This is a genomic window from Rhodococcus sp. KBW08, assembly GCF_003852455.1.
Classification (GTDB): Bacteria; Actinomycetota; Actinomycetes; order Mycobacteriales; family Mycobacteriaceae; genus Rhodococcus_F; species Rhodococcus_F baikonurensis.
In genome coordinates this window covers 173,015-397,528 of record NZ_QAJJ01000016.1, presented here as the reverse complement: position 1 = coordinate 397,528, position 224,514 = coordinate 173,015, and the positions used below count along the sequence as shown (strand labels likewise).

181 protein-coding genes (1 of these 181 running past the window's edge) are annotated in these 224,514 nt (G+C 63.6%); 109 read left to right on the top strand and 72 right to left on the bottom strand.

Features of this window, described 5'->3' with window-relative positions:
• The 3 genes from DBV08_RS20670 to DBV08_RS32940 form a co-directional block, all read right to left on the bottom strand.
• A partial coding sequence (locus tag DBV08_RS20670; protein ID WP_124567042.1) for an ATP-binding cassette domain-containing protein occupies positions 1-136 on the bottom strand: 136 nt, incomplete at its 3' end.
• An 81-nt stretch (positions 137-217) separates the two neighbouring features.
• A complete protein-coding gene (locus tag DBV08_RS20665) occupies positions 218-1,273 on the bottom strand; it encodes a serine/threonine protein phosphatase (protein WP_124568672.1) in 1,056 nt (351 codons plus the stop codon).
• Complete coding sequence (locus DBV08_RS32940; RefSeq protein WP_240952161.1) at positions 1,270-1,773, bottom strand: hypothetical protein; 504 nt, start codon at positions 1,771-1,773, stop codon at positions 1,270-1,272. Before DBV08_RS32940 ends, DBV08_RS20665 begins: the two co-directional genes overlap by 4 nt.
• A 158-nt stretch (positions 1,774-1,931) precedes the next feature.
• Here DBV08_RS32940 and DBV08_RS20655 point away from each other — a divergent pair, with 158 nt between their 5' ends.
• From DBV08_RS20655 to DBV08_RS20645, 3 genes are read left to right on the top strand one after another with little or no spacing between them, the layout of a single operon-like run.
• Complete coding sequence (locus tag DBV08_RS20655) at positions 1,932-2,552, top strand: TetR/AcrR family transcriptional regulator (protein ID WP_206029209.1); 621 nt, start codon at positions 1,932-1,934, stop codon at positions 2,550-2,552.
• Positions 2,552-4,336 (top strand): 3-oxosteroid 1-dehydrogenase, encoded by a 1,785-nt coding sequence (kstD, locus tag DBV08_RS20650; RefSeq protein WP_124568671.1) that lies wholly within the window; start codon positions 2,552-2,554, stop codon positions 4,334-4,336. The genes DBV08_RS20655 and kstD overlap by 1 nt, the downstream gene beginning before the upstream one ends.
• A gap of 15 nt (positions 4,337-4,351) precedes the next feature.
• Entirely contained in the window at positions 4,352-6,034 is a 1,683-nt protein-coding gene (locus DBV08_RS20645; RefSeq protein WP_124568670.1) for an ABC-F family ATP-binding cassette domain-containing protein, read from the top strand.
• A gap of 67 nt (positions 6,035-6,101) precedes the next feature.
• Here DBV08_RS20645 and DBV08_RS20640 read toward each other — a convergent pair whose 3' ends face one another.
• Positions 6,102-6,749, bottom strand: a complete 648-nt coding sequence (locus DBV08_RS20640; RefSeq protein ID WP_124568669.1) for a hypothetical protein — start codon at positions 6,747-6,749, stop codon at positions 6,102-6,104.
• Positions 6,750-7,189: 440 nt separating this feature from the next.
• On the opposite strand from DBV08_RS20640, the gene DBV08_RS20635 reads away from it, so the two are divergent.
• Positions 7,190-7,744, top strand: coding sequence for a transglycosylase family protein (locus tag DBV08_RS20635; protein ID WP_095970250.1), 555 nt, complete (start codon positions 7,190-7,192; stop codon positions 7,742-7,744).
• Here DBV08_RS20635 and DBV08_RS20630 read toward each other — a convergent pair.
• Positions 7,707-8,471 carry a TetR/AcrR family transcriptional regulator gene (locus tag DBV08_RS20630; protein ID WP_260395671.1) on the bottom strand — a complete coding sequence of 255 codons (765 nt, stop codon included), beginning with the start codon at positions 8,469-8,471 and terminating at the stop codon, positions 7,707-7,709. The genes DBV08_RS20635 and DBV08_RS20630 overlap by 38 nt on opposite strands.
• 197 nt (positions 8,472-8,668) lie before the next feature.
• Here DBV08_RS20630 and DBV08_RS20625 point away from each other — a divergent pair, with 197 nt between their 5' ends.
• The 4 genes from DBV08_RS20625 to DBV08_RS20610 are packed head-to-tail and all read left to right on the top strand — an operon-like array spanning position 8,669 to position 13,693.
• Entirely contained in the window at positions 8,669-10,228 is a 1,560-nt protein-coding gene (locus DBV08_RS20625; RefSeq protein WP_095970248.1) for an amino acid permease, read from the top strand.
• A gap of 2 nt (positions 10,229-10,230) precedes the next feature.
• Positions 10,231-11,064, top strand: a complete 834-nt coding sequence (locus DBV08_RS20620) for an urea amidolyase associated protein UAAP1 (RefSeq protein ID WP_124568668.1) — start codon at positions 10,231-10,233, stop codon at positions 11,062-11,064.
• On the top strand, positions 11,061-11,714 hold the full coding sequence (locus DBV08_RS20615; RefSeq protein ID WP_124568667.1) for an urea amidolyase associated protein UAAP2: 654 nt from the start codon (positions 11,061-11,063) through the stop codon (positions 11,712-11,714). The genes DBV08_RS20620 and DBV08_RS20615 overlap by 4 nt, the downstream gene beginning before the upstream one ends.
• A complete protein-coding gene (locus tag DBV08_RS20610) occupies positions 11,711-13,693 on the top strand; it encodes a 5-oxoprolinase/urea amidolyase family protein (RefSeq protein WP_124568666.1) in 1,983 nt (660 codons plus the stop codon). The genes DBV08_RS20615 and DBV08_RS20610 overlap by 4 nt, the downstream gene beginning before the upstream one ends.
• A 38-nt stretch (positions 13,694-13,731) precedes the next feature.
• On the opposite strand, the gene DBV08_RS20605 is transcribed toward DBV08_RS20610, so the two are convergent.
• Genes DBV08_RS20605 through DBV08_RS20590 form a run of 4 tightly spaced genes read right to left on the bottom strand, consistent with a single transcriptional unit; the run spans position 13,732 to position 17,328 of the window.
• Positions 13,732-14,514 carry a Fic family protein gene (locus tag DBV08_RS20605; RefSeq protein WP_095970244.1) on the bottom strand — a complete coding sequence of 261 codons (783 nt, stop codon included), beginning with the start codon at positions 14,512-14,514 and terminating at the stop codon, positions 13,732-13,734.
• Complete coding sequence (locus DBV08_RS20600; RefSeq protein ID WP_240952160.1) at positions 14,511-15,944, bottom strand: putative nucleotidyltransferase substrate binding domain-containing protein; 1,434 nt, start codon at positions 15,942-15,944, stop codon at positions 14,511-14,513. Before DBV08_RS20600 ends, DBV08_RS20605 begins: the two co-directional genes overlap by 4 nt.
• Positions 15,945-15,993: 49 nt before the next feature.
• Positions 15,994-16,893 carry a DUF5995 family protein gene (locus tag DBV08_RS20595; protein WP_124568684.1) on the bottom strand — a complete coding sequence of 300 codons (900 nt, stop codon included), beginning with the start codon at positions 16,891-16,893 and terminating at the stop codon, positions 15,994-15,996.
• A 54-nt stretch (positions 16,894-16,947) separates the two neighbouring features.
• Positions 16,948-17,328, bottom strand: coding sequence for a RidA family protein (locus DBV08_RS20590; protein WP_095970242.1), 381 nt, complete (start codon positions 17,326-17,328; stop codon positions 16,948-16,950).
• Positions 17,329-17,426: 98 nt separating this feature from the next.
• On the opposite strand from DBV08_RS20590, the gene DBV08_RS20585 reads away from it, so the two are divergent.
• Genes DBV08_RS20585 through DBV08_RS20570 form a run of 4 tightly spaced genes read left to right on the top strand, consistent with a single transcriptional unit; the run spans position 17,427 to position 23,171 of the window.
• Positions 17,427-18,464 (top strand): Rv2578c family radical SAM protein, encoded by a 1,038-nt coding sequence (locus DBV08_RS20585; protein ID WP_124568665.1) that lies wholly within the window; start codon positions 17,427-17,429, stop codon positions 18,462-18,464.
• Positions 18,465-18,501: 37 nt separating this feature from the next.
• Complete coding sequence (locus DBV08_RS20580; protein WP_124568664.1) at positions 18,502-19,926, top strand: 3' terminal RNA ribose 2'-O-methyltransferase Hen1; 1,425 nt, start codon at positions 18,502-18,504, stop codon at positions 19,924-19,926.
• The gene (locus tag DBV08_RS20575) at positions 19,923-22,466 is read left to right on the top strand and encodes a polynucleotide kinase-phosphatase (RefSeq protein ID WP_124568663.1); all 2,544 of its coding nucleotides are present in this window, start codon (positions 19,923-19,925) and stop codon (positions 22,464-22,466) included. Before DBV08_RS20580 ends, DBV08_RS20575 begins: the two co-directional genes overlap by 4 nt.
• A gap of 36 nt (positions 22,467-22,502) precedes the next feature.
• A complete protein-coding gene (locus tag DBV08_RS20570; protein WP_124568662.1) occupies positions 22,503-23,171 on the top strand; it encodes a trans-aconitate 2-methyltransferase in 669 nt (222 codons plus the stop codon).
• Here DBV08_RS20570 and DBV08_RS20565 read toward each other — a convergent pair.
• Complete coding sequence (locus tag DBV08_RS20565; protein WP_124568661.1) at positions 23,132-24,361, bottom strand: MFS transporter; 1,230 nt, start codon at positions 24,359-24,361, stop codon at positions 23,132-23,134. The two genes, DBV08_RS20570 and DBV08_RS20565, sit on opposite strands and share 40 nt — an antisense overlap.
• 70 nt (positions 24,362-24,431) lie before the next feature.
• Between DBV08_RS20565 and DBV08_RS20560 the strand changes: the two genes are divergently transcribed.
• Both DBV08_RS20560 and DBV08_RS20555 read left to right on the top strand, forming a co-directional pair.
• Complete coding sequence (locus DBV08_RS20560; RefSeq protein ID WP_234036689.1) at positions 24,432-25,487, top strand: LacI family DNA-binding transcriptional regulator; 1,056 nt, start codon at positions 24,432-24,434, stop codon at positions 25,485-25,487.
• Entirely contained in the window at positions 25,484-26,107 is a 624-nt protein-coding gene (locus DBV08_RS20555; RefSeq protein WP_260395670.1) for a hypothetical protein, read from the top strand. The genes DBV08_RS20560 and DBV08_RS20555 overlap by 4 nt, the downstream gene beginning before the upstream one ends.
• A gap of 94 nt (positions 26,108-26,201) precedes the next feature.
• Here DBV08_RS20555 and DBV08_RS20550 read toward each other — a convergent pair whose 3' ends face one another.
• Positions 26,202-27,020: an AraC family transcriptional regulator gene (locus tag DBV08_RS20550; protein ID WP_124568658.1), complete on the bottom strand. Its 819-nt coding sequence runs from the start codon at positions 27,018-27,020 to the stop codon at positions 26,202-26,204.
• A gap of 89 nt (positions 27,021-27,109) precedes the next feature.
• Here DBV08_RS20550 and DBV08_RS20545 point away from each other — a divergent pair, with 89 nt between their 5' ends.
• Positions 27,110-27,481 carry a cupin domain-containing protein gene (locus DBV08_RS20545; protein ID WP_124568657.1) on the top strand — a complete coding sequence of 124 codons (372 nt, stop codon included), beginning with the start codon at positions 27,110-27,112 and terminating at the stop codon, positions 27,479-27,481.
• Here the strand turns inward: DBV08_RS20545 and DBV08_RS20540 are convergent, their stop codons facing one another.
• The 4 genes from DBV08_RS20540 to DBV08_RS20525 all read right to left on the bottom strand — a co-directional run bounded on the left by DBV08_RS20540 (position 27,482) and on the right by DBV08_RS20525 (position 31,271).
• Complete coding sequence (locus DBV08_RS20540; protein WP_124568656.1) at positions 27,482-28,210, bottom strand: HD domain-containing protein; 729 nt, start codon at positions 28,208-28,210, stop codon at positions 27,482-27,484.
• A gap of 209 nt (positions 28,211-28,419) precedes the next feature.
• On the bottom strand, positions 28,420-29,019 hold the full coding sequence (locus DBV08_RS20535; RefSeq protein WP_124568655.1) for a CHAP domain-containing protein: 600 nt from the start codon (positions 29,017-29,019) through the stop codon (positions 28,420-28,422).
• A 15-nt stretch (positions 29,020-29,034) separates the two neighbouring features.
• Positions 29,035-30,606: an MDR family MFS transporter gene (locus DBV08_RS20530; protein ID WP_095970230.1), complete on the bottom strand. Its 1,572-nt coding sequence runs from the start codon at positions 30,604-30,606 to the stop codon at positions 29,035-29,037.
• A gap of 32 nt (positions 30,607-30,638) precedes the next feature.
• Entirely contained in the window at positions 30,639-31,271 is a 633-nt protein-coding gene (locus DBV08_RS20525) for a TetR/AcrR family transcriptional regulator (RefSeq protein ID WP_124568654.1), read from the bottom strand.
• Between the two features lie 104 nt (positions 31,272-31,375).
• On the opposite strand from DBV08_RS20525, the gene DBV08_RS20520 reads away from it, so the two are divergent.
• From DBV08_RS20520 to DBV08_RS20505, 4 genes are all read left to right on the top strand, one after another.
• Complete coding sequence (locus DBV08_RS20520) at positions 31,376-31,729, top strand: zinc ribbon domain-containing protein YjdM (protein ID WP_185564776.1); 354 nt, start codon at positions 31,376-31,378, stop codon at positions 31,727-31,729.
• 101 nt (positions 31,730-31,830) lie between these two features.
• A complete protein-coding gene (locus tag DBV08_RS20515) occupies positions 31,831-32,862 on the top strand; it encodes an ABC transporter substrate-binding protein (protein ID WP_260395668.1) in 1,032 nt (343 codons plus the stop codon).
• A 51-nt stretch (positions 32,863-32,913) separates the two neighbouring features.
• Positions 32,914-33,333, top strand: a complete 420-nt coding sequence (locus DBV08_RS20510; protein ID WP_095970274.1) for a DUF1622 domain-containing protein — start codon at positions 32,914-32,916, stop codon at positions 33,331-33,333.
• A 31-nt stretch (positions 33,334-33,364) separates the two neighbouring features.
• Positions 33,365-34,765 (top strand): DUF2252 domain-containing protein, encoded by a 1,401-nt coding sequence (locus tag DBV08_RS20505; RefSeq protein WP_124568651.1) that lies wholly within the window; start codon positions 33,365-33,367, stop codon positions 34,763-34,765.
• A 4-nt stretch (positions 34,766-34,769) separates the two neighbouring features.
• On the opposite strand, the gene DBV08_RS20500 is transcribed toward DBV08_RS20505, so the two are convergent.
• From DBV08_RS20500 to DBV08_RS20490, 3 genes are all read right to left on the bottom strand, one after another.
• Entirely contained in the window at positions 34,770-35,486 is a 717-nt protein-coding gene (locus DBV08_RS20500; RefSeq protein ID WP_095970226.1) for an ATPase, read from the bottom strand.
• Positions 35,487-35,488: 2 nt separating this feature from the next.
• Complete coding sequence (locus DBV08_RS20495) at positions 35,489-36,100, bottom strand: helix-turn-helix domain-containing protein (RefSeq protein ID WP_124568650.1); 612 nt, start codon at positions 36,098-36,100, stop codon at positions 35,489-35,491.
• A gap of 74 nt (positions 36,101-36,174) precedes the next feature.
• The gene (locus tag DBV08_RS20490) at positions 36,175-37,098 is read right to left on the bottom strand and encodes a neutral zinc metallopeptidase (RefSeq protein ID WP_095970224.1); all 924 of its coding nucleotides are present in this window, start codon (positions 37,096-37,098) and stop codon (positions 36,175-36,177) included.
• 163 nt (positions 37,099-37,261) lie between these two features.
• Between DBV08_RS20490 and aspS the strand changes: the two genes are divergently transcribed.
• The 3 genes from aspS to DBV08_RS20475 all read left to right on the top strand — a co-directional run bounded on the left by aspS (position 37,262) and on the right by DBV08_RS20475 (position 41,427).
• Entirely contained in the window at positions 37,262-39,070 is a 1,809-nt protein-coding gene (gene aspS / locus DBV08_RS20485) for an aspartate--tRNA ligase (protein ID WP_124568649.1), read from the top strand.
• Positions 39,071-39,088: 18 nt separating this feature from the next.
• Positions 39,089-40,054, top strand: coding sequence for a DUF389 domain-containing protein (locus tag DBV08_RS20480; protein WP_124568648.1), 966 nt, complete (start codon positions 39,089-39,091; stop codon positions 40,052-40,054).
• Between the two features lie 191 nt (positions 40,055-40,245).
• Positions 40,246-41,427 carry a kinase gene (locus DBV08_RS20475; RefSeq protein ID WP_037131744.1) on the top strand — a complete coding sequence of 394 codons (1,182 nt, stop codon included), beginning with the start codon at positions 40,246-40,248 and terminating at the stop codon, positions 41,425-41,427.
• Between the two features lie 71 nt (positions 41,428-41,498).
• Here the strand turns inward: DBV08_RS20475 and DBV08_RS20470 are convergent, their stop codons facing one another.
• Complete coding sequence (locus DBV08_RS20470) at positions 41,499-41,879, bottom strand: nuclear transport factor 2 family protein (RefSeq protein ID WP_095970221.1); 381 nt, start codon at positions 41,877-41,879, stop codon at positions 41,499-41,501.
• Positions 41,880-41,976: 97 nt separating this feature from the next.
• Here DBV08_RS20470 and DBV08_RS20465 point away from each other — a divergent pair, with 97 nt between their 5' ends.
• From DBV08_RS20465 to aroQ, 11 genes are all read left to right on the top strand, one after another.
• Positions 41,977-43,416 carry a replication-associated recombination protein A gene (locus DBV08_RS20465; protein ID WP_378376475.1) on the top strand — a complete coding sequence of 480 codons (1,440 nt, stop codon included), beginning with the start codon at positions 41,977-41,979 and terminating at the stop codon, positions 43,414-43,416.
• A gap of 77 nt (positions 43,417-43,493) precedes the next feature.
• The gene (gene alaS, locus DBV08_RS20460; protein WP_124568647.1) at positions 43,494-46,166 is read left to right on the top strand and encodes an alanine--tRNA ligase; all 2,673 of its coding nucleotides are present in this window, start codon (positions 43,494-43,496) and stop codon (positions 46,164-46,166) included.
• A 2-nt stretch (positions 46,167-46,168) separates the two neighbouring features.
• Complete coding sequence (gene ruvX / locus DBV08_RS20455; protein ID WP_003944838.1) at positions 46,169-46,702, top strand: Holliday junction resolvase RuvX; 534 nt, start codon at positions 46,169-46,171, stop codon at positions 46,700-46,702.
• On the top strand, positions 46,699-48,009 hold the full coding sequence (gene mltG / locus DBV08_RS20450; protein ID WP_124568646.1) for an endolytic transglycosylase MltG: 1,311 nt from the start codon (positions 46,699-46,701) through the stop codon (positions 48,007-48,009). The genes ruvX and mltG overlap by 4 nt, the downstream gene beginning before the upstream one ends.
• Complete coding sequence (locus DBV08_RS20445; protein ID WP_124568645.1) at positions 47,999-48,838, top strand: shikimate dehydrogenase; 840 nt, start codon at positions 47,999-48,001, stop codon at positions 48,836-48,838. The genes mltG and DBV08_RS20445 overlap by 11 nt, the downstream gene beginning before the upstream one ends.
• An 80-nt stretch (positions 48,839-48,918) precedes the next feature.
• Positions 48,919-49,557 carry an A24 family peptidase gene (locus DBV08_RS20440; protein ID WP_124568644.1) on the top strand — a complete coding sequence of 213 codons (639 nt, stop codon included), beginning with the start codon at positions 48,919-48,921 and terminating at the stop codon, positions 49,555-49,557.
• Positions 49,558-49,782: 225 nt separating this feature from the next.
• Entirely contained in the window at positions 49,783-50,481 is a 699-nt protein-coding gene (locus DBV08_RS20435; protein ID WP_124568643.1) for a S1 family peptidase, read from the top strand.
• A 111-nt stretch (positions 50,482-50,592) separates the two neighbouring features.
• Positions 50,593-51,780, top strand: a complete 1,188-nt coding sequence (aroC, locus tag DBV08_RS20430; RefSeq protein ID WP_003944974.1) for a chorismate synthase — start codon at positions 50,593-50,595, stop codon at positions 51,778-51,780.
• A gap of 13 nt (positions 51,781-51,793) precedes the next feature.
• Positions 51,794-52,303: a shikimate kinase gene (locus tag DBV08_RS20425; RefSeq protein WP_095970215.1), complete on the top strand. Its 510-nt coding sequence runs from the start codon at positions 51,794-51,796 to the stop codon at positions 52,301-52,303.
• Positions 52,304-52,328: 25 nt separating this feature from the next.
• Positions 52,329-53,438: a 3-dehydroquinate synthase gene (aroB, locus tag DBV08_RS20420; protein ID WP_095970214.1), complete on the top strand. Its 1,110-nt coding sequence runs from the start codon at positions 52,329-52,331 to the stop codon at positions 53,436-53,438.
• Entirely contained in the window at positions 53,435-53,863 is a 429-nt protein-coding gene (gene aroQ / locus DBV08_RS20415; RefSeq protein WP_095970213.1) for a type II 3-dehydroquinate dehydratase, read from the top strand. Before aroB ends, aroQ begins: the two co-directional genes overlap by 4 nt.
• 87 nt (positions 53,864-53,950) lie before the next feature.
• Here the strand turns inward: aroQ and DBV08_RS20410 are convergent, their stop codons facing one another.
• Positions 53,951-54,559, bottom strand: coding sequence for a B-4DMT family transporter (locus tag DBV08_RS20410; RefSeq protein WP_124568642.1), 609 nt, complete (start codon positions 54,557-54,559; stop codon positions 53,951-53,953).
• A gap of 111 nt (positions 54,560-54,670) precedes the next feature.
• Between DBV08_RS20410 and DBV08_RS20405 the strand changes: the two genes are divergently transcribed.
• The 19 genes from DBV08_RS20405 to DBV08_RS20310 all read left to right on the top strand — a co-directional run bounded on the left by DBV08_RS20405 (position 54,671) and on the right by DBV08_RS20310 (position 75,599).
• Positions 54,671-55,765 carry a Xaa-Pro peptidase family protein gene (locus DBV08_RS20405; RefSeq protein ID WP_124568641.1) on the top strand — a complete coding sequence of 365 codons (1,095 nt, stop codon included), beginning with the start codon at positions 54,671-54,673 and terminating at the stop codon, positions 55,763-55,765.
• A gap of 34 nt (positions 55,766-55,799) precedes the next feature.
• Complete coding sequence (gene efp, locus DBV08_RS20400) at positions 55,800-56,363, top strand: elongation factor P (RefSeq protein WP_003944958.1); 564 nt, start codon at positions 55,800-55,802, stop codon at positions 56,361-56,363.
• The gene (gene nusB, locus DBV08_RS20395) at positions 56,364-56,861 is read left to right on the top strand and encodes a transcription antitermination factor NusB (protein WP_007728014.1); all 498 of its coding nucleotides are present in this window, start codon (positions 56,364-56,366) and stop codon (positions 56,859-56,861) included. It begins immediately after the preceding gene.
• Between the two features lie 206 nt (positions 56,862-57,067).
• Positions 57,068-57,709 (top strand): bifunctional pyr operon transcriptional regulator/uracil phosphoribosyltransferase PyrR, encoded by a 642-nt coding sequence (gene pyrR, locus DBV08_RS20390; RefSeq protein ID WP_095970210.1) that lies wholly within the window; start codon positions 57,068-57,070, stop codon positions 57,707-57,709.
• Positions 57,706-58,650: an aspartate carbamoyltransferase catalytic subunit gene (locus DBV08_RS20385; protein WP_003944883.1), complete on the top strand. Its 945-nt coding sequence runs from the start codon at positions 57,706-57,708 to the stop codon at positions 58,648-58,650. The genes pyrR and DBV08_RS20385 overlap by 4 nt, the downstream gene beginning before the upstream one ends.
• A gap of 26 nt (positions 58,651-58,676) precedes the next feature.
• Entirely contained in the window at positions 58,677-59,984 is a 1,308-nt protein-coding gene (locus DBV08_RS20380) for a dihydroorotase (protein ID WP_003944990.1), read from the top strand.
• 6 nt (positions 59,985-59,990) lie between these two features.
• Positions 59,991-60,557, top strand: a complete 567-nt coding sequence (locus DBV08_RS20375) for a transporter (RefSeq protein ID WP_095970208.1) — start codon at positions 59,991-59,993, stop codon at positions 60,555-60,557.
• Positions 60,554-61,729 carry a glutamine-hydrolyzing carbamoyl-phosphate synthase small subunit gene (carA, locus tag DBV08_RS20370; protein WP_064075331.1) on the top strand — a complete coding sequence of 392 codons (1,176 nt, stop codon included), beginning with the start codon at positions 60,554-60,556 and terminating at the stop codon, positions 61,727-61,729. Before DBV08_RS20375 ends, carA begins: the two co-directional genes overlap by 4 nt.
• The gene (gene carB, locus DBV08_RS20365; RefSeq protein ID WP_095970207.1) at positions 61,729-65,085 is read left to right on the top strand and encodes a carbamoyl-phosphate synthase large subunit; all 3,357 of its coding nucleotides are present in this window, start codon (positions 61,729-61,731) and stop codon (positions 65,083-65,085) included. The genes carA and carB overlap by 1 nt, the downstream gene beginning before the upstream one ends.
• The gene (gene pyrF, locus DBV08_RS20360; RefSeq protein ID WP_095970206.1) at positions 65,082-65,903 is read left to right on the top strand and encodes an orotidine-5'-phosphate decarboxylase; all 822 of its coding nucleotides are present in this window, start codon (positions 65,082-65,084) and stop codon (positions 65,901-65,903) included. The genes carB and pyrF overlap by 4 nt, the downstream gene beginning before the upstream one ends.
• A 57-nt stretch (positions 65,904-65,960) precedes the next feature.
• On the top strand, positions 65,961-67,160 hold the full coding sequence (locus DBV08_RS20355) for a glycosyltransferase 87 family protein (protein WP_235172203.1): 1,200 nt from the start codon (positions 65,961-65,963) through the stop codon (positions 67,158-67,160).
• A gap of 369 nt (positions 67,161-67,529) precedes the next feature.
• Positions 67,530-67,850: an integration host factor, actinobacterial type gene (gene mihF / locus DBV08_RS20350; protein ID WP_003944825.1), complete on the top strand. Its 321-nt coding sequence runs from the start codon at positions 67,530-67,532 to the stop codon at positions 67,848-67,850.
• Positions 67,851-67,886: 36 nt separating this feature from the next.
• On the top strand, positions 67,887-68,486 hold the full coding sequence (gmk, locus tag DBV08_RS20345; protein ID WP_020907704.1) for a guanylate kinase: 600 nt from the start codon (positions 67,887-67,889) through the stop codon (positions 68,484-68,486).
• A gap of 98 nt (positions 68,487-68,584) precedes the next feature.
• Positions 68,585-68,884: a DNA-directed RNA polymerase subunit omega gene (gene rpoZ / locus DBV08_RS20340; RefSeq protein ID WP_003944996.1), complete on the top strand. Its 300-nt coding sequence runs from the start codon at positions 68,585-68,587 to the stop codon at positions 68,882-68,884.
• On the top strand, positions 68,881-70,179 hold the full coding sequence (coaBC, locus tag DBV08_RS20335) for a bifunctional phosphopantothenoylcysteine decarboxylase/phosphopantothenate--cysteine ligase CoaBC (RefSeq protein WP_003944888.1): 1,299 nt from the start codon (positions 68,881-68,883) through the stop codon (positions 70,177-70,179). Before rpoZ ends, coaBC begins: the two co-directional genes overlap by 4 nt.
• A 188-nt stretch (positions 70,180-70,367) precedes the next feature.
• Entirely contained in the window at positions 70,368-71,582 is a 1,215-nt protein-coding gene (gene metK, locus DBV08_RS20330; RefSeq protein WP_095970204.1) for a methionine adenosyltransferase, read from the top strand.
• A gap of 25 nt (positions 71,583-71,607) precedes the next feature.
• A complete protein-coding gene (locus DBV08_RS20325; RefSeq protein WP_124568639.1) occupies positions 71,608-73,626 on the top strand; it encodes a primosomal protein N' in 2,019 nt (672 codons plus the stop codon).
• Between the two features lie 190 nt (positions 73,627-73,816).
• Positions 73,817-74,485, top strand: a complete 669-nt coding sequence (locus tag DBV08_RS20315; RefSeq protein ID WP_397487717.1) for a PadR family transcriptional regulator — start codon at positions 73,817-73,819, stop codon at positions 74,483-74,485.
• 94 nt (positions 74,486-74,579) lie between these two features.
• A complete protein-coding gene (locus tag DBV08_RS20310) occupies positions 74,580-75,599 on the top strand; it encodes a triacylglycerol lipase (protein ID WP_124568636.1) in 1,020 nt (339 codons plus the stop codon).
• A gap of 27 nt (positions 75,600-75,626) precedes the next feature.
• Here the strand turns inward: DBV08_RS20310 and DBV08_RS20305 are convergent, their stop codons facing one another.
• On the bottom strand, positions 75,627-75,833 hold the full coding sequence (locus tag DBV08_RS20305; RefSeq protein WP_003944900.1) for a hypothetical protein: 207 nt from the start codon (positions 75,831-75,833) through the stop codon (positions 75,627-75,629).
• A 288-nt stretch (positions 75,834-76,121) separates the two neighbouring features.
• On the opposite strand from DBV08_RS20305, the gene fmt reads away from it, so the two are divergent.
• The 16 genes from fmt to tpiA all read left to right on the top strand — a co-directional run bounded on the left by fmt (position 76,122) and on the right by tpiA (position 92,041).
• On the top strand, positions 76,122-77,045 hold the full coding sequence (fmt, locus tag DBV08_RS20300; protein ID WP_124568635.1) for a methionyl-tRNA formyltransferase: 924 nt from the start codon (positions 76,122-76,124) through the stop codon (positions 77,043-77,045).
• Positions 77,042-78,490: an RsmB/NOP family class I SAM-dependent RNA methyltransferase gene (locus DBV08_RS20295; RefSeq protein ID WP_124568634.1), complete on the top strand. Its 1,449-nt coding sequence runs from the start codon at positions 77,042-77,044 to the stop codon at positions 78,488-78,490. Before fmt ends, DBV08_RS20295 begins: the two co-directional genes overlap by 4 nt.
• Positions 78,491-78,530: 40 nt before the next feature.
• A complete protein-coding gene (locus DBV08_RS20290; protein WP_095970197.1) occupies positions 78,531-78,878 on the top strand; it encodes an MmcQ/YjbR family DNA-binding protein in 348 nt (115 codons plus the stop codon).
• A gap of 64 nt (positions 78,879-78,942) precedes the next feature.
• Positions 78,943-79,626, top strand: coding sequence for a ribulose-phosphate 3-epimerase (gene rpe / locus DBV08_RS20285; protein WP_019748384.1), 684 nt, complete (start codon positions 78,943-78,945; stop codon positions 79,624-79,626).
• Between the two features lie 8 nt (positions 79,627-79,634).
• Positions 79,635-80,687, top strand: coding sequence for a bifunctional diaminohydroxyphosphoribosylaminopyrimidine deaminase/5-amino-6-(5-phosphoribosylamino)uracil reductase RibD (gene ribD, locus DBV08_RS20280; RefSeq protein WP_124568633.1), 1,053 nt, complete (start codon positions 79,635-79,637; stop codon positions 80,685-80,687).
• Positions 80,688-80,692: 5 nt separating this feature from the next.
• Positions 80,693-81,301 (top strand): riboflavin synthase, encoded by a 609-nt coding sequence (locus tag DBV08_RS20275; protein WP_003944892.1) that lies wholly within the window; start codon positions 80,693-80,695, stop codon positions 81,299-81,301.
• A 110-nt stretch (positions 81,302-81,411) separates the two neighbouring features.
• On the top strand, positions 81,412-82,686 hold the full coding sequence (locus DBV08_RS20270) for a bifunctional 3,4-dihydroxy-2-butanone-4-phosphate synthase/GTP cyclohydrolase II (protein WP_003944833.1): 1,275 nt from the start codon (positions 81,412-81,414) through the stop codon (positions 82,684-82,686).
• Entirely contained in the window at positions 82,683-83,180 is a 498-nt protein-coding gene (gene ribH / locus DBV08_RS20265; RefSeq protein ID WP_003944999.1) for a 6,7-dimethyl-8-ribityllumazine synthase, read from the top strand. Before DBV08_RS20270 ends, ribH begins: the two co-directional genes overlap by 4 nt.
• Entirely contained in the window at positions 83,177-83,650 is a 474-nt protein-coding gene (locus tag DBV08_RS20260) for a PH domain-containing protein (protein WP_124568632.1), read from the top strand. Before ribH ends, DBV08_RS20260 begins: the two co-directional genes overlap by 4 nt.
• Before the next feature lie 74 nt (positions 83,651-83,724).
• Positions 83,725-85,917, top strand: coding sequence for an excinuclease ABC subunit UvrC (gene uvrC, locus DBV08_RS20255; RefSeq protein WP_124568631.1), 2,193 nt, complete (start codon positions 83,725-83,727; stop codon positions 85,915-85,917).
• Complete coding sequence (gene rapZ, locus DBV08_RS20250; protein WP_185564773.1) at positions 85,914-86,813, top strand: RNase adapter RapZ; 900 nt, start codon at positions 85,914-85,916, stop codon at positions 86,811-86,813. Before uvrC ends, rapZ begins: the two co-directional genes overlap by 4 nt.
• Positions 86,810-87,868: a uridine diphosphate-N-acetylglucosamine-binding protein YvcK gene (gene yvcK / locus DBV08_RS20245; protein ID WP_124568630.1), complete on the top strand. Its 1,059-nt coding sequence runs from the start codon at positions 86,810-86,812 to the stop codon at positions 87,866-87,868. The genes rapZ and yvcK overlap by 4 nt, the downstream gene beginning before the upstream one ends.
• Entirely contained in the window at positions 87,865-88,842 is a 978-nt protein-coding gene (gene whiA, locus DBV08_RS20240; protein WP_021344225.1) for a DNA-binding protein WhiA, read from the top strand. The genes yvcK and whiA overlap by 4 nt, the downstream gene beginning before the upstream one ends.
• Before the next feature lie 158 nt (positions 88,843-89,000).
• A complete protein-coding gene (gene gap, locus DBV08_RS20235) occupies positions 89,001-90,020 on the top strand; it encodes a type I glyceraldehyde-3-phosphate dehydrogenase (RefSeq protein WP_003944851.1) in 1,020 nt (339 codons plus the stop codon).
• Positions 90,021-90,037: 17 nt separating this feature from the next.
• Positions 90,038-91,249 carry a phosphoglycerate kinase gene (locus DBV08_RS20230; protein ID WP_003944901.1) on the top strand — a complete coding sequence of 404 codons (1,212 nt, stop codon included), beginning with the start codon at positions 90,038-90,040 and terminating at the stop codon, positions 91,247-91,249.
• A gap of 6 nt (positions 91,250-91,255) precedes the next feature.
• A complete protein-coding gene (gene tpiA / locus DBV08_RS20225; RefSeq protein WP_124568629.1) occupies positions 91,256-92,041 on the top strand; it encodes a triose-phosphate isomerase in 786 nt (261 codons plus the stop codon).
• A 91-nt stretch (positions 92,042-92,132) separates the two neighbouring features.
• Here the strand turns inward: tpiA and DBV08_RS20220 are convergent, their stop codons facing one another.
• Entirely contained in the window at positions 92,133-92,918 is a 786-nt protein-coding gene (locus DBV08_RS20220; RefSeq protein WP_124568628.1) for a tyrosine-protein phosphatase, read from the bottom strand.
• Between the two features lie 209 nt (positions 92,919-93,127).
• Between DBV08_RS20220 and secG the strand changes: the two genes are divergently transcribed.
• The 3 genes from secG to DBV08_RS20205 all read left to right on the top strand — a co-directional run bounded on the left by secG (position 93,128) and on the right by DBV08_RS20205 (position 97,131).
• The gene (gene secG / locus DBV08_RS20215; RefSeq protein WP_095970190.1) at positions 93,128-93,361 is read left to right on the top strand and encodes a preprotein translocase subunit SecG; all 234 of its coding nucleotides are present in this window, start codon (positions 93,128-93,130) and stop codon (positions 93,359-93,361) included.
• A 103-nt stretch (positions 93,362-93,464) separates the two neighbouring features.
• A complete protein-coding gene (gene ppc, locus DBV08_RS20210) occupies positions 93,465-96,239 on the top strand; it encodes a phosphoenolpyruvate carboxylase (RefSeq protein WP_124568627.1) in 2,775 nt (924 codons plus the stop codon).
• 106 nt (positions 96,240-96,345) lie between these two features.
• Entirely contained in the window at positions 96,346-97,131 is a 786-nt protein-coding gene (locus tag DBV08_RS20205) for an oxidoreductase (protein ID WP_124568626.1), read from the top strand.
• On the opposite strand, the gene DBV08_RS20200 is transcribed toward DBV08_RS20205, so the two are convergent.
• The 10 genes from DBV08_RS20200 to tkt all read right to left on the bottom strand — a co-directional run bounded on the left by DBV08_RS20200 (position 97,118) and on the right by tkt (position 106,894).
• Entirely contained in the window at positions 97,118-97,630 is a 513-nt protein-coding gene (locus DBV08_RS20200; RefSeq protein WP_260395666.1) for a hypothetical protein, read from the bottom strand. The genes DBV08_RS20205 and DBV08_RS20200 overlap by 14 nt on opposite strands.
• A 121-nt stretch (positions 97,631-97,751) precedes the next feature.
• Positions 97,752-98,072, bottom strand: a complete 321-nt coding sequence (locus DBV08_RS20195; RefSeq protein WP_124568624.1) for a TfoX/Sxy family protein — start codon at positions 98,070-98,072, stop codon at positions 97,752-97,754.
• Positions 98,073-98,100: 28 nt separating this feature from the next.
• Positions 98,101-98,823 carry an AAA family ATPase gene (locus DBV08_RS20190; protein ID WP_124568623.1) on the bottom strand — a complete coding sequence of 241 codons (723 nt, stop codon included), beginning with the start codon at positions 98,821-98,823 and terminating at the stop codon, positions 98,101-98,103.
• Positions 98,824-98,855: 32 nt separating this feature from the next.
• The gene (locus DBV08_RS20185) at positions 98,856-99,200 is read right to left on the bottom strand and encodes an iron chaperone (RefSeq protein ID WP_124568622.1); all 345 of its coding nucleotides are present in this window, start codon (positions 99,198-99,200) and stop codon (positions 98,856-98,858) included.
• 25 nt (positions 99,201-99,225) lie between these two features.
• Positions 99,226-100,146: an SDR family oxidoreductase gene (locus tag DBV08_RS20180; protein WP_124568621.1), complete on the bottom strand. Its 921-nt coding sequence runs from the start codon at positions 100,144-100,146 to the stop codon at positions 99,226-99,228.
• 325 nt (positions 100,147-100,471) lie between these two features.
• A complete protein-coding gene (gene pgl, locus DBV08_RS20175; RefSeq protein WP_095970183.1) occupies positions 100,472-101,212 on the bottom strand; it encodes a 6-phosphogluconolactonase in 741 nt (246 codons plus the stop codon).
• Entirely contained in the window at positions 101,205-102,113 is a 909-nt protein-coding gene (opcA, locus tag DBV08_RS20170; protein WP_095970270.1) for a glucose-6-phosphate dehydrogenase assembly protein OpcA, read from the bottom strand. Before opcA ends, pgl begins: the two co-directional genes overlap by 8 nt.
• The gene (zwf, locus tag DBV08_RS20165; protein WP_003944956.1) at positions 102,113-103,657 is read right to left on the bottom strand and encodes a glucose-6-phosphate dehydrogenase; all 1,545 of its coding nucleotides are present in this window, start codon (positions 103,655-103,657) and stop codon (positions 102,113-102,115) included. Before zwf ends, opcA begins: the two co-directional genes overlap by 1 nt.
• A gap of 4 nt (positions 103,658-103,661) precedes the next feature.
• Positions 103,662-104,786 (bottom strand): transaldolase, encoded by a 1,125-nt coding sequence (gene tal / locus DBV08_RS20160; RefSeq protein ID WP_124568620.1) that lies wholly within the window; start codon positions 104,784-104,786, stop codon positions 103,662-103,664.
• A 5-nt stretch (positions 104,787-104,791) separates the two neighbouring features.
• Complete coding sequence (gene tkt, locus DBV08_RS20155) at positions 104,792-106,894, bottom strand: transketolase (RefSeq protein WP_003944976.1); 2,103 nt, start codon at positions 106,892-106,894, stop codon at positions 104,792-104,794.
• Between the two features lie 201 nt (positions 106,895-107,095).
• Here tkt and DBV08_RS20150 point away from each other — a divergent pair, with 201 nt between their 5' ends.
• Positions 107,096-108,079, top strand: coding sequence for a heme o synthase (locus tag DBV08_RS20150; RefSeq protein ID WP_003944994.1), 984 nt, complete (start codon positions 107,096-107,098; stop codon positions 108,077-108,079).
• A 56-nt stretch (positions 108,080-108,135) separates the two neighbouring features.
• On the opposite strand, the gene DBV08_RS20145 is transcribed toward DBV08_RS20150, so the two are convergent.
• The gene (locus DBV08_RS20145) at positions 108,136-109,101 is read right to left on the bottom strand and encodes a quinone oxidoreductase (protein ID WP_124568619.1); all 966 of its coding nucleotides are present in this window, start codon (positions 109,099-109,101) and stop codon (positions 108,136-108,138) included.
• 83 nt (positions 109,102-109,184) lie between these two features.
• On the opposite strand from DBV08_RS20145, the gene DBV08_RS20140 reads away from it, so the two are divergent.
• Positions 109,185-109,547: a hypothetical protein gene (locus tag DBV08_RS20140; RefSeq protein ID WP_095970181.1), complete on the top strand. Its 363-nt coding sequence runs from the start codon at positions 109,185-109,187 to the stop codon at positions 109,545-109,547.
• A gap of 65 nt (positions 109,548-109,612) precedes the next feature.
• Here DBV08_RS20140 and DBV08_RS20135 read toward each other — a convergent pair whose 3' ends face one another.
• The 5 genes from DBV08_RS20135 to mptB form a co-directional block, all read right to left on the bottom strand.
• Positions 109,613-110,587 (bottom strand): heme A synthase, encoded by a 975-nt coding sequence (locus DBV08_RS20135; protein ID WP_185564770.1) that lies wholly within the window; start codon positions 110,585-110,587, stop codon positions 109,613-109,615.
• Between the two features lie 148 nt (positions 110,588-110,735).
• Positions 110,736-112,130: a hypothetical protein gene (locus DBV08_RS20130; RefSeq protein WP_260395673.1), complete on the bottom strand. Its 1,395-nt coding sequence runs from the start codon at positions 112,128-112,130 to the stop codon at positions 110,736-110,738.
• Positions 112,131-112,177: 47 nt separating this feature from the next.
• Positions 112,178-113,014: an ABC transporter permease gene (locus DBV08_RS20125; protein WP_378375607.1), complete on the bottom strand. Its 837-nt coding sequence runs from the start codon at positions 113,012-113,014 to the stop codon at positions 112,178-112,180.
• 14 nt (positions 113,015-113,028) lie between these two features.
• On the bottom strand, positions 113,029-113,970 hold the full coding sequence (locus tag DBV08_RS20120) for an ABC transporter ATP-binding protein (protein ID WP_007727917.1): 942 nt from the start codon (positions 113,968-113,970) through the stop codon (positions 113,029-113,031).
• A complete protein-coding gene (gene mptB, locus DBV08_RS20115; protein ID WP_124568617.1) occupies positions 113,967-115,721 on the bottom strand; it encodes a polyprenol phosphomannose-dependent alpha 1,6 mannosyltransferase MptB in 1,755 nt (584 codons plus the stop codon). Before mptB ends, DBV08_RS20120 begins: the two co-directional genes overlap by 4 nt.
• 130 nt (positions 115,722-115,851) lie before the next feature.
• On the opposite strand from mptB, the gene DBV08_RS20110 reads away from it, so the two are divergent.
• From DBV08_RS20110 to DBV08_RS20075, 8 genes are all read left to right on the top strand, one after another.
• Positions 115,852-116,598 (top strand): metalloregulator ArsR/SmtB family transcription factor, encoded by a 747-nt coding sequence (locus DBV08_RS20110; protein ID WP_296555487.1) that lies wholly within the window; start codon positions 115,852-115,854, stop codon positions 116,596-116,598.
• Between the two features lie 184 nt (positions 116,599-116,782).
• Positions 116,783-118,243 (top strand): Fe-S cluster assembly protein SufB, encoded by a 1,461-nt coding sequence (gene sufB, locus DBV08_RS20105; protein WP_003944799.1) that lies wholly within the window; start codon positions 116,783-116,785, stop codon positions 118,241-118,243.
• On the top strand, positions 118,243-119,463 hold the full coding sequence (sufD, locus tag DBV08_RS20100; protein WP_124568616.1) for a Fe-S cluster assembly protein SufD: 1,221 nt from the start codon (positions 118,243-118,245) through the stop codon (positions 119,461-119,463). The genes sufB and sufD overlap by 1 nt, the downstream gene beginning before the upstream one ends.
• 61 nt (positions 119,464-119,524) lie before the next feature.
• Positions 119,525-120,331 (top strand): Fe-S cluster assembly ATPase SufC, encoded by an 807-nt coding sequence (sufC, locus tag DBV08_RS20095; protein WP_095970175.1) that lies wholly within the window; start codon positions 119,525-119,527, stop codon positions 120,329-120,331.
• A gap of 5 nt (positions 120,332-120,336) precedes the next feature.
• On the top strand, positions 120,337-121,602 hold the full coding sequence (locus DBV08_RS20090) for a cysteine desulfurase (RefSeq protein WP_095970174.1): 1,266 nt from the start codon (positions 120,337-120,339) through the stop codon (positions 121,600-121,602).
• Between the two features lie 3 nt (positions 121,603-121,605).
• A complete protein-coding gene (gene sufU, locus DBV08_RS20085; RefSeq protein WP_095970173.1) occupies positions 121,606-122,109 on the top strand; it encodes a Fe-S cluster assembly sulfur transfer protein SufU in 504 nt (167 codons plus the stop codon).
• On the top strand, positions 122,106-122,528 hold the full coding sequence (locus tag DBV08_RS20080) for a metal-sulfur cluster assembly factor (protein ID WP_003944963.1): 423 nt from the start codon (positions 122,106-122,108) through the stop codon (positions 122,526-122,528). Before sufU ends, DBV08_RS20080 begins: the two co-directional genes overlap by 4 nt.
• Before the next feature lie 338 nt (positions 122,529-122,866).
• Entirely contained in the window at positions 122,867-137,137 is a 14,271-nt protein-coding gene (locus DBV08_RS20075; RefSeq protein WP_124568615.1) for a non-ribosomal peptide synthetase, read from the top strand.
• A 1-nt stretch (position 137,138) separates the two neighbouring features.
• Here DBV08_RS20075 and DBV08_RS20070 read toward each other — a convergent pair whose 3' ends face one another.
• Positions 137,139-137,987, bottom strand: coding sequence for a Ku protein (locus DBV08_RS20070; protein ID WP_095970171.1), 849 nt, complete (start codon positions 137,985-137,987; stop codon positions 137,139-137,141).
• Between the two features lie 140 nt (positions 137,988-138,127).
• Between DBV08_RS20070 and DBV08_RS20065 the strand changes: the two genes are divergently transcribed.
• Positions 138,128-139,099: an alpha/beta hydrolase family protein gene (locus tag DBV08_RS20065; RefSeq protein ID WP_124568614.1), complete on the top strand. Its 972-nt coding sequence runs from the start codon at positions 138,128-138,130 to the stop codon at positions 139,097-139,099.
• Positions 139,100-139,113: 14 nt separating this feature from the next.
• Here DBV08_RS20065 and DBV08_RS20060 read toward each other — a convergent pair whose 3' ends face one another.
• Both DBV08_RS20060 and DBV08_RS20055 read right to left on the bottom strand, forming a co-directional pair.
• The gene (locus DBV08_RS20060) at positions 139,114-140,244 is read right to left on the bottom strand and encodes a lycopene cyclase family protein (protein ID WP_124568613.1); all 1,131 of its coding nucleotides are present in this window, start codon (positions 140,242-140,244) and stop codon (positions 139,114-139,116) included.
• Between the two features lie 10 nt (positions 140,245-140,254).
• The gene (locus tag DBV08_RS20055) at positions 140,255-141,040 is read right to left on the bottom strand and encodes an SDR family oxidoreductase (protein WP_124568612.1); all 786 of its coding nucleotides are present in this window, start codon (positions 141,038-141,040) and stop codon (positions 140,255-140,257) included.
• A 129-nt stretch (positions 141,041-141,169) separates the two neighbouring features.
• Here DBV08_RS20055 and DBV08_RS20050 point away from each other — a divergent pair, with 129 nt between their 5' ends.
• Positions 141,170-142,801 carry an ABC-F family ATP-binding cassette domain-containing protein gene (locus DBV08_RS20050; protein WP_003944932.1) on the top strand — a complete coding sequence of 544 codons (1,632 nt, stop codon included), beginning with the start codon at positions 141,170-141,172 and terminating at the stop codon, positions 142,799-142,801.
• Positions 142,802-142,861: 60 nt separating this feature from the next.
• On the opposite strand, the gene DBV08_RS20045 is transcribed toward DBV08_RS20050, so the two are convergent.
• Both DBV08_RS20045 and acnA read right to left on the bottom strand, forming a co-directional pair.
• Positions 142,862-143,428, bottom strand: a complete 567-nt coding sequence (locus DBV08_RS20045) for a TetR/AcrR family transcriptional regulator (RefSeq protein ID WP_003944970.1) — start codon at positions 143,426-143,428, stop codon at positions 142,862-142,864.
• A gap of 101 nt (positions 143,429-143,529) precedes the next feature.
• Complete coding sequence (acnA, locus tag DBV08_RS20040) at positions 143,530-146,331, bottom strand: aconitate hydratase AcnA (RefSeq protein ID WP_019748421.1); 2,802 nt, start codon at positions 146,329-146,331, stop codon at positions 143,530-143,532.
• 456 nt (positions 146,332-146,787) lie between these two features.
• Between acnA and DBV08_RS20035 the strand changes: the two genes are divergently transcribed.
• From DBV08_RS20035 to DBV08_RS20000, 8 genes are all read left to right on the top strand, one after another.
• On the top strand, positions 146,788-147,378 hold the full coding sequence (locus DBV08_RS20035) for a DUF6676 family protein (protein WP_124568611.1): 591 nt from the start codon (positions 146,788-146,790) through the stop codon (positions 147,376-147,378).
• Between the two features lie 451 nt (positions 147,379-147,829).
• Complete coding sequence (locus tag DBV08_RS20030; RefSeq protein WP_029255350.1) at positions 147,830-149,377, top strand: NlpC/P60 family protein; 1,548 nt, start codon at positions 147,830-147,832, stop codon at positions 149,375-149,377.
• A gap of 152 nt (positions 149,378-149,529) precedes the next feature.
• A complete protein-coding gene (locus tag DBV08_RS20025) occupies positions 149,530-150,726 on the top strand; it encodes a MoxR family ATPase (protein ID WP_124568610.1) in 1,197 nt (398 codons plus the stop codon).
• A complete protein-coding gene (locus tag DBV08_RS20020; RefSeq protein ID WP_124568609.1) occupies positions 150,723-151,715 on the top strand; it encodes a DUF58 domain-containing protein in 993 nt (330 codons plus the stop codon). The genes DBV08_RS20025 and DBV08_RS20020 overlap by 4 nt, the downstream gene beginning before the upstream one ends.
• Positions 151,712-152,692, top strand: coding sequence for a VWA domain-containing protein (locus DBV08_RS20015; protein ID WP_095970163.1), 981 nt, complete (start codon positions 151,712-151,714; stop codon positions 152,690-152,692). The genes DBV08_RS20020 and DBV08_RS20015 overlap by 4 nt, the downstream gene beginning before the upstream one ends.
• A 70-nt stretch (positions 152,693-152,762) precedes the next feature.
• Positions 152,763-153,512, top strand: a complete 750-nt coding sequence (gene fabG1, locus DBV08_RS20010) for a 3-oxoacyl-ACP reductase FabG1 (protein WP_124568608.1) — start codon at positions 152,763-152,765, stop codon at positions 153,510-153,512.
• 57 nt (positions 153,513-153,569) lie between these two features.
• Positions 153,570-154,367: an NADH-dependent enoyl-ACP reductase InhA gene (gene inhA / locus DBV08_RS20005; RefSeq protein WP_095970162.1), complete on the top strand. Its 798-nt coding sequence runs from the start codon at positions 153,570-153,572 to the stop codon at positions 154,365-154,367.
• 84 nt (positions 154,368-154,451) lie between these two features.
• Positions 154,452-155,504, top strand: a complete 1,053-nt coding sequence (locus tag DBV08_RS20000) for a ferrochelatase (protein WP_124568680.1) — start codon at positions 154,452-154,454, stop codon at positions 155,502-155,504.
• A 3-nt stretch (positions 155,505-155,507) separates the two neighbouring features.
• Here DBV08_RS20000 and DBV08_RS19995 read toward each other — a convergent pair whose 3' ends face one another.
• Positions 155,508-156,116, bottom strand: a complete 609-nt coding sequence (locus DBV08_RS19995; RefSeq protein WP_124568607.1) for a transcriptional regulator — start codon at positions 156,114-156,116, stop codon at positions 155,508-155,510.
• Positions 156,117-156,222: 106 nt separating this feature from the next.
• Positions 156,223-156,564, bottom strand: a complete 342-nt coding sequence (locus DBV08_RS19990; protein WP_003944783.1) for a metallopeptidase family protein — start codon at positions 156,562-156,564, stop codon at positions 156,223-156,225.
• A 77-nt stretch (positions 156,565-156,641) separates the two neighbouring features.
• On the opposite strand from DBV08_RS19990, the gene DBV08_RS19985 reads away from it, so the two are divergent.
• Positions 156,642-157,133 (top strand): hypothetical protein, encoded by a 492-nt coding sequence (locus tag DBV08_RS19985; protein WP_124568606.1) that lies wholly within the window; start codon positions 156,642-156,644, stop codon positions 157,131-157,133.
• A gap of 181 nt (positions 157,134-157,314) precedes the next feature.
• Positions 157,315-159,081 carry an enoyl-CoA hydratase-related protein gene (locus DBV08_RS19980; RefSeq protein ID WP_260395664.1) on the top strand — a complete coding sequence of 589 codons (1,767 nt, stop codon included), beginning with the start codon at positions 157,315-157,317 and terminating at the stop codon, positions 159,079-159,081.
• Here DBV08_RS19980 and DBV08_RS19975 read toward each other — a convergent pair.
• Positions 159,071-159,862 (bottom strand): hypothetical protein, encoded by a 792-nt coding sequence (locus DBV08_RS19975; protein ID WP_124568604.1) that lies wholly within the window; start codon positions 159,860-159,862, stop codon positions 159,071-159,073. The two genes, DBV08_RS19980 and DBV08_RS19975, sit on opposite strands and share 11 nt — an antisense overlap.
• A 67-nt stretch (positions 159,863-159,929) precedes the next feature.
• Here DBV08_RS19975 and DBV08_RS19970 point away from each other — a divergent pair, with 67 nt between their 5' ends.
• The 3 genes from DBV08_RS19970 to DBV08_RS19960 are packed head-to-tail and all read left to right on the top strand — an operon-like array spanning position 159,930 to position 162,514.
• Positions 159,930-160,757 (top strand): DUF3097 domain-containing protein, encoded by an 828-nt coding sequence (locus DBV08_RS19970; protein ID WP_124568603.1) that lies wholly within the window; start codon positions 159,930-159,932, stop codon positions 160,755-160,757.
• 42 nt (positions 160,758-160,799) lie between these two features.
• The gene (locus DBV08_RS19965; RefSeq protein ID WP_003944877.1) at positions 160,800-161,231 is read left to right on the top strand and encodes an NfeD family protein; all 432 of its coding nucleotides are present in this window, start codon (positions 160,800-160,802) and stop codon (positions 161,229-161,231) included.
• Entirely contained in the window at positions 161,231-162,514 is a 1,284-nt protein-coding gene (locus DBV08_RS19960; RefSeq protein WP_124568602.1) for an SPFH domain-containing protein, read from the top strand. The genes DBV08_RS19965 and DBV08_RS19960 overlap by 1 nt, the downstream gene beginning before the upstream one ends.
• Here the strand turns inward: DBV08_RS19960 and DBV08_RS19955 are convergent.
• From DBV08_RS19955 to DBV08_RS19945, 3 genes are read right to left on the bottom strand one after another with little or no spacing between them, the layout of a single operon-like run.
• Positions 162,427-163,044, bottom strand: a complete 618-nt coding sequence (locus tag DBV08_RS19955; RefSeq protein ID WP_260395663.1) for a hypothetical protein — start codon at positions 163,042-163,044, stop codon at positions 162,427-162,429. The genes DBV08_RS19960 and DBV08_RS19955 overlap by 88 nt on opposite strands.
• 57 nt (positions 163,045-163,101) lie before the next feature.
• A complete protein-coding gene (locus DBV08_RS19950) occupies positions 163,102-163,698 on the bottom strand; it encodes a hypothetical protein (RefSeq protein ID WP_124568601.1) in 597 nt (198 codons plus the stop codon).
• Positions 163,699-163,729: 31 nt separating this feature from the next.
• Positions 163,730-164,437, bottom strand: a complete 708-nt coding sequence (locus DBV08_RS19945; protein ID WP_185564785.1) for a TVP38/TMEM64 family protein — start codon at positions 164,435-164,437, stop codon at positions 163,730-163,732.
• 435 nt (positions 164,438-164,872) lie between these two features.
• Here DBV08_RS19945 and mutA point away from each other — a divergent pair, with 435 nt between their 5' ends.
• The 3 genes from mutA to meaB are packed head-to-tail and all read left to right on the top strand — an operon-like array spanning position 164,873 to position 170,027.
• Positions 164,873-166,768, top strand: coding sequence for a methylmalonyl-CoA mutase small subunit (gene mutA, locus DBV08_RS19940; RefSeq protein WP_124568599.1), 1,896 nt, complete (start codon positions 164,873-164,875; stop codon positions 166,766-166,768).
• Positions 166,765-169,017: a methylmalonyl-CoA mutase gene (gene scpA, locus DBV08_RS19935; protein ID WP_095970151.1), complete on the top strand. Its 2,253-nt coding sequence runs from the start codon at positions 166,765-166,767 to the stop codon at positions 169,015-169,017. Before mutA ends, scpA begins: the two co-directional genes overlap by 4 nt.
• A gap of 17 nt (positions 169,018-169,034) precedes the next feature.
• On the top strand, positions 169,035-170,027 hold the full coding sequence (meaB, locus tag DBV08_RS19930; RefSeq protein WP_095970150.1) for a methylmalonyl Co-A mutase-associated GTPase MeaB: 993 nt from the start codon (positions 169,035-169,037) through the stop codon (positions 170,025-170,027).
• 62 nt (positions 170,028-170,089) lie between these two features.
• On the opposite strand, the gene DBV08_RS19925 is transcribed toward meaB, so the two are convergent.
• The 14 genes from DBV08_RS19925 to DBV08_RS19855 all read right to left on the bottom strand — a co-directional run bounded on the left by DBV08_RS19925 (position 170,090) and on the right by DBV08_RS19855 (position 186,984).
• Positions 170,090-171,037 (bottom strand): sulfite exporter TauE/SafE family protein, encoded by a 948-nt coding sequence (locus tag DBV08_RS19925; protein ID WP_095970149.1) that lies wholly within the window; start codon positions 171,035-171,037, stop codon positions 170,090-170,092.
• A gap of 232 nt (positions 171,038-171,269) precedes the next feature.
• Positions 171,270-172,304: a nucleoside hydrolase gene (locus DBV08_RS19920; protein WP_124568598.1), complete on the bottom strand. Its 1,035-nt coding sequence runs from the start codon at positions 172,302-172,304 to the stop codon at positions 171,270-171,272.
• A complete protein-coding gene (locus tag DBV08_RS19915) occupies positions 172,297-172,773 on the bottom strand; it encodes an OsmC family protein (RefSeq protein WP_095970147.1) in 477 nt (158 codons plus the stop codon). The genes DBV08_RS19920 and DBV08_RS19915 overlap by 8 nt, the downstream gene beginning before the upstream one ends.
• Before the next feature lie 31 nt (positions 172,774-172,804).
• Entirely contained in the window at positions 172,805-174,118 is a 1,314-nt protein-coding gene (locus tag DBV08_RS19910) for a CoA transferase (protein ID WP_124568597.1), read from the bottom strand.
• An 18-nt stretch (positions 174,119-174,136) separates the two neighbouring features.
• Positions 174,137-175,015, bottom strand: a complete 879-nt coding sequence (locus tag DBV08_RS19905) for a 3-methyladenine DNA glycosylase (RefSeq protein ID WP_124568596.1) — start codon at positions 175,013-175,015, stop codon at positions 174,137-174,139.
• A 3-nt stretch (positions 175,016-175,018) separates the two neighbouring features.
• Positions 175,019-176,107, bottom strand: coding sequence for a hemolysin family protein (locus DBV08_RS19900; RefSeq protein WP_095970144.1), 1,089 nt, complete (start codon positions 176,105-176,107; stop codon positions 175,019-175,021).
• On the bottom strand, positions 176,100-177,482 hold the full coding sequence (locus DBV08_RS19895) for a hemolysin family protein (protein ID WP_124568595.1): 1,383 nt from the start codon (positions 177,480-177,482) through the stop codon (positions 176,100-176,102). The genes DBV08_RS19900 and DBV08_RS19895 overlap by 8 nt, the downstream gene beginning before the upstream one ends.
• A gap of 311 nt (positions 177,483-177,793) precedes the next feature.
• Positions 177,794-179,230 carry a GuaB1 family IMP dehydrogenase-related protein gene (locus DBV08_RS19885; protein ID WP_124568593.1) on the bottom strand — a complete coding sequence of 479 codons (1,437 nt, stop codon included), beginning with the start codon at positions 179,228-179,230 and terminating at the stop codon, positions 177,794-177,796.
• A 3-nt stretch (positions 179,231-179,233) separates the two neighbouring features.
• Positions 179,234-180,115, bottom strand: coding sequence for a DMT family transporter (locus DBV08_RS19880; RefSeq protein ID WP_124568592.1), 882 nt, complete (start codon positions 180,113-180,115; stop codon positions 179,234-179,236).
• 4 nt (positions 180,116-180,119) lie between these two features.
• Entirely contained in the window at positions 180,120-181,622 is a 1,503-nt protein-coding gene (locus DBV08_RS19875) for a DEAD/DEAH box helicase (protein WP_095970140.1), read from the bottom strand.
• 62 nt (positions 181,623-181,684) lie between these two features.
• Entirely contained in the window at positions 181,685-183,142 is a 1,458-nt protein-coding gene (gene gndA, locus DBV08_RS19870) for an NADP-dependent phosphogluconate dehydrogenase (protein ID WP_007730904.1), read from the bottom strand.
• Positions 183,143-183,359: 217 nt separating this feature from the next.
• Positions 183,360-185,330, bottom strand: coding sequence for a DEAD/DEAH box helicase (locus tag DBV08_RS19865; RefSeq protein WP_124568591.1), 1,971 nt, complete (start codon positions 185,328-185,330; stop codon positions 183,360-183,362).
• A 261-nt stretch (positions 185,331-185,591) separates the two neighbouring features.
• Positions 185,592-186,545 (bottom strand): M56 family metallopeptidase, encoded by a 954-nt coding sequence (locus DBV08_RS19860; RefSeq protein ID WP_003944922.1) that lies wholly within the window; start codon positions 186,543-186,545, stop codon positions 185,592-185,594.
• A 25-nt stretch (positions 186,546-186,570) separates the two neighbouring features.
• Entirely contained in the window at positions 186,571-186,984 is a 414-nt protein-coding gene (locus DBV08_RS19855) for a BlaI/MecI/CopY family transcriptional regulator (RefSeq protein ID WP_003944876.1), read from the bottom strand.
• A gap of 176 nt (positions 186,985-187,160) precedes the next feature.
• On the opposite strand from DBV08_RS19855, the gene DBV08_RS19850 reads away from it, so the two are divergent.
• Positions 187,161-189,749, top strand: a complete 2,589-nt coding sequence (locus tag DBV08_RS19850; protein ID WP_124568590.1) for a bifunctional lysylphosphatidylglycerol flippase/synthetase MprF — start codon at positions 187,161-187,163, stop codon at positions 189,747-189,749.
• Between the two features lie 10 nt (positions 189,750-189,759).
• On the opposite strand, the gene DBV08_RS19845 is transcribed toward DBV08_RS19850, so the two are convergent.
• Genes DBV08_RS19845 through DBV08_RS19835 form a run of 3 tightly spaced genes read right to left on the bottom strand, consistent with a single transcriptional unit; the run spans position 189,760 to position 193,156 of the window.
• Positions 189,760-190,611 carry an ABC transporter ATP-binding protein gene (locus tag DBV08_RS19845; RefSeq protein WP_124568589.1) on the bottom strand — a complete coding sequence of 284 codons (852 nt, stop codon included), beginning with the start codon at positions 190,609-190,611 and terminating at the stop codon, positions 189,760-189,762.
• A complete protein-coding gene (locus DBV08_RS19840) occupies positions 190,608-191,699 on the bottom strand; it encodes an iron chelate uptake ABC transporter family permease subunit (RefSeq protein ID WP_124568588.1) in 1,092 nt (363 codons plus the stop codon). Before DBV08_RS19840 ends, DBV08_RS19845 begins: the two co-directional genes overlap by 4 nt.
• On the bottom strand, positions 191,696-193,156 hold the full coding sequence (locus tag DBV08_RS19835; protein ID WP_124568679.1) for an iron ABC transporter permease: 1,461 nt from the start codon (positions 193,154-193,156) through the stop codon (positions 191,696-191,698). Before DBV08_RS19835 ends, DBV08_RS19840 begins: the two co-directional genes overlap by 4 nt.
• A gap of 202 nt (positions 193,157-193,358) precedes the next feature.
• Between DBV08_RS19835 and DBV08_RS19830 the strand changes: the two genes are divergently transcribed.
• On the top strand, positions 193,359-194,141 hold the full coding sequence (locus DBV08_RS19830) for a hypothetical protein (RefSeq protein WP_095970134.1): 783 nt from the start codon (positions 193,359-193,361) through the stop codon (positions 194,139-194,141).
• Positions 194,142-194,377: 236 nt separating this feature from the next.
• On the top strand, positions 194,378-194,806 hold the full coding sequence (locus DBV08_RS19825) for a PaaI family thioesterase (protein ID WP_003945020.1): 429 nt from the start codon (positions 194,378-194,380) through the stop codon (positions 194,804-194,806).
• 87 nt (positions 194,807-194,893) lie between these two features.
• On the opposite strand, the gene DBV08_RS19820 is transcribed toward DBV08_RS19825, so the two are convergent.
• On the bottom strand, positions 194,894-196,309 hold the full coding sequence (locus DBV08_RS19820) for an NAD(P)/FAD-dependent oxidoreductase (protein ID WP_124568587.1): 1,416 nt from the start codon (positions 196,307-196,309) through the stop codon (positions 194,894-194,896).
• A gap of 410 nt (positions 196,310-196,719) precedes the next feature.
• On the opposite strand from DBV08_RS19820, the gene DBV08_RS19815 reads away from it, so the two are divergent.
• Entirely contained in the window at positions 196,720-197,517 is a 798-nt protein-coding gene (locus DBV08_RS19815) for a metalloregulator ArsR/SmtB family transcription factor (RefSeq protein WP_095970132.1), read from the top strand.
• 421 nt (positions 197,518-197,938) lie between these two features.
• On the opposite strand, the gene DBV08_RS19810 is transcribed toward DBV08_RS19815, so the two are convergent.
• The gene (locus DBV08_RS19810; protein ID WP_124568586.1) at positions 197,939-198,217 is read right to left on the bottom strand and encodes a hypothetical protein; all 279 of its coding nucleotides are present in this window, start codon (positions 198,215-198,217) and stop codon (positions 197,939-197,941) included.
• Between the two features lie 49 nt (positions 198,218-198,266).
• Here DBV08_RS19810 and DBV08_RS19805 point away from each other — a divergent pair, with 49 nt between their 5' ends.
• Genes DBV08_RS19805 through galE form a run of 5 tightly spaced genes read left to right on the top strand, consistent with a single transcriptional unit; the run spans position 198,267 to position 203,664 of the window.
• Positions 198,267-200,354, top strand: coding sequence for a glycosyltransferase (locus tag DBV08_RS19805; protein WP_124568585.1), 2,088 nt, complete (start codon positions 198,267-198,269; stop codon positions 200,352-200,354).
• Between the two features lie 47 nt (positions 200,355-200,401).
• Positions 200,402-200,674 carry a PqqD family protein gene (locus tag DBV08_RS19800; protein ID WP_095970129.1) on the top strand — a complete coding sequence of 91 codons (273 nt, stop codon included), beginning with the start codon at positions 200,402-200,404 and terminating at the stop codon, positions 200,672-200,674.
• A gap of 7 nt (positions 200,675-200,681) precedes the next feature.
• Positions 200,682-201,560 carry a hypothetical protein gene (locus tag DBV08_RS19795; RefSeq protein ID WP_260395661.1) on the top strand — a complete coding sequence of 293 codons (879 nt, stop codon included), beginning with the start codon at positions 200,682-200,684 and terminating at the stop codon, positions 201,558-201,560.
• Positions 201,539-202,669, top strand: coding sequence for a nucleotidyltransferase family protein (locus DBV08_RS19790; RefSeq protein ID WP_124568584.1), 1,131 nt, complete (start codon positions 201,539-201,541; stop codon positions 202,667-202,669). Before DBV08_RS19795 ends, DBV08_RS19790 begins: the two co-directional genes overlap by 22 nt.
• A complete protein-coding gene (gene galE / locus DBV08_RS19785) occupies positions 202,666-203,664 on the top strand; it encodes a UDP-glucose 4-epimerase GalE (protein ID WP_124568583.1) in 999 nt (332 codons plus the stop codon). Before DBV08_RS19790 ends, galE begins: the two co-directional genes overlap by 4 nt.
• A gap of 7 nt (positions 203,665-203,671) precedes the next feature.
• On the opposite strand, the gene DBV08_RS19780 is transcribed toward galE, so the two are convergent.
• On the bottom strand, positions 203,672-204,655 hold the full coding sequence (locus DBV08_RS19780; protein ID WP_124568582.1) for a hypothetical protein: 984 nt from the start codon (positions 204,653-204,655) through the stop codon (positions 203,672-203,674).
• Positions 204,656-205,169: 514 nt separating this feature from the next.
• On the opposite strand from DBV08_RS19780, the gene DBV08_RS19775 reads away from it, so the two are divergent.
• Entirely contained in the window at positions 205,170-206,312 is a 1,143-nt protein-coding gene (locus DBV08_RS19775) for a diguanylate cyclase (RefSeq protein WP_124568581.1), read from the top strand.
• On the opposite strand, the gene DBV08_RS19770 is transcribed toward DBV08_RS19775, so the two are convergent.
• The 3 genes from DBV08_RS19770 to DBV08_RS19760 form a co-directional block, all read right to left on the bottom strand.
• Complete coding sequence (locus DBV08_RS19770; RefSeq protein ID WP_124568580.1) at positions 206,301-206,774, bottom strand: DUF5709 domain-containing protein; 474 nt, start codon at positions 206,772-206,774, stop codon at positions 206,301-206,303. The genes DBV08_RS19775 and DBV08_RS19770 overlap by 12 nt on opposite strands.
• A 73-nt stretch (positions 206,775-206,847) precedes the next feature.
• Positions 206,848-208,023: a lipase family protein gene (locus DBV08_RS19765; RefSeq protein WP_185564782.1), complete on the bottom strand. Its 1,176-nt coding sequence runs from the start codon at positions 208,021-208,023 to the stop codon at positions 206,848-206,850.
• A gap of 110 nt (positions 208,024-208,133) precedes the next feature.
• A protein-coding gene (locus DBV08_RS19760; RefSeq protein ID WP_124568578.1) for a non-ribosomal peptide synthase/polyketide synthase crosses the window boundary here: on the bottom strand, positions 208,134-224,514 show its 3' portion. It continues 10,196 nt past the right edge of the window; only the last 16,381 of its 26,577 coding nucleotides appear in the window; its start codon lies off the right edge, out of view; it ends in the stop codon at positions 208,134-208,136.

Sequence of the window (224,514 nt, the reverse complement as noted above, 5' to 3'; positions counted from 1 at the left end):
TCCGCATCGTCGTCGACTTGCCTGCACCGTTCGGGCCCAGAAAGCCCGTCACGATGCCTGGCTTGACCGTGAACGACAAATCGTCCACCGCTTTCGTCGGTCCGTAAACCTTGGTCAATCCCCTCAGTTCAATCATGAGGGGAACTGTGCCCTACCGGCACTGACCAGCACATCCGTCCGGAGGATGACATGAACCCTGAGATGCGGAGACGGCAGTTCAGGGAAAACCCTGTCCTCGACCGGAAGTCGGAACTGCCGCGGCATGAGGGTAGGGCGCATCGAAGTCGCCGTCGAACAATCGCCAGTAGAAGTCGTTCATCCTCGCAGCGGCGGGCGCGTGCCGGGTCAAGATCGCGGCCACCTCCGGTGCCACATCACCTGGGATATGACCTGTGGCGCATCGTCGTACGTACTGGTTGCGGGTGACTGGTCCGCCGTGTTTCGGTCTCGGTACGCCGCAGACCTCGGTCACCAGCCAGTTGACCAGAAGCATGGCGGCATAGTCGGCGTCATGAGTGGCATGGCGCCGGGCGAAGTCATGCTCGACAGTCGACAGGTCGAAGTGTGGGGATGTGGCCAGTCCGAAGTCGGTGAGATAGATCCGCTCCAAATCGGTGCGCATGTTGCCGAAATGTCCGTCCATGTGCAGCAACTGTCGATCTCGCAAGAACGCCACGATCTCCGAAAACTGGCGCTCGAGGTCGGCAGCTTTGGCGGCCGGGTTGTCTTGCAGCCAATCCGAGATCGGGTGTGCGATGTACTCGCAGAACAGTACGAGGCTGCACGGTGCAGCGGCGAGCGCTTCGAGGCGGACTCGCACTTGACTACTGGCGCGGGCGGTGTGAACGGAATCGATGTCGGCGTGTTCGGGCGCAACCGGCGATCGGCCGGGCAGCACTCGCCAGTGGTAAAGCATTGGGAACGACTGTGTTTCGCCGGCCAGGACGGCCTCGGTGACCATGATGTTCGCGGCCAGCTCTCGCCAGGCGTTGAAGCTTGGGCCGCCAATGCCGTACTGGTAGAACATCGGCAAATCGAAATGATTGGAGGTACAGCCGACGTCGGCGAGTTCCCGATCGCTCAGTGGAATGCGTTTGGTGAATATCGGAACACAGTTGAGCCTGTGGTCGCAGACATTGACCACTCCTGCTGCGCCGCCCACGCCGATGCTCGAGACTCGAGCGGTGTCGGTCAGTCGGGCCAGTTCGACATCGTTCTGGGAAGACAGGAATGTCGACAGTTTTCGGTGGCGGTCAATCCTGACGTGTTTCACTCCACGACTGTGCCACAGGATCGTCCGGCTTCGATCTCGCGGAGTCGCCTGTCGAAGTCACCGATTCTGGCGGTGTCCTCGTAGTAGTCCTCCTGCTCGATGATCTTGCCCCAGTTGGTTCGAACGAGAAGCACTGTTCGATTGTGGTAAATGACGGAGCCGTCGGGGCCAAGGGCTCGGTCGTCGAAACGGGCGAGCAGAGTCATCCGCCATGGTGGACCGCCGAAATACGCTTCGGTGACTTCGCCTTGAAGTCCGGCAGCGACAAATTCCTGGAGAAAGTTCTCGATTCGGTCCCGCCCGGCGTGCTCCCCGGCCCACCGATGATCGCCATCTGCGAATCTCAGAACTGCGTCGCGGTGATAGGACCCCAACAATGGGCGGTAGTTCCCGGAGTTGAGCGCCCGGACGTCGCGCCCGAACTTGAAGAGCAAGGCTTTGTGGAGCAGCGACCGCGAGACGATCGCCGTTGCGAGGCCTGCCGCGAACCAACTTTTCATCTTCGAAGCTTGTCGTGGCACCGAATGCCCTGTCAACGAAACGCCGAGGTCTGCTGATACCTGACAGAGAATTGGATATTGACAGTGACTGTCATGATAGGTGAGACTCGCACTATCGAGAAAGGTCGGATCTCGGCCGAAGTGGAAGGACGTTGCTGATGTCACTACGAGAGAGACAGCGGTTGCAGGTGCGAGCAGACATTCAACGTGCGGCATTCGATCTGTTCGCGCGCGACGGATTCGAGGACGTGACCACCGAGCAGATTGCGGCGGCGGCGGGAGTGTCGGCAAGTACGTACTTCCGGCACGTTCGCAACAAGGAGGATCTGCTGTTGGATCCGGTCAGGCAGGGCGGCGCCGGAATCGTGACGTTGCTCGAGGATCGCCCGGCATCCGAGTCGGCTGATCTTGCGATCTCGCGGGCGATCCTCGAACGCTCCAATGCATTCGAGTCCTCGGAGATCGATCAGTGGCGGGCAGCGTTTCGTACCGCGCCGCATTTGATGGATCGAGTCGCGCTCATCGCGCCCGAGCATCGTGATCGGTTGGTCGAGTTGGTGGCGCACCGGATGCACCTCGATCCGGAAAATGACAGCCGCCCCGGACTTCTCGTTCATCTGATGTTGGCAGCGGCGGAATTCGGTTATCGCCAATGGATACGTAACCCCCAAAAGCGCGGCGCATCACTTCCCGTGTGCGTCGAGGGGGCGCTCGACGCGGTCCGGGGATCCCGGTGGCGCACGCAGGATGAAGACGACACGAAAGGTAGTGACCAGTGATGACCGAGAACCCTCAGGACACCGTGCCACCGGTAGCGGATCTGCCCGCGGTGGATGTGGTTGTTGTCGGTTCGGGGGCTGCCGGTATGTCCGCGGCAATCACCGCCGCCCGAAACGGACTCTCGACGATTCTCGTGGAGAAGTCCGAATACTGGGGCGGTTCGTCGTCCCGGTCCGGGGGTGGAGTGTGGATTCCAGGAAACTCGATACTTCGCCGCGAGGCGCCGGCGGATGATATCGACTCTGCGCGAACATATCTGAAGAGCATTGTCGGAGAGGATGCGGACACCGACCGTATCGACACGTATATCGATCGAGGCCCGGAAGCCCTCGATTTCCTGATTCGGCACTCTGCACTCGAGCTCGAATGGGTGAAGGGTTACTCCGACTACTTTCCCGAGGCACCCGGCGGACTTGCGAGCGGCCGCTCGTGCGAGCCGCGCCCGTTCGACGCGCGAGCACTGGGCGACGATCTTGCGACACTTCATCCGCCGTACATGAAGGTTCCGCTCAACATGGTTGTCCAACAATCTGATTACCGTTGGCTGAGCACGGGGATTCGGCATTGGCGCGGGCCGGTGCGAATGCTGCGGGTGGGTATGCGCTCGCTGGCCGCGAAGGCCAGGAAGAAGAAGTTGATCGGTCTCGGCCCAGCGCTCATGGCGGAACTGATGCTCGGAGTTCGGGGAGTTGGAGTGCCGGTGAAGCTCGGAACGAGGCTTGTGGATTTGATTACCGACAGTGACCGTGTCGTGGGCGTGCGACTCGAGTCCGGGGGAGTGCAGACAACACTGCACACTCGATGCGGCGTCATCCTCGCGTGCGGTGGGTTCGACAACAACGACGACATGCGAGGCGAGTACCAGCGTCGGCCGAGCAGTGCACAGTGGACCCTCGGGGCACCGACCAATACCGGGGACGGGATACGGGCGGCACTGCGGGTCGGCGCGGCAATTTCGTACATGGACGACGCGTGGTGGGCCCCGTCGATTCCGCTGCCCAAAGGCCCGTGGTTCGCCTTGGCTGAACGCTCGTTGCCGCGCAGTCTGATGGTCAACGCCGGCGGCAATCGCTTCATGAACGAGTCGCTTCCCTATGTCGAAGCGGCGCATGCGATGTTCGGCGGAAAGTACGGCCGAGGTGAAGGACCCGCTGAGAACATCCCGGCTTGGCTGATCTTCGATCAGACGTACCGTGACCGTTACCTGTTCGCGGGAGTTCCGGCGCGCAGGCCGATTCCTCGGTCCTGGATCGAATCGGGCGCGATCGTACGAGCTGGATCGATTGCCGAACTCGCTGCCGAGATCGGCGTGCCAGGTGACGCGTTGTCAGCGACGATCACACGATTCAACAGTTATGCCCGCGAAGGCGTCGATCGCGACTTCGGCCGTGGGACAAGCAGATACGACCATTACTACGGCGACTGCACCAACAAGCCCAACCCCAGCCTCGGAGAACTTACGAAGGGTCCGTTCTATGCCGCGAAAATGGTGCCGGGAGACCTCGGGACCAAGGGCGGCATCGATACGGACGCTTGCGCGCGGGCGTTGCGCGCGGACGGTTCGGTCATCGACGGGCTCTACGCAGCAGGTAACACCAGCTCGCCGGTGATGGGTCATACCTATGCCGGTCCAGGTGCAACTATCGGTCCCGCAATGGTTTTCGGCTATCTGGCGGCGCTCGATGCGGCCGGGCGCTTGCCCGAGGGCAGAGGCCAACAGGCCGAGGGTAGAGGCCAAGAGGCCGTGGACCGCAATAATGGTTTGGCAGAACGCCGTGGGTAGGGTTCTCTTGAGAGCGTGACCCACCTCAACATCGCCGACGTCGACTACTTCCTCCCTGATGGTCGACAACTGCTCAGCGGTGTCAGCTTCCGGGTCGGAAACGGTGCAAAAACTGCACTGATCGGCCCCAACGGCACTGGTAAGACGACGTTGCTTCGCATTATCGCCGGAGACGCCGTCGCCGACGAGGGCGCAGTCACTCGATCCGGCACACTGGGCGTGATGCGGCAATTCGTCGGCCAGGTTCGCGACGAGTCCACCGTGCGAGATCTGCTGTTGTCCGTGTCTCCGGCACCGATCCGCGACGCAGCGCTGGCGCTCGATACAGCCGAAAACGCGATGATCGAGCGCGACGAAGAATCAACTCAGATGAAATATTCACACGCACTGGCCGATTGGGCTGACGTCGGAGGCTACGAGACGGAAGACTTCTGGGACAAGGTCACCACCGCGGCTCTCGGTGTCCCGTACGACCGTGCGAAGTGGCGAGCGGCCAACTCGCTGAGCGGGGGCGAGCAGAAGCGGTTGGTCCTCGAAGCACTGTTCGCTGGGCCCGACGACGCACTTCTGCTGGACGAGCCGGACAACTACCTCGATGTTCCGGGTAAGCGGTGGCTCGAGAAGACCATCTCGGAATCGTCGAAAGTCGTCTTGTTCGTCAGCCACGACCGCGAACTGATCGCCAATGCAGCTACCCACATCGTGACGCTCGAACCCGGAATCAGCGGCGCGACGTCGTGGACCCACGGCGCTGGGCTGGCCAGCTACCACCAGGCCCGCGAAGATCGCAACGCTCGATTCGAAGAACTACGTCGACGCTGGGACGAGGAGCACGCGAAACTTCGTGCCCTTGTTCTGCGATTGCGTGAGAAGGCCAAGTTCAACGACGGCGTCGCGGCGCGGTATCACGCTTCGCAAACCCGGTTGGCGAAGTTCGAGGAGGCCGGACCGCCCGAGGCGATCCCCCTCCAGCAGAAGGTGACAGTACGGCTGGAGGGTGGGCGAACCGCCAAGCGGGCCTTGGTATGTCAGGATCTCGAGCTGACGGGGCTGATGAAGCCTTTCGACACCGAGATCTGGTACGGCGACCGCGTTGCCGTGCTGGGCTCCAACGGTTCCGGAAAGTCGCATTTCCTCCGTCTGTTGGCGGGCGGTGGAACCGACCCGGGGACGGAGCATCTACCCGTCGAGGCGCTCGACATCGCGCCGGTCGAGCACGGTGGTACCGCGACGCTCGGTGCCCGGGTACGTCCCGGATTGTTTGCGCAGACCCACTCCAGGCCTGATCTGACCGGAAATACGCTGCTCGAGATCCTGCACATGGGCGACGAACACCGCAACGGAATGGGACGTGAAGCGGCGAGCCGGGCTCTTGATCGTTACGGACTGTCTCGAGCAGCCGAGCAGAAGTACGACGACCTGTCCGGCGGACAGCAGGCGCGTCTGCAGATTCTGCTCCTCGAACTCTCCGGCGCGACGATGTTGTTGCTCGACGAGCCGACCGACAACCTCGACCTCCATTCGGCGGACGCGCTCGAGCAGGGCATCGCACAATTTGCCGGGACCGTCATCTCGGTCACCCACGATCGTTGGTTCGCGCGCGGGTTCGACAGGTTCCTCGTCTTCGGATCGGACGGGAACGTGTACGAGAGCGAGTCGCCGGTGTGGGACGAGGCCAGGGTCGAACGAGCACGCTGACGCTGTGTCTCGGTGACGCTGTGTCTCGGTGACGCTGTGTCTCGCTGACCGAGTGCGCATCTGCTGGCTATTTGGGATGAGGCGGCAACTCGTTGATCACTGCGTCAAGGAGACTCAGATCGCTGCGATCCGATCGAGGCGGTGGACACTGCGAAAGATCGAGCTGTGTCGGGAAGTGCCACAGAACGCGACCTGGATCTACTCGGTCGATCGCCGCGTACCAGTGGGTGAGTGGCCCAGCGAGCGCTGCATGAAGCTCGAAGTGCCGTCGTCGGCGGCTGTGGTCTCTTTCGCGTTGCAGCCGAAGTTGTTCCGGTGACGGCATCGAAATGACGGTCAGGTCTGCGAAACCCAGTTTCAGCTGTTCAAAAGCGCTTTCCACTGCCGAAAGCTCGCGCTCGAATCGCTCCGCTGGTGCCGCACCCACTGCGGCGAGGCACCAGCTGTAGTGCAGTTTCAACGGGTCGCTGTCGCAGATCGCGATGCCGGATCTCACTTCGAGTTCTTTCGCTTGCGACCATCGGTTCGAATTGACCGTTGCCCAGTAACTTGCCTGCACTTCGAGGTTGGTTCCATCCGGTTCGAACCCGGTGGGCTGATATTCGGCCACGAATTCCTCGACGACCGATTCATTCGTCATCTGGGCTCGGCACCAAGTGGTCTTGCCGGCGGCGCTGGGTCCTTCCACTGCGATGATCACCAGTTGATTCTCCATAACGATTGGGGCGGTTGGTTTTTGCCCGTTGCCAGGAATCTCTTAACATCCAAAGGGGGCTCCTTCGTGGTCCGACACGGCCTTTTTCGGTGCGGTGGGTCACAAAATCGCAGTGACGGTTGCCACATAACGGACGGATAACGATCGGTATGGTTGAACCTCGAATCAATCGGTTGACCTGTGGCTATTGCTCGAATTGCGACAGAATCTGGTACATCAGTACCGGAAAAATGCCCCGTGACCAATCCGTGACCATCGCCTACGGTCGTTGACAGCCCGAAACTACCGGGCAAACACCGACCCGCAACTGCGTGCTTCTGCCCCGCGGGTCCGGTACTCCCGAAACCTTCGCGGGGCAGGAGTGAAACAGACGAGTCGATCGACGAGACGTGCAAGCGTCCGGACCGACCTCGTCCGCGGTAGCGGAGAGGATCTACCCAATGACCAGCATTACCTTCAAGCGCGCCCTCGGCGCAGTTGCAACCGCAGGCGCAGTCGTCGCGATCCCGCTCGCCATGAGCACCGGTACCGCTTCGGCAGCCGGCCACGACTGGTCCGGAGTCGCGAACTGCGAGTCCTCCGGTAACTGGGCTGCCAACACCGGCAACGGCTTCTACGGCGGTCTCCAGTTCACTCAGAGCACCTGGAACGCGTTCGGTGGATCGGGCAACGCTGCCAATGCCAGCCAGGCTGAGCAGATCCGTGTCGCCGAGAACGTTCTCGCAGGCCAGGGCGTCGGCGCATGGCCCGTGTGCGGTCAGTACCTGACCACCGGCACCACCGCAGGCAACTACGAGGCCGCAGCAGCTCCCATTACCGCTGAGGCTTCCGTCGAGTCGGCTCCGGCAGCAAGCACCGGAAGCGGCAACTACGTGGTCAAGGCAGGCGACACCCTGTCGAAGATCGCTGCTGCACACGGCATCTCGCTCGAGAACCTCGCCAGCCAGGTCCCGAACATCAACCTGATCTTCCCGGGACAGTCCCTCTCGGTCTAGTCTCGTGGCCGTTCAGGTCTTCATTGCGTCGACATTGTCCGGACAATGTCGACGTTTCTGCGTTCGCAATGAGCTCTGCTGCTTCCGTGTGGATGGGATCAAGATCCTGGCGCCACCCCAGAATGCGCAGTGCCGACCCGGCGATCACCGCGGCGTCGGGGATCGGTGTTCCTTCGAGTGCGTCGGCTCTTGCGCTGATCACGCTTTCGACCAGACGAAACGGCAACTCGGCCAGTTGTGTCGACGCAGGATCGCCCATCGCGTCGAGAACTGCTTGGGCGAGTGCCCGGTACTGCTCGCGAAGCCGATCGCGATCAGCCCGGAACGACATGAATCTGTCGCTTCTCAGTTCCGGCAAGAGGTAAAGGACGCCCAGGTTCCACCGACCGGTGATCAGTTGCGCCGCGTCGAGGTACGACAGTGCATACAGCTTCACCTCGGGAGAGGCGTCGAGAGGCCTGAGATTCTCGGCGAAGTCGAGCGCCGGAGTCACTGTGTCGGCGAGTAGTGCAACGAGGATGTCGTCCTTGGTGGCGAAATGGTTGTACAACGACGCCTGACGCATCCCGACAGCTTCGGCAATGTGGCGCGTCGACGTCGCGGCAAAGCCTCGGGTGGTGAACAGTTCTGCAGCAGCATCCAAGATCTCCGCCCGGGCGGTCCCACCCGGGCGTCGGCGAGCGGTCAGGCGGGGTCGTCCGGGGCCGGCGTTGGTCACGCCTTCCATAGTGGCAGGCGGAGGCCTTACGTGCGGGGTGGGCGGCCCTGTGAGCATTCGGTCACATGCTCGAAACGTACTCAACGAGCCTGTTACAGAATCGGGCGAATCGTATACGCGGGCGTCACCTGCGACGAGTTGATTTCGCGAAAACTGTCAATCGACAGTTATTCGCCTCTGAATCGCCTCGCCGAAGGAGTACGCCGTTGAGTGCAACAACCCCGGCTGCGCAGCCCACCACCGCATCCGCACTCGCCTCGTCACCTCACGACGACGGCGATCTCGCGGAGTTCGGTTACGAGCAGCAGCTGCATCGATCGCTGGGAAAGTTCGCGTCGTTTGCTGCGGGCTTCTCCTTCGTCTCCATTCTGACGACGATCTTCCAATTGTTCGGCCTCGGTTTCGGTTTCGCGGGTCCGGCGTTCTTCTGGACGTGGCCGGTCGTCTTCGTCGGCCAGTTCATGGTCGCGCTCAACTTCGCGGAACTCGCTGCCAGGTATCCGATTTCGGGAGCCATCTACCAGTGGTCGCGACGGATGGGCGGTGAGATAGTCGGCTGGTTCGCCGGGTGGTTCATGATTCTCGCTCAGATCGTCACTGCATCGGCTGCTGCCATCGCCTTGCAGGTCGTGCTTCCCAATGTGTGGAGCGGGTTCCAGATCATCGGCGAGGACAGTGCGCTCACCTCCTCGAGCGGCGCTGCCAATGCCGTGCTGCTCGGTTCGGTGCTTCTGGTTCTGACCACCTTCATCAACTGCATCGGCGTCAACTGGATGTCGCGTATCAACAATATCGGTGTGACCTGCGAAATCGTCGGTGTCATCGCAGTGATCGGGATGTTCTTCACCCACGCTCAGCGCGGACCGGACGTCGTCTTCGACACCGGCAGTGCCGGCGGTCAGCCCGGATACGCCTGGGCGTGGATCATGTCCGGACTGATGGCCGCTTACGTCATGGTCGGCTTCGGTTCGGCAGGGGAGTTGGCGGAGGAGACCCGCAACCCCCGACGCGTCGCACCTCGTACGATCCGCCTTGCACTGTCCGCTTCCGCACTCGGCGGTGGCTTGATGATCCTCGGCGCGTTGATGGCAGCCCCCTCACTCACCGACGGACGCCTGGCCACGGAAGGTTTGCCGTACGTACTGACATCGATTCTGAGTTCGCCGTGGGGCACGGTCCTGTTGATCGACGTCTCGATCGCAGTGTTCGTGTGCACCTTGGCCATTCAGACTGCTGCGTCACGGCTGATGTTCTCCATGGCCCGCGACGGCCGGCTGCCTGCCTCGCAGATACTGGCAAAGGTCAACCCCCGCACCGGAACACCTATCGCACCGTCCGTCCTCATCGGCCTGATCTGCATAGCCGTTCTGGCCGTCAACGTGGGCAACTCGGCAATTTTCGCGACTCTGTCCAGCGTATGCATCATCTTGATCTACTTGGCCTACCTCATGGTGACCGTGCCGCTGCTGGTTCAGCGTCTCAAGGGTTGGCCGCGCACCGCTGTCGGCCCCAAGTTCGACGCCGAAGGCAAAAAGCTTTTCTCCCTGGGCATCTGGGGAGTCCCGGTCAACATCGCCGCGGTTGTGTACGGCGCGCTGATGGTGATCAACCTGTCCTGGCCACGAGCCGAGATCTTCAACCCCACGGGGGAGTACCCCATTCTGCAGTGGGCCGCGCCCATCACGATAGCGCTGGTGGTGGGGTTGGGAGTCGCCTGCTTCCCGCGCGGCCGCGCCACCCCGAATCCCGTCACGATCGGAGCCTGACCATGAGTACTCAGACCACCGCCGGAGCGCGCGAGCATGCCCGGTCCCAAGCTGGAACGATCACCGATTCCATGCCCGTATTGCCTGCAACGCATTGGCCGAACCCACCCGAGGACGTCGCTCCCGAACGTCTGACCTGGGCTGAAACCGTGCCGGGTGGGCGGTACACGACCAAGGTTCTCGCCCGTGGAACCCGATTGCGACTTCGCGACATCGCCGGCAGCGCCTGCGCAAACATCTTGCTCTATCGCGCCGACGCCCCCTGGGAGCGTCTCAACGTCGCCGATACCGTCAAGGTGCCATGGCAGGCCTATCTCGGCGTCGGACACCCGTTGCTCTCCGATCAGGGGCGAGTACTTGCGACCGTGGTCGCAGACACGTCGGGTCACCACGATGCGTTCTGCGGAACGACGTCACGTGCCACCAACGAGGCGAAGTACGGGCAGGGTTCGTTGCACAGCGCCGCACCCGCCGGACGCGAACTGTTCACCGTCGCTGCCGCGAAGAACGGACTCGGGCCGCAGGACATTGCGCCTCCGTTGTCCTTCTTCCACGGTGTCCGCGTCGAGGCGGACGGCGCTCTCACCAGTACCGGATCCGCCGGCGCAGGCGCAACGGTCGATCTTCTCATCCACCTGCCGGTCATCGTGATGATCGCCAACACCGCGCACCCACTCGATCCGGCGCTGGAGTTTCCCACCACGTCCCTCGAAGTGCTCGCGTGGAATGCGGCCGACGAACTCGGCAGCCTTGCCGGGGGCGAGCCGGAATACCAACGCGCAGTGCTCAATACCGAAGATGCCTGGACGGCTTCGAACCTGGAGGAGATCGTATGACCACCACCTTGGATGTGCCCGCCCTCGTTCCCGGAACGGTGATCCTCGACGAGATTGCCGATGCATTCGGGCCGTGGTCCGCAGTTGTCCGCGCCGGTGACGTCCTGACCGTCGTCGATCTGCACGGAAACCAAGCCGTCGACACACTCGTCTACGCCAGTGACGATCACAGTGTTCGGTACTCGGCAGCAGCGACGGTCGCAGCCCAGAAGAACCTGTTTCTGTCCGTAGGCTCCGTGCTTCGCAGTGACGACGGAACTCCACTCATGACCCTGGTCGCGGACGAGGTCGGAAACCACGACACCGTGGGCGGCGCGTGCTCACAGGAATCGAACACCCTGCGGTACGGCCACCACACCAAACATCAGCACGCGTGCGTCGAGAACTTCCTCGTCGAGGGCGCCAGATGGGGGCTCGGTAAGCGGGACCTGGTGTCCAACATCAACTTCTTCATGAACGTCCCGGTCGACCCCGACGGCACGCTCGGGATCGTCGACGGGCTTTCAGCGCCAGGCAAGCGGCTCGCGTTGCGTGCCGAACGCGACGTGCTCGTCCTCGTGTCCAACTGCCCGCAGATCAACAACCCGTGCAACGGCTTCGATCCGACTGCCGTCCGCATGATCGTCACACGGCCGGAGGCAGACGAATGAACGCAAAACTGACCATCGTGCGTCCCGGAATGTTGACGACGGTTCAGGACTATCCAGGACGCGTCGGGTACTGGCAGATCGGAGTCCCACCGTCGGGCCCGATGGACGACCTGTCGTTTCGGTTGGGAAACACCGCAGTCGGAAACCCCGAAGGTGCTCCCGGCATCGAATGCGCGATGGCCGGACCTGCGATGACGTTCGACGAGGACACCACGGTATGCGTCACGGGCGCCCCGGTGTCGGTGACGGTCGACGGCGTCGCACACGGTCAGTGGCGTCCCGTTTTCGTCCCCGCTGGAGCGGTGCTCGATGTCGGAACGGTCAGCGGCCCGGGACTGCGCACCTACGTACTCGTCCAGGGCGGAATCGAGACCGACGACTATCTCGGCAGCGCGTCGACCTTCACCCTCGGCAGGTTCGGTGGACACGAAGGGAGGACCCTGCGGGCGGGGGACGTTCTCAAACTCGGACAGGCGACCGGCGCAGCGGGAGCTGTTCCCGCCGAGCATGTTCCGGCGATATACACCTGCTGGGAACTTGCGGTGACCGAGGGCCCGCACGGGGCGCCGGAGTTCTTCACCCGCTCCGACATCGAGACGCTGTACGCGACCGAGTACGAGGTCCACTTCAACTCCGACCGCACCGGAGTCCGGTTGATCGGTCCGAAACCTGACTGGGCCAGAACCACCGGCGGCGAAGCGGGACTTCACCCTTCGAATATCCACGACAACGCGTATTCGATCGGTGCACTCGACTTCACCGGCGACACGCCCATCCTCCTCGGACCCGACGGACCGAGCCTCGGCGGCTTCGTCTGCCCGATCACGGTCGTGTCCGCTGATCGCTGGAAGCTCGGACAGTTGGCTCCCGGGAACAAGATTCGCTTCGTACCGATCCGCGCCGAACGCGCAGCCTCCCGCCGTGACCTCGGAGTATCGCGTCGAGCGTCCAATTCGGTTGTGCATTCCTCCGGCGGTGACGGCGACGACGGCGTCATAGCCCGCCGTGACGGCGACACCGCGGTCACGTACCGGCGCTCAGGCGATGACAACGTGTTGGTCGAATACGGCGACATGAACCTCGACCTGGCGCTCCGTGCGCGTGCACATGCACTGCATCAGCGACTCGAAGCCGAGAAGCCGGCCGGACTACTCGATCTCACACCGGGAATCCGCAGCCTGCAGGTTCGCGTCGACCCGGACGTCCTGCCCGTCCGCAAGCTGATGGGAATGCTCGGCGAGGCGGAGGACACCTTGCCTGCTGCCAACGAACTCGTGGTGCCCAGTCGCACTGTGCGGATGCCACTGTCGTGGGACGACCCGGCTACGCGCGAAGCGATCCAGCGGTACATGCACGGCGTGCGTGCCGACGCGCCGTGGTGCCCGTGGAACATCGAGTTCATCCGCCGGATGAACGGTCTCGAATCCGTGAACGACGTGTTCGACACCGTCTTCGGCGCCGAATACATGGTGCTCGGACTCGGCGACGTCTACCTCGGGGCTCCGGTCGCGACGCCGCTCGACCCACGTCATCGTCTTGTCACGACCAAGTACAACCCGGCCCGCACCTGGACCCCGGAAAACGCCGTCGGGATCGGCGGGGCTTACCTCTGCATCTACGGCATGGAAGGCCCAGGTGGATACCAGTTCGTCGGACGTACGACGCAGGTGTGGAATCACCGTCATCCCGCGAAGTCCGGGCCGTTCGAGGAGGGCACTCCGTGGTTGCTGCGATTCTTCGACCGGATCTCCTGGTACCCCGTCGAGCCGGACGAGTTGATGGATCTGCGCGCGGACACCGCCGCCGGCCGCGGCGGGGGCGTCGAGATCGAGGACGGCAGCTTCTCGCTGGCCGAGCATCAAGAGTTCCTCGCGTCGAACTCGCGCTCGATCGAGGAGTTCCGCGCGATGCAGTCCGTCGCATTCGGGGCCGAGCGTCAACGCTGGTCCGATGCAGGGGAGTTCGCGCTGCCCGGTTGATGGTCGATCCCAGCGCGGACCACCGGCAGTCGTGTGCGTCAGCGAGTCAGAGCGCGATTGAACAGATCGATGAACGGGCGAGGCGACGGGGTTCCGGTGGGCCGGAAAGGCGCAGAGTCCCTCGACGCCGATACCCACTCGATTCTGCTCACCCGCGACAAGTCGAGCTGATGCCGGGTGTCGGCGGAGAGTCGGTGCAGGAAGAGGGTTCCGGTTCGCCCGTTTCCTTCCCGAAACGGGTGGGCATGATTGAGCGTCGAGTACACCGATGCGAGCGCGAACGACGCAGCGCCGTGATCGAGCGCTACCCAATCGACGGCGGCGATGATCTCTTCCACCTCGGACAGATAGTTCCGAATCGCCGAGACCGGCGCAAACGTCGCCGCACCTTTCCTGATGTCGACCGTTCTGATGTGGCCGGCCCACTGATACAGGTCTTGGAAAACGTGCTGGTGAAGCAGGAGTAGTTCGGCTGTGTCTCGCGTGTGCGGTACGAGGTCGCTGCCGAGGTGCGCCTCACCCAGGCGGAGCGCGGTCGCCGCGAACTCGAGTGATTGCAGGGCAGCGGGATCCCGCACGTCGAAGTTGTTCTCGAGTACCGACGTACCGCGATAGACGTACGGCGCTGATCTTCGCCAGCGGATCCGCGGGGGAATCGGTGACGACAGGCCGACAGCCCGCGCCAATTCCTGCTCGAAATATTCACGCCGAGAGAGTGTTCCGACGAGGACGGCTTCGAGTTCCGCGATCTGCTCATCGCTCGGATCCCAGCCTTCGAGGCGCTCCGCCGCCAGAACCTGTTCGAGCGCAGTGCGATTCACGGGTCGATGTCGGGTAGCGCCGACGCGGACGCGGCATATTCGAGTCGTCGTTGCACACCCGCGACTTCGCGCACCGCATTGCTCAGCAAGCTACGCGAGAGGGGAGTGAGTTCGGCGATCACGACTTCGTCGGTCGGGGGCCTACCCGCGGAGAATTGATCGGTCTGGTGGCGGACACGAATCTGCTGCAGCACCTCGAAAGATTCGATCAGTACCTGGGCGTCGTCGTCGAGTAGGAAACCACTTCCCGCTGCGGCTTTGAGGCGTTCGAGGGTCGAACTCGTGCGGGCGCCCACGGAAATCCCCGCCCATCGAGCGATGTTCACGATCGGTTGGACGGCGCTGGCTTTGAGGTCGACGGTTCCGGTCCGACGCGTCATCACGTCCTTGAACGAATGGAGCTTTGCCTTGTCGCCGACCGCTTCGCGAAGGAGCAGGCGCATCACTGCCGGGTGCAGTCGCAGTTGATCCAACGCCGCAGGACGAGGATCCAACGCAGGATCGCCCGCGACGACGCGGGCATCCGCGAGCATCGACAACATGACCAGGGCTTGGTCCTGATACGGATTGGACACCCATTTCCGCAGCGCAGTGCGCCATTGTGGGAGCGTCCGCGCAAACCTGGCCTGGGTCGCGACGGCGTTCTTGGTGTCGCGGGGGAACCCGCAGAGATCGAGGATGTCGTGGATGGTCTTCGCGGCGTCGGCTCCCTCGTGATGAGATTCGCCGCCCCACACCAGCGCGCTGTCGATATCCGAAGAGGGGAGCGCTTCACGTCTGGCGACGCTGCCGAGCGACAGCCACGCGAAATCCGGTCGCTCGTCTCCGCCCACGACCAATTCGATGGCTCGCCTGACCGTCACGTCGATCAGCACCGCCAGCGTCGCACCGATGTCGAGCGGTGAGACCCGTGACGCCACCAATTCCGCCACCAGAACAGGGACCGCGCGGGCTGTTTCGACGAGGTGGGAGTCGTCCTGTGCCGTGGCGAGCGCTGCGCGCAGTTCGAAACCCTGATTGGTGGCCGAAGTCAGGAGGTCGCTGAGTTCGAGCACACCCATCAGTGCGCCCGCCTCGGTCACGACCGGCAGATGGCGCAATCCGTACTCGAGCATGTCGGTCACGGCGTCGGCGCCCAGTCGATCCGGATCGACTGTCACTGCTGACGGCGTCATCACCGTTGATACCGGCTGGTTGCTGTCGATACCACCGACTACCACGCGAGCACGTAGGTCACCTTCGGTGAAGATTCCGAAACCGGTTGTCTCCGTCGGGATCACAACAGCGCGGCGGCCCGCATCGGTCATCAACTTGGCGGCATCGCGGATGGTTGCCCGGCCGTCGCAGACAATTGCGGGCCCGCGCAACAGGTCTCGCACCCGGCGCATGGCGGGACTCTGCATGCCTTGCCCCGCCGAGTGCCCCGTCATGGGGTCATTGTCGCAGGTGTGTCCGTTTCAGGGAGCGGAGGGGGAGATGTCAGAGACCACCGAGTCGCGAGAGTACGTCGAGAGCGGAATCTGTAGTACGCCAGAGCGCGTCGATCTCCTGTTCTGCGCCGGGACGTGTCTGCGGATTCTGGAGGGCGAATCCGTTGGCCAGTGTGATGGTGTTGTATCCGCTGTCGGCGGCGCGGAGCAGTAGTTCCGAGGGCTGCGAGTTTCCGGCCAATCGGTCGAGTCCTTCGCCGACGAAGTAGAACCGCCAGAGCGGCCCCAGATCGGCGTCGTACTCGGCCTTGGTGAGGGTCACGATCGAACCACCCTTGACGGCAATGGAATCGACGATCTTGTAGAAATCGGGGACATCCTCCGCAGTGGTTCCGGATGTGGCGACGGCGTGAGCGAGATCGACGGTGAGATGGGCGTTGTAGCCGGCCATGGCGACTCGTGCCGGACTGGCGTCGCACTGACGGGTCAGGGTGAAGTAGTTGCTCCACGCCGGATCGGTGGGAGTGCCGGTGAACTCCGCATGGACGTTCACCAGGTACCTGCGCAGCAATTCGTAGCTGACCGAATGGGCCCACTCGTCATCGTCGAAGGCCGCAGGGTCTCGCTGCAGCGGCATCACCGCCTCGTGCTCCACAGCGTCGAGGCCGACGGAGAACAAGCCTCGCCAATCATGGTGTGAGACGAGGATCGACGTGATCTCCCGATGACGTTCGACAGCGGTCTCGAGACGCGGTAGTCCAGCGCCGGTCAGCGTCGTGACGTCACTGAGTTCGGCAACCCGATCCACCTCGGCATTGCTCAGCGGGCTGCCACAGGCCGTCGAAAGACTCTCGCCCGGATCTGCGAGTGCAGAGCCGGGCGAGAGGAAGGTGGACGCGAGGAAAGTGACGGTGATGCCGAGCGCGAGCGTCAACGGATACAGCCGCATCGGTGTCATCGGCTCAGACTAGGCGCCCACTTCCGCAAATGTCCGGATTGGCGATCAGCTGATAACCGCGTCGGCCTCGATCTCGATGAGCAGAGCGGGGTCGATCAGCGAGCTGACCTCGAGGATCGTGGTGGCGGGACGAATTTCGCCGAACACTTCGCCGTGGGCGAGAGCGGCCTGCTCCCACTGCGTCATGTCGCGAAGGTACATGCGAGTGCGGATGACGTCGCCGAGGGTGGCGCCTGCCTCGGCCAGTGCTGCCTTGATGGTTTCGAGCGCTGCGCGGGTCTGATCGGTGAGGGTCTCACCAGGAGCGGTGGTGCCGGAGACTGCGATCTGGTTACCGATGCGCACGGCGCGGGAGTAACCGATCTTCGGTTCCCATTCGGAACCGGACGAAATGTTGATTCTGTTCGGCGTGCTTGTGTTCGACATGCGAGGAATTGTGCCAACAACTCACCGGCCGTGGTGAGGCACGGTCGGCTATTCGCTTCATCTTGACATAGCTTAGAACAAGTGTTCGACTTGGGGCCATGAGGTGGTCGGGTCAGGCATTGGATGCAGATGACGGAGCGCTACCCGGACTCGAACGGGCCGGGTTGGTGCGCTCCGTGCAGACTCCCGAGTTCGAGGGAATCACGTTTCACGAGGTGCTCTGCAAGAGCGCGCTCAACAAGATGCCCGAAGAGTCGACGTTGCCGTTCAGCTTCACCGTCAACGCTTTTCGTGGTTGCTCGCACGCATGCCGATATTGCTTCGCGAGACCGAGTCACGAGTATCTCGACCTCGACGCCGGCGCGGATTTCGACTCCCAAGTGGTCGTGAAGACGAACATCGCCGCGGTGCTCCGTAAGGAGTTGGCGCGAAAGTCCTGGAAACGGGAGGCGGTGGCACTGGGCACCAACACAGATCCCTATCAGCGAGCCGAGGGCCGATACCGCTTGATGCCCGGCATCATTCGCGCGTTGACCGAATCGGGAACTCCCTTCTCGATCTTGACGAAGGGAACTCTGCTCCGACGGGATCTGCCGCTGTTGAAAATGGCGGCGACGCAGGTCGACGTCGGAATCGGAGTGTCGTTGGCGATCAACGACGCAGCCCTTCAGAAGCAGATCGAGCCTGGTACCCCGTCGCCGCGGGCGCGTCTCGAGATGATCCGCGCCATCACCGATGCCGGATTCTCGTGCAATGTGATGGTGGCGCCGGTCATTCCGTTCCTCACCGATTCCACCAGTCACCTCGACGGTCTGTTCGAGGCACTGTCGGAGGCAGGCGCGAGCAGCGTGACGGTCTTTCCGATGCACCTGCGCGGGAGTACTCGGGGTTGGTTCATGAATTGGCTTGCTCAGGAACACCCGGCGCTCATCCGTCGCTACCGCGAGCTGTACGGGCGGGGTGCGTATGTCACGCCCGAGTACAAGCGCTGGCTTGCAAGCCGTGTCGAGCCACTGGTCGAGCGTCATGGGTTGGGTGGTCGCTCGGAGCATCGAGACGTCAGTGCAGCCGGCATCGAATCGCGCGAGGCGCCTCGGGAACTGGTGGGTGCGGGAGCAGCTCTTACCTTGTTCTGACGGCCGTGGGCGCGTAAATCGGAGGCGCCCCGGACGTTTGCCGGGCTACATTCGCCTGGTGCTACTCACACTGACGTCCACCCCGACCTCGCAGACTCCTGATGCGACCGCGTTGAGCTACCTGCTGCACAAACATCCCGACCGCGTGCAAAGCTTCGACTTGGCGATCGGCACCGCCACGGTTCTGTACCCGGAGTCCTCGGCCGAGAAGACAACTGTGGCAGTGATTGTGGACGTCGACCCCATCGAACTTGTGCAGAGTAGGTATCGACGCGGCAAGAGTGGCGACAACTTTTCGCTGGGGGAGTACGTCAACGATCGGCCGTATGCGGCGTCGTCCATCCTCTCGGTTGCCCTGTCGAAGCTGTTTCGCACCGCGTTGACGGGAACGTGCAAGTCACACCCGGAACTCGTCGGAGCCGAACTAGCGTTGACCGTCTCGATTCCGGTGGTTCCGTGTGGCGGCGATGCGGATTTGCCTCGCCGGCTGTTCGAGCCGCTGGGCTGGGATGTAACCGCGATACCGGTGCAGCTTGATCCGCACCTGCCGACGTGGGGAAACTCCGACTTCGTATCGCTGACGCTCACCGGGGAACACACGGTGCAGAGCGCCCTACGGCACCTCTACGTGCTGTTGCCGGTCCTCGACGACGTGAAGCACTACTGGGTGGGACCCGACGAGGCAGACAAATTGATCCGCGTCGCTGGAGAGTGGTTGGCGTCGCATCCGGATTCCGCGCTGATCATGTCCCGCTACCTGGCTCGTCGACGCGACCTGGTCGAATCGGTTGTCGATCGACTGATTCCCGAACAAGTCGAGGCGCAGATCGAAGTACCGCGACCGGATCCGCCGCTGGCGAGGCTTCGCATCGACGCAGTGTCGGCGACGCTTCAGCGACTGCCCGTGCGAACGATCGTCGACATCGGTTGCGGCGAAGGGAAACTGATCGAGGCACTGATGCCGCACGCTCGATTCGACAAACTTGTCGGGGTCGACGTGAGCGCGCGCGAACTGACGCGTGCGCAGCGGAGATTGAAGTTCACCGAAATGTCCGACGTCCAGCGTGAACGGGTGTCTTTGATGCAGTCGTCGGCGACTTACCGCGATGCACGGATGAAAGGCTTCGACGCAGCCGTGCTCATGGAAGTGATCGAGCACGTCGATGCTGCGCGGTTGCCTGCCCTGGTCAGATCGGTCTTCGTGGACGCAGCACCTCAGTACGTGCTGATGACAACTCCGAATGCCGACTACAACGTGCTGTATCCGGCGTTGGCGGAGGGAGAGTTCAGGCACCCGGACCACAGGTTCGAGTTCTCCCGAACCCAATTCGGCGACTGGGCAACCGAAACGGCCCGAGCCCACGGGTATTCCGTGGAGTTCGAATTCGTCGGAGCCATCGATCCGGCCCTCGGCGGGCCGACTCAGATGGCGATCTTCACGAAGGAGGCACGAACGTCATGACGGTGTACGAGATTCCAGACCTCGCTCTTGTAGTACTCATCGGTGTCAGTGGCTCGGGAAAGTCGACCTTCGCGGCGCGTCACTTCGGTGACTTCGAAACTCTCTCGAGTGACACCTTCCGCGGGTGGGTCAGTGACGATCCGAACTCACAGGAATCGACGTCCGACGCGTTCGAAGTGCTGGAGTTCGTCGCAGCCAAGCGTCTGCGACGCGGACGTCTCACGGTTGTCGACGCGACCAACGTCCAGCCCGCTGCGCGCAAGCGGCTCGTTGCGTTGGCACGCGAGCACGACATACTGCCGGTGGCAGTCGTGCTCGATGTTCCGGAATCGGTGTGTTCGGCACGAAACGACGCTCGCTCTGATCGGACGTTCGGACGCGACGTCATTCGCCGCCAGCACCAACAGTTGACTCGCTCGCTCCGAGGTTTGGGTAAGGAAGGTTTCCGTTCGGTTCACATCCTCAGAGGTGAGGACGCGGTTTCCGAAGCCACATTCTCGCGCCACCCGCTGCGCAGCGATCTGCGTGTCGAGCATGGCCCGTTCGACGTCATCGGCGACGTCCACGGATGTCGAAGTGAGCTCGAGTCGCTCCTCGTGAAACTCGGCTACACCCTCGACTACGGGACGGATGGCCGCGCTGTCGATGCCGTGCCGCCGGACGGGCGAACTGCCGTCTTCCTCGGGGACTACGTGGATCGGGGACCGGACTCGGTCGGTGTGCTGCGTCTGGTCATGGGGATGGTCGCGGCGGGTCATGCGATAGCAGTTCCGGGTAACCACGAAAACAAACTCGTCAAAGCACTTCGGGGTAAGAAGGTCACGGCCAGTCACGGACTGGCCGAGACGCTCGAGCAGCTTGCCGCCGAGTCGGCGGAGTTCCGCGAAAGCGTCGTCGACTTCTGTGACGGCCTCGTGGCGCACCTCGTCCTGGACGACGGCAAACTCGTCGTCGCACACGCCGGTCTCAAGGAGGACTACCACAACAGGGCGTCCGGCCGGGTGCGAAGCTTTGCGCTCTACGGTGAAACCACCGGTGAGACGGACGAATTCGGCTTGCCTGTTCGATACCCGTGGGCGCAGGACTACCGAGGATCAGCCATGGTCCTCTACGGTCACACGCCGGTGCTCGAGGTGGAATGGATCAACAACACCGCGTGCCTCGATACCGGGTGCGTCTTCGGTGGATCCCTCACCGCTCTTCGATACCCGGAACGAGAGATCGTGTCGGTTCCGGCGGAGCGGGTTTGGTACGAGCCGGTGGTGCCGCTGGCTGCGCCAACTCGCGATCCGGATGTGCTCGATCTCGCCGACGTCCTCGAAACGACCGGCGTCGACACCGAACTGCGCGGGCGAGTGTCCGTTCGCGCCGACAACGCCGCCGGCGCCTTGGAAGTGATGAGCCGCTTCGCGGTCGCCCCGCAATGGCTGCGGTACCTACCGCCGACCATGGCGCCCTGCGCGACGGCTCAGTCCGACGACTATCTGGAGCACCCGTCGACCGCGTTCGACGCATACCGGGCCGGCGGAATCGGAACAGTGATCTGCGAAGAGAAGCACATGGGTTCGCGGGCAGTGGTGCTCGTGTGCCGTGATCGATCGGTTGCTCAGTCCCGCTTCGACGCACCGGATTCGCTCACCGGGATGGTGCACACCCGCACCGGCCGTCAGTTCTTCGGCGACGGCCTGACTCAGCAGTTGATCGACGACATCGCCGCCGCAGTCACCGCAGCGGGGTTGTGGGAAGAGTTGGGCACCGACTGGCTGCTCCTCGACTGCGAACTGTTGCCGTGGAACGTCAAAGCGGAGGGTCTGCTGCGCTCGCAGTATGCGTCGGTCGCGGCGGCAGGGCGATCAGACCTCGCCGCTCGCGAGGCCGTGTTGGCGCAGGCAGGTTCGCGGGGCCTGGACGTGGCGGAGATGTTCGAACAGACAACTGTTCGGGCTGCCAGTATCGACCGCTTCGGTGAGGCCTACCGACGGTACGTGTGGCCGACGAACGGACTGGACGGCGTCACCATCGCGCCCTTCCAGATTCTTGCGACCGAGGGCCAGTCGTACGGGGAACGGGATCACGAATGGCACCTCGGTATTTCGGACCGCCTGGCCGCGGCCGACCCGAATCGATTTACCACCACGCGTCGACTGGTAGTCGATCTCGGTTCCGAGGACTCGGTGTCCGAAGCGACGAAGTGGTGGGAGTCGCTGACCGCTGACGGTGGTGAGGGGATGGTCGTCAAACCTCTGGCGAATCAGATCCACGGACCGCGGGGGTACAACGCGAAGGTACAACCGGGCATCAAGGTTCGCGGCCGGGAGTACCTGCGATTGATCTACGGTGCCGACTACCTCGAACCGTCGACGCTTGCTCGGCTACGCAATCGCAACCTCGGGCACAAGCAGTCGATGGCGCTGCGCGAGTACGCGCTCGGCATGGAGGCAGTCTCCAGGCTCGTCGACCGTGAACCTTTGTGGCGAGCGCACCAGGCCGTGTTCGCGGTGTTGGCTCTCGAATCGGAGCCGGTCGACCCGCGGTTGTGACGGCCGGTGCCGGGGCTCGGATTGATACCGTCGGGTATGGGCGTAATTACTCGCTTGGACGGTTTCAACCGACGCCATCCGTGGAGTCACAACGATCACTACGGCCGATGGATTCTACGTAAACTGCGCGGGGTCAGGTCCGCTCGTGCTCTCGACGTGGGGTGCGGGACGGGCAATCTGATCGAACTCTTGCGTCGGCGATTCGACGTGGTGGTCGGTGTGGAACCCGACCCCACGACCTCGGCCGCCGTGCGCGCAAGGTTTGTCCACGACGAGAACGTGATCATCGACGCACGGCGGATCGAGGACTTTGCATCCGAGGCGAAGTACGACGCGATCACGGTCGTCGCGGCGCTGCACCATCTTCCACTCGACGAATCGATGAAGCGGCTGCGCGGCCTGCTCGAACCGAGCGGCCGGCTCGTCGTGGTCGGGTGTTATCGATCGACCACAGCCACCGACGGGCTCCTGTCGGTGTTGGCGACCGTCTGCAATCCCGTCGTCGGCGTCGTCAAGCATCGACGGGTTGCCTCCGAGTCGCTGAAGGCGATGACGGCTCCCACCGCTGACCCGGGTGAGTCGATGGCTGACGTCCGGCGCGCGGCCGCGTCGTGTTTGCCAGGGAGCAGGATCAGGAGACGACTGTTCTGGCGATACACCTTGATCTACGACGCGAGGCCCGCGGGCGCGTCGGTGGGGGAGTGAGTAGACCGTTCCGGTTCCTGGGGAAACGCGCGTCGCCCGAACCCGACTATCACCAAGGAACCGATCATCAAGGCGACCCCGATGCCCGCCAGATGTGAGAGCCCACCACTGTCTACGACGGCCGCACCGAGCAGAGCGCCCGTTGCAATCGCGATCTGGAACACGACGACGTAGATGGCGGACGCGCGGTCGGTCCCGATCGGGACGGCGCGCAGAACCGAGGACTGGAGACAGATCGGAACAGTGGTGAACGCCGCGCCCCACAAGATCGTGGCGACGACGGCGAACGCTCCCATCGACGGCGCCAGGAGCCAGAAAATGGCCAGCGCGCCGGCCACCGTCGCGATCGAGATGAGCGTGAAGAGGCGCGGTCGGCGGTCGTAGTACTTGCCGGCGACCCACACTCCGACGGCGCCCGCTGCGCCGTACACCAGAAGCATCGCGGTACGGATGCCACCGGACGAGCCGAGGCTTTCCTCCACCAGAAGCGTGAAGAACGTGTACGACGCAAACTGTCCCAGGGCGGCGAACAGCGTTGCCGCGCAGATGACGGCGAGTGCCCGTCGCATCTCCGGTGTCGGTTTCGGTTTGTCTCGCTTGTTCCGATGGCGCTGGTCGACCGGCATCTCAGGCAGCGCACGATGCAGCGAGAAAGCGATGATCACTGCCACCACACCGATTGCCGCCGACGCAGTTCGCCAACCCCAGGATTGGCCGATCGCCGAGGAAAGTGGACCCCCGAGAACAAAAGCGAGAGACGTTCCGGCATACACCATCGCGATTGCCTTGCCCTGTTGTCCGCGTGGAACCAGGGTTGCTGCGACCGGTGCAACGACAGCCCAGAACACTCCGTGCGTCGCAGCGCAGAGCAATCGTCCGATCACCAGCATCGGATAGTTGACGGCGCACGCTGCGACCAGTTGCGACACCGCGAGGGTGGCCACCGTCAGAACGACGACGCGTCGGCGCGGCCAGGTTTTGACCGCTCCGATCAGCGGAAGAGTCAAGGCCGCGACACCGTATGCGTAGAAGGTCAGCAGTAGGCCGACACGCCCTTCGGTGACGTCGAGGTCCGTCGAGATTTCGCTGAGCAGTCCGACGGGGAGCATTTCGGCCGTCACGTAGGCGAAGGCTGCTCCGGCCAGGGTCATCAGCCGGAGCGTGGTTGCCTTGGGCAGTCGAGCGGTCATGTTGTGTAACGATACATGTATCGATACACACCTGCGCAATGGATATTTTGCACTCGCTATGCTGATGCTCATGGCCACACGTGCGCAGCGTTCGAGTCGACCGACGATGGCCGACGTCGCCAAGGCCGCAGGGGTGTCGGTGATGTCGGTGTCGTACTCCTTCGCACAGCCCGAGCGCGTGTCGGAATCAACGCGGGCCAAGGTGTTCGCGGCTGCTGAAGAACTCGAGTACGCGGGCCCCAACCGGGCGGCGCAGTCCTTGCGTAGCGGGAAATTCAACAACATTGCGGTCGTCTTCAGCGAGAAGCTGACTTACGCCTTCGAAGACGCAGTAGCCCGGCGGTTTCTCTCGGGAGTGGCCGAAGCGTGCCTGGATGCGAACGCCGGATTGATGATGCTGCCGAACTCGGGGAAACCTGGAGACGTCGACAGAGTTCGCGACGCAGCAGTAGACGGCTTTGTCGTCTGGACCACCGTCTTCGACGATCCCATCCTCGAAGCGATCGTCGGCACCGGAAAACCCGCATGCATCCAGGGTGGGCCCCTGCACGAGGGTGTGGATCTCGTCGGGATGGACGATGTTGCCGGCGCCGTTGCGATCGCGGCGGTCGGGTTGTCGGAGGCGCAGCGGCCTGTGGTGATCAGCCTTCCGTGGGATCGTGAGCGTCGGTCCGAGATTCGGATGGACGTGGATCCAGGTGAAGCGTTGTTTCCGGTGTCCCGCCATCGGCTCGAGGGCTACGAACGCGGCGTCCGCAACGCCGGCCTCGAGTGGTCCTCGGTGCGGGTGGGGGTCGTCACCGTCAACGAGCGGAGCGAAGGGTCTCGGATGGCTCGGTCCCTACTCGACGTTCCGGTGAGCCGAAGGCCCGATGTCATCCTGGCGATGAGCGACGAACTTGCTCTAGGGGCTCTGGACGCGATCCGTGAACTCGGCCTCGCGCTGCCCGACGATGTCGCAGTCGTCGGATGGGACGACACAACAGCTGCGTCGGACGCCGGCTTGACCACAGTTCGCCAGTCCCTCTTCGATCAGGGACGTAACGCAGCTCGCGTGGTCCTCGGGCTGGACGATGCGGTCGAGCCGGTCGAATGGTCGGTGCGTCGGCGAACTTCGACACGATGATCACGCCGGTAGTGGTCGACGCTCTGCGTCTTCGGTGGTTTGTTCCTCCCGAAGTGGGGGAGACCGTCCGGTGGGGACTCTTGTGGAATGTCGACAGCCCGCGCAGATGGGCGGTCGCCGAGCCGGCGTGGGTCTCGACGGCGGAAGTGCGCACGAGTTCGAAACCGTTGAAGTGGAGGTTGCCTCGCGACGGCTCCGACATACGGGAACCGGTCCAGCCGGCAATCGGTCGCGTCGGTGCGCTGCAATTCATGTTCGACGCCGAACCACCGGTGCCGTCCCGGATCGATGCCGCGGGCGCTTTGCAACTATGTGCCGGAACTCCTCGTGACGGCACAAACGCACGTCAGGCGTGGATCGATTTCGACGAGAATGCCTCCACCACCGGAGTGGTTCGCCGTCTTCGGCTCATGTCGTTGGAGTCCGACATGCTGCCCGACCCGAAGTTTCCGCACGGCCCGAGCTGGGGTTGGGCTACGACGCAATTCGTGCCCGGGTCCGAGCGGTTCTACGAGTTGGCCCGTGCGCCTCGCGCGTTGCGCTCGTATCAGCTGACCGATCGTGAATGGGGGCCGCGGCGCGAGGACTTCTTGCTCGTCGACCTCGAGACGGCTTCTTGATCGCTGGACCTGGCACCGTTTTCATCCAGTGAGCACAGGCTCCAGCTGACCGGAAACAGTCTCTGCTCGATGAAACCGGTGCCAGCTGCTGTGGCTAGCCCGCTCTGCCGACCACGTTCCGTGCGTACCTGCCGGGCGGCGCCCCGACGTGTTTCACGAAGTGCCGCGACAAGTGGGATTGATCGTGGAACCCGACGTCGACGGCCACGTCCGCCAATTCGCGCCCGGCGAGGATTGCGCGTCGCGCCAGATCGATTCGACGTCCCGTCACGTACTTGTGAGGCGGAAGCCCGAAATGCTTCGCGAAGTTCTTGATCAGATACGTGGAGTTCCTCTGCAGGATGTTCGACGCTTCGTGCATCGTGATTCCCGTTGTGAGTCGCGCATCGAGCAGGTCTCGCAGTTGATCGGCAACGCGTTCGTCAACGGTGGGCGTGTGACGGGCTCGGCCTGTCGCCGGTGTGAGGATCTCGTTCAATCTTTCAGCGAGGAACCCCAGGCGACTTTCGGCCTCGAGTGATTCGCCGTCTGGGCCGAGTGCAGAGTGCAGTTGATCGATGCGGTGGCGCAGCAGAGGGTCTCGAATCTCGGGACTGTCCACTGCCGGGCCTATGAGGACCTCGCCGAGAACTGACGTGTCGAGGTAAAGGATTCGTTGACGAAATCCGGCCTCGGTGACGGGAACTCCGTCGTGTGCGATGCCTGGCGGCAACAGAGTCACGATCTCGGGTGCTGCGCCATGAGCGCGATGAGCGAGGTCGTATGCAATCGTGCCGCGGTCGACGAGCATCAGAGACCACTGATCGTGCGTGTGTTTGGGATAGGCGTGTCCGACGAAATCGGCATGGAAGACCTCGGTGATTCCCGCGAGGCCCGGTGCCCACGCGGTGATCTGTGCGCCGTGGGGATCCATGTCAGAAACGTACAAGACGCAGCTGCCGCGGGTGACGAAGAGTGGCGGGGTCGTCATCGCGGTGGTGGCGCGCCCGAGGGAGGAACAGCATGAACAGTTCGGCAACAGCGGTATCGCTTCGCGAGAAGTTCGGTCAGTTCACCGAGCACTGGTCGCCCAAGAAGATTGCGGCGCTCAATGACTACGAGATCAAGATCGTCAAGATCAAAGGTGAATTCGTCTGGCACTCCCACGCCGACACCGACGAGGTGTTCCTGGTGACGAAGGGGCAGATTCGAATCCAACTGCGAAACGGAGATGTTGCACTGGGGCCCGGTGAACTGTTCGTGGTACCTCGCGGCGTCGAACATTGCCCGATCGCCGAGGAGGAAGCGGAGGTGATGTTGATCGAACCCGTCGGCGTGGTGAATACCGGGAACGTGGGAGGTCCGCGAACCGCAGTGCTCGAGGACTTTTCGTAGTTACCGGCTCTTCCAGTCCAGGGGATTGGTACGCAACGGCAGGGCCATTCCCGATCTCCAGAGCGTCGCCGCGCGGGAGTGCGGACGGAGCTCGACCTCGCGCCGCATCGACTGCGCGAACTCGTCGGTGAATCCTGTTCGGGGGTACTCCGCGATTGCTGCATCAACAGTTGCTCGCGGAATTTCGACCGCACGCCGACCGGCAACATCGAAATGCGCTGCGGCGTGCAGGAGATAGGCGTCAGCGCCCGCGCTGCGGTCGACGGTCAGATCCATGTGCAGACGGATCGCTGCGCCGATTCGCTCTACCGACTTCTCCGAAGTTCCCACTCGGGTCGCGAGTTCTTCCGCGTCTGCGGCACTGATGTAGGTGAAACACCCATGCTCGGCCGATCCTTCTGCGCCCAATCCGACATCGTGAAGGGCGCACGCAGTGAAGAGATCTTCGGGGTCGTACTCGATCGCGTCGATCTGTGCGAAGGTGTCGGCCCAGATCCAGCAGCGGAGACTGTGGTTCAAGACCGCGGGGGAGAGGGTTCCTCTGGCGTGATCGAGCGCTTCGCTGCACAGTCTGGTGTCGGGGAGTGGGCATTTGCGCAGGTCGGGCGTGTGAGTGGGGTAGCGGCCGAGCCGCAGTCGAAGCATCGACGGGGTACTCATGGCCTGCGCAGCTGCCGCGCGGGCCATGAGTTGCATCTGCTCGAGGGTGGTCAGCTCACCAGGGCGCATCGAATTCCTGTCTGAGGTAGGGGACAGCTGAATACGAATCTAGTTGGCGAGGACAATTCTTCACGCTTGCATAATATCTGTCGACGACGGAAACACAATATTATCCGAATGTTGGTTGATAGCAAGTGCCATCCAACGGCAACGACAAATCAGCAACCTCACCTCTGCACTTCGCACTATCTCGACAAGCAACGACGGTGGGGTTCGGCTCAGATGCCGCCGAACCCGACTATTCCCGGAACTTCCGAGGGCTTTATGCGATGAAGCATGACTTTGTTGTTCTCGTTGCCGCCGACGGTCGTCAGAGTGCCGGCGTCATTGACCAGAACGACGTTGACGTGTTGACCGAATGGGCTCGAGTCGCCGTACAGGATCGTGTCGCCGACTTTGGGTTGGTAGTCCTGACCGTAGGGGACAAACGCGTCGACCGACTCGTAATACTCCTGCAGCGTGTACACCCCGGGGATGCGCCACGAGCCTGAGTTGGGGTTCGAGAACGGCGTGCCGATCTGGTTCATCGACCAGCTCACGAAATCGGCACACCACGATTCCTCGACACCTTCGGCGTACTTGGTGCCGGGGCTCCCTGACTCCCATTCCTGTTCGAGGACGGTGAGCAGCGCACTTTGCTGAGCGGTCAGTGCGCTGTGGTCGACAGCCGGGAACGAATCCAGGTTCTCGCCGGCAAGGGCGTCGTCGCTGCGGGCGAACCACCAGAAAATGCCGGCGGCTGCTACAACCACTACAACGCCGAATACGCCCAGAACGGTGAGAGTGCGTCTGGACGTATTCGGTGCGTGCGACATCACGCCACGATAGTCAAATTACTCGAGCGGGGGCGCTGAGCGGTCGATCGTCGTCGCGAGGGGCTTCTCCTTGACGAAGAGCAACAAGACGACCGCCGCGATGACCAGCGGTACGAGATAGAGGAAGATCGGCGCAAGCGCATCGTTGTATGCGCCGACGATGATCTCGCGAACCTGGCTCGGCAACTTCCAGAGAATTCCAGGCGTCAAAGAGTTCTCGTCCCCACCCGCTGCGCCTCCGTTTGCCGGTAGTCGTTCGGACAGCAGATTGGTCAGGCGCGAGGCGAACAGGCTGCCCACGATAGCGCTGCCCAACGAAGCGCCGATCTGACGGAAGAAGTTGTTCGACGCGGTGGCCGTTCCCACTTCGGCCGCAGGGAAAGTGTTCTGCACGATCAGGATCAAGATCTGCATGACGAGGCCGAGGCCGATGCCCATGAGGGCGATGTAACAACCGAAGACCAGCAGCGAGGTCGACGGCGTCAGACGTGAGAGCAGGACCAGAGCAAGGGCGACGATGGATGTTCCGACGATGGGGAAGATCTTGTAGCGACCGGTTTTGCTTACCAGCTGACCGGATCCGATGGAGGCGACGAGTAGGCCCGCCATCATCGGAATCATCATCAGTCCTGCTTCGGTGGCGTTCTTTCCGGTCACCATCTGGATGTAGGTCGGCAGGTAGGCGAGCGCACCGAACATCGCGATTCCGATGATCAGACCCGCGACGGTGGTCAACACGAAGTTTCGCTGAGCGAACAGGTGCATCGGAATTACTGGTTCGTCGGCACGCTTCTCGACGAAGACGAACGCCACGGCGGTCACGATGCAGCCGACGATCAACCCGATGATGACTCCGGAACCCCAGGCGTAAGTGTTTCCGCCCCAGGTGGTGAACAGGATCAGGCACGTCGCTGCCGTCGCGACCAGGATCATTCCGAGGTAGTCGATGCGAGGCTTGCCGAGATTCGGTTTCCGCAAGTGAAGGAATGCCATCGCACTCGCGATGGCGAGAAGGCCGAGGGGGATGTTGATCCAGAAAGCCCAACGCCAACCGATGCCTTCGGTGAACCAGCCGCCGAGTAGGGGACCGGCAACCGAAGCCAGGGCGAACACACCGCCCATCGCGCCCATGTACCGGCCGCGTTGCCGGGCTGGAACGACGTCGGCGATGATCGCCTGGGACAGCAAGATCAACCCGCCGCCGCCGAGTCCTTGAACAGCGCGCCCCGCGATGAGTGTGGTCATGTCGTGGGACAGACCGCCGATCACAGAACCGACGATGAAAATGCTGATGGCGCCGATGAATAGGCCCTTGCGGCCGATCAGATCACCGAGTTTCCCGTACACCGGCATCATGACGGTCGAGGCGAGGATGTACGCCGTCGTCACCCAGACCATGTGGTTGACGCCGTTCAATTCGCCGACGATGGTGGGCAAGGCGGTGCTGAAGATCATCTGATCGAGCGATGCCAGAAGCATGGTGATCATCAACCCGACAAAAACGAGGATGATCGACCGCTTGTCTGGCGTGGATTCGGTGTCGGTGCGCGTGTCGTCTGGGCCGACGGTCGCAGCTTCTCGAGTGGACATGGAATTCCTTAGTTGAGTGACAGCTGGTGAAATCAGTTCGCGGAGCGGAGAATTCGAGCCATCAGAAGTAGTGCAGGATCGAGCAGTTCGGTTCTGGGGCTTGCCCGTTCGCTGTTCTGCCACTTTCGGAAGACGTAACGCATCGCTGCGCCCGCTGTGATGACCGTTGCGGTGGCCTCGTCTTCCGCGGCGGTGTCTGCCGGAAGCTGTCGATACTCGGGGCGACCGCGCAACTCACGCGTCAAGAGCCTGGTGAGTGTGTCCTCCAGATCGTGAAACGTGGCCAGGTGCTGCTGCAAGAGTGTGGGATGCCGTTCGAACAATTCGCGGCGGTACGCCAGCAGGTCGGGCCGCTCGTCGACGATCTGCATCGCCTCTTCGAAGACCGCCAGAGCCCCTCGGAGAGGGTCATCGGGGTGCTCGTTGATCAGCGTGATCATGGTCGTCTCATTCGGTACGACGAGCATAAGTCCACCGATGGCTGCGTCCTTGGTGGGGAAGTAGTTGAAGAACGTGCGGGTCGACAGATTGCAGGCTTCGCAGATCTTCTCGACGGTCACTTCGTCGTATCCGAGGTCGAGGACGAGTTCGACCGCGGTGTGCTCGATCAGCTGCCTTGTAGCGATTCGCTTTCGTTCGCGCAATCCGAGTGTTTCGGTTCCCATTTCATCCATAATTGCACAGAGTGCAAAGTTTCATCGAATGCAATTGCTGTCCCAAGAATGACCTATGAAGTGCAAAAATGGGGATCCGACACCCGCTGGATAGGATGATCCACGTGGAAGACACCTTGCCTCCTTGTCCTGAATGCGCCGGCGAATACACCTACGAAATGGGTGCCTTGATGGTGTGTCCGTCCTGTGCACACGAGTGGGCGCCAGCCGAGGGCGCAGGGGATGCTCTGGGAGTGGTGAAAGATTCGGTAGGAAACGTCCTTGCGGACGGAGACACTGTGACGGTCGTCAAGACGCTCAAGGTGAAGGGCAGTCCGACCGGTATCAAGTCGGGCACGAAAGTGCGCAACATCCGCCTTGTTCAGGGCGTTGGGGACCACGACATCGACTGCAAGGTCGACGGCATCGGGCCGATGCAATTGAAGTCGAGCGTCGTCAAGAAGGTCTGACCGGATAGCAATAGAAGTCGGCTCGAGATCCTGTTCAGTTTCGACGGTTCGACAGCCACAATCGAGGAGATTCTCGACCTCTCGAACGAATGGACCGAACTGTGTCGCACTCGATCTGCCTTGACCCTGCTCCCGATAGCACCGCACTCGATACAGACGAGCAGTGGAGCCTCATCGTCGATGTGCTGACGCGCAGGGGATTCCTCGGCGCCGGGCTCGGTGTCGCGGCCGCGACCTTGCTGGCAGCGTGCAGCAGTGACGAGAACGGCGTGGAGTCAGGCAGTCTCGTCACGGTGCAGGACGAGACGGGCAGTGTCGAGATTCCTTCGGATCCGCAGCGAATGGTCATCGCCCATGTCAGCGCCATGGCGACGGTGCTCGACCTCGGTGTGCCGCCGGAGAAGATCGTCGGCGGCTTCTTCGGTCTCGAGGGTGTGAGCGGTGACGCGGTGTTGCGCACGATGCCGGAGGCTGCCAACATCGCGAACCTCGGCACGGCGGGAACGTGGAACAAGGAAGCTGTCATCGGCGCATCGCCCGACCTGATCGTCATGCTTCTGACGGCCGGAAATGCTTACGCAGCAAAGTCTTACGACGAACTCTCGGCGACCGGAGTGCCGGTGTTCGCCGGCTTCAACGGGTTCCTCACGTGGGACGAGATGAAGAAGTTGGTCACCTCGATGGGCGTCGCGGTCCGGCGCGAAGACGCGGCGGCCGAATTGAACGCGCGAACGGAAGACCGACTCCTGGCAATCAAGGATCGACTCTCCGCCCTCGGCTCGCTACCGTCGGTGACGCTGCTGCGTACCGGTGAGAACGGTGTCGTCTACAACCAGGTCGACGCACTTCTCGACGCCCTCGAGTTCCCCGGCGATCGAGCCACGTCGGAGGAGTTCACGCGCACACTGACCGCGGAGCAACTCGATCAGGTCACCAGCGATGTGATCATCGTGGGCGCCTTCCAGGATCAGCAGGACGTCCGCGCACAGTTGGCGACGAACCCGCTCTGGGAGCGCCTTCCCGCTGTCCGCTCGGGAAACGTCCATTACGTCGACGACAGCCTGTGGGGCTCGGGCTATTCCCCTCGCGCCACCGAGCTGCGGCTCGACGACATCGAGCGGATCTTCAGCTGACTCCGTCGTGTCACCTCGACTTATCGGTGCATTACCTCGAGAATCATGACCATGGACAAAATCAGGTTCTTCGAGCTTGTCACCGAATGGTTCGAAGTGCTCGGTGTTGTCGCCATGGTTCTCGGGTTCGTGTTCGCATTCGTGATCGCGGGGCGGGCGTGGAGTCGAACACGCGACGGTAGTTCGGCGTTTCGCACGCTGCGCGAGACCATGGGCGCGGTCATCCTTCTCGGACTCGAGATCCTCGTCGCCGCTGATCTGGTGAAGACTGTGACGTCTTCTCCGTCACTGACCGACGCCGCAGTTCTGGGCATGATCGTGCTGATTCGAACTGTGCTGAGCCTGTCGATTCAGATCGAGATCGACGGGGTACTTCCGTGGCGCAAGGCGTTGGTGTCCAGTCCGGAACTCCTGGTACGCGCGGCGCGCGGATCAGGAGGCCGAGCGATGCCCGACGCGTCGAGTTCGTAGCGATAGCCGTTGCGAGTGAAAGGTCGGGCAGATGACAGCAGTGCGCACCGAACATCTCTCTGTCGACGAGCGGCGGGCGCGCGGCCGCCAAGCGCGTAGAGACACCCCGCTGGCAGCGCTCGCGGATCTCGCGGACAGCGATCGCGACCCGATTTCGCTGCTGGAAGTACAGGCGAAATCCCGGGTGCAGGACCTGGTACCCATTCGCTACGGGCGGATGTCGGCGTCACGGTTCTCGTTCTTCCGTGGTGCCGCATTGGTGATGGCGGACGACTTGTCTCGCAGCGCGGATTCGGGCCTCGGCAGTCAACTTTGCGGTGACGCACATCTGAGCAATTTCGGCATCTATGCGACGCCGGAGCGGAAGTTGGCGTTCGACATCAATGATTTCGACGAGACATACCCGGGCCCGTTCGAGTGGGATGTCAAGCGGCTGGCCGCGAGTTTGGTGATCGCCGCGAAGGACAACGGGTTTTCGGGCAAGGAGCGAAAGAAGATCGTTCGCGGATGCGCGGCCGAGTACCGGGAAACCATGATCACCCAGGCAGGGTTGGGTAATCTTGCGGTCTGGTACTCGCACATCGCACCCGAGGACGGGCTCGAGGATCTCCAAATCGACCTGAAGAAGCGAATGGTCGCGCGCACGCAAGCGACGCTCGACAAGGCTCGCCGCCGCGACAGTGTGCAGGCCGCCGGCAAGTTCACCGAAATCGTCGACGGCCGTCGGCGATTCATCAGTGATCCGCCGTTGATCGTTCCGGCAGACGAGTTGTTCGCGGGCACCGATCTCACGCAGATCGAGGACTTGTTGCGTCAGCGTGTCCGGTCGTACCGCAACACTCTGCAATGGGATCGGCGCGTTCTCCTCGACGCCTTCGAGATGACGCACATCGCCCGGAAGGTGGTGGGCGTCGGAAGCGTCGGAACCCGCGCGTGGATGATCCTGATGAAGGGCGTCGACGATGGCGACCCGCTGATTTTGCAGGTCAAGGAGGCGCAGCCTTCGGTGCTGTCCGGCTACGTCGACGGTCCGACCTTCAAGAACGAAGGTGAGCGCGTCGTCAACGGGCAGCGTTTGATGCAGGCTACGAGCGACATCTTCCTCGGCTGGGAACGCGGGCCGGGACTGGACGAGGGTGAGCACGATTTCTACATTCGTCAACTGCGTGACGGTAAGGGATCGGCAGTCATCGAGGAGATGGTTCCGGAGGGTCTGGAACTCTACGGGCGCTTGTGCGCGAGGGTCCTCGCCTATGCGCACGCTCGCTCCTCCGACCGGATTGCGATCGCCGAATACCTTGGTGAGGGAACCGAATTCGATTTCGCGATCGGAGAGTTCGCGGCTGCCTACGCCAAGCGCAACGCACGCGATCACTCCGCTCTGCTGACCGCGATCGACGACGGTCGCGTGTCAGCAGAGCGGGGAGTGTGACGGCTCAGGCGAACACGCCGGAGAGCCAGGCCTGCCATGCCGCTGTCGCTGCGTCTCCGTCCGCATCCGCGGCGAAGAGGTGATGGGCTGCATCGACGTTGCCGCCGAAGGCATTTCGGCCGTAGAACCGCAGCAATGCGTTCTCGGTGCGCAGGCCGACGAACCAGTCGTCGATGTAGTCGATGATTGCTTCGACGGTTCCGATTCCGGGGACATCCACCGTCACCGTGTCTCCGGCGGTGGCGCCCGAGGCGATTCCGAGGGCGCCGCGAAGTGCTCCCATGGCCTCCGGTGCGGAAGAGGCTTCCGGCCCTTCGGCTGAGACGTAGGTGACGGGTCTGCCGGCGAAGTACTGAACGTACTGGCCGAGACTGTGCAGGTAGAAGTCTGTGTGCTTACTCGCGCCGTCGTACTGGTTGTCCCAGTCCTCGGCAAATACTCCGGCGTGGACGTAACGGACGACAGCGGTGCTCTCGTCGCGGGCCTCGACGACGTACTCGAGGTTGTTGAACCAGCCGTCGGGGCCCTGCATGTGGATGGCTAGTTCGCGGGGCGGTTCCCAGTCCGCGATGATCGGGCTGTCCGGGCGACTGCCGTCGGCGGGGATCTCGAGAGGGGACGGGAACATCCAGCCGGCCGTCTCTGCCGAGATCGCGGCCCAGATCTGTTCGGGAGTTCCGGGGACGACCACCTCGCGGCGGATTTCGAATTTCTCGGACATTGCTACTGCTCCGTTTCGGGTGTGGTGACGTGCGGTGTGGTGAGGCTGGGATGCAGGGCGACAACCAGGCGGTGTTTGCGTCCACCTTCGGAATTGCCGTCGTGGTACTTGGCCACGAGTGAGTTGATCGACTCGCCGAGTTCGCCGGCGAATGCGGCGCGGTCGGAAGCAGTGGCGAAGGTGATGTCACTGTCGATGGCAAAGGAGGCCAATGGTTTTCCGGCCGCAGTTGCTCCGGCGATCAGCTCACCGACCTCTCGAACGATCCGTGCCGCGAGAGTGACGAGCCAACGTGCCGAGAGTTGATCCGGAAACCGACTCGGATCCGGGGCGAGTGCGGACATCGCGGCGGGGGAGATGACGTACGACGCGGCGCTCGCCTGCATGATGCGCTCGGTCATGTTGCCGCGCTTGCGTTCCTCGACCAGCTCTACGAGTCCATGTTCTTCCAGAGTGCGCAGGTGGTAATTCACCTTCTGGCGTGTCAGTCCGATCCGGGGTGCCAGCGAGGATGCTGATCCCGGAACTGCCAGTTCAGCCAGAATCCGTTGCCGGATCGGATCGAGAGAGACCTCGGCAGCTGCGGGGCGGTCGATGACTGCGACTTCCAACATGAGAAAACCATCCCACCGACAACTTGATCTGTCAAGAAAAAAAAAGGTGTCGGCGGGATGGTTTCGTGGTTTCTCTACCGCTTCAGATCGGGCGGGTTGTTCAAATCCCTCGCCGAGTAGGTGTCGCACGAGGAGACCTGGCCCGTTTGGTACCCGGTGGCGAACCACGCCTGGCGTTGCGCGGAGGAACCATGTGTCCATCCTTCGGGGTTGACTCGACCCGTCGTCGACTTCTGGATACGGTCGTCGCCCACCGACGATGCTGCTGACAGAGCGTCGCGAATATCGTTCTTCGACAGTGGCTTCAAAAATGGCTGACCGGTTGCCTCGTCGGGAATCGTGTCGGCAAAATGAGCCCAGACGCCGGCATAGCAATCGGCCTGGAGTTCGGTGCGAACCGCGCCGGACTCCTCACCCTGCGGGTCGGCCTGCGCGCGGCCGATGTCGCCGAGCTGATTCTGGATGTGATGTCCGAACTCGTGAGCGACCACGTATTCCTGTGCGAGCGGTCCGGCACTGGAACCGAAACGGTCGACGAGCAATTGGAAGAAACTCGTGTCGAAGTACGCCGTCTGATCGGCCGGGCAGTAGAACGGACCGACATCACTCGACGCCTGGCCACACCCGGTGTTGACCGAACCGCTGAACAAGACAACTTCGGGGCGCACGTACGCCGTGCCGGTCTGCTTGACCAACTGCTGTTCCCAGACGTCGTCGAGGCTTCCGACGGTCAGTGTGACGCGGCAGTTCACATCGGCGTTTGCCTGAGCGCCGGTGCACTCGTCGACCGACGACAGTCCGGTCGACGAACTCGAAGTTTCGGTGGACGTGCCCAGTAGTGAGCCGGGGTCACCGCCGAACAACAGCGCCAGGATCAGAACGATGATGCCGCCCGCGCCACCGCCGATCGCGATTTTGCCGCCGCGGCCACCGCCGCCCCCGCCGCCTTGAACCTGAACGCGTCCCGCTTCGCCGCGGGCCCCCTCGTTGAAGGTCATCTATGTCCGCTTTCTGCTGTCGTGAACAAGTGCTTGCCGTCACTTCTGGAGATAGCTTCGCATGCGATGCGGGTCCGCGTTTCCGCTCTGCGCAGTTCGCTCCGTAGGATCGCAGGCAAAGTAGTCGGTCGTCGGTTATTGGAAGTAGTTCGAAAGGAATCCCGTGCTGCGCACACATCTCGCCGGTTCATTGCGACCCGAGCAGGCAGAGCAGACCGTAACGCTCACCGGTTGGGTAGCCAGGCGTCGTGATCACGGCGGAGTGATCTTCATCGATCTCCGTGATGCATCCGGAGTTGCGCAGGTAGTTTTCCGGGCAGGTGACGTGGCCGAGCAGGCGCACCGTCTGCGCGCGGAATACTGCGTTCGCGTAACCGGAACGGTCGAGGTTCGCCCCGAGGGCAACCAGAACTTCGAGATCCCCACGGGAGCAATCGAGGTCAACGCCACAGAACTCGAGGTTCTCAACGAGAGCGCACCGCTGCCGTTCCAGCTCGACGATCAGGTCGGCGAAGAAGCGCGCCTCAAGTACCGATACCTGGACCTGCGTCGTGAAGGTCCCGGCTCCGCAATTCGCTTGCGCTCCAAAGTGAGTGCTGCTGCGCGCGGCGTTCTCGCGCACCACGAGTTCGTCGAGGTCGAGACTCCGACGCTCACGCGCTCGACGCCCGAGGGTGCCCGCGATTTCCTCGTGCCGTCACGCCTGCAGCCCGGTAGCTTCTACGCACTGCCGCAGAGCCCGCAGCTGTTCAAGCAGCTCCTCATGGTCGGCGGCATCGAGCGCTACTACCAGATCGCGCGTTGCTACCGCGACGAGGATTTCCGCGCCGATCGCCAGCCGGAGTTCACCCAGCTCGACATCGAGATGGCCTTCGTCAACCAGGACGACATCATCCTGCTCGCCGAGGAAATTCTGACGGCGCTCTGGAAGCTCGTCGGCCACGAGATCAAGACGCCGATCGACCGCATGACCTACAACGAGGCAATGCGTCGTTACGGCAGCGACAAGCCGGACCTGCGTTTCGGTATCGAACTCGTCGAGTGCGCGGAGTTCTTCAAGGACACGACCTTCCGTGTGTTCCAGGCCGAGTACGTCGGCGCCGTCGTGATGCCCGGTGGTGCAAGCCAGCCGCGCAAGCAACTCGATGCCTGGCAGGAGTGGGCGAAGCAGCGCGGCTCCAAGGGCCTGGCGTACGTGTTGGTCGGTGAAGACGGCACTCTCGGTGGTCCGGTTGCCAAGAACCTGACCGACGCCGAGCGTGAGGGCCTTGCTGCACACGTCGGGGCTCAGCCGGGTGACTGTATCTTCTTCGGAGCGGGCGCGACCAAGTCGACGCGTGCTCTCCTCGGCGCGGCCCGTGGTGAGGTCGCACGCAAGAAGGACCTCATCGATCCTGACGCATGGGCCTTCGTGTGGATCGTCGACGCTCCGATGTTCGAGCCGACCGCAGACGCCACTGCATCCGGTGACGTCGCGCTCGGCCACTCCGCATGGACGGCGGTGCACCACGCCTTCACGTCGCCGAAGCCGGAGTTCTTCGACACATTCGACACCGATCCGGATTCCGCTCTCGCCTACGCCTACGACATCGTCTGCAACGGCAACGAGATCGGCGGCGGCAGTATTCGTATCCACCGCAAGGACATTCAGGAACGAGTGTTCAAGGTGATGGGCATCTCCGAGGAAGAGGCGCAGGAGCAGTTCGGCTTCCTCCTCGACGCCTTCGCCTTCGGTGCGCCGCCGCACGGCGGAATCGCATTCGGCTGGGACCGCATCACCGCGCTCCTCGCCGGTATGGATTCCATCCGTGAGGTCATCGCGTTCCCGAAGTCCGGCGGCGGCGTCGACCCGCTGACGGATGCTCCGGCACCGATCTCGGCTCAGCAGCGCAAGGAATCGGGTATCGACGCGAAGCCCGAGAAGAAGTCAGAGGACAAGAAGTCCGAAGGCGACACCGGCGAAGCCAAGTAGAGCCGACACCGGATCGCCATGCTGCATTTGCGGGTGATCTGCCCGACCGAGCGCACCGAGCAAGTTCTCGGTGCGCTCGCGTCGCAGCGGGGCGCGACACACATCGTCGTGATGCGCGATGTCGCGGTTCATCCTGCCGGAGACATGGTGGAGGCCGACGTCGCCCGTGAGGCGGCAAACGACGTCGTCGACGCCCTGAACGAACTCGGCGTGGCCGAGGACGGCGGAATGACGCTCGTACCGGTCGAGACTGTCTTGTCGGCGGCGGCCCGCAAAGCCGAACACGACGTGCCGGGTGATCCCGCGGACTCCGTCGTGTGGGAGGAATTACTGTCCCGCACGCGCGAAGAGTCGACTCTCAACGGCTTGTTCGTCGCGTTCCTGACGATCGCGTGTCTGCTGGCCGCGATCGGCGTCGTCACCGACTCTCAGATCACGATCGTGGGCGCCATGGTCGTCGGCCCGGAGTTCGGTCCGCTGGCTGCTTTGGCAGTCGCACTCGTACGGCGGGATCGACGGTTGCGCCGACGCTCGATTCTCGCCCTTGCCGTCGGATTCCCCATCGCGATGGGAGTGACCCTTGCCGCCACGTTCGTGGTGAAGTTCTTCGGGTGGATGGACGTCGTCAGTCTCGAATCACTCCACGAGGTCGATTTCGTCTACAAGGTCGGGCCCATTTCGTTTGTCGTCGCGCTTCTTGCCGGTGCGGCTGGGATGCTGGCACTCGTCTCGTCGAAGTCCGCTGCCTTGGTCGGGGTGTTCATCTCGGTCACTACCGTTCCTGCCGCCGGTTTCGCAGTGGTGGCAGCAGCAAACGGGGAGTGGCGGATCGCCGGGTTGTCGTCTCTGCAACTGGCTGTCAACCTGCTCGGGATCGTCATTGCCTGCGTGCTTGTTCTCTGGGTCAGAACGCGAGCCGACGAGGAGTTCGAAGCAGCGTTGAAGGGTATTTCCCGCTTTGTCGACGAGGACAAGACTCCGTGAATTCGCCGGTCCGGAGTTCTGCTCGTCGACAGCAATATTCTCGCGAGAATTGTAAAGCGGTGTGGCGATTAGGGACTTTTGTCATCACCGCAGGTAGACGGCAACTTCTGTCGCTGTGATTACCTGAATTCTCCGCTGTGAGCGGATGAGCCGGGCATGATCGGAGTCACTAACGGGTAAGTTGGTCGGTGATGACCGCATTACTGGCAGACCCCGTTTCCGAAGTCGTCGCAGCTGCTGAGCAGTTGCTGACACGCCGCACAGGGGCACCCGTAACCCTGGTGGATCCAGTCGATCTCGGGGGGAGTGGCCGCACCGTCGTGCTGCGCGTACGTGTCGCCGAGAACCCGTTCTCCCTGCCTCGGACGCTGGTGATCAAGCAGGTCCGCGACAACTTCCAGGGAGCTACCAAAACAGCGATTGCGCTCCCGGCCGCGTCCGAAGGCGACTTCGACGTCGAGACCGCTTTCCTTCGTGAAGCGGTGTCTTATCAGTTCGCCAACGCGCTTGCCAAGGACGCACGCCCCGGTGCCGAACTGTTGGCCTCCGACCTCGATGCTCGCCTCCTGATCCTGAGTGATCTCGGCGACGCCACCGCAATCAGCGTCCGGCTCGAAGACTCCGACCCGGACACCGTCACACACACGTTGATGGCCATGGCGCAGGCCATGGGCCGCATGCACGCCGCGACCGTCGGCCGTGAGGACGACTTCACCGCGCTTCTGCGTCGTGCCGAAGTTGCACATTGCTCGGACGAAGTGGCGGATCAGGTGGGCCGCGCAGTGGCCGGTGTTCCCGCGATGTTGGTGGAAAGTCTCGGCATCGATGTGAGTTCGGACATTCTCGAGCAGGTTCAGCACGCGCAGACACTGTTCAGCGGCGGTCGATTCCGTGCCTTCAGCCCGTCCGACCTGTGCCCGGACAACATCATCGTCAACGACGACGGCGTGCAGTTCCTCGACTACGAGTGGGGTGGCTACCGCGACGCGCTCCTCGACATCACCTATGCACTGGTGTCGTTCCCCGGTTGCCTGTGCAACATCGACCTGACCGAAGAGCGGGCGTCGGCGATGGTCGACGCCTGGCGCGCCGAGGTCGTGGGGATGTGGCCCGCCCTGGCCGACGAAGCCGAGTTGGGGCGCAGGATCGTCGAGGCCCAACTCATCTGGGTCTGGCTCAGCACCTATCTGTATCTGCCCGAGGATCATTCGCGTATCGCCGCCGTCCGCGAGCATTATCTCTCGATCCCGCGCGCCGACGCCTTGGTCGGCCGTTGGGCCAGGCTCGCACGTTCGGCGCAGCTCGCCGGCAACGACGCCGTCGAGGCACATGCCCGCGACGTCGTGGCGGCGCTGCGCACCGAGTTCAGTTGAGTCTCTGACCGAACACACGCAGAAGGGCGCCCGTGCACGCAGCACGGGCGCCCTTTCTCGGTCGAGTCCGCTCAGTTGTCGGAGACCAGATCGTTCTCGGACAGGTCTGTCGCCGCGAGCGCCGTCTCGAGATCAGGATGCCGGAACGTCGACGTGACCTGGTCGGCCACGACGCGGAAAGCCGAGGCCAGAGTCGCGGACTTGTCCGGTTCGGCCGCCCACGTTGCAGTCTGTTCGACGACGACCACGCCGTGGTGGACGTACATCTTGCCGGGGACGAGCGTGATGCCGGCGTTGGTGGCCCACTCGCGCAAGGCTGCGAGTCCCTGGCTCGCACCCTTGGGGCCGCCTACCTCGATGTCGTCACTCGACAACTGCAGCAGTGTGTCGATGTCTTGGGAGTTGAGTGCATCGTGCCACGCGAGGACGGTGGCGATCTCGGAGGTGCTCATGGCGACAACGCTATTACAGCGCCTCCGCCGAGGACGTTCGGGCTGGCTGGAACTGCGGGTTGTGTCCGGCGTCGGTGGTCTCTAGTAGCGTCGATTCGTGAGCGATTGGCAAGCGGAAGACAGTGTGGGGGCGAAAGACGGCGTGGTGGCGGAAGACGGCCTGTTCGAGGCAACTCCGGAGGAATCCGCGATCGTCGACGAACCAGATGTCGTGTCGGTAGCCGAGCGTGCCTTGTCCTCGGTGCCGCCCGGGGCTCCACTGGCTGTCCGCATGCGTCCGCTCACCCTCGGTGAGGTTGTCGGTCAACAGCACCTGCTCGGCCCTGGCGCTCCGCTGCGCAGAATGGTCGAGGGATCCGGTGCAGCATCGGTCCTTCTGTACGGACCTCCCGGCACCGGAAAGACCACTCTCGCCTCGTTGATCTCGGGCGCAACCGGCCGCCGGTTCGAGGCTCTGTCTGCTCTGTCCGCCGGCGTCAAGGAGGTTCGCGGTGTCATCGAACTTGCGCGCCGTCGTCTGCTGAACGGCGAACAGACCGTCTTGTTCATCGACGAGGTTCATCGTTTCTCCAAAACCCAGCAGGACGCCTTGCTCGCCGCGGTCGAGAACCGGATCGTGCTCTTGGTCGGCGCGACCACCGAGAATCCGTCGTTCTCCGTCGTCTCCGCGCTGTTGTCGCGCTCGTTGGTCTTACAACTGCAATCGCTCACCGCTGCGGATGTCCAGGAACTGCTCGAACGCGCCGTCGCCGACGAGCGCGGGTTCGGGGGAGCGATCACGATCGACGACGACGCGATGGAACACCTCGTTCGTCTGGCGGCCGGCGACGCACGCCGAGCCCTGACGGCACTCGAGGCCGCCGCCGGAGCCGCACTGGACACGGCAGGTGACGCGTCGGGCCCGGTGGTGCTCGACCTCGCGACCGTCGAAGCCAGTGTCGACAAGGCCGCGGTTCGGTACGACCGTGCCGGAGATCAGCACTACGACGTCATCAGCGCCTTCATCAAGAGCATTCGTGGATCAGACGTCGACGCCGCCCTGCACTACCTCGCACGGATGCTGACAGCGGGCGAAGACCCTCGTTTCATCGCGAGGCGGCTGGTGGTTCATGCCAGCGAGGACATCGGCATGGCCGATCCGACGGCACTGCAGACTGCCACCGCCGCGGCGCAAGCAGTGCAGCTCATCGGTATGCCGGAGGCTCGTCTGGCGCTGGCACAGGCCACCATTCATCTGGCGACGGCTCCCAAATCGGGTGCGGTCATCGCCGCTCTCGGTGCAGCCATGGCCGACGTGGCCGCCGGAAAATCCGGACTGGTACCGCCGCATCTGCGTGACGGGCACTACAAGGGTGCCGAGCAATTGGGCAACGCAGTCGGATACAAGTACCCGCACGACACACGTGATGGTGTTCTGCGGCAACAGTATCCACCGGACGATCTGGTGGGTGTCGACTATTACCAGCCCACCGCGCACGGCAACGAGCGAGAGATCGCCGATCGGGTGAGCAAACTCCGCCGAATAGTTCGTGGCTGACGCCTGCCAGGTTCCACCGGCCGACGCGTTAGTCTGGACACCCATAGCTCGACGCTCTTGAAGGTAAGGACCGGTTAGTGCAAACCCACGAGATCCGCAGGCGATTCCTCGACCACTTCGTCAAGGCCGGCCACACCGAGGTGCCCAGCGCCTCGCTGATTCTCGACGACCCGAACCTTCTGTTCGTCAACGCGGGCATGGTTCCGTTCGTGCCGTTCTTCCTCGGGCAGCAGACGCCGTCCTACTCACGGGCGACGTCCGTGCAGAAGTGTGTCCGCACCCTGGACATCGAAGAGGTCGGCATCACCACCCGCCACAACACCTTCTTCCAGATGGCGGGCAACTTCTCCTTCGGTGACTACTTCAAGAAGGAAGCCATCTCCCACGCCTGGCAGTTGCTGACAGGTTCGGTCGAGGACGGCGGATACGGCATCGATCCCACGCGCCTGTGGGCAACCGTCTATCTCGACGACGACGAAGCATTTTCGATCTGGCGCGACGAGGTCGGAGTGCCAGAAGAACGCATCCAGCGCCGCGGGATGAAGGACAACTACTGGTCCATGGGTATCCCCGGACCGTGTGGACCCTGCTCGGAGATCTTCTACGACCGCGGCGCCGAATACGGCGTCGAGGGTGGCCCCGAAGCCGACGAGGATCGCTACATCGAGATCTGGAACCTCGTGTTCATGCAGAACGAGCGCGGCGAGGGCACCAACAAGGGCGACTACCCGATCCTCGGACCGCTGCCGAAGAAGAACATCGACACCGGCATGGGCGTCGAGCGCGTCGCGTTCCTCCTGCAGGGCGTCGAAAACGTCTACGAGACAGACCTTCTCCGCCCCGTCATCGACAAGGCCGCCGAACTGACCGGCAGTGTGTACGGGACCGATCACACGTCTGACGTTCGTTTCCGCGTCATCGCCGACCACGCACGCACTGCAGCGATGTTGATCGCCGACGGTGTGAACCCCGGTAACTACGGCCGCGGATACGTCCTGCGCCGGTTGCTGCGTCGCATCGTGCGCTCGGCCAAACTGCTCGGCAGCGAGCAGCCCACCATGCGCGAGTTCATGATCGTCGTCCGCGACACGATGGCGCCGTCGTACCCGGTTCTGGAAACCGACTTCACGCGCATCGAGAACGTTGCCGTCGGTGAGGAGACCGCGTTCCTCAAGACGCTGGCGTCGGGATCGGCCCTGTTCGAGAATGCTGCCGAGACGGTCAAGTCGTCCGGAAAGTCGGTCATCGCCGGCGATCAGGCATTTGCACTGCACGACACCTACGGCTTCCCGATCGACCTCACGCTCGAAATGGCGTCCGAGGCCGGTCTCACAGTCGACGAAGACGGCTTCCGTACGCTGATGGCCGAGCAGCGCAAGCGCGCCAAGGACGATGCTCAAGCGCGTAAGCACGCGCATGCGGACCTGACGGTCTACAAGGAACTGCTCGATCGAGGCGCCACCGAGTTCACCGGTTTCGACGAGCTCGTCTCCGAGGCTCACGTCCTCGCGCTGATCGTCGACGGCGTCCGTGTGCCGGTGGCGAAGGCAGGCCAGGACGTCGAGGTCATCCTCGACCGAAGCCCGCTCTATGCAGAGTCCGGTGGACAGATCGCCGACATCGGTTCGCTCACCGCTCCGGGCCTCGAAGCCAAGGTCAACGACGTGCAGAAGATCGCCAAGAAGGTCTGGACGCACAAGGTGACGGTCAAGAAGGGCGAGATCACCGAGGGTGACGTCGTCCTCGCGCACGTCGATGCCGAGTGGCGCAAGGGCGCAACCCAGGGGCACTCCGGTACCCACATGGTGCATGCGGCGCTGCGTCAGGTGCTCGGCCCCAACGCGGTGCAGGCGGGCTCTCTCAACAAGCCGGGATACCTCCGCTTCGACTTCTCCTGGCAGGGCGCGCTGTCCGACTCCCAGAAGCAGGACATCGAGGCACTCACCAACGAAGCCGTGGCGTCGAACTACGCGGTCAACACCTTTGTCACCGATCTCGACAAGGCCAAGGCGATGGGTGCGATGGCACTCTTCGGTGAGAACTACGGCGACGAGGTTCGCGTCGTCGAAATCGGCGGTCCGTTCTCGATGGAACTGTGCGGCGGCACTCACGTCGGAAGCTCCGCTCAGATCGGTCAGGTCACGCTGCTCGGTGAGCAGTCGGTGGGCTCCGGAATCCGACGCGTCGAGGCGTACGTCGGTTTGGACTCTTACCGCTACCTCGCCAAGGAGCGTGCGCTGCTGGCCGGACTGTCCTCCTCGCTGAAGGTTCCTTCGGAAGAGGTGCCTGCCCGAGTCGAGGCTCTCGTCGAGCGTCTGAAGGTGGCCGAGAAGGAACTCGAACAGACCAAGGCCAAGGCTGTGCTGGCATCGGCGGGCGAGTACGTCGCCAAGGCCAAGCGCATCGGCAGCGTCCTCGTCATAGCCGAGCCTGCTCCCGCGGGCGTCGGCGGCAACGATCTGCGCAGCCTCGTCACGGACATCAAGGGTCGTCTCGGCTCCGAACCTGCCGTCGTAGCTCTCCTCGGTGACGTCGACGGCAAGGTCCCGTTCGTGGTCGCATCCAGCAAGGCAGCCCAGGGTCTCGGTGTGAAGGCCGGTGAGCTGGTTGCGTCCTTCGGTCCCAAGATCGGTGGCCGCGGCGGCGGAAAGCCCGACATGGCCCAGGGTTCGGGTTCGGACTCCGCAGGAATCCCGGCGGCGCTCGATGCGATCCGGGACAGAGTCGGAGAGCTGGCGGGCGGCAGCTGACGGTGGTGGCTACGCAGCAGGGTCCCGATCGCCCCGGCATCGACGACCCTGGTCGCGGGCGGCGTATCGCCATCGACGTCGGCAGCGTTCGCATCGGCGTCGCGTCCAGCGACCCCGACGGCATCCTCGCGACACCGGTGGAAACGGTTCCACGCTCGAAGGAGCGTGGGCCCGACGCGCCGGATATCCGGCGCATTATCGCCATCGTGTCCGAATACGAGGCCGTTGAGGTTATCGTCGGACTGCCACAGACGCTGCGCGGTGAGCAAGGTAAAGCCGCCGGTATCGCGACTGCATTCGCCAAACGACTGCAGCGGGCCGTCGAACCGATCCCGGTGAGACTGTCCGACGAACGACTGACGACCGTCACGGCTGCGCGCAACCTCCGCGAAAGTGGAGTCAAGGCACGCGGTCAGCGACCGATGATCGATCAGGCTGCGGCGGTGGAAATCCTGCAAGGCTGGCTGGACGAGCGGAGTAGAGCTGTGAAACCAGGGGAGTCGTCGAAGGACGCTGCACTGGAGGGCGATCTGTGAACGCGCGGTGGGATGAGGGCGGCGGAAGCCGGCCCACCAGTTCGTTCGACTTCGACAACGACGAGACCATGGTCATGCGTGCGCTGCCGCAGAACATCGATCCGCCGCACATGTCGCGAGCGGAGGCACGTAAGCAACGCGAAGCGCGCAACAAGCGCGCGAAGCGAGGTAAGAAGGTCGGTGTTCTCGCTCTCCTGGTGTTGGTGATCGCGGTTCTCGGCGTCGGTGCATACGGTGCCCTCTGGTACATGGATCGCAACAAGGCCGCGGAGGACTTCGCCGGCCCGGGCGGCGCTCCCGTGGTCATCCAGATCAACAGTGGAGAAACCGCATCGGAGATCGGTGCGACGCTGGAAGCGAAGAACGTCGTCGCGAGTTCCGCTGCTTTCTACAACGCCGCGATCGCCAACCCGTCGGAGATCCAGAAGGTGCAACCAGGCTTCTACCAGGTGCCGGTGCAGAGTAGCGCCGCGAGCGCACTCGACACCTTGGTTGCCCCGGACTCCCGAGTCGGCAGTGTTGTCATCGCCGAGGGTCGTCAGCTGCACGACAGTTCGGACGCGCAGACGGGCTCGCTCAAGAAGGGCATCTACAACCTCATTTCCGAGGCGAGTTGTGTCGGCCCGGTTTCCGCTCAGAAGTGCGTCTCGACGGACGAATTGAACACTGCGGGAGCGTCTTCCGATCTGGCTTCGCTCGGCGTGCCGGACTGGGCGATGTCGTCGGTCAAGAGCGTGCCGGACAAGGACCGTCAGCTCGAAGGCCTGATCGCCGCCAGCAGTTGGGATTTCGACCCCACTGCGACGCCGACCGAGATCCTGCGTTCGTTGGTCGAGGGCAGCGCCGCCAAGTACGAGGCCACCGGGATCCTGACAGCAGGCAGCGGAGTCGGAATGTCGCCGTACCAGTTGTTGGTGGCAGCGTCGCTGGTCGAGCGTGAGGCATTGCCTGGCGACATGGCCAAGGTCGCGCGGGTGATCGTCAACCGACTCGCAGTCGATCAACCTTTGCAGTTCGACTCCACGGTCAACTACTCACTCGACACCACCGAAGTTGCCACCACGGATGCCGACCGTGAGCGCGTCACCCCCTGGAACACGTACGCAATGCCCGGTCTGCCTGCGACGCCTATTGCTTCGCCGAGCATCGACGCGCTGAAGGCCGTGGAATCGCCGGCGGCCGGTGACTGGTTGTACTTCGTCACGATCAACAAGGAAGGCCAGACGCTCTTCACCAAGAGTTACGAGGAGCATCTGGCCAACATCGAACTGGCACAGCAAAGTGGGATTCTCGACAGTGGACGGTAGTACCGCGACTTCGCTCGCGACGCCGCGTAAGGCGGCAGTTCTCGGAAGCCCGATCGCTCACTCGAAGTCGCCGTTGCTGCACCTTGCTGCGTACGAGGCTTTGGGTCTGAGCGATTGGACCTACGAGCGGATCGAATGCACCGGCGAGCAGTTGCCTGCCCTCGTGGACTCACTCGGCCCCGAATGGGTCGGCCTCTCCGTGACGATGCCGGGCAAGATCGCAGCACTCGACTATGCCACCGAACGCACACCGCGAGCGGTGACCATCGGCTCGGCGAACACCCTGGTCCGCATCGACGGCGGTTGGCGTGCCGACTGCACGGACGTCGACGGAGTCAGCGGTGCGTTGATCGCCGGCGGCGTCGGCGATCTCAGCGGCACTTCGGCGGTAGTCGTCGGCGCGGGCGGCACCGCGCGGCCGGCATTGGTCGCGTTGGCCGACATGGGAGTTCGGACAGTCACCGTGGTCGCGCGTGATCCGGGGCGAGCATCCGGTGCCATCGAATGCGGCAGTGCTGTCGGGTTGGGCATTGATCTGGTCTCTTTCGACGACGCACGACTCGGTGGGATCTGCGCCGAATCCTCGGTTTTGGTCAGCACCGTTCCCGCAGAAGCGGCCGCGCCTTTCGCCCAGCAAATGGGGAAGGCTCGATTTGTCCTCGACGCGATCTACAACCCCTGGCCGACGCCACTCGCTTCGGCTGTCGAGGCGGCTGGTGGCACGGTGATCGGTGGCCTCGAGATGTTGCTCAATCAGGCTTTCGGACAGGTAGAGCAGTTCACGGGCAAGCCCGCTCCGCGAGAGGCGATGGCTGCCGCTATCGCCTAGCTCTGTTCACAGTGTCGAGGTAGTCCACAAGACGATTCGTGGTCTGCCGCTGGTGTACGCCAGACGCCAAGCTCGAAACCATGTGGACGTTCGTGGTCTTGGCAGGCGCTGGGGTAATCGGTGGTGTCGGTGCTCGGGCGATCGTCGACAGCTGGTTGCGACGACACGGTTATCGACCAGTAGTGGCTCTCTGTTGTGTGCCACAGTGTGCCGTCGCAACAGGCTGGGTTGTGGTCGGCGCTCTGAATACCTCGGTGGTGCAGTTGCTTTCCGGTCTCGCCGTGGTGTGGTGGTGCGTCGCGATCTCGACTGTCGACCTGGCCGTGCGCCGGCTGCCCAACAGTTTCACGTTGCCCGGCTACGCAGTCGTGATGTTCTACGCGACGGTGGCAGGCACGGTGTGGGCGGCCGCGGTGGGATCGGTGCTGCTCGCCGGAATCCATCTCCTGGCGCACGTGATGTCGCCTGGTTCCATGGGTGTCGGCGATGCGAAACTCTCTCTTCCACTCGGCGCTCTTACCGGATTGGCGGGTGCTGACGCCTGGCTGTGGTCGTTGGTGTCTGCGTCGGTGCTCACCGCAACCCTGGGGATCGTGCTCGAACTGCGGACGCTCGGACGTCGAAAGTGGGGACCGGTTGCCCACAATTCGCCCCTGCCGCACGGTCCTTCGATGTGCCTGGCAGCATGCGGTTCGATCACGTTTGCCTGGCTGACGTGACGAGTGCAACATCGGCGGAAAGTCTGGCGTCATTTACCGTTCAACGACGAACCGTGATCTGCAGGAAAGACGTAACCGTCGGTTTCATAAATGCGGGTATTGCAAGCGCGCAGTCCCAGTATTCGGCGAGTCGGACTTGCCGAATGTCCACATGCTGTCGTTCACTGAGCATTCGGAAATGGGACAAAACGAATCTCGTTTCGCACTCGATTATCGGGGGAACCTATGCGCACAAGGCTTTTCGTCGCTGCGGCAGCCTGTTTGGCTGCTGTGGCCGCAGGGACAGGCGTCGCCGGCGCCGCGCCTGCACCTTCGTCGGTGGCACTGGGCGGGGGCTCAGGAATCCTGCTGCCGGACGTGGATCACTCCAATCCCGACCAAGTTGCGGCGTGCACGTTGACCGCGGTCGGCTATGACAACGCCGGTTCGCTCGTGGCACTCACCGCCGGACATTGTGGAGTTGTCGGCGACCGGGTGTTCGCCGAATACCTGCCCGAAGCCGGCCCCATCGGCCGGTTCACCTACTCGAGTCCGGTCTCGGACATCGCCGTGATCGATCTCGACGACGCAAAGGTTGCCCCGCTGCGTACCGTCGGCGGCACGACGATCAACGGAATCGGCGCCCCGCCGGCACCGGGCACGATCGTGTGCAAGGAAGGCCGATCGACCGGCAACACGTGCGGTATCACCTGGGGTTACGACTCCGTCTACGGTGAGATCGTCGAGCACACCTGCTCGATTCCCGGTGACTCCGGTGGACCCCTTGTCGTCGGTGATCGCCTGGTCGGCTTGATCAGCAACGGTTTCGAACCGTACTGCTTCGAGCCGCTCCCGCCGCCGTTCCATGCTCCCGACAACTCGGCGGACATCAACATCGGTTTGGCTGACATCAATGCCAACGGTGGAGGATTCCGCCTGTTCTAGACCCGCAGGAACCTCTGAGATGGCCCACACGCATCGTGCGTGTGGGCCATCTGCGTTCACCCGGAGGGCCACTGTGACAACTGAGGTCTGCGACGTGGAAAGATGGTCGGCGTGCTGCGTTGGATAACTGCCGGAGAATCCCATGGTCCCGCCCTCGTTGCGATGCTCGAGGGCATGGTCGCGGGGGTCGAAGTGACCTCTGAGGCCATCTCGTCCGAACTTGCCCGTCGTCGACTCGGTTACGGCCGTGGCGCACGGATGAAGTTCGAGGCCGACAAGGTCACCATCATCGGCGGTGTCCGCCACGGATTTACGCTCGGTGGCCCCGTGGCCATCGAAATAGGCAACACCGAGTGGCCCAAGTGGGAAACCATCATGTCCGCCGACCCGGTCGACCCGGACCTGCTCGCCGATCAGGCACGCAATGCCCCGCTGACGCGCCCGCGTCCCGGCCACGCCGATTACAGCGGCATGCTCAAGTACGGCTTCAACGATGCGCGTCCCGTCCTCGAGCGTGCCAGCGCTCGCGAGACCGCAGCCCGAGTAGCCGCCGGAACCGTCGCGCGTTCGTTCCTGCGTCAGGTGTTCGGTGCCGAGGTCGTCTCACACGTCATCTCCATCGGCGCTTCCGAGCCGTACGTCGGTCCTGTGCCGGAGGGCAAGGATCTGGACGCGATCGACGCGAGCCCGGTCCGTGCCTTCGACAAGGCCGCCGAAGAGTCGATGATCGCCGAAATCGAATCGGCCAAGAAGGACGGCGACACCCTCGGTGGCGTCGTCGAGGTCGTCATCCACGGGTTGCCGGTCGGACTCGGCACCTTCGTCAGTGGCGCCGAGCGTCTCGATTCACGACTTGCCGCTGCCCTCATGGGAATTCAGGCCATCAAGGGCGTCGAGGTCGGTGACGGCTTCGAGACCGCGCGCCGTCGTGGCAGCGAGGCTCACGACGAGATCCGTCCGGGCCCCGACGGCATCGTGCGTTCCACGAACCGCGCAGGCGGTATCGAAGGTGGCATGACCAATGGTGAGGCTCTGCGAGTTCGCGCCGCGATGAAGCCGATCTCGACGGTTCCGCGCGCTCTGGCGACGGTCGACATGGAGAGCGGCGAGGAAGCGGTTGCCATCCACCAGCGCAGCGACGTGTGCGCGGTTCCGGCCGCCGGCGTCGTCGCCGAGTCGATGGTTGCGCTTGTCGTGGCTCAGGCTGCACTCGAAAAGTTCGGTGGTGATTCCATTGCTGAAACCACTGCCAACTACCGTCGTTACGCCGAGGGCATCGCAGCCCGGCCGCCTCGATAGGACTCACGTATCGATGAAGCCGAAGGCTGTACTCATCGGTCCGCCCGGAGCCGGCAAATCGACCATCGGTCGACGTCTCGCGCAGGCACTCGAACTCGAATTGGTCGATACCGACGCCGAGATCGAACGGACCACGGGTAGGACGATCCCGGAGATCTTCACCCATGACGGCGAGCCTCGGTTTCGTGAGATCGAGGAATCGGTGGTTCGCGAAGCGTTGGAGGCCACCGACGGCATCGTCTCCCTCGGCGGTGGCGCGATCCTCTCCGATCGCACCCGCGAACTGCTCCAGGGTCACACGGTCATCTACCTCGAGATCAGTGTCGCCGAAGGGCTTCGCCGCACCGGGGCGAACAATCATCGTCCGCTGCTGGCCGGCGGAGATCCCAAGGTCAAGTACCAGGAGTTGATGAGGCGTCGTCGTCCGCTGTACCGGCGTTCGGCCACGATTCGGATTCGGACCGACGGCCGAAGTCCGGCGCGTGTCGTCGGACAACTGGTGTCGAAACTTCAAGACAAATGAACAACCGGAGCGGAGTAGTGGAGCAGTGACCGAACCCGTACGTGTAGAGGTGAAGACCGCAAGTCCTTACCCGGTCGTGATCGGCCGCGGCCTGCTCGGTGATCTCGTTGCCGAGTTCGACGGCGCGCGCACTGTCGCGATCTTCCATCAGCCGCCGCTGGCAGAGACCGCGGAGGCCGTACGGGCTGCGTTGGCGGAGAAGGGAATCGACGCTCACCGTATCGAGATTCCCGATGCCGAGGACGGCAAGGATCTTGCCGTCGCCGGCTTCTGCTGGGATGTGCTCGGCCGGATCGGCCTGACTCGCAGCGACGCGATCATGAGCTTGGGCGGGGGAGCGGCGACCGACCTCACCGGCTTCGTCGCTGCTACGTGGATGCGCGGTGTCAAGGTAGTTCACGTCCCCACCACCTTGCTCGCGATGGTCGACGCAGCAGTGGGCGGGAAAACCGGTATCAACACCGAAGCGGGCAAGAACCTCGTCGGTTCGTTCCACGAACCCGGCGCGGTGTTCATCGATCTCGCGACACTCGAGACGGTGCCGCACAACGAGATCGTCGCCGGCATGGCCGAGGTCATCAAGACCGGATTCATCGCCGACCCGGTAATCCTGGATCTCATCGAAGCCGATCCCAAGGCAGCTCTCGATCCGTCGGGAACTGTTCTGCCCGAGTTGATTCGTCGCTCCGTCGAGGTCAAGGCCAAGGTCGTGGCCGCGGATCTGCGCGAGTCGGATCTGCGTGAAATCCTCAACTACGGCCACACCCTCGGCCACGCGATCGAACGTCGTGAACGCTACAAGTGGCGCCACGGTGCTGCCGTCTCCGTCGGACTGGTCTTCGCTGCCGAACTCGGACGGCTCGCGGGCCGACTCGATGACGCCACCGCGGATCGTCACAAGTCGATTCTCGATCTCGTCGGGCTGCCGACGTCCTACGACGGTGACGCCTTCGGTGACCTGCTCAAGGGAATGCAGACCGACAAGAAGAACCGTGCCGGCCTGCTGCGTTTCGTGGTCCTCGACGGTCTGGCCAAGCCGGGCCGCCTCGAAGGGCCGGATCCGAGCTTGTTGGTTGCGGCATACTCCGCGATTGCCCGCGATGCGAGGCCGGCCGGCGGAACGGTCCTGCTGTGAAGATCAACGTCGTCAACGGGCCCAATCTGGGACGTCTGGGTAAGCGTCAGCCCGAGGTCTACGGCGCGACCACACACGACGACCTGATCGAATTGTGTGTCGCGGCAGGCAAGGAGCTCGGCGTCGAGGTCGTCGTTCGTCAGAGCGATCACGAAGGTGATCTGCTCGGCTGGATCCACGACGCGGCCGACGCGGGGGAACCCGTGATCCTCAATGCCGGTGGCTTGACGCACACGTCGGTGGTCCTACGAGATGCATGCGCCGAACTGACCGCAGGTCTCGTCGAAGTACACATCTCGAACGTTCATGCGCGAGAAGAGTTTCGGCACCATTCTTACCTGAGCCCGATTGCGACCGGCGTGATCGTCGGACTCGGCGTCGCCGCGTACCCGCTGGCGATCAGATTCCTCGCCGAGCGGGGCTGAACGAGGGTAGTCGAAAACCCAGCCACACGAATGCGGCCCCGAGGAAAACATCCTCGGGGCCGCATTCGGTTGTGTAGACGGTGGGCGTTACTGCTCGCGCTTGCCCAGATCGATCGCCGGGAAGACCGCGGTATCGGCGTCGGATTCCTCGACGGACATCGCGGCTCCGCTGTACGCGTGCTGCTCGGTGGGGGAGTCGTAGCCCTCGCTGACGGGCACGGGTTCGCGGTGACGCTCGTGGGTCGGGGTCTGCGGAGCTGTTCCGTTCTTGCGCTGTTCGCGGCTGACGAAGAAGCGTCCGACGGTGATGGCGATCATGGCGGGGACGAAGATGAGAAGAATCGTGAACGCCGCACCCGACGTCACCTCGAAGAACAAGCCCTGCTGGGTCAGTTCGAGGGAGGGGACGAGGCTGAGTGCCCAGCTGGCAGCACCGGCGACGAACCCTCCGACCAATGCGGCCTTGAGCCACAGCATGGTCAGATCGGCGCCGTCCTCGGGTTCGGGGAAGTTCCGGCGGTCACGAATGCCGTCGATACCACCCCAGATCGCGGCGAAGACGATGACGATCAACAGGGACAGCCAGCGCAGGGTGGACCCCTGAAGTGGCCACTGTGCGATCGCTGCACCGAGCAACGCACGAAACACAACATGTATCAGGGCCATGCCGAGGCCACGTACCAACCACGCATTCATGGGTACAGCCTAACTAGAACCCATTACACCTTGTGGCCTAACCCACACTTATTGCTGTAACCGTGAGTTTCGAGTTGATCGGCAGGTCTGCGCGGGCGGTAGGTTCGAGGGATGCCGGTCGACTTCAGAACACGCCGTGAATCCCTCAGACGCCTCCTCTCGGAGCGCGAACTCGACGCGATTCTCGTCACAGATCTCCTCAACATCAGATACCTCACCGGTTTCACCGGCTCGAATGCGGCGCTCGTCGTCAGTGCATCCGATTCAGCGTCCGACGAACGCGAGACGGTGATCTGCACCGACGGCCGTTACGTGACGCAGGTCGCGGAGCAGGTACCTGACCTTCGTGCCGAAATCGCCCGTTCGAGTGCTGCGCACTTGATCGAGAAGTCCACGGCGCCCGTTCTCGGATTCGAGTCACACGTGGCGACGTTCGCCGAACATCGGGCGTGGACCGAGGCGGCGCCGAAGATCCGGTTCGAACCGGTGAGCGGACTTGTCGAACAGTTGCGCATGGTCAAGGACGAGCACGAGGTGGAGTTGTTGCGCGCCGCGTGCACCGCAGCCGATGTCGCGTTGGCACAGTTGATCACTCGCGGTGGTCTGCGACCTGGCCGAACGGAACGAGAGGTCGGCCGCGAGCTGGAAAATCTGATGCTCGACAACGGTGCGGACGGTATTTCGTTCGAGACGATCGTCGCGGCCGGCGCCAACTCGGCAATTCCGCATCACCGACCGACCGACGCGATCCTGGCGTCGGGTGACTTCGTGAAACTCGACTTCGGAGCTCAGGTCGGTGGGTACCACTCGGACATGACCCGTACCTACGTGCTCGAGTCCGTTTCCGATTGGCAACAGGAGATCTACGAGCTTGTCGCGCGTTCTCAAGCTGCCGGTTGCGACGCGCTCGCGCCGGGTGTCGAATGTGCGGCAGTCGACGCCGTCGCCCGTGCGGTGATCGACGATGCAGGGTACGGCGAATTGTTCCTGCACGGCCTCGGCCACGGTGTCGGCCTCGAAATCCACGAAGCACCGGGGATCGGCAAGCTCGGCACCGGTACACTTCTTTCCGGCGCGGCGGTGACCGTCGAGCCGGGCGTGTACTTCTCCGGGCGCGGAGGTGTACGGATCGAGGACACGCTCGTAGTTCGTGAGCAGGGGCCAGAGCTGCTCACACTGACCGCAAAAGACCTTACCGTCGTCTGAGACGGTTTCCCGACCCCTAGGAGACGCGAAGCAAGTGGCTTCCACCAGTGATTTCAAGAATGGTCTGGTTCTGCAGATCGAAGGCCAGCTGTGGACGATCATCGAGTTCCAGCATGTCAAGCCCGGCAAGGGCCCTGCCTTCGTGCGCACCAAGCTCAAGAACGTGCTCTCGGGCAAGGTAGTGGACAAGACGTTCAACGCCGGTGTGAAGGTCGAGACCGCCACGGTCGACCGTCGTGACATGACGTACCTCTACCACGACGGCAGCGACTACATCTTCATGGACGGCGACACCTACGACCAGGTGTCGATCAGCGAATCCACCGTCGGCGACCAGTCGCGTTTCCTGCTCGAGAACATGGCCGTCCAGGTCGCGACCCACGAAGACGTTCCCCTCTTCGTCGAGCTTCCGGTCACGGTCGAGCTCGTCGTCAAGCACACCGATCCGGGCCTGCAGGGCGACCGCTCCACCGGCGGCACCAAGCCTGCCACCCTCGAGACCGGTGCCGAGATCAACGTCCCGCTCTTCATCAACACCGGTGACAAGCTCAAGGTCGATTCCCGTGACGGCAACTACCTCGGGCGTGTGAATTCCTGAGTGTCCGGCACACATAAGAAACTCGGTGCACGCCACAAGGCGCGCAAGCGTGCCGTCGACTTCCTCTTCGAAGCCGAGGCACGTGACCTCGATCCGGTCGCACTCGCGTCGGAGCGTTCCGACCTGTCCGTCAAGGACGACGCGGTAGCGCCTGTCGCGGCCTACACCGTCACGTTGGTGTCCGGAGTCGCGGAGAATCTGGACCGGATCGATCAGGTCATCTCCTCGCATCTGCAGGACTGGACGCTCGAGCGTCTGCCCGCCGTCGACCGTGCGATTCTGCGTATCGCCGTGTGGGAGCTCTTCCACGCGACGGACGTTCCTCCGGTTGTCGCCGTGGACGAGGCCGTCGAACTCGCCAAGCAGCTCTCGACGGACGACTCTCCGGGATTCGTCAACGGAATCCTCGGCCAGGTCGTTCTCGTTGCGCCGCAGGTTCGATCGGCAGCAGCGGCGACCTCGCAGCGCGCGCAGGAATCGGATTCCGGTACCGAGTAGCAAGTCTTGTTCCACCACCCGCCGTGCGAGTCGCACAGATGTCACTGCGCGAGTCGCACAGATGTCACTGCGCGAGTTGTGTGTCTGCACACAACCGGTCAGAGTCACTGCTCGCACGGCGGGATCAGGTCTGTCGGCTGATAGGGTGGGGACCGTCAGACATCCTTTAACGATCCGTCCAGTGAGGCGGAGAAGGAGGTCGCAGCATGAGCGTGCCCGAAGGGTCTCGCCCATCCGATCTTGCAGGTCCAGATAACGCGAAGGCGCCGGTCGGTGCCGAGGCAGGTAGCGAGACCCGCGAATTGTTGTCCGCCCAGGATGTGGGCCGGACCATCGCGCGGATCGCTCACGAGATCATCGAGAAAACCGCACTCGACGGACCCGAGGGAACAGCCCCTCGTGTGGTTCTGATCGGTATCCCTACGCGTGGAACCACTCTCGCCACGCGACTGCGCGCCAAGATCGAAGAATTCTCCGGTGTGCGTCTTCCTATCGGATCTCTCGACATCACGCTCTACCGGGATGATCTCCGCAACAAGCCGCATCGCCCGCTCGAGCGCACGTCCGTCCCCGAAGGTGGCGTCGACAATGCGCTGGTCGTTCTCGTGGACGACGTCCTCTTCTCCGGTCGCACTGTGCGCTCGGCACTGGACGCGTTGCGCGATCTGGGGCGCCCTCGTGCGGTCCAACTCGCAGTGCTCGTGGATCGTGGTCACCGCGAACTCCCGCTGCGTGCCGACTACGTCGGCAAGAACGTCCCGACCGCGAGGTCCGAGGACGTCAAGGTTCTCCTCCAGGAGCACGACGGCAGGGAAGCGGTAGTCATCTCCGGAGGTAAGAGCGCGTGAAGCACCTTCTTTCCATCGCGGACCTCGATCGTGAGTCCGCGGTAGAACTTCTCGACGAGGCGGAACGCTTCGAGCAGGCGCTTCTGGGACGCGAGGTACGCAAGCTCCCGACGCTGCGTGGACGCACGGTCATGACGGTGTTCTTCGAAAACTCGACGCGCACCCGGGTGTCCTTCGAGGTGGCCGGCAAGTGGATGAGTGCCGACGTCATCAACGTCAGCGCATCGAGTTCCTCGGTGTCCAAGGGCGAATCCCTGCGCGATACCGCGATGACCCTGCGCGCGGCGGGTGCCGACGCCCTCATCGTGCGGCATCCGGCGTCGGGTGCCGCCCACCAGATCGCCAAGTGGACCGGAGCGGCCGACGACGGTGGCCCGGCAGTCATCAACGCAGGTGACGGTACGCACGAGCATCCCACCCAGGCGCTTCTCGACGCCTTGACCCTTCGGCAGCGTCTCGGTGACATCGAGGGCAAGCGGATCGCGATCGTCGGCGATATTCTGCACAGCCGCGTGGCCCGCTCCAACGCGCTGCTGCTCTCGATGCTCGGCGCCGAGGTTGTTCTTGTTGCCCCGCCGACACTGCTGCCGGTCGGGGCGCACACGTGGCCGGTCACGGTCTCGCATTCACTCGACGCCGAACTGCCCGGCCTCGACGCGGTGCTGATGCTGCGGGTTCAGGCCGAACGCATGAACGGCGGCTTCTTCCCGTCGCAGCGCGAGTACTCGATCAACTACGGCCTGTCCGAGAAGCGACTGGCGATGCTGGCCGATCATGCGGTGGTACTGCACCCCGGCCCGATGCTGCGCGGCATGGAGATTGCATCCGCCGTCGCCGATTCCTCGAAAACTGCTGTACTGCAACAGGTTACCAACGGCGTGCACATGCGCATGGCTGTCTTGTTCCGACTTCTGGTCGGGTCGGAGGACGGCGCGCTGTGACGAGAAACGAGAACGGAGAATCACCCGTGAGTGTCCTGCTCCGCGGAGTCCTGATCTACGGAGAAGGTGAGCCCACCGACGTACTCGTCGGCGACGGCACGATCCTCGAGATCGGCGTGGACCTCGATCCGGCCACGGCATCCGAGGTGATCGATGCCGGCGGGCAGATCCTGCTTCCCGGCTTCGTGGATCTGCACACGCATCTGCGCGAGCCGGGCCGCGAAGACACCGAGACCATCGAAACCGGTAGCTCGGCAGCCGCGCTGGGTGGATACACCGCGGTCTTCGCGATGGCCAACACGAGCCCCGTCGCCGATTCGGTGGTCATCACCGATCACGTCTGGCGACGCGGTCAGGAAGTCGGCCTCGTCGACGTCCACCCCGTTGGCGCAGTCACCGCAGGCCTGGAAGGCAAGCAGCTCGCCGAGATGGCGACCATGGCCGCTGGCGTCGGCAAGGTCAAGATGTTCTCCGACGACGGCCACTGCGTCTACGACCCACTGATCATGCGTCGTGCGCTCGAATACTCCAGCTCACTGGGCGTTCTGATCGCACAGCACGCCGAAGAGCCCCGCCTGACCGTCGGTGCGGTCGCCCACGAGGGCCCCACGGCCGCGCGTCTCGGCCTGGCCGGATGGCCGCGAGCAGCCGAAGAATCGATCGTCGCCCGTGACGCACTCCTCGCGCGTGACGCCGGAGCTCGCGTTCACATCTGCCACGCATCCACCGCCGGAACCGTTGAACTCGTGAAGTGGGCTCGCAGCCAAGGGATTTCGATCACCGCCGAGGTCACCCCGCATCACCTGCTCCTCGACGATTCACGGCTCGAGACGTACGACGCGATCAACAAGGTCAATCCTCCCTTGCGTGAGGCCAGCGATGTTGCTGCCCTGCGCAAGGGTCTGGCCGAGGGCATCATCGACTGCGTCGCGACCGACCATGCTCCGCACGCCGAGCAGGACAAGTGCTGCGAATTCGCGGCCGCTCGTCCCGGAATGCTCGGCCTCGAGACGGCGCTGTCGATCATCGTGCAGACGATGGTCCAGCCTGGTCTGTTGGACTGGCGCGGCGTTGCCCGGGTCATGAGCGAGCGCCCCGCGGCAATCGTGGGCCTCGACGATCAGGGCCGCCCCATCGAGGTGGGGGAGCCGGCGAACCTGACATTGGTCGATCCGTCGGCCGAGTGGACGGTCCACGGTCCGGACTTGGCGAGTGTCGCGCATAACACTCCGTACGAGTCGATGACATTGCCCGCTCGGGTCACGACCACACTGTTACGTGGCCGCATCACCGCACACGACGGGAATGTGCGGCTGCGGAGTAGCGAGGAGTAGCGCGTCATGGACAGAGCACTGTGGATCATCGGTCTGGCGATCTTCTGGGTCGCGATGATCGGCCTGATGTACGTCGGCTGGCGTGGACGCGCTCGACGCCAGAAAGACAGGATCGGCGAGCTGCCGACGGTACCGGCAACCCTGGGTGAGCTGCTCGTGCTGCCGACCACCGGCCTCTACGTCGGCAGCACCATCGCACCCAGTTGGCAGGACCGTATCGCCGTGGGCGACCTCGGTTTCCGCGCCACCTGCGAGATCAGCCGCTACAGCGGCGGAATTCTGGTCGAGCGTGACGGTGCGTCGGCCATATGGATTCCGGAGAAGTCGATCCGCGCGATCCGCACGGAGAACGGTCTCGCCGGCAAGGTCATGAGCAAGGACGGCGTCCTGGTCATCCGCTGGGAATTGCCGAGCGGAACCGAGATCGACACGGGCGTGCGCGGTGACGACAAGACGGTTTATCCGGACTGGGTCAAGCCGGTAACTGCTTCGAACAAGACTGCTTCGAACAAGACGAATGACAACGAAGACGCAAGCTCTGGCGACATCGAGCAGAACGGAAAGAACGCATGAGCGGCTTTGGTAACAGCCCGGCAGTACTGGTCCTCGAAGACGGACGGGTGTTCCGCGGAACCACCTTCGGTGCGGTTGGACAGACCCTGGGCGAAGCGGTGTTCAGCACCGGAATGACCGGCTACCAGGAAACGCTCACCGATCCCAGCTACCACCGCCAGATCGTGGTCTCCACCGCGCCGCAGATCGGCAACACCGGCTGGAACGACGAAGACGACGAGTCGGTCGGACCGACCGGCGAGCGTGCCGGCGCCAAGATCTGGGTTGCCGGATACGTCGTTCGTGATCCCTCGCGCGTCACCTCGAGCTGGCGTGCAACCGGTTCGCTGCAGGCCAAGCTCGAAGAGCAGGGCATCGTCGGAATCGCCGGGATCGACACTCGTGCCCTGGTTCGCCACCTGCGCACTCGCGGTTCGATGAAGGCCGGCATTTTCTCCGGTGAAGCCATCGCCGCCGATGACGAGTTGGTTCGCCGGGTCCAGGATCAGCCGACCATGCTCGGCGCCGATCTTGCCGGTGAGGTCAGCACCACCAGCGGCTACGTCGTCGAGCCGAAGGGTGGCGAGGCGCTGTACACGGTTGCCGCCATCGACCTCGGTATCAAGACCAACACCCCGCGCATGTTCGCCGAGCGCGGCATCCGCGTCCACGTGTTGCCGTCCAACGCGAGTCTCGAACAGATCCTCGACCTGAAGGCCGACGGAGTGTTCCTCTCCAACGGCCCTGGTGATCCGGCCACCGCCGACGGTGCCGTTCACCTCACGAAAGAGGTCATCGGACAGGGCTTGCCGCTGTTCGGTATCTGCTTCGGTAACCAGATCCTGGGCCGCGCCCTCGGCCTGAGCACGTACAAGATGAAGTTCGGCCACCGCGGCATCAACATCCCGGTGATCGAGCATCAGACCGGTCGTATCGCGATCACCGCGCAGAACCACGGCTTCGCACTCGAAGGCGAAGCCGGTCAGGAATTCGACACTCCGTTCGGTCGCGCGGTGGTCAGCCACACCTGCGCAAACGACGGCGCCGTCGAAGGTGTTCGCCTGCTCGACGATTCGGCCTTCTCGGTGCAGTACCACCCGGAGGCAGCAGCCGGCCCGCACGACGCTGCGTACCTCTTCGACCGCTTCACCAGCCTGCTCTCCGCACGGAAAGAAACCGGAGTCAAGAACTAATGCCACGCCGTACAGATCTCAAGCACATCCTGGTAATCGGCTCCGGTCCGATCGTCATCGGTCAGGCCTGCGAGTTCGACTACTCGGGCACCCAGGCTTGCCGCGTCCTCCAGGAGGAGGGCTTGCGCGTCAGCCTCGTCAACTCCAACCCCGCCACCATCATGACGGACCCCGAGTTCGCCGACGCCACGTACGTCGAGCCGATCACGGCCGAGTTCCTCGAGAAGGTCATCGCCAAGGAAGCGTTGCAGGGCAACAAGATCGACGCCGTCCTCGCGACGCTCGGCGGTCAGACTGCACTCAACGCCGCAGTGGCTCTTCACGAGCAAGGCATCCTCGAGAAGTACGACGTCGAACTCATCGGCGCCGACTTCGACGCCATCCAGCGCGGCGAAGATCGCCAGAAGTTCAAGGACATCGTCGCCAAGGTCGGTGGCGAATCCGCGAAGTCCGCAGTGTGCTACACGATGGACGAAGTACACGCAACGGTCGCCGAACTCGGTTACCCGGTTGTCGTGCGCCCGTCCTTCACCATGGGCGGCCTCGGTTCCGGCATGGCGTACGACGTCGACGATCTCAACCGGATCGCCGGTGGCGGTCTCGCCGCGTCGCCGACGGCGAACGTCCTGATCGAGGAATCCATCCTCGGCTGGAAGGAATACGAACTCGAGCTCATGCGTGACAGTCGCGACAACGTCGTGATCGTCTGCTCCATCGAGAACGTCGACCCGGTCGGTGTCCATACCGGAGACAGCGTGACGGTCGCTCCGGCGATGACACTGACAGACCGCGAGTACCAGGCGATGCGCGACCTTTCCATCGACATCCTGCGTGAGGTGGGCGTCGACACCGGCGGCTGCAACATCCAGTTCGCGATGGACCCGAAGGACGGCCGTCTGGTTGTCATCGAGATGAACCCGCGCGTGTCCCGCTCGTCGGCTCTGGCGTCGAAGGCGACCGGTTACCCGATCGCGAAGATGGCCGCCAAGCTTGCCATCGGCTACACGCTCGACGAGATCGTCAACGACATCACCAAGGAAACCCCGGCCTGCTTCGAGCCGACGCTCGACTACGTCGTCGTCAAGGCTCCGCGGTTCGCTTTCGAGAAGTTCCCCGGTGCCGACGGAACCCTGACCACCACGATGAAGTCGGTGGGCGAGGCCATGAGCATCGGCCGCAACTTCACCGAGGCCTTCGGCAAGGTCATGCGTTCACTCGAAACCAAGCGCGCGGGTTACTGGACCGGCGCCGACATCGAGACGGAGAGCCTGGACGCACTGCTCGCCGATCTGAGCGTTCCGCAGGACGGCCGCATGTACGGCATCGAGAAGGCATTCGCCCTCGGCGCAACTGTCGAGCAGCTCTTCGACGCCACCAAGATCGATCCGTGGTTCCTCGACCAGTTCCAGCAGATTCACGAGCTCGGTGAAAAGCTGCGCGCTGCAGAGTCTTTCGACGAGGCTGCCCTGCGTCAGGCCAAGTACCACGGCATCTCGGACCGCCAGATCGCGGCTCTGCGCCCCGAACTCGGTGGTGACACGCACGCAGGTGAGGACGCCGTTCGCGCTCTGCGTGATCAGCTGGGCGTGCGCCCCGTCTACAAGACCGTCGACACCTGTGCCGCAGAGTTCGAGGCCAAGACGCCGTACCACTACTCGACCTACGAGCTTGATCCTGAGGCCGAGTCCGAGGTGGCTCCGCAGACCGAGCGTCCCAAGGTTCTGATTCTCGGATCCGGCCCCAACCGCATCGGTCAGGGCATCGAGTTCGACTACTCGTGTGTCCACGCGGCGCAGACGCTGTCCGAAGCCGGGTACGAGACCGTCATGGTCAACTGCAACCCCGAGACAGTCTCTACGGACTACGACACTGCTGATCGCCTGTACTTCGAGCCGCTGACGTTCGAGGACGTCTTCGAGGTCTACCGCGCGGAGGCTCAGTCGGGCACCGTTGCCGGCGTCATCGTCCAACTCGGCGGCCAGACCCCGCTCGGATTGGCGAAGCGCCTCGAAGCTGCCGGAGTCCCCATCGTGGGAACCAGCCCCGCAGCCATCGACTTGGCGGAGGACCGCGGCGAATTCGGTCGTGTGCTCACCGAAGCCGGACTGCCTGCACCGAAGTTCGGTACCGCCACCACGTTCGACGGCGCCCGCGAGATCGCAGCCGGTATCGGCTACCCGGTGCTGGTGCGTCCGTCGTACGTGCTCGGTGGTCGCGGCATGGAGATCGTCTACGACGAGGCTTCCCTCGCCGACTACATCTCGCGTGCCACGGAGATCTCCGACGATCGTCCGGTCCTGGTCGACCGCTTCCTCGAAGACGCGGTCGAGATCGACGTCGACGCTCTGTGCGACGGCACCGAGGTGTACCTCGGTGGCGTCATGGAGCACATCGAGGAAGCCGGCATTCACTCCGGCGACTCGGCGTGTGCGCTTCCGCCCATCACTCTGGGTCGTGCGGATCTCGAGAACGTCCGCCGCTCCACCGAGGCTCTTGCAAAGGGCATCGGTGTCAAGGGCCTGCTCAACGTCCAGTACGCCCTCAAGGACGACATCCTCTACGTGCTGGAAGCGAACCCCCGCGCCAGCCGTACGGTTCCGTTCGTGTCCAAGGCGACGGCCGTCCAGCTGGCCAAGGCATGCGCCCGCGTCATGCTCGGCGAATCCATCGCCGAGCTGCGCGCAAGCGGCATCCTGCCGGCGACCGGTGACGGTGGAAACACTCCGGCCGGTGCACCGATCGCGGTCAAGGAAGCTGTGTTGCCGTTCAACCGCTTCCGCCGCGCCGACGGTACCGGCGTGGATACCTTGCTCAGCCCTGAGATGAAGTCCACCGGTGAGGTCATGGGAATCGACTTCGACTTCGGTACGGCTTTTGCCAAGTCGCAGACGGCTGCCTACGGTTCCTTGCCCACCACGGGCGCGGTGTTCGTCTCGGTCGCCAACAAGGACAAGCGTTCGCTGATCTTCCCGGTCAAGCGCCTGGCAGATCTCGGATTCACCATTCTTGCCACCGAAGGGACCGCAGATGTGTTGCGGCGCAACGGTATCGAGTGCAAGCAGGTGTACAAGCAGTCGGGTGAGGATGTTCCGGCCGGTGCCGAGACCATCGTCGACCAGATCCGCAGCGGCGAGGTCGCCATGGTCATCAACACGCCGTACGGCAACAACGGCCCGCGCGTCGACGGCTACGAGATCCGAAGCGCAGCAGTAGCGTCGAACATCCCGTGCATCACGACGGTGCAGGGTGCCTCGGCTGCCGTACAAGGCATCGAAGCGGCCATCCGCGGCGACATCGGGGTTCACTCCCTGCAGGAACTGCACGCAGGTCTTCGCCGGCCGGCACAGCAGTCGTGAGTCACAGCTGGGGGCATCGTCTCCGGTCCGCGATCGCGGACCGGGGGCGGCTGTGCGTCGGCATCGACCCGCATCCCGCACTTCTCGACGCGTGGGGACTGCCGCGTACTGCTGAGGGTCTCGAGACTTTCGCCGAGATCTGCGTCGAGGCGTTCACCGGTGAGGTCGGACTCGTCAAACCTCAGGTCGCGTTCTTCGAGGCATACGGCAGCGCAGGCTTCGCCGTGTTGGAGCGGACCATCTCGGTCCTCCGCGACGCGGGAACGCTTGTCGTCGCGGACGCCAAGCGTGGTGACATCGGATCGACGATGGACGCGTACGCGCAAGCCTGGTTGGGTGATTCACCGTTGGCCTCCGACTCGGTCACTGTTTCGCCGTACCTGGGGTTCGGGGCGCTGGCTCCGACACTCGAACTGGCGAGGGAGAACGCACGCGGGATCTTCGTGCTGGCCCGAACGTCCAATCCCGAGGGTGGCGAACTTCAACAGTCGTCGGCCGACGGTGTGAGCGTGGCTCAGTCGATCGTGAACGCGGCGGTCGACGCGAACGCCGACGGCCGCGACACCGTCGGACTGGTGGTTGGTGCAACTCGGGACCACGGTCTGGACCTGTCGCAGTTCAACGGGCCGATTCTCGCTCCGGGGCTCGGCGCGCAGGGCGCAACGGCAGCGGATCTCGCAGACATCTTTGCCGGTTCGACCGAACTCCTGCTGCCGAACACCTCACGCGGGGTGCTCAGGCACGGTCCTTCGGTATCGGCACTTCGGGAGGCAGCAATGCGTGACCGAGACGAGATCGAAGCCGCATTGGCGAATTGATCCGTGAGTGACCTCGAGGCTCGTTCGAGCGATGGAACCCGGTGGTACCGTCCGTCGGTGAATCGTTGGTGGCAGATCGGACTTCTCATCGCGGCGTGCGCGCTGCTGGCCACCGGGTTCCAATCCGTCACCGGCGTACACGGCGACGATCTCGCCGTGTACCGGACGGCGGGTCAGGCCGTGCTCGACGGCTCGAACCTGTACGACGAATCGTTCAACGCGAGATTGCCGTTCACGTATCCGCCCTTCGCTGCGCTCGTCGCCGTTCCGGTCGCCTTGGGTTCGTGGGGCGCGGTCCAGTGGGGATGGAGTTTTGTCAGCCTCCTGATGCTGGCCGCGATCATCGTGCTCAGCTACCGCGAAGTCCCGTTCACGCGTAAGCGACCGGTCGTGGTCTACGTGGGTTTCCTGGTCCTGTGGACGGCAGCATCACCGATCTCCGATCACCTCGGGTACGGGCAGGTCGGGTTGTTCCTGACGCTCCTGTGTCTGATCGACGTGCTGGCTCGACCACGGTGGATTCCCGAGGGTGTGTTGGTGGGGATCGCCGGGGCGGTCAAACTGGTGCCGCTCGTCTACATCGGTTATTACGTGATCACCGGGCGCTGGAAAGCGGTTGCGGGCGGCCTCGCCGGCTTCCTCGGCGCAACGGCACTCGGCTTGGCGGTTCTCCCGCGCCAGACGATCGACTACTTCGGTGACATCGCCTCACTGTCGGGGCGCGTCGCTGTCGGCGACCCTTCTGTGTTCGGCAACCAGTCCGTGCGTGGAATGGCCTTGCGGCTACTTCCCGAGGGCCTGGTGGGTCCCGCATGGCTTTTCGCCTGTGCAGTGTTGGGTGTCGTCGGAATTGTCGCAACACGGCGTGCTCAGCGCCTGCGGGGTGATCTTGCCGGTTTCACGGTGGTGGCTCTGCTGGCGGCAGTCGTGACTCCCATTGCCTGGACCCACCATTTCGTGTGGTTGGTGCCGGCGGTGGGCGTGCTCCTGGTTCCGATCAAGCCAAGCGTGGGGGAGCGCACTCGAACCGTGCCCGTGTGGTCCTGGGTCGCCATCAGCCTCACTGCCGCAGTCGTCCTGTTTCGGCTTCCGCGAGTCGGTGCGGACATGGATGTCCCGGTCTTCGGCTTCGTACTGGAGAATTCATTGCTCTGGGCGAGCCTCGCGGTGGTCATCGCTCTGGCTGCCCCCGGTGTGAGCCGCACCGAACCCGAGACGGTCGACGCCGGCGATCCGAAATCGTCGCTGCAGACCTGAAAACAGGCCGCGACACGCGCATGGGCGTCGAAAATGCTCGAAAATTTTGGATGTGTCGGCGACCACGTTCATTCCCGCAGGTAACGATTTCGCACACGTACTCAGGGCGGTCATGCCGCGATTGACGAAATACTTTGTGTTACAGTCTATTTCGGTATTGTACTCACGTTCATGTTGCGCCGAATCCGTCTCGATCCTGCCGAAAATGGCGACGATCGGTGCCATCGATTCGACGCGCATAACCCACCGCGATCTGCATCGGACCGCGGGGGGTGGGTTAGCAATTCGCGCCAGGCGTGAGTACGGTCGCTATCGCTGCTGGTTATCAGCGGAATAGACAAAATTTGCACACGACGAGACGGAGGAACCGTGGCCCTTCCCCAGTTGACTGATGAGCAGCGCGCTGCTGCTTTGGAGAAGGCAGCTGCTGCCCGCAAGGCCAGGGCTGAGCTCAAGGAGCGCCTGAAGCGTGGCGGCACCGACCTCAAGCAGGTCCTCAAGGACGCCGAAGACAACGAAATCTTGGGCAAGATGAAGGTTTCGGCACTGCTCGAGGCGCTGCCCAAGGTGGGCAAGGTCAAGGCTCAGGAGATCATGACCGAGCTGGAGATTGCACCGACCCGTCGCCTTCGTGGCCTCGGTGATCGGCAGCGCAAGGCTCTGCTCACCAAGTTTGACTTCGAGGCCTGAGCCGACAAGTGATGATTGCTGACGCGGCAGTGTCTGATGATTGCTGACGCAACAGTGTCAGAGAGCAAGACCGCAGTGCGGAGGGGTCGGCTGGTTGTACTGGCCGGCCCTTCGGCTGTCGGTAAGTCCAGCGTCGTTCGCGAGCTGAGAACTCGGTTGCCCGAACTCGTTTTCAGTGTTTCGGCAACCACTCGCGATCCCCGTCCAGGTGAAGTGGACGGCAAGGACTACCGATTCACCTCCCGCGAAGAATTTCAACGGATGATCGACTCCGGTGAACTTCTCGAATGGGCGGAAATCCACGGCGGTCTGCAGCGCTCCGGCACCCCCGCAGCTCCGATCGAAGAAGCACTCGAAGCTGGAAAGCCCGTTCTCGTCGAGGTCGATCTCGCCGGAGCACGAGCTGTCCGGAAAGCGATGCCCGAGGCTCTGTTGGTGTTCATGGCTCCACCGAGCTGGGACGTTCTGGTGCAACGGCTGACCGGGCGAGGCACCGAAACGGAAGACGTCGTGGCACGGCGACTCGAGACGGCCCGAGTGGAATTGGCCGCACAGGACGAGTTCGACACGGTCATCGTGAACGAGGATGTAAGCCGTGCTTGCGATGAGTTGGTATCCTTGTTGGTTGGGAACTGATTCGGCACCCTTCGGGAACCGATTTCCATCCTGTTTCTCAGATATCCGGATCGATAAAACTAGTTCTTCAATGAAGATCTAATTCAGGAGACACAAGAGTGAGCAGCACTTCAGCCGCGTCCGCAGCAGGTCAGGGCGCTCTGCCTGCCTACGACACCCCGCTCGGCATCACCAACCCGCCGATCGACGAGTTGCTCGAACGCACCTCTTCCAAGTACGCCCTGGTGATTTACTCGGCCAAGCGTGCACGCCAGATCAACGACTACTACAACCAGCTCGGTGACGGCATCCTCGAATACGTCGGACCTCTGGTCGAGCCCGGTCTGCAGGAAAAGCCGCTGTCCATCGCGTTGCGTGAAATCCACGCTGATCTCCTCGAGCACACCGAAGGCGAGTGAGCACCACGTCTGCCGCACCCGAACCTCGTTCGGGTGTCGGGGGAGTGTCCGACGCACCCACATCGATACGTAAGCGCATTGTCGTCGGTGTCGGTGGGGGTATCGCCGCGTACAAAGCGTGCTCGATCATCCGCAGCTTCACCGAGAGCGGTCATCACGTCCGCGTGATTCCGACCGAATCCGCTCTGGAGTTCGTCGGCCGCGCGACGTTCGAAGCACTCTCCGGCAACCCGGTTCACACCGGCGTCTTCAACGACGTCCCGCAGGTTCCGCATGTCCGTCTCGGACAGGAAGCCGATCTCGTCGTCATCGCGCCGGCAACCGCTGATCTGATGGCGCGAGCTGTCATGGGTCGCGCAGACGACCTGTTGACGGCCACTTTGTTGACCGCGCGCTGTCCGGTCGTCTTCGCCCCCGCAATGCACACCGAGATGTGGGAGCACCCCGCAACGGTGTCCAACGTGGCGACACTGCGCTCGCGCGGCGTCCACGTGATCGAACCTGCCTCCGGGCGGTTGACCGGAAAAGACACCGGAGCGGGTCGACTTCCCGAACCCGACGAGATCGTCGGGTTGGCATCGTTGCTCCTCGAACGCTCGGACGCGTTGCCGCGCGACCTGGAAGGTCGCCGCATTCTGGTCACCGCCGGCGGTACTCGCGAGCCGCTCGATCCCGTGCGCTTTCTCGGTAATCGCAGCTCGGGCAAACAGGGCTACGCGCTCGCCCGTCTGGCCGCACAACGCGGCGCGCACGTCACGCTGATCGCCGGCTACACGGCCGATCTCGCCGACCCCGCCGCTGTCGACGTCGTGCACATCAAGACGGCGGAAGATCTCCGATTGGCGGTGGAGAAGCACGCACCGGGACACGACGGAGTCGTCATGGCTGCGGCTGTCGCGGACTTCCGCCCCACCACCGTCGAAGGCAGCAAGATCAAGAAGGGCGCAAACGAACCCGACTCGATCAGCCTCACCAGAAACGCCGACATCCTCGCCGGTCTCGTCGAAGCCCGTCGTGACGGCGATCTGGATGCTCGAACGGTGATCGTCGGATTCGCCGCAGAGACCGGTGACGCCCACGGTGACGTTCTCACTTATGCCCGATCCAAGCTGGCCCGCAAAGGTTGCGATCTCCTCGTGGTCAATGCGGTCGGTGAGGGCAAGGCGTTCGAGGTCGATCACAACGACGGTTGGCTACTCGGTTCCGACGGCTCGGAGTCCGCTCTCGAACACGGATCCAAGGCTTTGATGGCCAGTCGAGTGCTCGACGCCCTGGTCAAGCTCTTCCCCGAGTAGCGACACGCGCCCGGTGGTGAGAGTTACCCCACGATAATCGGGTGAGTACAAGGGTGTTGCGCAGGCGGTCCAACCGTTATCGTCGGCTCAGCCCCCAGCTAACAAAGCATGACAAAACGGTCACCGAACGGTGATTCGGATACTTCAATAAGCTGTAGTCAAGAACTCAGTCGTCGAGAGGGAGATCTGTGAGCAAGTCCGGCAGTCGGCTATTCACCAGCGAGTCCGTCACCGAGGGGCACCCGGACAAGATCTGTGACGCGATCAGCGACTCGATCCTCGACGCGCTGCTCACCCAGGACCCGCGCGCCCGCGTGGCCGTCGAGACACTGGTCACCACCGGCCAGGTTCACGTAGCCGGCGAGGTCACCACCACTGCGTACGCGGACATTCCGAAGATCGTGCGCGACACGGTCCTCGAAATCGGCTACGACAGCTCCGCGAAGGGTTTCGACGGAAACTCGTGCGGTGTCAACGTCGCGATCGGCGCTCAGTCGCCCGAGATCGCGCAGGGTGTCGATCATTCGCACGAGGCTCGCGTCGACGGAATCAGCGACGACGAGATCGACCGTCAGGGTGCGGGCGACCAGGGCCTGATGTTCGGTTACGCCACCACGGACACGCCGGAACTGATGCCGCTGCCCATCGCGCTGGCTCATCGTCTCTCCCGCCGGTTGACCGAGGTTCGCAAGTCCGGCGTGTTGCCGTACCTGCGCCCGGACGGCAAGACCCAGGTCACCATCGAGTACGACGGCGACAAGGCTGTCCGTCTCGACACCGTGGTCATCTCCACCCAGCACGCAGCGGACATCGATCTCGACAACCTGCTGACGCCGGACCTTCGCGAGAAGGTGCTCCATTCGGTGCTGGCCGATGTGAACCTCACCGACCTCGACACCTCGGACGTTCGCCTGCTGGTCAACCCGACGGGCAAGTTCGTCCTCGGTGGCCCGATGGGTGACGCCGGCCTGACCGGTCGCAAGATCATCGTCGACACGTACGGCGGAATGGCTCGCCACGGCGGTGGCGCGTTCTCCGGCAAGGACCCGTCAAAGGTCGACCGCAGTGCTGCCTACGCCATGCGTTGGGTGGCCAAGAACGCTGTTGCCGCGGGTCTGGCAGACCGCATCGAGGTTCAGGTTGCCTACGCCATCGGCAAGGCAGCCCCGGTCGGACTCTTCGTCGAAACCTTCGGCACCGAGAAGACCGATCCGGCACGGATCCAGAAGGCGATCACCGAGATCTTCGACCTGCGTCCGGGAGCGATCATCCGCGACCTCGACCTGCTGCGCCCGATCTACGCGCAGACGGCAGCATACGGTCACTTCGGTCGCACCGACATCGATCTTCCGTGGGAGAGCACCGATCGCGCCGACAAGCTGCGTAGCGCAGCTGGTCTCTGATCACTGACGTACAGACGGGGCGCGGGTGGGCGCGGAAAGAGTAGCGGCAGAAGTCGATCCGGTCGCCCGGGTGCTGCCGATGCTCCCGCTGGCTCATCTCGACCGTGAATTCGACTACCTCGTTCCTCGTGAACTCGAAGCGGATGCGCAGCCCGGAGTCCGGGTGCGCATCCGCTTCGCTGGTCGTCTGGTGGACGGTTTCATCGTCTCGCGCGAGGCAACCAGTGACCATCAGGGGAAGTTCGGCTGGCTCGAACGCGTCATCTCGTCCGAACGTGTCCTGACGGCCGAAATCGCGCAAGTCGTCGATCGAGTGGCGGAGCGTTATGCCGGAACCCGTGCCGATGTCCTCCGCTTGGCGGTGCCGCCGCGCCACGCGAAGGTCGAGGCGGAACCGTGGGAGCTCGGCGAGCCGCCGCCCGCTCCTGAACCGATCGAAAATGGTTGGCATCTCTACAGATTCGGTGACGCCTTCCTGTCCGCGATTCGCGAGTCGAAAAGCCCGCGTGCGGTCTGGCAGGCTTTGCCTGGTGAAAACTGGCCACTGCGCCTGGCCGAACTGGCCGGGGCTGTAGCGGCCAGTGGTAAATCCGCGATCCTGGTTGTGCCCGATCAACGCGATCTGGACCGCGTCGTCGCCGCATGTACCGAACTCTCCGGAGCGGATGCAGTGGTGGGTCTGTCCGCGGGCCTGGGGCCGGCCATGCGATACCGAAGGTGGCTCGCAGCGTTGCGCGGGACCGCCCGGATCGTCGTCGGCACGCGGAGCGCTGTTTTTGCGCCGACACCTGAGACCAGTCTGGTCGTCGTCTGGGACGACGGCGACGACAATCTCTCCGAGCCACGGTCGCCGTATCCGCACGCCCGGGAAGTTGCCGTCCTGCGGGGCTACGTCGCCGGGTGCGCCGTCGTGATCGGTGGGTTCTCACGTACGGCAGAATCGCAGGTACTCGTCGACTCGGGATGGGCGCACGATCTGGTAGCTACGCGGGACGTCGTTCGTGCTCACGTACCCAAGATCACCGCGCTTGCCGACAGCGATCAAGCCTTGGCTCGCGATCCGGGAGCCAGAGCGGCTCGTTTGCCTGCTATTGCATTCGCGGCCGCGCGGCGCGCTCTGGGTGAGGGCAACGGAGTCCTGGTGCAGGTGCCTCGGCGGGGGTACGTACCGACCCTGGCCTGTGGAAAGTGCCGTGCCCCGGCACGGTGCCGTCGGTGCAACGGCCCGCTCGCTCTTCCCGCTGCGGCAGGCCCGGACGGCGCCGGCACACCGGCGTGCCGCTGGTGCGGGGTTGCCGATGCCGCCTACCGATGTCACGCGTGCGGTGCGAAAGCGTTGCGCGCGGTGGTGGTCGGTGCCGGTCGGACCGCCGAAGAACTCGGGCGAGCGTTTCCCGGTGTGAAAGTTGTTCTGTCCGGGGGCGGTGACGTGGTCAAGGAACTTCCACACGGGCCTGCGTTGGTGGTGTCGACGGTCGGTGCGGAGCCGGTGATGACCGGCGGCTACGGCGCCGCACTCTTGCTCGACGGGTGGGCACTGCTCGGACGGCCCGATCTTCGCGCCGCCGAGGAAACACTCAGGCGCTGGATGTCGGCTGCTGCCATGGTGATTCCGCTGTCCGAAGGCGGTGAAGTCGTAGTTGTCGCGGACTCGGGTATCCCTACGGTGCAGGCGTTGGTCCGGTGGGATCCGGTGGGGCACGCACAGTCTCAATTCGAGGAACGAGACGAGGTCGGATTTCCTCCGGCTGTTCACATGGCTGCGATCGACGGTGGATCCGCAGCAATTGCGGAGTTGGTGGAGTCGGCGGAACTGCCGGCAAGCGCTGTACTCCTCGGTCCAGTGGAATTGCCTGCGGGGGAGAGGCTTCCGTATTCCGGTGAGGACGAGAGTGGTGTCGCGCCAGAGCGAATACTGGTCCGCGTTCCACGCATGGACGGTCGGGGTCTTGCGGACGCACTGGCACATGCGCGAGCGGCACGCAGTGCACGGAAGTCATCGGGTCCGGTCCGCATTCAGATCGACCCACGCCGCATCGGCTGAGTTTCGAGCTGTCGGAGGCATCCTTGTGTGCCGCGAAGATCTTGCACAACCCGATATGGCGATATATCGTCGAACTATCAACGATAGTGATGGAGGTTCGACGATGGATGCAAGTTTCCCGAACGAGGGGATGTTCGGCCGGCGCGGTTTCTTCGGCGCTTTCGGACGTGAACAGCGGCCGCCGTTCGTGATGTGGGTGCCGACGGACGACGGCGCGCCGGGCGATGGTTCCGGCGATCGAGACGGTGGACGACGCGGTCGGCCGCATGAGCGCCCTGGCTTCGGTGAGATGCCACGCAGAGGCCATCGACGTGGTCGTTTCGGTCCCGACGGCGGACCTGGCCCCGGGTTCGGTCCGGGCGCACAATTCGGTCGGGGGCGAGGACGTGGTGGGCGCGGTCGTCGGGGGGACGTGCGCGCCGCGATCTTGCTGTTGATCGCCGAAGAGCCGATGCACGGCTACGAATTGATTCAGCAGATCGTCGAGCGTAGTGGTGGCGTCTGGAAGCCGAGTCCGGGCTCCATTTATCCCGCGCTGTCCCAACTCGAGGACGAAGGACTGGTGATCATCGAAAAGGTCGCCGGCCGCAAGACTGCCAAGCTGACCGAGGAAGGCGTCGCGTACGTCGAGGAGCATCGCGCCGATCTCGGGGCGCCGTGGGATGACGTTCGTCTCAGCGTGGGGGAGCCGGAGCAGGACCTTCGTGAACTGATCGGACAGTTGATGGGCGCGGCCGGTCAAGTGGCCGCTGTAGGCACGCCCGCGCAGGTCAAGGCCGCAGCCGACGTGCTGGTCGAGGCACGCAAGTCGCTGTACCGAGTGCTTGCCGGCGACGATGCCGCTGAAGGCGGCAATTGAGACGTCGGATACCTACTGTTCGGTAGGGTATGCGCCTCGAAGTTTCTGGTGTTACGGTCAGCTCCCTCGTAGGATCAGAGCAGGAGCAGGAACAATGGCTGGCGTCAAACGGTCTGTGGGACTGACATTTTCGGTAGCAGTGGCGCTGCTGATCGGGGCACCGCCCGCGATATCGGCTGCCGCACCGTCGCTGCCGTCTTCGAGTGCCGACGCGATGGATGTTCCCCTCGACATCGGTCCGGGTCAGGCGACCCGTTCCGTTGCTACGGCATATGCGCATGCTCATCCCGGATCTGCCCCTGCCGGGTCGAACGATTTCGGCTGTGCGCCATCGGCAGCGCATCCCCGGCCGGTTGTGCTCGCCCACGGAACCGACACCGAGGCGTATGCGGATTGGGCGGCTCTGTCGCCGGCACTGGCAGCTGACGGCTACTGCGTTTTCGCTCTCAATTACGGCGGTGTGATCAAAGAACAAGACGGGGATGTCGCGCACGAGACCTACGGCGTCGGAGACATCGTCGGTAGTGCCACCGCGTTCGGTTCTTTCGTCGATCAGGTGCTGACCGCGACGGGTGCGGACAAGGTCGACGTCATCGGCTACTCCCAAGGCGCGACGGTGACGCGGTACTACGTCAACAAGATGGGCGGGGACGCGTACGTCGATCATTGGGTCGGTTTGGCGTCTCCGACCTACGGCGGCGTGATGTTCGGGTTGGTGCCGATCGTCCGCGCGATCCCCGGTGGAGAAGATTTTGTCGAAGATGTCTTCTCGCGAGCTGTCCGAGAGCAGATGCAGGGGTCGGATATGTTGAACGCTCTCAACGACGGCGGTGACACGGTGACCGGCGTCCGCTACACGACAATCGGGTCCACTGTCGACGAGATGATCCAGCCGTCCTCGAACATCGCGCTGCGCGACGCCGGTGCAGAAAACATCGTTCTCCAGGACCTGTGTCCGTCGAACCTGACCGGCCACTTCCGCATGCCGTACGACCCCTACGTGATCGATGTCATCCGGACGGTCCTCGACCCCGATGCCGAGCGGCACGCTACGTGCAGCGCGGTGCCGCTCGGCACGGATATTCCGCAAGTGGTCATCGATGCCAATTCGTGAGCACCGACATCACTTCGGTCGGGATCCTTACTCGGCGAGCTTGGCAGTGGCCTGAGCCCACAGGAAGAACTTGTTGGTTCCCAGATCGCGGACCGTCTTGATGTTGAACGCTGCCTTCAAATGCTCTGCATCCGAATCGCTTACACCGTTGAGTGCCGCGACCGGGGCATCCGCCAATTCTTCGACGGACTTTCCCGCGTAGGCCTTGTCGAACTTACTGTCGATGCCTGCCATCTAAGTTCCTCCGTGTGATCGGTGTATCCCGTATCAGCCTTCGCCGAGTGGCGACGACAGAAACAGTCAATACCGACGACCGGTGAATCTGCAGGGTTCTGATCAAAGAAATTGCTGAGAAAGTGGTTCGGTGTGGCGCGAGGTAGGTCGTAGCTCCCGCAGTCCTTAGACTGACAGTTCCACCCACCGACACATCCGGGAGCATTTTCGTGAGTTGCAGTCCACCGCGTTCGACAGGCCGATCGGCTGATCAGAGTCCGAAGAGCCCACCGAAACGGGAGAGCTGACATGCGCGTCGTGTTCGCCGGAACACCGGAACCCGCGGTTCCGTCACTGCGTCGTCTCATCGAGTCCGCCAACCACGAAGTGGTAGCCGTCGTCACGCGTCCGGACGCCGTCGCGGGCCGTGGTCGCAAAGTCACCCGCTCGCCGATCGGTCTCCTTGCCGACGAGCACGGCATCCCGGTGCTGACGCCGGCCAAGGCGTCCGATCCCGACTTCGCAGCCGAACTTGCCCGCCTCGAGCCGGACTGCGCACCCGTCGTCGCCTACGGAAACCTGTTGCCGCAGAACATCCTCGACATTCCGAAACACGGTTGGGTCAATCTGCATTTCTCGCTGCTTCCCGCCTGGCGCGGCGCCGCGCCGGTGCAGGCCGCGATCAGTGCCGGTGACGAGGTGACCGGCGCCAGCGCATTTCGTTTGGAGGCCGGCATGGATACGGGCCCGGTGTACGGAGTGATGACCGAGCGGATTCGTGACACCGACACGGCAGGCGATCTACTCGGGCGTCTGGCAGAAAACGGCGCGACTCTGCTCGAATCGGTTCTCGACGGACTCGAGGCCGGAGAGATCAACGCGGTTCCGCAGTCAGCGGACGGCGTCTCGTACGCCCCCAAAGTAACGGTGGACGCCGCCCGCGTGCGGTGGGAGTTGCCCGCCCGCACGATCGACCGTCACGTCCGCGCCGTCACACCGGCGCCCGGCGCGTGGACGATGATCGGTGACCTTCGAGTCAAGGTCGGCCCGGTCACCGTCACGGACGAGACCCTGGCCGTCGGCGAGATCTCGGTACGCAAGGATGGTCTCTACATCGGTACCGCGACCACCGCGGTACGACTCGGGCAGATTCAGCCCCCGGGCAAGAAATTGATGTCGGCAGGGGACTGGGCACGCGGTGCCCGACTCGACGCGGAGGTACGAGCACAGTGACCGAATCACGACGACCGGCACGGCGGACACAGGGCCCCGGAGCCAAGAGCGCAGCCGGTGGCAAGAACACCAAGCCGAAGCAGGCCAAGCGCCCGGATCCGGCAACCGCCGGGCTCGATCAGCCGCGTCTGGCAGCGCGTGACGTCCTGCGCGCGGTTCGTGAACGTGACGCATACGCGAACCTGGTTCTGCCGGGACTGCTTCGCGACCGCAAACTCGACGCACGCGACGCTGCGCTGGCCACCGAGCTCGCGTACGGCGCAGCCCGCGCTCAGGGCCTCCTGGATGCGGTCATCGCGCATGCAGCGGGTCGACCGATCGAAGAGATCGACGGAACTCTGCTCGATGTTCTCCGACTCGGCTCGTACCAACTGCTGCGCACTCGTGTCGCACCGCACGCTGCCGTCGCCACCTCGGTCGACCTCGTTCGCGCCGAAAACGGCCAGGGCCGAGCGGGATTCGTCAACGCGGTCCTGCGCCGCGTCTCCGAACGCACCCAGGACGAGTGGGTCGAACTGCTGGCCCCGAAGGACCCGGTCGGCCGTCTCGCCTTCGAGCACGCGCACCCCCTGTGGATCGCGCAGGTCTTCGCCGACTCCCTCGGCGCTGCTGCCGGAGAACTCGAAGAAGTACTGATCGCCGACGACGCCCGCCCTGCCGTGCACCTCGTCGCCCGCCCCGGTGAGATCTCTGCCGAGGAGCTCGCATTGGTCACCGGTGGGGAAATCGGACCGTACTCGCCGTACGCCGTACATCTCGACGGCGGCGACCCCGGACAGCTCGAGGCGGTCCGCCAAGGTTTGGCAGGCGTGCAGGACGAGGGCAGTCAGCTGGTTGCCCGCGCCCTCAGCATTGCTCCCCTCGAAGGTGAAGACGCCGGCCGCTGGCTCGACCTCTGCGCAGGTCCGGGTGGCAAGGCAGCGCTTCTCGGCGCTCTCGCCGGTATCGAAGGCGGGCGCCTCGACGCCGTCGAGCCCGTCGAACACCGCGCCGAACTGATCCGCAAGACGACTCGCGAGCTTCCCGTGGACGTACACGTGGCGGACGGCCGCGAATCGGGGCTCGAACCCGGATACGACCGCATCCTCGTCGACGCTCCCTGCACCGGGTTGGGTGCCCTGCGTCGCCGCCCGGAAGCCCGTTGGCGTCGCCAGCCGTCCGATGTGGCTCCGCTCGTGAAGTTACAGCGTGAATTGCTTGCCGCTGCAATCGAACTGGTGCGCCCCGGCGGAGTGGTCCTGTACTCGACGTGCTCGCCGCACCTGTCGGAAACGCTCGCAGTGGTAGCCGACGCCGTGCGCCGTCATGGCGTCGTCGAACTCGACACCAAGGAATTGGTGCCCGGTGTTCCGGACGTCGGAGACGGGTCTTCGGTTCAGTTGTGGCCGCATCGCCACGGGACCGATGCGATGTTCATGGCCGCTTTGCGCAAGCCGCTGGCCTGATCGGATGACTTCTGGGCATCGGTAGTCGTATGGTGCCTACATGGTTACGTGGGAACAGGTTGTAGTACTGGGTTCGGCTCTTCCCTCCGTGGAGGAGTCGACCTCGTACAACACCCCGGCACTCAAGGTGGCAGGCAAGACTTTTGCGCGGCTCCGCACCGAAGCGGAGGGTGCCTTGGTCGTGATGTGCGGTCTGGACGAGAAGGAGGCGCTACTCGCCAGTGGTGAGGCGCCCTTCTTCACCACGGATCACTATCACGGTCACGGCTCGATCCTCGTGCACCTCGAACTGATCGACGAGGTACAACTTGCGGAGATGCTCGAAGATGCGTGGCGGATCAAGGCACCCGCCAAGGTGCGCAAGCTGCGGAGTGTCGTGAAGAACTGACCAGGGCGCACCTGCCCCGTGGTGCATGCGCGGTCGGCGATGAGACACAGCTAAACTCGGCGTCGTGGCTTCCCCGATGATTGCACCGTCCATTCTGTCCGCAGATTTCGCTCGACTCGCCGATGAAGCGACTGCCGTGTCCGGCTCCGACTGGCTTCATGTCGACGTGATGGACGCGCATTTCGTTCCCAATCTCACGCTGGGTCTGCCGGTGGTCGAGAGTCTGCTGAAGGCGACGGACATTCCGCTCGACTGCCACCTCATGATCGAGAACCCGGAGCGTTGGGCGCCGCCGTACGCCGAGGCCGGCGCGTACAACGTCACGTTCCACGCCGAGGCCACCGACGACCCGCGTTCGGTTGCCCGCGATATTCGTGCGGCCGGCGCCAAGGCGGGGCTGAGCATCAAGCCCGGAACCCCGATCGACGACTACCTCGAAATCCTCAAGGACTTCGACACACTCCTGATCATGAGCGTCGAACCCGGATTCGGTGGTCAGTCCTTCATGCCGCAGGTGCTCGACAAGGCACGTGCAGTTCGCAAGCTCGTCGATTCGGGTGAGCTGACGCTCCTCGTCGAAATCGACGGCGGCATCAACGCTTCCACGATCGAGCAGGCCGCCGAAGCGGGGATCGACTGCTTCGTCGCCGGTTCGGCGGTGTACGGAGCGAGTGATCCCGGTGAGGCCGTGCGCAAGCTCCGCGCGCAGGCCGCCTCGGCGTCGCCGCACCTGACGCTGTCGGTCTGAGCCGCTCGATGGCAAAAGGTGGACAGGCGTCGACGGCTGATCTCGACGCCGCGATGCAGATTGCGCTTGCTGCAGCTGATTCCGCGCGCGGATTCACCAGCCCCAACCCGCCGGTCGGCGCGGTCATCCTCGCTGCCGACGGCACCATCGCGGGCGTCGGAATGACGCAACCTCCCGGTGGACCGCACGCGGAGGTCGTGGCTCTCGACGAGGCCGGCGATGCGGCACGCGGCGGAACGGCAGTGGTGACACTGGAACCGTGCAATCACCAGGGACGAACCGGCCCCTGCTCGCAGGCATTGATCGACGCCGGAGTTTCGGCGGTTGTCTACGCCGTCGGTGATCCCAATCCGGAAGCCTCCGGGGGTGCAGCGACGCTCATGCGAGCCGGAATCAGCGTCACGGCCGGACTGCGAGCACCCGAGGTGGAAGCAGGTCCACTGCGAGCCTGGCTGCACAAACAGCGCACCGGTCGCCCGCACATCACGTGGAAGTACGCGGCCAGTCTGGACGGACGCAGCGCCGCCGAGGACGGAACGAGTCAGTGGATCACCGGTCCGCAGGCGAGAGCGCGCGTACATGCGCAGCGGGCGCAGATCGATGCGATCGTGGTCGGCACCGGCACCGTGTTCGCCGACGATCCGTGGCTGACGGCGCGTCAGTCCACGGGCGAGCTCGCGGCGCACCAGCCTGTGCGCGTCGTCGTCGGAAAGCGTGAAATACCGTCGACTGCAAGCATTCTCGACGACACCGCGCCGACTCTGGTACTCAACACCGACAACATCGCCGAAGTGGTCGAGGCGTTGGGGGAGTACACGGACGTACTTCTCGAGGGTGGGCCCCGTCTGGCCGGAGCATTCCTCGCCGCCGGATATGTCGACGTCATCGAGGCGTACATCGCTCCGATACTGCTCGGCGCGGGCGCTTCCGCACTTGTCGACGCCGGAGTGCACACCATCACCGACGCCCACCGATTCCGTTTGGAGTCCGCGGTAACGATCGGTCCCGATATTTTGTTGAGTCTGGTTCCGGAGAGTTCTGCTCCGGGGAACGAGGAGTAGGGCGCGTGTTCACAGGAATTGTGGAAGAACTCGGCGAAATCGTCGCCAAGGAAGAACTGGTCGATGCTGCACGCTTCACGGTGCGCGGGCCACTGGTCACCTCCGACGCCGGTCACGGCGATTCGATCGCGGTGAACGGTGTGTGCCTGACGGTGGTCGACGTGCTTGCCGACGGTTCGTTCACCGCCGACGTCATGCAGGAAACGTTGAATCGCTCGAGCCTGGCGAAGTTGGATGTCGGCTCTCGCGTCAACCTCGAGCGTGCCGCGGCGCTGAACAGCCGACTCGGCGGCCACCTGGTTCAAGGGCACGTCGACGGAACAGGCCATGTCATCTCCCGCTCGCCGTCCGAGAACTGGGAGGTAGTGCGGATCGCACTGCCGGATTCCATTTCCCGTTATGTCGTCGAGAAGGGTTCCATCACCGTCGACGGAGTCTCGCTCACGGTCTCCGCGCTGGGCGGCGACCGCGGGTTCGAGTACTTCGAGATCTCGCTGATCCCGACAACGCTCGAGTTGACGACACTCGGTACCGCTGTGGTCGGTACTCCGGTCAACCTCGAGGTGGACGTGATCGCGAAGTACGTCGAGCGGCTTCACTCTGCCGGTCGGTAGGACCAGGCTGATCGGACCCGTCCGATTGGTCGTAGGGTTGTCAGTGCATCCGTCGGATGCACTCGTTGTATTCGATGATGTGAATAGTCAAGACTTTGGAGTGCGAGCACGTGACCAGGTTCGACAGTATCGAGCGCGCAGTAGCAGATATCGCTGCAGGTAAAGCTGTTGTCGTCGTGGACGACGAGGATCGTGAGAACGAAGGCGATCTCATCTTCGCCGCCGAGAAGGCCACCCCGGAACTGGTGGCGTTCATGGTTCGCTACACCTCCGGCTACCTGTGCGTGCCGCTCGACGGTGACGATTGCGATCGGTTGGGCCTGCCCCCGATGTACGCCACCAACCAGGACAAGCACGGCACCGCGTACACGGTGACCGTCGACGCCCGTGAAGGAATCGGTACCGGTATCTCGGCGTCGGACCGCGCTGCGACGATGCGTCTGCTCGCCAACCCCGAATCCGGTGCCAACGATTTCACTCGTCCCGGCCACGTCGTTCCGCTCCGCGCGAAGGAAGGCGGAGTACTGCGTCGTCCTGGCCACACGGAAGCTGCAGTCGACCTCGCCCGCATGGCGGACCTGCGTCCCGCCGGCGTCATCTGCGAAATCGTCAGCCAGAAGGACGAAGGCGCGATGGCTCAGACCGACGAGCTGCGAGTCTTCGCCGACGAACACAACCTTGCTCTCATCTCGATCGCCGACCTCATCGCGTGGCGTCGCAAGCACGAGAAGCACGTGCTGCGCATCGCCGAGGCCCGCATCCCCACCCGCCACGGTGAGTTCACTGCTGTCGGCTACACGAGCATCTACGACGAGGTCGAGCACGTTGCGCTGGTGCGCGGCGACATCGCAGGCCCCGACGGCGACGGTAGTGACGTACTCGTCCGCGTTCACTCCGAGTGCCTCACCGGCGACGTCTTCGGTTCGCTGCGGTGCGATTGCGGCCCGCAGCTCGACGCCGCACTGGACATGGTCGCCCAGGAAGGCCGCGGCGTTGTCCTGTACATGCGCGGACACGAGGGTCGTGGCATCGGTCTCATGCACAAGCTGCAGGCCTACCAGCTCCAGGACGCCGGTTCGGACACCGTCGACGCAAATCTCGAACTCGGACTTCCTGCCGACGCCCGTGACTACGGCATCGGTGCGCAGATCCTCGTCGATCTGGGAATCTCGTCGATGCGTCTGCTGACCAACAACCCGGCCAAGCGTGTGGGTCTGGACGGCTACGGCCTGCAGATCACCGATCGCGTTCCGATGCCGCTGCGCGCGAACGCCGAAAACCTCACCTACCTGCGCACCAAGCGCGACCGGATGGGGCACGATCTGATCGGACTCGACGAGTACGAGGCGAACCAGAACACCGCACAGCCGGGAACCGCGCTGTGAGCGGCGAAGGTCAGCCGCAGCTCGCGATCGCCGAAGCGAAGGATCTGAAGCTGGCGATCGTTGCCGGGCAGTGGCACGCGACGATCTCCGAGGCCCTGATCGCCGGCGCGCAACGCGTCGCGCAGGAGGCACAGATCAAGGACGTGACACTGGTCCGTGTCGCCGGTGCGATCGAACTGCCCGTCGTCGCGCAGGCATTGGCTCGCACTCACGACGCCGTCGTTGCTCTGGGCGTCGTCATCCGCGGCGGCACGCCGCACTTCGAGTACGTGTGCGACGCGGTTACTGCCGGTCTCACACGCGTCTCGCTCGACGAAAGCACTCCGGTGGGTAACGGTGTCCTGACCACCGACACCGAGCAGCAGGCTCTTGACCGGTCAGGGCTGCCGGGTAGCGTCGAGGACAAGGGCGCACAGGCCTGCGCCGCCGCACTGGACACCGCAGTGACCCTGCGCCACCTCCGAGCACCATGGACCGAGGATTCGTTTCGATGAGCACACCCGGCGACAACGAGAACTGGGAACTGATTGTGTCACCGCGTAAGTCCACGCGGTACGCGATCGGAGTTGCAGTACTCCTGGTGATCGTTCACGTCACACTGGCACTCCTGCTCCGTCAGGGGTCCACCGGCGTGTACTTCCGTGCCGCGGACCAACTTGCGATGGCAGGTATCGGCACCATTCTGGCTCTCGGTGTGCTGATGTTGACGCGCCCCCGGGTCAAGGTGGGCAAGCAGGGAATCGCCGTCCGAAACATCCTGGGCGAGAAGATCGTCGACTGGGATCTGTTCGAGGGACTCTCGTTCCCCGACGGTGCCGCCTGGGCACGCATCGAATTGCCCGACGACGAGTACATGGCCGTGATGGCGATCCAGTCCAACGACCGCGAGTACGCCGTCGACACGGTCGGTAAGTTCCGCGAACTGGCCGACCGCTACGCACCGGTCGCGCACAAGAGCAACTGACGTCTTCCGACCGGTTCGGTGCCCGTATCCTGCGCGTTTCCGAGTCGGTCGGTGGCGGCGACTAACCTGAAACCGTGCCGGATCCCTCGACTTACCGCCCCGCTACCGGAACCATTCCGGCTGCGCCGGGCGTCTACAAATTTCGCGATCCGCATGGTCGGGTCATCTACGTCGGAAAGGCGAAAAGCCTCCGTTCACGTTTGAACTCGTACTTCGCGGACGTCACGACACTTCATCCCCGTACGCGGCAGATGGTGACCACCGCCGGCAGCGTCGAGTGGACCGTCGTCAGTACCGAAGTCGAAGCGCTTCAGCTCGAGTACAACTGGATCAAGGAATTCGATCCGCGGTTCAACGTGCGGTACCGCGACGACAAGACGTATCCGGTTCTCGCCGTGACGCTCAACGAAGAGTTCCCGAGGCTGTTCGTCTACCGCGGTCCGCGGCGCAAAGGTGTCCGCTACTTCGGTCCCTACTCTCATGCGTGGGCCATCCGCGAAACCCTCGATCTGCTGCTGCGAGTATTTCCCGCGCGAACGTGCTCGTCCGGAGTCTTCAAACGGCACAACCAGATCGGTCGTCCGTGTCTGCTCGGCTACATCGACAAGTGTTCGGCGCCCTGCGTCGGGCGAGTCAGCGCCGAGGAGCATCGACAGATCGTCGAAGATTTCTGCGACTTCCTCGCCGGCCGTACCGACAAGCTGGTCAAAGATCTCGAGAAGCGCATGCAGCAGGCTTCCGAGGATCTCGACTTCGAGACCGCAGCCCGTCTGCGTGACGACATCGGAGCCTTGCGCAAGGCGCTCGAGAAGCAGGCAGTCGTACTCGGTGACGGCACCGACGCTGATCTCGTCGCCTTTGCCGCCGATGATCTCGAGGCCGCCGTTCAGGTGTTCCACGTGCGCGGCGGACGCGTGCGGGGTCAGCGTGGATGGGTCGTGGAGAAGGCAGGTGACGCCATCGACTGGGCCGCACTCGACGCCGAGTCCGACCTGCCGATCCTGGTCGAACAGTTCCTCACCCAGTTCTACGGTGAGCAGGCGGCACTCGACCCGGGAGCGGGCTCCGAGGCCGGGATCAGCGCCGTTCCCAAGGAAGTTCTCGTGCCGGTCCTACCGGCAAACGCGACCGAGATCCAGGCGTGGCTGAGCAAGCTTCGGGGATCACAAGTGCAACTGCGGGTTCCGCAACGCGGAGACAAGAAAGACCTCGCCGAAACGGTCCAGAGAAACGCGAAAGAAGCTCTGGCGCAGCACAAGCTCAAGCGCGCCGGCGATTTCACTTCACGCTCCGCGGCGCTGCAGGGCATCCAGGAAGCACTGGACCTGGACTCGGCTCCACTACGAATCGAGTGCATCGACATCAGTCACGTCCAAGGAACCGACGTCGTGGCGTCACTGGTCGTGTTCGAAGACGGGCTCCCGCGTAAGTCGGACTACCGGCATTACGCGATCAAGGAAGCAGCCGGCGACGGTCACTCCGACGACGTGGCGAGTATCGCCGAGATCACCCGCAGGCGGTTTCTGCGACACAACCGCGACCTGGGCGTTCTCGCCGCGTCAGCGTCGACCATGGACGCGGACGGTGGGGATCTCGCTCCCGAAGCGGCGATCGACCCGGCGACGGGCAGGCCTCGGCGGTTCGCCTATCCACCCAATCTGTTCGTCGTGGACGGCGGCGCCCCTCAGGTCACGGCGGCAGCGGCGGTCCTCGACGAGCTGGGGGTCACCGACGTCGCGGTAGTCGGATTGGCCAAGCGACTCGAAGAGGTATGGGTACCGGGGGAAGAAGATCCGGTGATCCTTCCCCGAACGAGCGAGTCGTTGTACCTACTGCAACGCATCCGAGACGAAGCTCACCGATTCGCGATCACGTTCCATCGCAGCAAACGCTCGAGGCGGATGACGGCTTCGGCGCTGGACTCGGTCAAGGGGCTCGGTGAAACTCGTCGTACCGCTCTGGTGGCGCACTTCGGTTCCGTGGCAAAGCTGAAAACGGCAACGGTCGAGGAGATCATGCAGGTCCCTGGTATCGGTGAGACCACCGCCACAGCGGTTCTGGCCGCACTCGGAACGGATTCGGCCGCAGCCGATACGGGGGCTGAAGCTCGCGCGCTGCCCGCGCCGGTAGGGGATGATGAGCTGGACAAGGAATCCGAATCGTCTGTTACGTCTGCTGACGCGCCCAGCGTCGAATCCGGTAGCGGTGACGAGGGCTCCGAGTCGCGAGAATTGTCCATGCCGACGACGGGGCCGAGTGCACAGTGACTACCGACAGCGCCAAAGACAGTCGAACGATGGATTTCCTGCTGGTGACGGGATTGTCCGGAGCAGGTTTGAGTACCGCTGCCAAGGTGCTCGAGGACCTCGGCTGGTATGTCGCGGACAATTTGCCACCTGAGCTCATATCCCGAATGGTCGGTCTGAGCTTGACCTCCGATCCGCCGGTCGATCGTCTTGCCGTCGTGATCGACGTGCGGAGTCGACTCTTCACCGGCGACCTCGGTTGGGTGCTCACCGAACTCGAAGCGGAACCGATCCACACCCGGGTGCTCTACCTCGAAGCGTCGGACGACGTGTTGATCCGACGGTTCGAACAGGTACGCCGCAGCCATCCCTTGCAGAACGACGGCATCGACGGCACGTTGTCCGAAGGCATCGCAGCCGAGCGTCGCCAGCTGGCTGTGGTGAAGGCAGCCGCAGATCTGGTCATCGACACGTCTGCGCTGAAGGCGCATCAGCTGCGTCAGAAGATCGAAACCGCATTCGGAAACGACGCCAACCGCACGATGAAGGTGACGGTCCAGTCGTTCGGCTTCAAGTACGGCCTGCCGATGGACGCCGATCTCGTCTGTGACGTTCGATTCCTGCCCAATCCCCACTGGATCCCCGAACTTCGTCCGCACACCGGTCAGGATGCCAACGTCCGTGATTACGTGTTGTCCCGCGAGGGTGCGGAAGACTATCTCGACACCTACCGGCATCTGGTGGATTTGACCATCGCCGGATATCGACGAGAAGGAAAGCGCTACATGACAATTGCAGTCGGGTGCACCGGCGGTAAGCACCGAAGCGTGGCCATGTCGGAAGCTCTCGCGAGGCGTTTGGGTTCCGAGGAAGACATCTCCGTCAGCATCGTGCACCGGGATCTGGGGCGCGAATGAGTGAACCTACACAGCGCACGTCTTCCGATCCGGCGATTGTCGCGCTCGGCGGCGGCCACGGATTGTTCGCCACCCTCCGGGCCGTCAGACGCCTGACAGTCGACGTCACCGCAGTGGTCACCGTCGCTGACGACGGTGGTTCCTCGGGTCGGCTGCGCGCCGAACTCGGCGTCATCCCGCCCGGTGACCTCCGGATGGCGCTCGCGGCTCTCGCGTCGGACGAACCCGAGATCGTCGACTGGACGCGGACCATCCAGCATCGCTTCGGCGGTGTCGGCGCACTTGCCGGGCACTCGGTGGGCAATCTCATCCTGGCCGGCCTCACCGAGGTGCTCGGCGATCCGGTCGTCGCGCTCGACGAGATGGCGCGACTGCTGCGAATCCGTGGCCGTGTGCTGCCGATGTCGCCGATCGCGCTCGAGATCGAAGCCGACGTTCAAGGACTCGAAGAGGACCCCCGCGTCAGCCGCTGCATTCGTGGACAGGTCGCCGTCGCGACCACGCCGGGCAAGGTGCGGCGTGTGAGACTGCTCCCGTCCAATCCGCCCGCGTGCCCCGACGCAGTAACTGCGATCGATCGTGCCGATCTCGTGGTGCTCGGTCCGGGATCGTGGTTCTCGAGCGTGATCCCGCACGTCCTGGTACCCGAACTCGTCGAATCACTGTCGTCGACGAAGGCTCGAAAGGTGCTGGTGCTCAATCTCGCCCCCGAGCCTGGGGAGACCGCCGGATTCTCCGCAGAGCGTCACCTGCACGTACTCTCCCAACACGTGCCCGATTTCCGGGTCGACTACGTGGTGGTCGACTCGGCGTCGGTACCGGCCGGGCGTGAACGTGAACATCTGCAGCGTGCGGCGGATCAATTTTCAGCCGAAGTCAGGTACGCGGATGTCGCGGACACCTCACCGGGCGCAGCGCATGTACACGATCCGGCAAAACTGGCCGATGTACTGGCTGAACTGTCGAGCGGTGCGGCAGTAGGGGATTCGACACAGCAGTCCCTGCAAGAACAGCAGTCCGAGAAAGAACAGAGGGAGAACGCTTCGTGGCAATGACAGCGGAGGTCAAGGACGAACTGAGCCGGTTAGTGGTGACTCAGGTCAGCTGCCGCAAGGCAGAGGTCTCCGCGTTGCTGCGCTTTGCCGGTGGACTCCACATCGTCGGCGGCCGGGTGGTCGTCGAGGCAGAGGTGGATCTGGGCTCCACGGCGCGACGTCTGCGCCGGGAGATCTTCGACCTGTTCACCTACAGCGCCGACGTTCACGTACTCAGCGCGGGCGGGCTGCGTAAGTCCGCTCGCTACATCGTGCGCGTGGCGAAGGAAGGCGAGGCGCTGGCCCGCCAGACAGGATTGCTCGATCTTCGCGGACGCCCGGTCCGCGGCTTGCCCGCGCAGGTGGTCGGCGGAAGTGTCGGCGACGCCGAAGCGGCGTGGCGCGGAGCGTTCCTCGCGCACGGTTCCCTGACCGAACCCGGCCGTTCGTCGGCGCTCGAAGTAAGCTGCCCGGGCCCGGAAGCCGCACTTGCTCTGGTCGGTGCTGCGCGGCGTCTCGGGATTTCGGCGAAGGCACGTGAGGTGCGCGGAACGGATCGTGTGGTGATCCGTGACGGTGAGGCCATCGGCGATCTCCTGACTCGAATGGGAGCACAGGACACGCGTCTGGTGTGGGAGGAGCGACGGATGCGACGCGAGGTCCGCGCCACTGCCAATCGCCTCGCCAACTTCGACGACGCCAACCTGCGACGCTCGGCCCGCGCCGCCGTCGCAGCCGCTGCACGCGTCGAGCGTGCGTTGGAGATCCTCGGCGAGGACGTGCCCGATCACCTCGCGGCGGCGGGCGCACTGCGCGTCGAACATCGGCAGGCGTCCCTCGAAGAACTCGGCCAGTTGGCGGACCCGCCGATGACCAAGGACGCCGTCGCCGGACGTATCCGTCGCCTGCTGTCCATGGCTGATCGCAAGGCGAAAGAAACGGGCATACCCGACACCGAATCCGCAGTGAACGTGGAGCTACTCGAAGAGGGGTGACCTGCCCTCCGTCAGGGTGGGCTGCGCACGTTCGGGCCACGCGCATTAGGGTATGAGTCACATCGACCGATGAACCCCACGTCCGCGTCGTGCACACACGGATTCGGAGTATGCGTGGGTCAAGTTGCACACCAGAATCATGGTCAAAGGAGCGAATTGTGACTGTCCGGGTTGGCGTAAACGGTTTCGGCCGTATCGGACGTAACTTCTTCAGGGCGGTGGATGCGCAGAAGGCGCTCGGAACCACCGATATCGAGATCGTGGCAGTCAACGACCTGACTGACAACGCGACGCTCGCTCACCTGCTGAAGTACGACTCCATCCTCGGCCGTTTGCCGTACGACGTGTCGCTCGACGGTGACGACACGATCGTTGTCGGCGATCAGCGCATCAAGGCCCTCGCACACCGCGGCCCGTTGAACGAACTTCCCTGGGGCGAGCTGGGCGTCGACGTCGTCGTCGAGTCCACCGGTATCTTCACCGACGCCGCAAAGGCCAAGGGACACCTCGAAGCCGGCGCCAAGAAGGTCATCATCTCGGCTCCGGCCAAGGGTGAAGACATCACCATCGTCATGGGCGTCAACGACGACAAGTACGACGGCAGCCAGAACATCATCTCCAACGCGTCGTGCACCACCAACTGCCTCGGCCCCATCGCCAAGGTTCTCGACGACGAGTTCGGCATCGTCAAGGGTCTGATGACCACGATCCACGCGTACACCCAGGATCAGAACCTGCAGGACGCACCGCACGCAGACCTCCGTCGCGCCCGCGCAGCCGCCCTCAACATCGTTCCCACCGGCACCGGTGCAGCCAAGGCCATCGGCCTGGTTCTCCCGCAGCTGCTCGGCAAGCTCGACGGCTACGCACTGCGCGTGCCGATCCCCACGGGCTCGGTCACCGACCTCACCGCGAACCTGAAGAAGTCGGCCACTGCCGACGAGATCAACGCCGCGATGAAGGCTGCTGCCGAAGGACCCCTCAAGGGCATCCTCAAGTACACCGACGCACCGATCGTCTCCTCGGACATCGTCACCGACCCGCACTCGTCGATCTTCGACTCGGGTCTGACGAAGGTCATCGACGACCAGGTCAAGATCGTTTCCTGGTACGACAACGAGTGGGGCTACTCCAACCGCCTCGCCGACCTCATCGGCCTCGTCGCCAAGTCTCTCTGAGCGGAGTTTCGATAACAGTGGCAGTTCAGACGCTGAAGGATCTGCTGGACGCTGGGGTCGAGGGGCGCACCGTACTGGTGCGTTCCGACCTCAACGTCCCGTTGGATGGCGGAGAAATCACGGACCCGGGCCGCATCGTCGCGTCCGCTCCCACCCTGCGGGCTCTTGCCGAGGGTGGAGCGAAGGTCATCGTGACCGCGCACCTCGGGCGCCCAGACGGTCAGCCCGATCCCAAGTTCTCCCTCGCACCGGTTGCCGCGAAGTTGGCCGAAATCCTCGGTCGCAACGTGCAACTCGCCGGTGACGTCGTGGGACAGGACGCGCTGGCTCGTTCCGAAGGACTCACCGATGGTGACGTCCTGATGCTCGAGAACATCCGTTTCGACCCTCGCGAGACCAGCAAGGACGAAGCCGAGCGGGTCAAGCTCGCCAAAGCTCTCGTCGAGCTGGTCGGTGACGACGGCGCATTCGTCTCCGACGGATTCGGTGTTGTTCACCGTAAGCAGGCGTCGGTCTTCGACGTCGCGAAGCTGCTCCCGCACTACGCGGGCTACCTGGTCGGCGCCGAGGTCGAGGTGCTCGCCAAGCTCACGCAGGACGCAGCGCGCCCGTACGCAGTGGTGCTGGGCGGCTCCAAGGTCTCGGACAAGCTGGCCGTCATCGAGGCACTGGCACCGAAGGTCGACACTCTGGTGATCGGCGGCGGAATGTTCTACACGTTCCTCGCAGCTCAGGGTGTCTCCGTGGGCAATTCGCTGTGCGAAGAGTCCATGATCGAGACCTGCAAGGATCTCCTCGACCGGTACGCCGACGTCATCCACATTCCTCAGGATGTCGTTGTCGCGGACTCCTTCTCGGCCGATGCCGAGTCGAAGATCGTTCCGTTCGACAAGATTCCCGACGGCTGGATGGGTCTGGACATCGGACCGGAGTCGGTCAAGCGCTTTGCCGCGATCCTGACCGGCGCCAAGACGGTGTTCTGGAACGGCCCGATGGGCGTGTTCGAGTTCCCGAAGTTCGAGGCAGGCACCCGCGGTGTCGCCGAGGCAATCGTGGAGGCAACCGAGAAGGGCGCCTTCAGCGTCGTCGGCGGCGGCGACTCCGCAGCAGCCGTTCGTCAGCTCGGTATCCCGGACGAGGGCTTCTCGCACATTTCCACCGGTGGTGGCGCTTCCCTCGAGTACCTCGAGGGCAAAGAGCTGCCCGGCATCGCAGTACTGGAAGGCTGATCCGACATGGCACGTAAGCCGTTGATCGCCGGCAACTGGAAGATGAATCTGAACCACCTCGAGGCCATCGCCCTGGTGCAGAAGATCGCATTCTCCTTGCCTGCGAAGTACTTCGACAAAGTGGATGTCACGGTCATCCCGCCGTTCACCGACATCCGTAGCGTCCAGACGCTGATCGAGGGCGACAAGCTCCTCCTCACGTACGGCGCGCAGGATGTCTCGGCTCAGGACTCGGGTGCGTTCACGGGCGAGATCAGCGGCTCCATGCTGGCCAAGCTCGGTTGCACCTTCGTCGTGGTCGGTCACTCCGAGCGTCGCACCCTTCACGGTGAGACCAACGAGACCGTCCTCGCCAAGACCAAGGCTGCTCTCAAGAACGGCCTCACACCGATCGTGTGCATCGGTGAAGGCCTCGAGATCCGCGAAGCAGGCGATCACGTCGCCTACAACGTCGACCAGCTCAAGGGTTCGTTGGCGGGCCTGAGCGCGGAGGAGATCTCCAAGACCGTCATCGCGTACGAGCCTGTCTGGGCCATCGGCACCGGCCGTGTCGCTTCTGCCGCCGATGCACAGGAAGTGTGCGCTGCGGTACGAGCAACAGTTGCCGAACTTGCCGACGCCGAGGTCGCGGCCGGCGTTCGCGTTCTGTACGGCGGCAGCGTCAGCTCCAAGAACGTCGGAGAGATCGTCGGCCAGACCGACGTCGACGGCGCTCTTGTCGGCGGCGCGTCGCTCAAGGCTGACGAGTTCGCGACACTGTCTGCGATCGCGGCAGGCGGTCCACTCCCGTGATGTGATCGGGCAGTGAGCTGAAACTGCAGGACTCAAACTGCGGGCGTGTGACCGAGTAGGTCACACGCCCGCAGTTTTTGATTTGCCGGATTCAGCTGACGAGTTTGGATTCCAACGTTGTGATCAGTTCCGGAGCAAGCTCCAACCCTGAGGTCAGATAGTTCTCGACGGTCCCGTAGTGGTGCTCCACCTGTTCGAAGGCGGCATCCAGGTAACGTGCGTCGACGGAGAGCAGCAACCGGATCACCTCGCCCTTGTCGGTATCTGTGGCGTCGGCGATCTTCGCGACCGTCGCATCGATGTACCCGGCCGAGTACGTATTCGTGAGCAGGTAGTCCGCCATGATCGTTTCTCGCGGTACTCCGGCGAGTGTCTGCAGTAGCGCTGCCGCCCAGCCTGTTCGGTCCTTGCCTGCAGTGCAGTGGAAGAGTTGCGGCCCTGCGGTAGTCGCCAAGGCGGCGAACAACTGTGAGAATCCGTTACGTGTGACGGGGTCTACGACGAAGCTGCGATTGATGTTCTGCATGAAAGCTGTTGCAGCGTCAGCTGTTCGGATTGCCATCGCTTCGGCGTGGATGTTGCCGGACAGGATGGGAATGTGCGCGTACATCGCCGGCACGGGCACGATGTCGGGAGTTTCGCTCGCTTCGGTTTCGGATCGCACGTCGTAGACGGCGGTCAGCCCCAGTGATTCCACGATTGCAAGATCGTCGGGCGAGGGCGTGAGCACGTTGGCGCGGTAGAAGACGCCGCGGCTCATCGCCTGTCCGCTGGTCGTCACGTATCCGGGGCCGGCCACATCGCGGAAGTTGTGAATCGAAGCCAGACGCGGTGTGTCAGGCAAGGAAGTGTCAGGCAGGGTTGCGTCGGAGAGCATGGAGCGGGCCTTTCGGAGGTAGAGTCGCGTCTACTGAGAAACTACTGAATCGGTATCTCGACCGTGTGATCGATGCCACTGACCAAGAGTTGTGCCTGGCCGGGAGCAAAGTCATGCGCAAGGTGGGTATGTGGTCAGGTTATCTGTGCGCGCCTGTATGGTGTTATCGGTTGTAGTTGTCCCTATTGGATTGGTGGACGTAGACAGACATGAAACTGTTCCTGGATATCCTGCTGGTCGTCACCAGCTTGCTCCTCATCGCCTTGGTGCTCCTGCACCGCGGTAAGGGCGGCGGTTTGTCGAGTCTGTTCGGTGGCGGTGTCCAGTCCAGCCTGTCCGGATCGACTGTTGTCGAGAAGAACCTCGACCGGTTGACTGTTTTCACCGCGTTGATCTGGCTCATCTCGATCGTCGGCATCGGCCTGGAGATCAAGTTCGCCTGATTCTCGGCACATGACTTACAGCCGGTAGTTCGTCACACACGAATTTCAGACACGGAACCCCGCCTATCGAGCGGGGTTCTTTGTTTCGGTCGATAATTGTGTGATGACTGAAACCGCGTCGCATCGAGAAACACCGCGAGAGGCCACCGAGCCGCTGCGCGAAGACATCCGGCTTCTCGGCGGAATACTCGGACAAATAGTGCGAGAGCAAGCCGGCGACCATGTGTTCGATCTGGTCGAGCGAGCCCGCGTCGAGTCGTTTCGTGTCCGTCGGTCGGAGATCGACCGCGCCGAACTGGTTTCGCTGTTCGCCGAAATCAGTACGGACGACGCCATTCCCGTCATCCGGGCGTTCAGTCACTTCGCACTGCTCGCCAACCTGGCCGAGGACATCCACCGCGAGCGTCGACGGGCCATCCACGTCAACGCGGGTGAACCGCCCCGCGACAGCACTCTCGCGGCCACGTACACCAAACTTGATGCAGCCGATATCGACTCGGCCACCGTCGAAGAAGCACTGCGGGGCGCCCTGGTCTCGCCCGTCATCACCGCTCACCCGACGGAGACTCGACGCCGCACGGTGTTCGAGACGCAGAGTCGGATCACCGAGTTGATGCGATACCGCGAGCGCACGGCGCTGAGCGTCGCCGAAACCGCTGACGTCGATCTGCAATTGCGCCGTCAGATCCTCACCCTGTGGCAGACGGCTCTGATCCGGCTCAGCCGCCTCCGTATTCAGGATGAAATCGAGGTAGGCCTGCGTTACTACGACGCGGCGTTGTTCGAGGTGATTCCGAAGATCAATGCGGAGGTCCGCAAAGCTCTGCGCACGCGTTGGCCGGACGCCGGACTTCTGACGCAACCGATCCTGAGGCCGGGTTCGTGGATCGGCGGTGACCGCGACGGCAACCCGTACGTGACCGGCGAAATCGTCCAGCGCGCCACGTCACGCGCCGCGGCAACTGCTCTCGAGCACCATCTCGAGGAACTCGAACATCTCGAGCGTGAACTGTCGATGTCGGCGCGCTTGGTGTCCGTCACCCCCGAACTGGATCTGCTGGCGTCCACCTCCGGCGACGATTCCGCCTTCCGGGCCGATGAGCCCTACCGTCGCGCCATTCGCGGTATCCGCGGGCGATTGAGCGCCACTGCATTGTCCGTGCTGGGGGAGTTGCCCGCCCACGGCTCCGATGACGGTCTCGAGGCGTATACCGATCCGGCACAGTTGCAGCGGGATCTCGGCATCATCGACACCTCGCTGCGTCGTTTCGGCGACGAGACCATCGCCGACGATCGACTCGATCGGCTCCGAGAAGCGGTGGAGGTGTTCGGATTTCACCTGTCCGGTCTGGACATGCGGCAGAACTCCGAGGTCCACGAAAGCGTCGTCGCAGAGCTTCTGGCATGGGCCGGAGTCCACCCGGACTACGCGTCCTTGCCGGAAGCCGATCGAGTCGAATTGCTGTCGGCCGAGTTGACGACGCGGCGACCGCTGACTTCGCCGGACGCCGAGTTCAGCGAATTGACCACCAAGGAACTGGCGATCATGGCGGCCGGAGCCAAGGCAGTGCGGGTTCTCGGGGCGGGCGCAGTACCCAACTACATCATCAGCATGTGCACCTCGGTCAGTGACATGCTCGAAGCTGCGGTGCTGCTCAAAGAGGTCGGGGTGCTCGATCCGGGCGTCGGTAGCGAACCCTCCTGCCCGATCGGCATCGTCCCGCTGTTCGAGACGATCGAGGATCTGCAGGGCGGAGCCGACACGCTACTGGCGACTCTGGACATCCCGATCTATCGCGCCATCGTCCGATCTCGCGGTGACAGTCAGGAAGTGATGCTCGGATACTCGGACTCGAACAAGGACGGCGGGTATCTCGCCGCCAACTGGGCGCTGTACCGTGCCGAACTCGACCTCGTCGATGCCGCGCGTAAGAGCGGAATCAGGTTGAGGCTCTTCCACGGCCGCGGCGGAACCGTGGGACGTGGCGGTGGACCGAGCTACGAAGCGATTCTCGCGCAGCCTCCCGGTGCAGTCGCCGGTTCTCTGCGCATCACCGAGCAGGGTGAGGTGATTGCGGCCAAGTACGCCGAACCGCGCCTGGCGCATCGCAACCTCGAAACACTCATCGCCGCGACTATCGAGTCGACGTTGCTCGACGTCGAAGGACTTGGCAGCGACGCCGATGCGGCCTACGCGGTGTTGGACGAGTTGGCGGCCCTCGCTCGTACCGCGTACAGCGAATTGGTGCACGACACACCAGGATTCGTGCAGTACTTCGAAGCGTCGACACCGGTCGCCGAGATCGGGGCACTCAACATCGGTTCTCGCCCGGCCTCTCGCAAGCAGACGAAGGCGATCTCCGACCTGCGTGCCATTCCCTGGGTGCTCTCGTGGAGTCAGTCTCGCGTGATGCTTCCGGGGTGGTACGGCACCGGCGCCGCGTTCGAACGATGGATCGACGGAGACGACACTCGGCTCGCCACGTTGACGGCTCTGTACGAGAAGTGGCCGTTCTTCCGAACCGTGCTCTCGAACATGGCCATGGTGATGTCGAAGTCGGATCTCGGTTTGGCGGCCCGTTACGCGGACCTCGTGCCCGACGCCGAACTACGCGATCGAGTCTTCGGAATGATCACCGACGAGCACGAACGCACGATTCGCATGTACAAGGCGATCACGGGCAACGAGAACCTCTTCGCCGACAATTCGGGACTCGAGCGTTCGGTCCACAATCGGTTCCCGTACCTCGAACCTCTCAACCATCTACAGGTCGAGCTGATCCGCCGGTACCGTTCCGGCGACGAGAGCGATCAGGTGCGTCGGGGAATCCAGCTGACGATGAACGGCCTGGCCACCGCACTTCGTAACAGTGGCTAGGTGTAACAGCGGCTGGTTCTGCAGGTTTACCGAGGTGTGCGTGCGGCGACTCTAGAGCCGTCGCACGCACACCTACCGCTGCGCGCAGGACCGAACGGGGACCGCAGTGGACCTGCAATTGAATGGACGAACTGCCGTGGTCACCGGCGCGGGAAAAGGCATCGGGTTGGCCGTCACGCGCGCACTGGTAGCCGAGGGTGTTCACGTAGTTGCCGGTTCTCGGTCTCTCTCGCCGGAACTCGAATCGCTGCAGTCCGGCGGCGCCGTCACCTTTGTCGGCGTCGATCTCGCGAGTGCCGAAGGATCAACCCGACTACTCGAGGTTGCAGCAGCTAGGGGCGGCGTCGACATTCTGGTCAACAACGTCGGCGCCGTCACCCCGCGAACGAGCGGCTTCGCGGCCATCACAGACGAAGAGTGGGTTTCCTCGTTCAATCTGACGTTCTTGTCGGCTGTACGCACAGTTCGCGCTGCGCTGGCGCAGTTGATCGGCCGAGGTGGCGGGAGCATCGTGACGATCAGTTCGGTCAACGCGTTCTTGCCTGACCCCACGGTGATCGACTACAGCGCCGCGAAAGCGGCGTTGACCAACTTCTCGAAGTCGTTGTCGAAGGAACTCGGCGGGAAGGGGATTCGCGTCGATAGCGTCAGCCCTGGTCCGGTGCAGACGGAGTTGTGGCTCGGCGAGCACGGAGTGGCCTCGACGCTGGCGAAGGCGAATGGTTCAGCCGTCGACGATATCGTCGACAGTGCCGCCGCCGGCGCCGAGACGGGCCGATTCACTTTTCCCGAAGAGGTAGCGGACCTGGTGTTGTTCCTCGTCAGCGATCGCGCGGGGAACGTGACGGGTGCGGATTTCGTGATCGACGGCGGGTTGATCAAGACCTTGTGATCATTGCTGCCTGGAACCTGATCATGTGCGCGACGGTCGACGAGGTGATGCACAGGATCACGGCGGACGCGACGACCACCCACAGTCCCCACCCGATGGACGGTCCGGCGGTGTGCCCTGCGACCTCGGTACTACGCCGCACAATGGAGGCGGCGTTTCCGACGGCAACGATCAAGACAGCGATTCCGACCAAAGGGCCGGTGCAGTGATTCTTCATCTCGGGGGTGACGTCTCGAACCATGAGGGCGATCAGCGCGGTCACCGCGCACAGGGCGAGGGCGAGAGTGATCACTCCGCATTCGTCGATACCACTGTGGTCGAGGGCGGAGGACGACGTCCACGGGCCGAGGCTTCCGGCGACGATCCCGGCGCACGCCCACAGCGATCCGATGAGGCTAGGTCCGAAACGATCGGGCATGAGCGAGGGAACCGCGTGGGTCGTCGGCCTCTGAAACCCGAAGGCGCGTTGGTGATCCGGCTGATTGGGTGTGAACGTCACGCGACGGACCACCTTTCCTCCGCGCCGTCGAGGCGCCCAATCCGATGCTTTTCCGGAGTCTAAGGGCCGCCCAGTTCACTTTTGCCGAATCGACCGAAATTGCTCGAGGCGGCACTACCGGTCAGTGAACGAAGTCCAGAGCTTCCTTGATCCACGCATCGAACTCGACGTTCGAACTCGTACCCGTTCGGTCGACCACGATCCATCCCTTGCTCATCGGCTTACCCCGCATCTCGGGCCAACTCGCACCCTTGTGGGTCAGGAGCTCATCGACTCGATCGGGGTTGCAGCGGACCATGATGTTTCCGTGTGAGTTCGCGCTGGCGGCCAGCTTCCCGTTGACCATGAAACTCAGGCCACCGAACATCTTGACTTCTTCGACGTCGTCCTCGCCCGAGAGCGCGTCGCGGATACGCTCGGCCAGCGCTTTGTCGTATGCCATGGAGGCCTCCTGGGGGTGGAGTTCCAGGTTAGATCAGGTGGCGCAGGTACGTCTGCGGGTCGTGAAGGAATCGCTGCCAGTTCGAGACGAGGTCGAGGTCCTCCCAGGCTGCACTCCTGATTCCCCATTCGCCGATCTCGAGCAGATTGGCGTTCGGCAGCGCCGCGATGATCGGCGAGTGCGTCGCGATCAACGCCTGCGCGCCGGATTCCACCAGTTCGCCAAGCAACGCGGCCAGCGTCAAAGTTCCTTGGAAGGAGAGTGCGGCATCGGGTTCGTCGATGAGATAGAAGCCGCCGTCCGAGGTCCTCGACGACAGGATCTCGAGCAGCGCCTCACCGTGGGAGAGGTGATGGTAAAGCGGTTCAGGTCGCCTGGGATTGGGGTTGTCCTCCAAATACGTGTACAGCCCGTGCAAGGTTTCGTCTCGGAGGTAGTACGCCCACTTCGATGCGCCGGGACTCCGCTCGACCACAAGGTCGAGGCCGCCCGGTTCACTCGATCGAGTCTGATGCCGCGTATTGGTCGACCCGCCTTCGGCATTGAGACCGAGAACGGCGGCGAGAATTTCGATGACGGTCGACTTTCCCGCTCCGTTTTCGCCGACCAGAATGGTGACACCCGGTGGAAGTTCGAGACCGTCCTGAACGATCTGCGCAACAGCGGGTACCGTCATCGGCCAGCTGCCTACGTCAGCGCCTGACGATGTCCCGGTCTTGATGCGTCGGATGGGTTGTCTCTGCACGGCCATACGCTCTCACAAGGCTCCGACGGGAACTGGGGCTAGTGGCGCTGCGCGAGCAATTCGACGATTCGGGCCACGAGGTCGAGAGGGATCGGTTTGTTCAGCGGGAACTTCACCGTTGATTTCGCAGCCCGGTACGGGTCGACGGACTTCTCGAACTCTGCATCCCCTGCCGGGAGCGGGTACATCGAGATGTGGTGTTTCCAGCCTGCGAAGTGAACCAGGTTCTTCCCGTTCACTCTCATGGTGGGCATCTGATAGCTGATGGTTTCATCGAGGCCGGGAACGGTGTTGTGGATCGTCTCGCGGATGCTCTCGAGGACTCGTTGCTCGTCGGCGGGAAACGACGCAGTGTATTGGTCGATCGTCGCGAATTCGGCCATGCTCGGATCTTAATCACAGTCGGATTCAGTTGGCTCGCCAAAAATCCGGTCGGCTGCCGTCGGTGTCGGTGAACCCGTATTCCGTTCCGAGTTCGCCTGAACTGACCGATCGCTGATTCCATCGCTTCCGATTCGGATCGGCGGCGAGGGCGGCGATCGCACGTCCGATGAATCTTGGTGACTCGGAGCGGGCAAAATCCGCAGGCGCAGTCGGACCATCTCGAACCGGCAACAAAGCGTCACGCCAATTCGATTCGCCGACACCGAAGTTGTCGAGCATCATCTCTGATCGTAGGAACCCGGGAGTGATGGCGACGGCAGTACAGCCGAACGGGGCAAGTTCGTGGCCTTGCGAAAATGCGAGCCTGTTCACGGACACCTTCGCCAAGTCGTAGAACACCGAGATGCGATAGTTCGACGCGTTGTATTCGGTAGTGCCGTCGGTTATCTCGGCGACGAGTCCGCCTGGCCGATCGATCATCAGCGGCAGGAGGTGATGCGACGTGGTGATGTGGGTGTCGATCGCCAGACGCAAGATGTGAAAGCCCTTGTCCAGATCGAGTTCCCATACCGGCGTGTTCCACTCCGCCGGCCCACCCTTGAGCAGTTCCGCGCCCCAGATGTCATTGACCAAGATGTCGATATGTTGATAGTCGGCGCGCAAGCGTTCGGCGAGATCTGCCACGTGCGTGCTCTCGAGATGATCGACGGCAATCGGCACGCCGACGCCGCCGAGTTCGGTGACAAGGTCTGCCGTCTCCTCGATGGTTTCGCCGCGCGGATAGTCCGACTGAAGTATTCCGGCAGATGTGCTCCGGCCAGTGCAGATGACGGTTGCACCGGCCTCGCCCAAGGCTGCGGCGATCCCGCGTCCGGCGCCCCTCGTCGCCCCGGCAACAACAGCAACTCGCCCGCGAAGTGCGTCCGGATTCGGTGTCCACGACATTGTTCGATTGTTCTCGCCTGGATTGCTTCGTTCAAGAGCGAGGGCGCTCAGCGGAACCGAACCGTACTCCGCGGCGTCCAAGGAAGTAATTGCTCGAAGAACGAGACAGGGAGAGAAATGAATCGTTGTGTGGGGCAGAGTGCCCGTTGGAGAAGTGGAATCTCGGGATTGAGTTCAGTTGCATCCAAAGGGAATTCGCCTCTGGTCCGGACTCGTCTTGTAGTCGGGACTTGCCACTGTGAGAACACCCTCGATGCACCTCCGGGCCGGGAATCGCCTGAAGACGATTCCCGGCCCGGTGTGAAATCAGATCCGTGAAATCAGATTACGGAAGCTGCGAGGCGGCGTCCGTGTCGAGGAACCAACGTGTCGCAACCAGGCCGGTGGCACCGGCTGACGGCCAGTCTTCGGCGGAAGCACCTCCGACGGCTTCGGCAACGGCCTCGGCCTTTGCAGCGCCGGAGACGAGTAGCCAGACCTCTTTGGCTCGCCGAACAGCAGGCAGCGTCAGCGTGATACGAACCGGCGGCGGCTTGGGGGAGTCCGTCACCGCGACGACGAAACGCGCTTCTTCGCGAACAGCATCGGTGTGCGGGAACAGTGAGTTGACGTGCCCTTCGCCGCCCATACCGAGCAGGTGCACGTCGAACGTCGGAACCTGATTGCCGTGCGCCTGAGCACCCAGCAGTTGTTCGTACGCCGTCGCCGCACCGTGGGGATCACCGTCGTAGATACCGTCGGATGCAGCCATCGGGTGCACCCGGTCGGGATCGACCGCGACGTGATCGAGGAGTGCCTCACGTGCCTGCACTTCGTTCCGCTCGGGATCGCCGGACGGCAGGAACCGCTCGTCGCCCCAGTACAGATCGATCTGCGACCAGTCGATGTCGCCGGGTGCCGCACGCAACTTCTCGAGAAGTGCGATGCCGGTTCCGCCGCCGGTCAGAACGATGGACGCGACTCCGCGAGCTTTCTGGGCGTCGACGATGGTCGTGACCAGGCGTGCGGCAGCAGCATCGACCAGTTTGCCGGCGTCGGAAAACTTCTCTACGACAACTTCACTCATAGGTCACCTTCTCCAGTCCTGCCAGCGCTTCTTCGTAGATCTCGTCGGGATCGAGTCGACGCAATTCCTCGGCGAGGCAATCGCGTGTCTCTCGGCGCCCCAGAGAAACCAACGCGTCAGGCTGACCGGTGCGGATCAAGGTTGCAGTCGTTCCCTCCTGCGGACGACTGATGGAGATGCTGCGAGTCTCGAGCTTCAACTCGACCGTCAGCTCACCCGTACGCCGGATGACCGGACCGTCGATCTTGGCTGCCAGCCAACCGGCGAGAATATCCAGTGCCGGTTCGGTTTTGAGACCGGAGACCACTGCGGAGGTGATCTTCTCGTGCGGCGGCTGATCGAGAGCCGACGCGAGCAGAGCGCGCCAATAGGTGACGCGACTCCAGGCGAGATCGGTGTCACCGGCGGTGTACGACGCGAGTCGACCCTTGATGGTGGCAGTCGGATCGGGTGCGCCGGTGGCATCGGTGATACGCCGTATCGCGAGCCTCCCGACGGGATCCTTGGCCGGAATCTCAGGTGCCTCGAGGGGCCACCAGGCAACAACCGGTGTGTCGGGAAGCAGGAACGGGATGACGACGCTGCTCTCGTGATCGGCCAACGGACCGTAGAGGCGCAGCACCACGACCTCCGAGGCGCCGGCGTCTCCGCCGACACGGATCTGAGCGTCGAGTCGAGGCTCACTCTGCTCGTCACCACGCAGAAGCACGATGACGCGGCAAGGGTGCTCTCGGCTTGCCTCGTTGGCAGCCTCGATGGCTTCCTCGGCATTCCCGGTGTCCCTGGTGCAGACGACGAGCGTCAACACTCGCCCCAAGGTGACAGCGCCGCCGGTCTTGCGGACCTCGACCAGTTTTTTGCTGACCTGGACCGTGGTGGTGGACGGCAAATCGAGAATCACTAGGGTCGCCTCCATTCGCGTCCGGTGCGTTGCATCATTTCGTCTGCAGACGGGGGTCCCCACGTTCCGGCCTCGTAGGGTTCCGGCTTGCCGCCGGCTGCCCAGTGTTCGAGGACGGGATCGAGGATCTCCCAAGACAATTCGACTTCGGCATTGACCGGGAAGAGAGACGGCTCGCCGAGCAACACGTCGAGGATGAGTCGCTCGTACGCTTCCGGTGACGACTCGGTGAAAGCCTGACCGTACGAGAAGTCCATGTTGACGTCACGGACTTCCATGCTCGATCCGGGAACCTTCGAACCGAACCGCATGGTGACGCCCTCGTCGGGCTGCACCCGGATGACCAGAGCGTTCTGGCCGAGGTCTTCGGTCATCGTCTTGTCGAACGGCAGGTGCGGTGCACGTTTGAACACCACCGCGATCTCGGTGACGCGACGGCCGAGTCGTTTGCCGGTACGCAGGTAGAACGGCACACCCGCCCATCGGCGGGTGTCGACCTCGAGGGTGATGGCGGCAAAGGTCTCCGTGATGGAGTCCGCTGCGAAGCCGTCTTCTTCGAGGAGCCCGACCACGGGCAGCCCACCCTGCCAGCCGCCCGCGTACTGGCCGCGGGCGGTGGTCTCGTCGAGGGGCTCGGCGAGGCGAGTAGCGGAGAGGACCTTGATCTTCTCCGCCTGCAAGTTGAGCGGCTCGAAGCTGATGGGTTCTTCCATCGCTGTGAACGCGAGCAACTGCAGCAGGTGATTCTGGATCACGTCGCGGGCTGCGCCGATGCCGTCGTAGTACCCGGCGCGGCCACCGAGGCCGATGTCCTCGGCCATCGTGATCTGGACGTGGTCGACGTAGTGCGCGTTCCAGATCGGATCGAACAACTGGTTCGCGAAGCGCAGAGCCAGGATGTTCTGGACGGTTTCCTTGCCGAGGTAGTGGTCGATACGGAAGACCGTGTCCTCGGGGAACACCTTGTTGACGACGGCGTTCAGTTCGCGAGCGCTCTCGAGGTCGTGACCGAACGGCTTCTCGATGACGACTCGCCGCCACTGACCGTCCTCGGCCTGCGCGAGGCCCGACGCCGACAGTTGCTCGAGCACCTGAGGAAACGCGTTGGGCGGAATCGCAAGGTAGAAACCGTGATTGCCGCCGATGCCACGCTCGTTGTCGAGCGTGGCCAACGTGTCGGACAGGTTCTGGAAGGCCTCGGCCTCGTCGAAACTGCCCTCCACGAACCGGATGCCTTCGGCGAGCCGCTCCCACACGTCCTGACGGAACTTGGTGCGAGCGCCGTCCTTGACTGCTTCGAGGACGACGTTCGCGAAGTCCTCGTCCGTCCAGTCACGCCGGGCGAACCCGACCAGAGCGAATCCGGGCGGCAACAGTCCACGGTTGGCGAGGTCGTAGATGGCGGGCATGAGCTTGCGCCTGGCAAGGTCGCCGGTAACACCGAAAATCACCAGGGCGCAGGGCCCCGCAATGTGCGGAAGCCGTTTGTCGGTGCTGTCCCGAAGGGGATTCACCCAATCTGATGCCGCCGCGGAATCGCTCACAGGCTCAGCTCTTCTGGGTTGCTGCGCGGAGCTGCTCGGCGGTTGCGTCGAGCAACTCGTTCCAGGACACCTCGAACTTGTCGACGCCCTCTGTCTCGAGGACCTTGAACACGTCCGCAAGATCGATGCCGACTGCAGCGAGCTGATCGAAGACCGCCTGCGACTCCTGAGCGGTGCCCGAGATCGTGTCGCCGGTGATCTCGCCGTGGTCGGCGAGAGCGTCGAGCGTCTTCTCCGGCATGGTGTTGACCGTGTTCGGCGCAACCAACTCGGTGACGTAGAGCGTGTCGGGGTAATCCGGGTTCTTCACGCCGGTCGACGCCCACAGCGGTCGCTGAGCCTTGGCGCCGTCGGCCAGAAGAGCCTGGAAGCGCGGCTGCACCTCGAAGATCTGCTGGTACGCGTTGTACGCCAGACGCGCGTTTGCGAGTGCGGCCTTGCCACGCAGCTCGAGGGCTTCCGGCGTGCCGATTGCCGTGAGGCGGTTGTCGATCTCGGAATCCACGCGGGAAACGAAGAACGAGGCGACCGACTCGATGGACGAGATGTCGCGGCCGGCAGCCTTGGCGGTGTCGAGACCGTCGAGGTACGCGCCCATGACTGCTTCGTAGCGCTCGACCGAGAAGATCAAGGTGACGTTGACGCTGATGCCCTCGCCGATCACCTTGGCGATGGCGGGAATGCCTGCCAACGTCGCGGGGATCTTGATCAGGACGTTCGGGCGATCGACGATCTTGTGCAGCTCGATCGCCTGCGCGACTGTGGCGTCGGTGTCGTGTGCCAGGCGAGGATCGACCTCGATGGACACGCGTCCGTCGACGCCGTTCGACGCCTCGAACTGCGGAGCGAGGATGTCACACGCAGCACGCACGTCGTCGGTGGTCACCGCGGTGATGGTGGCGTCGACATCGGCGCCGCGCTCTGCGAGCTCACGGACCTGAGCGTCGTAGGCCGATCCCTTGGAGAGTGCTGCCTGGAAGATCGACGGGTTGGTCGTGACACCCACGATCGACTTCGTGTCGATGAGGTTCTGCAGGTTGCCGGACTGGATGCGATCTCGCGAGAGGTCGTCGAGCCAGATGGAAACGCCTGCAGCGGAGAGCTTTTCGGTATTCACGTTCTGTGTCATCGAGATCATCCCTTCACAGCTGCGAGGGAGCGCTGCGCGGCTTCGACAGTCGCGTCGGCAGTGATGCCGAACTCCCGGAACAAGGTCTTGTAATCGGCGGAAGCGCCGTAGTGCTCGAGCGAGACGGCCTGACCGGCGTCGCCGAGGATGCGCCACCACGGCATCGCGATGCCGGCTTCGACGGACACGCGCGCGCGGACGGCGGGCGGAATGACCTCGTCGCGGTACGCCTGATCCTGCTCGAGGAACCAGTCGAGGCAGGGCACGGAGACGACGCGGGTTGCGACGCCCTGAGCTTCGAGGGTCTCGCGAGCCTCGGTGGCCAGATGCAGTTCGGAACCGGTGGCCAGCAAGATGACCTCGGGCGAACCGTTGGCTGCGTCGACGAGGACGTAAGCGCCGCGCTTGACTCCCTCGGCAGCCTTCTCCTTGGTGCCTTCGAGAACCGGGATGTCCTGGCGGGTGAGTGCCAGAGCCGTCGGGCCCGTCTTGTTCTCGAGTGCTGCCTGCCATGCGAACGAGGTCTCATTGGCGTCACCCGGGCGGACGACGGCGAGGTTCGGGATCGCACGAAGAGCAGCGAGGTGCTCGACCGGCTGGTGAGTCGGGCCGTCTTCGCCGAGACCGATGGAGTCGTGGGTCCAGACGTAGGTGACGGCAGTCTTCATCAGTGCGGCCAGGCGAACCGCCGGACGCATGTAATCGGAGAAGACCATGAAGGTTCCGCCGTACGGGCGGGTCGGGCCGTGCAGCGCGATGCCGTTGAGGATCGAGCCCATCGCGTGCTCACGGATACCGAAGTGGAGCGTGCGGCCGTAGGGCTGCGCATTCCAGTCGTTGGTGGAGATTGAGAAGGGGCCGAACGAATCTGCACCCTTGATGGTGGTGTTGTTGCTGCCTGCGAGGTCGGCGGAGCCGCCCCACAGCTCGGGCAGGATCGGTCCGAGCGCGTTGAGTGCCGAACCGGAGGCCTTGCGAGTCGCAACGCCCTTGGCGTCGGCCTCGTAGGTCGGGAGAGCGTCGGCCCAGCCGGCGGGGAATTCCCCGGCGAACAGGCGGTCGAAGAGTTCCTTGCGCTCGGTCTCACGTGCGGCCCACGCGTCGAACTCGACCTGCCATGCCTTGCGTGCGTCGGCGCCGCGGGAGACGACCTCACGGGCGTGAGCCAGCGCGTCGGCATCGACGTCGAAGGACTTGGCCGGATCGAAGCCGAGGGCTTCCTTGACCGCGGCAACCTCGTCGGCACCGAGAGCGGAGCCGTGGACGTCGCCGGTGTTCATCTTCTTCGGAGCCGGGAAACCGATGATGGTGCGGAGCAAGATGATGGACGGACGATCGACGACGGCCTTGGCCGCGGCAACCGCGTCGAGGATGCCGGAGACGTTCTCGCCACCTTCGACGTGCTGAACGTGCCAGCCGTACGCCTCGTATCGCTTTCCGACGTCTTCGCCGAGAGCGATGGTGGTGTCGTGCTCGATGGAGATCTTGTTGTCGTCGTAGAAGACGATGAGGTTGCCCAGTTCCTGGACACCGGCGAGGGACGAGGCCTCGGACGTGACGCCTTCTTCGATGTCACCGTCGGACGCGATCACGTAGATGTGATGGTCGAAGGGGGAGGAGCCGACCGGGGTCTCCGGATCGAACAGTCCGCGCTCACGACGCGCGGCCATCGCCATGCCGACTGCGGAGGCGAGACCCTGGCCCAGCGGACCGGTGGTCATCTCGACGCCGACGGTGTGGCCGACCTCGGGGTGACCGGGGGTCAGTGCGCCCCACGTGCGGAGAGCTTCGAGGTCAGCGAGCTCGAGACCGTAGCCCGACAGGTAGAGCTGGGTGTACAGCGTCAAGGACGAATGACCACAGGAAAGAACGAAGCGGTCACGGCCGACCCATTCTGCATCCGAAGGATCGTGGCGCATGACGCGCTGGAAGAGGGTGTATGCCAACGGCGCCAAGCTCATTGCAGTTCCGGGATGGCCGTTGCCGACCTTCTGAACCGCGTCGGCGGCGAGCACGCGGGCGGTATCGACAGCCTTGGTGTCCAGGTCGGTCCAGTCCGAGGGGTGGACGGGTTGCGTGAGGACGTGGATCTCGTCTGTGATCGACACTGGCAGATGTCTCCTGACATGGTGTACGTGGATTGCGAGGGTGGGGTGTCCCTCCACTGCGTAACCCAGCCTAATGGTCCTGGCTGTCCGGGTCGATTCGGTTCCTCAATGGCTGCGGTCTACCATCGTTCGTAGTAGAGAACAGTGTCAGCAGTGTGTCGTGAAGAGTTAGTGCGGTAACGCGTGGTGCAAGGAGAGAACGTGCGGACAGGGCAACAGCCGAGCGGACATGGCTTCGGCAGCCCAGGTGCCGCCCCGCGGGCGACCAATACCGATACGGTGTGGGGTCGCGCAACGGGCAAGGTTCTGGCTTATATCGCGCTCACGAAGCCGCGAGTGATCGAATTGCTGTTGGTGGCAACCATTCCGGCAATGCTGCTGGCCGATCGCGGAACAGTCGACATCGTTCTGATCCTCAGCACCCTCTTCGGTGGCTGGATGGGCGCGGCGAGTGCGAACTCGCTCAACTGCGTCGTCGACGCCGACATCGACAAGGTCATGAAGCGCACGGCGAAGCGTCCGCTGGCCCGCGAGGCGGTGCCGACACGTAACGCGCTCGTCTTCGGGCTCCTTCTCGGACTCGCGTCGTTCCTGTGGCTGTGGTGGCGAGCCAACCTCCTCGCCGGCATCCTCGTCGTGATCACGATCGCGTTCTACGTCCTCATCTACACGATGGTGCTCAAGCGTCGTACCTGGCAGAACGTCATCTGGGGTGGCGCTGCCGGATGTATGCCCGTCCTCGTCGGCTGGGCCGCTGTCACCGGGTCGCTGAGCTGGCAGCCCGTCGTGCTGTTCCTGATCATCTTCTTCTGGACGCCGCCGCACACCTGGGCGCTCGCCATGCGCTACAAAGAGGACTACAAAGCTGCCGGTGTTCCCATGCTTCCGGTGATCGCCACCGAAGAGCACGTCACCAAGCAGATCCTGTTCTACAGCTGGGCAATGGTCGTCACGACGCTTGTCCTCGTGCCCGCCTCGGGCGTCATCTACGCCGCCATCACCATCGTCGCCGGTGCGTGGTTCCTGCTCATGGCACATCAGCTGTACCGCAGCGTTCGTGGCGGTGCTCAGGTCAAGCCGCTGCGCCTGTTCCTGCAGTCCAACAACTATCTTGCGATCGTTTTCGTCGGCCTCGCCGTCGACTCGGTTCTCGGACTCCAGACGATCAGCGACATGCTCAGCTGATTCTGCTGTGCGCCTTTATCAACCGCGGGCGGTTAATAAAGGCGCACAGCACTTCGCTAGGGGATCAGAACGATTGATCCCGTCGTTGCTCGACCTTCCAGATCCCGATGGGCCGTCGCCGCATCGGCGAGGGGATACTCGGCGCCGACGCGAATATCGAGTTTCCCGGCCGCAATGGCGTCGAAGACATCGCCGGCACGCCAGGTCAGTTCCTCGCGAGTGCGAATGTGGTGCGCGAGCGTCGGACGCGTCAGGAACAGCGATCCCGACGAGTTGAGCCGCTGCGGATCGACAGGCGGAACCGGTCCACTGGCCGCACCGAACAACGCGACCGTGCCGCGGATACGCACGGAAGCCAAGCTCGAATCGAAGGTCGTCGCGCCGACACCGTCGTACGCTGCCGCTACTCCTTCGCCGCCGGTCAATTCCCGAACTCGCGCTGCGATGTCCTCTTCGTACCGCAAGACTTCCGAGGCGCCGGCGCCACGCGAGAGTTCTTCCTTCGCATTCGATGACACAGTGGTGATGACCTTCGCACCGAGGCTGACGGCCATCTGCGTCAGGATCAACCCGACGCCACCCGCACCTGCGTGCACGAGCACGGTGTCGCCGCTCTGGATCGGATACGTCGACTTCGCGAGGTAGTGCGCTGTCATCCCCTGCAGGAGCGCCGACGCCGCGGCCGAGGCGGGGACACCGTCGGGCACTTTCACGGCGACTGCGGCGGGAACAGCCACCTTCTCGGCATAGCTGCCGGTGGCCGCAGCCCACGCGACACGGTCGCCCACAGTGAATTCGGAGACGTCGGATCCGACAGCTTCGACGACACCGCTGCCCTCCTCGCCGGGAATGTAGGGGAGCGGACGCTTGTACTGGCCCATTCGGAAGTACGTGTCGATGAAATTGATGCCGATCGCTTCGGTCTTGACGAGTAGATCGCCTGGGCCGGGTGTCGGTTCGGGTTGTTCGGTCAGAGTCAGAACCTCTGGTCCGCCGGTCTCGGTCACGTAGATGGCTCGCATGGTTTCTGTTCTACACCCGAGGCGGCCGACGCTCAGTCCATGCCTGGTGTCGCTTTCGGGCTACCGACCAGTATTGTCGAGTCATGAGCACCGATACCGAGAAGTCGGACGCCACCCCGTCCGCGCCGGAACTGCCGAAGTCCACGGTGAACGCCATCACCAAGTTCGTCGCCGAGCACGGCGGCACCGCCAGCGCGGTCATCCAGCCGGTCGGCCTCGCCGGCGTCCGTATCACCCTCGTAGGTGCCGACGGCATCCTCGGTGATCAGGTCGTCGAGGACCTCGCCACGGCCAACGCGGTCGTCGCTTCCTTCGACACCGTCACCGTTGCCGAGTGGGAGCGTGAGCTGACGAGCATCGTCACCCCGCAAGACGGCCACTTCAAGAAGATGGCCGGTTGGGTCGCCAACCAGACTCGGTTCCCGAAAGCACGCAACGAATCCTGAAACGACGTGTGGGGCGTAGGAACACCTTTCGGTGTTTCTACGCCCCACACGTGTATTGAAAAGTATCAGGCAGCTGGTACGGGCGAGCTGGTCGGCGTGAACTGGCGGGTCTTACCCGCAGCCCACACTGCAGCGGTCGCAGCGGTGCACAGACCGGCACCGGCGACGTGCATGATCACCAGGACCTCCGGCACATCGGTGAAGTACTGAACGACACCGATGAGTGACTGCGCGAGGATAAGCCCCAGGAGGACCTTCAAGCGGATCTTCACCGCCGCTGATGTCCCGACCGCATACAGGCCGAAGGTCAGACCCACGACCAGTGCGAGGTATCCGACCAGCAACTGCGAGTGCAGATGAACGAGCGTCACGATCTCGATTTCCAGGCGGGGCACCGTTCGGTCCAGTCCCTTGTCACCCGCGTGCGGGCCTGCACCCGTTACGAGGGTGCCAGCGACCAGCACGCCGGCGAGCGCAACTCCGGACAGCGCGGTCAGCCAACGCAGCGGCTTCGGCATCACGATCAGAGTTGTTGCCTCGTCGGGTTCGGCGATCTTCGCGTACATCACCGTGGCGACCCAGACCATCAGCATCGACGCCACCAGGTGGATTGCCACCGTCCACCACAGCAGGCCAGTCAGGACGGTGATACCACCGATCACTGCCTGAACGACCGTGCCGAGCGGCATCATCCAGGCGTAGACAAGCACCTCTTTGCGGCGGCGAGCGCGAGTCACCGCGAGCACGATAGCGGCAGCGACAATCACAACCAGGAACGTGAGCAGACGGTTGCCGAATTCGACGGCTTGATGAATCACCGCGACCTGTCCGTGGCCGACCGGGACGAAGCTACCGGGGAAGCACTGCGGCCACGTCGGGCAGCCGAGTCCCGAGTCCGTCACGCGCACCACCGCGCCGGTGACAGCGATGCCACCCTGCGTCAGGATCACGATGAACGCGATGATCTTCTGCGTTTTCAGCGAGGGGAGAGGTAGTCGATCCACCAAGCGTAAAAATCCGGCATACACACGATTCACCACGCCAACGATGGTAGTTCCCCGTCAACTACACAGTGTCGTTGGGGGCAGCTCGCTCCGCGCCTGCCCCGTGTCGTCGGGGGCAGCTCGCTCCGCGCCTGCCCCGTGTCGTCGGGACCAGAACTGCGCAGCGCCGTGGGGCCAGTTCGCATCAGTTCGCGCGAACCCGCACGATTCCCGAGATCGTTCCCTGGAAGTACTCGCCGGACTCGGTGATGAGTGCCGACATCTGCAGGGTGTCGTTGAGGATGGTCGACGGCAGGGGAGTCGAACCGATCTGTGACCCGTCCTTCGAGTCGATCACCGCGAACGAGTAACCGTCCAGCGGAGAGGTGTTCGCAGCGCCGTCCCGTGTCACGGTGTAGATCGAGCCGTCAGCCGTCGACAGGTGGGGTACCGCGGAGCTACGAATGGTGTTGTCCCACACGACATGGCAGCCGACCGGATCGATGTCGACGCGGGTCATTCCGCCGTTGAAGGGTGCCGTGGCGGGGACTGCTGGACCGGCACCTTCAGGAGTCGTGGGGTACGGGTATCCGTAAGTGCCGGCGACGTAGACGGAATGACCGATGCCTATGGGGGAGTTCTCGCTGCCGCTCGGCGAGCCGTCCTGGCTGGCCGCGGACAACACCGGCTGCGTGCACACCTCGGCGCCCGTGTCAGCGCGATAGACGTGCAAGCTCACCGTCGGATGAGCGTTGTCGACGATGGTCAAGAAATCGCTGCCTGTCGAAGGACCGAAGTACGTCGGCGTCGATCCGGTTCCCCAGCTGAGCTGACCCGGATTGCGGGCAGGCCCGCGGTCGTACGGCTGACGCCAGTCGATGACGACCTCGTCGCCGCTTCGCTTCAGTTGGTAGAGCGCGTGGGTTGTCGCGACGGCAGTACCCGTCGGTGAGGTGGAGATGCTGTTCTGCACCTGTTCACCCTCGGGAAGCGCAATGCTGTGCGCGATCCGATCCGTGCCGACATACCCCACGGTGCCGTGCCCGGTGGCGAACCAGACATTGCCTTCCCAGTCCGGAGCGAGGCCGGTGACGTTGTCGTCGGAGGCGACCGCACCACTGAGATCGATGACATCCGCGAGTTCCAGACGCCAACTGCCGTCCGGATTTTGCGCATGGGAAATGCGAACCAGTTGACGGTTTCCGTCGACGGCGACGAGACGGTTCTCGTTGTCGAGGTAGGCGTAGACGCCGCCGAGCAGACTGCCCTTCGCGAGCGGCAGTTGTGCCACGGATCTACCCAACGGCGTGGCGTCGGCCTTCGGATCGATCAAATGGATGGTGGGGATCTGGCCGATCATCGTCGTGCAGAGCGAGACGACCATGCCGTCGGAACCCTGGAGAACCGTCGGGCAGGCGGCCATCATCGGGAAGGCAGTGACCTCGTGGGGGCCGGTTCCGGGACCAGGCAGCGGAGTGACGTCGGACGAGCCGGCGTCACCGTGCATGGTGGAGGTGCCGACGGGACCGAGGTACGGATTTGCAGGTGCGAGTGGACCGGACACCGAAGGGGTCGCCGTTGCGGGTCCGGCACACAACATCACTGTTGCGGCGACACAGCCGACGATCTGAGCTGTCCGTCGTGTACTCACGTGAACTTGAACCACCTTGCTGCGCAGACACCGGCCACCGCGGCCCAGATGAGAAGTACGAGAATCGAGAACCAGTCCATCGAGGTGTCGAGGGCCGCTTCGAGTGCATGTGCGAGAGCGCCGGAGGGAACTATTCGCACCAGCGTGTGAACAGCGGTCGGCAGTTCGCCACTGGCGAAGACCACACTGCCGATGCCCACCATGATGAACCACAAGACGTTGGCGAGCGCGAGAACGATCTCTGCGCGCAACGTGCCGCCGAGCAGCAGTCCGAGCGCTGCAAAGGTGACGGTACCGATGGCAATGACCACGGCGCCGAGTAGAAGTTCGACGACCGACGGACGCCACCCCAACGCCAAGCCGATGGCACCGAGCAGCAGTGACTGCAGGGCAACAACGATGATGACGGCAGCGCTCTTACCGGCGATGATTCCCCACCGTGGGAGGGGAGTGGCACCGAGTCGTTTGAGCGCGCCGTATCGGCGATCGAATCCGACGGCGATGGCCTGTCCGGTGAACGCCGTCGACATCACGGCAACCATCATGACACCAGGGAGCACGGTATCGACCCGAGAATCGCCCAAATCGCCGATCGGAAGTAGACACAGTCCGATGAGGAGGGTGATCGGGATGAACATGGTGAGTAGCAATTGCTCACCGTTGCGGAGCAGCAGAGTCAGCTCCAGTTTGGTCTGCGCCGCCAGCATCTTGGCCGCCGAACTGGGGCGGGGATCCGGCGAGAAGGTGCCTGGCTCGAAGCGGTTCTCGGCGAGCCGCCGGTCTCTGGCAACGCTGATGGGACTGCTCTGGCCGTTCGACGCTGTTTCGTTCATGACCTTGATCTCCGTCATCCCCTCAGTTCCCGGCCCGTCAATTCGAGGAAGACGTCTTCCAGACTCCGTTGATCGACGCGAATGTCGTTGATCAGCACGTCCTGATCGGCACACCACGTCGCAACTGTTGCCACGGTTGCCGGATCGATTGCACCTTCGACGACGTAGGTGCCGGGGTTGGATTCCTCGATGCGGAACCCGGCGAGTGAACCGGCCAGCGAATCGAGGCTCAAACCGGGAACCGTCGTCAGACGGAGTTGTCCTTCGGCGCCCTTGCTGGTGACCTCGGCCGGCGTTCCCGACGCGACGATCTTGCCGTGGTCGATGATGACCAGTTCGTCGGCGAGCGCTTCGGCCTCGTCCATGAGGTGCGTGGTGAGCAGAACGCTCACGCCGTCGCGTCGCAGAGCGTCGATGAGTTCCCACACGAGTAGACGCGCCTGAGCGTCGAGTCCGGCGGTGGGTTCGTCGAGAAATACCAATTCGGGACGGCCGACCAGCGCGCATGCCAGGGACAGTCGTTGCTGCTGGCCTCCGGAGAGACGACGGTACGGGGTCTTGCGCGCATCGGTGAGGCCGAGTTTGGAAAGCAGCCAGGCGGGATCGAGCGGGTCGGCCGAGTATGCGGCGACGAGGTCGAGCATTTCTCCGGCCTTGGACCCGGGGTACGCGCCGCCGCCTTGCAACATGACGCCGATTCGCGATCGGACTTCACCGGAGTCGGCGATGGGGTCGAGTCCGAGCACCCGAACGGTGCCGGCGTCTGGGGTGACGAACCCTTCGCACATCTCGACGGTGGTTGTCTTACCGGCTCCGTTGGGGCCGAGCAGGGCAACGACCTGGGCCGTCTCGACAGTGAGATCGATACCGTCGACGGCTCGAACACCGTCGAAGGACTTGACGACACCCTGGATCTGTACCGCCGGCGTCGACGATCTGGAGGCTCTCGAGGTCACGGGGAATCAGCGTAAGCCCCCGCCGAGTTGTCTTCGTCTACCGGTCCGCCTTTCGTGATCTCCGCTACTGGCTTGTCGCTACGCCAGGGGAGTGAATTGCGGGTGAAGACGATGAGCGTTCCGGCGGTGAGGATGGTCGCGATGACGGCCTGCACGATCATGAACGGAAGATATTCGGCGCCGTTGGACATCAACATGACGCTGACGATCGAAGTGAAGACCACAGCTGGGATACGGAAGATCGGCGCGGTGGCCCACGCGGCCAACGGGAGAATCGCCCACAGCAGGTACCACGGCTGAACGACGGGGAACAGGAGAACGATCGCGCCGAGGGCGATGCCGAGTCCACCGACCGGGTGAATGCGACCCATGTATACCGAGATCATCATCCGCGCGGTGATGAGCATCGCGACGAGATACGCGATGGGCCGCGTGATCGTGAGGATCGCGGTGGTGTGATCACCGAGCCCGAGCAGTACGCCGGCCAGTCCCGTGCCGACGCCCAGCAGCGTCGGGATGGACATCCAACTCCGCACCGCCGTTGCGGTACCGAGCGTGTTGATCCAACCCATGCCGAGCCCACTGGCCACGCTGATGACGAACGTGACGACGGCGGCAACGATGCCCAGAAGAATCGCGGCTCCCGCCAGTGCTTTCCAGGTTCCACCCCAACGCCGGGCCAAGGCCATGCCGACAAATCCCAGTGCAAGCAAGGACGGAATCTTGACCGTCGAGGACAACGCGATCAACCCGGATCCCGCGACGAGATAGAACAGTGCTTGCCCACGGATGGGCTCGGACCCTTCGACTGCCCGGAGGGCGATCTCGATTCCGGCGAGCATCAACCCGAGCATGAGAGCTTCGTTGTGGATGCCGGCTACCAAGTGGAAGAGCAACAGCGGGTTCGCGGCACCGAGCCAGAGTGAACTGACGGCAGAGACACCGCATCGCTTGGCCAGTCGCGGTATCGCCCACACGATGAGCGCGACGCCGGCCAGTGCGAGCAGGCGGTGCAGGAAGATTCCGGCAACGATGTTGTCGCCGGTCAGTGAGCTGATCCCGCGTCCCAGCCACAGGAAGAACGGTCCGTACGGAGCTGGGGTGTCGCGCCAGATCGTCGGAACCGTGCGGGTCAGAACGTGGTCGACGCCCAGCGCCGCCTTGGGGCCGATGGCGTACGGATCGAGTCCACGGGCCGCAATTTCGCTTTGTGCCAGATACGAGTAGACGTCGCGGCTGAACATCGGCGGCGCGACCGAGAGCGGCAGGATCCACAGCAGAAGTGTGCGGTCCAGCTGAGAACGGGTCATGCGCCGCGGCGCGCCGGAACGGCTGCGTATGTCTCCGACAGCGAATCGGCCCATCATCAGCCAGGCGAGAACGACGAGCACGGTTCCGGTCATCGTCATGGTGAGTGAGACGGTCGGCATACGTCCGGGCAGGCTGAGGACTCGAAGTCCTGCGGTCGGATTCTGAAGGACGGGTTGTGCGCCCGCGCCGAGTGCGCCGACTGCCATCAGTACCGCGCCGGTTGCTCCGAATCTGCGGATCCCGCGCAGTTGTGCAGTTTCCTTCGCATTCAGGCCCGGGCGCTCGTCTTCGTCGCCGTGCAACACCGCGGCCATACTCTGCCGGGGAGCGGAACCGAAAGGCCGAACGCCGATCGTGGAAAGCGCGAGTGCCTTGGGTTTTTCCAGCAGGATCGCGCGCGCCGATCGCGCGGTCGTCGTCTTCTCGGGGGTCTGCGGCACACCAGGCAGCGTAGCGGCTCCATCCAGCCGGACAGACAAGCACAAACAACGTACGTTGTCCGGATATTCCCGAATGTAATGCAGGTTGCCCTTAGTAGACCTGCGAAAAGAATTCCGTCACACTTGTGTTGTGAAAAGAAATGCGTCAGACCCTCGAAGTAAGGAAGTTGCAGGTCAGCCCACTGTAGCGACCTCGCAGAGTGCTGTCGCAAATCCCGTGACGGTGGGCGTCGAAGGCCAGACCCGGGCCGCAGTGGTCAAGCTGCTACTCGAAGAAGGCCCCATTACCGCCTCCGAAATCGGCACACGCCTCGGTTTGAGTGCCGCAGGTGTCCGACGTCACTTGGATGCGCTGATCGAGTCCGGCGAAGCCCGTACCGCTTCGGCGTCGTCGCTGCGCCAGCGCGGACGAGGTCGTCCCGCCAAGCAGTTCCAGATCACCGCGACCGGTCGCGGGCGCCTGGGCCACACCTACGACGATCTGGCGGGAGCCGCGATGCGGCAACTCCGTGAAATCGGCGGAGATGCGGCAATCGAGGAATTCGCCAAGCGTCGGGTTCAGGCGATCGTCGGAGACGTCGAACCGGCTGATCCGACGGATGTCGACAACGTCGAAGCGACAGCGGACGCAATCGCCGAAGCTTTCAACGCGGTGGGGTTCGCAGCGTCGACCCGGCCGGTCGGTAACGGTGTGCAGATCTGCCAACATCACTGCCCGGTTTCCCATGTGGCAGAAGAGTTTCCGGAACTGTGCGAAGCAGAGCAGCAAGCATTCCGGCAGTTGCTCGGAACGCATGTCCAGCGTCTGGCAACCATCGCCAACGGTGACTGCGCCTGCACGACGCACGTGCCCCTCGTGTCCACCGGGAGTAGATGACCGGACCACAGTGTTCTACCGAGAGTTCTACCGAGACTGTTGTTCTACAGAGTGATTCCGCAGAGCAGCGTTCGAATAGAGATTTTTCAGCTAGTTCTTCAAAGTCAGAACTGCTCGACCGCAGCGACCAGCCCTCGCTGAAACCGAGCAGCCGTCAAGAAACAAGACTCCGGAAGGAGCTCGCATGACCGTCACATCAGACCAGGCGACTACCACTGCGGCAGCAGGCACCGAGCCGCTCACGCAGGAAGAGACCATCGCGTCCCTCGGTCATTACGGCTACGGCTGGTCCGATTCCGACGAAGCCGGAGCCAGCGCGCAGCGCGGGTTGTCCGAGGCTGTCGTGCGGGACATCTCCGCCAAGAAGAGCGAGCCCGAGTGGATGCTCGACATCCGTCTCAAGGCGCTGCGCACCTTCGACAAGAAGCCGATGCCGAACTGGGGCAGCGACCTCGAAGGCATTCACTTCGACAACATCAAGTACTTCGTCCGGTCCAGCGAGAAGCAGGCCGAGTCGTGGGAAGACCTGCCCGAGGACATCAAGAACACGTACGACAAGCTCGGCATCCCCGAGGCAGAGAAGCAGCGCCTCGTTGCCGGTGTCGCAGCTCAGTACGAGTCCGAGGTCGTCTACCACTCGATCCGTGAGGATCTCGAGGAGCAGGGCGTCATCTTCCTCGACACGGACACCGGCCTCAAGCAGCACCCGGAGCTGTTCAAGGAGTACTTCGGATCGGTCATCCCGGCCGGCGACAACAAGTTCTCCGCGCTGAACACCGCCGTGTGGTCGGGCGGCTCGTTCATCTACGTTCCGCCGGGAGTCCACGTGGACATCCCGCTGCAGGCGTACTTCCGCATCAACACCGAGAACATGGGTCAGTTCGAGCGCACCCTGATCATCGTCGACGAAGATGCCTCCGTGCACTACGTCGAGGGTTGCACCGCGCCGATCTACAAGTCCGATTCACTGCACTCGGCCGTAGTCGAGATCATCGTGAAGAAGGGCGGCCACTGCCGTTACACGACCATCCAGAACTGGTCCAACAACGTCTACAACCTGGTGACCAAGCGCACCAAGGTCGAAGCCGGCGGATCCATGGAGTGGGTCGACGGCAACATCGGCTCCAAGGTCACCATGAAGTACCCGGCCGTGTGGCTGATGGGCGAGTACGCCCGCGGTGAGGTTCTCTCCGTCGCGTTCTCCGGTGAGGGCCAGCACCAGGACACCGGCGCCAAGATGCTCCACCTCGCGCCGCACACGTCCTCGACCATCATCAGCAAGTCTGTCGCCCGTGGCGGTGGACGTGCGTCGTACCGCGGTCTGGTTCAGGTCAACAAGGGTGCCCACGGCTCCAAGTCGACCGTCAAGTGTGACGCTCTGCTCGTCGACCAGATCAGCCGCAGCGACACCTACCCGTACGTCGACATCCGCGAGGACGACGTCACCATGGGTCACGAGGCCACGGTGTCCAAGGTCAGCGACGATCAGCTCTTCTACCTGATGAGCCGCGGACTGACCGAGGACGAGGCGATGGCCACCATCGTGCGTGGATTCGTCGAGCCTATCGCGAAGGAACTCCCGATGGAGTACGCGCTCGAGCTCAACCGCCTTATCGAACTTCAGATGGAAGGGGCTGTGGGTTAGTGACCACGCCAGAGACCGGAGTCATCGGAGCTGTTGCCGGGGAGAACCCGACCGCTCCAGTAAAGGGTGCAGCCACCGGCTCGCCCATCACGAACAAGGGTGAGCAGTTCTCCTCGTTCGACGTCAATGCATTCGAGGTCCCGGGCGGACGTGACGAGATCTGGCGGTTCACCCCGCTGCGTCGTCTGCGCGGATTGCACGACGGCAGTGCCGTTGCCAACGCTCAGGTCACCGTCGAGGTGGACGGGGGAAGCGACATCACCGTCGAGACCGTCGGCCGTGACGACGAGCGTCTGGGCAAGGCTGGTGTTCCTGCGGATCGCATTGCAGCGCAGGCGTACTCGAGCTTCGAGACTGCGACGGTCATCTCGGTTGGCGCCGAGGTCGAGGTCGAGAAGCCCGTCGTGGTCACCATGACCGGCCCCGGAGTCGACAATGTCGCCTTCGGACACACCCAGATTCGTCTGGCGCAGTTCGCCAAGGCGACGTTCGTGATCGACCAGCGCGGCAGCGGAACCTTCGCGGAGAACATCGAATTCGTTCTCGGTGACAGCTCGCAGTTGACCGTGGTGGCGATTCAGGACTGGGCGGACGATGCAGTTCACGTCACGTCACACCATGCTCGCCTGAACCGCGACGCAGTGCTTCGGTACACCTCGATCAGCCTGGGCGGCGACCTGGTTCGCCTGTCCGCCACCGTCAAGTACGACGGACCGGGCGGCGACGCCGAACTGCTCGGCCTGTACTTCGCCGACGCCGGCCAGCACCTGGAACAGCGTCTGCTGGTGGATCATTCGCAGCCCAACTGCAAGTCCAACGTGGTCTACAAGGGCGCGCTTCAGGGCGATCCCGGATCCGGCAAGCCCGACGCGCACACCGTGTGGATCGGCGACGTTCTCATCCGCGCCGCAGCGGAGGGCACCGACACGTTCGAGCTCAACCGCAACCTGGTGCTGACCGACGGCGCTCGCGCCGACTCGGTTCCGAACCTCGAAATCGAGACCGGTGAGATCGTCGGAGCCGGCCACGCAAGTGCAACGGGACGTTTCGACGACGAGCAGCTGTTCTATCTGCGTGCTCGTGGTATCCCGGAGGATCAGGCTCGCCGTCTGGTCGTACGTGGGTTCTTCCACGAAATCATCAACAAGATCGCTGTTCCCGAGGTGCGCGATCGCCTCGAAGCCGCAGTCGAAGCCGAACTCGCAGCCGTCGGCTCCTGACCGCCCCGCCGGCGACACCACCCCGTCGCTACGCTCGCCCGCCTCATCTTGAAGGAATTTCATGTCTACCAGTGACAACAACACCACCTCGGTCCTCGAGGTTCGTGACCTGCACGTCGAGGTCGCCAACTCCGATGCGAACGCCGAGCCCATCCAGATCCTCAAGGGCGTCGACCTGACGGTCCGCTCCGGCGAGACCCACGCGATCATGGGCCCCAACGGCTCGGGCAAGTCGACTCTGTCGTACGCCATCGCCGGTCACCCCAAGTACCAGGTCACGTCCGGCTCCATCACCCTCAACGGTGAAGACGTCCTCGCAATGAGCGTCGACGAGCGTGCACGTGCCGGGCTCTTCCTGGCCATGCAGTACCCCGTCGAGGTTCCCGGCGTATCCATGTCCAACTTCCTGCGCACCGCCGCTACGGCCGTGCGAGGCGAGGCTCCCAAGCTGCGCCACTGGGTCAAGGAAGTCAAGGAAGCCCTCAGCGAGCTCGAGATCGACCCCTCGTTCATCGAGCGTTCGGTCAACGAAGGTTTCTCCGGTGGTGAGAAGAAGCGCCACGAGATCCTGCAGTTGGGCATGCTCAAGCCGAAGATCGCGATCCTCGACGAGACCGACTCCGGCCTCGACGTCGACGCCCTGCGCACCGTCTCCGAAGGTGTCAACCGCTACAAGGAGCGCGAGAACGGCGGCGTTCTGCTGATCACGCACTACACGCGCATTCTGCGCTACATCAACCCCGACTTCGTTCACGTGTTCGTCGGTGGCCGCATCGTCGAGTCCGGCGGACCGGAACTGGCCGACGAGCTCGAGACCAACGGCTACGTTCGTTTCACCGCGGACACCGCAGCTACCCAGGGAGCGTAATCACGATGACCACCTCGGTGCGCGAGCTCGACGTCACAGCGGTTCGGGCCGACTTCCCGATCCTGGCGCGAACCGTGCGCGACGGAAAACCTTTGGTGTACTTGGATTCCGGCGCTACCTCGCAGCGTCCGGTCCAGGTTCTCGATGCCGAACGGGACTTCCTGACCACGTGTAACGCGGCAGTACACCGGGGTGCTCATCAGCTCGCAGAAGAGGCGACGGACGCGTACGAGAATGCTCGCGCCACCATCGCTTCCTTCGTGGGCGCGGATTCGGACGAGTTGGTGTTCACCAAGAACGCCACCGAGGCACTGAATCTCGTCACCTACGTTCTCGGTGACGATCGCTTCGACCGCCATGTCGGTCCTGGCGACGAAATCGTCATCACCGAACTCGAACACCACGCCAACCTCGTTCCCTGGCAGGAACTTGCGCGCCGAACCGGTGCGACGCTCAAGTGGTACGGCGTGACCGACGACGGCCGGATCGATCTCGATTCGCTGGAGTTGACGGACGCGGTGAAGGTTGTTTCGTTCACCCACCAGTCCAACGTGACCGGCGCTATCGCACCCGTCGAGGAATTGGTGCGACGAGCACGCGCCGTCGGTGCACTCGTCGTGCTCGACGCGTGCCAGTCGGTGCCTCACATGGCCGTCGACTTCCACGAATTGGGCGTGGACTACGCGGCGTTCTCCGGTCACAAGATGCTCGGCCCTTCGGGGGTCGGAGTTCTCTACGGCCGTCGTGAACTGCTGGCAGCGATGCCTCCGTTCATCACCGGTGGCTCGATGATCGAGACGGTCACCATGGAGGTCAGCACCTACGCGCCGCCACCTCAGCGTTTCGAGGCCGGCGTACCGATGACCTCACAGGTGGTCGGACTGGGCGCTGCCGTGGATTACCTGAACACCTTCGGGATGGACGCAGTCGCCGCGCACGAGCACGTGTTGGTCGAGGATGCTCTCGAGAAGCTGTCTGCGATCGAAGGTCTGCGCATCATCGGACCACAGACGTCCGAGAACCGCGGCGGCGCGATTTCCTTTGTCGTGGACGGTATTCATGCCCACGACCTCGGGCAGATCCTCGACGACGAGGGCGTCGCGATCCGCGTCGGACACCATTGTGCGTGGCCGCTGCACCGTAAGTTCGGTGTCGCTGCTACGGCCCGTGCGTCGTTTGCGCTCTACAACACCACCTCGGAAATCGATGTTCTCGTCGCAGCGATCAAGCGTGCGCAGGAATTTTTCGGTGTCGCAGGGGAGTTGAACTGAATCATGCGCATGGAGCAGATGTATCAGGAAGTGATCCTCGATCACTACAAACATCCGCACGGCCGCGGACTCCGTGAGCCGTTCGGCGCCGAGGTGCACCACGTCAACCCGACGTGTGGCGACGAGGTGACGTTGCGCGTCCAGATCTCCGAGGACGGAACGGTCTCCGACGTGTCGTACGACGGGCAGGGTTGTTCGATCAGCCAGGCGTCGACGTCGGTGCTCAACGACCTCGTCATCGGGATGCAGGTCACCGACGCACTGAAGACGGTGACGGCGTTCAACGAGATGGTGAGCAGTCGGGGCACCGTCGAGGGGGACGAGGACGTTCTCGGTGACGGCATCGCGTTCGTCGGTGTCTCGAAGTATCCGGCACGCGTGAAGTGCGCCTTGCTCGGATGGATGGCATTCAAGGATGCTGTAGTCCAGATTGTCGACGGCGGTGCTGTCACGACGGCGGACAGCAGCAGTGAATTGGTCGACACGACTGAAGGACAGGGATCATGACCGAGACACAACCAGTGCAGGACGCCGAGGTCGGCGCTCCGGTGAATCCGAATCCCGATTCCACTGCGGAATTCGGTGGCGCACAGGGCAGTGGCACTGTCCCGTCGCCTGAGCGACTCGACGAACTCGAAGAAGCGATGCGCGACGTCGTCGACCCCGAACTGGGAATCAACGTCGTGGATCTCGGCTTGGTCTACGGACTCTTCGAAGACGACGGCGTCGTCACGATCGACATGACTTTGACGTCGGCGGCGTGCCCGTTGACCGACGTGATCGAGGACCAGGCACGGGGCGCACTGGTGCGTAGCGATCTGTGTACCGACATGAAGATCAACTGGGTGTGGTTGCCGCCGTGGGGACCGGACAAGATCACCGAAGACGGACGCGAGCAACTGCGCGCACTCGGCTTCACGGTCTGACAAGCAACCTCGGCACGATCAACTGAATAGATTTCACCGGAGCGTCGGTGCCCGTTCGTCGGGTACCGGCGCTTCGGTTTGTTATATAGGGCCGTTTTAGCCATGATATTCAGGACAATAGTCCCAAATGGTTGTTTGATGAATATTTGCTGGAAGCTGACTGATCGGTAACATCGCAGCTGATTGTCACGATGTGATCTCCGGCGGGCGATTTGCCAGTTTCCGCCCGAGCTTTCCAATGTATTCGTCTCATTTCGAAGTGCCCCGATCAGTTCGAGGCGTCCAGCGGACGCATATACCTGTTTGCATCATGATCAAGTTGTAAGAGGGAGATTCGTGTGGATGGCAGTCCCGACCGAGGAATCGTTTCCGCAGCTCGTCCGGACGACGAACTCACCTTCCCTCTTTCTGCCGCGCAACTTTCCCTGCTTGTCGCACAACAGCTTCGGCCCGAGATTCCCGTCAGCATCGCTCAGTACGTCGACGTGGACGGCCCGCTCGACATCGAGCTGCTGACCGCTGCCAGTAAACAGACCGGCCGTGAGATCGGCTCCGGATACCTGCGCCTGGTCGAGGTGGACGGGGTTGCGCGTCAGTGGCTCGATCTCGACATGGACGACTCCCTCGACGTGGTCGATCTTCGAGACGAATCGGATCCGGAATCGGCGGCGCGAGAATGGATGCGCAGAGAGCACACTGCTGCCATCGATCCGTTCACCGATCGCCTGGTCCGGCTGGCGGTCTTGATGCTTCGCGACGACCATTCCTACTGGTACAGCCGTATTCACCATGTAGCGCTCGACGGTTTCGGTGCGATGTCGATGATGAACCGCACGGCCGAGATCTACACCGCCGCGGTGCGGGATCTGCCGGTTCCCCCAGCGGTAACTGCCCCCCTCCAATCGTTGGTGAAGGCGGAGTCCGACTATCTGGGCTCTTCCCGGTGGGAGCGTGATCGCGACTACTGGAACACCAAGATGGCCGACAAGCCGGGCGGAACCTCGCTCGCGTCCTCGACTGCTCCGTCGCAGGCGTGGTCACGCCTGCGGTCCGCGACGGTGCCTTCGGAACTGCGTAGCTCTCTCGAACGGCTCGCTGCCGCCCACGACGTGACGACGTCGTCCGTGGTGATCGGTGCTCTGGCGTCTTACCTCGCCCGGGCCACCGGGACCCGCGACGTGGTCCTCAGTCTGCCGGTGTCGGGGCGGACGACAAAAGCTGCTCGCCGGTCCGGCGGAATGATGTCGAACGTCGTTCCGATACGTGCGAGTGTCGACCCGCACTTCGCGGTCGGGGACTTGCTGCACGAGGTGAAGATCGAACTCACCGGCGCACTGCGTCATCAGAAGTATCGCCACGAAGACCTACGACGCGACCTCAACGCCGGCGATCACAGCATCGCCGACGGACGCGGCTTCCACGGGCCTTTGATCAACCTCATGCTGTTCCATTCCGGAATCACTCTCGGGGACGCGCACGGCGAACTGAACGTGATCTCGACCGGGCCGATCGAAGACCTCTCGGTCAACGTCTATCAGACTTCCGCAGCCGAAGAGATCCAGATCGACTTCGCCGCGAATCCGGACCTCTACACCGACGAGGACATCTCGCGTCACCACCGACGTTTCCTCGAATTCCTCGACTTGTTCTGCGCCGCAGAAGCGGGAACTCGATTGATGGACATCGACCCCGACGCTGCGGGGAAGTGGATCGCCGAAGTCCAACACGCCCGCAACGTCGAGTACTGGTCTGCGACATTGTCGAGCCCCGCGGAGGATCTGGGTTTGCCGGTCGTCGCGGGAACCGGTCGAACGTCCACGCCTCTCGAGATCGAGGCAGACCTCTGCCGGCGCCTCGAGACGATGGCGACGACGATGAACACGAGTCTGTTCGTGCTGTTCCAGTCCGCGATGACGGGACTGCTGCGCCGCGTCGGTTCGGCTGACGAGGTGTCGATCGGAGTTTCGGTCCGCGGGTACGGAGCCTCGAACCCGGACGACTTCGTCTCGATGTTCGCCAACCAGTTGGTGCTTCGTTCCACGGTGTCGAACACCATGACGCTCACCGACCTGGTCGGTGCTGTGGACACCGTCGCGATCGAAGCCTTCGAGCACGCCGACATCCTTCTGTCGTCGGTGACCGCCGCACTCGGTGACGGTCGCTGGATGGAGACAGGCCCGTTGTTCCGGGCGATGGTCTGCTTCGAGGAACCACTGGACGCTCACCCGAGATTTCCGGGCCTCATGGTCGGTGCGCCGATCGGATCCGACTTGGCTACAGTGCCGGAACTGTTTGTCTCCCTGGCAATTCCGACGGGCGAGCACGCCGATCTTGATCAGCCGATCTCCGGTGTTCTCGATTGGCTCGGCACGAAGGAGCAAGCCGAGGACCTCGCCGACCGTTTTCTGCGAATCCTGACCGCGATGGTCGGTGCTCCGCACTCGGTGCTCGGCGCCGTGGATCTGCTCCGCCCGGACGCACGCCAGGCGCTGGTACCGCCGGTGCTGCCGATCACCCCGGTCCGAACGCTCTCCGACATCCTTGCCGACCGCACTCGCGCGACCCCGGACGCGATCGCCGTCGTCGCGGGTGGCGAGCGCGTGTCATACCGCGAACTCGATCGACGATCGAATCAGTTGGCGCGCAAACTCGTCGATCACGGCGTGCAATCCGAGTCGTTGGTCGGAATCATGCTGCCCAAATCCGTCGACATGATCGTTGCCGCAGTCGCGGTGGTGAAGGCCGGCGGCGGATACCTCCCACTCGATCGTGCGCACCCGGCCGAGCGTTTGGCGTACGTGGTCGAGGATGCGCAACCGGTGTGCATCGTCTCCGATTCCACCTTCCCGAACGCCGATGTGGCGGTCATCGGAATCGACTCCGACGAGTACTCCGGGGAGAGTCTGGAAACCGCTGAGCGCCCGCGCGGGCACGGAGCCGACAATCTGGCGTACGTGATCTACACCTCGGGGTCGACGGGTCGACCCAAAGGCGTCTCCGTCACCCACGCCACCGTGGTGCGATTGTTCGAGAACACGCACGTCGAATTCGGATTCGACGGCAACGACGTGTGGACGATGTTCCACTCGTTCGCCTTCGACTTCTCGGTGTGGGAACTGTGGGGCGCACTGCTCCACGGTGGAACCCTGGTGCTGGTCGATCACGAAGTCTCACGCGACCCCGATGCCTTCCGAGCGCTGGTCGCCGCAGAAGGCGTCACCGTGCTCAATCAGACGCCCTCGGCCTTCTACCAGTACATCGAAGCCGACCTCCGGACCGATTCGGAGACTCGGCTCCGGTACGTGATCTTCGGTGGCGAAGCATTGGACCTGCGCCGACTCGGACGCTGGTACGACAATCACCCCGGCTACGACAATCACACGAACTCCGGGCCTGCACTCGTCAACATGTACGGCATCACCGAGACCACGGTGCACGTCACGCATCTCGAACTCGACCGACCGAGCGCGAGTTCGGTGACGGGCAGTCGGATCGGCGACGCGATCGACGGACTTCGCGTGTACTTGCTCGACGAGCACCTCTCGCCGGTCCCGGTGGGAATCGCGGGGGAGATCTACGTCGCCGGCGGCCAACTCGCCCGCGGATATCTGGGCCGACCCGACCTCACCGCGGGCCGGTTCGTCGCCGATCCCTTCAACGCCGGCGGCCGGCGGTTGTACCGGTCCGGCGACCGAGCACGGTGGATTGCGCCCGGGCAACTCGAATACCTCGGACGCGGCGACGCGCAGGTCAAGATCCGCGGCTTCCGGATCGAACTCGGTGAGATCGACTCCGTCATCCTCGGCGCACCGGGAATCGACGACGCAGTGACGGTTGTGGCACCGACGCCGGCGGGCGGCGCTCTCGTGACGTATGTGACCGCTTCTGATTCCGTCGACGCCGAGGTCCTTCGCGCCCACGCCGCCGAAGTTCTCCCGACCTACATGGTTCCCGATGCCTTCATGGTCATCGATTCGATTCCGTTGACCACCAACGGAAAACTCGACCGGCGTGCGCTGCCGTCGCCGATCCTCGCCTCCACCAAGGTCTTCCGGCCCCCGACGACGCCGACCGAGGACAAGGTCGCCGCGGTTCTGGCTGACATTCTCGGTAGCGGGCCGCTCGGACTCGACGACAATTTCTTCCATCTGGGTGGAAACTCGCTGGTAGCGACGACGGCTGTGGCTCGCTTGACCGAAGCCACCGGAGTGCGGATGCCTCTGCGAGCACTCTTCGATCACCCCACGGTCTCCGGGATCGCGGCGACGATCGAGCGTGCCGCACAAACTCCGGACGCCGACGGTATTCAGGTCGTGGCCCGGCCGGCGGTACTACCTCTCGCACCCGCCCAGCAGCGACTGTGGTTCCTCAATCGCGTCGCGCCGGAATCGGGCGCATACAACATTCCACTGGCGGTGTCGTTGCGTGGTGGCGTCGACGCCGACGCACTCAGCGCTGCGATCGTGGACGTCGTGACACGTCACGAGTCACTACGCACCCTGTTTCCTCAGGTCGGGGACAACGCGACGCAGAAGGTGCTGGGCCTGGGCGAGGGGATCGCGGGGCTCGAGTCGATCGACGTGGAACGCGGAAGCCTCGAGAGAGTGATCTTCGAATTCTCCTCGGCGGGTTTCGATCTGGTCCGCGAACGTCCGGTGCGCTACCTGCTGATCACTGTCGCCGACGAGAAGGAAGGCGATGACGAGGAAGCTGTCCTCGTCGTGGTCCTGCACCACATGGTGGCCGATGGTTGGTCACTCGCGCCGCTGGCTGCTGATCTCACCGGCGCCTACGCCGCCCGCGTCGGCGGCAACAGCCCGCAGTGGGCGCCGCTTCCAGTGCAGTACGCCGACTACACGCTCTGGCACCGGGAGCACCTCGGGGACGCGGCATCCGCCGATTCGCTTGCCCACTCACAGATCACGTTCTGGAAGCAGCAACTGGCGGGAGCGCCCGAGCAACTCCACCTGCCGACGGACCGTCCGCGCCCACTCGACCCGACCATGCGCGGGGCCGGCGTCGACATCAGAATTGGCGCTTCCACACATCAGAAGCTCGCTGTACTTGCTGCCGATCACGACGCCACGCCTTTCATCGCCCTGCACGCGTGCTTCGCGCTGCTTCTGGCTCGCTACAGCGGCACGGACGACATCGTCGTCGGAACACCGGTGGCGGGACGAGGGGACAGGTCTCTCGATCTGCTCGTCGGCATGTTCGTCAACACCCTTGCCTTGCGGACCATCGTCGACCGTGATGTGACCTTCGGGGAGTACCTCGCGCAGGTCAGAGCTGTCGACGTGGATGCCTTCGACAATGCGGACGTGCCATTCGACGTCGTCGTGGACGCGCTCGAACTGGACCGCTCGCCCGCACACCACCCGGTGTTCCAGGCTGCCATCACCTCTCGGATAACCACCACTCACACAGCTGAACTGGCCGGGGTGTCGATGACGGCCCGGGCAGTCGAGACGGGGCTGACCAAGTTCGACCTCGAGCTCACGGTCACCGAGCGCCGCGAGGCCGGGGCCGCAGCTGGGATCGATGCCACGTTCACCTATTCCACCGACCTGTTCGACGGCTCGACCGTCGAAGCGTTGGCGCGAAACTTCGTGACACTCGTCGAATCGGCGGTCTCGGAACCGACTGCACCGGTGGGTGACCTTCGTGTACTCGGATCCCGGGAGAGTGCCGCGATATTGCCGCGCCGCGGTGTGGCTTCGGTGGGCGAATCGACGCTGGCGCAGATCCTCGGGGATACCGCGAGGACGTATCCCGACGCGATCGCCCTCGAAGACTCCGAGCGTTCACTGTCGTACGGGGAGCTGGAGCGTCGATCGAATCGGATCGCTCGATACCTCATGGACCTGGGCGTCGGACCCGAGACACCGGTCGCATTGGCAGTCGCCCGATCGGTCGACTCGGTGCTCGCAGTCTGGTCGGTCACCAAAGCCGGCGGCGTTTTCGTCCCGGTCGATCCCCGTTATCCCGCAGATCGAGTTGCGCACATGCTCGAAGATTCGGGTGTGCGCATTGGAATTCGGTCCGCCGAGGTCGCGGCCGGTCCGGCAACCGGCGGGAATGTCGCAGTCTGGATCGACCTCGGCGACGCGGACACGGTTGCAGAATGTGCCGCCTACTCCGACGCCGCCATCGACGACGCGGACAGAACAGGTTCGATCACTGCGGCTTCGGCCGCGTACGTCATCTACACGTCCGGGTCGACCGGAGTGCCGAAGGGCACCGTCGTCACCCACGCGGGTTTGGCGAATCTTGCTCGCGAACAACAGGATCGGTACCGGATCACCGCCGCGTCGCGAACTTTGCATTTTGCATCGCCGAGCTTCGACGGTGCCGTCCTCGAGCTACTGCTGGCCGGTTCGACCGGCGCGACGATGGTGATCGCCCCTCCCGACATCTACGGAGGGGAGGCGTTGAGCGAGTTCCTCCGACGCCGCGAGGTCACTCATGCCTTCATCACTCCGGCTGCTCTGGCGACTGTCGATCCGGCGGGCGTGACGGCACTGGAATGCGTAGTCGTCGGCGGCGATGTGTGCACTCCGGAATTGGTCTCGAGCTGGGGCAACGGGCGCAGACTGCACAACGGATACGGTCCGACCGAAACTACTGTCATGGTTGCCATCAGTGACCCACTCTCACCGGGCGAGCCGATCACCATCGGTGGTCCCATCCGCGGAATCGACGCCGTGGTGCTCGACGCTCGGCTGCAACCGGTCCCGATCGGCGGCGTAGGCGAGCTGTACATCGGTGGGCCGGGCCTCGCACGGGGTTACCACCTCCGTCCAGCACTGACGTCGGATCGTTTTGTCGCGCATCCGTACTCGACGCCCGGTGCGCGGATGTACCGCACCGGTGACCTGGTCCGCTGGACGAAGGACCTGACCCTTCGCTACGTGGGCCGCAGCGACCATCAGCTCAAGATCCGCGGTTTCCGCATCGAACTCGGCGAGATCGACGCTGCTCTGATGGATTTCCCTCTCGTTCACTTCGCCACGACGATTCCCGTCGAATCCGTCGCAGGCACCACCTTGGCGTCGTACGTGTTGCTGAGCGGCGACGCTGATATCGAGTCGCTCTTCGTGGGACTCGCCGACAGCTTGCCTCGGTACATGATTCCGTCGTCGATCACCCCGATCGACGCGATTCCGTTGACCCCGGTCGGCAAACTCGATCGCAGAGCATTGCCGACGCCGATTCCGCGCGAAATCCTCGGCACGGGTCGTGAACCCGAGGCCGGGCTCGAACGAACCGTTGCCGACGTGTTCGCTTCACTGCTCGACGTACCCGAGGTCCGGGCCGGAGACAGCTTCTTCGATCTCGGGGGCAATTCACTGGTCGCGACGCAGGTGTCCGCGCGGTTGAGCGCGGCGACGGGACTCGCCGTGGACGTGCGCTCGATCTTCGAAGCACCGACAGTCGAAGCGCTCGCCGCACATCTGGCCACCACCGCCGAAGAATCCGACGATCGACCTGCCCTGATCGCCGGCGCTCGCTCTGCCCGCCTACCGCTCTCCGCTGCGCAACAGCGACTGTGGTTCGTCAATCGCTTCGATCCGCAGTCCTCGGTCTACAACATCCCGTTCGCGATCCGGATCACCGGGGACATCCACGGCGACGCCCTCGAGGAGGCGCTCGCGGACGTCATTGCGCGGCACGAGGTGCTTCGAACGATCTACGTCGACAGCGCGGACGGACCGAGCCAGGTCATCCGAGCAATTTCCGATGTGCAGTTCTCCGTCGAGCGTTATTTCGGCTCTGAAGGTGTCGATTCGGCGACGACGGAGTTCGCATCGCGTGGGTTCGATCTCGGTTCGGATCTGCCGATTCGGGCCATGCTCGTGCGCGAGGACGCTGATGTTCACGTACTGGTCGTCGTCATCCACCACATCGCCTTCGACGGCTGGTCCCTGACTCCCTTTGCCGCAGATTTCATCGCGGCGTACTCCGCACGCGTCGTCTCGGATGCACCGGTATTTGCGCCGCTCGAGGTGCAGTATGCCGATTACGCGGTGTGGCAGAAAGACTCGCTCGGGCAGATCGACGACCAGGAGTCTCTGGTTGCCCGCGAGCTGACGTTCTGGACAGCTGCCATGGCGGCTGCCCCGGACGAAGTGCTGTTACCCGTGGATCGCCCACGCGGATCTGTCACCACGACCGCCGTCGGATCGGTGCCGATCGTCATCGACGCGGCGACGGTGGAGCAACTCGCCGCCTTGGCGAGGCGCAGTGGTACGACGCAGTTCATGGTCGTACACGCGATCCTGGCGGTTGTTCTCGCGCGTCTCGGTGCTACCGACGATGTGGTGATCGGTACCCCGGTGGCCGGCCGCGGGCGACCCGAACTGGATTCCCTGATCGGGATGTTCGTCAATTCGGTACCCCTTCGCACACCGGTCGACCACCGAGCGTCGTTCACCGACCTGCTCGAGGGCGTCCGCGACCGCGACCTCGCCGCCTTCGCCCACTCCGAGTTGCCCTTCGAGGTGTTGGTCGACGCCCTCGACCTCGACCGGTCCACCACGCGACATCCACTGTTTCAGGTCATGCTGTCGTACCACCAGAATGTGGTCTCGCCGCAGGTCACAGTTCACGGCGCACGTCTCGAAGCGCAACCACTCGAGCCGTCCGTCGCGAAGTTCGACCTCGAGTTCACTCTGCTGGCAGGCAATTCCGAGAACGCGGAGATCACCGGATCGCTCAGGTTTGCCGAGGCGCTCTTCGACATCGCCACCGCGGAAACGATCGCCGCCCGTGTGCAGTCGGTAGCCCGCGCCGTCGCCGCGGAGCCGGACACCGCGATCGACGACATCGAATTCCTCAGCGCCCTCGAGCGAGAGTCACTCGTGCCCGTACGCGGTCCGGCATGGACCAGCTCGCGCACCTTGGCCGAAATATTGACGCGGACGGCCAACAGTTCAGGGGATTCGGTGGCCCTTCGATCGGGTGACACCACCGTGCTCTACCGAGATCTGTTCGCCCGTGCATCGGCGCTTGCCCGCCGTTTGACCACGGAAGGAATCGGTGCCGAAGACATTGTGGCAATAGCGATTCCGCGTTCGATCGACTCGATCATCGCGTTGTGGGGCGTTTCCTTGACCGGCGCTGCGTTTGTTCCTGTCGATCCGCGATACCCCGCCGATCGCATTCTGCACATGCTCACCGACTCCGGAGCCACTCGCGGAGTGACGACGGAAGCAGTGATCGAATCGCTGCCCCGGCCCGTTCCGTGGATGACGATGGACGACATCGAGGACGACGGTACCGGTCAAGCGATTCCCGCAGCGCCGATCCGAATCGACAACCTCGCCTACATCATCTACACCTCCGGATCGACGGGAAAACCCAAGGGGGTCAGCGTTACTCACCGTGGCCTGAGCGCATTGGCTGCCGAGCAGACGGCGCGCTACGGCATCTCGGCGCAGTCGAGGACGCTGCACTTCTCCTCACCGAGCTTCGACGCCTCCATCCTCGAACTGCTGCTCGCCGTCGGTGAAGGCGCGACGATGGTGATCGCATCTCCCGACGTCTACGGCGGCGAGGACCTCGCCGAATTGGTCACCGATCAGCAGGTGACCCACGCGTTCATCACACCGGCAGCGCTGGCCTCGGTCGATCCGACCGGGCTGGACGCCTTGCAGTCGATAGTTGTCGGCGGCGAGGCATGCCCACCCGAACTGGTCCGCAAGTGGGCACCGGGTCGCCGGTTGTTCAACGGATACGGGCCGACGGAAACCACCGTCATGGTCTGCATCAGCGATGCGCTGAGCGTGGAGGAGACCGTGACCATCGGCGGACCCGTTCGCGGCGTGTCCGCGGTGGTTCTCGACGGTTCCGCCCGGCCGGTCCCCGTCGGAGTCACCGGCGAGCTCTACATCGCCGGCCTGGGACTTGCCCGCGGCTACCTCGACCAACCCGGGTTGACGGCGACGCGATTCGTGGCAGCGCCGTTCGGCCCGGCCGGTACTCGCATGTACCGGACCGGAGACCTGGTTCGGTGGACACCGCTCGAGACGATCGAATACGTCGGACGCTCCGATCACCAGGTGAAAGTGCGCGGATTCCGCATCGAACTGGGCGAGATCGACTCTGTCCTGAGCGCATACCCCGGCGTCGAGTTCGCGGTCACCGTGGGCGTCGACGCAGCTTCCGGTGAGACGATGTTGGCGTCGTACGTGGTGCTCGGCGACGATGCGGTCGACATGGACGAGTTGCTGAGCCATGCGCGCCGCTCTCTGCCCGCCTTCATGGTGCCGTCGGCGATCACCCCGATCGAGCACGTTCCGCTGACCCCCGTCGGGAAACTCGACCGATCGGCGCTGCCGGCGCCGACACTGCGTTCGTCCGAGCGGAGTGTCGAGCCGCTGACCACCGCGACCGAACTCCAGGTTGCCGGCGTCGTGGCAGAACTGCTGGGTATCGAACAGATCGGTGCGTCGGACAGTTTCTTCGAGCTCGGTGGCAACTCACTGCTCGCCACCAGACTGTCCCAGCGACTCGGCGAATCATTGGGCAGGCAGGTGGCTGTCCGAATGCTGTTCGAGCACCCCGAAATTCGGGAACTTGCCGCAGCACTCGACACATCCGCCAGGGTGAAGGCGCTTCCGCCGATCACCGTCGCCGACCGCCCCGATCGAATTCCGCTGTCCTACGCGCAGGCCCGCATCTGGTTCCTCAACCAGATGGATCCGGGCTCACCCGCATACAACGTCCCTGCCGCGATCTCCCTCGACGGTGCACTCGACGTGCCGGCCCTCGAAGCTGCTGTCCTCGATGTGATCGAAAGACACGAAGTCCTGCGCACGGTGTTCCCAGATTCCGACACCGGCCCACATCAAGTGATCCAGGATGCATTCACCTCCTTGGAATACGGAACTGCGGACACCCGTGAACCGACAGAACTCGCCGGAGAATTCGCATCGCGCGGATTCGACATCACGACCCAAGCCCCGATCCGGGCTCTCCTGCTCGAGTCGACGCCGCAGCAACACACTCTGGTCATCGTGATCCACCACGTCGCGGCGGACGGATGGTCGATCGCGCCGTTGATGAAGGACGTGCTCACCGCCTACGTCGCGAGAAGTTCGGGACACGCTCCCGAGTTCACGCCACTCGAGGTGCATTACGCGGACTTCGCCATCTGGCAGCGGGAAGCACTGGGCGCGGTGAACGAATCCGAGAGCGTGCTCGGGGCACAGGCGTCGTACTGGCGGGAGACGTTGCGGGGAGCGCCCGAGCTGATCGACCTTCCGAGCGATCGAGCGCGTCCGCTCACCCAGTCGTTGAGCGGTGCCCACACGGCGGTCTCGCTTCCGGCGCACACCCGGATCGCGGTCGAGGCGGTTGCCGGCTCCAATGCGGCAACGCCGTTCATGGTGTTGCACGCTGCCTATGCCGTCCTGCTGTCCAGGCTGAGTCGAAGCACCGACATCGTGATCGGATCTCCGGTCGCCGGGCGAGGACACCGAGTTCTCGACGACCTCGTGGGAATGTTCGTGGGCACGGTCGGACTGCGCACGACGGTCGATCCCGGGTCGACCTTCGTCGACGTTCTACGTACCGTCCGCTCCGTCGATCTCGACGCCTTCGCCCACGCGGACATTCCGTTCGAGCAGGTCGTGGACGTCGTGGCGCCGACCCGGACCACCGACCGTCATCCGGTGTTCCAGACGATGATCTCGTTCCACGGCGCCCACCCGACGACGTGGGACCTGCCTGGACTTGCCGTTCGTGCGCACGAGATCACACCGGCCATCGCCAAGTACGACCTGCAGTTCACCGTTGTCGAACAGACCGCGGAGGAAGGCGGCGGCTACGAGGCCTCCCTCACGTACGCGAAGGATCTCTTCGACACCGATACGGCGGAGTCGTTTGCGGTGATGCTGGAAACGATCATCGAGACACTGACTGCCCAGCCCTCCGCCGTCGTCGGTGACGTCGATCTTGCGGGACGCGGCCTGCGTGCGTTGCCCGGACGTCCGGCCGGCGACGCTTTGACCTTGCCGGAGCTGCTGCTTCGCGGCGCCGCCGATCCACACGCTCCCGCAATCGTCGACGTCGCCGCATCCGCCACACTCACGTACGGCGAACTCGACCGACGCTCCGACGCAATGGCCTTTGCGTTGATCGCACGCGGAATAGTGCCGGAAATGATTGTGGCACTGGCGCTTCCGAGGGCGGCCGACTACGTGATCGCGCTCTGGGCCGTTGCGAAAGCCGGCGGGGTGTTCCTTCCCGTGGATCCGGCGTACCCCGCCGAGCGGATCGAGCACATGCTCACCGACAGCGGGGCAGCACTCGGTATCACCAGAGGCGAGTATCTGACCGGTCTGCCAGACGTCACATCGTGGATCGAGCTCGACGCGGTCGAATTCACCACCGAAATCGAGGCCGTCCATTCCGAGACACTGCCGGACGCGCCACTCGAGCTCGACAATCCCGCCTACCTGATCTATACCTCGGGCTCGACCGGAAAACCCAAGGGAGTGTTGGTCACTCACGCAGGGTTGGCCGCGTTTGCCGACGAACAGCGCGACCGTTTCGGCGTCACCGCGCACTCTCGCGCTCTGAGCTTCGCCTCGACGAGCTTCGACGCGTCGGTCCTCGAACTCCTTCTGGCCTTCGGCGCCTGCGCAACGATGGTGATCGCACCTCCGACGGTTCTCGGCGGTGTCGAACTGCACGAACTGCTCGACGAGCAGACGATCACCCATGCTTTCGTGACTCCGGCAGCCTTGGCGACTGTCGATCCCGCCGGGCTCGACCATCTCGAAGCCGTCGTTGTCGGGGGCGACGCCTGCTCCGCCGACCTCGTATCTCGGTGGGCGCCGGGGCGCCGTATGTTCAACGCGTACGGCCCGACCGAGGCCACCGTCGCAGTCACCATCAGCGATTCACTGGTCGCGGGGGAGCCCGTGACGATCGGCGGTCCGATCCGCGGCGTGGACGCGATGATTCTCGATTCCCGACTGCACTCGGTCCCCGGACAGGTCGTCGGTGAGCTCTACGTCAGCGGCGACGGTCTCGCCCGCGGGTACCTCGGCAACCCCGCGCTCACCGCCACACGGTTCGTCGCCGACCCGCACGGACCCGAAGGCGCTCGGATGTACCGAACCGGGGACCTGGTGCGCGAAGATCGCGCCGGGGCGCTGATCTACCTCGGACGCGCGGACCAGCAAGTCAAGGTCCGCGGGTTCCGGATGGAACTCGGCGAAATCGACGCGGTGCTGGCGTCCGACGCATCCGTGCATTCCGCTGTCAGCGTGGTCGTCGGTGACGGCGTCGACGCTCGGATCGTCGCCTACGTCGTCCCCGCACACGCGGACGTCGACGTCACCGCGCTACGCCGTCACGCAGGCATGTCCCTGCCTGCGCACATGATCCCGTCCGCCTTTGTCGCGATCGATGCAGTCCCGACCACACCGGCGGGCAAATTGGATCGCAGCGCTCTGCCTGCTCCCCTCTGGGAGGCGCCGAGTGGACGCAGTCCGGAGGGCAGCGACGAGATTGCAATCTGCGCTGCTTTCGCGGAGGTACTCGATCTCGCCGACGCCGACACGTACGCCGATTCGAGTTTCTTCGAACTCGGCGGAAACTCGCTCATGGCAACGCGCTTGGTCGCTGCCATCAAGGAACGCACCAGCCTGACCGTCCCCGTCGCGTGGATATTCTCCGATCCGACTCCGGAGGCATTGGCGCGCAGACTCTTCGAACTCGAGGAAACAGTTGTGACAAGTGACGCAGATACCTCGGCGCTTGCAATAGTCCTGCCACTACGCCCGGAAGGCCGCGCCGAGCCTCTGTTCTGCATCCATCCGGCCATCGGATTGGCCTGGTGCTACGGGGCACTCGATCGCTACGTCGATTCCAGCCGGCCGCTCTACGGCCTGCAGTCGCCGGTTCTGACCGACCCCCAATTCCGGGCGGAGCTGATCGAGGATTTCGCGGCGCGGTACGTCGAGGAGATCCGCGGAGTCCAGCCCCACGGTCCGTATCATCTGCTCGGCTGGTCGATCGGCGGATTGATCGCCCATGCGGCGGCGGTGCAATTGCAAGCCGCAGGTGAAAGCGTCGCCGACCTGATTCTGCTCGACAGCTTCGTACTCGAAGACCCGATGATGGCGGGCGCGCAGCCTTCACTCGCCGAACTGATCGGCGGGTTGGGGATCTCGGTCCCGGACGCCGACGAGCGTGATCTGACACCCGAGGACGCCGAAGAGCTCCTGCGCGATGCCATCGGCGATCACCCCTTGGTCTCGAGCGAGCGGATCGAGCGACTGTTCGAGGAGTACTCGGCCGGCGCGGAGCTGGCTCACCGCTACCGCCCGGGCAGGTTCGTGGGCGATCTGCTGTTCTTCTCGGCACAGACCGACACTTTCGACCCACTGCGAACGGCGTCGGCATGGCGGCCGTTCGTGTCCGGGGTGATCATCGACCGTCCGGTGCCCACGTCACACGCCGAGATGTTCACCGAAGCAGGTCTGGAGGCGATCGGCCCTGTCGTGAACCTGGCGGTCGGAACAGGCCGTCATGCGGCCCCGGACGTCGACGCAGAGCTGGACGCTCTGATCGAAGTTCAGGACGTGCGCGGCTGAATCAGGCCCGTTTCTTCCTCGGCGTGGTCGACTTCGAGGAGCCGGCCTTGGAGGCGTTCGACTTCGCTTCGTCCACACTGCGTTGCAGTGCGGCAACCAGGTCGACCACCTCTGCATCGGTACCCTCCTGGTCGACTTCGGCGGCAGGGATGACCTTCTTGCCGCCGTTCTCGATCATCTCGTCGAGCAACTGCCGCAATTGGAGTTGGTAGTCGTCGGTGAACTCGGTCGGATCGAAATCGCCGGCCATGCTCTCGACGAGCGTCTGCGCCATCTTCAGTTCCTTGGCCTTCGGCTTCTCCACGTCGTCGAGCGAAGGGAACTCTGCTGCGCGAACTTCGTCGGGCCAGAGCAACGTCTGGATCACGAGGACGCCGTCGCGAGCGCGCATCGCGGCCAGACGCGTCTTCTGTCGCAGAGTGAAATGCACCAGTGCCGTTCGATCACTCTCGGTGAGCACAGTCGAGAGCAGGACGTACGCCTTCGGCGACGCCGAATCGGGTTCGAGGAAGTAACTCTTCTCGAACAAGATCGGATCGATCTGATCGTTCGGCACGAATTCCAGCACCGGAATCTCGTGCTTCTCCGCGGCCGGGAGTTTGTTGAAGTCCTCGTCGCTCAAGATGACGCGCGATCCGTCTTCCGAGTCGTACGCCTTGTCGATGTCCGCGAACTGAACCGTGTTTCCGCACTCGGAACACACACGGTTGTACTTGATGCGGCCACCGTCTTTTGCATGGACCTGGTGAAATCGGATGTCGTGGTCCTCGGTCGCCGAGTACACCTTGACCGGAACGTTGACCAGACCGAAGGCTATCGAGCCTTTCCAAATCGAGCGCATGTCTCCCATGATGGTCGCCCCCAGCCGATTGCGCGAGGCAAACGCTCACGGTTGATCCCGAACCGTTGCGTGTGGACGGGTCGGTTCGGGGCGTATCGAGCGGGTATCCGCTCCGAGAACCCGACTCGCACACCTGGGGGCACGCTCCGATGAGAATCCGAACCTACCGTCGACGCGTCACCGCGGCGCTGGCGATTTCACTGGTTCCGTTGCTGTTGGCTCCTTGGCACGCTGCCGCAGATCCGGCCCGTACTGTCCGGATCACCGTTCATTCGGAAGCGATGGACCGCGACATACCACTCGAGGTGATCCTCCCCGCCGACACCAGTGCGCCACGCCCGACGCTGTATCTGCTCAACGGCGCCGGTGGCGGCGAGGACAGCGCAACGTGGGAAGGGCGGACCGATGTCCTGGACTTCTTCGCCGACAAGGACGTCAACGTCGTGACGCCGTTGGAAGGTGCGTTCAGCTACTACACGGACTGGCAGAAGGACGATCCCGTACTCGGGCGCAACAAGTGGCAGACGTTCCTCACTCGCGAACTGCCGCCGGTGATCGATGCGCAGTTCGGGACCGACGGGGTCAACTCCATCGCGGCGATCTCGATGACCGCCACCTCCGTTCTCAACCTCGCGATTTCGGCGCCGGGCCTCTACCGCAGTGTCGGGGCGTACAGCGGGTGCGCGGAGACCTCCACCCAGCCGGGTCAGGACTACGTCCGACTGGTGGTCGGCGCGCGGGGCGGCGCTGATCCGACAAATATGTGGGGACCGTTCGACGGTCCGGGATGGCGCGAGAACGATCCCGTCGTGAACGCGGAGAAACTGAGGGGGACTGAACTGTACGTCTCCACCGGCTCCGGGCTGCCAGGCCCACACGACAACCTTCAGGCGCCCGATGTGAACGGAAATCCCGGAGCGCTTCTGAATCAGATCATCGTCGGCGGCATCATCGAATCCGCGGTCAACGGGTGCACGCACGGATTAGCAGACCGACTGAACGCTCTCGGCATCCCAGCGACCTTCGACTTCAAACCGGCCGGAACCCACTCGTGGGGTTACTGGCAGGACGACCTCCACAATTCCTGGCCGATGATCGCCAGTTCGATGGGAGTGCGGTAGCCGGTGCTCATTGCTCACCGCAGAAAGGGTGCGCGCATCAACGTCTTTCGAACATGCCACGGCGACGTCCGGAACAGGGTTGCCATCACCTTCGCGGTCGCAGCCGCGTCCCGCCGATCGGAGAGGTAGGATCGCTGAGCCTCGACCGGTAGATCGAAGAACCTGTCGAAGAATGTCGCGACCTCAGCCGGGTCGAGGGTGAGAAGTGCATTCAGGCCAACGCGGCGAAGAGCCGCCACTCCCTTGGCCGAGCGGGGCCAGAGCGCCGCCTCCGGATCCCCACCGTCGGCGATTGCTTCAGCGACCGCGTCCGCCTCGGCGAGTGAGGTAGCAACGCTGTATCCGGTTCCCGGATGCATCAGACCGCCTCGCCCGCCGAAACGGAGGACACCGCCGGGGGACGAGTCCTTCGGGCCTTCGACTGCGAAACGGACTCGCTCGACCGGCGCGTCGTCGGGGACTTCGCAGCCTCGATTGTGAAGTCGGGTGCGCAGACGTGCTTCGAGTTCGCGCAACCCCAACGCCGGCCGGCCGACGAGGCAGGTCTCCTCGAGGAGGACTCGTTCGTCGTCGAGTGGGACTGCATAGAGAAACGACGGAGTGTCGGCGTCGGAGGTGCCGTTGTCTCTTCGCCAGTCCATGAACCAGGCTTCGCCGCCGCCCAGAATCGGAGCTGTCAGGGCGCGGTCGACGATCACTCCGAAGGCGGTCTGCTGCGCGGTTGTCACCGTGAGGTCGGTGCCTCGAGCGTCGACGACGACGGAACCCGTCAGCTGGGTTCCGTCGGTGCAGACAACGCTGTTGGGGGACAGTGTTCTGGCAGTCAAGGCTCTGAACTGTGCGGATGTATCCGTGAGAAATAATTGCAGTGATGATGTATTCAATACGTAATATGCGCGATCAAGCATTTTCTGCTCCTCTGCCCACACGCTCGGACGTTGGATTCGGCTCGCGATCGCCTCGTCCGGCAGCCACGACGGCAGTTCGTCCGCCCACGCCGAATACGTCGGAGTCCACACCCGACGAGGATGCTGATCGACGATGACGACCGTGAGTTGCCGGGCGATACAGCGGGTCGCGAGCGCCCGCCCCGCCGGTCCTCCGCCGACGATCACCACATCGGCGGAGGAGTTGTCTGTGCTCATGATCGGCGCACTACATCGATCCCGTCGCGAGTAGGCCGCCGTCGACGCGCACGGTTTCGCCCGTGATCCATGCCGCCGCGTCGGAGACCAGGAAGCCGACCAGACCGGCGACGTCTTCGGGGGTGCCCAGTCGCTTCATCGGGTAGCCCGCCGACGCCTTGTCCTCGCCTGCAGCGACCAGGGCTGCCGCGAACTGCGTCTTGACGATCCCGGGAGCTACGGCATTGACACGAATCTTCGGTCCCAGTTGCCAGGCCAGTTCTTCCGTCAACCGGATGAGCGCAGCTTTCGACGCTCCGTACGCCGCGATGACGCCCGTCGATCGGATCCCGGCCACACTGGCCAGGTTCACGACGGCCCCACCGTGTTCTCCCATCCATGCCCGATGCGCTTGCTGGACGTAGCCCAGGGCGGCAACCACGTTCACGTCGAAGATCTTGCGTACGGCGTCGAGGTCCGCCTCCATGAGCGAACCGAAGACCGGATTGATGCCGGTGTTGTTGACCAGAATGTCGAGTGAACCGAACTCGGCGACAGCACGGTCGACGGCACTGGAGCGTGCTTCGGCATCGGCGGCGTTCCCCGCGAATGCGACGACCTTTCCGCCGTGCCCCAGAGCGGACAGTTCGGTTGCAGCGGCCTCGAGAGGCTCCGGCTTGCGCGCGGTGATCAAGACGTCGGCGCCGCGAGCGAGGAGCTCGGCGGCGACAGCTTTGCCGATTCCGCGACTTGCACCGGTGACGATGGCGGCGCGGCCTTCGAGGTCGCGAGGACGAGTGCTGTTTTCGCTAGTCATGTCCCGAACGTTAGCGGACTCACACGCTGCTGGTCGGAACGACCGTCAGGTCACGGTAAAATCGATAGTTCTTGTGTCTGTAGTCAGGCATTGTTTACCCGTATTCGTCGTTTTTCCTGAGGAGTTTGCTTGATTACCGCCACTGACCTCGAAGTTCGTGCCGGTGTCCGCACCCTTCTCACAGCTCCCGGGCCTTCGCTGCGTATCCAGCCGGGCGACCGGATCGGTCTCGTCGGACGTAACGGAGCCGGAAAGACGACCACACTGCGCATCCTCGCCGGTGAAGGTGAGGCATACGCGGGAAGCGTCGTACGCACCGGTGAACTCGGATACCTCCCGCAGGACCCCAAGGAGGGCGACCTGAGCGTCCTCGCCAAGGACCGGGTTCTCTCCGCACGCGGCCTCGACACGATGCTCCGCGAGATGGAGAAGCAGCAGATTCTGATGGGCGAGGTGCTCGATCAGGAATCGCAGGACCGCGCGGTCAAGAAGTACGGCCAGCTCGAAGATCGATTCTCGGCCCTCGGCGGATACGAAGCCGAAAGCGAAGCCGCACGTATCACCAGCAGCCTCGGCCTCGAAGACCGTATTCTCGGGCAGCCGCTCAGCACGCTGTCCGGCGGTCAGCGGCGTCGTGTCGAACTGGCGCGAATCCTCTTTGCCGCCTCCGACGGCAGCGGTGCCCGCTCGGACACGACTCTGCTTCTCGACGAGCCCACCAACCACCTCGACGCCGACTCCATCACCTGGCTGCGTGGATTCCTCCAGAACCACGAGGGTGGACTGGTGGTCATCAGCCACGACGTCGACCTGCTCAACGACGTCGTCAACCGGGTGTGGTTCCTCGATGCCGTCCGCGGTGAGGCCGACGTCTACAACATGAACTGGAAGAAGTACCTCGACGCCCGCGCCACGGACGAGCAGCGCCGTCGCCGTGAGCGCGCCAATGCCGAGAAGAAGGCCGGCGCGCTGCGCATTCAGGCAGCGAAGATGGGCGCGAAGGCAACCAAGGCCGTCGCGGCTCAGAACATGGCCAAGCGAGCCGACAAATTGATGGCCAACCTCGATGCCGAACGTGTCTCGGACAAGGTTGCGCGGATTCGTTTCCCCGAACCCGCCGCTTGTGGCAAGACGCCGCTGATGGGCAAGAACCTCACCAAGGTGTACGGCTCGCTCGAGATCTTCACCGGCGTCGATCTTGCGATCGACCGCGGTTCTCGTGTGGTCATCCTCGGACTCAACGGTGCAGGCAAGACCACGCTGCTCCGCATCCTCGCGGGTGCGGAGAAGGCGGACGCGGGTGAACTGATCGCCGGTCACGGACTCAAGGTCGGCTACTTCGCTCAGGAGCACGACACCCTCGACGACGACGCGTCCGTGTGGGAGAACATCCGCCACGCCGCCCCGGATACGGGGGAGCAGGAACTGCGGTCGCTGCTCGGTGCCTTCATGTTCACCGGCCCGCAGCTCGAACAGCCGGCCGGAACGCTCTCGGGTGGTGAGAAGACACGTCTGGCCCTGGCCGGTCTGGTGTCGTCCGCTGCCAACGTTCTGCTTCTCGACGAGCCCACCAACAACCTGGACCCGATCTCACGCGAGCAGGTGCTCGACGCGCTCCGCAGCTACACCGGCGCCGTCGTCCTGGTCACTCACGACCCGGGCGCTGCCGAGGCACTGAACCCCGAGCGCGTCATCCTCCTGCCCGACGGCAACGAGGACCACTGGTCGCAGGAGTACCTCGAGCTGATCCAGCTCGCCTGACCCCCTGTGAGTGGTTAGGGAGTCCCCGCACTCCTCAACCACTCACAGGGGCGAAGCCCCTCAATCTCTCCGCCGCACCGATTCCTCGACCAGATCGAGAACAGCTGACAGGTTGTCGACACCGTGGCCGGAGGCGATTCTCGCGACCAGGCCGTCCATCACCAGATCGAGATACCCGATCAGGATTTCGGTGGGAACGTCGTCACGGAGTCGACCTGCCGATTTCTGTCGGGCGAGACGCGCACTGGTCGCTTCCGTCAGTTCTACAGAGCGCTGTGACCACTTCTCGCGGAAATCGGCGTCGTTGCGCAGTCGACGCGCTATCTCCAGTCGCGTTCCCAGCCAGTCGAATTGATCGGGCTGCGCGAGCATGTCCCGCATGACCTGGACGAGGCCCTCTTCGGCGACGACATCTGCCATCCGGCTCGCATCCTCGCTTGCGAGAGCGAGAAACAGGCCGTCCTTGTCCTTGAAGTGATGAAAGATCGCTCCTCGGGACAAGCCGGTGACTTCTTCGAGACGGCGAACTGTGGCGCCGTCGTAGCCGTATTCCGCAAAGCAGCGGCGGGCGCCGTCAAGGATCTGACTGCGCCGTGCCGCGAGATGGTCTTCACTGACCTTGGGCACGTTGTTGTCCTCGTCTCGCGCTTTCTTTGTGCTCCGAACGCACGTGGCGGACTCAGCACCTCGCTGAGTCCGCCACGTGGGTTAGAACAGGGCTCGGTTGACTAGCCCCGGATCATGTTGCGAAGCACGTACTGCAGGATGCCACCGTTGCGGTAGTAATCCGCTTCGCCGGGGGTATCGATGCGTACGACTGCGTCGAACACGACCTTCTCGCCGTTCTCGCGCGTCGCCGTGACCTTCATGGTCTTCGGGGTGACGCCCTCGTTGAGCTTCTCGACACCTTCGATGTCGAAGGTCTCGGTGCCGTCGAGCTTGAGCGAACCTGCGGACTCGCCGACCGGGAACTGCAGCGGGACAACGCCCATGCCGATGAGGTTGGAGCGGTGGATGCGCTCGAACGACTCGGTGATGACGGCCTTGACGCCGAGCAGGCTGGTGCCCTTGGCTGCCCAGTCACGCGAGGATCCGGAGCCGTACTCCTTGCCGCCCAGGACGACCAGCGGGATGCCGGCAGCCTGGTAGTTCTGCGACGCGTCGTAGATGAATGCCTGCGGTGCGCCTTCCTGCGTGAAGTCGCGGGTGTATCCACCGGAGACGTCGTCGAGGAGCTGGTTGCGCAGACGGATGTTCGCGAACGTTCCGCGAATCATGACCTCGTGGTTACCGCGACGCGATCCGAGCGAGTTGTAATCCGCACGCTCGACGCCGTGGGAGTCGAGGTACTGCGCAGCGGGGGTACCGACCTTGATCGGACCTGCCGGGCTGATGTGGTCGGTGGTGACCGAGTCGCCGAGCAGTGCGAGGACGCGAGCGCCCTTGATGTCCTTGACCGGAGCCGGATCCATCGTCATGCCGTCGAAGTACGGTGGCTTCCGCACGTAGGTGGAGTTCACGTCCCACTCGAAGGTGTCACCCTTCGGGGTTTCGAGGTTCTGCCAGCGGCTGTCGCCCGCAAAGATGGTTGCGTACGACTTGCGGAACATGTCCTGGTCGATCGAGGACTTGATCGTCTCTTCGATTTCCTGCGTGGACGGCCAGATGTCCTTGAGGTAGACGGGGTTTCCGTCGGTGTCGTTACCGAGCGAATCGGTCTCGAAGTCGAAGTCCATGGTTCCGGCGAGGCCGTAGGCAATCACGAGCGGCGGGGAAGCCAAGTAGTTCATCTTGACGTCGGGGGAGATGCGTCCCTCGAAGTTACGGTTACCCGAGAGCACCGCGGTGACCGAGAGGTCGTTGTCGTTGATGGCCTTCGAGACTGCCTCGGGCAGCGGTCCGGTGTTACCGATGCACGTGGTGCAGCCGTAACCGCCGAGGTAGTAGCCGAGCTTCTCGAGGTACGGCCACAGGCCGGCCTTCTCGTAGTAGTCGGTGACGACCTGCGAACCGGGAGCCATGTTGGTCTTGACCCACGGCTTGGTGGCGAGGCCCTTTTCGACGGCGTTGCGTGCGAGCAGTGCTGCACCGAGCATGACCGACGGGTTGGACGTGTTGGTGCAGGAGGTGATACCTGCAACAACGACGGCGCCGTGGTCGAGAACGAACTCACCGGCGTCGGACTTGACGACGACCGGCTTGCTCGGACGGCCTTCTGCACCGTTGGCAGCGGAGAGAACGTCGACCGCTCCGTCGTCGGCAAACGACAGAACCGCGGGATCGGAAGCCGGGAAGGATTCCTCGACTGCCTCGTCGAGCTGGGTGTGCTCGGTCGGGTAGTTCTCTTCCACGTAGTTGTGGATGTCCTTGCGGAACGCAGTCTTGGACTCCGACAACAGGATTCGGTCCTGCGGGCGCTTCGGGCCGGCGATCGAGGGAACAACGGTTCCCAGATCCAGCTCGATGTACTCCGAGAAGACAGGCTCCTTGTCGGGGTTGTGCCACAAGCCCTGTTCCTTGGCGTACGCCTCGACGAGAGCGAGCTGCTCGTCGCTGCGGCCGGTGAGGCGCAGGTATTCGATGGTCTCGGCGTCGATCGGGAAGATCGCTGCGGTGGAACCGAATTCGGGGCTCATGTTGCCCAGCGTCGCGCGGTTCGCGAGCGGAACCTCGGCAACACCGTTGCCGTAGAACTCGACGAACTTGCCGACGACGCCGTGCTTGCGAAGCATCTCGGTGGCGGTGAGCACGACGTCGGTTGCGGTGACGCCGGGCTTGATCTCACCGGAGAGCTTGAAGCCGACAACGCGGGGGATCAGCATGGAGACGGGCTGGCCGAGCATTGCTGCCTCGGCCTCGATGCCGCCGACGCCCCAGCCGAGCACGCCGAGGCCGTTGACCATCGTGGTGTGCGAGTCGGTGCCGACACAGGTGTCGGGGTATGCCTGTCCGTTACGGGACATGACGGTGGGCGCCAGGTACTCGATGTTGACCTGGTGAACGATGCCCATTCCCGGGGGGACGACCTTGAAGTCGTCGAATGCGCCCTGGCCCCAACGGAGGAACTGGTAACGCTCGCCGTTGCGCTCGTATTCGAGGTCGACGTTGCGCTCGAGTGCGTCGGCCTGGCCGAAGACGTCGAGGATGACCGAGTGGTCGATGACCATGTCGGCGGGGGAGAGCGGGTTGACCTTGTTCGGGTCGCCTCCGAGGGTGGTGACGGCCTCACGCATGGTGGCGAGGTCGACGATGCAAGGAACGCCGGTGAAGTCCTGCATGATCACGCGGGCAGGCGTGAACTGGATTTCGATGCTCGGCTCGGCCGAGGGATCCCAGCTTGCGATTGCGCGGATGTGATCCGCGGTGATGTTGGCACCGTCTTCGGTGCGGAGAAGGTTCTCGGCGAGAACCTTCAAGGAATAGGGCAATTTCTCGGTGCCGGGGACGGCCGAGAGGCGGAAGATCTCGTAAGAGTTCTCACCGACCTCGAGGGTTCCCTTGGCTCCGAATGAATCGATACTGGTGCTCACGTCTGCTCCACTCGTCTATGAGGGTCGCTACCGACGGGGCTGTGTCGGCAGCTGAAGCGAGGTACTTCGGCCGGGAAGATCCTCCGTAGCTCACGCCAATCGCACAGTTCGCGTGAGAACTGTCCGAACATCGGAGCTGCAGTAGAACCCGTCCTGACCGGTGGTACCTCTTGGTCCAAGTCTAACAGTACGCTTGTCCTGTGAGAATTCAGGGCAAGTTGACCGAAACAATCTTCATGCAGACCGGGGGCCTGCGCAACGCAGGCTTGGCTGGGTGACCGCACCCACAGCTACCGCTCGGGCGGCACGCGCGGCGGTTGTGTGTGACGCCTGGTGGCAGTCGACCTGAAGTAGGGTGCATGCAGGCCCGTCGCGGGTCGGCCGCCGAAAAACGACCTCGGAAGAACTCCCCGCATCTCAGCGGTGGACGGAATCCGAACAGCACCCGGATGAGAGATGTCTGCTCCTACCAATCACGCTTTTGCGCCTGTGCACGTGAAGTCCCCGTTGCACGTCGCCGTTCCGTCGGACGTCGATCTCGATGACGTGCTCGCGGACATTTCGACGGACGGTGTCTCCGCCCCAGAGTCCGATGTATCGGGGCTGACTGCGGTGGTGACCGACGCTCGTGAACGTGGTGTCGACTTGAGCGTCGTGGTCGTCGACGCGAATCCGGGCCGGCCGTCCGATCTTCGCGATCTGGCCACGACAGTCGGCAAAACAGAAGGCGGCACGGTTCTCGTTCTGAGCCCTGACTGGATGGGTAGCTACAGCGACTCGATCAGTCGCGTACAGCTCGAAACTGCACAGGACCGATCTTTCGGCGAAAGCGCGAGCGTGACCGCGGACCGCTTCTCGCACGAGATCGTGGCGCCAGGTCCGCCGTGGACGCTGTACACGGTCCTTGTCATCGCAGTGGTGGCGGTTATTGCCGGGATCACATTTGCCGTGAAGTGGCGGCGCGGACCGGAAAATACGCAAACCAGACATACCGCGTCAACGTCAGAGACCGCGACATCGTCCGACCACCGGGCCGATTCCGTCTGACCTTGGTCCTTTTGCGAGATTTTCAGTAACTCGTCGAAAACAGGTACTCACCGCTGTTTGCAGTGAGTACCTGCCCTTTTTGGTGTCTGCATGCCATTCGACCAGCTCAAATACCGTTTGTGTTATTTGTGGCTAAAGTTTCCAAAGAACGCTTGAGTGTCGTACGGTACAACTGGCACTTTTTGGGGAAGAAGTGTCGCAGACAGGCTGATGTTGTTCGACGCGTACTTGTCGGTTGCCTTGTTCCCGAGGTGTCGACAGTGGCGTTGCGACGGCACGCCCGGGTCGACGAGCAGCTCTCGGGCTGTGGGCGACCGGTGCTTGGTCTGCGCATTCCCTCCCCGCACGGATCGGCGACCCAGCGGGCCGTGGCGTTACACGCGAGGGAGAGTTATTTGTGAGGCAAGTAACACGTGGCGGCAAGTCCCGTCGTGGTCCTTCCCGTAAGTCGATGCGCCTGGCGCAACTGGTCATCGGGTTCGGCGTCGTCGGCTCCCTGATCGTCGGAACGCCGGCCATGTCCTCGGCCGTACCTCCACCGCCGCCGAATCCGAGTGACTCGGACATCGCTGCGGCCGATTCGCAGGTCTCGTCGAGCGTCGGCACCGTCAGCGCGCTCATCAACCAAGTCGCATCGGCCAACGAACAGTTGTCGGCACTCGACAACGAAGTCGCGATCAAGCGTGAAGACGTCAACAAGACGCTCGTGGATCTGCAGAACGCTCGCGGCGCCGCAGACACCGCGGCGCAGGCCGTCGGCGTCACCAAACAAGCTCTGAAGGACGCCTCGGCGCAGATCGAGGTCGCTCAGACGGACTTCGACAAGTACGCACGCTCGAGCTACGTCAAGGGCACCAACACCGCGTCCATCTCGTCATTCCTCGACGCCAAGGGCCCGGGCGACGTTCTCGATCGTGCACAGGTCCTCAAACTGCTCGCCAACACGCAGAGCGCAGTGCTCGACGGTCTTCAGCGAGCCCGTACCGAGCAGGCGAACAAGGACTCCGCGACCCGCCAAGCGAAGCAGCAGGCCGACGCCGCCGCCGAGGTAGCCGCCCAGCTGAAGGATCTGGCCGAGCAGGCGATTCAGATCGCGCGCAACGCCCTCGATCAGCAGGTAGCCAAGAAGGCCGCGATCGAAGCCGAGCGCAACTCCGCTCAGGCCCAGCTCGACGCCGCCCGAAACGCAGTCGCCGGCTTGCAGGGCCAACGCCAGGCGTACGCGACGTGGGACGAACAGCGTCGCGCCGAGGAAGCTCACCAGAAGGCTCTCGAAGCCGCCGCCAAGGAAGCTGCCGCACAAGCGGCCGCCCGCGCAGCAGCCGACCAGGCAGCCAAGGATCGAGCTGCGGCACTGGCAGCGGCTCAGCGCCCGCACACCGCAGTCGAAGACCCGACTCCGACCGTCATCCCGGACGACGACGACACCTGGACGGACGAGGAGACCGGGACCGACGAAGAAACCGGCACGGACGAAGAGACCGGCACCGAAGAGGAAACGGTCACCACACCCAAGCCCACCACTCCCAAGCCGACGACACCGAAGCCCAGTACGCCGAAGCCTTCCGTCACCGGAAGCGCTGCAATCGAATCCGTCATCGATCGTGGAATGTCTCAGCTCGGCGTGCAGTACGCCTGGGGCGGCGGCGACGAGAACGGGCCGACGCGAGGCATCCGTGACGGCGGCGTCGCAGACAGTTACGGCGATTTCAACAAGGTCGGTTTCGACTGCTCGGGGCTGATGATCTACGCCTTTGCCGGTATCGGCATCTCGCTGCCGCACTACACCGGCTATCAGTACACCGCGGGCACACAGGTTCCGTCGTCGGAGATGAAACGCGGCGACATGATCTTCTACGGTCCCAATGCCAGCCAACACGTTGCGCTCTACCTCGGTAACGGGCAGATGCTCGAGGCGCCGCAGTCCGGTTCGAGTGTCATGGTCTCGCCGGTTCGCTGGGGCGGAATGACGCCGTACGCCGTCCGACTGGTGTCCTGATCGCTGCGTCGTCAGAACAACGATGCCGGCATTGACGGGAGAAGTATCAAGTTCCCGACGTGGTGTTACGGCATCGAGCGCAACTACCTGGAATAGTTGACGGGGAACACGTTACTGTCGGTACTTTTCTAGGTGAAAGCGATGGATTCTTGGTGACCTCACGTGAAGATTCGGTCGGAACGGTCGACGTAAGCAAGGCGAGCGGAAGTGCGGACGGAGCAGCACCTTCCCTGGCAGCCGACGTTCAGACCTTGGAACGAGCGATCTACGAGGTCAAGCGAGTCATCGTCGGGCAGGACCGGCTGGTCGAGCGCATTCTCGTCGGACTTCTCGCCAAGGGGCACGTCCTCCTCGAAGGCGTCCCCGGTGTTGCCAAGACGCTGGCTGTCGAGACTTTCGCGAAGGTCGTCGGCGGTTCGTTCTCCCGCGTGCAGTTCACCCCCGACCTGGTGCCCACTGACCTCATCGGCACGCGCATCTACCGTCAGGGCCGTGAAGAGTTCGACACCGAACTCGGACCCGTCGTCGCAAACTTCGTCCTGGCCGACGAGATCAACCGTGCTCCGGCCAAGGTGCAGTCCGCGCTCCTCGAGGTGATGGCGGAGCGCCACGTCTCGATCGGTGGCAAGCGCTACCACATGCCCGACCCGTTCCTGGTGATGGCGACGCAGAACCCCATCGAGAACGAGGGCGTCTACCCGCTGCCCGAAGCGCAGCGCGACCGCTTCCTGTTCAAGATCCTCGTCGACTACCCGACGGTGGAGGAAGAACGCGAAATCGTCTACCGGATGGGCGTCGCGGCCCCGGAGCCGCACCAGATCCTCGGTCCGGAGGAGTTGGTCAGGCTTCAACGCGTCGCCAGCAATGTCTTCGTCCACCACGCGCTGGTCGACTACGTGGTCCGAGTGATCGCCGCTACCCGCACGCCTCGTGAGGTCGGACTCGAGGACGTTGCAGGCTGGATCGCGTACGGTGCCTCACCCCGCGCGACGCTCGGCATCATCGCCGCGTCGCGGGCCCTCGCTCTCGTCCGTGGCCGCGACTACGTCGTGCCGCAGGACGTCATCGAGGTGATCCCGGACGTGTTGCGTCACCGCCTCGTTCTCTCCTACGACGCCATGGCCGACGAGGTGACTCCCGACGCCGTCATCGCCCGGGTGCTGCAGACCGTCGGACTGCCGCAGATCGCCGCGCGGCCGGTTCCGACCGTTCCCGGTCCGCCTCAGCAAGGCGCACCGCAAGCACCCCAGTTCAATGCACAGGGCCCAGTCACTCCACAGGGCACAGCCACTCCACAGGGAAACGGCGCGCCGATCGCGACCGCTGAGACGATGAGTCGCCCGCAGTGACCGATGGCCGCGACGGTGGCCAGGCGACACCCGCCGGATCCACCGGTTCTCCGCCGTCGTTCCGATCCGGCGAGCTCAGCGATCCCAAACTCACCGCCGCGCTGCGCACCCTCGAGCTGACGGTTCGTCGTCGCCTCGACGGTGTGCTGCACGGCGACCATCTCGGCCTGATTCCCGGCCCGGGTTCGGAACCGGGGGATGCTCGCGAGTATCAGCCGGGAGACGACGTACGGCAGATGGATTGGTCCGTCACTGCCCGGACGACGCACCCGCACGTGCGCCAGTCGGTCGCAGATCGTGAGCTCGAGACGTGGCTCGTCATCGACCTGTCCGCAAGTCTCGACTTCGGGACCGCCGGATGCGAGAAGCGCGACCTGGTTGTGGCCGCAGCCGCAGCCATCACGCACCTGACCAGCTCGGGCGGTAACCGCGTCGGCGCCATCATCTCGACCGGAGCTCAGACAACTCGAATTCCGGCCCGCGGTGGGCGAATTCACGCACAGGCGATGCTCCGCAGGATCGCGACGACTCCGCACGCTCCGGACGGGGTACGCGGTGATCTGGTCGGTGCGATCGAAGCACTCAGACGCCCACAGCGTCGGCGCGGACTCGCGGTGGTGATCAGTGACTTCCTCGGACCGATCGACTGGGAACGGTCGCTGCGCGCCATTTCGGGACGACACGACGTGCTCGGCGTCGAAGTGGTGGACCCGCGCGACCTCGAACTTCCGGACGTCGGCGACGTGGTGCTCCACGATCCCGAGTCCGGCCGGACCAGAGAATTCACCACGACGCCGCAACTACGCGCCGACTTCGCCAGAGTCGCCGCCGAGCACCGCGTCGAGGTCAGGCAAGCTCTACGTCGTTGCGGCGCACCGCTCATGTCTCTGCACACCGACAGGGACTGGATCGCCGACGTCGTGAGATTCATCTCGGCACGCCGCCACAGTTATGGTGCCGGCGCCGGAACTGGGGGCGTTCGTTCGTGAGTCTTTCTCAATTCACCGCACCGTGGTGGTTGCTGTTCCTCGCTGTCATCGCCGCGTTGGTGGTCGGTTACGTACTCGTGCAGAAGCAGCGGGCCAAGCACACACTTCGGTTCACGAACTTCGCACTGCTGGAGAAGGTGGCGCCTTCTCGGCCCGGGCGGTGGCGTCACATTCCGGCGATTCTGATGGTCGTCGCGTTGGTGTTCTTCACTGTCGCCCTTGCCGGTCCGACGGCGGACAAGAAGGTCCCGCGAAACCGTGCCACCGTCATCCTCGTGATCGACGTGTCGCTGTCGATGCAGGCCACCGACGTCGAACCGACGCGATTGGCAGCAGCGCAGGAAGCAGCAAAGTCGTTTGCCGACGGTCTGACACCCGGAATCAACCTCGGGTTGGTCGCATTTGCCGGAACAGCGTCGGTTCTGGTGTCGCCCACCACGAATCGTGACGCGACGAAGGTCGCGATCGACAACCTCAAGCTCAGTGAGCGGACGGCGACGGGCGAAGCGATCTTCACCTCGTTGCAGTCGATCGACACGCTGTCGGCTGTGCTCGGCGGTAGCGATCAGGCGCCTCCGGCGCGCATCGTGTTGCTGTCCGACGGGAAGCAGACCGTTCCCGAGAACTCGGACGATCCGCGGGGCGGATTCACCGCTGCCCGTCAGGCCAAGGACAAGGGCGTGCCGATCTCGACCATTTCCTTCGGAACGACCTACGGCCGCGTCGAGATCGAAGGCGACCGAATCCCCGTCCCGGTCGACGACGCGTCACTGAAGGAGATCGCCAACCTTTCCGGCGGAAGTTTCTTCACGGCATCGAGCCTCGAAGAACTGCGCCAGGTTTACGACACGCTCGAAGAGCAGATCGGTTTCGAGACGACACGCGGCGACGCGAGCCGACCGTGGCTGATCCTCGGCGTAGTCTTCGCGACCGCTGGTCTGACGATTGCCCTGGTACGCAGGCAGCGTTTGCCTTGATCGTGAGCAGTTCCGAATTGTCCAAATACCGCTGGTACGCGGCCCGCAGAGAATTGATAGGTTGATCGCCATGTCTACCCCTCCCACGACAGTGGTTTCCGAACGGACCGTCACCACACCGCGCTCGGTGCTCGTCACCGGCGGCAACCGCGGAATCGGCTTGGCCGTCGCTCAGCGACTCGCTGCGGACGGTCACAAGGTAGCCGTCACACATCGCGGTTCCGGCGCACCCGAAGGGTTGTTCGGCGTCGTTTGCGACGTCACCGACACCGAGTCGATCGACCGTGCGTTCAAAGAGGTCGAAGCGCACCAGGGCCCGGTCGAGGTCATCGTCGCCAATGCCGGCGTCACCGACGACACACTGATCATGCGAATGAGCGAAGAGCAGTTCACGAGCGTCGTCGACGCGAACCTCACCGGTACGTTCCGCCTCTCGAAGCGTGCGACCCGGTCGATGCTGCGCGCGCGTTTCGGACGCTTCATCTTCCTCGGTTCGGTGGTGGGTCTGGCGGGACAAGCCGGCCAGGTCAACTACGCCGCGTCCAAGGCAGGCATCGTCGGTATCGCTCGTTCCCTGACAAGGGAACTCGGCTCGCGTTCGATCACCGCCAACGTCGTCGCACCGGGTTTCATCGAGACCGACATGACGGCAGCGCTGGGCGACGACGTGAAGGACAAGGCCACCGAGTTCATCCCGTTGCAGCGGACCGGAAAGCCGGAAGATGTTGCAGCAGTAGTCAGTTTTCTCGCCTCGGACGATTCGGCTTACGTCTCGGGTGCGGTCATCCCCGTCGACGGCGGACTCGGCATGGGGCACTGACCCGCTTTTTCGCACACGCACACCTTTCTCGTACGTCTGAAATCAGGAGGACATCTCATGGGCGGTTTGCTCGAGGGTAAGACCATTCTTGTCACCGGCATCATCACCGATTCGTCGATCGCGTTCCACGTGGCCAAGGTCGCGCAGGAGCAGGGCGCGAAGGTGCTGATCACCGGATTCGATCGTCTGCGCCTCATCGACCGCATCGCCCAGCGCCTGCCGCAGCCCGTGCCGCCGGCAATCTCGCTCAACGTCCAGAGCTCGGAGGATCTCTCAACTCTCGCCGAGCGCGTGCGCGAGCTGGCTCCCGAGGGTATCGACGGCGTGGTCCACTCGATCGGCTTCGCTCCCCGTTCCTGCCTGGGCAGCCCGTTCATGGACGCGCCGTGGGAAGACGTGGCGGTCGCACTCGAGGTGTCCGCATACTCGTACAGCGCACTGGCCAAGGCATTGCTGCCGGTGCTCAACGACAACGCGTCCATCGTCGGAATGGATTTCGATCCGGCACGCGCAATGCCCTTCTACAACTGGATGGGTGTCTCCAAGGCAACCCTCGAAGCCGTCAACCGTTACGTGGCCAAAGAGGTCGGTGTCCGCGGCATCCGCTCGAACCTGGTGTCCTCCGGCCCGATCAAGACCCTGGCCGCCAAGGCCATCGCCGGTGACAGCACCGGTCCGGGCGCGGAGTTGGACAAGCTGAACACCGCATGGGACGGTGCTGCGCCCATCGGCTGGGACGTCGACGATCGCGAGCCCGTGGCCAAGACCGTCTGCACCGTGCTCTCGGATTGGTTGCCCGGCACGACCGCGTCGATCATCTACGTCGACGGCGGCTTCCACGCGATGGTCGGCTAGTAGCACCCCTTCTACTACGCAGGTGAGTACCCGGGTGACCCCCGCCGAACGGCATCACGCAAGATTGAACTCATGACCGCAAGTATGGACATGCAGTTCGATGCTCTTCTCGTTTTGTCGTTCGGCGGTCCCGAAAAACCCGAAGACGTACGGCCGTTCCTCGAAAACGTCACGCGCGGTAGGGGAGTGCCACCCGAACGGCTCGACGCCGTCGTCGAGCACTACATGCATTTCGGTGGGGTTTCTCCCATCAACGCTCTCAACCGAGACCTGATCGAACGGGTCGAAGGTGAGCTGGCAGCAGCCGGTGTCGACCTGCCCGTGTACTTCGGCAACCGCAACTGGCACCCGATGGTCGAAGACACCGTTGCCAAGATGCGCGAGGACGGTGTCCGCAACGCCGCCGTGTTCGCCACGTCGGCCTGGGGTGGTTACTCCGGATGTCGGCAGTACCACGAGGACATCGCCCGCGCCCGCGACGCGGTCGGTGACGGCGCACCGACGCTGACAAAACTTCGCCAGTACTACGACCATCCGCTGGTCGTCGGCGCGTTCGCCGACGGTGTGCGCGCGGCCCGCGCAGAGTTGCCCGAAGCTACTCGCGATACTGCGCGCCTGGTGTTCACGGCGCATTCGGTTCCGAGTGCCGCAGACCGCAATGCAGGGCCGCCGGCAGAGGGCGGAAACCTCTACAGCCGACAGGTCGCCGAGGCTGCGAAGTTGGTGGCCGAGGCCGTCGGCGTCGACGATTTCGATCTGGTGTGGCAATCGCGATCAGGTCCGCCGCAGGTTCCGTGGCTGGACCCCGACATCTGTGATCACCTGGATACGTTGGCCGCCAAGGATGTTCGCGCCGTGATCGTATGCCCCGTCGGTTTCGTCTCCGATCACCTCGAAGTGGTGTGGGATCTGGACACCGAGGCCAAGGACAAGGCAGCCGAACTCGGTATGGATTTCGTGCGCGCCGCGACACCCGGCCGCGATCAACGTTTTGCGCAGCTGGTGCCCGCGCTCGTCCGGGAGTTGGCCGACGCCGAGCAACCACTGCGACTGGGGGTCGAGCCGCTGCTCGGCTCGACCACCAATGGTGCCTCGTGTGCGGTGAACTGCTGCGCCGCCGTCCAGCGCCCCCGCTGACGGTCAGGAGTTCGGCTGCTTGAGCTTTCCGCAGGGCCCCGGAACTGTAGACGTACTGCGCGAGGTCAGGAGCGTCTCGACGATCTGTCGATCCTCCGGGCTCAGCGACGGGTCGATGTAGTTGAGTTTGGGCGCTCCCAGTTCGCGGACTCGCCCGGCAAGGGTCGCGACAAACGAGACTCGCTCTTCGTCGTCGTCGTTGACGTCGTGGATCTGCAGCACCGACACCGGGAACTTGCGCAGCGTCACAGGCAGGAATCGGGCGCCGAGCACATGGTCGACGTTGAATCCCGCCCACTGCCCCTGATTGGCTTCCACGCACTCGGCGTCGGAGTGAATTGCGCTCTCGCCGATGTACTTACGTGCGGGCAGCATCTTCTTCGGTGCAAGTTCGGACGCGCCCTGCTGCAGGACGGGAAAGTCGCCGTCCGTGTACAACCACGGTTGGTTGGCCATCGCGATCAAGCGACCGGCGTCCAGATCCGGGAGATAGCGGGACTTGAGGAGAAACGCGACGCTGTCGACCGAGATGCCCAACAGTTCGGCGGCCTTCTGTCGGCTCATCGCAAACGTCGGGGCATTCTTCGGGGCGATCTGGATCAAATTGACCATGCGAACTCCTGTAAGTGTTCAATTGTTGCGGGCTTGGTACAGCTGACATGACTATTCGCCGATTATCAACCTCTAGCTGATTTCCGACTTGTAGATGAGTCGGTTGTCACCATCCGAGTTCACGCAACCGGGGATCACCGATCCCGAAGTGGTGGCCGATTTCGTGGATCACGGTTCGGCGAACTTGCTCGATCACCTCGTCTTCGGTGCTGCAGATCGCACAGATGGCCCTGCGGTAGATCGTGATGCGGTCAGGAAGGACGCCGGCGTACGTGGTGGTTCTCTTGGTCAGAGGGATGCCCTGATACAGCCCGAGCAGTCCCGGTCGTCCGCCTTCGAGTTGAACGGTCACCGCGACGTTTGCCATCTCCGCACCCAATTTCGGCGGCAGGCTGTCGAGCGCCCGCTTGACCATGTCCTCGAACTGACTGTCGTCCACGTCGATCATCTGCCCATTGTGCGTGCGGGTGCGGGATCCGGGTGTGTCCATGTGGAAACAGTGCAGCTTACGGCTATGTTTAGGGCGTGGCCGAAGATCTCTATCACCGTTACGAATTCACATTCATCGTTCAGATGCTGACAGTCTCGCAAGAGCAGGCGATCGAAGAGAGCTTGGGCGGAAGAGTCGAGGACCGACGCGGGCTGCAGTTGCTGACACTCACCTCGGAAGGCATGCGGGCAGCGACGACGGCGATCACCGTGGTCGACCAGTTGGTGGCCGCAGGTGTGCGGCCTCAGAGGACACATCCTGATCTGGTGTCGCGCCAGGACATTGCCGACCGTGCGGGGGTGACGCGGCAGGCGGTCGGACAGTGGGTGCGAGGGGTCCGGCAGGCGGCTACTCCTTTTCCGATTCCGTACAACTCGGTTGCCGGGGGGATCTGGTTCTGGGGCGACGTCCTGGATTGGTTGCGCCGTCAGGGATACAGCCAGGACACCGGTTTGCGTTACCCGACGCTGGATGAACATATTCGCATCGACCGCCATATCGCGATCAATCACAAGACTGCGTGTTGATCGATTGAGTGGTTTGCTTGAAAATAGCTATTGAAACAAACCGACGGTAGGTATAAAGTCCCTAAATACCTCAATCAATCTATCGGTGCGTTGGTCCTGCTCTGGGGGGAGTCTGGTCTGCGCTGCAGATACCCGAGCATGCGAGCAGGAATCCATGGTTTCGACCCCCGAAGTAAGACCGATGCCCAAATCGGCCGCTCTCACGACTTCTGTGGCCATTTCCAGCGATGTAGCAACGGCGAAGTTACGCGAAAATGCAACGGGCAGGGGCCGTCTGCGTGCGGCGACGGCGGCGCTGTTCCGGCGCTCACGCCCACGCGCGAGTTCCGCGCCACCGTTGAGCCTGCTGCTTCTCGTCACCTCCGACAACGGTCTGTCGCAGCGGGCTGGTCTTGTTCTTCGTGAGGCGGGGCACCACGTCCGCGCAGCCGTCGTCGCCGACGCGGACGCGGTGCTGGCCGCGACATCTGCGGGAGATTTTGATCTCGTCATCTGCCCGTTTCTGAAAGCCTATGTACCGGAATCCGTTTGGCAGCGGTGGACAACGATCATCATTCACCCTGGCCCGCCCGGCGATCGCGGACCGTCGTCGCTGGACTGGGCGATTGCAGATGACGAACCGATCTGGGGAGTCACCGCGTTGCAGGCCGCCGAGGAACTCGACGCGGGAGCGGTGTGGGCGTGGCGGACCTTCGAACTCCAGAGCGGTGCAACCAAATCCTCGGTGTACAACGGGGCAGTCACCGACGCGGCGATGGAGTGCATTGCGGAGGTCGTCGAACATTTCCGTACGCCCGACTACCAGCCGATCCCGTCGGACCGCGTCGCACGGCCGGTGGCATCGGCCCGATCGCGGCCGACCATGAAACAGTCCGAACGCGCGTTCAGTTGGGAGGAGGACGCGTCGAGCATCGTCCGCGCCGTCAACGCCGCCGACGGGTTTCCCGGTGTCGCCGTTCAGTTGGGGCTCGACCGGGTCTACGTCTACGACGCTCACCTCGACGCCCACGTCGATGCAGCGCCCGGCACCATCGTCGAGTACTTTCACCAGGCAATACGTGTTGCTACCGGTGCCGGCTCCGTGTGGGTCGGACATGCGCGGCTCGTCGGCGCGGGCAATGTCAAACTTCCGTCTACCGCGGTCGTGCGTCCGGACGTGTTCGTTCCACAGGTCTGGGAGAGCCGCTATCCCGAGACCGACTATCACCGAGACGGCGGTATCGGTTATCTCTCGTTTCGTTTCTACAACGGTGCGATGAGCACGAAGCAATGCGCGCGACTGGCGGCCAGGCTGCGTTGGGCGATCGCGCAGGACACCAAGATCCTTGTCCTGACGGGCGACTACGACAGATTCAGCAACGGTATCCACCTCAACGTCATCGAGGCGGCGTCGGATCAAGCCGGAGAGGCGTGGGCCAATATCAAGGCCATCAACGAGATCGCGAAAGCGATCGTCACCTGTACGGAACAGGTTGTGGTTGCGGCCTTCACCGGCAATGCCGGGGCCGGCGGGGTGATGCTCCCGCTCGGAGCCGACGTAGTCGTGGCCAGGGACGGCGTGGTTCTCAATCCTCATTACGCCACGATGGGCTTGTTCGGTTCGGAACTGCACACGTACACGCTTCCGGCCCGTGTCGGGGAGGAACAAGCTCGCAACCTGCTGACCGCGTGCAGTCCGATCGGTATCCGTCGAGCGTTGGACATCGGGCTCGTCGACGCGATCGGCCCCCGGCGGCCGGATTTGTTCGAGGCGTGGTTGAACGAGGTCGCCACCGACCTGCTCGAAGGTGGTCGGCTGGATTCGATACTGGAGCGCAAACGTCTTCGGCTGGAACGTGATCCGGTGGAGCCCTACGAGGAGCGCGAACTCGAGGAGATGAAGATCGACATGTTCGGGGACCGCAACGGCTTCGCCGAGAAGCGCCGGAATTTCGTGCTCAAGCTCTGATCGACACGCTGTTCGCCGACGCGACCCGAGCGGTGCGAACGACGTCCCACAGTCGTCGCAGCAGGTCGTCGCGCTTCTGAGCGGTGGACACGCTCGGGGCCTGATTGGTCGAGGTCGACGCAGCGACTGTAAGAATGGCTGCGACGTTGTCGGCGGTGTCGATCACCTGCAAATGCCGCGGTGACAGTGTCGACGGCCAGCGGTATCCGGCCTGCGCCTGCAGCGCTTCGGCGACCAGGGTGCGCGCGTCAGTGCCTGGGATTCCGGTGGCAACGGTCGGAAGTCCGCCGAGCACCTCTGCTGCGTCCCGAACAGCTTGGCGCAGTTCGTATTCGGCTTCACGGAGCCCGATCGTGTCGGCGCTGCCCGCGACAGTCGGGATGGAGAAGACCGTCCAGCGCAAGACGTCCGGGCCTTCCTTCGACGGTACGAGACCGACTCCAGGTTTGCCGACGGTGCCGATCTGGATCCCTTCACCCGCTGTGATCGCGGCGCGTGCGAACTCGGTTCCGGTGGGCAGGCCGCGTACGTCACCGGCAGTGGGAAGGACCAGGCGGATTTCGGCAGCCTCCGATCGAGCGATTCTCAGCAGAGTGGACACACCGGATGCCGTGACTCCCGGCCACTCGAGATCGTGTCGGACCGCGGTTTCCGCATCGGCCGCCCCGATCAGGTGCATCTGTGCCCACGCGGCAAGGGCATCGATGACATCGTCCGGCGCAGTGTCGCCGGCGAGCCATGACGCTGCCCACACGGTGAGGGTTGCGCTGGGAGAACTCATGACCGTGAAGTTTAGTTCGGCGTGGCGACATGCGCGGCCCCGGCGTTGTGACCTAGCGTGATCCGGCGTGAGCGGTGGCAACGGATACGGTGACATTTTCGCGGGTCATACCCGTAAACAGAAGCGCGTGACGCCCGAAGTGGCAGCCGAACGTGATCTGGTCGTCGAAGATGCGGCGACGGGATTCTGTGGGGCGGTAGTCGGGTTCGAGCGCACGTACGACGGCGATTTCGTGCGACTAGAGGACGGGCGCTCGCGGACGCGGTTGTTCGCGATGCAGGAGGCGGCTTTCCTGATCGACGGCTCACCGGTCACGCTGGTCCGACCGGCACCCAAACCCGCATCCACCAAGCCCGCACGGTCGGCTTCGGGTTCGACGCGAGTCGAAGGCTTGCGGGCTCGCACGGCTCTGCCCAGCCGGATCTGGGTGGAGGGAGTTCACGATGCTGCCCTCGTCGAGCGGGTGTGGGGTCACGACCTTCGTGTGGAAGGTGTGGTCGTCGAACATCTCGAAGGCCTCGACAATCTGGGGGAGAGGCTTGCCGAATTCGGTCCAGGGCGCGGCCGTCGTGTCGGTGTTCTGGTCGATCACCTGGTCACCGGCTCCAAGGAAACGCAATTGACTCAGGGCCTCGGTCCGAACGTACTGGTGACGGGTCATCCCTACATCGACGTGTGGGAGGCCGTGCGTCCCAAGTCCGTCGGAATCGCTGCCTGGCCGAAGATTCCACGCGGCGAGGATTGGAAGACGGGAATCTGTCGCGAACTGGGCTGGGGAACACCTCAGGAGGGTTGGCGGCGGGTCTACAACTCGGTGGAGAGCTTCCGCGATCTCGAAGCTCCGCTGATCGGTGCTGTCGAACAACTTGTCGATTTCGTTACCGAGCCGAACTGACGTAGCAGCGGCCTGGGTCACACTCTCTGGTTAGATGGTGTTGTGGCTGCACTTATTTGGCTGATCGGAGCACTGGTGCTCGCCGGGGCCGAAGCTTTGGTGGGAGATTTCTTCCTGCTGATGCTCGCCGGTGGGGCGCTCGCTACTGCCGGTGTCAGTGCTGTCACCGACTTCCCGGTGTGGGTCGACGCCGTCATGTTCGGGGTGTTTTCCGCCGCCCTAGTCCTGGGTGTGCGACCGATCATGTTGCGTCGCTTCGGTAGTCCGCCGCCGACCCCGACCGGAATTCAGGCACTCGAAGGTAAGCACGCTCTGGTTCTGGAAGAAGTGGGCGAGCATTCCGGGCAGGTCAAGTTGGACGGCGAGGTGTGGACTGCCAGGCCGTACGACACCACCGAGGTGTACCCGCCGGGCACCAAGGTGACGGTGATGGAAATCAACGGCGCAACAGCAGTCGTCTGGAGGGGACCTTAATGGCAGCACTCATAGTGCTCGGTGTGTTGGTGCTATTCGTGATCTTGGTGGTCGCGAAGTCGGTGGCACTGGTACCGCAGGCAGAAGCCGCGGTCATCGAACGGCTCGGCCGATATTCGAAGACGGTGTCCGGGCAGCTCACATTCTTGATCCCGTTCGCCGATCGCGTACGTGCCAAGGTGGACCTCCGCGAGCGGGTGGTCTCGTTCCCGCCTCAACCGGTGATCACCCAGGACAACCTGACCCTGTCCATCGACACGGTGGTGTACTTCCAGGTCACCAACCCGCAAGCTGCGGTGTACGAGATCAGCAACTACATCGCTGCCGTCGAGCAGTTGGCGACCACGACGCTGCGAAACGTCGTCGGCGGAATGACCCTCGAAGAGACGTTGACCTCGCGTGATTCCATCAACGGTCAGCTTCGCGGTGTCCTCGACGAGGCGACCGGTCGCTGGGGCCTGCGAGTGGCCCGCGTCGAGCTCAAGAGCATCGATCCGCCGCCCTCGATCCAGGAGTCGATGGAAAAACAGATGAAGGCGGACCGCGAGAAGCGCGCGATGATTCTGACGGCTGAAGGTCATCGCGAATCCGCTATCAAGACTGCCGAGGGCGCCAAGCAGAGCCAGATTCTTTCTGCCGAGGGCAACAAGCAGGCCTCGATCCTGAACGCCGAGGGTGAGCGTCAGTCCCAGATCCTTCGTGCTCAAGGTGACCGCGCGGCCAAGTACTTGCAGGCTCAAGGCGAGGCCAAGGCCATCGAGAAGGTTTTTGCTGCCATCAAGTCCGGTAAGCCGACTCCGGAATTGCTTGCATACCAGTACCTTCAGACGTTGCCGCAGATGGCGCAAGGCGATGCGAACAAGGTGTGGCTCGTCCCCAGCGACTTCGGGGACGCACTGAAGGGATTTGCGAAAACCCTTGGCGCGCAGGGTCAGGACGGCGTTTTCCGTTACGAGCCGCCGGCGGCCGAAGAGAATCTTCCCAACCCCGAGGACGATTCGGCCGAGGTAGCAGAGTGGTTCGAAACGAAGTCCGACCCGGCCATTGCGGAAGCAGTCCGCGCCGCTGAAGTTGCTGCACGTACTCCCGTCGAAGATCCGGCAGCTGCGGTCAGGCATCGCCGTGAAAGTTCGCCCGAGCAGCCCGGATTCGTCGATCCGGCGCTGCCGCAGCAGGGTGAAAATCCGTGGCCCGGTCAGCTGCCGCTGCCGCCCGAGCGTGAAGATTTCCAGCAGAAATACCCGTACCAGGGGCAGCCGCCCGAGGGCGGCCAGCGCCAGTAGGCACCTTTCGGAGTAAACGGACGGNNGACGGCAATCGCCCAGAGGACGCTGACGAAGGTTCCCATGATGAACTGCTCGGACGCGTGAGGTTCGCGAAGTTCCGGGTACCGTGCGAGTCCCTTGACCGCCAAGACGATCGCGATGCCTTCCGGCCAGGTCGCGAGAATTGACGCCGCCACCGCGAGCCGTTCGAGTATGCCGATCACACGTCCGCCGCGAAGAGGTCCGGCGTCCGGTGCCGGGCTCCCGTCCGGTTGGCGACGGGCGATCTTGAAAGTGGCAAGCACCAACGGTGCACCGGCCGTGGCGGCGGCAAGTACGCACAGGACCAGCGTCGCCCCGAGCGCAAAACCGGTGACCGGGCTCGTTCGGGTCGATGCGAGCGCGGCAACACCCAGCGCCGGCAGCGCGACCACGGACGACGCCCATTCGGGCACCTCCAGTCGACCACGACTGAGCGGTCCCAGTGCCGCTGCAACTGCTGGCGCCGCGGCGGCGACTGCGAGTGCGATCAACGCCAGAACGACCATGTATCCGAGCCCCCTGCTGTGTCGACGAGTTTGTGTACTGATGCGAGCGTGAGCAGTCTAGGGCTGGAGTCTGACCAAAAGTCGTTCTGCGAGGCGACGCCCGGCGAGTTCTGCGTGCCACCCAGCGGTCAGGAGTCTCTTCGACATGGCCTGCTTGGTGATTCCGAGCCGGGTGGCCGCGGTGACCTGAGTGAGTCCGCTGTCCATCAGAGCTATGGCCTCGCGCCCGTCCTTCGTCTGTCTCGCGACGATCGTGCCGAGCAAGGTGAACGCGGCATCGACGTCGGCGGCAAGTTCGTTGCGTGTTCTGTCGTCCGGCGCCTGTTCGACGGCAATTTTCGCCGGGGCTCTCTTGGCGCGTTCGACGGCGATTCTTGCAGCTTCGAACGCGGGTCCGCGCCCGGCTCGGGTCTGCCGCGGGAGAGGGTGCTCGACTGGGCCGATCCCGATCCCGACACTCCAGTACTCGCGCCGAATCAGCTCCAGTGCGACGAGGACGAGCAGTGCCGGATCGTCGGTCACTGCTTGAATCTCGTCGCCCGCAGTGCGCTCGAACGGTCGAAGGAGTTCGAGGTCGGCCATGTCGTCGATGATGTCCCCGACGCGATCGACGTCCCGTCGACTACCTCGCTGATCCACTGTCAGTACGAACATCAGTCAATGTTATGTAGTTGACTTTCAATAGTCAATCGTTTTGGGTTGACTCAATCAAATCAACCTCTTGAGGTTGACTGCTGTCGACGGTGGTTTCGCTCAGTGGAGGCTGACGGCGAGCGTCGAACACCAGACCGGAGATCCCGATTGCAATGCAGATCCCGGACAGGATCAGGAGACGAGGATCGGCTTCGCCGGACAGCGCATCGCCCAGAACGACAATCCCGACAGTGCCGGGCAAAATGCCGACGACGGTGGCAAGGATGTAGGGCACGATCCGGATCGACGAAATGCCGCAGCAGTAGTTCACCACCGAGAAGGGGACAAACGCGATCAAGCGCAGAGACCCGACGGCCAGCCACCCCCTCTTTTCGATCCGCTCGTCCACCCGCCGGATCGTCGGACTCGAAATCCGTTGCCAAACAACGTCGCGGCCGATGGCGCGGACCAGGTAGAGGGCCAGTACGGCACTCACAGTCGTTGCCGCCACAGTAAGGGCGATGCCGGTCACCGAGCCGAAGAGAACCCCCGCGCTGAGAGTGAAGACGGTCCGCGGAAACGGCGCGACGGTGACTATCGAATGAACCAGGAAGAACACGAGGGGAAACGCCGGGCCAACCGAGTCCGCCCACTCGCGCACCTGAGACACCGTGGGATGTGGGGCGAGGAGGGCAGCGAGGAACAAAGCGAGCACTACCAGGACTATTGCGATCAATCTTCGGTCCAGCAGGCGTCCCATCACAGGTCACAAGGCTACCTGTGAACGGTGAACCGAGCCGACTGCAGACCCGCAAACGCACGTTGAACATCGCCACGGAGATGGGAAAGCAGCGTGCTCCAGGCGACAATGAAACCAGTGCTGTGACGAAAACCACTAGGAGTTCGAGGCGGTGCGCACGTGCAGTCCCGGCCAGTGAAACGAACTCGCGGGTAACTCACATACATGCTGAACAATCGCTAGGTAAGGACCAGTCGCAGGCGCCCGAAGGACTGAAACCCGCGTCTGCGGACCGGTCGGAAAATGGTCGTGAACGCCGTCGTGAACGGCACTGTGAAGAACCTGACGTGATCCTCACGATATCTGAGCTCAGAGGCGGGTTAGCATCACAGAACTAACGAACAATTCCGATTATCGGTAAAGCGCTCACGCAAAAAATGAGAGGGAGCGGACACAGTGTCATTAGCTTCAGAAGCCGAGGCTGTCGAGCAGGCATATGCGGAGTGGCAGCGCTCCGTAGCCGGAGTGCTCGCCAAGTCCCGCAGAGTCGATGCGGCAGAACTGGGCCCCGAGCCACAGAAACTGCTCGAAACCGTCACATACGACGGCGTCACTGTCGCACCGCTCTACAGCCCACGCGACGAGCGTCCCGAGCAGAGCCTGCCGGGCACGTTCCCGTACGTGCGAGGCGTCGATGCTCACCGTGACGTCAATGCCGGTTGGTTGGTCTCCGCTGTATTCGGAACGGCCTCCGCGGCGGAGACGAACCGCAGCGTCCTCGACGCTCTCGAAAACGGTGTCAGTGCACTGTGGTTGAAGGTCGGTGCCAAGGGCCTCCCGGTCACCGACATCGCCGCTGCGCTCGAGGGAGTGCTTCTCGATCTCGCGCCGCTGACGCTCGACGCAGGCGCGGAGGCAGGCGATGCTGCCCGTGCACTCCTATCTCTCCTCGACACACGCGCCGAAGCCGGTGACGGCGTCAGCGATCGCGCCGGCATCCGCATCCACCTCGGTGCCGCACCGTTGACCAGTTCGTTCTCCGGCGCAGCCGACGTCGAACTTGCCGACGCCGTCGAGTTGGCCGCCCTCGCTGCAGCGCGTACGGAAACCGTGCACGCGATCACCGTCGACGGCACGGCGTTCCACAACGCCGGTGCCGGCGATGCCGAAGAACTCGGTGCTGCGATTGCCGCCGGCCTCGAGTATCTGCGTGCACTCACCGCCGAGAGTGGCCTGACCATCGGTGCCGCCTTGTCGCAGTTGGCTTTCCGCTACTCGGCAACCGACGATCAGTTCCAGACCATCGCGAAGTTCCGTGCCGCACGGCTCGTGTGGGCACGCATCGCGCAGGTCTGCGGTGCTTCCGATTTCGGCGGAGCACCTCAGCATGCGGTCACCTCCGCCGCGATGATGGCTCAGCGTGATCCCTGGGTGAACATGCTGCGCACCACCCTCGCCGCATTCGGCGCCGGTGTCGGTGGAGCAGACGCGGTGACGGTCCTACCATTCGACGTCGCTCTTGCCGACGGCACCCTCGGCGTCAGCAAGTCGTTCTCTTCACGCATCGCCCGCAACACCCAGTTGCTGCTGCTCGAAGAGTCACACCTGGGCCGTGTCCTCGACCCGTCTGCCGGATCCTGGTACGTCGAGGACCTGACACAGCAGATCGCCGCCACCGCGTGGGAGTTCTTCCAGGAGATCGAAGCAGCCGGCGGATACCTGGCGGCCCTCGAAGCGGGAATCGTCTCCGGTCGCATCGCTGCCACCAAAGCAAAGCGTGACTCCGACATCGCACATCGCAAGACCACGGTCACCGGAGTCAACGAGTTCCCGAACCTCGGCGAAACACCGCTGTCCGCCGAAGCGGTCGAGCCCGGTCAGACCGTCGCCCGCTATGCAGCTGCATTCGAAGCACTTCGTGACCGTTCGGACGCGTTCCTCGCCGCCGGCGGCGCACGTCCCACTGCGCTTCTCGCGCCGCTGGGCTCGGTCGCAGAACACAACGTGCGCACCACGTTTGCGTCCAACCTGCTCGCTTCGGGTGGTATCGACGCAGTCAACCCGGGCCCGCTCGAGGTGGGCGCCGAGGCGATCTCCGCAGCTGTCAAGGCTTCCGGTGCCACCGTCGCCGTGCTGTGTGGCACGGACAAGCGCTACGGCGAGAGTGCCGCAGCAGCTGTCGCCGAACTTCGCGCCGCCGGTATCACCAAGGTGCTGCTGGCCGGACCGGAAAAGGCAGTCGCAGACGCGACCGGCGATTCTCGCCCGGACGGATTCCTCACCGCCCGCATCGACGCAGTGTCGGCTCTGACCGAACTGCTCGACTTCATCGAGACGGGAAGCTCCAAGTGACGACACGAGAGGTCAAGCACGTGATCGGCAGTTTCGCCGAGGTCCCACTCGAGGACCCGCAGTCTCCGGCACCCACACCGCCGTCGGTCGAGCAGGCCCAGGCGCTCATCGAAGAGGGTGCAAACGCCAACAACTACGCCGCCGAGCAGGTTGTCTGGTCGACCCCGGAAGGCATCGACGTCAAGCCGGTGTACACCGCAGCCGACCGCGCAGCCGCCGCCGAGTCCGGTTACCCGCTCGACAGCTTCCCGGGCGCGGCACCATTCCTGCGTGGTCCGTACCCGACCATGTACGTGAACCAGCCGTGGACCATTCGTCAGTACGCCGGCTTCTCCACTGCCGCGGAGTCGAATGCGTTCTACCGTCGCAACCTCGCAGCCGGCCAGAAAGGCCTGTCGGTCGCCTTCGACCTCGCCACGCACCGCGGCTACGACTCCGACCACCCACGCGTCGCCGGCGACGTCGGAATGGCCGGTGTCGCAATCGATTCCATCCTCGACATGCGCCAGCTCTTCGACGGAATCGACCTCTCGCAGGTGTCGGTCTCGATGACCATGAACGGCGCTGTGCTGCCGATCCTCGCGCTGTACGTCGCAGCGGCAGGTGAGCAGGGTGTCACTCCGGACAAGCTGGCCGGAACGATCCAGAACGACATCCTCAAAGAGTTCATGGTTCGTAACACCTACATCTATCCGCCCAAGCCCTCCATGCGGATCATCTCGGACATCTTCGCGTACTCCAGTGCGGAAATGCCGAAGTACAACTCCATCTCGATCTCGGGTTACCACATCCAGGAAGCCGGAGCGACGGCCGATCTGGAACTGGCGTACACCCTCGCGGACGGCGTCGAGTACATCCGCGCCGGCCTCGACGCGGGTATGGACATCGACAAGTTCGCACCTCGCCTGTCCTTCTTCTGGGCCATCGGCATGAACTTCTTCATGGAGGTCGCCAAGCTCCGCGCCGGACGCCTCCTGTGGGCCGAGCTTGTTGCCAAGTTCGATCCCAAGAGCGCGAAGTCGCTCTCGCTGCGTACCCACTCGCAGACCTCGGGCTGGTCTCTGACCGCGCAGGACGTCTTCAACAACGTTCCGCGTACCTGCGTCGAAGCCATGGCTGCCACCCAGGGCCACACTCAGTCGCTGCACACCAACGCACTCGACGAGGCCATTGCGCTGCCGACGGACTTCTCCGCCCGCATCGCCCGTAACACCCAGTTGCTGCTGCAGCAGGAGTCCGGCACCGTGCGTCCCATCGACCCGTGGGGTGGCTCGTACTACGTCGAGTGGCTGACCAACGAGCTCGCCAACCGGGCTCGTAAGCACATCGAAGAGGTCGAGGAAGCCGGCGGTATGGCTCAGGCCATCAACGAAGGCATCCCGAAGCTGCGTATCGAGGAAGCCGCCGCTCGCACCCAGGCACGCATCGACTCCGGCCGGCAGCCGCTCGTCGGCGTCAACAAGTACGTTCCCGACGAGGTCGACACCATCGAGGTTCTCAAGGTCGAGAACTCCAAGGTGCGCAAGGAACAGCTCGAGAAGCTCGTTCGTCTACGCGCGGAACGTGATCCGGAAGCCGTCGAGGCCGCACTCGCGAACCTCACCCGCGCTGCCGCGTCCACCGAAGGCGGCATGGAGAACAATCTCCTCGCCCTCGCTGTCGTCGCCGCCCGCGCCATGGCTACCGTCGGCGAGATTTCCGACGCCCTCGAAAAGGTGTACGGACGCCACCAGGCCGAGATCCGCACCATCAGTGGTGTGTACCGCGACGAGGCAGGAACGGTGAGCAACATCAGCAAGGCGATGGAACTGGTCGAGAAGTTCGCCGAGGACGAAGGACGTCGTCCCCGCATCCTCGTCGCGAAGATGGGCCAGGACGGTCACGACCGTGGCCAGAAGGTCATCTCCACGGCCTTCGCGGACATCGGATTCGACGTCGACGTCGGACCGCTGTTCCAGACCCCCGAAGAGGTCGCCAATCAGGCGGCCGACAACGACGTCCACGTAGTCGGTGTGTCGTCGTTGGCAGCCGGTCACCTCACCTTGGTGCCGGCGCTGCGGGAAGCTCTGGCTGCAGCCGGTCGTCCCGACATCATGATCGTCGTCGGCGGCGTCATTCCGCCCGGTGACTTCGACGAACTCTACGAGGCCGGCGCTGCTGCCATCTTCCCGCCCGGCACCGTCATCGCCGACGCTGCCAGCGGTTTGTTGGAGAAGCTCTCCGCCCAACTGGGTCACGACCACAGCTGAGAAGGGGGTCACTGAAGATGGCACGTCAGCCCATCGACATTGATTCTCTCGCCGAGGCGGTGCGCGGAAATGAGCGTGCCGGCCTCGCTCGGGCGATCACCCTCGTCGAGTCCACTCGTGACGACCACCGAGCGCTCGCGCAGCAGCTTTTGCTGAAGTTGCTGCCCGAGGCCGGGGGAGCGCACCGGATCGGCATCACCGGCGTTCCCGGCGTCGGCAAGTCGACGTTCATCGACGCACTCGGAATGTACTTGCTCGGCAAGGGACATCGGGTTGCGGTGTTGGCGGTCGATCCGTCCTCCACCCGCACCGGTGGCTCGATTCTCGGTGACAAGACGCGCATGGCTCGGCTCACGGTTGAGAAGAACGCGTACATCCGGCCGTCACCGACGTCCGGCACACTTGGCGGAGTTGCCAAGGCGACTCGCGAGACAATCGTGCTTCTCGAAGCCGCCGGTTTCGACGTCATCCTGGTGGAGACGGTGGGTGTCGGGCAGTCCGAGGTCACTGTTGCCAACATGGTGGACTGCTTCACGTTCCTGACCCTCGCTCGTACCGGTGATCAGCTCCAGGGCATCAAGAAGGGTGTCCTCGAGCTCGCAGATCTGGTGGCGGTCAACAAGGCCGATGGCAAGCACGAGCGCGAGGCAAAGGGTGCTGCCCGCGAACTTGCGGGTGCGCTTCGCCTGATCTACCCGCACGACGCCATCTGGAAGCCGCCCGTCATCACGATGAGCGGTCTCGAAGGTATCGGGCTGGACGAGTTCTGGGGAACTGTCACCAAGCACCGTGAGGTGCTCACCGAAGCAGGTCAGTTCGAGGAGAAGCGTCGCAAGCAACAGGTCGATTGGACCTGGACGATGGTCAACGATCAGCTACTGCGCAGGCTCTCGAGCAACGATCGGGTGCGTGCGATCCGGGCCGACGTCGAGCAGAGCGTGCGTGACGGTTCGCTGACAGCGGCGTTGGCGGCGGGAAGAATTCTCGACGCGTTCGACGGAAGCAACTAGAGCGGAAAGAACGAAATCCCGGGTATCCGACAGCGGATACCCGGGATTTCTTCTGTGACGAGCTATCGTTCGCGCTTGACCGCAGGCTCGGTGAGTTCGGTCTCGACAGCGAGTTCGACTCCCGTGAAATCGCCTTCTGCCTCGGCCGGGGTGAGTGTGGACCGTTTCCACGCGTAGAACAGCAACGCCGCCCACGCGCCGAGAATGGCCAGGTAACCGGCCACCGTCACCGCCCCGGTGATGTCGAAGGATTTGAACAGCTTCTGCGCGTTGGTCAACACGATCACGCCGCCCACCGCTGTTCCGAGCAAGGTTGCAGGCACCCGGCTGACGAGCCACGCCGCAAACGGTGCTGCGATGACGCCGCCGAGCGCGAGACCGGCGACAACGAGAAGGTTTCCCGCCGACTCACGACCCAATCCGACAAGAAATCCCAGCGACGCGGCTGACGCGACCAGAAACTCCGAGGCGCTGACCGAACCGATCACGGTGCGCGGCGCGGTCTTGCCCCGCGAGAGCAGCGTGCTGGTGGTGATCGGACCCCAACCACCACCGCCGGATGCATCGATGAAACCACCGAACAGGCCGAGCGGGGACAGGAAACGTGCAGTGTGCGGGGTGGTGCGAGCATCGGCCACGGCCGGTGGGCGGACCGAAAAGCGAAGTGCCACATAGACACCGATTGCCAGCAGAATCGTCGCCGTGATGGGGACCGCTGCTTCGGTGGACAGACCCGAGAGCACGGTGGCGCCGATGAATGCACCGACGGCGCCGGGCACACCGAGCTTGGCGACCAGCTTCCAGTCGATGTTCTTGAACTTCCAATGCGACACACCCGAAGCGAGGGTGGTGCCGACCTCGGCCAGGTGAACAGCGGCGCTGGCCTGAGCCGGACCGAGGCCACCGATCATCAGCAGAGTGGTTGCGGTGACACCGAAGGCCATGCCGAGGGCGCCGTCGACGAGCTGGGCGCCGACGCCGACAAGGGTGAACAAAAGAAGGTTGAACATGCGAAGACAGACTCCGAGCGAAGAAGCGACAAAGTCAGGGGTGCAGGCAGCGAGAATCGCCGCTCAGCAACACGCCTGATCGAAGCATGCGCTACGACGAGTGGGCCAGAACGCCATCAATCCAAGCGCAAATGCCGGGGAGGCATCGTGGCTGGAAATCTGCACGTCAGGGTCCTTCTGTTCTCGTTCGTTGGTGTTCTGTCCATGCGAGCATAACCGGTCCCGAGCTCGATCAACCCACGGCGCGGGCGAACTTTCCCACTCGGTGGACAAGTCGATCGAAGAATTCCGCCGGATCGGTGCTGACGGCGACGTCCGCGTTGGGCTCACGCTTCCAGTGCCCGACCCAGTCAGCAACCGTCGTTCCGATCAGCAGCGGACTCTCGGTTTCGACATCCACCGTTGCCGGTTTCAGCGTCGCCAACCTCGGGTCGAGCGCGACAGCAGCAGCAAAGGGATCATGCATGTGAGCAAGAAATCCCTGGTCGTACTCTCGATGGAACTCCATGTAGAACCGGATCGCGTCGGACATATGCCTGATCACGCTGTTGGACGCGGAACTGCGGACGTCGGGGCCGTCGTCGGGCGAGATGATCTCGTCCGGAGTGCTCCCGGCAGCTTCCGCGAGCCGACGCACATGTTCCGGGAACATCTCGATGGATTCGGTGACGTTGAGGCCGCAGATGATCGGGCGCCGGTGCGCGGGTACGACGGAGAACGCGTCGAACACCTCCTTGGCGGCGTGCGGATCCACCGAGACATTCCACTCCGCGGTCGGCGTCGTGTTGCCCGGATAGTTGAACGACCCGCCCATCACAACCAGTCGCTTCAGCAGAGACGGAAGATCGGGTTCACGCCTGATCGCCAGCGCAAGGTTGGTGAGCGGCCCCGTGACCAGCCCGGTGAGTTGTCCGGGGTACTCACGGACGAGATCCACCCAGAGGTCGGTGGCTGTTCGGACCGAGAGCTTGCGACCCGAATCGGGGAGGACGGCATGCCCGATCCCTTGCGGACCGTGAGTCTCCTCGGTGGTGCGCAGCGGGATCACCAGTGGCTCGCGGGCGCCGAGTGCAACCTCGATGTCCGGGGCGCCGCAGAGAGCAAGCCAATTGAGGTTGTTGGCCGCGACCTGCTCCACCGGAACATTGCCGGCGGTGCTCGCTATCCCCAGAATCTCGGCCTCGGAGCTGGCAAGGAGATAGAGAAGCGCCAACGAGTCGTCGATACCGGTGTCGACGTCGACGATGAGCTTGTGCATGTCACTCATCGGTGGCCACCAGGATCGTCGGGGAATGCAGGACGGGGAAGTTCACCGATCGAGCGATGAAACATTTCGTGTGTGCGGGGCCGTGGAGCTCTTTCGCCGTCTCGACCATCTCCGCCTCGGCTACCAGCACCGTCGGATTCAACGTCACTTCGATGAACTGGCCGCCGCCATCGGATTCCTCGATCATGCTGCCGACCGGCTGATCGCTGTAGTCGAGAACGACCACACCCGAAGCCGCTGCCAGACCGAGGTACCAGAGCATGTGGCACTGGGCGAGGGAGGCTACGAGCAGTTCCTCGGGGTTCCATCGCTGCGCGTCGCCGCGGAACGAGGGATCCGAGCTCCCGAGAAGCTCGGGCTTTCCGACCGCGGATATTGCATGATTGCGCGAATATGCCTGCGTGCTGGACGTTCCGGATCCCAGGTCGCCCGTCCACTGAAGGTCGAGTGTGTAGGTATGTGACTTCACAGGTCCATCTTGCCCTGAATGTGCCGGTCCCTCAGTGTGCCCACTCCGCCCGATCCGTTCCCCACGGTCGGGCCGGTTCGGGGTAGTCCTCGAACTCTGCCAGCGCGGGTCGTGCGGTGGTCATGTCGCCATGGTTGACAACAACATTCAGGCCGGGAGCGGTCGGTAGACCGGGATGGACGGTTCGGCCGGGTGCGTCGAGAAGACGAGCGCCTGTGCTTGCCAGGGACACGTCGACATCGCGGCCACGGCCGTCGTGCGAGCGCAGCGTCAACGCGTCGAGGATCCCCGCTGCCAGGAAGTACCCGGTCGAGTGGTCGAGGGCCTGCGCGGGCAAGGCGCCCGGATTCTCACCGCCCTCCAGGAGCGAGATACCGGACGCGGCCTGCACGATGCTGTCGAAGCCGCGCCGATTCGCCCACGGGCCTTCCCATCCCCAGGCACTGACGCGCCCGTGAATCAGGTGCGCGGGAAGATCCTGCCCGATGAGCGCTTCGAGGGCGCCGGGCCGGTAGCCGGTGACCAGCACGTCTGCGGTTTCGAGGAGTTCTCGGAACGCTGCCGCGCCCGCCGAGGATTTCAGGTCGAGAAGCGCCGACCGCTTGCCCTGTCCACTGTCGAGGTGCTGCCATCCGATCTCGGGGATCGCCGGGGGATCGATCCGCAGAACGTCAGCACCGACCAAAGCGAGGGCACGGGTCGCGACCGGGCCGGCGATGACCCGAGTCAGATCGAGGACACGCAACCGCTCCGAGTTCGGGAGGGCTTTTCCTTCGCCGCGTGCTCGGACGGACACCAAAGGCGCAGATCTCGCGGCTGCACACTGCTCACTCATGCGCCATTCGGTCTCGGTACGAACACGAACCGCGATGGCTCCGATCTCGGCGGCCTGCTGCTCGATCTCGATGGCGCTGAGTTCGGATATCCGTTGCGCTACATCATCCTTGGTTGCAGTCGGATCGAGTTCCAGAATGCTGAGCAGACGGTCGCGATGGTGCGGATAGTTGCCGTGCGTGCGGACCCAACCGTCGCGTGCGGCGAAGAACCCCGAGTATTCGGAGAACCCGCTTATCGGTTCGCCGCCGATGCGGAACAGTCGATCGCTCGAGAAGGACGCGGCGATGCGCTCGGGATCGAGGCTCCAGTGCCTGTCGACCTGGCCGTCTGATCGGTCAATTGCCGAGGCGAACGCCGCGACCGAGCCCACGGCCAGGTCGAACACCGGCAGGTGTGCCGCAAGGAAGCCCGCAGAGTCCGGGCATTCGATGTGCCCGCGTCGGTCGTCGGCGTGCACCCCGACGTCACGTTGGTATTCGTCGAGATAGAACCCGTACCCGTGATCCATGTGACGCCTTTCGGCAGTTCAGTGGCCGAGAAGCTCCCGGCACTTCTCTGCCAGCGTATCGCGGAGCGGCGCAGCGCGATCCGCCAGGTTTTGTTGCTGACGCACGTATTCGGCGCGGCCCGCGGGAGTTTCGATACGAATGGGGGAGTACCCGTACTCGGCGAGGTCGTAGGGGCTCGCGCGCATGTCGAGTTCACGTGCCAGGAGGGCGTGTTCGAAGCACTGCATCACCAGATCCGAATCGACGAGCGGCAACAGCTTGAAGCTCCACTTGTACAGGTCCATCCCTGCGTGCAGGCAGCCCGGCTGTTCGTGATCGACCTGGGTTTCCCGGGCAAGAGGGAGCGCGTTCTTGGGCGCCGCGGCCGGCGTGAAGAACCGGAACGCGTCGTAGTGCGTGCATTTGAGTGGCAGGGATTCGACGACCGCGTCGGTGCCGGCGAACCCCAACCGCAGCGGCACTGACTGGTGACGAATCGCGTCCTCGCCGCCGCGATAGACCATCGCCCATTCGTGGAGGCCGAAGCAGCCCAGCACGGCGGGCCGCGCAGACGTCTGATTCAACAGATTCCACACGAATTCGACTGTGTGACGCCGACGCTCCAGCACTGAGTCGTCGACCGTCGCGGTACCCGAATCGTCGACGCGGTAGCCGGAGAAGGCTGCGTATTCGCCGGCGTTCTCGAGTGCGACTCCGTAACCGGGGTGCCAGCGGCGCAGTTGGGCGGGCTTGAAGTTGTAGTACGTGAAGAGGAAGTCGTGCACCGGGTGGGAGATACCGGCGCTCCGACGCGCTCGGTGCGGCTCGACGAGCTTCTCCACCTCCTCGAGGTGAAGTGCCCGCCGAGCCGTCCACTCGCTCTGCGCGAGTGCGAGTGAATGCACCGAACGTGTCATCGATCAGCTGTTTCTTTGTCCGGGAACAGCATCCGTGCCGCGATGCGTGCCGTCGCGGACCGTTCCGACGTACTCCTCGAGCAGATCCTCGAGCGCGACGATACCGATCACGACTCCGTCGGCGTCCGCGACTGCACCGAGATGAGAGCTCGCCCGACGAAGGCCGGCCAACGCTTCGGCCAGCGGCGTGCTGAGCGGAACGATGGGCAGCGGGCGGATATCCGACGTCGGAACGACGGTGTCCGGCCCGGCGGCTTCGTCGAGCACCTCGTCGAGCACGTCCTTGAGGTGCACGTACCCGGCCAGAGATCCGTCGCTCGCTCGCACCGGGTAACGGGAGTATCCGGTCTCGATGACCGCGCGCTCGATCTCACCCAGTGTTGTTCCCGACGGCGTGAGGGGAATGGTCCGCACCTTGTCGAGAGTGATCAGGACCTCGGAGACGGTGCGATCGGTCGATTCGAGTGCCTGCTTCAATCGCCGGTGTTCTTCGGCGTCGATCAGACCTTCGGATCGCGATTCACCGATCATCGCCGACAACTCCACGGCAGAGACCGTGACGTCGAGTTCGTCCTTCGGCTCGACGCGCAGGAGCTTCAGCACTCCGTTTGCGCAGAGGTTGTAGAACGCGATGATCGGGCGAGCGATCTTGATGAAGGCCAGATGCACGGGAACGAGAAGCATGGCCGTCTTCTCGGGGCCCGCCAACGCGATGTTCTTGGGCACCATCTCGCCGAGCAGGATGTGCAGCACGACGACCAGCGACAGCGCGATCGCAAACGAAATCGGGTGCAGCAATCCATCGGGAAGGCCCACGGCTTCCATCGGCACCTCGAGGAGATGCGCAATGGCAGGCTCGGCGACCTTACCGAGGAGGATCGAGCAGATCGTGATGCCCAGCTGAGCCGCAGCAAGCATCAGCGACAGGTTCTCACCGGCCTTGATGACCGTGAGCGCTCGCTTCTTGCCTTGAGCGACCAGTGCCTCGAGGCGGTCACGTCGTGCGGAGATCAGCGCGAACTCCGCACCGACGAAGAATGCGTTGCCGGCAAGCAGCACGACGGTGAGGAGTACACCGAAGAGGTTATTCATCGTCGGACTCCTTCTTGTCGTCGTCTGCGGATTCGGGTTCGACGTAAGCAGGGACAGGCGTGATGGTCACCCGGTCGATACGACGGCCGTCCATGCTGGTCACTCGTGCGATCCACTTGCCACGGGAATCGCCGGACGAGTCGACATCGGGCAACTCCACTTCGTCACCTTCGTCGGGGATGCGCCCCAGTTCGGTGAGCACCAACCCACCGAGGGTGTCGTAGTCGCCTTCGGGGGCGGTGTATCCCGTCGCCGACGTGACCTCGTCGATGCGCAAGAGGCCGGAGCACGACCATCCGTCGCCGGCGCGTTGTACGTCGAGTTCGGGTTCGTCGTGTTCGTCGCGCACATCGCCGACGATTTCCTCGATGAGGTCTTCCATCGTGACGATGCCGGCTGTTCCGCCGTATTCGTCGACGACCAGAGCGACCTGCATGCCGTCGGAGCGGATCCGCTCCATGACGGTGTCTCCGTCCAAGCTCGACGGCACGACCGGAACACGTTGCGCCAGACTGTCGACGCGCGTCGTGCGCCTGCGTTCGGCGGGAACGGTGAACGCGTGCTTGATGTGTACGACGCCGACCGTGTCGTCCAGATCGCCGCGGACGACGGGGAAGCGCGAGTAGCCGGTCCGCGACGCCGTCACGATCAGGTCTGCGACGGTGTCCGAGAGTTCCAGCGATTCGATCTTCACTCGCGGAGTCATCAGCTCTTCTGCGGTGCGGTCACCGAACTGCAGTGAACGGTCGACGAGCATCGCCGTGCCCTTGTCGATGGACCCGCGCTGCGCGGACGTACGCACGAGTGACCCGAGTTCCTGCGGTGATCGCGCGGAGCGCAACTCTTCCGCGGGTTCGATGCCCAGGCGTCGCACGATCCAGTTGGCGGTTCCGTTGAGGCCGTTGATGGCCCACCGGAAGATCAGCGAGAAGCCTGCCTGCAGACCCGCAGTCGCGCGAGCCGTGGGCATCGGCTTGGAGATTGCGAGGTTCTTCGGTACGAGCTCACCGAAGATCATGGAGAACGAGGTCGCAAGCACCAGCGCCAAGATCAAAGACGTTGTGGAAGCGGCGGATTCACCGAGTCCGACGGCCTTCGCGACCGGCGTGATGAACCGCGCCAGAACGGGCTCGGCCAGGTAACCGGTGATCAGGGTGGTGATCGTGATGCCGAGTTGGGCACCGGAGAGCTGGAACGAGAGCGTCTTGTGCGCGTGTTGAACCTGACGCGAGCGTCGGTCGCCGTCGCGAGCGGCTTCGTCGACGGTGCTGCGCTCGAGAGCAGTCAGCGAGAATTCGGCCGCCACGAAGAGGGCGGTGCCTGCAGTCAGCGCGATGAAGCCGAAGAGGCTGAGAATGGTGAAAACGATGTCCATGTGTCATCGCCACCTGAGGTGTGCACGGGGGCCGCCGGGTTTGTCTCCCGGCTCGCTAGAGGAGCCCTCCGAACCGGCGGAATCAGACGATTCCTCGGATAAAACGACGGGTGTAGCGCCGGGTAAGTGTGTGGGTGCCTCGGGCACCGGGTTCCTCTCGTCAGAGCCGAGGATTTCTCGGCTGTAGCGGGCTCGGTCGGGTCGCCGAAGGGCACCCGACCGAGTTTTATTTCTTGTTTACCGATCCAATGATACCGGCGGGTGCCCGGGAGTAGGGACCCGAGCACCCGCCGACTGTCACAGAACGTGGTTCACCAACCCGACGGGAGTGGCCGTCCTTCGGCGAATCCGGCGGCGGACTGAACACCGAGAACCGCCTTCTCGTGCAGCTCTTCGAGTGAGCGTGCACCCGCGTACGTGCAGGTACTGCGCACGCCGGAACAAATCTGATCGATCAGGTCCTCGACTCCGGGGCGCTCGGGATCGAGACGCATCCGCGAACTCGAGATGCCTTCCTCGAACAATCCCTTACGGGCGCGATCGAAAGCAGTTTCGGTGGCTGTGCGAGCGGCAACAGCGCGCTTGGAAGCCATACCGAAGCTCTCCTTGTACGCGTTGCCCGCCTGATCGACTTTGAGGTCGCCGGGGGACTCGTACGTGCCGGCGAACCACGAGCCGATCATGACGTTCGACGCGCCCGCCGCGAGGGCGAGGGCAACATCGCGGGGGTGGCGAACGCCGCCGTCGGCCCAGACGTGCTTGCCGAGCTCGCGCGCCGCAGACGCACATTCCGCGACGGCCGAGAACTGTGGGCGTCCGACGCCGGTCATCATGCGGGTCGTGCACATGGCGCCCGGCCCGACTCCGACCTTGACGATGTCCGCGCCGGCAGCGATCAGATCACGGGTGCCCTGTGCCGAGACCACGTTGCCGGCGACCAACGGAACGCCGAGGTCGAGCGCCTTGAGCGTGGTCAGCGCATCGATCATTCTCTGCTGGTGACCGTGCGCCGTGTCGACGACGATCACGTCGGCACCGGCGTCGACGAGTGCCTTGGCCTTGGCGCCCACGTCGCCGTTCACACCGACCGCCGCAGCGACCCGGAGTGCGCCGCGCTCGTCGACTGCAGGGTCGTAGATGCCGGCACGAATCGCGCCGGTGCGGGTGAGGACGCCGGCTAGAGTGCCGTCTTCGTTGACGATGACCGCGAGCGGATCGTGCTTGGCTTCGAGGAGTTCGAACACCTCGCGCGGCGTCGCGGTGACCGGGGCTGTGACGAAGTCGGTGATGGCGACCGAGCGCAGACGCGTGAACCGGTCGACGTCAGCGCACGCGGCCTCGGTGACCACGCCGAGTGGCTTGCCCTCTTCGACCACCACGACGGCGCCGTGTGCACGCTTGGGAAGCAGCGCCAGCGCGTCGGAGACGGCGTCGTCCGGACTCAGGGTGACCGGCGTGTCGGCGACGAGGTGGCGGCTCTTGACGAACGCCACGGTCTCGGCGACGGCTTCGGTGGGGACGTCCTGCGGAATGATGACCAGTCCGCCGCGGCGGGCAACTGTCTCGGCCATGCGGCGGCCGGCGACTGCCGTCATATTGGCGACGACGACAGGAATGGTGGTTCCGGATCCGTCGGAAGAAGTGAGATCGACGTCGAACCGGGAGGTGACCTCTGTCCGGTTAGGGACGAGAAAAACGTCGTCGTAGGTCAGGTCGTATGGGGGGCGTTGCCCTTCGAGGAACTGCACGTTTCACGAGCCTACCGTCGATTCCGCCGTGGCGCCCTCGGTATCGCGCGCTTGCGAGCGGGAGAGGGCGATCGTGGTCATGATCATGACGGCGACGGCGCACCCGATGAGAGCAATTCCGGGACCGTCCACGCGGAGGCGTTCGTCCAGCACCGTCATCCCCAGGAAGATGGCTGCGATCGGCTCGCCGATCGTCAGGGCGGGTAGCGACGCCGACAGCGGTCCGACCTGGAAGGCGCGTTGCTGGAGGTAGACCCCGATGGCGCCCGAGGCGATCAGCGCCCAGGTCTGCCACGCCGAAATCACTCCGACGACGCCGTGTCCGAGTAGGTCGGTGACGTACTTGGTGAATGCGACCGCCACACCGTAGAAGATGCCGGCCGCGGAGCCGAGAAGCAGTGCACGCCAACCGCCGTCGAGTTTCGACAGGCCGCCGATGGTCGCAATCACGGCGACTGCGACCGTGATCGTCAGGGGTACAGCCCAATCCGACCACGGTGCATTGCTGTCGCCCTCGGTGGGATCGCCGACCACGAGGAAGATCGCCAACGAAATCGCGAGCATGATCGCCAGTGACCACGCCGAACGGGTGATGCGGATTCCCGAGAACTTGGCCGAGAGCGGCAGAGCAAACAGGAGCGAGGTGACGATCAGCGGCTGCACCACCAACACCGAACCCAACGACAGTGCAACGGCCTGCATGACGTAACCGCCGCCGTCACCGATCAATCCGGCCCACCACCGAGGACTCCGGATCAGCGACGCCACCAACGCGTCGCCTTCGGGAACTGCCGACGCTGCCCGCTGCTGAGCGACCGAAGCGCACGCGAAGAGCAGTGCAGCGAGAAGTGCGCAGAGAACCGAGATCAGTGGAAGATCACCCATGTCCTCAGTGTGCGCGCTTGCCCGCCCGATTTCCGGCAGACGGCTTTCCTGCGCCGGGTGCGCCGCGACGCGGGGTCAAACCCTTGGACGCCAGACGCTCCGAACGAGTCGGGACCGGGGTGCCGTCCGCACGGATCTTCTTCACACTCTTGGGATCGGTGACCCGACGCGAGGAGGCGGCTCGTTTGTCGCCGTCCTTCTTCATCCGGCCTCCGGCAGCGGTCCGGCCTGCAGTGTCGTGTTCCTGACGGCCACGCTTGGCGGTGTGCTTGACGGCGACCGTCGTATCGGGAGCCTCGACCGGAATTCCCGTCGGTTCCATCGCTCCGGTGATGCGCGTGAGTTCCAGATCGTCCGGACGAACCCGCACACCGTGAACCTTGATGCCTGCCTGCTTGGTCAACTTCTCGACCGCATCACGTTCTTCGTCGGTGACGATGGTGACGACGACGCCCGATTCGCCGGCGCGTGCCGTCCGGCCGGCCCGGTGCAGGTAGTCCTTCGCCTCGGCCGGGGGATCGACGTGAACCACGAGCGTCACGTCGTCCACATGGATTCCGCGGGCTGCCACATCGGTGGCGACCAGGACAGGAGTTGTCCCGTCGGAGAACGACGCGAGAGTCTTGGTCCGGTTGTTCTGTGTCTTGCCGCCGTGCAGAGCCCCGGCCGAGACACCGATCAAATGCAGTTGCTGCGCAAGACGATCCACGCCGTGCTTGGTCTTGACGAACATGATGGTCCGCCCCGCCCGTGAAGCGATATGTGCGACAACGGATCTCTTGTCGTCACGATCGACGAAGAGCAGGTGATGCTCCATGGTCGAGACGGTGGCAACCGGGGGAGCAGTCGAGTGCGATGCCGGATTGCGCAGGTAACCCGCGACCAGATCGTCGACCTTGCCGTCGAGGGTTGCCGAGAAGAGAAGACGCTGACCATCTTTCGGTGTCGTGTCGAGAATCTTCGCGACCTCGTCGATGAAACCCATGTCTGCCATGTGGTCGGCTTCGTCGATGGTCGTGATCACCACGTCGTCGAGAATCACCGACTTCTGCTCGAGTAGGTCGAGTAGACGGCCTGGGGTCGCGATGAGTAGATCGACACCTCTGGTCAGGATGTCTGCCTGGCGCTTGATCGGAACGCCACCGACCGCATTGGCCACACGCAAACCGATCTCGGTAGCGGCGTCGTCGAGTGCTTTGTGAATCTGGATCGCCAGTTCGCGGGTGGGAGCGAGCACCAAACCGCGCGGACGATTCCGCTTGCTGGCCCCGCCCTTGAGGCGCACCAACATCGGAAGCCCGAAGGCCAAGGTCTTTCCGGAACCCGTCGCGCCGCGCCCGAGAACATCCCGGCCGGCAAGGACGTCAGGGATGGTGGCCGACTGAATGGGGAAGGGAGCGTCGATGCCGTTTCGGCGCAACGCGTGCACCATCACGGCGGGGATTCCGAGGTCGACGAACGAACGCCCTTCGGTCGAGGTGGGCGAGTCGATCGTCGATTCCTGCATTTGTCCAGGCTACCGGGTATCGGTAGAGGCAGATGACCGCAACTACCGATACCCGCTGTGAATCAGGCCTCGATTTCGCTGCGGTCACCGCTCCACAGCGTGTGGAACTTGCCCGGCTTGTCGATGCGCTCGTAGGTGTGCGCGCCGAAGAAGTCGCGCTGACCCTGAGTCAGGGCAGCCGGCAGACGCTCCGCACGCAGACCGTCGTAGTACGAGAGCGAGGACGCGAACGCCGGTACCGGAATGCCGAGCATCGTCGCGGTGGCGACCACGCGGCGCCAGCTGTCGATGCCTGCCTCGATGGCCTCGCGGAAGTACGGCGCCAGGATCAAGCTCGGCAGGCTCGGATCTGCGTCGAACGCATCCTTGATGCGGTTGAGGAACTGCGCACGGATGATGCAGCCACCGCGCCAGATCGTTGCCAGGTCGGCAGGCTTGAGGTTCCAGTCGTACTCGGCGCTGCCGGCAGCGATCTGATCGAAGCCCTGCGCGTATGCCACGATCTTCGACGCGTACAGCGCTGCCTGGATGTCGGCGGCGAACTGCTCGGCGTCAGCAGGCTTGTCGCCGAGAGAGCCGGCAGCCAGACCCTGGGCCTGAGCTGCGGCGCGCTGGTTGCGGCTACCGGACAGTGCGCGGGCAAACACGGCCTCGGCGATACCGGTGACCGGTACACCCAGATCGAGAGCGGACTTGACCGTCCAGCGGCCCGTGCCCTTCTGCTCGGCAGCGTCGACGATGACGTCGACCAACGGCTTGCCCGTCTCGGCGTCGACCTGGCGGAGCACCTCGGCGGTGATCTCGATCAGGTAGGACTCGAGCGTGCCCTTGTTCCACTCGGTGAAGACGTCCGCGACCTGACCGGCGTCGTAGCCCAGCGCGTCACGGAAGAGGTTGTACGCCTCGCCGATGAGCTGCATGTCGGCGTACTCGATGCCGTTGTGCACCATCTTGACGAAGTGACCGCTGCCGTCGGGGCCGATATGCGTGCAGCACGGGGTGCCGTCGACGTGAGCGGAGATGGACTCGAGAAGCGGGCCGAGAGCCTCGTACGACTCCTTCGGGCCGCCGGGCATGATCGACGGGCCGTTGAGTGCGCCTTCCTCGCCACCGGAGATACCAGCGCCGACAAAGTGCAGTCCGCGGGCGCGGATCGCTGCTTCACGACGGATCGTGTCGGTGTACAGCGAGTTGCCGCCGTCGATGATGATGTCGCCGGGCTCCATGGCGTTCGCGAGCTCTTCGATGACAGCATCGGTCGGGGCGCCTGCCTTGACCATGATCAGAACGCGTCGCGGCTTCTGCAGTGCGGCAACAAACTCTTCGACGGTCTCGGTGCGCACGAAATCGCCCTCGGAACCATGCTCGGCGATCAAAGCATCGGTCTTCGCGATGCTGCGGTTGTGCAGGGCAACGGTGTGACCGTGGCGGGCGAAATTGCGGGCAATATTCGAACCCATGACGGCCAGGCCGGTGACGCCGATCTGAGCTCGGGGTGATTCGGTGCTAGTGGTTGACATGCTTACAGCTTTCCCTCTCGGTCCGCGGCTGTGAAATCCTGCGCTGTGCGCAGCCGGAAACTGTGCGGCCGCGACGCGCGTGAACATCAGACCGTGCATACAAAACACGGATGCAGATCACTTTAATTGCAGTGACCTGCATCCGTCTCGATACAGCTTCCGGCGCAGCCGGAAGGTTCTCAGTGTTCAGTTGTCGAGCCGCAGCTCAGCGTAGGTATTACCGCTGATCGCGCTTCGGGCCGTCGAATCCGTCATAGCTACGACGGTCGGTGCGGCTGCGGAAGCCACCACCACTGGTCGAGGCTGCGCGGTTGTCGCCACCGTCACGATTGCCCTGGTATCCACCGGAGGAGCGGTTGCCCTGGTAACCGGTCGAGGGGCGGCTGTCGCGATCACCGTACGAGCGGTTGTTGTCGCGGTTGCCCTGGTAGCCACCACCGGAAGAGCGGTTGCCCTGGTATCCGCCGCGGCTCTCGCCGTCGCGGTTGCCCTGGTAGCCACCACCGGAAGAGCGGTTGCCCTGGTAGCCCGTCGACGGGCGACTGTCGCGGTCTCCGTAGGACGGGCGGCTGTCGCGGTTGCCCTGGTAACCACCGCTGGAGCGGTCACCCTGGTATCCGCCGGAAGAACGGTTGCCCTGGTATCCGCCGCGGCTCTCGCCGTCACGGCTTCCCTGGTATCCACCCGACGAGCGGTTTCCTTGATATCCGGTCGAGGGGCGGCTGTCGCGGTTGCCCTGGTAACCACCGCTGGAGCGGTCACCCTGGTATCCGCCGCGGCTCTCGCCGTCACGATTGCCCTGGTATCCACCCGAGGAGCGGTTGCCCTGGTATCCACCGGAGGCGCGGTTGCCCTGGTAGCCGCCGCGGCTTCCGCCACGATCACCGAAGGAGCGCTCGCCACGAGAAGAGCTCTCGCGCAACGGTTCTCCGGTCGGCTTCTTGGCGCCGGTGATGCGTGCCAGTTCAGCAGAACCCGGGGTGACGGCAACGGCTGCGGCGTTGACGCCGGCCATTCCGGTCAAACGCTTGAACTGACGCTTCTGGTTGGGCAGCACGATGGCGACAACGGTGCCCTTCTCGCCGGCGCGCGCGGTACGACCTGCGCGGTGCAGGTAGTCCTTGTGATCGGCCGGGGGATCGACGTGAACGACGAGGTCGATGCCGTCGACGTGGATACCGCGCGCTGCGACGTCCGTCGCGACGAGGACCGGGGTGCGGCCGTTCTTGAAACGCTCGAGGACGCGGGTGCGCTGGTTCTGGGCCTTGCCGCCGTGAAGCGACTCGGCAGCGATACCGACTGCACGGAGGCGGTCGGTGATTCCCTCGCAACCGAGCTTGGTGCGGGCGAACATGATCGTGCGTCCGTCGCGGGCACCGATCTCGGCGAGGACGGAATCCTTCTGTCCACGGTCGACGAGGAGGACGTAGTGCTCCATCGTGTCGACGCTCGCGCGGCCGTCTTCGGTGGAGTGGGTGACGTGGTTGGCCAGGAACTGACGAACCAGCGACTGGACCTCACGGTCGAGGGTCGCTGAGAACAGCAGGCGCTGTCCGTCTGCGGGGGTCTCACCGAGGATCGAGCGAACCTCGGGCAGGAAGCCCATGTCCGCCATCTGGTCGGCTTCGTCGAGTGCGGTGATTTCCACCGAGTCGAGGATGCAAGTGCCCTGACGCAGGTGGTCGCCGAGACGACCCGGCGTTGCGACGAGGACGTCGACGCCGCGGCGAAGCTGATCGACCTGCTTGGCGAAGGGCGTTCCACCGACAGCGGGACGAACCGTCAGTCCGAGTGCACCGGCATACGAGTTCAGGGAGTCGACCACCTGGAAAGCAAGCTCACGGGTGGGGACGAGCACGAGAGCGCGGGGACGCTTGGCGGCCGGGCGATCTTCGTGGCGCGAGAGGCGGGTCAGCATCGGCAGGCCGAAGGCGAGAGTCTTGCCCGATCCGGTCTGTGCGCGGCCGAGAACGTTGGTTCCGGCGAGCGCGTCCGGGATGGACTGCGCCTGAATGGGAGACGGAACGGTGATGGAGTTGCGCGCCAATGCGGCAACAAGCTGCTCGGGCAGGCCGATCTCGGCGAAGGTGATACCCGGCTCGGTGGCGACTGCTTCTTCGGCAGCGGGGGTGTTGACGGTGGGGTCTTCGATGTTCTCGGAAGACGACATTTGGACAGCGTTGGTCACGCGGAAACCTCTCCGGACTACGGGCACGTCGCGGAGCGGAAGAAGCCATGCTGAAATACACGACACAGTTCGCAAAGGGACGAGCCAGGGCACATGTCACCTGGCAATCCGAACGCATACTGCGGGGAATTGGGCTGTGTGCCGTTATATGTTGACGGACCACGATGGTGGCCGTGGTCCACTCTACGCCACCGGCGACACCGAAGTCAGGTAACCCCGCCTGTGACCTGCACTACTACACGTGGTTGCGCTGGTCAAGACTCAGTATGCGTTGAAAAGCAGGCGAAGTTCGGTGAGCCAGGGCACTGCTACCGCCACGGTGGGCACCACAAGAATTGCGACTGCCCCCAGATACGCAAAAACTGCGATCCGAGGATCGGCATCGTCGGCGGAGAGGCGCTGCACTCGAATGAGCGTTGACGGACCACCTGCTGCCATCGCTCCGCGGGGTGCTGTCGATCCGGCACACGCGACCAGGGCTCGCGCCAGGGGAGTAGGGCCGGTGGCGCGCACAGCTGAATCGTCGGCGAGCAACTCCACCAGGAGCTGTACCGATCCCAGAGCCGACTTGCTACGGACGAAACGGGGGAACGCGTGATTGACGGCGGTGAACGCCTCGAGTACCAGGTCGTGACGCGCCCGCAAATGTGAGCGTTCGTGCGTCAGGATGGCCTTGACCTCGGCATGATCGAGGTTCTGCAAAGTGCCTTGACTGAGAACCACGCGTTGGCGCAGGCCCGGTAGGCAGTAGGCGATCGGTTCGTCCACGTCCAACACTCGCAGGTCGGGTGTGCGTTCCACCGACGCGGGCATGGCACAGTCGTCGAGAAGGTCTACCAAGACGCGGTGCCGTGCACGGCGTCGTCGGGTCCTGACCGCGACCTGGATGATCGAGAAGATCAGCTTGGCGCCGATCAAGAGCGTCAGAGCAAAAACAACCACGTACAGAATCCACAGTGGCAACCCGAGTGCATCGATCTCGGCAGTCGGAGCCGTCGTCGGCCTACCGTCGGCGCCGGGAACGAGCAGCTGGCTGGCAATGGCCAGGCCCGAGCTGAATGCCGACAACACCGCAGCAATTGCGACGGCTTGCCACAGAACCAAAGCCGCGCGTGGAGCGCGGTAAGGCCACGTGGAGCGGCTCAGGAGTGCGGGAACCGGACCGGCCAGCAACAAGGCAAGCAGTCCGAAAACCAGTGCAGTAGTGGCGTTCATGTCCTACACATCATGCACGACGAAATCAGTTCGGCCTAGAAATTCCGGGCTGCGCAGCCTTTTTCGCGGACTCGCGCACCTCGAGGGCAGCAAGAGCTTCGCGGAGAGCATCGGCTTCGTCTGCATTGACCTGTCCCACGAAGTGGACAAGTGCCGCAGCGCGTCCGCCGGACTCGGGAGCCTGAGCCAGTGCGTCAACCATCAGGCTCGCGACCAGTTCTTCGCGCTTGTTGACGGGAAGATAGCGATGCGCGCGATCGTCACGCTGCTGAATCACCAGATGCTTCTTCGCCAGGCGCTGCAGAACGGTCATCACCGTCGTGTACGCCAATTCGCGATGCGTCGCGAGTGCCTCATGCACCTGTCGCACAGTTTGCGGTTCCGATGTGGACCACAAATGATCCATCACCGCGCGTTCGAGTTCACCTAGACCTGCCATTCTTCGATTCTACGGACTTCCACGACGAAATACGTACTACTGGTAGTAGTAACCGTCTCCGCAGGGGTGTGGTATTGGCCATAGTGATCTGCATGACGGTTACGGTGGTGTGAGTAGACAGAAATGCCGATACTGGGCAAGCCCACAGTCGATCCGCAGAAAGTAGCCGCACGTAGATGACGATCGACAGTTCGCCGGGCACCACAGAATCGACATCACGGATACGGGCACTTGCGCAGAAGGCTGCCGACATCGTTCGTTTCGGCATCCGCGATGCACCGTTGACGGTCGTCCTCCTTCTCACCATGTGGATCCTGGGTGCTGCCACCGGCAGCCTCGTACACGGACCGTCCCGCGATCTCGAGCACACGATCGGTGCGGGAATGGGTTCGATCCAGCACGGACGTATCTGGACTCCGCTCACCTCTGCTCTGTGGGCAGGAAACCTGCTCGGGTACATCGGTGCGAGTGTGCTCCTGATCGCTGTCGCGGCACCCCTCGAGCGGCGGATGGGAACGGTCAAGCTCGCAATTGCCGGAGCGAGCACCCAGATTCTCGGTGTTCTCCTCGGACTCGGCTGGGCTTCGTTCGTGAAGGTGTTCGACTCCAACTGGGGATTCCGCCTACACGTCGGCTCTGCTGTCGGCGCGAGTGCGTGGATCGTCGGCGCCGCGATGGCCGCCAGCTCGAACATGGGCACTTTGTGGCGTCGACGCATCCGCGTCGGCACCCTGGCCTTGACCATCACCTTGGCGTTGTTCAGCGGCCAGCTGCAAGACGTCATCAGGTTCTTCGCCGCCGCCGTAGGGCTGGTGATCGGGCAGTGGATCGTGGGACGGTCGGCTCGCGGCGAGCGCATCGCCGGGACCCAGCGGGAAGGTCGCGTTCTCGTCGCCATCGTCGTGGCGGCCAGTGCGATCGGACCGATGATCGCCGCGCTGTCCCCGCAAGCGGTGGGCCCACTCGCCGTGCTGCGGGATCTCTTCCGCGGCGTTCCCTGGACGGTCGCAGAAGTTCGCGAGCTGTGCGCAGAGTCGGCGTCGGATCCGGACTGCCGACGCGGACTACTGGAGCTGAGACTTTCGGGCATCGGGCCGACTCTGCTCTCGTTGATGCCGTCGATTTTCGTTCTGGTATTGAGTGACGGGCTCCGTCGAGGCCGAAGATTCGCCTGGATTGCGACTGTCTGCGCTCAGGTCGTCCTACTGGTCCTCTCGATCGGGAACTTCGTCATCAGGTTCGTCGACGCCGTGGACAGCGACAGCCTGTTCTACGGAATCAGTGATCCGAACGTGTACCGCACTCTGGTGCCGTTCCTGACGCCGCTGTTCGTGCTGATCCTGTTGATCTCCACACGTCGATACTTCGACGTGGCGGCACCGGCCAAGACGTACCGGCGTCTGGGCGTTGCGATCGTGGCGTTGCTCGGGGTCCTCGCCCTGATCTACGTGGGCGGCGGAATGCTCGCCAGGCACGGGTTCGACCGCGAGCCGACGGTCGCGATGTTGCTCGCGGACTTCCCTCAGCGCCTTGTACCGCCGGTGTACCTACAGTTGATCGACCCGCGCCTGCTTCCCGTGGACATCGAGTCGACGTTGCTCTTCGAATGGACCGGCGTCGTGTTCTGGGGCGTTGCCGCCGTGTTGGTTTTCGTGAGTTTCCTCAAGCCGGTCAAGACCGCCGATCCCGAAGCCGCCGAACGAGCGCGATCTATGTTGATCGCCGGTACCGGCAGCCCGTTGTCGTGGATGACGACGTGGAAGGGGAACACCTACTGGTTCGGCGCGGACGGTTCGAGTTACGTCGCGTATCGCGTCATCGCCGGCGTTGCTCTCACCACCGGTGATCCGGTCGGTCCTCCCGATCGCATGCGCGCAGCGATCGAGGAGTTCGCCGAGTTCGCGTCGTCGAACGGGTGGATACCGTGCTTCTATTCGGTGACGGACGAGGCGCGCACCATCACCGATTCCATGGGCTGGAGCGGTCTACAGGTCGCCGAGGAAACGGTCCTCGATCTGGGCGGAATCGCGTTCACGGGCAAGCGGTTCCAGGACGTGCGCACCGCACTGAACCGGGCGAAGAAGTCCGGTATCTCCGCCGAGTGGATTTCCTTCCCTCATGCACCTCTCGCGATCAAGGATCAGATCGTCGCGATCTCGGAAGAATGGGTAGCGGACAAGGGGATGCCCGAGATGGGATTCACTCTCGGGGGACTCGACGAGGTCGACGACGAACAAGTGCGGTGCCTGATTGCCGTCGACGAGGATCGCACCGTGCACGGTGTCACGTCATGGCTACCGGTGTACCGCGACGGCAAAGTCGTCGGCTGGACCCTCGACTTCATGAGGCGACGCTCCGAAGGGTTCCGTCCCGCGATGGAGTTCCTCATCGCTTCCGCTGCACTCAAATTGGAGGAGGAGGGCGTCGAGTTCCTCAGTCTGTCCGGCGCGCCGTTGGCGACCATTGCCGGCGACTCCGGTACGGACTCAGCCGCGACCAACGCAGACGAACCTGAGGCCACGACCTTCTCGGCAATGATGGACAGCGTGCTCGACCTGCTCGGTCGCACCCTGGAACCGGTGTACGGATTTCGATCGCTGTTGGCCTTCAAATCGAAGTTCCAGCCTCGGTACGTGCCGATGCACATGACTTTCGCCGATCCAGCCGCGTTGCCGAGCATCGGCAACGCGGTCGGACGGGCATACCTGCCGACCGTGACGATCGGTCAAGGTTTCAAACTCGTTCGGACGATTCTGGGTCGCTGATTCGCGATCGTCACGCAGGCTTTGCCGGCCCGCCGACGGCGCCGAACACGTGCCGGGTGCCGATCGGGACGATCAGCGGCCGATCCGAAACGGGATCGTCGATAACGGCAGCTTCGAGACCGAACACCTCGAGCAGAAGTTCCGCGGAAATGATGTCTTTGGGGACACCTGAAGCGACGACGGCGCCGTCGCGCATCACGATCAGATGATCGCTGTATCGGACCGCGAGATTGAGGTCGTGCAGAACCATCACCACGGTGCGCCCCATTTCCTCGTGGAGTTGATCCACCAGGTCGAGGACTTCCATCGAATGCGCAAGGTCGAGGTACGTGGTGGGCTCGTCGAGGAGCAGGATGTCGGTTCCCTGGGCGAGAGCCATCGAGATCCAGGCTCGCTGACGCTGGCCGCCGGACAATTGATCGACCGGCCGATCAGCGAGGTCGGAGACACCGGTCAGCTCCAGTGCTTCCGCGACCTCGCCCTCGTCGTCCGCGGACCACTGCCGAATCCACGACTGGTGCGGGTGGCGTCCACGCGAGACCAGATCGGCGACAGTGAGTCCTTCGGGCGCAACCGGAGTCTGGGGGAGCATGCCGAGCACCCGGGCGACTTCCTTGGTCTTCATCGAACTGATCGCCTTGCCGTCGAGGATGACCGATCCACCCTTGGGCTTGAGGAGACGACCGAGCGCACGGAGAAGTGTCGACTTGCCGCAACCGTTGGGGCCGATGACCGTCGTGATCACGCCGGTGGGGATATCGAGATCGAGTCCGTCGACGATGATGCGATCCCCGTACCCGAGCGTCAGATTCTGCGCGACGAGACGCGAAGGAGCGTCGGTGGACTGGGCGATGGTGGTCATGCTGTGACCTTCCGATTGTTACGAACCAACAGGTAGAGCAAGAACGGGCCGCCCAGAGCGGAAGTCACGATTCCGACAGGGAGTTCCACAGGCAGAATTGTTCGAGCGATGACGTCACTGCCGACTACCAGTACAGCACCGGTCAGTGCGGAAGCCACGATGGGCGGGCCGGCCGAGCGCACCAGGCGCATGGCAACCTGTGGCGCCGCCAAAGCGACAAAGCCGACCGGACCTGCTGCCGCGGTTGCGATGGCGGCCAGTGCAACGGCGGAAAGCAACAGTTTGGCCTGCGATGATTGCAAGCGAACACCGAGTGAGGTGGCGTTGTCGTCGCCCAACCGCAGCGCTCCCATGGTGAACGAGGCGATCACCGCGTAGCCGCCGACTACTGCGACGGCGATCGCGACGGGCCACATCTGATTCCAGGTGGCACCGTTGAGCGAGCCGTTGAGCCACACCTGTGCGCGGGAGGCGTCGTTGATGTCCGCCGAGATGAGCAGCCATCCCGTCGCTGCAACCAGCATGGCGTTGATGCCGATACCGATCAGGATGAGGCGGAAACCCTCTACACCTTTGCGCCACGCCAAGGCGTAGATCACCACAGCTGTCAGCAGACCGCCACAGAGCGCAGCCAACGGAATGCCCAGTGTGGCAAGCATTCCCACGAACGAGCCACCGCCACCGAGGACGATGAGAGCAACCGCGGCAGCACTCGATCCGGCCGTGATTCCGAGGATGTCCGGGCTGGCGAGGGCATTGCGGGCAATCGTCTGGGTGACTGCACCGGCAATGCCCAGTGCCATACCGATGAAGAGGGCGGTGAGCGACCGCGGAAGTCGAAGGTCGAAGACGATCAGGTTCTGCGTCTTGCTTCCATTGCCGAGCAGTACGGAAATGACGTCGGGGATCGAGATCGGGTAGTCGCCACGTCCGATGTTGATGCAGAGCAGAAGGAACAGCGCAACTGCGAGGGCAATGCTCACCGACACCGCAAGCGGACGATAGACCAGCGAGAATCCACCGAGGCGGATCGACTTACGAGAGGGGACGGTCCGGGGGAGTACCCGAATTTCCTGCTTGAGCGTCACAGACTTGCCAACTTCCTGCGGCGTACGAGAGCGATGAAGAACGGAGCGCCGAAGAGGGCCAGGATGATGCCGACCTGCAACTCACCGGGGCGCACGACCACGCGACCGATGATGTCCGCGGTGATCAACATGACTGCACCGAGCAAGCCCGCGTACGGGACCAGCCAGCGGTAGTCGGGTCCGGTGATGGCCCGGGCCACGTGGGGGACCACCAAACCGATGAACGCGATCGGACCACACGCCGCGGTGGCGGCGCCGGTCAGCAGGGTGATCGCGACGATGCCGAGTGTGCGACTGAACGCGATGTTGGTTCCCAAGGCTTTGGCAACGTCTTCACCCAGGCTGAGGACATTGAGCCCCGGCGTACTTGCCAAGGCGATGACCAAACCGAGTATCAGGAAAGGCAGGACCTGCCACAGGACGTCGAACCCGCGCCCGGATACCGAACCGACGACCCAGAACCGGTAGGCGTCCAAGCTGGTCTGGTCGAGGATGATCACGGCGTTGGTCATGGCTTGCAGGAAGAACGCGACGGCCGCGCCCGCCAGAGCCAGGCTCAGAGGGCTGGCGCCGCCGTTTCCGATCGAGGACAAGCCGAAGACGACGATGCTGGCGACGAAGGATCCTGCGAATGCGAACCAGAGGTACTGACTCGGTGCGGTGAAGCCGAAGAGGTAGATCGCCATGACGACGAAGAAAGCTGCGCCTGCGTTGAGGCCGAGTAGACCGGCATCCGCCAACGGGTTTCGTGTGTGTCCCTGAATCAGCGCGCCGGCGATACCGAGTGCGATGCCCACAACGAGACCCAGGATGGTTCGCGGAGCGCGCAGGGTCCGCACGATGATGTCGGTCTGGGTGCCGTCAGAACTGAAGATGGCATGGAAGATTTCGGCAAACGTCAACGGCCGAGCGCCCACCGCGATGCTCGCGAGCATGACGAGTGCGAGAAGAATCGTCAGGACGGCGAGACCGATCAGGCGGCGCCGACGAGTTGCCCCGACGCTGTTGTCGCGCGCGAGTTCCTCGAAACCTTCGTCGCGTGCCGTGCTCTCACGGACCACCTCGATTCCGCTTCGATCGAAGGGTCTGCGTAGAGCCCGGCGAACACCGATGGGCTGTTTGGTCTTCGCGTCACGCGTGACCAGTCCAACCCATCCCTTTCCCGAGGTCCGACCCGTGGCACCTTCACGGAATCCGAGGTTCCAGACGAGGAGACCGACGGCGATGGCTATCGCCGTCCCACCGAACACGGCGCGGTCGGCCTCGCCGCCACCGTTGTCGTCACGGAGCGACTGAACGATGTACCAGCCGACGAGCAACGGAAGCAGGAACACTCCCGCGTCGAAAAACCCAGCTAGGACACGCATTCGGACAGGAGCCGGGCCGCGCGGCACGATGCGCCGTCCGTACGTCTCGCTGGGTCCTCGGGGATGTCCGTTCCCGAGTGGTTTGGTCATGGTCACTGGCGGTTCGAGCTCCTGGTCTTTGTGCGCAGGGAATTCGCATCTTAGGTTACGGAACCCTATGTGGGTGCGCTCCCCGCGGGGCAAGTTCCTGTGAATATGCGGTGCCCAGCGTCACAGTTCTTTACTCTTGAATTATGGTGAGGCTAACCTACATTAGGAACCACAAGACAACTTCGGCCGATTGGAGTGCACGGTGACCGTCACCTTGACCACCCAGCATGCGGATGTTCGTGAATTCGAACTCCGGTCGAACGCATTGAGCCGCACCAGCGTTCGCCTACGAGCACTCAACCCTGACTATCCTCGCGTCTATGCGGTTGCCGCCATGGCAGGCGAAGGCAAACGGCGCTGGTGGCAACTGAGTGAGGGTCTGCGCGGGGATCGGGTGCATCAGATGTTCGCCCGTTCACTTCAAGACCTCGACAGTGCTGAAGCTGCCGCGATCCAGGTCGCGACGTCACTCATTCATGCCGTGGTCGGCAGGGTGGCCGCGTCGATCGTCTCCGAAGGGTCCGCATGGGACCCGGGGCTGGAGAACCTGTTCATACACATGGACAGCGACGGTGGAATCGACTGGGCCGGCGTGGTCGACGAGACGCTGCGGGTGGCCCCGAACGGGCGAGAGGCCGGAAGCGACGGCGTCGTCGACATGCCCTGCGAAGAGGCGCTCCTTATTTGGACTGCGCACCGCTGCCTGACATCGCTGCGTGCCATCTACGACGCCGTCTCCCGATGTGCACCCGTCGACCAGTTCCGATTCTGGGGCCTGGTGGGGGAGTCGATCCTGGGCGCAGCCGCTTATGTTCCCATCCTGGCCGGTGAAGGCGAATCCGCAGCACAGCGCCGGGGGCAGGGTCTTCTCGACGCCTTTGTCGCAGCCGGGTTGCCGGTCCGCGCGCGCCGCAAGGTCTCGCTGCGTCCTCGTTGGAACCAATTCGATGAAGGGCTTGCTAAATTAGGTCAGCCTTGCCTATGATTGTGGAACACCTCGCGGAGAGTTGCACACCGCGAGAGTGGCGAAACTGCCGGACCGCGCCGGAGTCCTGAGGGCTGCAGAGACTCCCGGTCCTTCCCACGGCGGGTTTCACATCGAATGATGTGAAACCCGCCGGTTCTTTATCCAGACCTGATTCCAAGCTCGAGTTACCTCTCGTGTAATCAGATAGGGAGTGGCAGCCACACCGGCGCCAGAGAATCACAGATGGAGATGGCATGGTCGACACTGCTGAGACCGCAGAGATGATGAAACGCCTCGGAACGGGCTTCGACGCCACCATCGGCCTGGAATACACCGAACTGAGCCCGGACCGTGTGCGGGCACAGTGGACCGTCAAGCCCACGCTGCACCAGCCGGCAGGGATCCAGCACGGAGGCGTCTACTGCTCGGTGGTGGAGTCTCTCGCCAGCGTCGGCGGCACCGTGTGGCTGGGCGAGCGAGGCCACGTGGTCGGAGTCAACAACAACACCGACTTCCTGCGCGCAACGCGGGAAGGGACTCTCACCGCAGAAGCCACACCGATTCATCGCGGACGTACCCAGCAACTCTGGGAGGTTCGCATCACCGACGAGAACGACCGACTCGTTTCCAAGGGGCAGGTTCGCCTCGCCAACATCACCGAGGTGGCGAAGATCGGCAACTGACGACACGACAGTCGATCAAATGACGAAGGGCGGCAGTGGAGTTCAACTCCGCTGCCGCCCTTCGTCATTCGCTCAGATACTGATCGATCAGCCGGCAGCCTTCTGTTGCTTGCCTGCCGTCTTCTTGGTTTCGCCGTTGGAAGCGCCGCCGGACCCCGTCGCTTCCTTGTTCTTCTTCTCCAACTCGCCCATTGCGTTTCGCGCGAAGACCTGCTGCTCGGTGGACGCCATCTGAGCACGGCCACGCCCGAAGAACGTCACTGCCCACGACAAGAGCGTCGAGGCGCGTGAACGGAATCCGACGAGGTACAGGAGGTGAATTGCCAGCCAGGCGACCCACCCGATGAAGCCGCTGATCTCGAGCTTGCCGACTTTCGCCACCGCACTGAAGCGCGAGATGGTTGCCATGCTGCCCTTGTCGAAGTACTTGAACGGAACTCGTTCCGACGGGGACTTACCGTCCAGTGAGGCTTTGATCTGCTTGGCCGCATACTTGCCGCCTTGCATGGCGACCTGCGCCAATCCGGGGAGCTTGTCGAGCGACATCATGTCGCCGATGACGAAGACGTTGGGGTGTCCTGGAAGCGACAGGTCAGGATTGACCATGACGCGGCCGGCACGGTCGGTTTCGCCGCCGCTCTGCTCTGCGAGTTGCTTGCCGAGCGGGCTCGCCTGAACTCCGGCGGACCACACCTTGCACTGTGACTCGATACGGCGCAGCGTGCCGTCCTTCTCCTTGATGATCAGACCGTCGTTGTCGACGTCGGTGACCATCGCGTCGAGCTGGATCTCGACGCCGAGCTTCTCGAGCGTCTCGGCCGCCTTGCGGCTGAGCTTCCCGCCGTACACGGGCAACACTGCAGGGGCACCGTCCAGGAGCACGACGCGGGCTTCACGCGGATCGATCTTCCGGAAAGCGCCGTCGAGCGTGCGACGGGAAAGCTCGGCGATCTGTCCGGCCAACTCCACCCCGGTGGGGCCGGCGCCGACCACGACGAAGGTGAGCAAACGCGCGCGCTCCGCAGGATCGTCCGACAGCTCGGCCTGTTCGAACGCGCCGAGGATTCGTCCGCGCAGTTCGAGGGCGTCGTCGATCGTTTTCATGCCGGGTGCGAACTCTGCGAACTGATCGTTGCCGAAGTACGACTGACCGGCACCTGCTGCCACGATCAGGCTGTCGAACGGCGTCACGGTGACGCGTTCGAGAAGACGCGAGGTCACCGTCCGGTTCTCGAGATCGATGGTCTCGACCTCGCCGAGCAGGACCTGGGCGTTCTTCTGCTTGCGCAGCACCAGTCTCGTGGCGGGAGCGATGTCGCCGACCGAGAGGATGCCGGTGGCAACCTGATAGAGGAGCGGCTGAAACAGATGGTGGGTTGTACGCGCGATCATCGTGATGTCGGCATCGGCTTTTTTGAGAGCCTGAGTGCCGAACAGTCCTCCGAAGCCGGAACCGATCACCACTACGCGGTGGCGGTGCGGTTCAACCGACTGGATGCTCATTCCGTACTCCTCGAGTTCTAGGCGACAGTCCTACGGTAGTCCCACCGCGCGCGAGCTTCTCTGTGAGCAGCCCGGCAAGCGCAGCCGTGTCCGAATCGATCAAGCAGCCTCGAGTGTGATCACTCCCGATGCGATCCACTTCGCCGAACCGGGGGTGATCACCACCTTCGTCGAGGTGTGGCTACTGGCGGACCGACAAAATGAACAGCGCGATGCACCCGCCGACGAAAACCAGGATCGACAGTGCCACCGACGCATACCCGACACCCACTCCAATTGCTGCCCAGTCCATGTGCTCAACCTCTCGTGTATTGCAATCTGGGGGTCAGATCACATTTGCCTGGTGTCATCACACCTCATCGACCCCTACTTTCGAAACCCGGCACGCCCAACCATTGACATGCAAGTAAATGCTTGCATATTGTGAAGTGGTGGACGACCGGATGAATGCAGTGTTCAAAGCGCTTGCCGATCCGACACGGAGGCTTCTTCTGGACCGCTTGTTCGTAGTCAACGGACAGTCACTCGGCGAGTTGTGCGACAGCCTCGACATGAGTCGGCAGGCAGTCACCCAGCACCTTGACGCGCTGGAGGATGCAAATCTGATCAGCACGGTCAGGCAGGGGAGATCCAAACTCCACTATCTCAATCCCGTTGCGCTCGAAGAAATTCGAGAGCGGTGGATCAACAAATTCGAGGTACCGCGCCTGAACGCGCTCAGTGCCGTCAAAAGACTCGCGGAGGAAGCCATGGCCGACAAGCCCAGTTTCGTGTACGTCACCTACATCGCCAGCACGCCCGAAAACGTGTGGAAAGCACTGACGGACGCCCAGGCCACAGCGGAATACTGGGGACACAGCAACGTCTCCGACTGGCAGCCCGGATCGACGTGGGAGCACCGCCGGATCGACGGTTCGAACATCGCCGATGTGGTCGGCACCGTAGTCGAGAGCAACCCCCCGTCGAGGTTGGTCACCACCTGGGCCGACCCGAACGGCGAACCGGGCGTCGACATCTCGCGGGTGAGCTTCGACATCGAAGCATTCGACGCGATAGTGCGCCTGACCGTCAAACACACCGATCTCGCCGACGAATCGGCCCGGATGGAGGTTGCCGGCGGATGGTCTGCCGTGTTGTCGAACCTGAAGTCTTACCTCGAGACCGGAAACACTCTTCCCGTGGCACCGTGGGAGATGCCGGTCGGTTGACGGTTGTCGACCAGGACAAACGCGCGGTACGGCCGGGAAGAGTTCGCCGTACTCCTGCCCGAACTGTCGGTCCAGTCCGGTCTCAAATTCGCATAACCGTCAAATATCGGCGCGTTCAGTCTGTAAAGTTGCCAGATGGATGCTAGCGTTTGCTCCGACATCGAGTGAGGACGACCTCGTCTCGCAGGCAGGGGAGAAACGCTATGGGCGGCGACGCTTTTCAGAATGTTCCGGTTGATCGACGCAAGTTCGTCAAGACAGTTCTGGCGGCCTCGGCGGTAACTGTGCCCGTCGTGACGTCCATCAGCCTCGGTGGTGCGGCACCGGCCTTCGCAGCCGGTGACACGCCCAATCTTTCCGGAGCGCCTGGTCGTGGCCAGCAGAATCCGAGTCAACCAGGCGGTGAGCAGCCCGGCGGGAATCAACCCGGTGGCAATACTCCCGGAGGGAACGAGCCGGGCAATCCAGGGTCGTCGGGAAGTTCAGGGTCGTCGGGAAGTTCGGGTAGTTCGGGATCGTCGGGAAGTTCCACAGGTTCCGGATCAACCGGTAGTTCCACAGGTTCGGGTGGAACTACTACAGCCAAGCCAACCGGCCCCACCGCGCCGACGGAGCCGACTGTCCCCACTGTGCCGACCGTGCCGACCACGCGCACCGAGCCGACTGTCCCGACTGTCCCGACTCCGCCGACAGATCCCACCGAGCCTGCGTAACCGATACGACGCCACTGGTTACCAGGGAGCACACCGATGACCGAGTTCGACGTCGCCTTGCACCGCGCTCTGAAGAACCTTCAGAGCGCGGGTTCAGTCCAGGTGAAGGAGACTCCGCCGCACGGAAAACCGGCCGATCTCACCATTGCAATCGCGACCTACGACGATTTCGACGGCGCATACTTCACGATCCACTCGATCTTGGTCCATCATCGCGAGATTCTGGACAGAGTCGAGTTCGTCTTGCTGGACAACAATCCCGAGGGATTGCCGGCGCCGATGCTCGAATCGTTTGCGGAGTACATCGATCGGTTCCGCTACATTCCGTTCACCGACGTTCGATCGACTGCGGTGCGGGACGTGCTGTTCCGCAAGGCAACCGGAAAGTATGTCCTGGTCCTCGACTCGCATGTGATCCTGGCACCGGGATCGTTGTCGGCGCTGCTGGCGTATTTCGACGCAAATCCGGAAACCGCCGATTTGATCCAGGGACCGATGCTCTCCCAGGATTCCTCACACATCGCGGCTACCCACATGGACCCCAGGTGGCGCAACGGAATGTTCGGCTCGTGGGGAGTCGATCCGCGCGCGAAGCAGCACCCCGACATGCCTTTCGAGATTGTCATGCAAGGCCTCGGCGCTTTCGCCTGCAGGCGTGAGGCTTGGCCGGGATTGAACTCGCACTTCACCGGATTCGGCGGTGAAGAGGGATACATCCACGAGAAGTTCCGGATCAACGGCGGCAAGGTCGTCTGCCTTCCGGAATTCGGTTGGCACCATCGATTCGAGCGTCCCGCGGGTGTTCCGTACCGCATAAATTGGGAAGACCGCGTTCACAATTACCTGCTCGGGTGGAACGAGGTCGGTTGGGACATCGATTCGCTCCATCGTCAGTTCTCCAAATACCTCGGTGATTCATATCCCGAGATTCGTCGCCGTGCCGAGTTGAGCGTCCAGCGACCCGAGTTGGCCTTTGGTGGGGTGATCGTTCTCAGCGACGACCGCCGAGTCGCTCCCTGGCGTTCATGCCTGGCGGAGGCCGAGTCGATCGAACTGACCGTTCACCGTGCCATTCCGTCGCAGGACGACGGTCTGGACGGGTGGAGGACGGCGTCTGCGTTCGTCGCCGGACTCGACAAGGCAATTCTGCTGGGCTGGAAGTCTGTGGTTTTTCTGGACGAGGCGCGCGTGATCGAACCCGCCCTTGCGTACAAACTGCGAAACATTGCCGACGACCTCCCCGCTGAGGCCGATTCGGCTGTCGTCCACGCGCACGGCGAAGACCCGGTCGGGGCTGCACTGGTTGTTCGTGCGGCGGCATACCGAACTTTGCGAGACGAACTCTCACGAAGCATCAGCGGATCCCTGCCATCAGATTTATCACTGGCAACCTATCTGCTCGAGCGGGGCGCAGTCGACGTCGTGCTCGATCGCTCTCTGTCGCCGGTCCGAGTACTGGGAGAGCCCGACCCGGTTATCGAGGATTCGAAGCCGGACCTCGGTGTTGTCGTCGTGAATCTCGATCTCGACATCGACAGGTGGAAGGCGTCCTGGCATCGATTCATTCGCTTACCGCGCGTGGCAGCGGTGGAAAGAGTGGCGGCTTTCGAGGACGCCACGAATCAGGATGCCGCCTTTGCCGTCTCGTGGCGTCGTGCGGTTGCTCGCGCTACCGAGAAGGGCTGGGATTCGGTCCTCATCACTGCCGACGACGTGAATGTGCTGGACGCATCGGCGTCGATTCTGGAACATGCACGTCGAGAGCTCGATCTCCGCCCCTGGGATGTCGTCCAACTCGGACACGACGCGAAATCGAGGGACGGAGCGCTGCTCGACGGTTCGGCGATGCTACGCACCAGTCCCGAGAACCGTGGAGTTCACGCTGTTCTCGTTCACTCGCGCGCCTTCGAGCGAATTCTCGACGCGATTGCGGATCCGGAGGCAGATCCCGAAGCATTCGGAAAGTGGGCGGGTCACCACCGAACTCTGGGCGACTACTTGGTGGAGGCGAATGCCGGGGGAATGCTCACCTGTCTGACACTCGCCCCCGGCATCGCCTCCACCCGCAGCCTGCTTCGTTCGGGCGCAATCGAATCCGAATACTCACGACGCTTCTCGCTCTGACCTCACCACCGACACGAACATCGGATTCGCCGCAACAAGGAGGTATCTTGACCGAACTACTCGAAGACGCGAGGCCCCAACGCTCACAGGCGGTGGAGAGCAACGATCTCACCGACGGTGTCGTGCTGTACGACAGCTCCAGCGAAGTTGCCCATCACCTCAACCCCGTCGCGACTTTGGTGTGGGAACTGTGTGACGGCCGGACCGTCAGTGACATCGTCCAGGCGGTCGTTGAGGTACTCGAGATCCCCGTCCATGATGCGGAGTCGGTAGTGAACGAGACCTATGGACAGCTGAGCGCCTCGCGTCTGCTGGTGTGAGAATCCAGTGACAGGCAACCACGTACCGCAATTCCGGGCGCACTACCTGTGGGTTGATGCGATTGTGCGCGGCCCCGCCATCCCTGAACTCGGTGTCGTCGAGCATCGAATTGCGAGCCCCTGGCCTGCGGGATACGACGTCGGAGTCCGGATCGAGCGAAACCGATCGACGTTCGGGCTCTGGGACGCCACCATCGAATCGACCATCGACGGCAGCAGTGACACGCTGACCGGTCTCGACGCCCTCCACCTCGCAGAGAACGTGTACCGCAGCGTGCACCGGGATGTCATGAAAGCCGCCCATGGCGAACAGTGGACTCGCCTGCACGCTGCTCTGGTCGACTGCGACGGTGTGCGAGTGGCAATCGCCGGACACTCCGGCGCCGGCAAGACCACCTTGGCTCTCGCCCTTGCATTACGGGGCGCACAATTGCGCGCTGACGAAGGCGTGTTCATTCGTGGCACCGAATCGGTGGGCTTACCGCGTCGAGTTCACCTCAAAGCGGGTACGTTCGATGTTCTCCCCGAGGTCAAGGCACACGATTCGCTGTATCTCCCGTATGCCCCGCCGGTGTGGGCGCTGGACCCGTCAACTCTGTCGATACCGCCAGACGCCGACTCGGCGGTTCGCAGAATCGATCTGGTGCTGATTCTCGACGGTTGGGACGAGGGGACGACACGCATCGCACCGATGCCTGCAGCCCAGGCGATACAGTCACTGGCCGAGCAATCAGCCCTGTGGTCCGACAATCACGGATTGACTCTGAGAAACACCGCTGCTCTACTCTCGAATGCCCCGTGCTACAGAATGATTCGGCATCACGGCGATACCGGCGCCGACGCCGTGGAGAAACTGGTGGCGTCATGCGTGACACCCGGTACCTGATTTCCATGCTGGACTCCGAGCACGGGGCCGACCTCATCCGTTCGTGTTCGCCGCAGGATTGGCCGAGAGTCATCGACACCGCTGCCAGGCACAAGGTGTTGCCGCTGCTGGCCGCCCGCGCAGTCGACGCCGGCTTCGCCTCGGTCCTGCCTGCGAGTTTCGCGGAAATGCTGTCGGAGTCCGGAGCTACCGCGTCGAGTCCGGAATTGACGCTGAGCCTTGTCCACCACCGAAACGCGCGTCGTATCGCGGACCTCGACGCGCAGCGCGTAGAACTGCAAGAGTTGTTACACAGCAGCGGATTTCCAACGGTCGCACTGAAAGGTGCTGCCCTTCTCGAGCGAAGAATCTGGCCGAATCCGGCAGCGCGACGGATGACGGACATCGACCTCTTGGTCGTCGATCCCGCACACGCCGTTCCGGCCAACGACGCGATCCTCGACTTCGGCTATCGAATGGTCCGCCCGGACGAGGTGGTGGGGGATTCCATCGATCGCGACGATCACCAGGAACCTGCGCTCCTGCGCGACGACCGTCACGGCTCCGTCGAAATTCATTCGCACTTGCTTCCGCGGTTCGCTCGTCATGCGTTGACCCGAGAATCTGCGATACGAGGAATCAGCGCGGGGACCGAAGGATCCAGACTCGAGATTGCCGATGTCACGCTGCATGTCATCGCTCACGCGCGACTCGCCGATCGGGCCTTGATTCGCGCCGATTTGTCGTTGAACAGCGTCTTCGACGTGGGGTACCTGCTCACTTCCGAACCGGAACTCGCTGTGACGCTCTCCAGACGCCAGTTGCCACGCGATGTCCGTCGGGCGGTGAACGTCCACTGGGCGGCGGTGGAATCGATCTTCGGCGTCAGTACCGGAGTGACGACCATCTCGGCGCGTTGGTGGTGGCAATGGACGCTGTGGTTGGCGGATCGCCCGCGGCTGCACTCGCTGTACCGCGATCTGGTTATGGTGCCGCTCTTTCTCGACCGTGATCGGCTCTCCATCCGGGACGGGCGCGACCTACGCGGATGGGACTTGGCGCGCGCACGCGTGTCTCACTTCCTCCGTCGTGCGAGGACTGCCGTCGAGGATGCCGGGGGAGCAGCATGAAAGTCCTCATCACCGGCGGAGCGGGATTCATCGGAAGCACCGTGGCGTCGAAATGCGTCGACGCCGGGATGGATGTCATTGTCCTCGACAGCCTGCTGACCGGCCGTGCCGAGTTTGCACACCGATTCCCGTTCTACTGCGGTGACATCGCGGACGAGAAACTGCTCGACAGGATATTCGCGGATCATCCCGATATCGATGCCACAGTTCACTGTGCGGCTCTGATCGTGGTCGGAGATTCCGTGAGCAGCCCGGCGCGGTACTACGAAAACAATGTCTCCAAGTCACTGACGCTGGTCTCGAGTGTCCTTCGGAACGGGTGCAAGCGTTTCGTATTCAGTTCCTCTGCGGCGGTGTACGCGCCGAGCGACGGTGGATGTGTCGACGAACATTGGCGGATCGAACCGCAGAGTCCCTACGCGCACAGCAAAGCGCAGTTCGAAACGATGCTCGACGACATCGTGGCGGCCACAGGTTTGTCGGCGATGTCTCTCCGATACTTCAACCCTGTGGGGGCAGATCCCGAACTGCGAAGCGGAACAGCATCGGCACGCCCCACACACGCACTCGGAAAGCTGTTCGAATCATATTCGACACGAACACCTTTCAGAGTCGCGGGGACAGATTGGCCGACGCGCGACGGGTCCGGCGTGCGCGACTACGTTCACGTGTGGGACCTTGCGGACGCTCATGTTCGCGCATTGGAAAGCTTCGACCGGATCACCGCTGATTCATCACGCCTGACTGTGGTCAATGTGGGCAGTGGGCGGGGAACCACGGTATGGGAACTCATTCGCACCTTCGAGAACGTGCTCGGCAAAAACATCGACGTGGTCGTTGCAGGCCGACGCACCGGTGACACTGCCGGCGCCTACGCGTCGAACGATCGTGCGTTGCGACTACTCGGGTGGGTGCCGACGTTCACCCTGGAACAGGGGATCGAGGACACCGCACGGTGGCTGGCCGTGCGGCCGCACCTGCTGAATTCGGTGTAGCCGAACGTCAGCCCGTCGGGTCGCCGTCAACGGTGATGTTGTTGCTTCGTAGCCAGACTGTGGCGTCCGGATCCCACCCGGCGAGTACGGTGGCACCCGCGTTGCGCGACAACGGGATCGCGATGCCCGGCGTGGTCAGGTACGCCATCATTGTCAGGTGGACTGCGTCGTAATCTGCGGCCATCGAAACCCAGTCCGGAATGAACCAGTCACGGTATTCACCGGTCGTGTCGTACCAAACGGAGCGACGTGATGCCGGCACTGGCAGGGGATAGGTATCGACCAGGTTCGCCCAGTCCCGTGGACCCGTAATCTCGTAGATGCGGGGCGCGCCGTAGGTCCTTACCGGCTGCACCCGAGCTTCGTTCGAGGAGCTGTCTTCTTCGAGAAATACCCCGAGAGCCCCGATACCGTCGCGGGCTCTGGTTGTTTCGGTGGTGCCGTTGGCAAAAGGGGTGGACCACCATTCGCCTCCGATATGACGGTCCGGATCTTCGATCTGATACTCCAGAAACCGACGTTCGTAGTCGAGGGCCTCGGCGCGCCACTGTTCGAGGCCGTCTTCGGTACGGTAAATCCGTAAGGGCAGGTCCGACCAGCCGTAGATGGGGTTTCGCTTCTCAACCAGGTGCTGGTTCAGGAGGTCAACCGGCTCGGTCCACCAGGCAGTGTGCGGCGAGTCGAGAACGGCTCGGGTGATCGGGCGCAATGCCGCGATCACCTCAGGACGGACGAAGATCAGGTCTTCCTCGTCGGGTGGCTCCCAGTAGCGCGCACAATCCACGGCATATGCGAGACAGTGCAATATCTCGAGTTCCGACATTTCTGCGATCGCGCGGACATCAACAGCGTCGAGAACTCCGAGCGCGTGTTCCGTCGATTGTGGCCAGTGACTACCGGACGAGCGTGCATCGGCATGGCACGCATGCCCGACGTTCGCGCAGAACCGACGACCACGCGGTGAGCCGAGGACGAGCGCAACGGAATCCATGTGGACAAAGCTAACCGACGAGTTGGCGGGGGACGTTCGAATATCCACTACTTGACATAATGTAGATTATCGGCAAATTACCGACCTGGGGATATCAGCCCATGGTTCGTTTCCCGCATCCTTGTCGCACGTCACCTTCGTATGTCGATCCGTAGGTGATTTGCACACTGCTCACGTGCTTCCGTCCTGACTTGCCGGCCACCTTGCGTGAGTTGATCATCTCGAGTCGGCTGCCCGCCGGCAGGCTGCCTTGGATTGCTACTGACCTCAGGTGGCTGCTTGGTGGCTGCCTAGTAGCCTTGCCGCTCAGGTGGCAAGACCACTCGACAAGCCGTCTGATGCGGATTGATGACAATGAACGAGTCTAGGCCACCTCCAGCCACACCACCCTAATACGTCACTGTGACGTATTGAGTTGGAATCGCTGGAGGCGGCGCAGGTTCATTGTCATCGCTGCGGACTACTGTCGCCGCATGCGTTGTATTCGACCGGCCGCTCATTGCCGGTGGCCACGATGAGCGGCACCGACAAGGCTGTCCAACGCTGGCTCGCAGTGCCAGACCAATTTGACCGATTCACACGATTCCTGCGCGACAACGGAATTCTGATGCCGACTCGGATAGGCATCGGCGTGTTGGTGTTCATCCTGGGCGTCACGATTCTTCTCAAGCGTCTGGGCACACACTCGGTACAAGCCATCGGATTTCCGATGGACGTCGTCGTCGCAGTGCTCGTGATGATCGGCGGTACAGCGTTGCCGTTCACCGCGACCACCCGGGAACGGTCGTATCTTTTCGTCATCGCGGGCGACTTCGCTGTCGCGGTGATCGTGCTGGCGGAGGCCAATCCGGATCAAAGGCTGCTGGGATGCCTCGTCTTCGGACTCGTCGGATCGTACATAGCGTTCTTTCACAATCTTCGAGCTCAGCTGTGGCACTTGCTGTTTTCCGGGGCGGTCATCGTTGTTGCGAGCATCGGCGTATTCACCGATGTACCTTCCGGCCTCTCAGACGTCCTGGGACGCATTGCCTTTGCCATTCCTGTCATCACCGTCATACCGGTGGTCACGCAGATTGCTCTGGCGCTCCTGAGCAACGACGCTCAAAGCTCCGAACTCGATCCGTTGACGGACCTGTTGAATCGACGCGGACTCTCACGGCGGACTTCCGAACTCCTGCAAGCGAAATCCGGCCTCGACCAGTCCTTGCTGGTGGTGGTGATCGACATCGACAATTTCAAGCACTTCAACGACAGCTACGGTCACGACGTCGGCGACCGCGTCATACTGCGCACGGCCTATCGACTTCACGACTGGGCCAGATCGGACGCAGCAATCGCTCGCGTCGGCGGTGACGAGTTCGTCGTCGTGCAGATGATGCCGTTGCCGTACGTCGGAGATTTACTGGCGCGGATCGCCCCCATCATGAACTCCCCCACAGGCGAACCACTCTCGACGACGAGCATCGGCATAGCCATACACAACGGCGCCTGGCCGGACGTGCAAGCAGCAGAAAGCGGCCTTCGCGACCTCCATCGCCTAGCCGATTCGGCGATGTACGAAAGCAAGAGAATGGGCGGAAACCGCGTCCATTCCATCGTTCTCACCGATCAGCAGCCACAGCAGCCACAACGGTCAGACGGACGCTCAGTCCTCTGATTCGTCGATCAGATGCATCGCGGCTTCCTCCGCCGATGCTGCGCCGCCGTCGATTCCGACGTCTCCGGCAACGAGTTCGCTTTCCTCGTCCTCGTATCGGCCCTCGTCTTCGGCAACGAGACGCCCGACGCGGCGATTTCCGACTTCGTCGCCGTTCGGGAATTCTTCCTCTCGTTCGAATTCGTCGGCATCTGCCGGATCCTTCAGGGGATCTCCCAGCGACGCGTACGGATCTGGTTCTTCTTCGGCAAGTCGCTCGTCGAGGGTCTCCCCCGCCGATTCCTCGCTGCCGGTCAACCCATGAGCGTCCAGTCCGAGTGGGCGCTCGGGTGGTGAGATTCCCTCGTCGAGAATGTCGTCCACGCCTCGATCGATCAGGGTGTCTTCGGGTTGAAGTTGGTCGTCGGGATCGAGACTGTAATCGCCATTGCCGGCCGCGCCGGTGTCATCCGTGTCGCTCATACGATCAACGATGCCACGGGCACACCGAGTTGGCCATGTGCCGCGCCTGCCCGATACATCACTCCGGAGACATTCAGCACGAACGTGGGGCCGGCACTCCGTCGAATCGGTCCTGCAGGTACTCGAATGCGGTGGGCAGACCGAGGACCGCCGTGGTGAGGTGGTCCGGGCTGGGGAACAGCTGAGATTGAACCGTGGCTCCGGCGGCGCAGTACCGCGAAATCGTGTTGACCACTGAATCGATGGGGATCAGAACGTCGTCGGGCGTGTGCCATTCGAATACCGGGGCAGTCGGCACACCGGGATAGAGTTCGACGCTGTTGTCGTCCATCACCTTTCGCACTTCAGGACTGGACAACAGGGAGGTCGACGTCGACACCTGAGAGGCACTGCGCCCGGCACCGACCCTCAGGATGTCATTGGTGCACGCGTTGGTGAGTTCGGCCCGCATCGACCGACCGAGGTCGTTGAGCTGGTTGCTCAGCGGAAGAAGGTCGGGATACTCGCGTTCGAGGCCCATTGCTGCGGCGAACGCGAGGCCGAATGCCGGGTGCGGATCCTGTCCGAGGCCGTTGGCCATCTTGGACAGATTCATCGGAACGCCGCCTTCGGCTACGCCGACGAGGTTGACCTCGGGTGCGTAGCTCGGGGCCAGTGCGGCCGCCCACGCAGTGGCCATACCACCGCCGGAGTAACCGGCAATACCGACAGGGCTGGCGCCACTACGCAATTCGGGGACTTTCTGAACGGCGCGGATACCGTCGAGCGTGACCTGTCCGCCCAGGCGCGCGGCGCCGTACGCGCTGTTGGGTCCGAGATGGTCGGGAAGGGCAATGGTCCATCCACGTTGAAGCGCGACGTTGAGGATGGGCGCTTCGCGGATGACGATGTTGGGATCCGATGCGTAAAGCGCGCGAGATGGCGCACATCCCGTTCCGAGTGCGTTGACGATGTGCTGATAGGAGAGCAACGGTCCGTCTTGCGCTTGATTCGGCGGGACCAGGATCGTACTGACCGCGGCAATCGGCTTGTTCTCGGAGTTCGTGGACCGATAACTGACCTGCCAGATCGCGACACCAGGGAAAGTCATCAGGTCAGGGGCCCGGCGCACGGAGATCGGCGTGCCGGCGACCCCCTCGGCCGCTGCTTGCGAATAGAACGGGTCCGGGTCAGGTGCCGGATATGCGGGATCTGCCTGTGCAGTCCCTCCGGAGAGCAGTGCGGCAGTCAGTGCAGCGGCAGTCAGCATCGATCCGGTAAACACGCGTCTGGTTCGCAGTTTCAACGTTTTCCCCTCGTCCGGACCCACCCGGGGTCCATCACCCTGTGTGTTTCACTCATACCCATGTCGAACCTGGTTCAGACACCCCACTGAGCGATAACTTCTCGCAATCGTACAGCTATGGTTGCCGCCGGGCCCGGTTCGATCATCTTGTTGTGTTCACAATCGACTTCCGTGACTCGGATGTCGCCTTGTACGAACCGTCGCCATTCGGCCACGTCGTGTCCGTTCTCCGTAGATCTTCCGGCTACGAAGAACTCGACGTCTCCACGGTGGACAGGCGGTTGGTGCCGATTCGTCAATTCGACGGAGTGGGAGTAACCGCGACTGATCCGCGCTAGATGCTCCGCTTCGATTCCGATTCCGGCGCCAAGGGTCTGCTCCAGCAATTCCGCCGCTTCTTCGAAGCTCTCGACGGCCTTGGATCCCGCGGGCATCGCGAGCCCTGCCAGTAGTTCGGAGACCGAGAGTTCTGCGGGCTGATCGGAATCCGACGACGGATAGCTGTCGAGGATCGACAGCGTCACGTCACGGCCGGTGCGAGTAAGGCTGTGCGCCACGGCGTGTGCGATGACGCCGCCGAGCGACCAGCCGGCCAGATGGATCGGGCCGGTCGATGCCACGGCCGCAATGCGATTCGCGTAGTCGTCGGCGAGTTCGGTCAGAGAGTCGAAGCTGGGCCCGCCGCTCAGGGACGGTAGCTGAAGACCGTATACGGGTTGATCCAGCTCGAGGTGCTTGACGAATTCTGCATAACCCCAGGACAATCCGATACCCGGATGGACGAAGAACAGTGGTGCACGATCGGATCCGGCACGCAGCGTGATCATCGGGGCGAGCAGATCCGACGAATCGTCCGGCGAGTGTGCGTCCATTCCGTCGGCCGCGCGGGCGACACCGGCAGGTGTCGGGTCCAGGAAAAGCGATTGCAACGGCACGCGCATCCCGAGGCGCTTCTCGAGTTCGATGGTGATGCGAGTGGCCACGATCGACGTTCCACCCAGTTCGAAGAAGTCGTCGTCGATGCCGATGTGCTCGTGGCCGAGCACGGTCTCGAAGATGTCGACGACCGTTCGTTCGGTGTCGTTTGTCGGCGGTGCGTACGGGACCGTACGACGCTCGAAGCTCGGGGTCGGCAGTGCCTTGCGGTCGAGCTTGCCGACCGGTGTCACCGGAATGCGGTCGACGACGACAATCGCGCCGGGAACCATGTGCGCAGGCAGGCGAGAAGACAGGTGGCGGCGAAGCTCCCAGTCGTCGACGGTCTGTCCGTCCACGGGCTGGATGTAGGAGGCGATCATCGTCTCCCCCGACGGCGCTTCGTGCCCAAGTGTCGCGGCGAAGTAGACGGATGGGTGTGCCATCAGGACGGAGTCGATTTCGCCGAGCTCGATGCGGAATCCGCGGACCTTGATCTGGAAGTCGCTGCGGCCGAGGTATTCGAGGGTGCTGTCGGAGCGCCAGCGCACCAGGTCGCCCGTGCGGTACATGCGCTGGCCCGGGTCGCCGAACGGATCGGCGACAAATCGGTCAGCGGTGAGATCGGGACGATTGTGGTAGCCGCGGGCGAGTCCGGGGCCGGTCACGTACAGCTCCCCGATGACTCCCACTGGCACGGGCTTGAGGTGCCCGTCGAGGACCAGGCCGGCAAAGCCGATGGCCGGTCGGCCGATGTTGATGTCCTTGCCCGGCCGCATGGGTTCACTGACGCTGGCCTGGATCGTGGATTCGGTAGGTCCGTATCCGTTGAACATGCGACGGTCGCGGCCCCAGATGTCCACGAGTTCGGGTGGGCAGGCTTCGCCACCGACTGCGAGCACGCGGAGTTCGGGCAGCGCGGAACTTTCGATGGAGCTGAGTGCGGTCGGCGTGATGAACGCGTGTGAGACGTGTTCGTCGGCAAAGATTTCGGCCAACTCGGATCCGCCGAAGACCGTGGGTGGGATGACGACCAAGCAGGCACCGCTGCCGAACGCCATCATGAGTTCGAAGACGGAGGCGTCGAAGCTCGGTGATGCCAAGTGCGAGATTCGCGAATAGGGCTGGACGTTGAATCTCTGATGTTCTTCGGCGTTGAGGTTGGACAACCCGAGGTGGGTGACGATGACGCCCTTCGGCTTCCCGGTCGAACCCGAGGTGTAGATCAGGTAAGCGGGGTGGCCGTGATGCAGAGGGATCGTCCGGTCGCGATCGGTGATCGCGGCGGCGCTCTGGTGCTCGATCTCGTCGACGGTCTCGGCTGCGTCGAGGACCATCCACTCGACAGTGTCGGGAAGTTGACTGCGGTGAGCGTCGTCGGTGATGCCGAGTACGGCCCGCGAATCGTCGAGCATGTGGTTGATGCGGTCGTCGGGATAGTTCGGGTCTACGGGCAGGAATGCCGCTCCGGTCTTCGTGACCGCCCAGATGGCGATGATCTCCGCCGTGGACCGCGGCAGACCCAGAGCCACGAAGTCTTCGGGTCCGACACCGCGCCGGCACAGCGCTCGCGCCAGCTTCGTCGATTCGTCGTCGAGTTCGCGGTAGGTCATCGACCTCTCTCGACTCGAGAGGGCCGGCGCATCCGGGTTGGACGCGACTGCCTCGGCGAGGATCTCCGGCCACACCCGTGCTCGAGTCGCGGCTGCACCGGATGCCGGCACCAGAGCCGCTGTTTCGTCGGCGGCGAGGATGCCGATGTCAGCGATGCGTGTCGCCGGTTCGCGTCCGACCGCGCCCAGGATCAGGCGAAGTCGGTCGGCAAACCGCCGAATGGTGGCGGGTTCGAAGAGATCGGTTGCGAAGTCGAAGGCTGCGGACATCCCGGCCGGGATGCCGAACTCGTCGAACTTCTCGTCGACGATCAGTTCCAGGTCCTCCTTCGCGAATTTGGTTTCCACGGTCAGGCCTTCGATGTCGAGGCCCGGTAGGTGGAAATGTGCGGGTTCGTTGTTCTGAAGTTCGAGGGCGACCTGGAACAACGGTGAGTACGACGTGGATCTGGTGGGGTTGATGACGTCGACGAGCCGTTCGAATGGCAGGTCCGAGTTCTGGAATGCGGCCAGGTCGATTTCCCGGACGTGCTCCACCAGTTCGGCGAACGTGATGTCGGGATCGACGCTGGTGCGCAGGACCAGCGTGTTGACGAACATTCCGACGAGATGGTCGAGTGCTGCCTGACCTCGGCCGGCGATCGGTGTGCCGATGGTGACTTCGTCGGCGCCCGACAGCTTGGACATCAGCACGGCCAGCGCGCCGTGCAGTGCCATGAACATCGTGACACCGTTTGCCCTGGTGAGGTCCGCGAGGGCGCGGTGGGTGTTCGCGTCGATGTCGAAGGTGAATCGGTCACCGTGGAAGGTCTGTTGCACGGGCCGCGGGTGGTCGGTGGGCAGTGCGATGACGTCGTCGAGTCCGGCGAGTTGCTCGCTCCAGTAGCGCAATTGGCGACTGATGACAGATTCCGGGTCGTCTTCCGACCCGAGGACGCGATGTTGCCACAACGTGAAGTCTGCGTACTGCACTTCGAGTGGTGCCCACGTGGGCTCGGTCCCAGCCGTACGCGCCAGGTAGGCCGTCATCACGTCGCGTGCGAGCGGCGCCATCGACGAACCGTCGGCGCAGATGTGATGGACAACGACAAACAGAATGTGAACGGGTTCACCGGTGTCGAGTCGGAAGAGTGCCACGCGTAGCGGCAGGTCCACCGACACGTCGAAGCCGGTTGTGGCGAGTCGTTGCATGCGCTCTGAGAGTTCGTGCTCCCCCACGGTCATTTCACGGAGCGGCGGTACTGCCTCGTCGGCGGTGAGCACTTTCTGAATCGGATCGCCGCCGACGGCGGGGAACACGGTCCGCAGTGTTTCGTGCCGCTCGACGACGTCGGCTATCGCCTGTTGCATGGCGGTGACGTCGAGGTCACCGGTCAGGCGAACAGCTAGTGGGATGTTGTACGCGGCTGAGCGCGTGTCGAATTGGTTGAGGAACCACATACGCTTCTGCGCCAACGAGAGCGGGACGTTACCGTCGCGCTCCATGGGAGTGAGCGGCACAGTGCCGACGGCAGTGACAGCGTCGGAAAGCCGTTCGGCGAGCTGCGCTGTCGTCGGCGCCTCGAAGAGCACTCGCACCCCGACGTCGATGTTCAGTGCGGAGTTGAGCCGCGAGACCACGCGAGTGGCAATCAGCGAGTTGCCGCCGAGCTCGAAGAAGTTGTCGTCGACGCCTACCCGCTCGACGCCGAGTACATCGATGAAGGCATCGGCGATCCGACGCTCGAGACTGGTGCCGGGAGCCCGGAATTCCACGCCGGTTCCGGTGAACTCCGGGGTCGGCAAGGCTTTTCGATCGAGCTTGCCGACCGCGGTGCGCGGTAGCTCGTCGACGATCATGATGCTTGCCGGAACCATGTGCGAGGGAACACGTCCGGCGAGGTGCGCGGTGATCTCTGCGCCGGTCAGCGTCGATCCTTCCTCGACGGTGAGGTACGAAGCGAGAACTGTTGCGCCGGCCGGTCCGTCGACGCCGAGTGTCACGCAGTTCGTGACACTCGCCATTGCGGTGATCTGGGCGTCCACTTCGCCGAGTTCGATACGGAATCCGCGAATCTTGACCTGGAAGTCGCTGCGCCCGACGTATTCGATGGTGTGATCGCTTCGCCAGGAGGCGATGTCACCGGTGCGGTACATCCGGTCGCCTGGCTTGCCGAAGGGGTCGGCCACGAATCGTTCGCTGGTCAGGCCGGGACGCCGGTGGTATCCGCGAGCCAGGCCGATGCCGGCGATGTACAGCTCACCGGGAGCTCCGACGGGTACAGGTTGCAGGCGCGAATCGAGGATCATCTCGTGCACACCGCGGATCGGGCCACCGATCGTGATGGGTGCGCCCACCGTCATGGGTTCGCTGATGTCGGCCATGACGGTTGTCTCGGTCGGGCCGTAGGCGTTGACGAATTCTCGTCCGGGAGCCCACAGACCGACGAGATGCGGCGGTAGAGCCTCTCCCCCGACGACGACGTGCCGGAATTCGTCCAGACCGGCCGGGTCGACGGTGGCGAGCGCTGCAGTGGTGACGAACGCGTGAGTGACGTGTTCACGGCGGATCAGACTTGCCAGTTCGGCGCCGCCGTAGATGTCGGTCGGGACGATCACCATTGTTGCTCCGACACCGAATGCCTGCAGGTACTCGAAGATGGCTCCGTCGAAGCTGGGGGTGGCGAAGTGCAGGGTCCGAGAGTGCTGATCGGCGTGGAATCGACGTTGCTGGTCGAGCGCGAAGCTGTCGAGTCCGGTGTGAGTGACGACGACTCCCTTGGGTCGGCCGGTGGATCCCGAGGTGTAGACCACGTACGCGGCGTTGTCCATGACTACCGGTGCACGCCGTTCGTCCTGGGTGATCGGCAGCGTGCAACTGGTGGCGACGTCGTCGTCGAATGCTTCTTCTCCGAGCACCAACCAGGACACGATGGGTGGCAATGTGTCGATGGCGTCGACGACCGTCAACCCGAACAACACTTCGGAGTCGCTGAGCATGTGTTCGATTCGGTCGGCCGGGTAGGTGGGGTCGACGGGTACGAATGCCGCGCCGGTCTTGGCCACTGCCCACACCGCGAGTACTGATTCGACCGACCGTTCGATGCCGATGGCTACCGACGTCTCGGGCCCGGCGCCGCGGCGAATCATGGCTCTGGCCAACTGGTTCGAGCGCCGGTCCAGTTCGGCGTAGGTCATCGACCGGCTGCCGGCCGAGAGCGCGATGCGGTCGGGATAGGTGGCGGAGACGTCGGCGAGGATCTCCGGGAGCGTGCGAGCAGAGCGACCCGGGGAGCCGAAGACCGGCGCAAGATCACGGCTCTCGAACTCTGTGAGAACCTGCAGGCGGGCCAGCGGCTGATCCGGTGCCGAGGCCAGTTGCTCGAGGACTATGCCCACGCGCTCGGTGATCTTCGCGACTTCGCGGGCGGAGAAGTGCGTCGGCAAGTACTCCATCTTCAGGTTCAGCGTGTCACTTTCCGACGCGACAACGGCAATCGGATAGTGCGCCGAGTCGCGTCCGTCGATGCCGAGAACGTGCATTCCCGCGATGTCGGTGTCGGCGGTCAGGGCTGCCTCGTCGACGGGATACGACTCGAATACCGTCAGTGTGTCGAAGGAACCCGCGGCGCCCACTGCTCCCGCGATGTCCGACAGTCCGATGTGGTGGTGGTCGAGCAGTGACGCTTGCTCGGATTGGACGCGAATGGCCAGTTCCGCGAGGGTTTCTCGGGCGTCGAGGCGGACTCGTACGGGCACTGTGTTGATGAACAGGCCGACGATCGATTCCACACCAGACACCTGTGGTGGGCGTCCGGACACGGTTCCACCGAAGACGACGTCGTCGCGGCCGAGGAGTTCGGCGAGCACGATTCCCCAGGCCACTTGGACCAGGGTCGCCATGGTCAGTCCACGGCTTCGCGCGAACGCGCGAAGGGTCTGGGCCCGTTCGGTCGGCAGCGAGTACGAGTGAATGTCACTGGCAACGGTTTCGGCGGCCGTGCTCGCTTGCGAGAGTTGGGTGGATGTGTCCACGCCACGTAGCGCTTCCTGCCATGCGCGCAGCGACGAGTCGGGGTGCTGCTTCGAGATCCAGGTGAGGTAGTCGCGATACGACTGAACTCTGGGCAGAATCTCGGGGTCGCCGTCGGTTGCGTAGAGAGTCAGCAGGTCTCGCAGTAACAGCGGGGTTGACCAGCCGTCGAGCAGGATGTGGTGGTTCGTCACGACGAAGCGTGATGTGTCCGGTCCGATTCGCACGAGCATGAACCGGATCAGTGGGGCTGTTTCCATGTCGAAACGATGAGCGCGGTCGCGTTCGAGCAGCTGACCGAATGCGAGTTCACCGTCTTCGGCCCCGGACAGGTCGATCTCGGCCCAGCTGATCTCGAGACCGGAACGGATCACCTGCAGCGCCCGACCTCCCGGCGCGGAGACGAACCCCGCGCGCAGGCTCGGATGACGGTCGACCAAGGCCTGGGACGCGCGGCGCAACCGCGACGAGTCCACCCGTCCGCCGAGTTCGAGCGTCAGTTGCACCATGTACGGATCGATTTCGGTTTCGTCGAACTGGGCGTGGAAGAGCATGCCCGACTGCAGGGGTGACAGTGACCAGACGTCGGTCAGGTCGGGGAATCTGCGCTCGAGCTGTTCGATGCTCTGTTGATCTGTGGTGACGAGATCGAGATCGGTAGGCGTGAGTTCGCGCTCGGAGTGTCGGTCCACGTAGTCACTCAGCGCGCCGAGTGCTCGGGCCCAGAGCTCCGCCAGTTCGGCGACCTCGGCCTCGCTGAGAATGCCGCGAGGGAAAGACCATGTAGCGCGCAGAATCGGACCTTGTGCGGTGTCGGTGGTGACGGCGTTGATGTCGAGCACCGACGCGGCGGCAAGCTCTCCGCTGTGCGCTTCGTCGAGGGTCACCTCCGAGATCGGCAGCCACGGTACTTCGCCGTGCTCGGGATCCGAGCCGGCGAAACGTCCGAGGTAGTTGAACGAGATCTGCGGCGTGGGCAGCGCCCTCAGTTCCTCGCTTCGATCGAGGTACTTCAAGATGCCGAAGCCGATTCCGTTGTCGGGAAGGTCGAGCAGCGTTTCCTTGACGAGCTTCACGGCTGAGGCGGCGGTTGATCCACCGGACAGCGCGTCGACGACGTCGAGCCCGGTCAGGTCGATTCGCACCGGGAACAGGGTGGTGAACCAGCCGACCGTGCGCGAGAGGTCGGCGCCCGGTGCAGCGTTCTCCTCACGTCCGTGTCCTTCGAGATTGACGAGCACTTCCCCGCTGCGCTGTCCGCGCGATCGACGCCAGGCGGTGACGGCAATCGCGAGAGCTGCGAGCAGTCCGTCGTTCACCGAGCCACCGAAATGCTGCGGCACGGTCGAGATGATGTTTTCGGTCACCGAGGTCGGTACGTCGACGCTGATGCGGTCGACTGTCGCTCCGACGTCGACGGCGGGGTCGAGCCCGCGCGTCCCGAGCAGTGGTTCGTCGGTCCGCATCTTCGACCACAGGTCGATCTCGTCGCGTCGATCCGCGGCGGTCTCGGCGAGCGCTGTCGCCCAGCGACGTATCGAGGTTCCGCCAGGCGGAAGTATCGGAGTGTCGCCCTCGAACGCCGAAGCATATGCGGTGACCAGGCCGGGGACGATGATTCGCCAGGACACGCCGTCGACCGCGAGGTGGTGGAGGACCAGGAGCAACCGTCCCGCCTCGGGCCCGTTGCCGTTCGCGCTGACGGGATCCAACCAGACTGCGCTGATCATCGTGCCGTGTTCGGGATCGAGTCGGCTGGACGCGTCCTGCATCGCGGCTTCTGCTGCGCGGACGAATTCGTTCCCGCTGGTGGACACGACAGGGGTTCGGCGCAGGACGTCCGAGGCTGCGACGGTGCCGGGTTCGCGGATCTCGAGTTGGTGAGTGGCGGCGTCCAGGCGCGCCCGCAGCACGTCGTGGCGATCGAGGATCGTCTGCAGTGCTCGCTCCAGCGCGGGGCCGGACACGTCTGACGGCAGTGCGATCAGTGCGCTCTGGCTGTAACTGCGGATCGTGCTCAGGTCACCGCGACCGCGTTCGACGAGCCACTCCATGATCGGAGTGAGCGGTAGCATACCGACTCCCCCGCCCGGCACTTCCGTGAGAACCGGTGTGGTTTCCGATGATTCGACAAGGAGCACCTTGGTGAGTCCGGCAACCGTCTTCGCTTCGAAGACGTCCCGCGGAGTGAAGACGAGACCTGCGGACTTCGCCCGTGAGACGAGTTGAATCGACATGATCGAATCGCCGCCGAGACCGAAGAACGAATCGTCCACTCCGATATTGCCCCGCCCCAGTACTTCCGCGAAGAGGTCGGCAAGGACCGCTTCGGTAGCGGTGGCTGGTGCTCGCGTCGCCTCCGTTGTTCCGGTCACTGTGAAGTCCGGAGCCGGGAGGCTGCGTCGGTCGAGCTTTCCGTTGACTGTCAGCGGAAGCGACTCGAGGACGACGATCGCGGTGGGCACCATGTACTCCGCGAGTTCGGCGGCGACGAAGTCGGTCACCGTCGCTGAATCGACGGTACTGCCTGTTTCGGCGACCACGTACCCGACGATCCGCGGTGACGCTCCCTCCGTGCGAACAAGTGCCACCGAGGCCGCGACGCCGGGGCAGCGGAGCATTGCGGCTTCGATCTCTCCGAGTTCGATGCGGAAACCGCGCACCTTCACCTGGAAATCACTACGGCCCACGTACTCCAACTGCCCCGCGTCGTTCCACCTCGCCAGGTCCCCGCTCCGATACATTCGATCCCCCGAACTACCGAATGGATCGGGAAGGAACCGCACCGAAGTCAATGCGGGTTTCCCGAGGTATCCCCGAGTCACCTGATCGCCGGCGACGTACATTTCACCGACGACGCCTGGTGGTACCAAGTTCAGTCGCCGGTCGAGTACGTAGACGGACAATCCTGGTACGGCTCGCCCGATGATGCTCGCCGATGCATGCTCGCTGTCGTTGCGGTCGAGCGCGATTCGACTGACGTGCACTGTCGTCTCGGTGATCCCGTACATGTTGACCAGCGTCGGCGCTGTGTCCGCGCGACGGTCGTACCACTTGCGCAATTGCCCGAGATCGAGCGCTTCTCCACCGAAGACGACGTAACGCAGTGCAAGGTCGGGGTCCGTACCGTTCGGTGAGTACGCGCGATCGGCTTCGGCGAGTTGGTAGAAGGCGGTGGGTGTTTGGTTCAGCACCGTCACTCGCTCACGGCGGAGCAGTTCGTGGAACATGTCCGGCGATCTGGTCGTGTAGTAGTCGACGACGACCAACCGGCCACCGTGCAGCAGCGGACCCCACAGCTCCCAGACGGAGAAGTCGAATGCGTACGAGTGGAACATCGTCCACACGTCCGTGTTGTCGAATCCGAACGTCGGGGATGTGTTGTCCATCAGGGTCAGCACGTTTCGGTGGCTGACCTGGACGCCTTTGGGGCGCCCGGTGGATCCGGAGGTGTAGATGATGTACGCGATCGAGTCGGGCAGAAGTGGTGTGGTCCGGTCCGCGTCGGTGATGCGATGGGGCGCGGAGTGATCGAGGCGTACCGCGATCTCCGGCGATCCGAGTTCGACGATGTCGATGCCGGATTCGACGATCTCCGAAGGAAGGTCGCTTCGGAAGTCTCCGGTCGTGACCAGGCATACCGGCCGCGCGTCGTCGAAGAGGAAGCGCATGCGCTCGGCCGGGTAGGTGATGTCGACCGGCAGGTATGCCGCACCGGTCTTGATGACGGCGACGAGCGCGAGCACGAGATCGGTGGTTCTGGGCATCGCGACGGCAACCACGGATTCCGGACCGATACCGCGGCCGATCAGTAGCCGCGCCAGGCGGTTCGCGCGCCCGTCCAGTTCGGCGTACGTCATTGCAGCGTCGCTGTCGTTGACGGCGGTCGACGACGGATGTGCTGCAACAGCTTCGAAGAATCGGTCCGCGATGTTGTCGGCCGGAGCCGGTTCGGCGTGAGTGTTCCACTCGGTCAGCATCTGTCGACGCTCGTCGGCGCCCACGACGTCGATGTCACCGGTAGGAGTCGACGGCTCTCGGGAGACCACCTCGAGGAGGGTGAGCAGTCTGCGTGAGAACGATTCGATCAATTCACCGTCGAACAGGTCTGTGGCGTAGATGAATTCGGCGTCGATTCCAGCGGTTCCGCCATCCGCGTCGTAACGCTCGGTGACCGAGAGTTGCAGATCGAACTTGGCGACGGGTAGGTCGAACTCGACTCCCGAGACCGACAGTGCTGGCAGTTCGAGTTTCGGTAGCGCGTTGTTGCGGAACTCGATGAGGATCTGGAACAACGGAGTGTGTGACGTCGAGCGTTCCGGGTCGAGCGCGTCGACCAACCGTTCGAAGGGCAAGTCTGCGTGCTGGAACGCACCGAGATCGCCCTCGCGAACCTGGGCGAGTACGTCCTCGAACGTCGCGGCGGGCTCGATCTGTGTCCGCAGCACGAGAGTGTTGACGAACATTCCGACCAGGTGATCGAGTTCGGCCTCTCCGCGTCCGGCGACGGGTGTACCGATGGCGATGTCCTCCGTATCAGCCAGGCGCGCTGCGAGTACTGCCAGGGCCGCGTGCATGACCATGAACATGGTGCTGCCGTGCTCGCGGGCCAGATCGGTCAGCGCTCGATGGATCTGCGGCGATACAGCGAACCGGTGGACCGAGCCCACCATGGTCGGCTTCGCCGGACGTGCGGACGAGGTCGGCAGCGCGATCGGCTCGCCCAGTCCCGCGAGGCGGTCCTTCCAGTAGTCGAGCTGACGGGTCAGGGCGGAGTCCGGATCGTCCTCGGAGCCGAGCACTTCGTGCTGCCACACAGCGAAGTCGCCGTACTGCACGGCCAGTTCCGACCAGTTCGGCGCACTGCCGGCGCTACGGGCCGCATAGGCCGCTGCCACGTCCGCTGCCAGGGGGTTCATCGAGAACCCGTCGGCGACGATGTGGTGGACGACGATAACGAGTACGTGCCTGCGTGGGTCCCCGTCGACACGCAGGACCGCGCAGCGGATCGGAACTTCGGCCGAGGCGTCGAAGCCTGCCGAGGCCAGTTCGAGGATTCGATCGGACACTCGTGCAGCAGTGACGATTTCCGGCTCCAGGATCGGCACGACCTCCTCGCTGGACATCACCTGCTGCACCGGCTGTCCGTCGATCGAGGGGAACGTCGTCCGCAAGCTTTCGTGGCGACCCAGTACGTCCGCTACCGCGTCCTGCAATGCGGCGAAGTCCAGGTCGCCGTCGAGGCGTACAGCCAGGGGAACGTTGTAGGCAGGGGACGTCACGTCGAACTGGTTGAGGAACCACATCCGCTTCTGTGCCAACGACACGGGCAGTGGGTCCGGGCGAGATCGCCGAGTCAACGGTGGTCTGGGATGCTCGCCGCGGCCGACGCTCTCCGCCAGACGCGACAGCTGCCGAACTGTCGGGGATTCGAACAATCCTCGAACGCCGATGTCGGTGCCGAGGAGTGCGTTGACGCGGGCGATGACGCGGGTCGCGGTCAGGGAGTTTCCACCGACGTCGAAGAAGTGGGTGTCGACGCCGATCGGGGACACGCCGAGCGCGTCCTCGAAAACGCCCACCACCAGCCGTTCGAGCTCGGTGGCAGGTGCGGTGAGTGTTTCGGCATCGGTGTCGAAACGAGGCGCGGGAAGTGCAGCCCGATCGACCTTGCCGACGCCGGTCAGTGGTAGTTCGTCGAGCACGACGACGCTCGCGGGCACCATGTGTGCCGGCAGTACTTCCCGTGCCGCTGCTCGGACGTCCTCGGCGCTTACCGGGCGTTCGTCGTCACAGACGACGTATGCCGCCAGAGCCTGCTCGTCGGAGGGTCCGCGCACCGCCAACGTGACCGCGTACTCGACGCCTGGCAGCTGACCCAACGCCGTGTCGACCTCACCGAGTTCGATACGGAATCCGCGGATCTTGACCTGGAAGTCGCTGCGTCCGAGGTATTCGATGGTGCGGTCACTGCGCCAGCGCACCACGTCGCCGGTGCGGTACATCCGCTCCCCCGGCTCGCCGTACGGGTTCGCGACGAATCGTTCGCTCGTCAGCGGTGAGCGCCCGTGATAGCCGCGCGCGAGTCCGACTCCGGCGACATACAGTTCGCCGGGAACTCCGACGGAAACCGGTTGAAGTCTGCGATCGAGGACGACCTCACTGAATCCGCGGTTCGGCGGCCCGAGATACACCTTCTCGCCGGCCGGAATCGGGTCGCTGAGGTTGCAGGAGATGGTCGTTTCGGTGGGTCCGTAGACGTTGACGAACGATCTTCCCGGCGCCCAGGTGCGCACCAGGTCTGCCGAGGGTGCCTCGCCGCCCACCGTGATGGTGGTCAGTTCGTCGATTCCCTCGGGATCCACCGACGTCAGCGCTGCGGGCGTGACGAACGCGTGGGTGACATGTCCCTCACGGAGAACGTCGGCCAGTTCGGTTCCTCCGTAGACGGTGGTGGGAGCCACGACCAGTTCGCCGCCGACGGCGAAGGCGAGCAGATACTCGAGGACGGAGGCGTCGAAGCTCGGCGAGGCGAAGTGCAGTGCGCGCGAATGCTCCGTGAGGCCGTAGCGATGACGCTGTTCGTCGGCGAAGTTCTCGAGTCCGGTATGGGTGACGACGACGCCCTTGGGTCGTCCGGTCGAGCCCGAGGTGTAGATGAGGTAGGCGGTGTTCTCCAGCCGTGGGGTTCCTCGCCGCTCGTCCGCACGTAGCGGCGCCGTGGAGATACCGGCGAAGCGAGTGACATTGTTCGGGTCGTCGAGTGCAATCCACGTCGTCGCACCGCCGTCGCCGGGTGTGTGGGCTGCAGTGGTCAATCCGAGCGCGGATGCCGAATCCTCGAGCATGAACGAGATCCGGTCACTCGGGTAGCGAGGATCGATCGGCACGAAGGCGGCGCCGGTCTTGGTGATCGCCCAGACCGCCGCGACGGATTCGAAGGAACGTTCCACACAGATCGCTATCCGTGAATCCGGGCCGGCGCCTTCCGCGATCAGCACGCGCGCCCACTGATTCGACGCCTCGTCCAGTTCTCGGTACGTCAACTTTCTCTCACCACAGGACAGTGCGACCCGTTCGGGGAATCTGCCGGCGGTGTCGGTGAAGATGCGATCGAGGGTCCTGACCGAGCGGCCTTGCTGTCCTCGCGCGGGAACCAATTGCTGCACTTGCGAATCCGGCATCAGGCGCAGCTTCGCCAGCGGGAGATCCGGTTGTGCGGTGATCAGCTCGAGGGTGCGCAGCAACCGGTCCGCGATCGCGTCGATGTCGTGATCGCCCAGGACCCCCGGGAAATACTCGAACTTGAGCCGCAAGCGCCCGTCTGCCGCGGAGGCAACGATCGCGAGTGGATAGTGCGCGGCGTCCTCGGCGTCGTGGACGTCGAGAACGTGCATTCCGGCGATGTCGGTGCCGGAGGAGAGTCCACCGCGGTCGACGGGATACGACTCGAAGACAGTCAGGGTGTCGAACGATGCAGCGGCTCCCACTGCCGAAGTGATGTGCGAAAGCCCCACATGATGGTGATCGGACAACCGCGCCTGTTCCGCTTGGACGCGAATGCACAGCGCTGCCAGTGACTCTCGCGGGTCGAGACGAACTCGGACGGGGACGGTGTTGATGAACAAACCCACCATCGACTCGACGCCCGACACCTGGGGTGGTCTTCCGGAGACGGTTCCACCGAAGACTACGTCGTCGCGGCCGAGGAGTTCGGCGAGCACGATTCCCCAGGCCACCTGGATCAGGGAGGCTGTCGTCAGGCCACGGGAGCGGACGAATCCACGCAGAAGTTCCGTCTCACGTTCTCCGAGGGCTGTGGTGGTCGAGCGTGAGGTAGCGCCGTCCTCGTCGACGGCGTGAGTTCCGGTGAGCAGTGTCGGGTCGTCGAGTCCGCGGAGTGCTTCGCCCCAGGCTTCGATCGACACACTGTCGTCGCGAGTGCTGATCCAGCTCAGATAGTCCCGGTAGGGGTGCACACGTGGGATGGCACTGTGATCACTGTCGGTGGCGTAGAGGGTCAGCAGGTCACGGACCAGCAATGGCATCGACCATCCGTCGAGGAGGATGTGGTGGTTGGTCAGGATCAACCGGTACGCGTCGTCTCCGGTGCGCAGAAGCAGGAACCGCAGCAAGGGCGGCGTAGCCATGTCGAAGCCTCGCACCCGATCCGCATGGAGGAGTTCGCGTATCTCGGTTGCCTGTTCGGTGGGAGCCAGCGGAGAGATGTCGATCTCGGTCCACGGCACGTCCACGTCGGCGCTGATCACCTGCACCGATCGCCCACCGGTATCGGTCGTGAAGGCCGCGCGCAAGTTCTCGTGTCTGTCGAGCAACGCCTGTGCGGCGCGGTGCAACCGGGACGCGTCGACGCCGTCGAGTTCGAGCGCCAGTTGGACGGTGTACGCGTCGACTGTGTGTTCTGCGTAGCGCGCATGGAACAGCAGTCCGGATTGCAGCGGCGAGAGGGACCAGACGTCGGTCAGCGTCGGGAACTCGCGTTCGAGGCGGTCGATGGACTCCTGGTCCAGGTCGATCAGGTCGATGTCCGACGGTGTGAGGCCGCCGCGTTCGCTCTGCTCGGCGAACGTGGCCAGAGCGCGCAACGCCTGCACCCAGAGTTCGGCGATGGCGCGAGCATCGCGCTCTGCCAGCACGTCAGTGGGATAGGCGATAGTGGCACCGATGTGTGGTGCACCCGAGATTTCGGTGGTAACGACATTGACGTCCAGTACCGAGCCCACGGGCATGTCGGACTGTGCTACCCCTTCCAGGTCGACGTCACGGGCCAGTGCCCAGTCCCCCAGCGACTCTCCTGGTTCGGTGCCGGAAAAACGACCGAGATAGTTGAACGAGATCTGCGGTTGGCGGAGGTGTTCGAGATCCGCTCGACCCACCTCGTCGAGGTAACGCAGTACTCCGTACCCGATGCCGCTGTCCGGAACTCCCAACAGTTCTTCCTTGACACGCTTGAGCACCACCGCTGCCTCGGGGCCGCTGCGCATCACGTTCGCGATGTCGATGTCGGCGAGGTCGATCCGCATCGGGAAGACACTCGTGAACCAGCCGACCGTGTGTAGGACGTCCGCACCGGGCACCACGTGAGCTTCGCGTCCGTGACCCTCCATCGAGACGAGTACGTTGTCGGTTCGTGTGCCCCTTGCCTGTCGCCACTGCGTCAGTGCCAGTGCGAGCGCAGCAACGAGACCGTCGTTGACCGATCCACCGAAGAGCGCTGGAAGGGTTGTCAGGACTGTGTCGGACAGTTCGGCGGGCACGTCGGCGACGACTCTGCCGACCGAGTGGAAGGTGTCGAGCCGCGGGTCGAGTGGCCGGGTTCCGATCAGTGGATCGTCACCTTCGAGGATCGAACGCCACCGGGGCAATTCGACTCTTCGGCCTGGCGCGATGTCACGGAGCGCATACGACCAACGACGGACCGACGTACCCGGGTACGACGGCTCAGGCTCCTCACCGGCATCGATGCGGTGGAATGCCGACGCAAGTTCCGGTACGAGCACGCGCCAGGACACGCCGTCCACCGCGAGGTGGTGGATCACCAGCAGCAACCGGCCGGTGTTGCGTACGCCGGACAACCAGACGACCCGCACCATCTCGCCCCGGACGGGGTCGAGTTCTCGGCGCGCACCACTCAGAGCAGCGACGATCGCCGCGTCGAACACTGCGGTGCCCGGCTCGGCCTCTACCTCGATCACCCGGCAGATGTCCTCGGCTGCAACAGATCCCGGGTCGTCGACAACGAGCCTGCGCTCGCCGTCCAGTTCGAGACGCGCGCGAAGGATGTCGTGACGATCGAGAACGACTTGAAGCGCTGCGGTCAACTGCTCCACGCTGTGCAGCCCTAGCGGCGCATTGAGAAGAGTCGCTTGGGAGAACGAATCGAGACCCTGGAGA

Coding starts and splice junctions, on each gene's coding strand:
- DBV08_RS32940 (WP_240952161.1), bottom strand. CDS start 1,773: ATGAAAAGTTGGTTCGCGGCAGGCCTCGCAACGGCGATCGTCTCGCGG.
- DBV08_RS20655 (WP_206029209.1), top strand. CDS start 1,932: ATGTCACTACGAGAGAGACAGCGGTTGCAGGTGCGAGCAGACATTCAA.
- kstD (WP_124568671.1), top strand. CDS start 2,552: ATGACCGAGAACCCTCAGGACACCGTGCCACCGGTAGCGGATCTGCCC.
- DBV08_RS20640 (WP_124568669.1), bottom strand. CDS start 6,749: ATGGAGAATCAACTGGTGATCATCGCAGTGGAAGGACCCAGCGCCGCC.
- DBV08_RS20635 (WP_095970250.1), top strand. CDS start 7,190: ATGACCAGCATTACCTTCAAGCGCGCCCTCGGCGCAGTTGCAACCGCA.
- DBV08_RS20630 (WP_260395671.1), bottom strand. CDS start 8,471: ATGGAAGGCGTGACCAACGCCGGCCCCGGACGACCCCGCCTGACCGCT.
- DBV08_RS20620 (WP_124568668.1), top strand. CDS start 10,231: ATGAGTACTCAGACCACCGCCGGAGCGCGCGAGCATGCCCGGTCCCAA.
- DBV08_RS20615 (WP_124568667.1), top strand. CDS start 11,061: ATGACCACCACCTTGGATGTGCCCGCCCTCGTTCCCGGAACGGTGATC.
- DBV08_RS20610 (WP_124568666.1), top strand. CDS start 11,711: ATGAACGCAAAACTGACCATCGTGCGTCCCGGAATGTTGACGACGGTT.
- DBV08_RS20600 (WP_240952160.1), bottom strand. CDS start 15,944: ATGACGGGGCACTCGGCGGGGCAAGGCATGCAGAGTCCCGCCATGCGC.
- DBV08_RS20595 (WP_124568684.1), bottom strand. CDS start 16,893: ATGCGGCTGTATCCGTTGACGCTCGCGCTCGGCATCACCGTCACTTTC.
- DBV08_RS20590 (WP_095970242.1), bottom strand. CDS start 17,328: ATGTCGAACACAAGCACGCCGAACAGAATCAACATTTCGTCCGGTTCC.
- DBV08_RS20585 (WP_124568665.1), top strand. CDS start 17,427: ATGAGGTGGTCGGGTCAGGCATTGGATGCAGATGACGGAGCGCTACCC.
- DBV08_RS20575 (WP_124568663.1), top strand. CDS start 19,923: ATGACGGTGTACGAGATTCCAGACCTCGCTCTTGTAGTACTCATCGGT.
- DBV08_RS20570 (WP_124568662.1), top strand. CDS start 22,503: ATGGGCGTAATTACTCGCTTGGACGGTTTCAACCGACGCCATCCGTGG.
- DBV08_RS20565 (WP_124568661.1), bottom strand. CDS start 24,361: ATGACCGCTCGACTGCCCAAGGCAACCACGCTCCGGCTGATGACCCTG.
- DBV08_RS20560 (WP_234036689.1), top strand. CDS start 24,432: ATGGCCACACGTGCGCAGCGTTCGAGTCGACCGACGATGGCCGACGTC.
- DBV08_RS20555 (WP_260395670.1), top strand. CDS start 25,484: ATGATCACGCCGGTAGTGGTCGACGCTCTGCGTCTTCGGTGGTTTGTT.
- DBV08_RS20550 (WP_124568658.1), bottom strand. CDS start 27,020: ATGGATCCCCACGGCGCACAGATCACCGCGTGGGCACCGGGCCTCGCG.
- DBV08_RS20545 (WP_124568657.1), top strand. CDS start 27,110: ATGAACAGTTCGGCAACAGCGGTATCGCTTCGCGAGAAGTTCGGTCAG.
- DBV08_RS20540 (WP_124568656.1), bottom strand. CDS start 28,210: ATGCGCCCTGGTGAGCTGACCACCCTCGAGCAGATGCAACTCATGGCC.
- DBV08_RS20530 (WP_095970230.1), bottom strand. CDS start 30,606: ATGTCCACTCGAGAAGCTGCGACCGTCGGCCCAGACGACACGCGCACC.
- DBV08_RS20525 (WP_124568654.1), bottom strand. CDS start 31,271: ATGGGAACCGAAACACTCGGATTGCGCGAACGAAAGCGAATCGCTACA.
- DBV08_RS20520 (WP_185564776.1), top strand. CDS start 31,376: ATGATCCACGTGGAAGACACCTTGCCTCCTTGTCCTGAATGCGCCGGC.
- DBV08_RS20510 (WP_095970274.1), top strand. CDS start 32,914: ATGGACAAAATCAGGTTCTTCGAGCTTGTCACCGAATGGTTCGAAGTG.
- DBV08_RS20505 (WP_124568651.1), top strand. CDS start 33,365: ATGACAGCAGTGCGCACCGAACATCTCTCTGTCGACGAGCGGCGGGCG.
- DBV08_RS20500 (WP_095970226.1), bottom strand. CDS start 35,486: ATGTCCGAGAAATTCGAAATCCGCCGCGAGGTGGTCGTCCCCGGAACT.
- DBV08_RS20495 (WP_124568650.1), bottom strand. CDS start 36,100: ATGTTGGAAGTCGCAGTCATCGACCGCCCCGCAGCTGCCGAGGTCTCT.
- DBV08_RS20490 (WP_095970224.1), bottom strand. CDS start 37,098: ATGACCTTCAACGAGGGGGCCCGCGGCGAAGCGGGACGCGTTCAGGTT.
- DBV08_RS20480 (WP_124568648.1), top strand. CDS start 39,089: ATGCTGCATTTGCGGGTGATCTGCCCGACCGAGCGCACCGAGCAAGTT.
- DBV08_RS20475 (WP_037131744.1), top strand. CDS start 40,246: ATGACCGCATTACTGGCAGACCCCGTTTCCGAAGTCGTCGCAGCTGCT.
- DBV08_RS20470 (WP_095970221.1), bottom strand. CDS start 41,879: ATGAGCACCTCCGAGATCGCCACCGTCCTCGCGTGGCACGATGCACTC.
- DBV08_RS20440 (WP_124568644.1), top strand. CDS start 48,919: ATGTGGACGTTCGTGGTCTTGGCAGGCGCTGGGGTAATCGGTGGTGTC.
- DBV08_RS20435 (WP_124568643.1), top strand. CDS start 49,783: ATGCGCACAAGGCTTTTCGTCGCTGCGGCAGCCTGTTTGGCTGCTGTG.
- DBV08_RS20425 (WP_095970215.1), top strand. CDS start 51,794: ATGAAGCCGAAGGCTGTACTCATCGGTCCGCCCGGAGCCGGCAAATCG.
- DBV08_RS20410 (WP_124568642.1), bottom strand. CDS start 54,559: ATGAATGCGTGGTTGGTACGTGGCCTCGGCATGGCCCTGATACATGTT.
- DBV08_RS20405 (WP_124568641.1), top strand. CDS start 54,671: ATGCCGGTCGACTTCAGAACACGCCGTGAATCCCTCAGACGCCTCCTC.
- pyrR (WP_095970210.1), top strand. CDS start 57,068: ATGAGCGTGCCCGAAGGGTCTCGCCCATCCGATCTTGCAGGTCCAGAT.
- DBV08_RS20375 (WP_095970208.1), top strand. CDS start 59,991: ATGGACAGAGCACTGTGGATCATCGGTCTGGCGATCTTCTGGGTCGCG.
- carA (WP_064075331.1), top strand. CDS start 60,554: ATGAGCGGCTTTGGTAACAGCCCGGCAGTACTGGTCCTCGAAGACGGA.
- carB (WP_095970207.1), top strand. CDS start 61,729: ATGCCACGCCGTACAGATCTCAAGCACATCCTGGTAATCGGCTCCGGT.
- gmk (WP_020907704.1), top strand. CDS start 67,887: ATGATTGCTGACGCAACAGTGTCAGAGAGCAAGACCGCAGTGCGGAGG.
- DBV08_RS20315 (WP_397487717.1), top strand. CDS start 73,817: ATGTGGGTGCCGACGGACGACGGCGCGCCGGGCGATGGTTCCGGCGAT.
- DBV08_RS20310 (WP_124568636.1), top strand. CDS start 74,580: ATGGCTGGCGTCAAACGGTCTGTGGGACTGACATTTTCGGTAGCAGTG.
- DBV08_RS20305 (WP_003944900.1), bottom strand. CDS start 75,833: ATGGCAGGCATCGACAGTAAGTTCGACAAGGCCTACGCGGGAAAGTCC.
- fmt (WP_124568635.1), top strand. CDS start 76,122: ATGCGCGTCGTGTTCGCCGGAACACCGGAACCCGCGGTTCCGTCACTG.
- DBV08_RS20290 (WP_095970197.1), top strand. CDS start 78,531: ATGGTTACGTGGGAACAGGTTGTAGTACTGGGTTCGGCTCTTCCCTCC.
- ribD (WP_124568633.1), top strand. CDS start 79,635: ATGGCAAAAGGTGGACAGGCGTCGACGGCTGATCTCGACGCCGCGATG.
- DBV08_RS20260 (WP_124568632.1), top strand. CDS start 83,177: ATGAGCACACCCGGCGACAACGAGAACTGGGAACTGATTGTGTCACCG.
- yvcK (WP_124568630.1), top strand. CDS start 86,810: ATGAGTGAACCTACACAGCGCACGTCTTCCGATCCGGCGATTGTCGCG.
- whiA (WP_021344225.1), top strand. CDS start 87,865: ATGACAGCGGAGGTCAAGGACGAACTGAGCCGGTTAGTGGTGACTCAG.
- tpiA (WP_124568629.1), top strand. CDS start 91,256: ATGGCACGTAAGCCGTTGATCGCCGGCAACTGGAAGATGAATCTGAAC.
- DBV08_RS20220 (WP_124568628.1), bottom strand. CDS start 92,918: ATGCTCTCCGACGCAACCCTGCCTGACACTTCCTTGCCTGACACACCG.
- secG (WP_095970190.1), top strand. CDS start 93,128: ATGAAACTGTTCCTGGATATCCTGCTGGTCGTCACCAGCTTGCTCCTC.
- ppc (WP_124568627.1), top strand. CDS start 93,465: ATGACTGAAACCGCGTCGCATCGAGAAACACCGCGAGAGGCCACCGAG.
- DBV08_RS20195 (WP_124568624.1), bottom strand. CDS start 98,072: ATGGCATACGACAAAGCGCTGGCCGAGCGTATCCGCGACGCGCTCTCG.
- DBV08_RS20190 (WP_124568623.1), bottom strand. CDS start 98,823: ATGGCCGTGCAGAGACAACCCATCCGACGCATCAAGACCGGGACATCG.
- DBV08_RS20185 (WP_124568622.1), bottom strand. CDS start 99,200: ATGGCCGAATTCGCGACGATCGACCAATACACTGCGTCGTTTCCCGCC.
- DBV08_RS20180 (WP_124568621.1), bottom strand. CDS start 100,146: ATGTCGTGGACACCGAATCCGGACGCACTTCGCGGGCGAGTTGCTGTT.
- pgl (WP_095970183.1), bottom strand. CDS start 101,212: ATGAGTGAAGTTGTCGTAGAGAAGTTTTCCGACGCCGGCAAACTGGTC.
- tal (WP_124568620.1), bottom strand. CDS start 104,786: ATGACACAGAACGTGAATACCGAAAAGCTCTCCGCTGCAGGCGTTTCC.
- DBV08_RS20145 (WP_124568619.1), bottom strand. CDS start 109,101: ATGCGAGCCATCTACGTGACCGAGACCGGCGGACCAGAGGTTCTGACT.
- DBV08_RS20140 (WP_095970181.1), top strand. CDS start 109,185: ATGAGCACCGATACCGAGAAGTCGGACGCCACCCCGTCCGCGCCGGAA.
- DBV08_RS20130 (WP_260395673.1), bottom strand. CDS start 112,130: ATGTTGTGTGCCGGACCCGCAACGGCGACCCCTTCGGTGTCCGGTCCA.
- DBV08_RS20125 (WP_378375607.1), bottom strand. CDS start 113,014: ATGAACGAAACAGCGTCGAACGGCCAGAGCAGTCCCATCAGCGTTGCC.
- sufB (WP_003944799.1), top strand. CDS start 116,783: ATGACCGTCACATCAGACCAGGCGACTACCACTGCGGCAGCAGGCACC.
- sufC (WP_095970175.1), top strand. CDS start 119,525: ATGTCTACCAGTGACAACAACACCACCTCGGTCCTCGAGGTTCGTGAC.
- DBV08_RS20090 (WP_095970174.1), top strand. CDS start 120,337: ATGACCACCTCGGTGCGCGAGCTCGACGTCACAGCGGTTCGGGCCGAC.
- sufU (WP_095970173.1), top strand. CDS start 121,606: ATGCGCATGGAGCAGATGTATCAGGAAGTGATCCTCGATCACTACAAA.
- DBV08_RS20080 (WP_003944963.1), top strand. CDS start 122,106: ATGACCGAGACACAACCAGTGCAGGACGCCGAGGTCGGCGCTCCGGTG.
- DBV08_RS20070 (WP_095970171.1), bottom strand. CDS start 137,987: ATGGGAGACATGCGCTCGATTTGGAAAGGCTCGATAGCCTTCGGTCTG.
- DBV08_RS20065 (WP_124568614.1), top strand. CDS start 138,128: ATGAGAATCCGAACCTACCGTCGACGCGTCACCGCGGCGCTGGCGATT.
- DBV08_RS20060 (WP_124568613.1), bottom strand. CDS start 140,244: ATGAGCACAGACAACTCCTCCGCCGATGTGGTGATCGTCGGCGGAGGA.
- DBV08_RS20055 (WP_124568612.1), bottom strand. CDS start 141,040: ATGACTAGCGAAAACAGCACTCGTCCTCGCGACCTCGAAGGCCGCGCC.
- DBV08_RS20035 (WP_124568611.1), top strand. CDS start 146,788: ATGTCTGCTCCTACCAATCACGCTTTTGCGCCTGTGCACGTGAAGTCC.
- DBV08_RS20030 (WP_029255350.1), top strand. CDS start 147,830: ATGCGCCTGGCGCAACTGGTCATCGGGTTCGGCGTCGTCGGCTCCCTG.
- fabG1 (WP_124568608.1), top strand. CDS start 152,763: ATGTCTACCCCTCCCACGACAGTGGTTTCCGAACGGACCGTCACCACA.
- inhA (WP_095970162.1), top strand. CDS start 153,570: ATGGGCGGTTTGCTCGAGGGTAAGACCATTCTTGTCACCGGCATCATC.
- DBV08_RS20000 (WP_124568680.1), top strand. CDS start 154,452: ATGGACATGCAGTTCGATGCTCTTCTCGTTTTGTCGTTCGGCGGTCCC.
- DBV08_RS19995 (WP_124568607.1), bottom strand. CDS start 156,116: ATGGTCAATTTGATCCAGATCGCCCCGAAGAATGCCCCGACGTTTGCG.
- DBV08_RS19990 (WP_003944783.1), bottom strand. CDS start 156,564: ATGATCGACGTGGACGACAGTCAGTTCGAGGACATGGTCAAGCGGGCG.
- DBV08_RS19980 (WP_260395664.1), top strand. CDS start 157,315: ATGCCCAAATCGGCCGCTCTCACGACTTCTGTGGCCATTTCCAGCGAT.
- DBV08_RS19975 (WP_124568604.1), bottom strand. CDS start 159,862: ATGAGTTCTCCCAGCGCAACCCTCACCGTGTGGGCAGCGTCATGGCTC.
- DBV08_RS19960 (WP_124568602.1), top strand. CDS start 161,231: ATGGCAGCACTCATAGTGCTCGGTGTGTTGGTGCTATTCGTGATCTTG.
- DBV08_RS19950 (WP_124568601.1), bottom strand. CDS start 163,698: ATGTTCGTACTGACAGTGGATCAGCGAGGTAGTCGACGGGACGTCGAT.
- DBV08_RS19945 (WP_185564785.1), bottom strand. CDS start 164,437: ATGGGACGCCTGCTGGACCGAAGATTGATCGCAATAGTCCTGGTAGTG.
- meaB (WP_095970150.1), top strand. CDS start 169,035: ATGGCACGTCAGCCCATCGACATTGATTCTCTCGCCGAGGCGGTGCGC.
- DBV08_RS19925 (WP_095970149.1), bottom strand. CDS start 171,037: ATGTTCAACCTTCTTTTGTTCACCCTTGTCGGCGTCGGCGCCCAGCTC.
- DBV08_RS19920 (WP_124568598.1), bottom strand. CDS start 172,304: ATGAGTGACATGCACAAGCTCATCGTCGACGTCGACACCGGTATCGAC.
- DBV08_RS19910 (WP_124568597.1), bottom strand. CDS start 174,118: ATGGATCACGGGTACGGGTTCTATCTCGACGAATACCAACGTGACGTC.
- DBV08_RS19905 (WP_124568596.1), bottom strand. CDS start 175,015: ATGACACGTTCGGTGCATTCACTCGCACTCGCGCAGAGCGAGTGGACG.
- DBV08_RS19900 (WP_095970144.1), bottom strand. CDS start 176,107: ATGAATAACCTCTTCGGTGTACTCCTCACCGTCGTGCTGCTTGCCGGC.
- DBV08_RS19895 (WP_124568595.1), bottom strand. CDS start 177,482: ATGGACATCGTTTTCACCATTCTCAGCCTCTTCGGCTTCATCGCGCTG.
- DBV08_RS19880 (WP_124568592.1), bottom strand. CDS start 180,115: ATGGGTGATCTTCCACTGATCTCGGTTCTCTGCGCACTTCTCGCTGCA.
- DBV08_RS19875 (WP_095970140.1), bottom strand. CDS start 181,622: ATGCAGGAATCGACGATCGACTCGCCCACCTCGACCGAAGGGCGTTCG.
- gndA (WP_007730904.1), bottom strand. CDS start 183,142: ATGTCAACCACTAGCACCGAATCACCCCGAGCTCAGATCGGCGTCACC.
- DBV08_RS19860 (WP_003944922.1), bottom strand. CDS start 186,545: ATGAACGCCACTACTGCACTGGTTTTCGGACTGCTTGCCTTGTTGCTG.
- DBV08_RS19855 (WP_003944876.1), bottom strand. CDS start 186,984: ATGGCAGGTCTAGGTGAACTCGAACGCGCGGTGATGGATCATTTGTGG.
- DBV08_RS19850 (WP_124568590.1), top strand. CDS start 187,161: ATGACGATCGACAGTTCGCCGGGCACCACAGAATCGACATCACGGATA.
- DBV08_RS19845 (WP_124568589.1), bottom strand. CDS start 190,611: ATGACCACCATCGCCCAGTCCACCGACGCTCCTTCGCGTCTCGTCGCG.
- DBV08_RS19835 (WP_124568679.1), bottom strand. CDS start 193,156: ATGACCAAACCACTCGGGAACGGACATCCCCGAGGACCCAGCGAGACG.
- DBV08_RS19825 (WP_003945020.1), top strand. CDS start 194,378: ATGGTCGACACTGCTGAGACCGCAGAGATGATGAAACGCCTCGGAACG.
- DBV08_RS19820 (WP_124568587.1), bottom strand. CDS start 196,309: ATGAGCATCCAGTCGGTTGAACCGCACCGCCACCGCGTAGTGGTGATC.
- DBV08_RS19815 (WP_095970132.1), top strand. CDS start 196,720: ATGCTTGCATATTGTGAAGTGGTGGACGACCGGATGAATGCAGTGTTC.
- DBV08_RS19805 (WP_124568585.1), top strand. CDS start 198,267: ATGACCGAGTTCGACGTCGCCTTGCACCGCGCTCTGAAGAACCTTCAG.
- DBV08_RS19790 (WP_124568584.1), top strand. CDS start 201,539: ATGCGTGACACCCGGTACCTGATTTCCATGCTGGACTCCGAGCACGGG.
- galE (WP_124568583.1), top strand. CDS start 202,666: ATGAAAGTCCTCATCACCGGCGGAGCGGGATTCATCGGAAGCACCGTG.
- DBV08_RS19780 (WP_124568582.1), bottom strand. CDS start 204,655: ATGGATTCCGTTGCGCTCGTCCTCGGCTCACCGCGTGGTCGTCGGTTC.
- DBV08_RS19775 (WP_124568581.1), top strand. CDS start 205,170: ATGAGCGGCACCGACAAGGCTGTCCAACGCTGGCTCGCAGTGCCAGAC.
- DBV08_RS19770 (WP_124568580.1), bottom strand. CDS start 206,774: ATGAGCGACACGGATGACACCGGCGCGGCCGGCAATGGCGATTACAGT.
- DBV08_RS19765 (WP_185564782.1), bottom strand. CDS start 208,023: ATGCTGACTGCCGCTGCACTGACTGCCGCACTGCTCTCCGGAGGGACT.